This is a genomic window from Pseudomonas sp. AC211 (assembly GCF_979258055.1).
Genome location: NZ_OZ409830.1, coordinates 3545165 through 3775850 on the forward strand (window position 1 = coordinate 3545165; position 230686 = coordinate 3775850).

Consider the following 230686-nt stretch of genomic DNA (forward strand, 5'->3'; position numbering starts at 1 on the left):
GCAGGCGCACTTTACCGGTGATTTTCACCACGTACTCGCTGCGCACGCGGTCAGCCTTGGCGAAGGTATCGGCGCGGTCCGGGTCGAATACCACCTGGGCCAGACCTTCACGGTCGCGGATGTCTAGGAAGATCACCCCGCCGTGATCTCGGCGGCGATGAACCCAACCGCACAGGGTGACTTCCTGACCTTCCAGGCTCTCGTTCAATTGGCCGCAATAATGGCTGCGCATCATGATGGTGGTTTCGCTTCTCGTAATTCGACTAATCGGGGTGCTGCTTAATCGGCTTTGTCGCCGCCAGCGAGGTTCTTTTTAGCGCCGGTCTTGAAATCGGTTTCGTACCAGCCGTTGCCCTTCAAACGAAAGCCCGGCATGGACAGCAACTTCTTCAACTCGGGGGCCTTGCAGGTCGGGCAATCGACCAGAGGCGAATCGCTGAATTTCTGAATGGCTTCCATCTGATGGCCACAGGAAGCGCATTGGTAATCGTAAATTGGCATTTGGCTCATCTCAGCATGCGTGACTGCAAACTCGGCCCTGGGGCTGGCCCTGGGCGCTCCGCGATTGCGCAGGGGACGCCTGCTCGCGGCAAGGTGCGGGAGTATATGACGGATCGCGCCCGGCAATAAACCCAAAAACCGTGCACGCCAGCAGCCACTAACAGTCAATTAAGCGGAAAGTCGTGCGCGAACTGAACGCGATTAACAGCGCAGGCGTCCAAGCGTGCAATGCATTTGCTCCAATAGCATTTATTGACTCTCGCACCGCGACATCACCCCCAGGGCCCATGCTAGGCTCTCGCCATCGCGTCAGCCCGTCTTCATTAGCCTGAAAAAGGAGAAATGCCATGGAAATCAATATCGGAATTGCCGAACAGGACCGCGCCGCCATTGCTGAAGGCCTGTCTCGCTTGCTCGCCGACACCTACACCCTGTACCTGAAAACCCACAACTTTCATTGGAACGTCACCGGTCCAATGTTCAACACCCTGCACCTGATGTTTGAAGGCCAGTACACCGAGCTGGCATTGGCCGTCGACTCCATCGCCGAGCGCATCCGCGCCCTTGGCTTCAACGCGCCAGGCACTTACGCCGCTTACGCTCGCCTTTCCTCTATTAAAGAAGAGGAAGGCGTACCGAGCGCCGAAGACATGATCAAGCAACTGATTCAGGGCCAGGAAGCGGTCGTGCGCACCTCGCGTGGCATTTTCCCGCTATTGGACAAAGTCAGCGACGAGCCTACCGCCGACCTTCTGACCCAGCGCATGCAGATCCACGAAAAAACCGCATGGATGCTTCGCAGCCTCCTGGCAGCGTGATCCAATCCCGCAAAAACAGTAAAGGCCCGGCGCAAAACCGGGCCTTTTGCTAGGCGCAAGCTGTGTGGCTGCTCTATGCTCTGGCAATCAATAGTTTGAACTTGTACGACGCATGAGCCAGCCGCCGAAATCGCCCACCATTCTCAGTCTCTATCCGGAGGAGACCCGCGAGGCAGCTGATCTGTTAAAGCAGGCCGTGCCACTCATGGTGCGCCACGATATTCCGCCCAACCCCGTGCATTACGCGCTCTGGTACACTTACAGCAAAGGCAAGGAGCCGGAGCTCAATCGTCGGCTCGACAAAGCCGTTAAAGATTTCGATAGCTTTCCACCAGAAACCGCAGCGAAGCTCTTTCGCGACTTCATTATTCGCGGCGAACTTGAAGAAGCGCGCGCCGGGCAGCAGCAAGTCATTGAACTGGTCGACGACATCGAAGGCGGCGTCTCGCAAAGCGTCAGCACCAGCAAAGCCTATCAAGACAGCCTCAACCACGGCCTAAGCGCCTTGCAGGAACCGCTGATCGACGACCTGCCCAGCGTGCTCAACGACCTGCAACAAAGCACCCAGCTTATGCAGGACCAGCAAGAAAAATTCCTCTACCGCCTGCGCAGCGCCCAAGAAGAAATTTCGCACCTGCGCGGCCAGCTCGAACGTGCCCATATGGCCGCGACGCTCGACAGCCTGACCAACGTTTTCAACCGCCACGCTTTTACCCGCTTGCTCGAGCAGACACTAAGCAACGGCCATCAAGGCGTCGCGCTGGTCATGCTGGACATCGATCATTTCAAACACTTCAACGACCAGTACGGCCATCCACTCGGCGACCGCGTGCTTCAGCACGTCGGCCAGCTGCTGCGTGAGCTGTTGCCGCCGCGGGCGATGGCGGCGCGGTATGGCGGTGAAGAGTTCTGCGTGATCATGGGCGAATGCCCGGACCTGGAAACTGCCCACGCGTTTTCGGAACAATTACGCCTGAAAATTCAGGCGCTGCGAGTGAAAGTTCGCCGTACTGACGAGATCCTCGACACCATCACCGCCTCGTTCGGTTTCGCCCTGGCGGAAGCCGGCGACAACCTCGAAAGTTTGCTCACCCGAGCCGATGACGCCCTGTATCAAGCGAAACGCAGCGGCCGCAATCAAGTTCACCCCCACCTGCCCGAGCCAGCGCTAAGCGCGCTGATTTGAGTAGCCCTCCGCTTTGCTGTTAAATACTCCCCCGTGTTGCCGCTTGGCGCGGCGCATAGGCGGATGGAACGCGTGTCGAGAGCCGATTTTCAGTTACGGCAACCCGTGCCCCACCCCGCTCTTCTGCTGAATATCCTTATAAGTGAGCTCATTGCACATGCTGAAAATCGTCCACCTGCTTGTAGGAGTCGCCGCACTACTCCTGTCTTTCGCTCCTAGTCTCCATGCCGACAGCCTTCCTTACCTGCAACAGCCCGATGCCGTTTACCTCGCTCTGTTTGGTTTGATCAACCTGTTGCTGGCCCCTCTTTTCCCAATCTGGCACATGGGCGCACGCCAACAAGTTCAAGGCCTGGTCAGCGCATTGTTGGTGCTGGCCGTTGTGCTGCAAGTGCTGATTTTGCTGGCCCCGCTTCCGGTCATCGGCGGCCAACCAGCCGTATTGCTTAGCCTGCTCACCGTGCTGCTCGCTGTGGTCTTGCACTTGTGCGCAAACCTGCGCATGAAAGGTCGCAGCAAAAGCAGTACCGCAAGACCTGGGTGATCGCGAAACCGGCACCGTGAAGTGGTTCAACACCTCCAAGGGCTTCGGCTTTATCTCCCGCGACAGCGGCGACGATATCTTCGTGCACTTCCGCGCCATTCGTGGCGAAGGTCACCGCGTGCTGGTCGAAGGACAACGCGTTGAGTTCTCGGTAATGCAGCGCGACAAAGGCCTGCAAGCTGAGGATGTGATCGCAGCCCTTCCGCTACGTCGCTAAGCGCTGGCTACACCCACAAAAAAACCCGCCGCTGGCGGGTTTTTTTGTAACTGTCGAAAAGCCTTCTATTAATAGTGCGGCGGCGGTGCCTCGTGTTCGCTCATGCCAAAGCCACTCTGCATATCTTCCTGGCGCTTGGCCAGCGCGGCGATCTGCAAGCTAAGGCGCTCGATGATTCGCTGCTGACTGACCAGCTCGTCGTTCAGCGCCTGAATGGTGTCGTCCTGAAACGCCAGCCTGGTTTCCAGCTCCATCACTCGGTTTTCCAAGGTCATGGCTTACTCCTCAGCGAACGTGAAATCGCTGCCCAACACCGAACGCAACTTCGCGCGGATCGCGGCAACCTGTTCGGCGGCATAGGCTTGCGCTGGAAACTTGCCCCACACCGGCGCCGGCCACGCGGCATCGCTGCGCCGACGGACGATCACGTGCATGTGCAACTGACTCACCACATTGCCGAGCGTGGCGACGTTCATTTTGTCGGCGGCGAAGGTGTCCTTCAAAAGCTCCGTCAGCGTGACCGTTTCGTGCCACAGCTGCTGCTGTTCGTCACCACTGAGTTGGAACAACTCGCTCACTTCTTCGCGACGCGGAACCAGGATGAACCACGGATAATGGTCGTCATTCATTAACAATAAACGGCACAACGGAAAGTCGCCGATCAGCAGGGTGTCGTTCTGCAAACGTGAATCCAGGGCGAACATACACAGACTCCTACTTATATATAGGTACAACGATGCCAAGCGCTGCGACCAAGCCGACCGCGCGATGACGCAAGGATACCTGCTTAGCTGATCATTCGCCCCACTACCCCGGGGCAAGTTCACAACAGCGAACGTCCCTGCGACGCGTCTATCGCCCGCCAGTATGAGCCGCACCAAAACGGCGCCAGCTCCGAGCGCGAGCCGCTCGACCATGCACCGCCGCTGTGCACACTTTGTTACCCAAGCGCCGCAAGCCCCACTTTTGCAGCGTTACTGCCACCGCTAGTAACGGTTGGCCGCAGCCCGCCGCGCCACCCAAGCGCAGCGGCAAACCCCGCTTCTGTTGTGCTTTGCTCAACGCAACGCTCAGAAAATCACACATTACGAAATTTTCACGATCGTTTTGGCGTTTGTGCACGCTAATTGCTTTATCCCAAACCAAGATCAATGAGCACATACGCCCAACAGTGTTTGTGTACCTTGCTTGGAACAACAGTTAACCCTACGGACAGGAATTAACCGTTGGTCTTTAAAAGGGATTAATGAGAGCGGTTTTTATCGACTCGTTAATCATCAGAAGTCACGGAAAAAGTAATCGCTAGGATGCAAGCGTAAAACTACGAATTTGCGACATGCCACATAAGCTTTTGCGACATTGTCGTAAAGAATTTGTAGGGCTCTCTGCACTATCTGTCGCCAACAATGTCGCCGTGCTATAACTTAGCGCCGACACAAAAAGAAAGAGCTAGCCCATACAACAAATAAGATGGGCAGCGCAACTTCTAAACCAAAGGAGCAATCACGATGCAAGTGATGAAGTGGAGCTTAATCGCCCTCGCAGTAGCGGGCAGCACCCAACTGGCAGTAGCCAGCGAACAGTCCGACTCTAAGGGCTTCGTAGAAGACAGCAGCCTGAGTGTTCTGGCTCGCAACCTCTACTTCTCCCGTGATGTCCGCGCTAGCGGTCACGTTGGTCAGAACTACTCGAAAGAATGGGGCCAAGGCTTCATCGGTACTTTCGAATCAGGCTTCACTCAAGGCACCGTAGGTTTTGGCGTTGATGCTATCGGCCTGGCCGGCATCAAACTGGACGGCGGTCGTGGCCACAACAACACCGGCCTGTTCCCTACCGATGGTGATGGTCGCTCCGAAGACGCTTACGGCGAATCGGGCGGCGCTGTGAAAATGCGCGTATCCAGCACTGTTCTGAAATACGGCACCCAGTTCACCGCTATGCCAGTTCTGGCTACCGACGACAGCCGTCTGCTGCCAGAAACCGTTGAAGGCTTCTTGCTGACCAGCAAAGAAATTCAGGGCCTGGAACTGAACGCGGGTCACTTCACCTCGTTGAACGCTCAGTCTCAGACCTATCATGACAGCATCGGTTTCGACAACGACGCCCATGAAAAAGGCCCAGGTTTGACCGAGGCCAACGTACTCGGTGGCACCTACGCGATCTCCGACTCGCTGAGCACCACTCTGTACTATTCGAAAGTAGAAGATTACTTCCGTAAGTACTACGCCAACGTCAACTACGCGCTGCCGCTGGCCGAAGACCAATCTTTGGCTTTCGATTTCAACATTTACGACACCAAAGGCGATGGCCGTACTGGTAGCGACTACTCGGAAGATGCGCTCGACAACCGCGCATTCAGCCTGAGCGGCGCCTACACCATCGGTGCTCACACCTTCCAACTGCAATACCAGCAGATCGACGGCGACGGCGCTTACGCTTATGGCATCGACGGCGGCGGCACTATCTTCCTGGCCAACTCCATCGCACGTTCCGACTTCAACGCTGAAGACGAGCGCTCGTACGGTGCTATGTACAAACTGGACCTGACCACTTACGGCGTTCCAGGCCTGACCTTCATGACCCGTTATGTCAAAGGTGTTGACGCTAACACTGGCGCTACTAACGACGGCAAAGAGTGGGAACGTGACGTAGACGTTAAATACGTTCTGCAAGACGGCCCAGCTAAAGACCTGAGCCTGCGTGTACGTCAAGCGACCTACCGTTCGGCCGATGCCGTTTACTCGGAATCGTTGGACGAACTGCGCCTGATCGTCGAATACCCACTGAGCATTCTGTAATCCAGAAATCAGCAGGTAATTCGATATAAAGAAAAAAGCCCGGCATTAGCCGGGCTTTTTTTTGTCTGCAAGTTGGTACGGTTTAACTAACTTACAACGGAAGTGCATAGGTTCCCGTTACATGAGCCACTAGATTGTCATCATCGCCCGCCGAATATAAAGACACTTCACACACCGCTTGACGACGACTTAGTTTAAGTATTTGCGCATGGGCGATTAAGTCGACCGGCTTTGGTTTCGCCAGAAAGTTGATGTTCAAGTTCGCGGTCACTGCCATCTCGACCTTGCCGAGGCGCCCCAGCACCACGGCGTACATCGCGGCGTCGGCAAGCGCCATGATCGTCGGCCCCGAAACGGTGCCGCCCGGGCGCACCAATTTGGCCTGGAACGGCACGCGGGCGTAGGCGTTATTGGCGTCCAGTTGGTCGATGCACAGGTCAATATCCTCGGCCATCGGCACACCAAATCGGATCAAGGCTTGTACTTGTTCAGCAGTCAAAGCGGACACTGGAAACCCCTTACATTGCGGTGGCCTGAATCCTGTACGCGGCAGTACAGGCCCCGTACAATGCCGAGCACTTCCTTGCCTTCGCAACTGATATAACGGCCAAACATGCGTACCAGTCAGTATTTGCTCTCGACCCTCAAAGAAAACCCAACCGACGCCGTCGTGGTTAGCCACCAGCTGATGCTGCGTGCCGGCATGATCCGCAAACTGGCCTCTGGCCTGTACACCTGGCTGCCGATGGGCCTGCGTGTTTTGCGCAAAGTTGAAACTGTCGTTCGTGAAGAAATGAACGCGGCCGGTGCGCTCGAAGTTTTGATGCCCGCCATTCAACCGGCCGAGCTGTGGCAGGAATCCGGGCGCTGGGAACAATACGGTCCTGAGCTGCTGCGCTTGAAAGATCGCCACGCGCGTGATTTCTGCGTCGGCCCGACGCACGAAGAAGTCATCACCGATCTGATGCGCAACGAGCTGAGCAGCTATAAACAGTTGCCGATCAACCTGTATCAGATCCAGACCAAATTCCGCGATGAAATCCGCCCACGCTTCGGTTTGATGCGCGGCCGCGAATTCACCATGAAAGACGCCTACTCGTTCCATATCGACCAGGCCTCCCTGCAACAAACCTACGACCGCATGCACCAGGCGTACTGCAATGTGTTTAGCCGCCTGGGCCTGAACTTCCGCCCTGTGCAAGCCGACACCGGCTCCATCGGCGGCACCGGCTCGCACGAATTCCACGTGCTGGCCGAGTCGGGTGAAGACGATATCGCCTTCAGCAACGTGTCGGACTACGCCGCCAACATCGAGAAAGCGGAAGCCATTCCGCGCGAAACTTCTCGCGGCGCCGCGACCGAAGAAATGCGCCTGGTGGACACGCCAAACGCCAAAACCATCGCCGAGCTGGTAGAAGGCTTCAACCTGCCCATCGAGAAAACCATCAAGACCTTGGTCGTGCATGGTTCCGAAGAAGGCAAGTTGGTGGCGCTGATCGTTCGTGGCGACCACGAGTTGAACGAAATCAAGGCCGCCAATCTTGAGCAGGTTGCCAGCCCGCTGGAATTCGCCACCGAGGCAGAACTGCGCAACGCCATCGGCGCTGGCGCCGGTTCCCTCGGCCCGCTGAACTTGCCATTGCCTTGCGTCATCGACCGTTCGGTTGCCCTGATGAGCGACTTCGCCATCGGCGCCAACATCGACGACAAGCACTACTTCGGCGTGAACTGGGAGCGCGACTTGCCGCTGCCGGAAATCGCTGACCTGCGCAATGTGGTGGCCGGCGACCCAAGCCCGGACGGCCAAGGCACGCTGGAAATCAAACGCGGCATTGAAGTCGGGCATATCTTTCAGCTCGGCAGCAAATACAGCGAAGCCATGAACTGCACCGTGATGGGTGAGAACGGCAAACCCGCCATTCTGACCATGGGCTGCTATGGCATCGGCGTGTCGCGCGTGGTGGCAGCTGCCATCGAGCAGAATAATGACGAGCGCGGCATTCTGTGGAGCGACGCCCTGGCGCCCTTCCAGATCGCGCTGGTACCGCTGCGCTACGAAAACGAAGACGTGCGCGCGGCGACCGACAAGCTCTACGCCGACCTCACCGCTGCCGGCTTCGAAGTGCTGTTGGATGACCGTGACAAGAAAACCAGCCCCGGCATCAAGTTTGCCGACATGGAGTTGATCGGCATCCCGCACCGCATCGTGGTCAGTGACCGTGGTCTGGCCGAAGGCAATCTGGAATACAAAAACCGTCGGGAAACCGAGGCGCAAGCCATTCCGGTTGCCGAGGTGTTGTCTTTTATCCAGGCCCGTACCGGTCGTTGAGTGTTAGCCAGAGCTCCCATGTTCAAGCCACGTTCCATTAGCCTCATCGGCGCCGCCTTGTGCGGCGCCTTGCTGCTCAGCGGCTGCGCCAATCACATGTCGCAGCGGGCTGAGCGCGAGGACCGCGCTGAGCGCAAACTGCTCAACCACAGCCTGCAGATCGACGTGGGGCAACCCGACATACTCGAACTGCCGCAGCGGCGCGTGCGCATTCAGGACCAGAAAACCTTCGAGGTCACTGAATTCGAAGTCACCCGCATCTACGACCGCTACACCCCTTACCAGGCGTGGCGCGAGCTGTACGAAGTGCCGCTTGGCGTAGTGGCAGTGGTGGCCGGCGTGGGCGCCAACGTGGTGAATGTGGTGTTGCTCGGCAACGTCCCGGAAACAGCGACCAAAGGCTGGATCGACTACGGTTTTGCGGGCCTCAATCCTTTTATGAACGTGCAGTCCAACGGACGCTCCGAGCAAAACCTGGCGCGCATCAACGAACTGCAGAAAGACAAACTTACCGAGTATTCCAGCCTGCCCTGGGCTGAACGTCCGGTGATGATCAAAGCAGGCCCGCAAACCCACGAATTGAGCACAGACCGCAACGGCGTGCTGCGCCTTAATCTGCTCGACGGGCCGTTTGCCGAACAGGATGTCAGCCGCGTCGGCAAAATCGTGCTGAGCGTAGAAGACGATCAAGACCACACCCGCGCCGACGCCACTCTGCAAGTCAGCCGCACCCTGCGCGGCAAGTTGCTGGAAGCGCACGCGCTGATTTACGACGATCTGGAAGATGACGAAGTCGCGCAGTGGGTGCACCGGGTCAAGCGCCTGTCTGACCTGGGCTTGGAAGAAGAAGCCAACGAGTTGGAACAAAGCCTGGTTGAACTGACCCGCAACGACCCCGAGTTGCAGCAGGAATTTTCACCTCGCTGCGCAAGGATGCCGGCCGCCTCGTGGCCGATCCTGGCGCCAACAACTGAGCCTGGCATGACCGCGTGCCTGCGCCTGGCGCTGTGCTGCCTGTTACTACTCGCCCTGCCCCTGAGCGCAAATGTGCGCCAGGCGCCGGAACCGGAGTTGCGCGACCTGCTGCAACGCACAGTGTCCGAGGCGGACAGTTTTGTTGATCGCTACGACGCTGAAGTCTGGCTGCTCGACATGTCCACGCGGCTAAGCCGTTACATGCCCGACGCTGAAGAGCGTCTGACGCTGCTCAAACAGGTGCACCACGAAGCCAGCAAAGCCGGGCTGAAGCCAGAGTTGGTCATGGCGCTGATTCATGCCGAGAGCCGCTTCAATCGCTTCGCCATTTCCTCAGTCGGCGCCCAGGGCATGATGCAGGTGATGACCTTCTGGAAGGCCGAACTGGGCCGCGAGCAAGACAACCTCACCGACAACGCCACCAACCTGCGCTACGGCTGCACCATCCTCAGCTACTACCTGAAGAAAGAGAACGGCGACCTTAACCGCGCCCTGGCCCGCTACAACGGCAGCCTCGGCAAAACCACGTATTCAGGGAAGGTGGTCGGTTATTGGCAGGATTATTGGTATGTGAAACCCTGAGACGCATCGAGGCTAAAGCCTCTCCCACAGTTGAACGCGCTGCTGTGGGAGAGGCTTTAGCCTCGATGGGCTCTGCCAGGACATCGCGTTTTTCACCCACGAACCACAAACCCGGCAATCCCCTGCAGCGGATGTTCCTGCAACTCCACCGCTGTCACCTTGGCCTTTTTCGGCCCGGTTTCCAGCCAGGCAGCTAATTCCCGCACCGCCTCTTCTTCGCCTTCAACCAACACCTCAACCCGGCCATCAGCCAAATTGCGTACCCAACCATCAAGGTCTAATCGAGTGGCTTCAGTCTCGGTGCTTTGACGAAAGAACACGCCCTGCACCTTGCCACTGACATAGCCATGCAAACAGATTCGAGCCATTGCGCTACTCCTTCGCTTGCAGTTCAGCCAGGCGCTTGCTCAGGCCCGCTGCGGTTTGTTCGCCCATCAGGCGTTCGCGCACCTGGCCTTTCGGGTCGACCAGATACGTGACCGGCAACGCCTCGCTGCGCGGCAGTTTGAAGCGCTCGCCGGGATCGCTCGCCAGTACGGTAAAACGAATGCCCATGGTTTCGCTGGCCTTACTCAGCGCCTCGCTTTGCAGGGCGTCGAAGTTCACACCGAGCACTTGCGCGTGCTGACCTTTGAGTTGCTCGGACAGGCTATTCAGCTCTGGAATCTCCGTGCGGCAGGGTCCGCACCACTCAGCCCAGTAATTAATCACTAACCACTGGCCATCCAACTGCTCAGCCGTTACCTTTCGTCCATGCTGATCGACGCCGTAGTCATCAGCGCAGCCAGCCAGCAAAAGCCCCGCGCAGATACCTAACGCAATCTGCCCCATGAGCACTTTTTTAATGACCCTACGCGCAAGCGCAACCATGCATTCGATCCTCGTATCTGCAGGGTGGTATGACACTGGACGCCCTACGCCTAGAGGTGCCGGACATCCTCGACGAAACGGCCGCGCCGCTGGCCGATCTCAATGAGCGCTTGGCCGAAGCCCGCCTGCAATCCCATGAAGGCGCGCTGCACCTGGTGCTCGGTTTGCTGTTTCGCCTCAATCGCAGCGCCATGACCTTACTCGAAAGGCGCAACGCGCGCTGCAAAGTCTGAGCGATGAGTATCGTCACTACGCCGAGCACTACCGTCACGGCAACACGCCGCCGATGTTGTTTGTGCGTTTCTGTGGGGAAATGGCCATCTGGCTTCAAGCGCCTGCTGCTGCAGATTCTGCAAGGCCGGCAACCTTCGCGCCCGCACTTGGCCTGGTGCCTGTATATGGCCCAGCACTTCCTGGCGCAGAACCTGTTGCGCCATTACCAGCTGTACCAAGAGCCACCCGGCCAGCCTGTGGCGCGACAGCCATTTGCTGTACTGGATTGGCGAGCACCAGGAGTGTCTCGACGAGCCCGTGGCCGCCGCGTTTCATCCGCTGCCCGCGAACACCTTGCGTGGCCTGTACCAGCAAATGCTGCTGCTGTCCTTGAGCAATCCATTCCATTTGGCTGAAGGCGAAAGCCCGCAATTGTTCAGCGCATTGGCGCTGCTGGCGAGTCTGGCGCGCTTGCTGCCGTGGGATGACGAAGACGACACCGAAGGGCCAATCGTTGACCTGACCGAATCGCAACCCAGCCTGCCCTTGAGCAACACGCCGACAGCGATCCAGCGTATTTGCGCCGCTTCGAATTGGGCGCGTTGCTGGTCGCGCTGCACGAACCAGCACCGCTGCAAACCAAGGTGGAAGGCGAACTGCTGCAGCGGGTGCGACACCACTGGCTGGGTCGCCAACCGCGTCGCCATGAGCGCTCCGATCAGGTTGGCGATTGCAGTTTGGTGGTCGGCTTGCCAGCCATTCATGCGCAACTGCTTGAGCACCGACCGGGCCATTGCGCCGCGCAAATGCTCGACACCAGCTCCGGCGGCGCGCGCCTGTTGTGCAACGCCGACCAAGGCCGTTTGCTGCCCGTCGGCCAGTTGGTACTGCTGCTGACCAACAGCGGCACACCCACCCCTCGCCCTGTTGCGCTGGCGGCACCAGAACGCCGACGGCCTGTATTTGGGCCTGCGCTATTTAAAAGGCCTGCCGCGCCCGGTGTGGCTGCGACGCAGCCCCAGCACGCAGGGGACTCCCCCAGGCGTATTGCAAAGCACGCCGGTTGTCGGTGGCGGCTGGAACCACGGCCTGTGGCTGCCCAATGGCCAGTTCAGCGCTGGCGAAAATCTCTGGCTGCAATGGTCAGCGTGCACAACCAGGCCGCCCTGCCCTTGCCGCCGGCCAACCTGGAAACAGCCTCGGTCAGCCGTCACCCCGTGAAGCTGGCCTAATAGTCAAAACTGCGAGACCGATCACGCCGACCGGCGGCCAAGCGCTACAGTTTGCTTGTACCGCCGTGCCTATAATTTCGGCCGTCTGTCCCTACACCCCATTCTAAAATCAGCCCGGAAGCCTCCATGTCTCAAGCCCACGACAAGCTGATCGGCCCCGTGCCGTCGCGCATCACCGACGCCGCCCGCCTGCTCGTGACCGAATACGACGGTCGCGTAGCTGACTTCAACGTCGCCGCCTGGCTGCAACTGCCCGGCCTGGCCAATCTGCCGGTGTCGCTGGTCATCAGCTACCGCGACGCCGGTGCCCGCCGCGAAGTGCTGGTGGACCACAGCAAGGTCAACGGTCAGGGCAAAATCTTGCTGTCCGGCATCGGCCGCGTGCCGGTAAAGCAGAAGATTGAAGACATGCAGGTGTGCTTGCGCTCGGCCATGGCGCCTACCAGCCTGGTGGTCGAGGAATTGTTTGTTCAAGCCGTGGAACCCGCCGTCGCCCAGAGCCAACAAGCGCTGGCTTGAGCCGCGTCACCCAATCGGAAACACAAAAACCCCGCGCCTTGGCCGCGGGGTTTTTTATTGTTCGAGAGAATGCACAAACCGTAGGAGCGGCTTTAGCCGCGATGCACTTGACCTGGTTAACGAGGCGTACAGTTGCCAGTCGCGCTCGAGCCAGTAATCGACGTCAGCATCTTGCTCAACCGGCGCGCGTACTGCCGGCGACTCGAGCCAGCGCGCAAAGTTGAGGCCGGTGATGCGATTGAGCCCTTCCAGCGCGTGTTCGGGATGGCTGTGGTGCAGGCAATCACGGTGCCGTGCTTTTCGCGGTGTGGCTGTTGGGCTTACTCATAGCACCCGATTCCTTGGCTGGTCCGTGCCAGGCTGGCAGTTTGATAGCTATCTGCAGGTAAGAGAGCCAAAAGCGTGCCAACTGTAATCTCTGCTGTTTCGCCACGTCGACGGCCTGGCGCGCGCCGTGCAGCGCGGGCTACGCGCAAACTGACACTTTTTGTCAGTCCGCCCCGCCACACTTGCTCGTCCGCCGCTTGCAGCCACTGCAACAAGCTAGCGCCGAACAGTTCGGCCTGCTCGTCATGCAGGCCTTCAATCCAGCGCGCAAGCCGGGATACCACGCTTCATCCATTTGCGCCGGCAGTTGTTCCAAACGCGGCAGCGGCCAGGGGCAATGCAGCAACAGCTGATGCAACGTGTACTGGCCGAGGTCGCGGCACAGCACCCAGCCGCCACCACTGGCGCGACAGATCAGCAACTCGCCCTCAAAAAACTCGACGATCTCGTCCCACTCATCCTCAGGCAGCCGCCAGCCCTGACCGTGAACATCGTTAAGGCGCAGCACTTCGCCGCGTACCTGGGCATCGTGGAACATGCGCAGCAGCCCCAGCGTCACCAACAAACGCGGCAAGGCGCGACGGCGCCAGTGCCGGGACGAACCGAGGTTGCACGCCAGCTCTGCGCCAAACAGCACGATCAACCACGACAGATACAGCCACAGCAGAAACAGCGGCACGGTGGCGAACGCGCCGTAAATAAGCTGGAAACCGAGGAACAGGCGCACATACAACCCGAACAGGGCCTTGGCCACTTCAAACAACACCGCCGCAAACACTCCGCCGAGCAAGGCGTTTTTCAACGGCACACGGGTGTTGGGCACCGAGGCGTAAATCAGCGTGAAGGCCGCCATGCTCGACATCAGCGGGGTAAGACGCAGCAGCGCCTGCGCACCAATAGCGGCGTCCGGCCCGGAAATCAGCGACAGCGAGGTGATGTAGGTGCTCACTACAAACCCCACGCCGAGCAGCAGCGGGCCGAGGCTGAGAATCGCCCAATACAGCAGAAAGCTGGAAATGCCCCGACGCGGCTGACGCACACGCCAGATATTGTTCAGCGCCTTTTCCACCGTCACCAACATCGCGAACGCCGTGACCGCGAGAAACACCACGCCAATCCACGTGAGTTGCCGCGCCTGGGTGGTGAAGTTGTTCAGGTACTCCTGCACCATTTCGCCGGAGGCGGGCAGAAAGTTATGGAAGATGAAATGCTGAATCTGCTCGCCCACGCCGGAAAAAGCCGGCACAGCGGAGAGCATGGCGAAGGTCACGGTCATCATCGGCACCACGGCGAACAGCGTGGTGTACGTCAGAGCTGCCGCGCTGTTGGGGCCGTGATCGGCCAGAAAGCGATGCAGGAGAAATCGCCAGAATTCCACAAAATCATCGAAACCTTGGCGCATGCCCTCTCCCTTGTTCAGTAGTAAATCGCCCCGTGCGCGCAACGCCGTATTCAGGCCTGGCTGCCGACGCGGGTAGAATAGCCGCCACCCTAGGCAAGATGCGATACGCACATGACCGACCTGACGCTTTATCACAATCCGCGTTGCAGCAAATCTCGCGGCGCGCTGGAGCTTCTTGAAGCCCGTGGCCTGCAACCGACCGTGGTGCGCTACCTCGAAACTCCACCATCTGCGGCCGAGCTCACCGCGCTGCTGAACAAACTGCAACTCTCTGCCCGCGCGCTGCTGCGCGCCGGTGAGGACGAATACAAAACCCTCAATCTCGCCGACGCCAGCCTGAGCGATGCGCAACTTATCGCCGCCATGGCCGCACACCCGAAACTGATCGAACGACCGATTCTCGTCGCGGGCGACAAGGCCGTCATCGGCCGTCCACCGGAGCGCATTTTGGAGTTGCTGCCATGAGCCAGCCGTACATTCTGGTTCTCTATTACAGCCGTAACGGCGCGACCCTTGAAATGGCCAAGCAGATCGCGCGCGGCGTGGAACTGGCCGGCATCGATGCCCGCCTGCGCACCGTGCCGGCCATCTCCACCGAATGCGAAGCGGTGGCCCCGAGCATTCCGGCCGAGGGCGCGCTGTACGCCGCGCTGGATGACTTGAAGAACTGCGCCGGTTTGATCCTTGGCAGCCCGACCCGCTTCGGCAATATGGCCTCACCGCTGAAATACTTTCTGGACGGCACCAGCGGCCTGTGGCTGACCGGCGAACTGGTGGGTAAAGCCTGCCGGTGTGTTCACTTCCACCGCCAGCCTGCATGGCGGCCAGGAGAGCACGTTGCTTGTCGATGATGTTGCCGCTGCTGCACCGCGGCATGCTCGTCGCCGGGCTGCGCCTACAGCGAAGGCGCGTTGCTGGAAACCCGTGGCGGCGGCACGCCTACGGCGCCAGCCACCATGCGGGGCAGGATGGCAAACGCCCGCTCGACGAACACGAAATCAGCTTGTGCCGAGCCCTGGGCAAGCGCCTGGCCGAGACCGCCTTGCGCCTGCGCGCGCCGTTGGAGAACACCCGTGGCTTACACCCCGAAGCCATTGCCCGAGCTGTCCTGGCTGGCGCCGCGTTTGAAAGTCAGCCGCGTGCTCACGCTCATCGAGCCTTCTTCGCTCTGGCGGCGCTGCTGCTGACGTGGAATCTGGTTTACGCCGACCTGCATGGCGCCCGCACTTGGGTAATTCTGTGCATCGAGCTCGGCCCGCTGGCCCTGCTCGCCCCCGGCCTGCTGATGGGCAACGCGCGTGCCCATGCCTGGACCTGTTTCGTCGTTAACCTGTACTTCATCAAAGGCGTGCTCGCCGCCTTCGACCCGCACCGCAGTTGGCTGGGCTGGAGCGAAGCCGCTGCTAAGCCTGGCGCTTTTCACCAGCGCGCTGCTCTACACGCGCTGGCGTTTTTCAGCACGACCGGAAGTTGGCGGGCGAGTAATCTAAAAGCTTCGCGGTTAATCGGAATGCCGCCCAGCCGCTCGTACAGATCGCACATTTTGGTAGGAGCGGCTTCAGCCGCGATTCTTGGAAACGCTGAAACCGCGCCCGACGAAACATTCCGGAAGCCACCTGCGCGAAGACGACGAAAACGCCAGCCGAGCTTGCTGTTACCAGCCCAACGTCTCTTTCAGAAACGGAATCGTCAGCTTGCGCTGCGCCTGCAACGAGGCCTGGTCCAGTTGCTCCAGCAATTCAAACAGCGCGCTCATGCTGCGCGTACCGCGGGTGAGGATAAAGCGCCCGACTTCGTCGGTCAGGTGCAAGCCTCGGCGCGAGGCGCGCAATTGCAGGGCGCGCAGTTTGTCTTCGTCCGAAAGGGTTTGCAGTTGGAACACCAGCGCCAAGGTCAGGCGCGACTTGAGGTCTGGCAACTGCACCAGCAACTCGCGAGGCGCCGCCCCCGCTGCGAGCAATAGCCGCCGACCGCTGTCACGCAGCCGATTGAACAGGTGGAACAGCGCCTCTTCCCACACGGCATTGCCAGCGATGGCATCCAGATCGTCCAAGCAAACCAGCTCGCACTGCTCCAGGTTATCCAGCAGCTCCGGGCCCAGCTGCACCACGTCCGCCAACGGCAAATACACCGCCGACTCGCCGCGCTGTTCGAAACGCAAACACGCCGCTTGCAACAGGTGAGTTCGGCCTACGCCATCGCTGCCCCAGAGGTACATCAAGCTTTCCGTCCAACCCGCGTCGGCCTCGCACAAACGCTCCACATAGCCAAGCGCTGCGGCGTTGGCGCCGGGGTAGTAGTTCGCGAAGGTGGCGTCATCGCGCAAGCGCACGCCAAGGGGCAGCTGTATCGGTTTCATGCAGGATCGGGCGGTTCCGGGCGGCGCCAGGAAGGCGCGCGACAAAGGGGGCAGAAGTTTATCGGCTTCTGAGCGCTAAGTCATTGATGGCAAAAGCATCGACAGAAGAGGCAGCGGCGGCAGCGACAGCCGCGTGAACCTGGCTAAACATCCGTAGGCCCCTTTCTACTGAGCGCGAGGAGTTTCCCGATCTTCGCGAACCACTCGCGAGCCACATATCGGTATCGGTCGCATGTAAGAGCGGCCCCCTTCGTCTAGCGCTTCGCTCAAAGCCGCGCGCGGCCTCGCTTGAAGAGACAGTGCGGATGGCTGCCGCGCAATCGCTCCTGATGAACGTCCCCAGCTGTCAGCAGACGTTCCCTATCAATGCCTGTTGCTTGATAGCCGTCGCCAATTTAGGGCGTACCCACCGCCCAACAAGCCTGGTTTAGATTGCCGAGCGTCCTGGCCATCGCCGCCGAACAAAGCGGCGCTTGCGCCTCACATCCCTCAGCCCATCAGACCCTAATCATGACCACTCTGAAAAACGCACCCGCCCCGTCGTCTTACGCAACAGTGGCTATTTTTCTTTTGTGTTTACTGGCGCTGGCTGGCCATGCCCGCGCCGCCTATTCCGTCAGCGCGAGCGGTTCCGAAGTGCTTGTTTCGGAGCAGTCCACCAGCCGCGAGATTGATCGAATCCGCAAGCTCACACCGTCAAAAAGCGCGGCGTTAAATCAAGAAGCCCTCGCCGAGGCGCGGGAAGCAGCCGAACGCTATGCCCGCATTCCTGAAGAGCTGATGGCGCTCGAAAAAATATCCGTGGATAGCATCAGAAGCCGAACAGCGGAGGCGATGAACAAGCTCCCTGACGTGATTAAAGACTGCCGCGAAACGGATATTGCCGAGAACATTCTGATCATCCGGCGCCAACTGCTGCAGTTCGACAACACCATCGCCTTCGATATTTTTTCCGCGCCTCAGGAAGATCAATCACTCAACGAAAGCGAAGCGACGACCATTGCCGACGTCGTTCATTTCCTGGCGCTAAGCCCTGAAGTTATCTGCGAGAAATACAGCGATAAGAATGCATTTGAGACGATGCGCAACCAGTTGAAATCCACCATCAGCATCGCCAGCAAAAAACTGGCCGAAGAGATTTCCGCTATCAATGAACGAGCGCCGCGAGCCAAGGCGCTGAGCGAAGCGTGGTCACAGTATCGGGACCTGCTGATGAAATCGATCGAAGAGCAAAGTGCCCCCGCCACAAAAGTAGCGGACCAGCTCGGGTTCATCATCGGCGTGTTCTGCGCCTTTGGCATTTTGATGTTTCTGGCGGTGCGGATATTTCCGTCAGAAATACAAGTGGAGCTGATCGCCTCGGGCCAGGTCATTCAATTCGCCACCGTGATGGTGATATTGATCGTGATCTGCGTGCTCGGCATGTCGAAGCTGCTAACCGAAAACACCTTAGGCACCTTGCTGGGTGGGATAGGCGGGTATGTGTTGTCCCAAGGCGTGGGCCGAGCGGTCAGTAGAGCCGCGGTCCGCGACCATGCGGCGCATAACACCAAACCCTGAAACGCAAACAGGTGGTAGGCTCCTTCGCGAACCCAACCACCTGACGTTTTCGCTGAACACTGAGAAACCGCTACTCGGGCTGTACGGGCACTACCTCGACAACTTCAACCACTTCCACTGGCTGCCCGTCGTCATACATATCCGACTGTTTATAGAAGTCGTGGACATGACGCAGCAGCACCATGATTACCGCCGCCACCGGCAGCGCGAGAAGAATGCCGGTGAAGCCGAACAGCTGGCCGCCGGCGAGAATGGCAAAAATCACCGCCACCGGGTGCAAGCCAATGCGGTCGCCCACCAACAGCGGCGTGAGCAGCATGCCTTCGAGCAATTGGCCGACCGTGAACACGGCGGCAATACCCAGCAAGGGGTACAACTCCGGGCCAAATTGGAACAGGCCGGCCGTGATCGCTGCGCCAAAACCAATAACGAAGCCCATATACGGCACGATGCTGGCGAGCCCGGCAATTACGCCGATCAGCAGGCCCAGCTCCAGCCCGACCAGCATCAGGCCACTGGCGTAAATCACGCCGAGGCCGAGCATGACCAGCAGTTGCCCCCGTAGAAACGCGCCAAGCACTTCGTGGCATTCGCCCATCAACTGCACGATGAAGCCTTCGCGGCTGCGAGGGAGCAGGCCACGCAGCTTGGCGACCATGACGTCCCAGTCGCGCAGCAGATAAAAACTCACCACCGGAATCAGCACCACGTTGCCCAGCCAGCCGAGCAACGCCAGGCTTGAAGCCGTGGCCGAGGCCAGCACCGCGCCAACAATGTCGGTGGTTTTACCCAGGTGTTCGGTGACCGCCGTTTTAACCTGATCGAACTTCCAGAATCCGTCCGAGAGGCCAAGCTTGGCTTGTACCCACGGCAGCGCACTGTGCTGGGCCCAATCGATCATCTGCGGCGCCAGTTCGTACAGGCGCACCAGTTGTTTGCCAAGCATGGGCACCAGCACCAGCAGGGCGATCACAAGAATCAGGGTAAATACGCTGAACACCACAATCACGGCCCAGGTGCGCGACAGCTTCCAGCGCTCCAGGCGGTCGGCAAGCGGGTCGCCCATGTAGGCGAGCAAAATGCCGATCAGAAAGGGCGAAAGTATTGGGTGAATGGCGTACAGCAGAACACCGAGCACAACCAGCGCGGCAATCCATGGCCAATGACGTGAGTCAGTCATGCTCAACAACCTCAAGGGAGAAGGAATTCACCAGCCGTAATGCAGCACGTTGCTAGCCGGTGCAGGCGCCATTGGCGTAGGTGTTGGCGCTTGGCCGGCGGGCGCGGTGCTGGCGTCTACCGGCGCAGCGGCAACCGGTTCTGGCGGCAACTCGCGCAGGCGAGCCAAGGCCAGTTGCGCACGCAATTGTTCGGGGCTGGCTTTTACTTGGTAGGTCAGGCGATCGCCCACGGCGCTTTGCAGGCGGGCATCGAACGGTTCCAGCAGGCGTTGCAGTTCGGCGTAGCGGTTGAGGTCGGCGCCCTGGATATCCAAGGTCAACGCTTGGGCCGCGCCTTGCGCCGCGACGAAGTGGGTGGCCAGGCGTTGGCTAACGGCGAGCATTACTGCGTCGGCCAGCGCATCGGCGTCGGCACCTTCGGCTTTGCCCTGCTCGCGGCTCTCGCCCATCCACAACCGCCATTGCGCCTGCCATTTGCCTGCGTCTTCCTGAGCGTTTACGGCTAACAAGGCGTCGGCGCCATAGCGGGCAGACGGTTCTTTCAATGCATCGGCATTGGTCGCCGCCAGGTTTTCAGCGGTACCGGCCAGTTGTTCGTTGAGATCGGCAATTGGCAAACGCAGCGGCAAGCCACGGTTTTGCGCGGCACGTTGCAGCGCCGTGGCCGCTGGCTGGCTGTCGCCCACCAGGCTGGCGCCTTCGGCCGTGGTGTTCAGCCACCAAGCCAGCACCGCAGGGCGGTTGGCGGCTCCACAATGGAATGCCGGCCTGACGCAGGCTGCGGTCGGTGCTGATGGCGTCGAAGTCGACCACCAGCACTTCAGGAGGACCGTTCTCGTAAGCGTATTGGCTCACCAGTTGCTGCGGGTCTTTGCGCAGTTCGGCAATGGCCGGATTGCTCAGGGTCTTGTTGTCGCCGGTCAGGCGCAGCACCAGCGTATCGAGGGCGCTGCTGAGGGCGGCGGCGCGTTCCTGCGGTTGCTGGCTGGTCACCGGTTGGCGCACTTGATAGAGGTCTTCAACGCTCGCTGCCTGGGACGCGAGGCTGCACAACGACAAGCTCAGGGCGAGTAACGGGCTGAACAGTGAGGCGGACAAACGCATGATGGGCTCTCGGCTCGGAAAGGGGCGCCAGCGCTAGTGGCCAGTCGCATGACGGCGGTGCGGCGCTGCGAAAACGCGCCTTACCTTAATGCAAAGAGCCCTACCTTAAACAGGCGACTTGGGGGCTGTCGAGCGCATATAACCCGCACAACCGGCACGCCCTGACGTTTGCGGCTTAACTAGCTAATCAAACGCCCCGCTCAACAAGCGCAGCGGCCGGCCGATACGCAGCACATAAGCACACTAGGCGAGCAGCACGGGCGCCGTTTGGCCAACAAAGGAAGGGTACTTGCGGTGTCGATAAAATTACGTTTGCTGCTATTAACGGGTACCGGCCTGCTGGCTGCGCTGATTCTCAGCCTGGTTGGCTTCGTGGGTAACTACCACGTGGCCGATGCCGTACGAGCCAATCAGACCAGCCTCAATGCCCTGCGCAACCATATGGAAGCGGACATGATGCACGACGCCCTGCGCGCCGATGTGTTGGCGGCCATGTTGGTGGGGCTGGGCAAAAGCCCCACCACCGCTGCCGAAGCACGCAGTAGCCTGGAAGAACACGCCGGGCATTTTCGCGAGGTGCTGGCCGACAACCTGAAATTGCCGGTGAACGAGGCAATCAAGGCTGGACTGAACACGGTCAAACCCAGCCTTGATTCCTACATCGCTGCCGCCGAAGCCATCGTCGCCCAAGCGCTCACCAACCCCGACGCGGCACAAGGGCAGTTGCCCGCGTTCAACGCGGCGTTCAGCAAGTTGGAAGGCGAAATGGCCGCCCTCAGCGAGCTGATCGGAGAGCAACACCGGGCAAACCTCGAAAGACACCGAAAGCGCCATCAGCACCGCCAACCTCACGCTGACCGTTGTGTTAATAGCGAGCTTGGTGCTGTTGGTATTGCAAGGCGCATGGATCATTCGCGGCATCATGCGACCGCTGCTCGCTGCCAGTGAAATTGCCACCAGCATCGCCCAGGGCGACCTCAGCCGGCGCATCGAAGAGCCAGCTACCCAGGACGAAGCCAGCGCGCTGATCCGCAGCCTGGCCACCATGCAACGCGACCTGCGCGACATGATCGGCGTGGTGCGCAGCAACGCCAACAACGTCAACAGCCTCACCCAGCAACTCAGCGCCGGCTGCCACCAGGTGGCCAACAGCAGCACGCAACAAAGCGAGGCGTCCAACACCATGGCCGCTGCTGCCAGCGAAATGACCGCCAGCATCGAGGAAATTACCCGCCATGCCGGTCAGGCGCTGGACATGGCCAACCAGGCCGAGCGCCTGGCAAACGACGGCGGCAAAGTGATTCATCAAGTGGTGCAAGACATGGACGGCATCGCCCGCTCCGTGCAGCAATCAGCGCAGGTGATCCGCACGCTGGACCAAGAGTCCGAGCAGATTTTCAGCATCATTCAGGTGATCAAGGGCATCGCCGACCAAACCAACCTGCTCGCCCTTAACGCCGCCATTGAAGCGGCGCGGGCCGGCGAGCAGGGCCGGGGGTTTGCCGTGGTGGCAGATGAAGTGCGCAGCCTGGCGGGCCGCACCAGCGCTTCTACGCAGGAAATCGCCGCCATGGTGCAGCGCATCCAGACCAGCACCCGCGAGGCCGCCAACAGCATGGAAGCCGGCGTTGCCCAGGTGGATAAAGGCATGGCCGTGACCGCCGATGTGGAACGGGCGATTCGCGAAATCCTGGCCGCCACGTTGAGCACCACGCAACTGGTGAACGACATCAGCCGCACCATCGGCGAACAAAGCCTGGCCAGCAACGAAATTGCCCATCAGGTAGAAACCATCGCCAGCATGTCGGTCAGTAACAGCACGGTGATCGGCAAAACCGCGGACACCACCGATGAACTCTCGGGTCTGGCCGGGCAGCTGTCGTTATCGGTCGATCGCTTTCGTTTATAGGGCAGGCCGGGGCAACTTTATTAATTTTCTGGCCATCCGGCTGCGCGGATGGCCGCCTACGGGCAAGCCTGATAAAATCGCGCGCCTTCGCAGACCGTGCCTCTTCTGCGCGCTGGCCAAGTGCCTACGCCTGTCTCGGTCGCTCCCCGAACATCCCTTTCTAAAGGCCTGGATCTATGAGCAAGCAACCCTCCATTAGCTACAAGGACGCCGGCGTCGATATCGATGCAGGTGAAGCCCTGGTCGAGCGCATCAAAAGCGTGGCCAAGCGCACCGCGCGTCCGGAAGTGATGGGCGGCCTGGGTGGCTTCGGCGCCCTCTGCGAGATCCCCGCTGGCTACAAACAGCCGGTCCTGGTCAGCGGCACCGACGGCGTGGGCACCAAGCTGCGCCTGGCCTTGAACCTGAACAAACACGACAGCATCGGCCAGGACCTGGTCGCCATGTGCGTCAACGATTTGGTGGTGTGCGGGGCCGAGCCGCTGTTCTTCCTCGACTACTACGCCACCGGCAAGCTCAACGTGGATGTAGCTGCCACCGTGGTCACCGGCATTGGCGCCGGTTGCGAACTGGCCGGTTGCTCGCTGGTTGGCGGCGAAACTGCCGAAATGCCAGGCATGTACGAAGGCGAAGATTACGACCTGGCCGGTTTCTGCGTTGGCGTGGTGGAAAAGTCTGAAATCATCGACGGCTCCAAGGTGCAAACCGGCGACGCCCTGATCGCCCTGCCTTCATCCGGCCCACACTCCAACGGCTACTCGCTGATCCGCAAAATCATCGAAGTGTCGGGTGCCGACATCGAAACCGTTCAGCTCGAAGGCAAAGCCCTGACTGAACTGCTGATGGCACCGACGCGCATCTACGTCAAACCGCTGCTCAAGCTGATCAAAGACACCGGCGCGGTAAAAGCCATGGCGCACATCACCGGTGGCGGCCTGCTGGACAACATTCCGCGCGTACTGCCAGACGGCGCTCAAGCCGTGGTCGATGTGGCCAGCTGGAAACGCCCGGCCGTGTTCGACTGGCTGCAGCAGCAAGGCAACGTCAACGAAACCGAAATGCACCGCGTGCTGAACTGCGGCGTGGGCATGGTCATCTGCGTGGCTCAGGAACACGTGGAAGCGGCTCTGGCCAACCTGCGTGCCAGCGGCGAGCAGCCTTGGGTGATCGGCCAGATCAACGCCGGCGCAGCCGATGCCGAGCGCGTTATGCTGAACAACCTGAAAGCCCACTAATGCCAGACGCCTTGCCCTGCAACGTGGTGGTTCTGCTGTCCGGTTCGGGCAGCAATCTGCAGGCATTGATCGACGATCTCCACGGCGGTGCTGACGCGCAAGCGCACAGCCCCGCGCGGATTTGCGCCGTCATCTCCAACCGCAGCGACGCCTATGGCCTGGAACGGGCCAAGGCGGCCGGCATCGCCACCCATGTGCTCGACCACACCACGTTTACCGACCGCGAACAGTTCGACGCCGCGCTCATGGCGCTGATCGACAGCTGCCAACCGCAGCTCGTGTTGCTGGCGGGTTTCATGCGCATCCTCAGCGGCGCCTTTGTGCGGCACTACGAAGGGCGCTTGCTGAACATCCATCCTTCCCTGCTTCCGAAATACAAAGGCCTGCACACCCATCAGCGCGCGCTGGATGCTGGCGACCTCGAGCACGGCTGCACCGTGCACTTTGTAACGGAGGAACTCGACGGAGGGCCTCTGGTCGTACAAGCAGTTGTGCCGGTGCGCTCGGATGACACGGCGCAAACCCTGGCCAACCGCGTGCACGTCCAAGAACACCAGATTTACCCGCTCGCGGTTCGCTGGTTCGCCACCGGCGACTTGCAACTCACCCGCGAGGGGGCAATGCTCCACCAGCAGTTGTTACCGGCCACTGGCCATTTGATTCGAACCTAGGAGACTTTATGCGTCGCGCCTTGCTGTTCGTCCTCGCCGTGCTCACCCTGCCGGCGCAGGCCCTGGAGCTGAAACCCTTTTCGGCCAGCTACACCGCCGACTGGAAACAGCTTCCCGTTAGCGGCACTGCCGAGCGCAGTCTGCAAAAACAAGCAGACGGCCGCTGGTTGCTGAACTTCAAAGCCTCCATGTTGGTGGCCGGCCTTACCGAAGAAAGCGCCTTCCGCATCGACAACAACGCCTTCCTGCCACAAACCTACCGCTACGAACGCAGCGGCCTGGGCAAGGGCAAATCGGTTGAGTTGGACTTCGACTGGGAAGCCAAGAAAGTCATCGGCAGCGACCGTGGCGATCAGGTGTCCTTGCCACTCAACCGTGGCGTGCAAGACAAATCCACCTATCAAGTGGTGCTGCAAGCCGACGTCGCGGCCGGCAAAAAAACCATGAGCTACCAAGTGGTTGATGGCGGCGAAATCGAAACCTACGACTTCCGCGTGTTGGGCGAAGAGAAAGTCGAAACCATGGCCGGCAGCGTCGACGCCATCAAAGTCGAACGCGTGCGCGACCCGACCCAAAGCAGCCGCAAAACCGTGCTGTGGTTTGCCAAAGATTGGAATTACTTGTTGGTTCGCCTGTATCAGGTCGAGAAAGACGGCAAGGAATATCAAATCATGCTCAAAGACGGCAGCGTCGATGGCAAGGCAGTTAAGGGCAGTTAACGCCTGATCGATTGTGAAAAAAGCCCCGCCTTGTGCGGGGTTTTTTTGTGGGTTGTCCAAACACCCGCGTCTGCCGCAGCACTCTGGGTTCCAATCGTCAGACCGCCGCCTGCGCGCGAATGACGGAGGTCCATTTAATCTCCACCGTCATTCCCGCGAACGCGGCGGTCCGACGATTCGGAATCCAGAATCGTGAAGGTGCCGCCGTATCGCCCCCAAACCTCAATCCCCCCAACCACAAAACCCCGTCCTACACCTGTAGGAAAATATTCATTCCAAGACCCTTCCCACAAACAAACATCACCATCTGGCAGCAACCCTCAAACCCCTCTTAACTTCCCCGTGCGCCATCCAGCCCACGGAGTCACCGCCATGCCCGCACGCCTCGCCTCGCTGCTTTCCCTGTTCACCGCCCTGCCCGCCCTTGCCGACGGCGGCACGATCCGCTTCGAGGGCCAGATTATTGAAGCCGCCTGCACAGTCACCATCGAGCCCACTAAAACCGCAGCCAATATCCACGTAACAACCAGCGCCGCAAACGACGCCTGCTCGCGCGGCGCCCCGGCGTTTACAACCCAGGTCGGCTCGCTCGACGGCAGCCAAACCGATCTCGACAACCCAGTGATCACCATCACCTACAACTAACCGCCACCGCCACCGCCCTCGCCAAGCCACCGATCTATTTGTATTTGCCAGCGCGCCCGAGCGCTGGTATCTGTACATGCACACAGTGGTTTGGCGTACCGATGCATTCCCTCGACGATCCCCGTTTCTACTACCTGGCCAACTTTCACAAGGCGCTGGCCTGGCTTGCTGCGCGTTACAGCGACCTGCTGAGCGCCGACGAGGCGGCCTTCGTGCGCGTGTTTGTCGAGTTGCCGTTGCCTTCGCAAGCGCTGCTCACGCGGATGATCATGCGCAAAGGGCCGCACTTTCGCGCCAGCAAGCTCAGCTATGAAGAAATCGGCTGTCCGCGCCAGGCCGCCGAGCCGCTGCTGGCCTATGGCTGGGTTCATAACGAACACGCGCTGAGCCTCGCCGAGCTGTTTGCCTACCTGCGCAAAGACGAAGTGCTCAATCACTTCGGCGCCTTGCTGCTCACCCGCACGGCCAACAAGCCTCAATTGCTGGAACAGCTCGAAGAGCACTTGCCCGGCGAGCGCCCGTTCAGTCAGTGGTGCCCGGCGCTGGACGATCCCTTGTTAACCCTGGCCATTGGCGAACTGATCGACCGCCTGCGTCTGATGTTCTTCGGCAATCTGCATCAGGACTGGGTGGAATTCGTGCTCTCGGACCTGGGCATTTTCCGCTACGAACAGGTGGAGCTCAGCGCCGAGTCTCGCGGGTTTACCCGCCGTGAAGATGTCGACACCTATATCCACCTCTGGAATTGCCGCCAGCGCTTCGAGGCGGGCGAGCCTTTGGCCGAGGTGATTGAGCAGATCGCCGAGGTGCACACCGACAACCCGCTGCTTTTGGAGCGACGCGGCAAGCTGCTGTTCCGCATTGGCCAGCACTTGGAACGCCTCGGCGAGCTTGAACACGCCTTGGGGTTGTATGGCGTCAGCGGCTACCCGCAGGCGCGGCAGCGGCAAATTCGGGTGCTGGAACGCCTTAGTGATTTTGAACAGGCCCACGCCCTGGCGCAGCAAGCGGCCGCCGCGCCGGTCAATGATGCCGAGGCGCAACTGGTGGGCCGCGCGCTCACTCGGCTCAATCGGCAGTTGGGCCTGGCCAAAGCCAGCCGGCCGGCGAAGGTGGAAGCCGGGCTGATCGAACTGAGCTTGCCGTTCCATCCTGACTTCAGCGTGGAACAACGCGTGCAACTGCACCTGAGCGAAGACGGCGCGCCGGTGTATTACGTGGAAAACGCGCTGATTTGCAGCCTGTTCGGCTTGCTTTGCTGGCCGGCGATTTATGCGCCACTGCCGGGCGCGTTTTTCCACCCATTTCATGCCGGGCCCGTGGACTTGCTGCGCGCCGACTTCAGCCAACGCCGCGCCGCGCAGTTCGCCGACTGCCTCGACGCCTTGAATTCCGATACCTACCAGCAACGCATCCGCGCCACCTATACCGAGAAGTTCGGCATCCAGTCGCCCTTCGTTTACTGGGGCCTGCTCAGCGAAGAACTGCTGGACCACGCCCTGCTCTGCCTGCCCGCCGCGCACCTGCGCGCCTGGTTTCAGCGCTTGCTGGGCGACATCAAAGCCAACCGCGCCGGCATGCCCGACCTGATCCAGTTCTGGCCCGCTGAACAGCGCTACCGCATGATCGAAGTGAAAGGCCCCGGCGACCGCCTGCAAGACAATCAAAAGCGCTGGCTGGCGTTCTGCGCCGAACACGGTATGCCGGTGGACGTTTGCTACGTGCAATGGAGCGACGCGTGATCTATCAGGTGGCCGTGCGCGCCCTCTGCGAGTTCACCGCTAAACAGGGCGACCTCGACTTGCGCTTCACCCCCTCGCCCACGGCCCAGGAAGGCATCGCCGGGCACATGAGCGTGGTCGCCCGGCGCGGCTCGGGTTACATCGCCGAGCTGCCGCTGAGCGGCGAGTACGAAGGCCTGCTGGTACGTGGGCGCGCCGATGGCTACAACCCGGACGAGAACCTGCTGGAAGAAATCAAAACCCACCGCGGCGACATCTCGCGCATTCCGGAAAATCATCGGCTGCTGCATTGGGCGCAGGTAAAGGTGTACGGCGCCCTGCTGTGCCGCGAGTACGAGTTGGAAGAAGTCGACCTCGCCGTGGTTTATTTCAATGTGCTCACCCACAAGGAAACCAGCTTTCGCGAAACCTTCAGCGCCAGCGCCTTGCAGGCGTTTTTCGAGCTGCATTGTCAGCGCTTTATCACCTGGGCCAAGCAGGAACAGGCGCATCGTATCGAGCGCGACGACAGCCTCGGCGATCTGCGTTTTCCCCACGCCACGTTTCGCAGCGGCCAGCGCCAACTGGCGGAAGCGGTGTACCGCGCCGCCCGTGACGGCCACAGCCTGATGGCCCAGGCCACCACCGGCATTGGTAAAACCATCGGCACGCTGTTTCCCCAGCTCAAGGCATTTCCCGAGCAGAAACTCGACCGCCTGTTTTTCCTCACCGCGAAAACACCGGGCCGGCGATTGGCCCTCGATGCGCTCGAAACCCTGCGCGCCCAAGAACCGAAAATCGCCCTGCGCGTGCTCGAACACGTCGCCCGCGACAAAGCCTGCGAGCACCCCGACAAAGCCTGCCACGGCGACTCCTGTCCGCTGGCCAAAGGCTTCTACGACCGCCTGCCCGCGGCACGCAAGGCCGCCCTCGACAGCCAGTGGTTGAACCAGAACGCCGTTCGCCAGGTGGCCTTGGCGCACGGCATTTGCCCGTACTACCTGAGTCAGGAACTGTGTCGCTGGAGCGACGTGGTGGTCGGCGATTACAACTACTACTTCGACATGACCGCCCTGCTCTACGGCCTCACCCAGCTCAACGAATGGAAAGTGACGCTGCTGGTCGACGAAGCCCACAACCTGGTGGAGCGCGGACGCGGCATGTACAGCGCCGAACTGCAGCAAGCGCGTTTCAAGACCATGCGCGGCCTGGCGCCCAAAGCCCTGAAAAGCGTGCTGGATCGGGTGAACCGTCACTGGAACCAACTGCACAAAGATCAGGAAGCGCTGTATCAGGTGTACCCGGCCGCGCCGGACCTGTTCATCATGGCCCTGCAAAAAGCCGTGAGCGCGATCACCGACCACCTCACCGACCAGCCCACCGGCAACGAAGCCGAACTGCTGCACTTCTACCTCGACGCCATGCTGTTCTGCCGTCTGGCCGAAGTGTTCGGCCCGCACTCGTTGTTCGACATCAGCCGCCACCTCGGCCCCGGCGGTACCGCGCAATCGACCCTGTGCATTCGCAACGTGGTACCCGCGCCGTTTCTCGCCCCGCGACTGGCAGCGGCCCACAGCTGCACGCTGTTCTCCGCCACGTTGAGTCCCGCCAATTACTACGCCGACCTGCTCGGCCTACCGGAACACACGCCCTGGGTGGACGTGGAATCGCCGTTTTTGGCCGAGCAGTTGAACGTGCAGGCGGTGAGCAACCTGTCGACCCGTTATGTCGACCGCGAGCGTTCGCTGGCGCCGATCAGCGCGCTGATGGCCCGCCAGTTTGCCGAACGGCCGGGCAACTACCTGGCGTTTTTCAGCAGCTACGCCTACCTGGAACAAGTGCGCGATGAATTTATCGCCGCGCACCCGCTGGTGCCGATCTGGGTGCAATCGCGGCAAATGGACGAAGCCGAACGCCAGCATTTTCTCGACCGTTTCCACGCCGACGGTCAGGGCATCGGCTTTGCCGTGCTGGGCGGCGCGTTTGGCGAAGGCATCGACCTGCCAGGCAATCGCCTGATCGGCGCCTTTATCGCCACCCTCGGGCTGCCGCAAATCAACCCGATCAACGAGCAGATCAAGCAACGCATGCAAGCGATGTTCGGCAGCGGCTACGACTACACCTACCTGTATCCCGGTTTGCAAAAAGTGGTGCAGGCAGCGGGCCGCGTGATCCGCACCCAGCAAGACAGTGGCGTGGTGTATTTGATGGACGACCGCTTCAGCCAGGCGGCCGTGCGGCGGTTATTGCCGACGTGGTGGGAAGTGCAGCGGTGTCGGTTGCCGACGGTGGACGCGGTGGTTTGTAGGAGCGGCTTCAGCCGCGATGCGGTTGATCCTTACCCAACTGATGCATAACCGTTTCCAGGAATCGCGGCTAAAGCCGCTCCTACAGGGGCTGCGTAGTTTCCAGGAATCGCGGCTGAAGCCGCTCCTACAGGGGCTGCGTAGGAGCGGCTTTAGCCGCGATGCTGTTGATCGTTACCCAAGCAGCTCCGCAAACGCCTTGTCCGCTTCCAGCACGGCAGGCAATGCGGCAAACACGGCGTCCAGATCCAGCTCCTCCACCAATGGCCCGCTCAACGAGGCTTTGGCTTCTTCGGTGGCGCCGCCATGGGCTTTCATGGCTTCGGCAATCAGCACAGCTTGCGCCAGGGTTTTCGCCAGGGGCTGGTCGGCCGGCGCCTGTTGCGGATTGCCCTGCAGGGCAATGGCGGTCTGAATCAGTTTCGGCAGCTGCCAGCGACGCGCCAGTTCGGCGCCCACTTCCGGGTAGCCGAACCCTAACTGCAAGGTTTCATTGGCAGCGCGCCCAGCAGCGTTGGCGTGTTTGCTGTTGTTCAGTTGCGGGGCGTATTGCGGGGCGCCGGTTTGAATCAGCAGCTCGCCGATGTTGTGCATCATGCCGCAGGTGAAGGCGGTGTCGGCGTCCTGGCCGGCCTGCTTGGCCAGCAAGCGGCTGATACTGGCGACCTGAAAGCTGTGAATCCAGAAGCCTTTGAGATCAAACGTGGCGTCGGCTTTAAAGGCGCCCGTCACCGCCGAGGCCATCACCAGGGTACGCAAGGTGTTGAAACCCAGGCGCGAGGCGGCGTCTTCGATGCTGGTGGATTCACGTGCGCCGCGGTAGCGCGAGGAGTTCGCCAAACGCAGCACTTTGGCAGCGATCACCGGGTCCAGAGAGATATTGCGCGCCACGGCGTCCAGGCTGGACGAGGGGCTGTCAAATTGCTGAATCAGTTCCAAGGCCACCTTGGGAATGCTCGGCAGGGCGTGCAAGTCGGCAAACAGCGTTTCTATATCCATGAGCTCACTCTCAGTTAAACGGCGTGTAAGGACAGCATAGGCAAAGTTTTTCCGCGTACCGACACCGCGTATGGGCCACACCCTTGAAGCTAGCAAGGCGTCGCTGCCTGCGCTAGCGCTGAATCCGAAAGCCTTTGGGCGACAGCCCCGTGCCGCGCTTGAAGAAGCGCGAAAAAATAAGCAGGATCGGAAAACCCCAAACGGTCAGAGACCTGATTAACGGTCATGGCGCTGTAAACCAGGCAGCGTTTGGCTTCTAAAAGTAGCCGCTGATTGATCATCTGCAACGCCGATTGCCCGGCCAAACGTCGGCACAGCGCATTCAGGTGGGCGGTGCTGATGTTCAGGGCGCTGGCGTAATGCTCAATTGGCAGGTGTTCGCGGTAATGGGCTTCGAGCAAACGGGTGAACGCGTCGACATGCTCGCGCCCCCGGTCCGGCCCGTGCGCCAGCGATTGCGCCTGGGCGCGGCGACTCAGCGACACCAGCAACACGCTGATCAAAGACTGCAACATCACATCGCGGCCGCTTTGCTGCTGGTCGTACTCGGCGGCAATCGACTCGAACAGCGCGTCCAGATACCGCCCCTCGCTGCCGCCCTCGCGGTCGATGGCGAAACAGGCGGGCTGGCGCAGCACCTGGCTTTCCAGCGTGGCGGCGAGTTGCTCGGCCAAGGGTTGCGCCAGGCTGAGGATGTAGCCCTGCACATCGTCGGAAAAGCGAAAACCGTGCACACACAACGCCGGCACCACCTGCACCGAACTGCTGACCACGTCGACCAGCGAGCCCTCCACCTGCAACTGCGCCTGCCCCGATTGCACATACAGCAACTGCACCAGGTCGCCATGGCGGTGCGGTTTGATTTCCCAATGGTGCAACCGGCTGCGCGCCGGAATGGTTTCGCAATGAATCAGATCCGGCGTCGGCCAGGCCGCCGTTTCGCCATACAACTTGAACACCGGAACGGGGTTTTCAGGAGATTTCAGCACAACCATCACCCACGAAAAGTACAGAAAAGCGATTCGATATTGCCTTCCCCGCCACCCTTTAACCACAAAAAATACAGGAGTCATAAAAACAACTAAGTGCTCTCGCCCACCGCAGAGCTGCACAGGACAACGCCATGAAAACGCAGATCGCAATTATCGGTGCCGGCCCGTCCGGTTTGTTGCTCGGCCAGCTGCTGCACAAAGCCGGCATCGCCAACGTCATCATCGAACGCCAAACCCCTGACTACATCCTCGGCCGCATCCGCGCCGGCGTGCTCGAACAAGGCATGGTCGACCTGCTGCGCGAAGCCGGCGTCAACGAGCGCATGGACGCCGAAGGCCTGGTTCACGACGGTTTCGAACTGGCCTTCGACGGGCGCAGCGAACACATCGACCTCAAAGGCCTGACCGGCGGCAAAACCGTGATGGTTTACGGCCAGACCGAAGTGACCCGCGACCTAATGCAGGCCCGCCAGGCTGCCGGCGCGCAGACGTTCTACAGCGCCAGCAACGTGCAGCCGCACGACATGAAAAGCGCCCAGCCCCTACGTCACCTTTGAACACAACGGCGAAACCTTGCGCCTGGACTGCGACTACATCGCCGGTTGCGACGGTTTTCACGGCGTGTCGCGCCAGTCCATTCCAGCGGGCGTGCTCAAGGAGTTTGAGCGGGTTTACCCGTTCGGCTGGCTGGGCATCCTGGCCGATACCCCGCCGGTAAACGAAGAACTGATCTACGCCAACCACGAACGCGGCTTTGCCCTGTGCAGCATGCGCTCGCCCACGCGCACCCGTTATTACGTGCAAGTCGGTGCTGATGAGAAAGTGGAAGACTGGTCCGACGAGCGCTTCTGGGACGAACTCAAACAGCGCCTGCCCGCACCCGTAGCGGCGCGTCTGGTGACCGGCCCCTCGATTGAAAAAAGCATCGCGCCGCTGCGCAGCTTTGTCGTCGAGCCCATGCAGTACGGCCGCCTGTTCCTGCTCGGCGACGCCGCGCACATCGTGCCGCCGACCGGCGCCAAGGGCCTGAACCTGGCGGCCAGTGACGTCAGCACGCTGTACCGCATTCTGCTCAAAGTGTATGGCGAAGGCCGTACCGATTTGCTCGAGAAATACTCGGAGATTTGCCTGCGTCGCGTGTGGAAAGCCGAACGCTTTTCCTGGTGGATGACCTCGATGCTGCACCGCTTTCCCGACACCGATGCGTTCAGCCTGCGCATGCAGCAAACCGAGTTGGATTACTTCGTAAGCTCCGAGGCGGGACGCAAGACCATCGCCGAAAACTATGTGGGCTTGCCTTTACGAGGCGATTGAGTAATACCCGGTGCGAGGCTGCAACAGATGATTCAGCGTGCTGCGACAGGTGTGTCACTCCCGACGCGCCCTCTGCAAACGCCCCGCACGCCTTGCGCCGCGCTGGCTCGGGCCTCTTAGCCAGGCGCTGCGCTTTGGGCATGTCGCTTGCTGCTACCTTTGCATGCGACGGAAGGATGACTGCAAGCGACGACCCATCAGGCTATGGTTGTGTCACCTGCGCAGCGTCTGCCTTGCTCTTAAGCACGACATTCCGGCGCCGATTCATCACAAGAACAAGAGGCCGATTCGCCCCGCGACATCGGCCATCGGAAGTCCTGCTATGCCTTTGCATGCCGTGGAAACCAGCGCCAGTGAGCTGGCCGCTTTCGTCAGCGAAAACTTCCCCGAACGCGGTATTCGCCCCGACGGCGTTATCGCCCAATCCTGGTACCGCAGCGTTAACCAGCACCAGCTCAACCCGCGCGCGGTGAACGTCAAACACATTCTCACCGCCGAAGAAATTCGCCAGCATCAGCAGCAACATCAGGAGTATCTGGCTATCGCTAGCCAGGGCGTCAGCGGCTTGGCCAAGCGTGTGGTTCAAGCCGGTTTCGCCGTGCTGCTCAGCGATGAAAAAGGCATCACCCTCGACTCGCGCTTGCCCAATCAGCGCGATCTGTACACCCAGTCGGGGCTGATCGTTGGCGCACGCTGGGATGAGTCCGTGGCCGGCACCAATGGCATCGGCACCGCCTTGGCGGCCGAGCAGGCGATGACCATTCACCGCGAAGAACATTTCCTCACCTCCAACTTTCGCCTGGAGCTGCTCGGTGGCGCCGATATTCGATGCCCAAGGCCTGCTGCGTGGCTGCCTGAACGCCACCAGCCTGAACAGCGACGGCCCCAAAGAAGCGCAATACCTGACCCTGCAACTGGTGATCATGTATGCGCGGCTGATCGAGAACGCGCACTTCCGCCAGCGCTACCGCGACTGCCTGACCCTGGCGATCAAACCCCGCGACGACATCACCGACCTGGCCAACGAGCAGTTGCTGGCCATCGACGAAAGCGGCCGCATTATCGGCGCCAACCGTGCCGCCTTTGTGGCCTACGACCAGGCGCACAACCAGGCGCTGCTGGGCCGGCGTATCGACACGCTGCTGCCCGCCAGCGTGGATGAATTGCTGAGCATGACCAGCGGCGGCGCGCGCGGCGTGCAACTGCGGGCGTTGGTGGACGAAGCCTTGGTTGACGTGGGCCTGCGCATTCCCGTCGGCCGTGTTCGTCCGGCTCAGGCGAGCCCGGCAGCTGCCCGCCCGCTTGCCACGCGCAGCTCGGCTCAGCAGCATCCGCAACTCGACCAACTGGGCGGCAACGACCCGCAGTTGCAGCAAGGCGTGCGGCGTATTCGCAAGGTGCTCGACAAAGGCATCGCCGTGCTGATTACCGGCGAAACCGGCACCGGCAAAGAAGCCTTCGCCCGCGCCATTCACCAGGCCAGCGCGCGGCGCAGTGGACCGTTCGTGGCGCTTAACTGCGCAGCCATTCCAGAAACCCTGATCGAAAGCGAATTGTTCGGCTACCGCAGCGGCAGCTTCACCGGCGCCAACAAGAAAGGCATGAAGGGCAAGCTGGAACTGGCCAACGGCGGCACGCTGTTTCTCGATGAAATTGGCGACATGCCCGCGCACCTGCAAACCCGTTTGTTGCGCGTATTGGCCGAGCGGGAAATCACCCCACTGGGTGCCGAAACGCCGGTCGGCTTGGACGTGCAAGTGATGTCGGCCACTCACCAGCATCTGGCCGACATGATCAGCGCCAAGCAGTTTCGCGAAGACTTGTTCTACCGCCTCAGCGGCATGACGTTGCACCTGCCCGCCTTGCGCGAACGCAGCGACCGCGAGCAACTGATCGAGCACCTGTTGGCGGCGCAACCGGGCGCTCAAGGGCTGCGACTGGATGACCAGGCACGGGCGCGTTTACTCGGCTACGCCTGGCCGGGAAATATCCGCCAGTTGCTCAACTGCCTGCGTTACGCCGTGGCATTGGCCGAAGACGGCGTGATCGACAGCGACCGCCTGTCCGCCGAGCTACAAGGCGCGATCAGCCCAGCGCCCGTCTCCGTCGCCGCGCCGGCGAGTAACAACCTCGCGGAGCAATTGGACAGCGATGAAGTCCGCCACCTGTACGCCACGCTGCGTCAGCATCAATGGAACATCACCGCCGCCGCCGAGAGCTTTGGCATCTCGCGCTCCACGCTGTACCGCAAGATGAAAAAGCACGGCATCGTGCAGCCCAACGAGGTGTTTTAACAGGCGCCTCAGCCCAGCAGCGGCGCCAAGGTTTTGCGCGAGCGCGCCGGCACCGGGTGCCTGTCTTCACGCGGGCAACAGGCGAAGCGCGTGCGGTAGCAGCGGGAAAAATACGACTGCGATTCGAAGCCGCACGCCAGGCTGATTTCCAACACGCTCATGTCGGTTTGGCGCAGCAGCTGCCGGGCTTTTTCCAGGCGCAAGCGCAGGTAGAAATTCGACGGCGTGTCGTTGAGGTACAAGCGAAACAAGCGCTCCAATTGCCGCCGCGTCACCTGAATGCGCTCGGCCAATTCAAGGGTGTCGAGCGGCGGTTCGGTGTGGCGCTCCATATCGCCAATCACCTGCACCAATTTGCGGTTGCTGATGCCGTAGCGCGTGGCGATTTCCATGCGCTGGTGATCCTGACGCGGACGAATGCGGCTGAGCACAAACTGCTCCGACACCTGCACCGCCAGCTCGGCGCCGTGGGCCTGGGCGATCAGGTCGAGCATCAGATCAATCGAGGCCGTGCCGCCGGCGCAAGTGATGCGCGAGCGGTCCACTTCGAATAATTCCTGAGTCACATGCAAGCGCGGGTACGACTCTTTGAAGGCATCCAGCGCTTCCCAATGCAGCGTCACGGTGTGGCCGTCGAGCAGGCCGGCTTCGGCCAATACCACGGCGCCGGTGTCGATGCCGCCAAGCGTAACGCCCTCGCCATCCAGGCGTTTTAGCCACCGCGCCAGCGCCGGGCTGTAGGCCTGCAACGGCTCAAAACCGGCCACCAGCAGCAGCCGCGCCGTACGCGCGAGCGGCGCCAGGCCGCTGTCGGCATTGATCGACATGCCATTGCTGGCCAATACCGGCCCGCCGTCCAGACTCATCACCTGCCACCGGTACAAATCGGCCTGAAAACGGTTGGCCACGCGCAACGGCTCAACCGCCGACAGAAAGCCGAGCATGGAAAAGCCAGGCAGCAGCAGAAACCAGAAGTCTTCAGTAACTGGAGTCGAAGGCATGACGCGGCTCGGCAAGGGAATAGTCGTGGCTTACGCCGTTGCGGTGGCGTTGGCAATGCAGCAGGTCGCCTGAGTACAAATGCGGGTCGCTACCGTGTGATTTTGCCGCCTGCGCTGCCGGTAATTTGGCCCACAGCTGGCAAGGCATCGCTGGCTCCACTCGACAACAAGTATTCCCGTCAGCACCGCGCTGGCGAGGAATCAGCCACATGAGGAACACCGATGAAGACCGTACTCAGTTGCTGTTTGTTAGTGCTCGCCAGCCAGACCGCTTTCGCCGCCGACCCGGCCTCGTGCAAGAACGTGCGCCTGGGCGTGGTCAACTGGACCGACGTGATCGCCACCAGCGCCATGACCCAAGTGCTGCTCGACGGCCTGGGCTATGAAACCAAGCAAACCAGCGCCTCGCAGCAAATCATTTTCGCCGGCATCCGCGACAAACGCCTGGACCTGTTCCTCGGCTACTGGAACCCGATCATGACCCGCACCATCACGCCGTTTATCGAGGCCAAGCAGGTGCGTGTGCTCGACAAACCCAGCCTTGACGACGCCCGCGCCACCCTCGCCGTCCCCACCTACCTGGCCGACAAAGGCCTGAAAACCTTCGCCGACATCGCCAAGTTCGAAAAAGAGCTGGGCGGGAAAATCTACGGCATCGAACCGGGCTCAGGCGCTAACACGCAGATCAAGGAAATGATCGCCAAAGACCAGTTCGGCCTCGGCAAATTCCAGTTGGTGGAATCCAGCGAAGCCGGCATGTTGTCGGCGGTTAGCCGTGCGGTGAAACGCAAGGAAGCCGTGGTGTTTTTTGGCTGGGCGCCGCACCCCATGAACGTCAACCAGGACATGACCTACCTCTCCGGCAGCCAGGACGCCCTCGGCCCGGACGAAGGCCGCGCCACCGTATGGACCGTTACCGCGCCCGACTACGCCAGCCGCTGCCCGAACGTCGACAAACTACTCAGCAACCTGCATTTCACCGCCGCCGACGAGAGCCGCATGATGCAGCCGTTGCTCGACCACAAAGACCCGCTCGAATCGGCAAAACAATGGCTCAACGACCACCCGCAAGACCAGCAACGCTGGCTTGAAGGCGTGACCACGCTCGACGGCCGCCCGGCCAGCGAACACCTGAAACTCAGCACCAACCCCTGACCGCCCACCAACCGCTGCGCAGCCAACCGTGACTGCGCAGCGGCTTGCCCTGCCTGCTTGTTGAAGGACATGCCATGAACCACGACGTGATTATTACCTGCGCCCTGACCGGTGCCGGCGACACCACCGGCAAAAGCCATCTGGTGCCCATCACCCCCAAACAAATCGCCGCCGCTGCGGTGGAAGCGGCCAAAGCCGGCGCGACGGTGGTGCACTGCCACGTGCGCGACCCCGATACCGGCAAATTCAGCCGCGACGTGGCGCTGTACCGCGAAGTGATGGAACGCATCCGCGAAGCCGACGTAGACATCATCGTCAACCTCACCGCCGGCATGGGCGGCGACCTGGAAATCGGCGCGGGCGAAACGCCCATGGAATTCGGCCCCAATACCGACCTGGTCGGCCCCCTCACCCGCCTGGCCCACGTGGAAGAACTGCTGCCGGAAATCTGCACCCTGGACTGCGGCACGCTTAACTTCGGCGACGGCGACACCATCTACGTTTCCACGCCCGCCCAACTGCGCGCCGGGGCCAAACGCATCACCGAGCTAGGCGTGAAAGCCGAGCTGGAAATCTTCGACACCGGCCACCTGTGGTTCGCCAAACAGATGATCAAGGAAGGCCTGCTGCACGACCCGCTGTTCCAACTGTGCCTGGGCATTCCCTGGGGCGCGCCGGCCGACACCACCACCATGAAAGCCATGGTCGACAACCTGCCCGCCGACTGCATCTGGGCCGGCTTTGGCATCGGCCGCATGCAAATGCCCATGGCGGCACAAGCCGTGCTGCTGGGCGGCAACGTGCGGGTCGGGCTGGAAGACAACCTGTGGCTGGATAAAGGCGTGCTGGCCAGCAATGGCGCGCTGGTCGAACGGGTCAGCGAAATTCTCACCCGCCTTGGCGCACGCATTCTGACGCCGGCCGAGGGCCGGGCAAAAATGAACCTCAGCCGTCGCGGCTGACCTGCTTTTACTGCTGGAGTGGCTATGAGCTTTATCACCGACATCAAAGTTTTCGCAGCCCTGGGCAGCGGCGTAATCGGCAGCGGCTGGGTTGCGCGCGCCCTCGCTCACGGCCTCGACGTAATCGCCTGGGACCCCGCACCCGGCGCCGAAACCGCCCTGCGCCAGCGCGTCGCCAACGCCTGGCCGGCGCTGGTCAAACAAGGCGTGGCAGAAGGCGCGAGCCTGGAGCGATTGCGCGTTGTCGACAGCATTGAAGCCTGCGTACGCGACGCCGACTTCATCCAAGAAAGCGCCCCGGAACGCCTCGACCTGAAACTCGACCTGCACGCCAAAATCAGCGCGGCGGCCAAGCCCAATGCGTTGATCGCCTCGTCCACCTCGGGCCTGCTGCCCAGCGACTTCTACGCCGACGCCACGCACCCGGAACGCTGCGTAGTCGGCCACCCGTTCAACCCGGTTTACCTGCTGCCGCTGGTGGAAGTGGTCGGCGGCCAACACACCGCACCGGCAGCGGTTCAGGCCGCCATCGAGGTTTACCAGGCCCTTGGCATGCGGCCCCTGCACGTACGCAAAGAAGTGCCCGGCTTTATCGCCGACCGTCTGCTCGAAGCGCTGTGGCGAGAAGCCCTGCACCTGGTCAACGACGGCGTCGCCACTACCGGCGAAATCGACGACGCGATTCGGTTTGGCGCCGGTTTGCGCTGGTCGTTCATGGGCACCTTTCTGACCTACACCCTGGCAGGTGGCGACGCCGGCATGCGCCACTTCATGGCCCAATTCGGCCCCGCCCTGCAACTGCCCTGGACCTACCTGCCCGCCCCCGAGCTGACCGAAAAACTCATCGACGACGTAGTGGCCGGCACCACCGAACAGCAAGGCCAACGCAGCATCGCCGAACTGGAACGCTACCGCGACGACTGCCTGATGGCCGTGCTGGACGCCGTCAAAACCTGCAAAACCAAACACGGCTTCGCCTTCGCCGACTGAGGACCGCGCCCATGGAACACCGCCTTTACCGCACCCCCATCAGCGCCGACTGGGTCGACTACAACGGCCACCTGCGCGACGCCTACTACCTGCTGATCTTCAGCCAGGCCGTGGATGCGCTGATGGACACCCTCGGCCTCGACGCCAACGCCCGCGAAGCCACCGGCCACAGCCTGTTCACCCTGGAAGTGCACCTCAACTACCTGCACGAAGTGAAAGAAAACCAAACTGTAGAGGTGCGTTTGCAAGTGCTCGGGCACGACCAGAAACGGCTGCACCTGTACCTCAGCCTTTACCGCGACGGACAGCAAGATGCCGTGGCCGTGAGTGAACAGATGCTGCTGCACGTGGACATCAACGGGCCGAAGTCGGCGCCGTTTAGCGCCACGACGTTGGCCAGGATTGAAGGGCTGGTGATCGCGCAAGGCGAGATGGAAAAGCCCGAATATGCCGGCCGGATAATCAGCCTTCCGCCGCAAAAGCATCGCGGCTAAAGCCGCTCCCACAATAAGCAAAGCACCACCGCCCCCCTGTGGGAGCGGCTTCAGCCGCGAGATGTTGACCTACCGCTTTTGCTCCACGCTTTTGCTTCACCGCTGTTGCTTCACCGCTTTTGATCTTGCTTGTGATCCACCCCGCACCGTTCATCGCAGGCCGAGTGGAGTCGTTGCGCAGGGGGTTGAGCGGCCGGGAGCCGCGAGAGGCGTGTCGGGCCAAGGATGGCCCGTCTCGCCGTGCCCCGGAGTGGCGATGGAAGGAGGGAAGTCGGAGCGCAGCGCAGACCCAAGGTAGGGGCTAGACCTTTTGGTTACTTTTAGGGCAATGCTAAAAGTGACTCGCGCGTAAGGCGCGAAACAAAAACGTTCAGCACACGCGGTAATGAATACCTCCACAGCTGCGTCCGCCTGGAAATTCTGGATCCCCGCGTGCGCGAGGATGACGCGGGGTTTGGGCCGCCACCACGCTTGACTGGAGACTCTGGATTCCGAATCGTCGGACCGCCGCCTGCGCGGGAATGACGGAGGTTTGTACTGCTACCGCGTTCGACTGGAAATTCTGGATTCCCGCTTGCGCGGGAATGACGGGGGTTTGGGCCGCTAACGCGTTCGACTGGAGATTCTGGATTCCGAATCGTCGGACCGTGGCCTGCGCGAGGATGACGCGGGGTTTGGGCCGCCACCGCGTTCGACCGGAGATTCTGGATCCCCGCCTGCGCGGGAATGACGGAGGTTTGTGCCGGCTCCACGCTTGACTGGAGATTCTGGCTCCCCGCGTGCGCGAGGATGACGGGGGTTTGGGCCGCCACCGCGTTCGCCTGGAGATTCTGGATCCCCGCGTACGCGAGGATGACGAGGGTTTTGGGTCGCTACCGCGTCCGACTGAAAATTCTGGATCCCCGCGTGCGCGAGGATGACGGAGGTTTGGGCCGCCACCTGCGCCAAACGACGATCCAACACCCAAAAAAAGCCCCCCGAAAAGCCGACACAGCACGGGGGGCCAAAATGCTTCTAACAGGGAGCGCCAACGTCGAACCGGACAACCTCGATCAGGTGACCAAACCCAACCAAAACAGCCAACGCCCGCCAATCAAGGCTGACACTCTGGCCGCCATTGTGCCCATCACGAACGACCGGGAATTAGTTGAAAACGACCTCTTCATGCATATAACAGCCATCGCCCTTGAAGCCAGCCCAACCCCTCACCAGAATCGACCCCACCTCCCCCGCAACAAGGACCACGGCCATGATGCACGCTGACCTGATCGACCAGGACGACCTGCGCGACCGCCTGCAAACCCTGGGCTTCACCGTGCCGCCCGGCGCCTCGCCGGAACAGGCCTGCGAACACGCCGTGCTCGGCCTCGACGGCCCGCGTGCACTGGCCCTGCGCAAACTCGTCGAGCAAATGCTCGGCAGCGGCGCCGTCATGCTGCCGGCCGTGCGCGAAGCCATTTCCCGGCAATTGCTGCCCGCCCTCGCCCAGTACAAAGAAAACCACGGATAAAAAAATCCCCGGCATAACCGGGGATTTTCACGTCAACCGCTGGGCCATTACTGCCCCGGAATATCCTTGCGCAGCTTCACCGCTTCATTCTTTTTGCGATCACGCACGGTGCGCATTTTGATGTTCACCGCTTCCACCGCCAGCGAGAACGCCATGGCGAAGTACACGTAGCCTTTCGGCGCATGCACATCAAAGGCCTCGGCAATCAACACCGTGCCGACCATGATCAGGAACGACAAGGCGAGCATTTTCAGCGACGGGTGCTTGTCGATGAACGCGCTGATGGTGCCGGCGGCGAGCATCATCACCATCACGGCCACGACGATGGCGGCAATCATGACCGGTACATGGGACACCATGCCGACAGCGGTGATCACCGAGTCCAGCGAGAACACGATATCGATAATGGCGATCTGAATGATGGTGCCGATAAAGCCGCTGCCCATGCCTTTGGGCGCGTCGTTGGTTTCGTCTTCACCTTCCAGGCTCTGGTACATCTCGGTGCTGCTTTTCCACAGCAGAAACAGGCCACCGAAGAACAGAATCAAGTCACGCCCGGAGAAGCCGTGACCCATGATGCTGAACAGGTCGGCGGTCAGACGCATCACCCAGGTGATCGACAGCAGCAGCAGAATTCGCGTGACCATGGCCAGCGCCAAACCGAAGAAACGGGTCTTGGGCTGCATGTCTTTGGGCATACGGCTGACCAGGATCGAAATCATGATGATGTTGTCGATCCCGAGCACAATCTCCAGCGCCGTCAGGGTAAAAAATGCAATCCAGATTTCCGGGCTGGTCAGCCATTCCATGTACAGCGTCCTCGTCTTTCCAATACGTGAAGGTGAAAAAAATCGTTAGCCGCCAAACACGGGGAAAATTCCCATCAGCAGCGCGGCGACAAGGATACACAGGCAAACCAGAACTGCCCATTTCAGGGTAAAGCGCTGATGGTCACCAAACTCGATGCCGGCCAGGCCCACCAACAGATAGGTCGAAGGCACCAACGGGCTGAGCAAGTGCACCGGCTGGCCAACGATTGAAGCCCGGGCCATTTCCACGGCACTGATGCCGTAGTGGCTTGCGGCTTCGGCCAGCACCGGCAGAACGCCGTAGTAGAAGGCGTCGTTGGACATGAAAAACGTGAACGGCATGCTCACCACGGCCGTGATGACCGCCAGATACGGGCCCATGGCGGTGGGAATAACGGCCAGCAAACTTTTCGACATGGCGTCGACCATGCCGGTTCCAGAAAGAATGCCGGTGAAAATACCCGCCGCAAAAATCAACCCAACCACCGCCAGCACGTTGGCCGAGTGGGCCGCCACGCGCTCTTTTTGCTGCTGCAGGCAGGGGTAGTTGACGATCATGGCGATGCCGAACGCGAGCATAAACAGCACCGGCAGCGGCAGCAGGCCTTGAATCAGCGCGACCATCAAGGCCACGGTCAGCGCGCCGTTGAACCACAGCAGTTTCGGCCGGCGTGCGTCGGGAAATTGCGACACGCTGATCTCGGCGCCGCCCACGGCTTCGCCCGGCAAATGCAGTTCACCCAAGCGCGCACGCTCACGTTTGCCGTAGAAGTAGGCGATGGCCAGAATCGCCAGCACGCCAGCGGCCATGGCCGGAATCATCGGCACGAAAATATCCGAGGGGTCGACATGCAACGCACTGGCGGCGCGGGCGGTGGGTCCGCCCCAGGGGGTCATGTTCATCACGCCACCGGCCAGGATAATCAGCCCGGCCATGATCCGTGGACTCATGCCCAGGCGCTGGTAAAGCGGCAGCATGGCCGCCACGCAGATCATGTAGGTCGTGGCGCCGTCGCCATCCATCGACACCACCAGCGCCAGCACGGCGGTGCCCACCGACACTTTCAGCGGGTCGCCTTTGACCAGTTTGAGAATCTTGCGCACGGCGGGGTCGAACAGGCCGGAATCGATCATCAGGGCGAAGTAGAGAATGGCGAACATCAGCATCACGCCGGTGGGCGCGAGCTTGGTGATGCCTTCGAGCATCATCGGGCCGATCTGCCCGGCAAAGCCGCCAACCAGCGCGTAAACAATCGGGATGATGATGAGGGCGATCAGCGCCGACAGGCGTTTGCTCATGATCAGGTACATGAACGTGATGACCATGGCGAAGCCAAGGAGGGTCAACATAGGAATTCTCCGTGCATTAGCGGGCGTGGTGGCGGGCGGCCGTCAGGGTGACGGGCTCAGCGACAGGCTCGAGGGGGACGGAGAACAGGTGCAGCAACAGCGCAGCGGGGCATGGCAATCACCAATTTTTATTGTTGGAAGTCTCGCCAGCACGCACACAGCGGCCGGCGGCCGGTCGAGTGCCGGCGGTGGTGGGATGCTAAGCGGCGAAACTTTCAGCCAGCTTTCAATGCGCAGCGGGCTTAACCGAGCAGGCTCAGGACCAACAGCAGGCTGACGGCAGCGAACAAGGTTTGCAGGGTGATGATGCCGGCCATGAGCTGGCTGTCGCCGCCCAGCTGGCGGGTGAGCACATAGGAAGTCGGCGCGGTAGGCAGGGCGAAAAACAGGATCAGCACGCTGCTCGGCAACGGCGGCAGGCTCAACGCTCGAGCCACCGCAAAGGCCAGCAGCGGCATCAGCAGCAAGCGAGCCACACAGTTCCACGCCAACGCCGACGCCTCGCCGGCCAGCTCCTGCGGGCGCAGGGCCGCGCCGACGCAGAGCAAGCCAAGCGGCAAACTGGCGACGGCCAGCAGGTTGAGTAGGCGGTCGCTGCCACCGGGCAAGCCAATGCCCAACACGTTGACCAGCGCGCCAGCGGCGCAGGCGAGAATCAGCGGATTGCGCACAATCGGCAGCAGCAAGTTGCGCGCGCTAACGCCCCGCTCCGCCGTCAGCGCCCAAACCGACAATAGGTTCACGGCCGGCACCATCATTGCCAGCATCAAGGCGGCAAGCGTCAGCCCTTCCTTGCCATACAAGCTGCCCACGGCGGCGAGCCCCAGGTAGGTGTTGAACCGCAGCACGCCCTGGCTGATGGCGCCGAAACGCGCGGCCGTCCAGTGGCGCAGGCGCTTGCACAGCAGCAGCGCCACCCACGCCACGCCCAGACCCAGCAGCACGGCCAAGGCCAGGCGTGGTAACGCCGGATCGCCCAGGGGCGCGGTGGCTAAATTGCTGAACAACAACGCCGGAAAAAGAACGAAGTAATTGAGACGTTCCGCCGTCGGCCAGAACTCGTCACCGGCAAAGCGCAGGCGACGCAGGGCGAAACCGGCGATGATCAAGGCAAACAACGGCCACAAGGCCAACCACAACTGCAACACGACACGCTCCCCGCTTGGCTCAAGCCGGCATCTTGCGCAGGCAAGGCGCGAGGCGCAACACGAACCGGGCGGGTTGTCGGCAACTCGGGAGGCTTCACCATGACGGACATCCACACCGGCGGCTGCCAATGCGGCGCCCTGCGCTACCGCTTCAACGCGCCCTTCAATGACGTTGCCCACTGCCACTGCAGCATGTGCCGGCGCACCAGCGGCGCGGTGGTCACCACCTGGTTCACGGTGCCGCTGGAGCGTTTCCGAATGGACCCAGGGCACGCCCCAAGGCTTCGTTTCTTCACCCGGCTGCACCCGTTCGTTTTGTCCTACCTGCGGCGCGCACCTGACGTTCCATACCGAGCACAGCCCGCAAACCATCGACATTACGGTCGGCACCCTCGACCATCCCGACCAGGCCAAACCTGATCGGCACATCTGGGTCACCACGCGTTTGCCGTGGCTGCATCTGGATGAACACTTGCCGTCGGAAGATGGCGAAAGCACCTGAGGCTTACGGCAGCACCAAACCGCCGGACGCTTTGTGCAGCGCGCGCAGGTGCTCGCTAAGCAGTTTCAGGTTGGCGTCTCCGGCATCCAGCGCGGCCAGGCGCTGGGGTTCGAGCAGGCTGCGCACTTGGCCGTCGAGGTCGTCGCTAAGCTGGCGAAGTTCTTTCTGGCGACTGTCGCTCTCGGCTTGCAGCGTCTGCCATTCGCTGGCCTGCGGCAGGCCGTAGCCACCGTCGAGCAGCTCCGCCGGGCGGCTTAGAAAGCCGCTATTGGCGAGGATTTTCTCCAGAGTTTTACCCGCTTCACCACTGCTGCCATCGGCCAGCGCCCGGCTGCTGAGGTAGCGGCGCTTGAGTTCGTCTTGCGCCAGCAAAAGTTGGCGGCGCTGCGCGGCCTGTTCGAGTAGCAGCATGGCGGCGCTGGCACGCAGGTCGGCTTTTTCAAACCAGCTGCGACGCTGCTCGGCGCTCAGGCTGATCCACTCATCCACGGCGTGCTGCGGGATGGGCAGGCGCTCTTTGAGCACCTCGAACATGGCCTGATAGCGGTCGCGAAACGAGTCGAATCGGTAGCCGCGGCGCAGCGCTTCGCGGCGATCATCGAGCACGCTGAGGTCCGCCAGATTCCGCCCCGCCAGTACTTCCAGCAGGCCGTTGGGCATGATGTTGTCGAGGGTTTGCAGCTGCGCCTGATCGGTGCCGCTGCGCAGCAGTTTCAGGGTTTCCACGGCGCAGTTGTTGGACAGGAAGTAGTAGTTGCCGTCGTAACTCCAATGCTGCTCGGCGGCGCGTTCGACGAGCGCTTCGAGCTGCGGGCGATCGAGTTTGAGCGGCACCGACACCAGCCCGCGCAGCTCCACCTTGGTGTATTCCTCGATCACCTGGCTAAGCGGCAGCACAAACAGGCGCGAGGGGTACACGCCGGTGAGGCCGTCCCAGCTCGACAGCTGCAAGTCGCCGACAAAGGCGCGGTAGGACAAGACCAGGTGCTGGTCCATGTCCAGCCGGCAATCGGGACCGCGCGGTCGGCCTGGGGCGCAAATCACCAGGCGCAACATGCTATGACCCCAGCGGCTGGCCCACTCGTCGTTGGCCTCGGCGAGCAAATAATCGACTTCGTACACGCGCTCGGGATCGAGCTTGCCCAAGGGCTGGCGGGCAAAATCACGACCGGCATTTAGGTAGGCGAAGGTGCTCGGGCAAGGCTGGGCAGTGGCCGGCGCCCAGCCGTCGAACTGCTCGCGGTAGTAGCGATTGAGCGCTGGGCGGCGGCAGCCGTAGGCGGGGTCGAGGAGGAAATACTCCATGTTCACGGCCACGAATTCGCGCGGGTTGCTCAGCTCGTAGATGTCGGGGCTGCGCGCGACCTGACCGTTGCGGGCTTCGCGCTCGCCACGTCGGCCGACGTATTGCGGCCAGCCGGCAAGATCGAGCAGGCGCGGATCGTCGCTGAGGGTAAAGCGCCGCTCGGTCTGGCCACGGCAGTCCGCCATCTGGCCAATCACGCCCTGGGTTTTGGCCTGACGCTGGCAACGCAGCAGCCGCGTTTTCTCCCCCGGTGACCACAGCCGCGCGCGGTCATAAATATGGGTGAGTTCATGCAGCACCGTAGCCAGCAATTCCCGGCGCACGGTGCCGTGGGGGCGTTGCGTGTGTTCGCGTGCGGCCGAGCCGTCAGTCAACCCAGGCAATAGCCGTTGGTTGAGCACTAACAACGATGCGTTGCGGGCTTGGCCGTAAGCGTTGGTTTCCAGTTCGTCGGTCCAACGCACCTGCACCGAACGGTCGAGGCGTTGAACGAAAGCCGGTGGTAGCGCGGCCATGGCCTCGTCGAGCAGCGTCTGACTGGCCTGTTGCTCGCTGGCACTCAACCCGTCACGTTGCAGCTCAAGGCGCAGTTGCGCCTGAGCCAGGCTCGCGCCGCACAGCAGCGCGGCGCCTAACAGCCAAGCGCCGCCGCGAACGAAAAGGTGCTTCACAGGGCGAGAATAGCCTCGGCCAGCGTCTGGTCGCTGGCATCGCGGGCTTCGGGAACGCGGTCGCGCAGGGTGGTGAACGCCGCTTCCAATTGGGCGCCACGAATGGAGCCTTCGCTGGCGACAAAGCTGGCAGCGTCATCACGAGCTTCGAGCACGACTTTGGAATCGCGCACGGAGGTGGTGGTGTCGGAGGTGAAATCGATAGTACGGCCGAAGGCGCGAACGATGATTTCGCTGGTTTCCACCAAGGTATGGGCCTGGGCGGCACCGGTGGCGAGCAGCAAAGCGAAAGCGGCGAGCGGAAGCGGACGGCGCATAGAGAAATCTCCGAAACAAATGCGGGAAAAATGACTTGATAGCGAGTGAAACACTTGGACGAATTTGGACAGAGCCAGTTCCAAGCCAATTGTGGCTATTTGATGGCGGTCGCAAAAACGCCCGCAACGGCGGGCGCCAAGGCTTAGCTGAAGGCGCGACGTGGGGCCAAGCGTCGCGCCGTGTCGGCAGGCTTACAAAACCAGGATGGACTGGGCCAGTTGCAAGTCGCTGCTGGCTTGCAATTGCGGCGCTTGCTGACGGATATGCGCCAGAGCAGCTTCCAGGCGCGCGCCACGGAGATCACCGGCGGTGGCGACAAAGCTGGCAGCGTCTTCGCGGGCGGCGAGCACGATTTTGTCGTCGCCAAAGGAGGAGGAAAGATCCGACGTGACATCGGACGTGCCTTTAACGGCGCCGACCACGGCATCGGTGGTGTAAACAAAACTGGTCGCCGAGGCGCTAGCGGCGACGGTTAGCAGTGCAGCAGCAGTTAGCAGGCGCAAGGTGGTCATGGCATTTCTCCAGATGAGACGAAGGGCGACATCGCTAGACAGACTAGCGCAGCGGCGGCGCTTGGGTCGCACTTGGAGGGGCATGAATAAGGAAGGTTCGCACGCGGAAAACAAAAGGTTCGCGACCGCAGGTTGGGTTGAGCCTCTGGCGAAGCCCAACAAAAGCCGAACCATGGCGCTCACTCGCGCCAGAACGGTTTGCTCAACTCCACTTCCCGATCACACAAGCTGATGCCCGCATCCGCCAACTGGCGTTCATCCAACCGCGCCAACTGCCGGCGGGTATGGCCGTTGCGCAGCCACAGCGCAACGGCGCCGGCAACGCGTTTAACAAAAGGACGCCGTTGGGCAAGGGTGGGCAGAAGAGCGGCGGTTTGGCCGAGTGCGCGTTCCATGGCACGTTCCTTCTCGCTGTATCGCGAGTGCTGGGTATGGGGAAACATCGTCCCCCAGCCACATGTAACGCGGCAGTGACAGCAGGCAGAAATTGTACGGCTTCAGTTTACGTATTTTTCAAACTGTACCGCACTTCCCACGCGCAGCTGTTTAAACGGCTTTTCTGGGCCAGAAACGACGAAGCCCGCCGGCAGTTTCCTGCGGCGGGCTTCGTTTATTCAATTCAGTGGCTGGTGCGAAAAAATGCCTCAGCCAGTTACAACACTTAACGCCAGAACGGCTTGCTCAGCTCGGCGAAGCGCTGGGCTTCACTGATACCGGCGTCTGCCAGCAGACGTGGATCCAAGCGGGCCAACTGGTGGCGGCTGGACATGCGGCGTTGCCAGAGCAGCAGATTGGAGACGATGCGCAGTGGCAGAGCAGCTTGGGCTTTCGAACTTTTTTCGCTTACGAACATGTCGGAACTGAGGGTACGTTCCATGGTTTGCTTCCTTCCGCTTATGGCGGGACTGGTTATTTAACTGAAGCGTATGTTGCGCCTCGCACAGCTGACCTTGTAGTCACAGTTCCCTCAAATTGTGCTGGTAGTGGGAAGTTTATACACAAACTGTTTTATCCATAACGGTGCAAACTGTATCGGTTCGCCCACTTTTGAGGCGTTTTTACTCAAAAAATCCTGTCGAGTTCGCCAGGTTCTGCGAAGACGGCGGCTGTCGACCAGTACAGTTTTCAATTTCCTACAGGTGTTTTCTCTGTTGATGCGCAGGGAAAACAGATTTTTTCCGGTTTCGCGGCAACTGTTCAGGTGAGCCCGGCTAGCCACTATCTAATGTCAATTGCGCGAAACCCTAGAATTGCGCAATGCAACCGGCGAGAGAGCAAAAAATGCAGATTCCCATTGCTCAGGACCGCCTGCTCGCGCTACTTGTCTCAACTGCACGCGCATCGCACCAGGCCTGCGCAGATGATCGTTTTCCCTCAAATTGACAGGTCTCTGCGGTGCTTCGCGTAACAGTTTTAACAGCGCCCGCTCCTTTCACAGGCGTGGCGAGATGGGAGTCAAAACCGCCTCCGGTACCGACTTGAACGCGGATCAGCAGGATCAGCACAAGCGCCCCTATATACATGCCACGCAGCCCATCCACATCCGGGTTATTCGGGCCATAAAAAAACCCGCGGGGAGCGGGTTAAAAAGTTCACGCAGGAAATCAGTCGAAGCGGTATCAGCTCGCCGCTTGCTCGAAAATCACATAGACCTTGCGGGTCGCTTCCAGCACTTCCCAGGTTCCGGAGAAGCCAGCCGGGATAACAAAGCGGTCGCCGGTGCGCAGGGTTTTGGCGTTGCCTTCGCCGTCGCGCAGCACCGACACGCCTTGCAGAATTTCGCAGTATTCATGTTCGCTGTAGTTCACCGTCCACTGCCCCACCGCGCCTTCCCAGATGCCGCTGGCAAACTGGCCGCACGGGCTGGCGTAGTGGTTGCGCACGCTTTGCTCGGGGTCGCCCTGGAGCACCTTTTCTGCGGCGGGGCGATAGTGCTCGGCGGCAGTGGTGGCAGTGGCGAAGTCGACGACGGCGGCAATATTCATGGTCTGGTCCCAGTCCAAGCGCGTAAGTAAGTGTGTGTTTTTCTGCGCAGCCTTCGTGGCCAGCACAGCCGCTCAATGCCTTGAACGTCGAGACGACGACCCATGCAGCGGAGCGTCGCAGTCTATGTTTAATAAAACGAACATGACAAGGGTGTTTACTGCCCTCGTGTAAAAAATATTGGAAAGGCGCTGTGCTCTGGTTTAGTGTGGCCGGCACCGGCGAGCCGAGTAGGCTTGCAGAATTTTTGACAGGCGCGCGTGCATGCAACGCCTGTTTCGTCTTGATAAAGCTCAACTAATAAGAGGACGCACACATGACTACCTTGAGCCGCGCCGATTGGGAAAAACGCGCCCAGGATCTGAAGATCGAAGGCCGCGCCTTTATCCACGGTGAATACACCGCAGCGGTATCGGGCGACACCTTCGACTGTGTCAGCCCGGTTGACGGCCGTGTGCTGGGCCAAGTCGCCAGCTGTGACCAGGCCGATGCCGACCTCGCTGTCAAAGACGCCCGCGCCACCTTCAATTCCGGCGTGTGGTCGCGCAAAGCGCCGGTTGAGCGCAAAGAAATCATGATCCGCTTTGCCGCCCTGCTCGATCAGAACGCCGAAGAGCTGGCCCTGCTCGAAACCCTGGACATGGGCAAACCCATTAGCGACTCGCTGAACATTGACGTACCGGGCGCCGCCCGCGCGCTGTCGTGGAGCGGTGAAGCCATCGACAAAATCTACGACGAAGTAGCCGCCACCGCGCACAACGAGCTGGGCCTAGTGACGCGCGAGCCAATCGGTGTAGTCGGCGCCATCGTGCCGTGGAACTTCCCGCTGATGATGGCCTGCTGGAAACTCGGCCCAGCGCTGTCCACCGGTAACTCGGTGGTACTCAAGCCTTCGGAAAAATCGCCGCTGACCGCCATCCGCATCGCCCAACTGGCCATCGAAGCCGGCATTCCAGCTGGCGTGCTGAACGTGCTGCCCGGCTACGGCCACACCGTTGGCAAGGCATTGGCGCTGCATATGGATGTCGACACCATCGTGTTCACCGGTTCGACCAAAATCGCCAAGCAACTGATGGTGTATGCGGGCGAATCCAACATGAAACGCGTTTGGCTGGAAGCCGGCGGCAAGAGCCCCAACATCGTTTTCGCCGACGCGCCAGACCTGCAAGCGGCGGCTGAATCCGCTGCCGGCGCCATCGCTTTCAACCAGGGCGAAGTGTGCACCGCTGGTTCGCGTCTGCTGGTCGAGCGTTCGATCAAAGACAAATTCGTGCCGATGGTGATCGACGCCCTCAAAGGCTGGAAAGCCGGCAACCCGCTGGACCCGGAAACCAACGTCGGTGCCCTGGTCGACACCCAGCAAATGAACAACGTGCTGAGCTACATCGAAGCCGGCCATGCCGATGGCGCCAAGCTGGTGGCTGGCGGCAAGCGCACGCTGGAATCCACTGGCGGCACTTACGTTGAGCCGACCATTTTCGACGGCGTGACCAACTCCATGCGTATCGCCCAGGAAGAAATCTTCGGCCCTGTGCTGTCGGTTATCGCCTTCGACACCGCCGAAGAAGCCGTGGAAATCGCCAACGACAGCATCTACGGCCTGGCCGCTGCGGTCTGGACCAGCAACATCTCCAAAGCCCACCTTACCGCCAAGGCCCTGCGCGCCGGCAGCGTGTGGGTGAACCAGTACGACGGCGGCGACATGACCGCACCGTTTGGCGGGTTCAAGCAGTCGGGTAACGGTCGGGACAAGTCGCTGCACGCCTTCGATAAGTACACCGAGCTGAAATCGACGTGGATTAAACTGTGATATCGGGGCGATCTTCGGGTCGTCCGTTTGAAGATGGTGTTGAGGTGAGTTCGGTTTTTACGACTGAACAGTAAGGTCCGCTCTTTAAGAGCCGGCTCTTGGAGCCATACCTGCGGCCGGGTTTCTGCGAAGAGACCCGGCCGTTTTATTTTGTGGCGCGACTGGAGGGAGAGAGTCCGTGGTGATGCGTTGGGGAACCTATTTCGCCGTGGTCGCGGCGGTGGTCAGCATCGGCTTGGCGCTGGGCGTGACCATGCCGTTGGTGTCGCTGCGTTTGGAGGGCTGGGGTTACGGCAACTTCGCCATTGGTGTGATGGCGGCGATGCCGGCGGTGGGCGTGCTGCTGGGTTCGGTATTGGCCGGCCGCTTGGCGGCGCGTTTTGGCACCACGGGCTTGATGCAAATCTGCTTTCTGATCAGCGCCCTGGGCATTTCCACCATGGCGCTGTTGCCCAGCTATCCGGTTTGGCTGGTGCTGCGCTTGCTCTTGGGCGTCGCGCTGACGGTGGTGTTTATCCTCGGCGAAAGCTGGATCAATCAACTGGCCGTCGACCGTTGGCGCGGGCGGCTGGTGGCGTTGTATGGCACGGGTTACGCGCTGAGCCAACTGTGCGGGCCGCTGGTGCTAAGCCTGCTGGGCACCGCCACTGATCTGGGTTTCTGGACCGGCACCGGCTTGCTAATTGGCGGTTCACTGATGCTGATGGGCCGCACCGGCGCGCCGAAAGTGGATGGCCATAGCGCCTCGGGTCGCGGCCTGTGGGCGTTTTGCGCGAGCATGCCGGCGATTGCCTGGGCGGTCAGTCTGTTTGCCGCCTTCGAGGCGATGATGCTGACCCTGCTGCCGGTCTACGGCCTGCGCCAGGGTTTCTCTCAGGAAACCGCGCTGCTGATGGCCAGCGTGGTGGTGGTGGGCGATGCGTTGTTGCAACTGCCCATCGGTTGGCTGGCCGATCGCATGTCGCGCGAGCGACTGTTTCTGGGGTGCGGCTTGGTGCTGTTGATCTCCAGCTTATGCGTGCCCGTGCTGCTGCATACGCCGCTGATCTGGCCGGTGTGGGTGCTATTCGGCGCCAGCGCGGGCGGGCTGTTTACCCTGTCGTTGATTCTGATCGGCGAGCGATTTCGCGATGACCAACTGGTGCGCGCCAATGCCCATATTTCCCAGCTCTGGGGCATTGGCTGCCTGATCGGGCCGCTGCTGACGGGTGCCGTGAGCCAGTGGATTAGCGGGCACGCGTTGCCGCTGCTGATGGCGGTGGGTGCTGCGGGGTTTGTGCTGTTGTTGTGGCGGGGGAATGGGTTGGGCGAGCACGCGCCCTCGAATGCGGTCGGGGGGAAATGATCGCGTCAGCCGCTTGCCCTCACCCCAACCCTCTCCCGTAAACGGGAGAGGGAGCTGACCGCGCTGTTCTGTCCCCCTCGCCCGCTTGCGAGAGAGGGGCTAGGGGTGAGGGGCTTTTAGCGGTTTAGGCGTGCTCCGCCAGCAACCGCGCCACCGTCTCCCCCACCACCTTCACTGCCGCTTCCGTTTTGGCGTCCGGCTTGCTGGCGTAGCTCATGCGCAAGCAGTTGCGGTATTTGCCCGCCGCCGAAAAAATGCTGCCTGGTGCGATCTGAATCTTGTGCGCTTTCAGTTCCCGGTTCAGGCGCAGGCTGTCGAAGCCTTCGGGCATTTCTACCCAAATCATAAAGCTACCTTGCGGCCGGCTCACTCGCGTACCTGCCGGGAAATAGCGGCGCACCCATTCGGTCATCTGGTCGCGACCACGGGCGTATTGCGCGCGCATACGGCGAATGTGCGGCTCGTAATGACCGCCTTCAATAAACTCGGTCAGAGCCAGTTGCGGCAGCTGCGCCGTGGTGCCGGTGCCCATGTATTTCATGTGCAGCACGCGCTCCAGATAGCGTCCCGGCGCGATCCAGCCGATGCGCAGCCCCGGCACCACGGTTTTGGAAAATGAGCTGCACAGCAGCACGCGACCGTCATCGTCGTAAGACTTGATCGTGCGTGGACGCGGGTAGTGGTAAGCCAGTTCGCCGTACACGTCGTCCTCGATAATCGCCACGTCATAGCGCTGGGCCAGGGCGATCAAAGCGCGCTTGTTGGCGTCCGGCATGATGTAGCCCATGGGGTTGTTGCACGTGGGGGTCAGTTGAATGGCTTTGATCGGCCACTGTTCCAATGCCAGTTCCAACGCCTCCAGGCTGATGCCGGTGAGCGGGTCGGTGGGCAGTTCCAGCGCTTTCATGCCGAAGCCTTTAAGCGCCTGCATCACGCCGTGAAAGCTGGGTGAATCCACCGCGACGATGTCGCCCGGCTCGCAAATGGCGCGAATGGCGGCCGACAGCGCCTCGTGACATCCGGTCGTTACCACCACGTCTTCGGCGGGAATCTGGCAGCCGGAGTCGAGCATGAGCCGGGAAATTTGCTGACGCAGCGGCAAGTGGCCGCGAATGCAGCCGTAGGTGAGGCCGTTGAGGTCTTGTCGGCGACTGAGGCGCGACAACGAACGCAGCAATGGTTTGAGCGTCGGGCTAGTGTGATCCGGCCGGCCGCGGCCCAGTTGAATCAGACCATCGCTGCCCGGCGCCACGCTGATCAGCTCCAGCACCTGGTCCCATTGCGAAACCTCCACCGGCCGCTGCGCGGTACGCGACACCATCGGCAGCGCCGGCTGTTGGCGCTCCTCCGGTACGTAATAGCCCGACTTCGGACGCGGCAGCGCCAAGCCCTGATCCTCAAGATGACGGTAAGCCTGTTGCACCGTGCTCAGGCTCACGCCGTGCTCGGCGCTCAGCGCACGCACCGACGGCAGCCGATCGCCCGGGCGATACAAGCCCTGTTCAATACGGGCACCGAGCAATTCGGCAAGGTTTACATAAAGGGTCATGGCGGAAAGCCTGCGCACGCGTGGAAAGCACAGATCGTGCGTTTTGTGCGGCGTTTTGGCAACACCCATACAGATGCCACACAAAAACGCCATTCAGCTCAGCGGGTGGTTTATCTGTATGGAGCAAATACCCATTTTTTGAATCTGTCGGGTTTCTGTTCGGCTCGGCATCATGCTTCCCACATACACACAGAAGCAGGTGAGGGAAATGAATGGGCTTAGCGATGTTCGGTTGACCTTGGGTCACGATCAGTTGGTGGGAAGAGTGGCGCACGCCAAGGCAGTGGCGCTCAACACCGTGGCAGCGCCGCACGGCTCGCGTTGGGGCGCCTTCTGGCGTCGACTGACGACCCGCCGCGCGCTGCTGAATTTGACCGACGCCCAACTCGCCGACATCGGCATTACCCGCGCTGAAGCCAACCATGAGGCGCTGCGTCCGTTCTGGACGCTCTGATCTGTATGGTTCACCGCCGCCGTTTTGTCTGCTCGCGGGCAAAACGGCGCTTCAATACCCCTGCATATCCTCGTCTTTAAACAAGCGCCGCACCTCGCTGCCCAGTACCGTTTGCAGCAATTTGTTCATGCTCGGCAAATCGTTATCGAACCCGCCATGGCTGCGGCTGCTGCTTTGCGCGCTGGCACTGCTGGCGATCACCAACGTGCTGTTTTTCGGCTGGCGCTCAGGCTGAAAAACTTCCATGCCCAGAATCGGGATACGAGCGGTTTTGTTGTCGTAGGCGTTGGAAACCAAATACAGCAGCGACTTGCGATACACCTGGCCCACGTTGTCGTCTTGCTCTGCCTGGTCCGAGAGGATCAGCAGCTTTTGCTGGGCAATGGTCGTGCCCAACGCCGGCAGAATGGTTTGCTCATACAGCGCCACGCTGCACGCCGGGGCGAACAACAGCAGGTTGGCAATTTTCGGCCCGCCCTGCGCCTGCCAGCGCTGCAATAGATGGGCGTGCCAGATTGAACCGGCGCTGTGCCCGGCCAAATGCACGTTTGGCGCCGCGCTGCCCTGCCCCGCTAACCATGCAATCAAGCGCTTTAGCACCTGGGTGCCGGCGCCCTGCGGCACGAACGCGCGCTGGGCATCGAGCTTCATTTCCTGCCACAGCGAAAAGCCCAACGGCTGCGTGAGTTTTTCCACTTGGTTGTCCCACCACGAACTCGCCGCGCCGACGCGCTCATCCACCGCCGGTTTCTTGATACGCAATAAATCGCCGAGTTCGCTCCACAAGCCGGTTTCCCAAATGAAGTGCAGCTCAAAGATGCCGTTGGCCTCGAACACCGGCCGCCATTTGAAGGCGCGCATGGCCGAGCCTTCCACCGCATTCAGGCCGCCGTGGGCGTACAGCACAATGTGCTTGGGCTGGGTGGTTTGCAGCGAGGCGATGATGGCGTCCAGCTGCGTGGCGTCGGAGGCGTATTGGCCCTGGTCGTCGAAGCGGCCGTTGTCGATGTGCAGGTAATGCAAGTAAATCGATTCCTGAGGCGGCGCCGGTTGCGCGGCTCGAGCGACGCCGCCATCGGCGGTGTAGCGGCTGGCGGTATCGGTGACCTGGAAATTGACCTTCACCCCGAGCTGCACCACCCACACGTCCCAGATGTTGGCTTCAAAGTCGGCATAGCTCCACAGCGCCACGCCGGGATAGGTGTGCTTGCCAACGGTGAAACCGCCCCAGTCACTCCAAGAGTTTTGCACCAGAAATCCGTCGCGGGTGTAGCCGACGATGGCGAAGGCGTGACCGCCGTCTTCTTCCCCCAGCTTGCGGGCGCCAGACAATCGCGCCATCGCGCGGCGCCTCCCAGCCGCCATGGGTTTGCGCCGAGGCAAACACCACGCCCACATCGCGCAACGCTGCTTGCACATCATTGATACGCGAGAACACCCGAAAGTAGGCACCGAGGGGAATGTCCAAGGCTTCCTGCTGAATCGCCGGGGTGATGCCGGCTTTGCGCGTCAACGGCCAGCTGGCCTCCAGACATACACCGTGTTTGTGCCAGCCTTTCATGGCCCCGCGAGCGCTGCTGTAGTCGTAGCGCTCGCCCGGCCATTGGTCGTAGCGGCGCGCCATGGCGAACAGCATGGCCGGGCTGACCAAGCCCTGCTGGCCTCGGCTGGCGCGCAAATAATTGACCGTGGCGGCCAGGCCAAAACCGGTGCAGGCGCCTTGCGTGCCCTGGTCGAGAATCGTCAGGTGCGGCCACACCGGGTACAACTCATCGGGTAGCGGCGTGAGCGAGGCGCTGTAGGTGAGGTCGCGAAAATCCATGGAGTCGCGGCGCACATCCAATGTTTGCGGGGCGCTTCTTTTCTTAGAGGGCTTGGCGGGCTTCTTGGCGGGGCTTTTCGTGGAGGCAGCTTTTTTGCCGGTGCTCGCTGCGGTTGCAGGCGCGCCGGAGGCAACAGGACGCTTGGCCATGACCGTTCCTTGTCGAGAGGTGGGAAACACTGCTGCTGCCAAGCATTGACCGCTTTTCCCCAGAGTCAAACCGCAGCAGCAGCACCCGACCAAAGGCCTGCGTTTCGCTTCAAAACAAACTCAACTGATCCTGCTCGCCTGCCGGTTTGCTCTCCGGGCTTTTCGGCGGTTCGGGCGGCGGTTCAGCGGCCGCGAGCGGCGCCACAAATCCGTCCACTCGCAAGCGCTCCGCCAACCCCGCCGCCCGTTCGGCGCGGGTGCTGACGGCTTCCATCAAGCGCGCCGGCAAGGCCCAGATTTCCACCTTGTGCTTGGCGCGAGTAATGCCGGTGTAGAACAGCGAGCGAGTAAGCAGCGGGCTGGCGGTGTCGGGCAGCGCCAGCAGCACTTCGCTGAATTCCGAGCCCTGGCTTTTGTGCACGGTCATGGCGAACGCGCTGTCGTGGCTGGGCAACCGCGCTGGGGAAAACGGGCGGAAGGTCGGTTCGGTTTCGCCGGCACTTTCAAAGAACACGCGCAGGCCGTTTTCACTGGCCAGGCAGATGCCGATGTCGCCGTTGAAAAGGCCGAGCGCATAGTCGTTCTGGCGCACCATCACCGCCCGACCGGGATACCAACGCTCGCGGCTTGGCAGGCTGAAGCGCCGTTTGAACCGCGCTTCCAGCGCCTCATTAATGCCCTCCACGCCCCATGCGCCCTGGCGTTGCGCCGTTAGGGCGCGGAAACGGTTGAAGGCCGCGAAGGTCGCCGCCACGTCGCCGCTGCGCGCTGCCGTCAGATAAGGCGCGTAGCCTTGGTCCAGACGATCGAGCAGCGCACTCGGCGTAGGCTCACGCTCCCAGGCCAGGTCTGCCCTGCCCTCTTTCAGCAGGTTGAGCGTGCCAGTGGCATCGCCGCTGTTGATGCGGCGCGCCAACTCACCGATGCCGCTGTCGCCAGCAAAACGGTGGCTGTGGGTGAGCAGCACCACCGCATCGCCAAGCCGCGAATTCGGCGTTTGTGCTTCCACCGGTTGGCCGGTGAGGCGTTGCAGATCGGCGGCGGTTTCGGCGGTAAAGCCTCGGCCCTCGCACAGCTCGGCAAACACTGCGCCGGCTTCCACGGCGGAGAGTTGGTCTTTGTCGCCGAGCAAAATCAGGCGCGCGTGAGTGGGCAGCGCGTCGAGCAGTTTGGCCATGAGCGCCAGGTCGACCATCGACGCTTCGTCCACCACCAGCACATCCAGCGGCAACGGACTGGCCGCCGTGTGGCGCACGCGCGGTGTGTCGCCCCGGCTGCCGAGCAGGCGGTGCAAGGTGCGCGCTTCTTCCGGCAAGGCCGCTTTGATCGCCTCGCTTACCGGCAACTCGGCCTTGGCATTACGAATGGCTTCGGCCATGCGCGCGGCGGCTTTGCCCGTCGGCGCTGCCAGGCCAATGGCCAAGCGTTCGCCGCCCGGTTGTTCAAGTAACGCGGCGAGCAGGCGCACCACCGTGGTGGTTTTGCCTGTACCCGGACCGCCGGAGATAACCGCAAGATTACGGCGCACTGCTTGCGCGGCGGCCAGACGCTGCCAGTCCGGCCCGGCCTGGTTGTTGTTGCGGGCAAAAAGACGCGCCAGGCCATCGGCCAGCACGCTTTCGTCCACCTCGGGGTTAGCGCTGCCTCGGGCCAGCAACTGCGCCGCCAATTGCGTTTCGTAGTGGTGATAACGCGCCAGATACAGGCGCTCGCCGTCGAGTATCAGCGGCGCGAACTCACCGGGCGCGCCCACCAAAGGCGAAGCCTGCAGTTGCTCGACCCAGGGCGCCAACGCCGGCACCAGTAAACCGCCGCCCACTTCCGGCCACGCCCGCTGCCCGGCCCAGCGCCGCAGTAGCAGGCACACATCGCCGTTGCCCAACGCCGCGCAGGTCAGCGCCGCGGCCAGGAGCACCGGCTCGCTGGCGTCTTCATCCAGGCGCTGCAAGCTGGCGACAAATGCGCGCTCCAATGGCCCAAGGGGCAGATCGGCAAGGCTCATGGCTGCTCCTCGTTGAACAACTGGTCGAGGGCATCGAGCAGGCTGTCGGCGGGCCGCGAAAAATACACGCCCGCCGTCGGCATGCCGCGCAAGAACAGGTAATAGGCGCCGCCCAGTTGCGCGTCGGTAAAGTCCGCCAGGCGCTGGCGCAAGAAGCGGCGCAGCGCTACCAAATAGATGAGGTATTGCAGGTAGTAATGCTCGCCCGCCAGCGCTTGCAATAGGCGCTCGCCGCTGTAGAAGCTGGCGTCCGGCCCCAGCCAGTTGGATTTGTAATCGGCGATATACCAGCGGCCTTCGTGCTCGAACGTAAGGTCGATAAAGCCTTTGAGAAAGCCTTTGAGGCTGTCGAATTCCAGCCGCTGCGCTGCTTCGCGCATGGGTGCCGCCAGGCCGTATTGCGGGTCGGCGAGAATGGCGCGCAGGCGATACACATCCAGATGCGCCACCGGAAAGGTAAAGCCCAGCTCAGGCAAACGCCGCGCCGATACCAGGCTGGCCAGCGTCAGGCCGTGGCCGTCGAGGTCGGTGTCGAGCACGCGTTGCAAATGGTCGGCGGCAAGCTCGGTCCAGTCGCGCGACAGGCCGTGGTCGGTCAGCGCGTGTTCCACCAACGCCGGCAGCTCGCCTTTACCCCGCGCCCAGTCTTCCAATACCGCGTGCAGGCAGGTACCGGCGCGAGCGCCACGGGGAAAGGCGAAAAAGCCCAGGCCCGGATCGCTGGCGTCAGGAATGCTCAGGTTGTCGCGGTCGGGCGCCTCCATGTGCATGCCCGCCGACAACCCGGAAAAGCTGCCGATACGCCAGGCGCTGTGCAGGCTGCGCTCAAATTGTCCGAGCTGCTGCGGCGCCGGTGCGCGCTGCTCGCCCGCTGCCGAAGCTTCGTTATTGAGCAGCGGCAAGCGCGCAAAGGTGCCGCCGCTTACGGCTACCAGTTCATCAATTTCGCTGGCCAGCGCTTCGCCGCTGCGCTCGTTCAGGTGCTGCGCCAACTCGCCCAGCGCGTCGGCGCCGGCCAGTTCGCGGCCGTGAAGCAACCACGCCAGGGCGCTGCTGTGCAGGCCTTCTTCGGGCAGCAAGCCGGTTTTCTTCACCGGTGCCGGCACCGCCACCGGGCCCCAATGCAACCACAGGCGATCGCGGGCGCGGGTAAGCGCGACATAGGCCAGACGCAGTTGCTCGGCGAACACTTCTTCGCGGGCGCGCTGCAGGTTGCTGTCGAGGTTTTCGCTGCCCATGTCGAGCATCGGCTGGCCGTGCTCGTCGTGGCAGGTGGCGCTGTCTTTGTGCTGCCCCAGCAGCCGGCCATTCCACAGATACGGGCAGAACACCAACGGGTATTCCAGGCCCTTACTGGTATGGATGGTGACGATCTGCACGCGCTCGGCATCGCTTTCCAAACGCAGCAAGGCATCTTCACCGGCGCCTTCGCTGCCGCGTTGCGCGTTGAGCCAGGCCAGCAACGGTTCAAAGCCTGGCCGCTGCTGGCTCTCGGCTTGCAGCAGTTCGGCCAGGTGCAGCACGTTGGTCAGGCGCCGCTCGCCATCAGGCGCTGCCAGCAGCCGTTCGGCCACTTGCTCTTGATCGAGCCAGGCGCGGAAGGCGCGCATAAATCCTTGTTGCTGCCAGAGCTGGTGATACAACTCGGCGTCTTCGCGCTCACGGTCCCAGGCGCGCTCGTCATCCTGACAGCGCGCCAGTTGCTGAGCGTCGCGGCCGAGCAAGCGCGTGGACAACGCATACCGCAGCACGCCCTCGCGGCCCGGTTCGGCATAGGCCGCCAGCACTGCCGCCAGCTCGGCTGCCTCCTCGCTGTGCCACACGCTTTGGTTGCCGCGCCGCACGCTGGGCACGCCGCGCGCCACCAATTGCTCGGCCACCTCCGAGGCTTGCCGATGGTTGGACACCAGCACGGCAATGTCGCCGCCTTTGAGCGGCGTGCGCGTGCCGTCTTTGTCGAAATACGCTTGCCCCTGTGCGCTGGCGGCCAGCAACGTGGCGATGCGCTGTGCGGTATCGACCGCCACCAGCGTATCGGCGCGGCCTTTGTTCAGCGGTTCATCACCGAGCCACACCAGCGACAACGGCGCTTCATTGCCGGGCGGCAGCACCAACCGCGAGCGCGCCTTGATGCCAGCCCGCACCTGCGGATAGTCCAAGCCATCCACGGCAAAGGGTTGCGGCCGCGCGAACAGCAGGTTCAATGCAGCGATCAGCTCGGCGGTGGAGCGGTAGTTAAACGGCAAGTCGTAGCGCCGCTCGGCGGCGGCGCGGGCGGTTAAGTAGGTGGCCAGGTCGGCGCCGCGAAACGCATAGATCGCCTGCTTGGGATCGCCGACAAAACACAGGTCGCCGCCGTCTCGGTAGATGCGGTCGAAAATCTGGTACTGCACCGGATCGGTGTCTTGGAATTCGTCGATCAAGGCCACCGGATAACGGGTGCGCAGCGTGTGCGCCAAGGTCTCGGCCACCGGGCCGTGCAGGGCTTCGTTCAGGCGATTGAGCAGATCATCAAACGCCAGAATGCGCTGGGCGGCTTTGCGTGCCGGCAGCTCGGCGTTCAGGCGGTCGAGCAGACGCACCTGCAAGGCAATCAAGCGTTGCTCGCCAGCCGGCAGCGCGTCGGCGATGGCCAGCAACAGCGCGTCGAACGCTTCGGCAACGGCGCTGACCGGCGGGTTATGGCCTTTCTTGGTGGCTTTGAACAACGCGCTGCCGGTGAGTTTGCCCAAGCCAATTGGCGCATCGAACAGCGCCGCCGGGTCGGCGAAATAGCTGTCCAGTTCGGCCGACCACAATGGCAGCTTCGCCACCTTGTGCGTGCTCTGGCTCAGGCCACCGTGTTCTTGCAGTTCCTCAATCCAGCCGTAGCCGCCACGGCGCCACAGCTCGGCGGCGGTACTCCAAGCCTGGCTGGCTGCGGCTAGCTCATCAGAAGCCGGCGCCGGTTCAGCCAGGCGCGGCTCGATACGCAAATAGGGTTTGCCCAAGTGCGGACGCAAGCGCTGGCGCAACAGCGCCGGGGTGATTTTTTTCTTCGCCAGAAAGCGCGCCCAGGCCGGGTCGGCCGATGCTAATTCGTGGCGCCAGGCGTCGGTGAGCAAGGCGTCGAGCACTTCGCGGTCGTCGCTGGCCAGTTCGCTGTCGAAATCGCCACCGGCTTCGAACGCGGCGTCTTGCAGGGCGCGCTGGCAGAAGCCGTGAATGGTGAAAATTGCCGCTTCATCGAAACCATGCACGGCCAGCAGCAATCGGCGCCGCGCCTCTTCGCCGGGGTATTGGGCGTGCAGGCGCGTGAGGAAGTCGTCGCCGCTGGGCGTGCCTTCGTACACCGCCAGCAACTCGGCCAAGCGCCCGCGAATACGTTCGCGCAATTCCGCCGTGGCCGCCGTGGTGTAGGTGACCACCAGAATCTGCCCGACGCCCAGTTGCCGCTCCAGCAGCAAGCGCGCGTACAGCGCGGTGAGCGTCCAGGTTTTGCCGGTGCCGGCACTGGCTTCAATCAGCGAACGGCCGGCGAATGACGAGGTGTGAAGGTCGAGGCTCATTCTTCGTCCTCCCCTTCCGGTGCCAAGGCTTGCAGCGCGGGCAGAATCAGCGCTTGGGCCAAGGCCTCAAAGCGCTCGCCGAGCACCTCGCGATCACGAAACGCCAGGGCGTACCACGGGTCTTGCGACTCGCCGGGCAGGGGGCTGAAGTCCGCACCTTCCCAGGCCACTTTGGCCTTAAAGCGCGCCGCCTCGATGGGCTCTTTGCGCCCTGGCTTGAGCAATCCCTCGGCAAAGCCATAGCTGCTTTTCAGCATCAGCGGCAGCGGTTCGCACAGCGCCTCGCGGTAGGCCAACAGCCAGGGTTCCAGCAGTTCGCGCGGGTTGGCCAGCGGGCCCAGTTGCCAATCGTGGACGGGGGAAATCAGCAGGCTTTCGCGGGCGATATCCGCCGTGGCGCTGAGGTTGAGCAGCACATGACGCAGCCAGAACGAGGGCAAATCCCAGGCGCTCGGGGCGTTGAGGCGCCATTCAAACAAGCCGCTGGAGGTCACGCCGTCGAGCCAACCGTGGATATGCACGCCGGCCAATTGCACGTCGACCAAAAGCGGCTGCGGCTGTTCTTCCGGGCGCGCTTCAAACAGCCGTGGCGCAAAGGCGCGCACCGGGCCGCGCAACTTGCCCCACAACGCCTGGCCCAACTCGCCGGTCGGCAACCAGCCGGCGGCGCGGGCGATGTCGCGTTCCTGCTCCAGCGTCCAGTCGCGCTCTACCGCTTCCAGCGCCAACTGGCGCAACCCGCGCCATGCCGGGCCTTCAAGAACGAAGGGTTCGTCGCTGGCCAAGGCTTCGTCGCTGTCGGCCAGGCGCAAGCCCAAGCGTTGTTCCAAGAGAAACCGCGCCGGGTGGCGGAAGCATTGCAGCAGCTGCGACGGCTCGATATGCAGCCAATCGGCGTCGGGTTCCGGCAGGCGCCCGGCAAACGCTGCCGGGCTGCTTTGCGGCGGCTCGGCCAGGCGCTGGGCGGCGCGGAACCACGACGCGGCGTAACTGCGCTGGGCGCCGCCGGCAAAGTTGCCAGGCGAGAAAGGTTGCAGCGGGTGGGCGATGGTCATGTGTTTGCTGGCGAGCTCCTGAGCCTGGGTGTCAGGTTCAAGGGCATCGCGGCTGAAGCCCTCCTACAGGTGCTCTGGGCGGTGAGGTCGACGGCTTCGAGCACTTCGCTGATCAGCACCGATGGCGGCAGTTCGGCGTTGTTGCGTGGGTCGCGGCCGACATAGCTGAGGTACAGGGCATCGCGCGCCGACAGCAGAATTTCCAGCAGCAGATAACGGTCATCCAGACGCCGCGCGCGGTCGCCGCGACGGGGGTGTTGGGTAATCAGGTCGAAGCCGGCAGCCGGCGTGCGCCGGGGCAGCGCGCCATCGTCCAGGCCCAGCAAACACACCAGACGGAACGGCAGGCTGCGCATCGGCACCATGGTGCAGAAGGTCACCGCGCCGGTGAGAAATCCGGACGCGCCGCTGCCCTGCTCCAGCGCCGTGCTCAGTTGCTGACGCACTAGCGCCAGCTCCAGCGGCCGCTCGATGCCGGCGGCTTGCGCCTGGTCACGCAAGGCGGCGCAGGCCTGGCTGAGCAGCAACAAGGTGTCGCCGGCTTCGCGCTCATCGAACAGTGCGTCGATCATCGCTTGCAGCGTGTCGGCCCAGGCGGCCAGCGAGCGTGGGCGTTGCAGGTCTTCGGCCAAGGACGCCAGGCGCTGAACGAAACCAGCCAGGCGCCCGAGCAATTGCGCGCGGGCGCCTTCAAGGGCATCCAGCGGCCAGGTGTCGCCCAGCAGTGGCGCGGCATCGCCAGCCAATTGTGGCGGCGCGGCAAACCCGAGCAGCAGACGGTCCAGGCCCTGGCGCCAGGTGAAGGCGGCATCGGCAGGCAAGCCGAGTTGCTCGCGGTGCTCGCTGTCGCGGCCCCAGCGCACGCCGGCTTCGCGCAGCCAATCGCGCAGCAGCGGCAGGTCTTCGTTTTCGATACCGGCACGGCGGGCAATCGACGGTTGTTCCAGCCAAGTCAGAATTTCTTCAGCGCCGAAGCGGCTTTGCTCCAGGGTCAGCAGCGCGAGGAAGGCTTCGATAATCGGCAGCTCGGCGCGCAAGCTGCGGTCGGCCAGGCTGAACGGAATACGCGGCGAACGGGGGCCGCGGCCGTGGCTGTCGCGGGTGGCAAACACGGCTTCGATAAAGGGCGCGTAGCGTTCGATATCGGGCGTCAGCACCACCACCTGGTCGGGCGTGAGCGTGGGGTCGGCGGCAAAGCGGGCGAGCAGTTGGTCGTGCAGAATTTCCACCTCGCGCAGCGGCGAATGGGCGATATGCACTTCCAGGGAGCGGTCGTCTTCACGCAGCACCAACCGCTCTTCGGGCTGGCGCGTGCGCAGGCGCAAAATATCGTTTTGCAGGGCGCGCAGCAGCGAGGTGTCGTGCAGGTCGGCGTCTTCGGAGTACAGCCCTATTTCCTGGCCGCCGAGGCCGAACAGCGCGTCGAAAAAGTCGCGCCCTTGTTTGCCGAGACTGGCGAGCAGCGGGTGGCCGACGTCCAGGTACCAATCGTCAGCCGCCGTGGCGATATTGAGCACCGGCTGGCGGGCCAGCTCGCGAACGTCACGAATATCGCCCCAGGCTTCGCGGCACGGGTTGAGGGCGCAGACCACCACTTCAACATGGCGAGCCAGGCCGTCGAGCACGCGCATATGGTGCGGCGGCAAACTGCTGATGCCGAACACCAAAAGGCGCTCGGGCAGGCCGGCGATGGGCGTGTCGTCGTGCAGGCGGCGCAGTAAATCGTCGAGCAAACGGGCGCGGTGCGGGTGGCCGTCGCGGGTCAGTTCGCGCCAGAGCAAGGCTTGCCAGCCTTCGTCGGCGCCAAGGTCGAGCAACTCGTTGCGCTCCCAGGCGGCGAGCCAGTCGTCGCGGTAGAGCAGGTATTGGTCGAAGACGTCGGCAATGCGAGCGCCGAGCGACAATCGCCGACGCTCATCGCCGCCTTCCAGGTACTGCGCCAGCCGCGGCGCTTGTTCCAGGTTGCTCGGTTCGCACAGCCAGTCGTACAGCCGCCACGTCAATGTGGTGGGCGAAAACGCCGATTGCTCCGGCAGCTTGTCGATCAGCTCGCCCAGCACCAGCCGCGAAATTTCCCAGACAAATTTGGCCGGCAGTTGCACCTCCAGCTGCATGGCGATGCCTTGTTTACGCGCCAGTTCCAGCGTCAGCCAACGGCCCATGCCCTGGCTCGGCACCACCACCAACGCCGGGGCAAACGGTTCGCGCTGCGGTTGGGCCAACAGGGTGGTGGCCAACGCGCCAAGGGTTTCCAGATCGGGGGCGTGGTAGAGCGTGAGCATGGGCGCCGTCGCTTGCAAAGATGGCACGTAGGTTAACAGCTCGGCAGGCCGTTCGGGACCGGCAAATCGCGCGTCGAAACTGGCGTGAAGCGCATTCGCCAACTACAGCTAACTGCATGGCGCACAAGAAAAAATCGAACGCGGGCCGTTTGCTTCCGGTCCACTGCCCATATTCGCCATGCTGCCAGGGAGGCCGCGCTTATGCTGACCCTGCTCAACCTGCTTTCTGCCGTCGCCCTGCTGATTTGGGGCACCCATATCGTGCGAACCGGCATCCTTCGGGTGTACGGCTCGCAACTGCGCAAAGTACTCAGCCACAACATGGATACGCGCCCGCTGGCCTTCGCGGCGGGCATCGGCGTGACCGCGCTGGTGCAAAGCAGCAACGCGACGGCGCTGTTGGTGACCTCATTCGTGGGCCAGGGCTTGATGGCACTCACGCCGGCGCTGACGATCATGCTCGGCGCCGACGTCGGCACCGCGTTGATGGCGCGGGTGCTGACCCTGGATTTGTCCTGGCTGTCGCCGCTGCTGATTTTCCTCGGCGTGATTTTTTTCCTTTCGCGCAAGCAGAGCCGTGCCGGCCAGCTAGGGCGCGTGGCGATTGGCTTGGGATTGATTGTGCTGGCGCTGCAATTAATCGTCAGCGCCGCCCTGCCAATCACCGAAGCCCACGGCATCAAAGTGCTGTTTTCCTCACTGACCGGCGACGTGCTGCTCGATGCGCTCGTAGGTGCGCTATTCGCGCTGATTTCCTACTCCAGCCTGGCCGCCGTGCTATTGACCGCGACCATGGCCAGCGCCGGTTTGATCAGCCTGCCGGTGGCGCTGGGCTTGGTGATTGGCGCCAATATCGGCAGCGGCATTCTGGCCCTCCTCACCAGCAGCATGCAGACCGAAGCAGGCCGTCGAGTGGCGTTGGGCAGCCTGCTGTACAAAGTCATCGGCCTGCTGCTGATCAGCCCGTTTATTCACCCGTTAGTGCACTGGCTGAGCACCTTGAAAATGAGCCCGCAAACCTTGGTGATCGGCTTTCACCTGGCCTACAACACCACGCGCTGCCTGCTGATGCTGCCGACGGTTCATGTGATGGCGCGCTTTTGCAATTGGCTGCTGCCTGACCGCCAACTCGACAACGGCGTCGCCAAACCCCGTCATCTCGACATGACCGCGCTGGACACTCCCAGCCTGGCGCTCAACAACGCGGTGCGCGAAACCCTGCGCATCGGCGATTTGATCGAAACCATGCTCGGCCATTTCCTCGCCGTTTTGCGCGGCCCACAGCCGCTGGCAGGCAAAGAATTGCGACGCCTGGGCGATGACGTGGATGCGCTCTATAACGCTGTGAAGCTGTACCTGGCGCAGGTGCCGGGCGAGGCGCTGGGCGAGCATGATCGCCGGCGCTGGGCGGAGATCATCGAGCTGACCGTGGACTTGCAACAGGCCGCTGACCTGCTCGAACGTATGCTCGGCAAAGTGCAAAACCAGAAGACCGCGCAGCAACATTCGTTTTCTGAAGCTGGCCTGCAAGAGCTGACCGAAATGCATCAGCAACTGGTGGCCAACCTGCGCTTGGGGCTGAGCGTGTTTTTGTCGGGCGACGCCCACAGTGCGCGCCAACTGCTGCGCGAGAAACGCCGGTTCCGCGCCCAGGAACGGCGCATGGCCCATGCCCACGTGTACCGGCTGCATCACCACATTGTGCAAAGCATCGAAACCAGCTCGCTGCACTTGGAGCTGATCGCCGATATGAAACGGCTTAACTCACTGTTCTGCAGCAGCGCCTATGCCGCGCTGGAAGCACACGAACACGGTGCGTTGGCCGATGGCGATGACGATCATGCTGAATCAGCCGCGCAGCAGGCCACCGATCTCGATTCCCCCGAGGCAAAACCGGCGGCACGTTGAGCGCTGTCTTTTAACCGACGGCTTGGGCAGAATCTGGCGCCATGCCCAACGCCATCGACCCCCGCCACGCCTCCGTCAGCGCCAGCCTCACCCAGTCGGTGTTGCACGCCGCTGTGCGGCTGGGTTTGGACCGCAACGACTTGCTAGCCCGCTGCGGCTTGAACGAGCAGCAGTTGACCGATCCCGACGGCCGCGTGGCTTTCAGCGCCCATGAGCAGCTTTGGCAGGAATTGGATAATCGTCTGGAAGCCAGCGAGCCCGGCCTATTGATCGGTGCCAATCTGGCGCCCGGCCCATTCAGTGTGCTGGGTTACTTGCTGCAAAGCAGCGCCACCTTGGGCGACGCGCTGGGGGCGGCGCTGCGTTATCAACGCCTGGTTGGCGAAGGCGGCGAGCTGCACCTGCACGCCGAGGGGGACGAACTGCGCGTGATTTATCGCCCCGTGCACCCCGAACTTCCCGCCACCCGCACACGCGTGCTGGCGCTGATGGTGTTCTGGGTGCACATGATGGCGCCGCTGCTGCATGCTTATCGCCTGCTTCGTGCCGAATTTACCCATCCGCAACCGCTTGAAACGCAGCCCTACCTCGCCGCCTTCAATGCCGAACTTCGCTTCGGCTGCGCCGACTACGTACTGGTATTGCCATTGGTGCTTCGCAGTGCGCCGTTGATTCAAGCCAACCCACCGTTGCAAATCCTGCTGCGCCAGCACGCCGAAGCGCTACTGGCGCGCCTGCCCAGCGAAGGTCTAATCGCCCGGGTGGTCGCTCTACTCGGCGCCCAACTCGCCCATGGCGAACCGGACCGTGCCGATCTGGCGCGCACCCTCAACCTAAGCGAACGAACCCTGCAACGCCGCCTCGCCGAAGAAGGCAGCAGCTACCAGCAATTGCTTACCGACACCCGCCAGCAATTGGCCGAACGCTACCTCGACGATGGTCAATTGCCAGCTGCGGAAATTGCGTTGTTGTTGGGGTATTCGGAGCCGAGCGTGTTCTTTCGGGCGTTCAGAAACTGGACAGGGTTGACGCCGGGCGAGTATCGGTCGCGCATACGTTCGGTCTAAGGCACTCAGCGAGGCGATACGTGCGAACGAAGGCAAAAAGGGCCTGGTAGTCGCCCCTGTCGGCGGCCCGCAGGGCCTCGATGTACTTTTTGCGCACTGCGCCAGCCACCGCAAGGCTAGCCGCGCTTCCCCATGAAAAGGCGCGACTGCCACATTGACGCAGTAGCAAGTCGGCCATCAGCCGAGCATGGCGACCGTTGCCGTTGGCAAACGGGTGGAGCCACACGAGCTTATGATGGAAGCGCGCGGCAGTCTCTTCGAGGGGGTAAACGTCGTTTTCGATCCAGTAGCTGACATTGCCAAGAAGTTGCCGGAGCTGCTCAGCAATCTGGCTCCAATCACAGCCGATATTCTTGCCAGTCTGGCGAAACCGCCCCGCCCATTCCCAGGTGTTGGAGAACATGCGTTTGTGCAGCTCGCGGCAAAACTGATCGGTGAGCACGTCGAGTTTTTTCTGTCGATCGAGCCAGCGGTGGGCGCTGTAGATATTCTCGGCCTCCCACTCATCCAGCTCGCTTTGAGTGCGGATATGAGTGGGCAACAGCCCCGCCGCCTCGTCGGGGTCAAGTGGAGTTTGACCTGGCTGCAACGCCACCGTCACCGCCACAAACGCGTCCATGAGCCGGACAACAGCTCCTGTCGCCGGTCCGCCACTTTGCGCTCGATGTAACTGTCCGAAGGCCGCTGATCTTCCAGCGCCATGGTGTGAGCGACGCCCATCACCTCTTGCCGTGCCAACGCGTCGGCCCGCGCTTCGATTATGTCGCCCAGCGGCTGGCGAGGGACCAGAGCGTACACAAGTTCGCAATCCAGCCCGGCCGCGAGTTTTCGGAGTTGACCGAGCGTGATGCGGTCGTTGGCCTCTGACACCTCGCATTTTTGCAGCGTGGAAGCCGACACCCCGACCAGTGCCGCCTGAACCCGAACCGAGCGACCAAGCGATTCGCGGATGGCTTTCAACCACCCCCCGCGCGGTTTAGTCGTGCCTTGCACCAGCATGAAAGGCTCAACGGCACGTTCAATTTGATGGAGACGAAGCTTGAAGAAAGAGAACGTCTGCATGGCGAGCCCCTGCGAACCAAAAAAGCGACCTGTATGTGTATAAGCACCCAACATACATCTTTATGTACGCCTATAGGCACTCATTTATCAATATAGTGTGCGCTTATAGGCGTACAGATTAGCGAAAAAGGCGCGTCTATGGCGCAACGTGGATTCATTAAGGGTTTGGGTTGTAGAAGGGAAACGCCGGGATTCACCGTGTGCAAACGTGCGTCACATCCTGGCGCCAAGCAGCTCACGCACGCTGAGCTGGCTCGCTCTCACTAACGCACTGGCCATTTGGCTCAGCTGTTGAATCACGCCAGATTCGTGGGCCTTGTTGATAAAAGCGTCAGCGGTGGCAAGCGTTTCGACGTAAAGCATCAAGTCGGCGGCGCGCTCCAGCGCAGCTTCGATGGGCACACCGGCATTGACCGAGAACAGCGCAACGCCGTCTACGGTGTCGAAGGGTTGGGAGGTGGTTAAGGCTTTTTTGATCGTCATCTTCCTTAGCTCCGTTAAGCGGCCAAGCGAGCTGCAATTCGAGCGACGGCGAACTCTATGTCGTGACGCGGCGCGAATATGTCGGCTGCGACGGAAAAAGTCGCAGGTTAACGGGAACAAAATTGCCGTTTTGTGGCTGGGACAGGCGAAAAAAAACGCCGTCACAAGACGGCGTTTCAGCGTGGTCGGAACTGCAACAGTGTTTAAAAATTCACACGCCATTCCGCTTGCAAACCATGGTTACGGGAGTTGCTGCCCACATCGCCGACATAACCCACGCCCAGGTTTTGCGCAGGACTGATGCCCAGGTCGACGCCAGCCTCCAGCGTAATGCTATTGCGGTCCAGCGTGCTGCCGTAAACGTCAAAGGTGCTGCCGCCGGAGCGGTAGGCCTGCTGAGTGACCACGTCAACATTGCCAAACAGGCGACGCCAGCCAGCGCTCGCATGGGGCGTGACGCTCATGCCGTTATCAAGCTGGCCGAGGTGCGCCAAACGCAGACCAAGCGTAGCGCTGACATTGCTTTGCTGTTGGTCGTCGACGTGCAGCGCCGCTGCGCCACCCTTTTCATCGTAGGCCTCGCGGGTGTAGCGCTCGGTAACCCAGGTTGAAAAACGGTTCTTTAAGCAACCGACCGCTGGCGGTCTGATAGGCGAACTCCACAAAGGCTTGCTGCCCGTTCGCCGAATATTCGCCACGTGGAGCATCGCTGAATTGGTTGAAGCTCAGCTCCCGTTTGCTGGTGCCACTGTGGCCGCTGTAGGCCATGCCCATCCGCGTGGCCAGCGCGCCGTTCTGATGCAGGGCATAGGCGCCGAGGTGGTAGGTGTTCACTGCGCCGGTGAGAAAGTTGCCGGCGTCCAGGTCGGTTTTCGAGTAACCGCTCACCACGCCCAAGCGCCAGTCGCTGGTAACCGACCAGTCGGCACCGACCAGCGCGCCGCTGGTGCGCTGTTGCAGTTCTGCGGGGTTGTCGTCCTGCTCGAATGTGCCTTGGCTGCCGAGTGCCTGCAGCCAGACGCGCCCCTGCGCCTGCGGATCTTGCAGGCCACGCGCGTCGTCGGGTGTGCCGGTAGCGACCAGCAGCGGACCGTCATCACGCAGCATCGCCGCTTGCAAACTGTTGCCGCGGCTTTCCAGTTGTTGCATCGCCTGCAACATGCCGCTGCTGACTTGCCCAGTGCTGGCAAGCATGGCCGAAACGCGGCTGGCATTGGCGGCGCCAGCCAGCTGCTCCAGGGCGACGCCGGCTGTATTCAGATCGCTCACCAACAGGTGATTAATCAGGCCTGGAGTTGCCACGCCCATACTGTTGGCCGCGTTGACCGCGCTAGGGCTGGTGGCTGCCGTAACAATCGAGTTGTCGTTACGGTGCAGCTCAAGCTCGACGGAGTGACTGTTATAAATAAGCTTCGGGTCGAGGAAATACAGATTGGTTTTTACCCCTTCGAACGTGCCGCTGACGCCCGCTCCGCCAGTGAGGATGGTGTATCGGGTATTTGGCTCATAGGCGCCCATCCCGGCCGCCACTTGCACGCTGGCGTTTTGAATCGAGACGTTGTCGCGCACGTCCACCAGCCCGGCTTTGCCGTCTGGACCGGCGCTGACATAGAACGTAGTGCCCAGCTCCATTTTCAAACTGCCGTTGATGGTCAGGGTGTCGCCGGCAAACTCCGCGCCCAGCGCACCGCCTTTCTTCACTTCCACGCTGCCGACCGTGCCTTTGCCGCTCAACACGCCGCCGCTGTTAACGGTAACGGCGGAATTGGCCAGCGTACCGTTAACGGTCAGTTGCCCGTCGTTCACGCTGGTGGTGCCAGTCATGGCGCTGCCATCGCCATTAAATGTCCATTCGTGCAGACCGTCTTTGATCAGGCTGAGCGTGCCGGTGCCGCCATCAGCCAGCACACCGTCGAACGCCGACGCTCCGAGCGCGCCGGTGTCGATGATCAAGGTGCTGTTGTCTTGCCCGCCATTGCGAACGGTGCCCTCGCCCACCAAACCACCCAACGTCATTCGCTGGCCGCCCAGTTGCACGCTGGTTGCCGTGCCCTTGAGTTTCACCGCGACAATCTTGCTGGTCAGGTCGACGCCTTCGAGTTTCAAATAACTGCTGTCGTTGAATGTAAGCAAACCACCTGCAATAGCGTCTGCGGCCGTCACGCGAATAAAACTTGCATCCGAAAATGTAACTTGCGCACCGTTCAACGAGCCTTTAGCAGAAGCCACAAGACTTGAATTATCTTTAAAGTATTGTTTGCCAGCATCCAGCGCGTTGGCGACTGTTGCTTGCAACTGACTATCCCCGGAAAACTCAGCCGAAGTTCCCGCATTGAATGTGTGTTCTATATTTGCTTGCACCACATCTTGCCCGGCAAAGCCCATATCTATGGCGATAGCACCGTCGCTGCTTGCATCGTAGTTCGCGGCCAATGCATGCCCCGCAATAATCTGAGCAACAACAGCGCAAATAACAGACAACTTAAATGTATTCATGATTATTCCTTGAGAAAGCAACTTCACCGCGACACTTAATAGGCGAAACAATAAATTCGCTGCTGCCATAACGGCCGAAGCACTAGAAGAAAATGGGGACTGACGGAAACAACAGGCACGGACGGTACCAAGTTGAAAACTTAGTTGTCCACGCCAAGGAACTTCCCTACAAAGCATTGGGATCGAAGAAAACTTAATCAGCCTGAAACGGAATTAAAACGCCCACTTTCACACGCAACTCAGCCATAAACCGCTACCTGCCTGACGCTGGCGCGCGCTGGCCGCCCCCGTCTATTTTCCGTACTATCCGCCCCCCTTTTTGCCGTACCGCAGCCGCTGCCATGAAACCCGCTCGCCTTCGCGCCGACCTCCTCGCCGGCCTTACTACCTCATTCGCGTTGGTGCCGGAGTGCATCGCCTTTGCCTTGGTGGCGCACCTCAATCCGCTGATGGGCCTGTATGGCGCCTTTATCATCTGCACGCTCACGGCCTTATTTGGCGGGCGGCCTGGCATGGTGTCGGGGGCGGCGGGGTCGATGGCGGTGGTGATCGTGGCGCTGGTGGTGCAGCACGGCGTTCAATACCTGCTCGCAACGGTGTTGCTCGGCGGGGCGATCATGGTGCTGTTCGGGCTGTTGCGCCTGGGCAAGCTGGTGCGCATGGTGCCGCACCCGGTGATGCTGGGATTTGTGAATGGCTTGGCGATCATCATTGCGCTGGCCCAGTTAGAGCACTTCAAAAGCGGCGAGCAGTGGCTGAACGGCTTGCCGTTGGCGCTGATGCTCGGCCTGGTGGCGCTAACCATGGCCATCGTCTATCTGCTGCCGCGCCTGACCCGTTCGGTGCCGCCGGCCTTGGTGGCGATTCTCAGCGTTGGCCTGGCCGTGTATCTGCTGAACCTGCCCACCCGCACCCTCGGTGACATGGCGCACATCGCCGGCGGCCTGCCGACGTTTGCCCTGCCCGCCCTGCCCTGGACCGTCGAGACGCTAAAAATCATCGCGCCCTATGCGCTGCTGATGGCCATGGTCGGCCTGCTGGAAACGCTGCTCACCCTTAACCTCACCGATGAAGTGACCGAAAGCCGTGGCTACCCCGACCGCGAGTGCGTGGCGTTGGGCGCGGCGAACATGGTGTCGGGCGCCTTTGGCGGCATGGGTGGCTGCGCGATGATCGGGCAAACCGTCATCAACCTCAGCTCCGGCGGCCGAGGGCGGCTGTCAGGCGTGGTCGCCGGGGTGATGATTCTGCTGTTCGTGCTGTTTCTGTCGCCGCTGATCGAGCGCATTCCGCTGGCCGCATTGGTGGGCGTGATGTTTGTGGTGTCGCAGCAAACCTTCGCCTGGGCCTCGCTGCGGGTGCTGCACAAAGTGCCGTTGAACGATGTGTTGGTGATCGTGGCGGTGACGGTAATCACCGTGTTCACCGACCTGGCCACCGCCGTGCTGCTGGGCATCATCATTGCCGCGCTCAACTTCGCCTGGCAGCACGCCCGTGAGCTGTACGCCGACATTCACCTGGAACCCGACGGCAGCAAGCTGTACCGCCTGCACGGCACCTTGTTCTTTGCCTCGACGACGCCGTTCCTCAATCAGTTCGACCCCGCTCAAGACCCGGCGCACGTCACGCTCGACTGCCAGCACTTGAGCTTTGTCGACTACTCGGCCATCGCCGCGCTAAAAACCCTGCGCGAGCGCTACAGCAAAGCCGGCAAACATCTGCGCGTGGTGCATTTATCCGAGCGCTGCAAAAAGCTGCTCAAGCGCGCCGGCGCCGAGCACGCTTAATCGCCGATCAGGCGTCGGCCACCACCACTTCAAGCCCGACGCGCCGATAGTCCTCGATGTCACCAGAAGGCACACGGGCTTCAGTGAACAGCGTGTGCACCCGCGTGCAGGGCGCAATCACAAAGGGCTCCACAGCGCCCAGTTTGTCGGCGGTGGTCACGGCGATCACCTGCGAGGCACTGTTCAGAAGCGCCTGTTTCAATTCCACTTCTTCGAAGCGAGGCGTGGTCAGGCCGATGTCCGGGTGCAACGCGCACACGCCGATAAACAGCAGGTCGGCCTTCACGCTGCGAATCAACTCCAGCGCCTCGCGGCCGTTGGTGGCCATGGTGGTGGGATTGAGCTGCCCGCCCGCCACAATCACGTTGATGCCGGGATACTCGGCCAACGCTACGGCGGTCATCGGCGAAGCGGTGATGGCGGTCAGGCGAATATCCAGCGGCAACGCGCGGGCGATATGCAGGGGCGTGGTGCCGGAATCGAAAATCACCACTTGGCCGTCTTGCACGCGCTCGGCGGCCAATTGCGCCAGTTGGCGTTTCATGTCGTCGCTATCGTTCAGCCGCGCGAAATAATCTTTCCCGGAATCCTTGGGCCGTGGCAGCGCGCCGCCATGTACGCGCTGCACCAGGCCGGCGCCGGCCAGCTCGGCCAGGTCGCGGCGAATGGTGTCTTCTGACACCTCGAAATGCGCGCTCAATTCACTCGCCAATACGCGCCCATCACGCTCCAACATCAGCAGAATCTTCTGGCGCCGAACTTGCGGTAAATCGGTAACGGTGTGTTGACTCTGCATGGTTATGCCTGCTTATGCGGGTTTGTGCGTTTTTCGCTGAATAAGCGCAAGCCTAGCGGGGCATTCAGGCAAATACAACGGCGACCTTTCCGGCGCTTTTGCGATCAGCGCCGCCGCTCTTGTAGACTCCCCGGCCTTACTGGCCTCTGGTTTAGTCCCATGCAAGGTTGTTGCTTGAGTTGGCGGTGGTTGGTCAACGGCGTGCTGCTGATGATTGCCCTGAGTTCGGCGCCGCTGCGGGCGGCTGAGCCGCTGGATGTCGTCGACGTGCGCGAGCAGCCGGCTTCGCTGACCGCCTTTATCGCCTTGCTCGAAGACCCCACCGGCACCCTCACCCTCGCCGATGTGCAACAGCCCGATTGGGCAAACCGCTTCCAAACCGACTTACCGGCCACCAGCGCCCTGGGCCTGGGTTTTACCCGTTCGGCGTACTGGTTGCGCGTGCCGCTGCGCAACACCAGCAGCACCACGCTGCACAGGATGCTGGCGGTGGAGAACCCGCGCATCTCCCATATTCAGGCGTACCTGCCCGACGGCCAGGGACAATACCGCGCCGTTATCACCGGCTCCGATGTACCTGCCGACACCAAGGTGTACGCCAACCGCAACTTCATCTTCCCGCTGACGGTTCCCGCCAACAGCGAGCAGGTTATTTACCTGCGCATGCAATCGGCCGTTGGCTTGCTGATTCCGCTGCAGCTATGGGCGCCCGAGGCCTTTCATGCCCACGAGCGTGACGACTACGCCGGCCAGGCGTGGTATTTCGGCATTGCCGTGGCGATGATCTTGTTCAACCTGATGCTGCTGGTGTCGCTGCGCGACCGCATCTATTTGCTCTATGTCACCTTTGCCACGCTGACCTTCGCCGCCCTGGCAATCAAGAATGGCCTGGCGCCGGACCTGCAACTGGCCGGCGTGCCGCTTAATGCCAACGTGGTCTATTACTCGGCCACTTCGCTGGCACTGGCCGCCATGCTGTTGTTTATGCGGCGCATGCTCGCCACCGCGCAGTTGCTGCCGCGCACCGACCGCGTGCTGGTCGGTTTTATCGCGCTGTACCTGCTTACGCCCATCGCCTATGCCGTAGCGTTGCCGCTGTTTTCCCGCGCCGGCATTGTGCTCAACCTCGTCACTGCGCTGGTGGTGGTAGGCGTGGGCATCGCGGCGGCGTTAAAACGCCAGCGCAGCGCTTATTTCTTTCTCGGTGCGTTTGCTTTGCTCATGCTCGGCGGGGCCATGACCTCACTGCGCGCCATGGGGATCATGCCCACCAACCTGTTTACCGTAGACGGTTTGCAACTGGGCTCAGCCCTGGAAATGCTGCTGTTGGCCTTCGCCCTCGCCGACCGTTACAACGTGCTGCGCCGGGAAAAAGCCCGCGTGCGCGAGCAACTGCTGCACACCCAGGAACAACTGGTGCACACCCTGCAGCACTCCGAACGCGAACTGGAACAGCGCGTGGCCGAGCGCACCGAGCAGTTGCAAGCACTCAACATCCAACTGGAAACCCTGAGTCTTACCGACGCCCTCACCGGCATCGCCAACCGTCGCCGCTTCGACGAGGTGCTGACCCAGGAATGGGCGCGTGCGCAGCGCATCGGCTCGCCGTTGGGCCTGGCGATTCTCGACGTCGACTGGTTCAAGCCCTACAACGACCACTACGGCCACCCCGCCGGCGACGCCTGCTTGCAGCAAATCGGCAAGGCGCTGGCCGCCACCGTGTGCCGCGCCAGTGATCTGGTCGCGCGCTACGGCGGCGAAGAGTTCGTGTTTCTTGCGCCCATGACCGACACGGCCGGCGCCCAGGCGATGGCGCGCAAAGTGGTGCAGGCCATCGCCGCCTTGCAGCTGCCCCATGCGGCCTCGCCGCTTGGCCATGTGACGGTAAGCGTTGGCGTGGTCAGCCTGGAACCGAGCGCCGACACGTCGCCGCAGTTGCTGGTGCAACAGGCCGACGCCGCCTTGTACGAAGCAAAAAAACAGGGCCGTAATCGCATCAGCGCGCCGTAGCCGGGCCTGTGTGGCTTTGCGGTCGATTTCAGCGAACGGCCGCCCGGCAACGCCCTTTTGATCCTACGCGGCGTTGATCGCCTTCCTCTTCCGAGCCTTGCGCCGTGCGCGCCACTCTGCGTACGCGCACTTCGCGCTACAACGGAAAGGACTCGCCGCATGACCAAGCACTGCATCACCACTGAACACGGCCACCGCTTCCATTCCACCGGCCAGGTCGAATACTCACGCGGGCTGTTTAGCGTAACGCCCGATGTGCCGCTGCTCGACGCCCTGCACAGCGTGTCGTGCCTGCTCACCAGCATGGAAGACGGCATTCTCGACGCCGCCGTCGGCAACCTGCCGCTGCAAGACAACGCCGCCTGGCTGACCCACCACACCTTGCAGTCCGCCAAAACGGTGGTCGACTCGCTGATTGGCAACATGACCTCACCGGCATCGGCGATGCTTGGCAGCCAATCGGCCTGGACGCGCGAAGCCGGTTACCTGTCGTATTTCATCCTTGATGACATGCATGTGCAGCGCGCGCCGTTCGGGCGCTTCGGGCCGTTCCCCAGCGCCAATGCCATGCGCGAGGCGCTGGACCGCATTGAACGCAAGGTGCCCGACATTATTCTGGTCAGCCGCAAAGCCCGCCTCGCAGCGGACCTGATTGGCGAGTCGGAGTTAAACGAAGAGCACGCCAAGACCTTAGCGAAGATCGACGCGCTGACGGCATAAGCGCGCGGGCAGCGGACGGGCGCACTCAATCCAGCTGGTTGCGCAGCGTCCGCTCCTTCAACCGATAGAACTGCGCCGAGCCACCATTGCCGGCGCTTTCGTAACGGGCGGCGACCGCCCCGGCGGCATCGGCAGCCACGTTGAACGCATCGATCAGCGTTTGCCGGTCATCACTGGCCACCACCTGGCCGTGATCGAAACGGCCCGCCATAAACCCGCCTTCGGGCAAATCGAGCACACCCTGTTGCAGCTCGCCATGGGCGGCGCGACCGAAGACCAATCGCATCACCTGCGCGCCCTGCACTTCCTTCAACACACCCAAGCCATCGGCTACGTTGCCGGCGCACTCACCGTCCCAGCGCGCCGACGCTGCGGGCCAGTCTTCCGGGCAAGGTAGTTACCGTGCAGGCAGCAACAGCCAACGGCGAAAGCAGGGAAACAATCGCCGCCAGGAACAGGCGGCTTGGCAAACGGCTAACGCTGAACACCATGGAAGAACTCGCGGCAGTTAAGGGCTTGGTGATTTAAGCAGACGCCCTGGCGGGGCAACAGAGCGCAGCGGACTGAAACGCCCGCCCAAGGTTTGGCAAAAATTCTTGAAACCTCTGCGCAAACTATCGAGTCAGAGCTATCAATAGGGAGTGCCATTTCCGAGGCGCTCTGGCACCACTGGAGCACGCTCATGTTGATACTCACCCGCCGCGTTGGCGAAACACTTCAGATTGGTACTGACATCTCGGTCACCGTGGTGGAGGTTAATGGCAACCAAGTGCGTATCGGCATTGCTGCGCCTAAAGAAGTGGCGATCATGCGGGACGACGCGAAAAAGCGACAACCCTCCACTGCCCCCGCCTGACTCAATGAGAGCCACCCATGTCGCGCCGCATTCTGCATGAGGGCCCCGCCGATATTATTTTCTGCTTCGCTCAAGGGTCCATCGAGCTGAGCAAACCCACCGTTATTCGCGAAGAGCGGTTAGGCGTTTACTCCGCCGCCGCCACCGACTGGGAATTACCCACCGGTGCCAGCTACGTGATTGTGCGCTTTGCCGGGGAAGAGCTCTCCGGCACAGTCACTCAGCAGGCCAAGACCACCCTGTATTTCTCCTGAGCAGTCCCCCATCCCTTATTCGAATTACGCGCCGATCACCCCGCCATCCAGCCGGGTGATCAGCAGCGTGGTCGAGCGTGGGCGGGTTTTGCCGTCGCTGGCCGGAAAGCTGATGCCGGGGTGCTGGATGTTCGCCCACATCGCCTTGCCATCCGGGCTCCAGGCCAACCCGGTGATCTCGCAGCCACGCGGCCCGACCAGAAAACGCCGCACCTCACGGCTCGACGGATCAGCACACAGCAACTGATTGCAGCCCATGTTCTGCATGGCCGGGTCGACGTCGTCGTAGTCGGTCTGAATCCACAACCGCCCCGCCGCATCGAATGCCAGGCCATCGGGCGAGGACAACACGTCGCCATTAATGGTGCCCGTCAGGTTGGCCGCCACCGGCTTGCCATCTTTGCCCTTGCTGCCCTGCGCTTCGCCGGCGAGCAAAAACAGCTCCCAAGTAAACGTGGCAGCCGTCGGATTGGCGTCTTTTTCGTTAAACCGCAGGATGTGCCCGTGCAGGTTTTGCGCCCGCGGGTTGGCTTTGTCCAACGGCTGTTTAGTGCCGCGTCCGTCGTTGTTGGTGAGGGTCACGTACACCTCGCGGGTACGCGGGTGCACGGCCGCCCATTCCGGGCGGTCCATGGGCGTGGCGCCGGCTTTGTCGGCCGCCGCACGCGCATTGACCAGCACCTCGGCCTGACTGGCAAAACCGTTCTCGGCGCTTAGCCCGTTCTGCCCGTGCACCAGCGCCAGCCACTCGCCGCTGCCGTCGGCATTGAGCTTGGCGGCATACAGCGTGCCGCTGTCGAGCAGGTCGCGGCTGGCTTTGGGGTTGCTGGCGTCGTGCTTACCCGTCGGCACGAATTTGTAGATGTACTCGCCCTTGGCGTCATCGCCTGAATAGAACGCCATCTTGCCGTCGTCGCCCAGGCTCAACGCGGCGCACTCACGGCTGAAGCGGCCGAAAGCGGTGCGTTTGATCGGCTGCGCTGCGGGGTCGAACGGATCGATTTCCACCACCCAGCCGAAACGGTTGGGCTCATTCACATGGCCGCCGTGGGGTTGGCTGGCGTCTGGCGTGGCGTCGAAGCGCGGGTCGGCGGTTTCCCAGGCGTAGTTTTTACTGGTGCCGCTGCTCGCCAGGCCATAGCGCTTATGGGCGACGCGCTGGGCGAAGTCAGCCTGGTCACGGTTGATAAAGTAATTCGGCCAGTTCTCTTCGCAGGTCAAAAACGTGCCCCACGGCGTGACCCCGGTGGCGCAGTTATTCAGAGTGCCGAGCACTTCCAAACCGCTCGGATCGCTGGCGGTTTGCATCAGCGCATGACCGGCCAACGGGCCGGCTAAGCGCATGGGGGTGAGCATGCTGATGCGCCGGTTGTAAGCCGAATCAAGCACGCGCTGCCATTGGCCATCGGCGCCCTTCTTCACCTCGATCACCGACACCCCGTGGGCCGCCTGTTCCTTGCGCACTTCGTTCAGCGCGCGCGGCTTGCTCTGGTCGATGGTGCTGGAAGGATGCAGGTGCGGGTTGATGTATTCGTGGTTCATCACCAGCAGGCCACGGTCGGTTTCGCCTGGGAAGGCGAAGAAATCCATGCCGTCGTGGTTGTCGCCGGCCTGTTTCAACTGCGCTTGCCAGTCGTCGCTGGCGTCGGGATTCCAAGCCGGCGCGCCAGCTTCCACCGGGTCGCCCCAAGAAAAAAACGGCACGGCGCGATACCCCTCGGCCACCAGCACGCGGTCGAAGTTCGGGTCGAGCTGCACGGGCACGCCTTTGAAGTTCAGCAACGGACTGGCGCCCGCTTTGCTGCACGCACCCAGGCCACCGAAGAAGCCCAGAATCGCCACGCTCAGCCCGCCCTTGAGCACATTGCGGCGGCTGGGATTCAACAGCTCGGCCAGGCTCGGGTTGCTGCTGGGGTTGATGGCGATGTCGTCGTGGCTTTCCAGTTGTTGATGAAACTGCTGGTGATCGTGGCGCATGGCAAGGCTCGCAAATAAAGAGAAAAACAGTCCGGCAAACGGACTACTCGATTCGGTAGTGAAAGGTGTTTTTCACGTTGGCCACGCTCACGGCCTGGCCGTCGACGATACGTGGCTGGTAACGAAAGGTGCGCGCGGCGGCAAGCGATGGCCGCACCAGCAGCGGGTGGCATTGCCCCAGCACTTGCGGGTTATCGACGCGGCCTTGGGGCGTGACGGTGTAGGTGACGGTGCAGTCGCCTTCGATGCCTTTTTCCAGCGCTTTGTCTGGGTACTCCGGGGCTTCCTTGCTTACAGGCAGATACGGGCGACTCTCGGCCGCCAGCTTGTCGGCGGCGGCGCGGGCGCTGGCTTCGCGGCGGCAGCGGCGGCTTGCTGTTGGCGTTGCTGTTCGGCCTGGCGTTGCTGCTCCATCTGGCGCGCTTGGGCCTGTTGCTCACGCTGCTGTTGCTGCGCTTTTTCCTGCTCCTGCACGCGCTTGCGCGCCAGGGCGGCGTGGTCAATAACCGGCGTGGGCTTGGCCGGCGTTTTAACCGGCTCAACGGATTTGGCGACTTCGACCGGCTGCGGCGGCGGGTTGATGACTTCGGGCGGCGCTGGCGCTTGAACTGGCTCGGGCAAAGGCGCAGGCGGTGCCAAGGTAATCAACTGCGTGGTCAGCGTTTGCACCTGCGGCTCAGGCGGCCGCGTGGGTTGCCAATGGCTGACCAACGCCATCACCGCCAAGCCATGCAGGCCAACGGCAACGCCCATCGCCAGCGCCTGACGCAGCCATTTGCGGTTGGGCAGTTGCAGGCTCGGCATCGGTTGCAGGCTTGGCATCAGCGCAGCACTCATTGCGGCGCCTCGGTGATCAGGCCGAGGTTGCGCACGCCGCCTTTTTGCAGCGCCGCCATGCCGGCCACCACCGTGGCGTAGTCGGTGTTGTGGTCCGCGCGGATGTACACCTGAGTGTCGCCGCGACTGGCAATGATGGCGCCGACCTTGGCGGTCATTTCCTCCAGGCCCACGGCACTGTCTTGCTGCTCGTGGCTGTCCAGCTCGGCGCCAACATTCCAGTAGTAGCCGCCGTCGGCTTTTACCGAGAGCGTGAGAATCTGCTGCTGGCTTGTCGTCGCCAAAGCCTGGGCGGCCACCTTGGGCAATTCGATTTTCACGCCCTGGGTGAGCATCGGCGCGGTGACCATAAAGATCACCAGCAGCACCAGCATCACGTCGATGTACGGCACCACGTTCATTTCCGCTTTCGGGCCGTGCTTGCGTTGAGGCTTGCGCATGGCGAACTCCTCAGGCCGCGTGCGCGAGGCGCGTGGAGGCTTGCAAGGCGCGGTGCAGGCGGCCTTGCAGCTCATTGCCAAAGCTGTAGAAACGCGTGCTCAGGGTTTCCACGCGAGCGGCAAAACGGTTGTAGGCGATCACCGCCGGAATGGCCGCGAACAGGCCGATGGCGGTGGCGATCAGCGCTTCGGCAATGCCCGGCGCCACAGTGCCTAGCGTGGCCTGCTGCACCTGCGACAAACCGATAAACGAATTCATGATCCCCCACACCGTACCGAACAGGCCGATGTACGGGCTCACCGAGCCGACGGTGGCGAGAAAGGCCAAGCCCTTCTCCAAGCGCTCCTGCTCCTCGCTGATGCTCACCAGCAAGCGACGCTCCACGCCATCGACCACCGCTTCAGGCGTAATGCCGGGCTCGCGGCGCAGGTGGCTGTATTCGCTAAAACCTTCGTGAAAAATGCGCTGTAGGCAGGCGTCGTCGTCGGCGTTTTCACCGCTGTCGCGGTGCAGTTGCGCCAGGTCGTTGCTGTTGCGAAAGCGCAGTTGAAACGCTTTAAGCAGGCGCTCGGTGCGACCCAGCAACAGGCTGCGTTGCACGATCAGGTACCAGCTGACCAACGAGGCCAGCAGCAGAATCAGCATCACGCCTTTAACCAGCAGCGAGGCATCGTTGATCAGGCTCCAGACGCTCATCTGTTCGAGGGTGCTGTGCATGGTGCGGCTCCTTCTTTTTCTAACCCCGCCGTGGCGGGGTTGTGATCGGCTATTCGATTACGTGGATGTTGCGAACTGATGACAGCGCCTACGGCAGGCGCAGCGCCTTGGCGACATCACTCCAGGGCACCAGCTTGAAATTCTGCGTGCTCTCGGGCATGCGCTTGCGGCCGTCTTGCACCACCAGCAAACCCTCGCTCCAGGCACCGCCGAGGTTGGCGCCGGTCACTTCCAGGCCGTCGGTTTCCGAGGCGCCGTCGATACCCAACGCGCCATTGAGGCCAACGCGAAACGCGCCGCGCACGGCAAACGGCGGCTGCGCATCAAGCAGTACGTAGCTGTCGTTGCCCTGGCTCGACACCACCAGGTAATTGCCGCGCGGCCCTTGGTACAGGCCCATGCCTTCAACGTCGGCCTTGAGCACATCGCCAACCCTGAGCACGCTGGTCAGCTCGCCCGAGGCGTCTGGGCGCGCATCCACCGTCCACACGCCGACATCTTCCTCGCCAATAAACAAACGCTGCTGACGGTCATCGGCGACGCAGCCTTCGGGCTGGCTGTCGACCTTGAAGCGGCGCACCTGCTGGCCCTGAATCTGGCCCTGCACGTCGCTCAGGCGGTATTGCAGAAAGGTGCCGTCCTTGCCGTTGGCAAACGCATACAGCTCGCCGGGCGCCGGCTGGAACAGACAGATGCCGTAGATTTCCGCCACCGGCGTGCGAACCTCGCCGGCCTCACGCAGCGCACCCGTGGCGCGGTCGATGGCGAACAGGCTGATGCTGTTGCGATCGCGGTTGCTGGCCACTGCCAGGTCAATCGGTTTGCCCGCGAGGGTGAAACCGGCGCGCACATCGACGTTGTTCAAGCGCCCCACGGGCAGTTCTTGCAGCAAGCGACCGTCGAGGTCGTAGGCCAACAGGCCCTGCTTTTTGTTGGTGCCGAGCACGCGGGACAGGTGCGGCTGCGTCGGGTGCAGCCACACGGCCGGATCATCCGCGGCATCACCCTGGCGCCCGACCGGTTCGGTCTGGCGCAGCGCCGAGACATTGGGCAAACGCGGCGGTAAGGGTTGCGGTGTCGGCTTCCAGTTGAGCTGGCCGTGATAGACGCGTTTTTGCTCGCCGTCTTCCACCAGCAATTCCAGGCCGTTGGCAGTCACGCGGGCGTCGAGGCGCTCGGGCTCCGTGAGGCCATCGAGATGCAGGCTGGCGACGCTTTTCCACTGCTCGGCGTCTTGCTGATACAGATTCAACGTGGCGCTTTCGGCGTCCAACGCCACCAAGCCGCCGGGCAGGCTGACCATCGCTTGCGGGCTGCCGGCCAGGCTGCCGAACGGCGCGCGCATATCCACCGGCACCCGTGCGGTATCGGCTTCCGGCGCCGCCGAGAACGCCCACAGGCCGACGTTTTCTTCGTTCACATACAGGCGATTGGCGGCGTCATCGGCATGGCAATACTCGGCGCCCGGTGGCGTTGGCAGGCCACGCAGGCGCAGCGGTTCCGTGTTCATGCGTGCGCCGCTGCCCACTAGCCATTGCTCGCCCTTACCGTCTTCGCCGAGCAGAAACAGATGCAGGTTGGCGGCTTCGTCGCGGTACAGGCACAGGCCCGACACCGCGTAATCGCGCGCCGGCAACAACAGCGGTTTGCCCCACTCACGCGTGCGCGGGTCGAGCACCACCAATGCCGCTTGTTGGGTGGCGCCGTCGACGCTGGCCACCAGCACGTCGTTGCCCAGAGAGCGGCTGTCGAGCCCGCTATAAGCGCCCGGCAAACGTGCCAGCTCGGCGCCGTCGCCGGTCAGCAACAGCAAACCATTGCGCTCGCTGGCGGCCAGGCGCAGGTCGCTGCCGTCGCGTACATCGGCCGGCAGAAAGCGCACGTCTTCGGCCTTCACTTTTGCCGACGCGCCCCAAGGCGACAGGTTGACGGTTGGCTTGGTTTCGGATGTTTTCGGCAGCCCATCGCAGCCGGCCAGCAGCAACGCGGCGGCCAGCAAGGTGGGAGCAAACCAGGGGGTGCTAAACAACGGTGTCATTCACGGTGTCCTTAAACAAAACGCACACGCCACAGCGCCCCGCACGGGGGCGCGCGGGCTGGATCAGAAGTGGGTGAAGGTCAGGCCCAGCTTGTAGGTCGGACCGTATTCCTCGTACTGCGCGTTGTAGGAACGGCTGCCGGTGTACACGTAGTACGACTCGTCGGTGAGGTTTTGCGCCTCGAACGACAATTGCAGGTTCTTGGTCAGGAAATAGCGCGCGGTGAAGTCGACAAAGGTCTGGTCGTCCACGTGCAGGTCGTGGGCTTTGTCGTCGACCGAGGCCACCTCGAACAGGTAATCGGATTTGTAGTTGGCCGACAGGCGCAGGCTGAGCGTGTCGTTTTCCCAACCGAGCATCAGGTTGCCAACGCTGTCGGACTGAAACGGCAAGTCGATATCGCGCTTTTGCCCCTGCCCTTCGATCTGCGCATCGGAGCGGCTGAAGGTGGCGTTGGCGCCCATCAGCAAGCCATTCCAGGGCGCCGGCAGGCTGCTGAACTTCTGCTGCCAGGCCAATTCCAGGCCGTACAGATCGGCGCTGTTGCCGTTGGCGAAGGTGTTGGCCTGATCGAACGCTGCCCAGCGGCCGGTGCCGGCCAGGTCGGTGTTGTAGACGAAGTTTTCGATGTCTTTGTAGAACACGAAGGCCGAGACCACGCCGTCGTCATTCAGGTAGTGCTCGATGCCCAAATCGAAGTTGCTCGACTCCAGCGCATCGAGATCCGGGTTGCCGAATTCGGCTTCGTCGCCATCAATCACAAACCCCGGCGCCAGTTGCTCGAAGGTCGGGCGCACGACGGTGTTGGTCCAGGCGAAACGCACCTGGGTTTGCTTGTCGATCTGGTAGCGCACGTGCAGGCCTGGCAGCCAGTGGTCGTACTTTCTGTCGGCTTCGCTGGAGACGAAATCGCCGTCTTCAATGCCGGTGCCTTTGGCTTTGAACTCGGTGCCCTCGTAGCGCAGGCCGGCGATGATGCGCCAGTCGTCGACGTCGACGGTGTGCATCAAGTACGCGGCGTTGATGTCTTCGCTCATGTCGAAGTCGTTTACGCGCGATTGTTCCTCGTCATAAAACTCGCTGCGGTCCAGCCGACCGAGCAGGTTTTTGATCGAGCCGGCGCTGATGCCGGGGCCGAAATTGTCCAGACCGTAGTGCACGGTGCCCTTGGTGAGTTGAGTCAGCGACAACTCGTCGTCAGTGATGCCGAAGTCGTCGAAGTCCTCATACGCCCAGCTGTCGGTGTCGTTGTCTTTGTCGCGGCGGCTGAGTTTGCCGCCGAACTTCACCTGCGCCGTGTTGCCGGCCAGCTCGTAGTCGCGGGCGAAATCGAGCTTGATGTTTTTCTCGGTGTCGGTGGTGTTCTGCTCTTCCCACTCGACGCTGTCGAGTTCGAAATTGGCCGGATTGTAGAAGTCGCTGCCAATGTTCAAACGCGGTTTGCGCGTGCTGCTAAAACCGCTGTCGGCGAAATCGTCGGTGCCCTCAAACGTGGCCGAGGCGATATGGCCGGGGCTGTCTTCGCTGGACTCGCTCCAGCCGGCCTGGGCGTTGATGGTCCAGTCGCCACGCAGATGCTCGCTGCCAAGCACGTAGCTCTGAATCTTTTGCGTTTCCTCACGGCTTTTCAGCTCGCGCCAGCCTTCGCTTTCGCCCAGCTCGCCAGCGGCTTGCGCGTCGGCAAATTCGACGCCGGCGGCGTTGCGGGTTTCGCTGTCTTTGTAGCGGCTGTAAAGGGTGCGCAGGTAATAGCTGTTGTAGTCGTCGGCCTGGTAGTCGAAGTTCAGGCCCAGGCCGGTGCGCTCGCGGGTGATGTCGTAGTCGCGCTGTTCGAATTCTTCCAGCTTGGCGCCGTCGCTGAAGTCCCAGGCGCCGCCGGTTTCGACGTTGTCAGAACCAAAATCACGCTTGCCCCAGCTCACCGCCGCCGCCACGCCGAAGTTGTTGGTGCCCTCGCCCAGGCTGAAACGGTCGCTTACTGCGCCGGACACTTTCGGGCTGTTCTGGCCGGTGTTGTCGTCGTGACTGCCCTCGACGCTGCCGGTGTAGAACAGGCCTTTATGGTCGAACGCGGAAAGACTTTGGACCTCGATGGTGCCGCCGAGGGAGTTGGCGTCCATGTCCGGGGTAAGGGTTTTGATCACGCTCAGCGACTGCACCAGCTCGGAAGGCAGCACGTCCAACGCCACCGCGCGGGTGCCGCTGTTGGGCGAGGGAATCAGCGTGCCGTTGATGCTCACGCTGTTCAGGTCTGGCCCCAGACCGCGCACGCTGACAAAACGTCCTTCGCCCTGGTCGCGCTCAACGCTCACGCCCGGCAACCGCTGCGCCGCTTCAGCGACGTTCTCATCGGGCAACTGGGCGACGCCGTCGGCACTGACCACGCTTTTCACGGCATCGGAGGTGCGCTGCTCTTTGATCGCTTTGTCCATGCTCACGGCCTGGCCGACCACGTTGACGTGCTCGGTCTCCGACGGCTCGACGGCGCACGCGGCGCTGGCGGCCATCGCCAGGGTTAGCGCACTAAGGGCATGCCCGGCGCGGCGGGCGTGGCGAAAACTTCTGGTCATCGGTAACTCCCCAAGAGGCCGGCAGGACCCGGCAAGTGGAGCGACACGCTAGGCAGCGGCCATGACGCTTCTGTGACAGCGCAGGCCGCCAACCCAGTAAAACCGGGGGTTTGGCGCAGTTAACGGGTGCAAATGGGCTGAAATGACCCGGCCTTTTACCGCCACGGGCCACGGCTTATGGCAGCGCGCCGTCGTGACGCGAAAAAACCGCACGAATGCCTGAGCCCAATTGACCTCCCCCGCTGCAACCTGAGCGTCATAAAGCGCTGGTTAGCTGAGCGGCATCAGTTCGGCGACCTGGCTTCTTGTAGGAGAGGCTTTAGCCTCGATGCGCTTGCGTTAAGAGCATCGAGGCTAAAGCCTCTCCTACAGGGACTCGGGTTCGCCGCCTTCCGGGAGCCCGTCGATGTCCAACCTTCTTCATCACCACCGCCTCAAACTTACGGCGCTGTTCCTGGCCGCCAACCTCGGTTTGCTGTTGCACCTGGCGGCGGGCGATTTAAAGGCGATGGCCGAATGGGTGTGGCTGGATGTGATCGGCGAAGGCGGTTCGGCGTTGTTGGCGCTGGTCTGGCTGGGGCTGATCCTGAAAAGCCGCCCGGCCGGACGGGTGACCAACCTGCTCGCCATCGGCCTGAGCTGCGTGTTCTTTTCCTGGTGGATCGACCTGCTCGACGAATTTATTCGCCTGCCCGACAGCGTGGTGTGGGATCACTGGCTGGAGTCAGGGCCGATGCCCGTCGGCTTGCTATTTCTGACCTACGGCATCTACCACTGGCACCACGAACAACTGGCCATTTCTCAGCAAATGGAAAAGCGTGAGCGCCTGTTCCGCGAACATCGGCTGTTCGACAAACTCACGCCGCTGGGCGGTGCCGACTACCTGCGTCGGCAACTGCAATTGAGCGTGCAACACAGCGCCCAGGCGCAACAGCCACTGTCGTTGGTGGTGGTGGATATCAACAATTTCGACGGCATCAACCAGCGCTACGGCCACGACGAAGGCGACCGCGTGCTGCAAGCCATGACCCAGCTGCTGTTGCTCAACGTGCGCCAACAAGACCTGCTTTGCCGCCTGGCTGGCGACCGCTTTGTGGTGCTGCTGCCGGCCACCGGCGAAACCCTGGCCACGCAGTTCGCCGGCGAGTTGGCCGAGGCCGTGCGGCACCTGGCGCATAAGTCGCGCCAGCACGGCGAACGCATTCAACTGAGCGCAACGGTCGCCACGGTCATGGCCCTGCAGGAAACCCCGGACAGCCTGCTGCAACGGCTCAACCTGGCGTTGGCCAAAGCCAAGCGGCCCTTGGCCCTGAGCGCGTGAGGCAGCCATGACCGTGCCTTGCCCCTGGTACGAATGCGACAGCCGCATCATCGCCGCGCATCAGCAGCCGGCAACGTTGATCGAGCTGTGCCTGTCGCGCGGCATCGACAGCCACCGACTGCTGCGCGGCACCGGCTTGTTCGTGGAAGACGTGCCCAACGCCGAGACGCTGATCAGCCCCACGCAATTTCTCACCCTGATCGACAACGCCCAGCGCTTGCTCGGCGCTGACGACTCCAGCTTTCTATTCGGCCAACGCCTGCTGCCCGGCCACCACGGCGCCGCCAGCCAGGCCTTGGCGCTGGCCAATAATCTGCAACAAGCCTTGGAACTGCTCGGCGAATTACGCGCCCTGCTCTCGCCCCTGCTGAGCCCGCGCTTATTGCTGGATGAACAGCACGCCTATGTGTACTGGCTCGACAGCTGCGGCGCCGGCAGCCAGGCGCGGTTTCTGCTCGAAGCCAACATGACCGCCGTGGTCGCCATGAGCCGGCGCCTGGGCGGTGAGCACCTGCCCTGGCAATGCCACTTCCGCCAGGCGCCGCCGCGCTATATCGAGCAGTACTGGGTCAACCTTGGCGAAGACCTGCACTTCAACCGACCCTACAACCTGCTGCGTCTGCCACGCGAATGCCTCACCCGCGCCTGGCCGCAAACCGTGCAAAGCACCGCGCAGGTCGCCTGCCAACAGGCCCGTCAGCAACTGCATGATTTGGGTGCCGAGGCGAGTTTGCTCGACACCTTGCAACGCTGGTTATTTCGCCACGTACGCGAAGCGCCCAACCTCGACCATGCGGCGGCAGCTTTTGCCATGAGCCCGGCCACGCTGAAACGCAAACTGCACAAACATGGCACCAGCTATCAGGAACAGCACGACCAGATTCGGATGTTGGTGGCGTTGTATCTGTATCAGCTCAAGGGCTACAGCAATGACGAAGTGGCCAGTCATTTGCGGTTTCACGACGCGACGAATTTTCGGCGCTCGTTTAAGCGCTGGACGGGGTTGGCGCCCAGTGCCCTGTTGGCGGTGTTGCGGGGGTGAAGGTCAAGGGCACCGCGGCTAAAGCCGCTCCTACAGTTGGAGGAGCGTTGCGTCGTGTGTTGTGGAGGTATTCATTACCGCGTGTGCTGAACGTTTTAGTTTCGCGCCTTACGCGCGAGTCACTTTTGTCATTGCGACAAAAGTAACCAAAAACGCTAGCCCCTACCTTGGGTCTACGCTGCGCTCCGACTTCCCTCGCTCCGTCGCCGCTCCAGGGGCACGTCACAACGGGCCATCCATGGCCCGATGTTCCTTTCGCAGCATCCATGCTGCTCAACCCCCTACACGGCGACTCCACTCGGCCCGCGATGAATGGGGCGGGCAGATCACAAGCCAGATCAAAAACAGATCCAAAGCCAGTCAAAAGCATCGCGGCTAAAGCCGCTCCCACAGAATCAGCGGCAGGGTCAGATTTGTTGTTGATCTGCTCTTGATCCGCTTTTGATCTGGCTTGTGACTTACCCCGCACCGTTTATCGCAGGCCGAGTGGAGTCGCCGTGGAGGGGGTTGAGCGGCCGGGAGCCGCGAGAGGCGTGTCGGGCCAAGGATGGCCCGTCTCGCCGCGCCCCCGGAGCGGCGACGGAAGGAGGGAACCCGCAGCGCAGCGGAGGGCCAAGGTAGGGGCTAGACCTTCTGGCTTCTTTTGGGGCAATGCCAAAAGAAGCTCGCGCGTAAGGCGCGAAACAAAAACGCTCAGCACACGCGGTAATGAATCCCGCTGCACATCCACCGTGCAAGGCTTAAGACTCTGGATCCCGAATCGTCGGACCGCCGCCTTCGCGAGGATGACGGAGGATCTGATAACGAGCGCGGTAGAGAAGCTCGCGCTTAAGGCTATCACCGCTCCCGCAACGCCTCAGCCTTGGCGCGCAAAATCGGTTTAAGCAAATAGCTCAAGATGCTCTTCTTGCCGGTGATGATGTCCACCGACGCCACCATGCCGGGAATGATCAGCAGGGGTTTTTCATCCGTGCCGAGGTGGCTTTTATCGGTGCGCAGTTTGATCAGGTAGTAGGTGGTTTTGCCGTCTTCGTCGGTCACCGTGTCGGCGCCGATCTGTTCGAGTTTGGCTTTCAGGCCGCCGTAAATCGTGTAGTCGTAGGCGGTGAATTTCACCACGGCTTCTTGCCCCGGATGCAGGAAGGCGATGTCTTGCGGGCGGATGCGCGCTTCTACCAATAGGGTGTCGTCCAGCGGCACCACTTCGGCCAGGTCGCTGCCCGGCTGGATCACGCCGCCGATGGTGTTGACCAGCAAACTCTTGACGATGCCGCGCACGGGCGAAGTGACCAAGGTGCGGTTTACGCGGTCTTCCAGGGCCCGGCCGGTGGCTTGGGATTTGGAGAGTTCGGTGCGTGCTTCGTTGAGTTGGGTAAGGGCGTCGCTGCGGAATTTGCCACGGGTTTCGTCGATTTTGCGCTCGGCTTCGGTGATGGCCGATTGCGCGCGGGGAATGGCCAGGCTGGTGGCATCCATCTGCCCACGGTTTTCCACTTCGGCGCGTTTGAGGCGCAGCACTTCCACTTGCGAAATCGCGCCCTGGGCCACCAGCGGCTCGCTCATGGCGATTTCCTGGCGCAGCAGGGTCAGGCTGTTGCGGTATTGCTCCTGCTTGGATTGAAACTCGCGCAGTTCCTGCTGCTTTTGCACAAGCTGCTGTTGCAGACCGGCCACTTCGTCGCTGAGTTGCTGCTGGCGGCTTTGGTACAGGGCCAGTTCGCTGGCGGCCTGGCTTGGCACTTTGCTGCTGATTTCCGGGTTGATGACCAAGGGCTTGCCTTCGGTTTCAGCCACCAGACGGTCGACGCGCAGTTGCCAGCCGAGGCGCTCGGCTTCGGTTTCGCCGACGTTGGAAACAAAGCGGGTGTCGTCGAGGCGTACCAGCGGGTCGCCGACTTTGACGATCTGCCCTTCGTGCACAAACAGCTCGGCAACGATGCCGCCTTCCAGGTTCTGGATCTTCTGAATTTTTGACGACGGAATGGCTTTGCCGTCGCCACGCGTCACTTCGTCGATCTGGGCGAAATGCGCCCAGCCGAACATAAATACGAAGAAGGCGATCAGGCCCCAAATGGTCAGCCGCACCACGCGCGGAGCATCTTCAACCAGGGCTTTGCTGAGTTCTGGCAGCGGCTCGCCTTCGAGCGAGTCACGGCCTTTGAAGTAACGGGCGAGGCTTTTAAGCGACACTGATTTGCCCCTTCTTCAGAGCGTCCATAACGGCACCTTTTGGCCCGTCAGCAATGATCTGGCCTTTGTCGATAATCAGCAGGCGATCCACCAAGTCGAGCATGGAAGAACGGTGGGTGATGAGCAGCACGGTTTTGTTGGCAATCATCGTTTGCAGGCGTTGTTTGAGGTGCACTTCGCCGGTGTTGTCCATGCCGCTGGTGGGTTCGTCGAGCAGCAAAATTGGCGGATCTAGCAGCAGTGCGCGGGCCAGGGCGACGTTCTGGCGCTGGCCGCCGGACAGCTGATGGCCGCGCTCGCCTACTTGCAGTTCGTAACCTTGCGGGTGCAGGCGGGCAAATTCATGCACGCCGGCCAGTTCGGCCGCTTGCAGCACCAGTTCGTCTTCCACGTAGCGGGCGCCGCTGACCAGGTTGTCGCGCAAGGTGCCGCTGAACAGGTGGATGTCTTGCGGCACGTAGCCGATGTTGTGCCGCAGTTCGCTGATGTCGAGTTGGCGCATATCCACGCCGTCGATCAGCAGGCTGCCGGAGTCGGCTTGATGCAGGCCGACGATCAACTTGGCCAGCGAGCTTTTGCCCGAGCCGCTGCGGCCGATGATGCCGACCTTCTCGCCCGGACGAATCACCAGGTTCATGTTGATCAGCGCGGTGTTCTGCTGCTGCGGGTAGTTGAAGTTGAGCTGGCGCAGTTCGATGGCGCCCTGCACGCGCTGACGGGTCAGCGGGCGATCGTCGGATTGACGCTCTTGCGGCAGGTCCATCATCTGGTCGACCGAGGCCATGGTGACCTTGGCTTGCTGATAACGGCTAAGCAGACCGGAGAGTTGCGACAGCGGGCCCAGCGCGCGGCCGCTGAGCATGTAGCAGGCGATCAGGCCGCCCATGCTGAGGTTGCCGTCGATGATTTGGTACACGCCGAAAATAATCATGATCACCCCGGCCAACTGCTGAATCAGCATGGTCGAGTTCATCGCCAGGTTCGACAGCATGCGCGCCTTCAGTTCCAGGCGGCTGAGGGTGCCGATGGTTTGCTCCCACTGGTATTGGCGTTCGCTTTCGGCGTTGTTGACCTTCACCGCATCGAGACCGGCGAGGGTTTCGATCAGGCTGGATTGACGCTCAGCGGCCAGCGCCATGCTGCGCTCGATGGTTTCGGTCAGCGGCTTTTGCAGCGCCCAGCTGATCAGTAAGGCCAGCGGGAAGGCCATCACCGGAATCCACACCAAGTGGCCGCCCAGCAGCGCAATCACCAGCAGCACCAGCAAGGTAAAAGGCAGGTCGATCAGGCTGGTGAGGGTCAGCGAGGCGAGGAAATCGCGCAGGGTCTGAAATTCATGAATGTTCTGGGCAAAGCTGCCGACGCGCTTGGGGCGATATTTCATCGACATGCCGACGATGCGTTCGAACAGCGTGGCGGAAATGATCAGGTCGGTTTTCTTGCCGGCCAGGTCCAGGCAAAGCCCGCGCAGGCTTTTCAGCAGGATGTCAAACAGGTACGCGCCACTGATGCCGATGGCCAGCACCCACAAGGTCGCGGCGGCCTGGTTGGGCACTACGCGGTCGTACACGTTCATCACGAACAGCGGCGCGCCGAGCGAGATGACGTTGATCAGCAGGCTGGCGGCGATGGCGTCGGCGTACAACCAGCGCGAGCGTTTGAGCGTGTCGCGAAACCACGACGAGGTGCGCGGAATAAGCGAGCCGTTGTCGGCGTCGAATTTGTGTTGCGGCTGGGCGAAGAACACTTGGCCGCTGTAGTCGGCCTGCAGTTTTTCTACGGCCACTTGCACTTCGCCGCCGTCGCTTTCGCTCAGCAGCAGGCGTGCGTACGTGGCGTCGATGGCCACCAGAATGGCGCTGCGGCCGTCTTTAAGCAGCAGCATGGCGGGCAATGCCATGGCGGGAATTTGCGCGAGTTTGCGTTGCAGCAAACGGCCTTGCAGCCCGGCGCGGGCAGCGGCGCGTGGCAGTAAATCGGCGCTCAGGCGCTGGGCCGGCAGCGGCAGACCGGTGGTAAGCATGGCGCGGCTGACAGGTTTCTGATGCAGCGCGCACAGCGACATGAGGCTGTCGAGCAAAGGGTCGTCATGCTGAGCACGGGGATCATGGTGAGGCTGGGGGGGCGAACGTCTGATTCCACGCTAAACACTCTTGACGCTGGAGGTGGGGTGTACTTGAGCCAGTTGTATCGGCAACGTCTGATGACGATGTAGGGCAATGCAACAAGGGTGCCTGGACTTTAGCTGGTTGTCGGCGAGGGGGCGAGTTGAGGTTTCCTGCATAAACCACTCGCGGCTGAAGCCGCTCCCACAGAGGCACATCGCACCCTGTGGGAGCGGCTTTAGCCGCGATAAATTTCCCGCTAGGGCGAGTTGAGGTTTCCTGCATCAACCCATCGCGGCTAAAGCCGCTCCCACAAAGACACATCGCACCCTGTGGGAGCGGCTTTAGCCGCGATAAATTTTCCCGCTGGGGCGAGGTTGAGGTCTCCTGCATCACCAATCGCGGCTAAAGCCGCTCCCACAGAGGCACATCGCACCCTGTGGGAGCGGCTTTAGCCGCGATAAATGTTCCCGCTAACGAGGGGTGTCAGTTCAACCCCGGCAACGCAATCTTCGGCTTCACGTCGTTCTGCACCACCGTCTCCATCGGCGCCACAACGCCTTGGCTTTTCAGCAAAGTGCCGAGGGTGGCTTGCAGGCGGTACTGGGTGTACTGCTCGGCCAGTTTGATTTCGGCCAGACGGCGCTGGGCGCTGAACAGCTCGTTTTCGCTGTCGAGCAGGTCCAGCAGGGTGCGTTCGCCCAGACCAAATTGTTTCTGGTAGGCGTTGCGCACTTCGCTGGTTTCGTCGACGTATTTCTGTGCGATCGGCAGCTGGGCGCGGGCGTTGCTCAGGGCGTTCCAGGCCAGGCCCAGTTCTTCGTTGAGCTGACGCAGGGCGTTGTTGCGGATGTCCAGCGCCTCACCGGCCTGGTAGGAACGCGCTTCCAGAGTGGCCTTGTCGCTGCCGCCGCTGTAGAGGTTGTAGCGCATGCGCACCATGGCTTCCCATTCGTTGTAGTGACCGTCCTGGCCGTCGATGTCGTTGTTGGCGGAGCGGCCCAACTCGGCGTCGAAACGTGGGTAGTAGGTGGATTTGGCGGCGTTGTATTGCTCTTCGGCAGCGGCGATATCCGCTTCAGCCGAGCGCAGCACGGGGCTGTTTTCGATCAACTGCTGACGCGCCTGAGCCAGGGTTTCCGGCAGTTGCACGCCGGTGGCGGGCTGTTGCAGGTCAACCGGGTCGGCGCCCACGGCGCTGTAGAAGTTGGTTTGCGCATCGACCAGGTTGGTCTGCTCGGTGATCAGATTGTTGCGAGCCTGGGCCAGGCGCGCTTCGGCCTGGTTGAGGTCGGCCAGCCGCCCTACCCCGCGGTCGGTGCGCAGGCGAATCTGGTCGTGAATGCGTTCGTGGCTGGTGAGGTTGTCTTGGGCCAAGCGCACCAGTTCCTGACGGGTGAGCATTTCCAGGTACACCTGGGCGACGGTCAAGGCGGTGCGCTCGGAGGTGTTGAGCAAGGCGTAAGCGCGGGAGTTGACGGTGGCTTTGTTGCGGCCGATTTCGCTGGAGGTGGCGAAACCGTCGAACAGCATTTGGCTCAAGCGCACGGTCGATTCACCGCGGTTCAGGGTATTCCAATCGTTGCTGCCAGCCTCGGCGCGGCTGGATGGGTTGTCGGTGCCTTCGCGGCCATAACCGGCCAACACATCCACTTTTGGCAGGTAGCCGCCTTGGGCAGCACGCAGGCCGGAGTCAGCAGCCAGGCGCCGGTTAACTGCCGCGTGAACCTCAGGGTGGTCGGTGACCGCTTGCTGCATAGCCTCCTGAAGCGACTGAGCGGACACAGAAAAGCTGGCACTTACCGCAAGCGGCAGCAACGCAAAAAGACCAAAACGCATGGTGAGTATTTCCCCTGAAACCTACTACGGACGCCAACTACAGGCTTGTGATGGGCACGACAGCGGCAGATGTTTTATTGGTTTTGATGCCAAAAAAATAAGTGAGACCGGCTTCTCAATTCCAACCGTCCGATTTCACATTACTATCAAAGTGACATTACGGAATGGATTGTTTAGGATGTCGCAAAATTGGTCAATAGTTTGGCAAAAAGATGACCAAATCGACATATACGCCAAACAAATGACGCCAACTTTCAGACTATTTGTACTGGCAAGATCCTTGCCTGATCTGCTGCTACCCGTTCGGCCGCTTGACCCAAACCACCCTTTTGCACTGCCGTTTACCTGAAGTTTCCAGGGAGAGTCTTCACATGAGCACCGTCGTCGCCATCGTTAAAAGCATTGTTGGCCAAGTTATCGCGACATCCGCCGAGGGCGCTCATCGCGTGCTGGTCGAAGGCGACCGCTTGTATGTAGGCGACACCTTGGATACCGGTGCCGGCGGCATGGTCCACACTGGCGTTGGCCGACGGCCGCACGCTCGATCTGGGTCGCGACACGCAGTGGAGCAGCGCCGATTCGGCAAGCCCCATCACCGAAGCGACGGCCCAAAGCGCCGCCGAGGCCCGTGCTGAAGTGGTAGACGTGCAGCGCGCCATCGTCGCCGGCGCCGACCCGACTCAAGACCTCCTGCTACTGCTGCTGGCCCTGGCGCGGGTGGCGCGGCCGGTGGTGCAGCGGGTGGTGGCCGCAGTTTTGTATTGCTGAGCGAAACCGCAGGCGAAGTGCAGCCCGAGATCGGCATCAACTTCAGCAACACGACGGACGGTGATGGGGTTGTTCAGCAGCAAGCGTTCGGCGCCGAGCAAAACGTGGCGCCGCGTTTCGTCACTGCCGACGGAAATGATGCAAGTCCGACAATTAATGTCACTACCGACGAAGACGTGGCCTTTAACGGCGCCTTCACCGCTGTTGATAACAACGGCGACGCATTGACGTACACCCTGGTGGGCACCGGCCCGGCGAACGGTTCCTTGACGCTGAGCCCGCAAGGCGTGTGGGTGTACACCCCGGTGGCCAACTACAATGGCCCCGACAGTTTCCAGGTGGTGGTGACCGATGGCCGTGGCGCCAGCGACACCCTGACCGTGAACATCGGCGTGACGCCGGTTAACGATGCACCGGTGGCCGATGCCGCCAACGGCAGCGCCACTGAAGACGGCGCCATCATCTCTGGCCAATTGACCGCCAGCGATGTCGATACCGGCGACACCCAAACCTTCACCCTGCAAGCCGGCGCCACCGCGCCAGCCGGTTTCACCCTGAACGGCAATGGCACCTGGTCCATCGACCCGAGCAACGCGGCGTACCAGAACCTGGCGGCCGGCGAACAGCTGACCCTTAACGTGCCGTTCACCGTCACCGACAGCGGCGGCCTGACCAGCAACAACGTGCTGACCCTGACCATCACCGGCGTAAACGATGCCCCGGTGGTGAGCGGCGATGTCACCGTTACCACCAACGAAGACGCCGGCGGCCTGACGGTTGACCTGCTGGCCAGCGCCAGCGATGTCGACAAGGGCGATGTGGTCACCGTGACCAATGTTGCCCAGTCCGGCGCAGGCGATGCTTCAGGCGTCACCATCAATGCCAACGGCACCCTGAGCGTGACCCCCGGCGCCTACAACTACCTGGCCGCCGGCGAGAGCGTCACCCTCACCTACACCTATAACGTGGTCGACCAGAACGGCGGCGTTACCCCGGCCAGCGCCACTATCACCATCGACGGCGTTAACGACGCCCCAGTGGTCAGTGCTGCTGTGAGTGCCGCGACCAACGAAGACGCTGCCCCGCTCACCGTTAACCTGCTGCAAAACGCCAGCGACGTAGACCTGAGCGACAGCCTCAGCGTGGCCAATCTGCAGGAAACCAGCGGCGGCAACACTGCCGGCGTATCGCTGAACGCAGACGGCACCCTGAGCGTCAACCCGAACGCCTACACCTACCTGGCTGCCGGCCAGCAGGTGGTGCTCAATTACACCTACGACGTTATCGACAGCAACGGCGGCGTTACGCCAACCACGGCCACCATCACCATCGACGGCCGCAACGATGCACCGGTAGCCGTGGCCGACGTGAAGTCGGGCAGCGAAGACACGGTGATCACCGGCAACGTCATCACCAACGACAGCGATGTGGATGCGGGCGCGGTGTTGTCCGTGACCAAGTTCAGCTACTCGGTCGGACCGCTGACCTTCAGTGCCAACGCCGGCGAAACCCTGAACACGATCGTCGGCAAGCTGACCATCAGCGCCAACGGTGATTTCACCTTTACCCCGGTTGCCAACTACAACGGCCCGGTGCCGACTGTGACTTACACCTTGAGCGATGGCACCGCCACCAGCACCGCCACCCTGAACATCACCGTCACGCCGGTTAACGACGCACCGTTCATTACCGCGCCGAGCAGCGTGCAAGTGACCAGCGAAGACACCAGCAAAGTGTTCTCAGTGCTGCGCGGCAACAGCATCGCCACCGGCGACATCGACAGCGCCAACCTGACCACCACCTTGAATGTCGACCACGGCACCCTGACCCTCGGCCCATTGGCCGGCGGCGTAACCGTGACCGGCAATGGCACCGGCAGCCTGGTGCTCAGCGGCAGCTCGGCGGCCATCAACGCCGCCTTGCAAGGCCTGAACTACAAGCCGACCGCCGACTACAACGGCGTCGACAACCTGAAAATCAGCAGCACCGACGGCAGCCTGACCACCAACAGCAACGTCGCCATTCGCGTTGATGCCGTGGCCGACATCCGCCCGGATACCGTCAGCGTCAACGAAGACAACGTGCTCACCTTCAACGCCATCACCGGCGTGGGCGGCGGCACTGCCGACAACTTCGAAAACGCCGGCCGTGCTGTGACCTCGGTAACCCAAGGCGCCCATGGCAGCGTGACCTTCAACGCCGACGGCACGCTGGTGTACACACCAGCCGCCAACTACAACGGCACCGATACCTTCACCTACACCGTGACCTCGGGCGGCGTGACTGAAACCGCGACCGTGACCGTGAACGTCAACCCGGTTAACGATGCTGCCGTGCTCACCCCGGCGAACGTGGCCGTGGCCGAAACCGATGCCGCCATCACCACCGGCGGCACGCTGAGCATTAGCGACATCGACAGCCCGGCCACCTTCGCCGCGCAAACCAACACCGCCGGCACCTACGGCACCTTTAGCGTCAACGCCAACGGCGCGTGGACCTACCAGGCCAACTCGGCCTACAACAACCTGAACGTCGGCCAGAGCGTCAGCGACACCTTCACCGTAGTCAGTGCCGATGGCACGCCGACCACCGTGACCGTGACCATCAACGGCACCAACGACGCACCGGTTGCCAGCAGCACCGTGGTCGCCAGCGGCAATGAAGATTCGGCGGCGCCGATTGCCGTCACCCTGGCCGGCAGCGACGTCGACGGCACCGTCACCAGCTACTCGATTGAATCGCTCCCGGACCACGGCACCCTCTATTCCGATGCAGCCGGCACGCAAGCCATCAACGTTGGCCAAGTGGTCAGCGGCCCGGTGTATTTCGTGCCCACCGCCAACTGGGGCGGCAGCACCACGTTCGACTTCAAAGCCATCGACAACAATGGCGCCAGCTCCACCACTGGCAGCGCCGCCATCAACGTCACGCCAGTGGCCGATGCGCCTACCCTGACCTTCGGTGCCGGCAGCCAACTGGCGTCCACCGACTTCCAGGAAATCAACCTGAGCGGCGGTTTCAGCAACAGCATTTCCGAGGGCTCGCTGGGCGGCGGCCAATGGCACACCGGTAACGGCGGCAACGCGGTGGAAGTGGGTAGCGAAGGCACCTACATCAACGGCGGCAGCAGCAGCAACCAAGTCATCGAACTGGAACGCAACCCAGGCGATGCCAGCAACCTGTACACCACCGTTACCGCGCAAGCCGGCGACACCTTCGTGGTGCAACTGCAGTACTCGCCACGCAGCGGTTCGGAAGCAAGCTCGGCCATCGACGTGTTCTGGGGCGGCGTAAAAGTCGGCACCTTGAGCGGCACCACCGCCGGGCTGACCAATTACAGCTTCACCCTGCCGGCCGACACCGCTGGCAACTACACCCTGGAATTCCGTGCCACCGACAGCAACTCCGTTGGCGGCCTGCTCGACAACATCAGCCTGGGCCAGCAAGTCAACGTTGGCCTGGAAGATCACGCCATTCGCTTGTCGAGCATCACCGCTGCGGTGACCGACACCGACGGTTCGGAAAGCATCAGCAAAATCACCATCGACGACGCCCCGGCCGGCTCGGTACTGAGCGACGGCAACGGCAACAGCGTGACCAGCACCGGCAGCCCCGTGGACATCACCGGCTGGGCCAAAGGCAGCCTGACGCTCACGCCGCCGGCGAACTTCAACGGCACCATCGTGCTGCACGTTAGCGCCACATCCACCGAAGCGACTGGCGGCAGCGCCACCACTACCCTGCCGCTGACCGTCACCGTGCGCCCGGAGAACGATGCACCGACCGCCACCAACCAAAGCTTGACCACCGAAGAAGACACCCCGCTGACCGGCACCGTAACCGGCAGCGATGTTGACGGCGACACGCTGACCTACAGCTTGGTCAGCGGCCCGGCCCACGGCACTCTGACGCTCGATGCCAACGGCAGCTTCACCTACACACCCGTGAAGGACTACACCGGCCCGGACAGCTTCCAGGCCCTGATCAGCGACGGCAAAGGCGGCACCACCACCAGCACCATCAGCATTGGTGTAACGCCCGATAACGACGCGCCGATTGTGGGCAACCAAACACTGACCACCGCCGAAGACACCCCGTTGACCGGCGCCGTAACCGGCAGCGATGCCGATGGCGACAGCCTCAGCTACACCGTGAAAACTCCGGCTGCTAATGGCAACGTCGCGCTGAATGCCGACGGCACGTTCACCTATACGCCGAATAGCAACTACAACGGCTCCGACACCTTCACCGTCACCGTTGCCGACGGCAAAGGCGGCACGGTTGATAGCGTGATCAGCATCGGCGTTACGCCGGTAAACGACGCACCGACCAGCGCCAACCAATCGCTGACCACTGCTGAAGACACACCGCTGACCGGCGCTGTGACCGGCACTGATGTCGACGGCGACAGCCTCAGCTACACCGTGAAAACTCCGGCCGCCAACGGCAACGTCGCGCTGAATGCCGACGGCACGTTCACCTACACGCCGAACAGCAACTACAACGGCTCCGACAGCTTCACCGTCACTGTTTCCGACGGCAAAGGCGGCACTGTTGATAGCGTGATCACCGTCGGCGTAACGCCGGTTAACGACGCACCGACTACCGCCAACCAATCGCTGACCACTGCCGAAGACACCCCGCTGAACGGCACCGTCACCGGCACTGATGTCGACGGCGACAGCCTCAGCTACACCGTGAAAACTCCAGCCGCTAACGGCAACGTCGCGCTGAACGCCGACGGCACGTTTACCTATACGCCGAACAGCAACTACAACGGTTCCGACACCTTCACCGTGACCGTTGCCGACGGCAAAGGCGGCACGGTTGATAGCGTGATCAGCATCGGCGTCACGCCGGTTAACGACGCACCGACTACCGCCAACCAATCGCTGACCACTGCCGAAGACACCCCGCTGAACGGCGCCGTGACTGGCACCGATGTGGATGGCGACAGCCTCAGCTACACCGTGAAAACCCCGGCCGCTAACGGCAACGTCGCGCTGAATGCCGACGGCACGTTCACCTATACGCCGAACAGCAACTACAACGGCGGCGACAGCTTTACCGTCACCGTTTCGGACGGCAAAGGCGGCACCGTTGATAGCGTGATCACCGTCGGCGTTACGCCGGTTAACGACAAGCCAATCACTGAAAACCAGGCGCTGACCACGGCCGAAGACACGCCGCTGTCCGGTGCCGTGATGGGCAGCGATGCCGATGGCGACACCCTGACTTACGCCCTGAAAACAGGTCCGGCCAACGGCACGGTGCTGGTGGGTACGGACGGTAAGTTCACCTATTCGCCAGCCAGCAATTACAACGGCTCCGACACCTTCACCGTGACCATTTCCGACGGTAAAGGCGGCACCGTTGATAGCGTGATCAACATCGGCGTTACGCCGGTTAACGACGCGCCAGTGGTCACCTCCTCCCCGGCCGCTGCGACCGGCACTGCGGTGGAAGCCGGCAATACCGATGCAGGCGCCACCGTCGCCGGTACGCCGACCGTTTCCGGCACGCTGACGGCCAGCGATGTTGATCAGGGTTCGGTTACTACCTGGACGGTCGCTAACGGCACCGGCAACTACGGCACCCTGGCCATCACCGCTGCTGGCGTATGGACCTACACGCTGGATAACGCCAACGCCGCGACTCAGGCATTGGCCGAAGGCCAGACTGGCAAAGAAACCTTCACCGCGACCGTGTCCGATGGCCAGGGCGGCACCGCTACCCAAGTCATTACGGTCGATGTCACCGGCACCAACGATTCGCCAGTCGTGGCTGCTGCACTGTCGGCGGCGGGCGCCGAGGATGGCGCCGCTATCGTGGTTAACCTGCTCAGCGGTGCCAGCGATGTGGATGCCGGCGCCCTGCTGAAAGTCAGCGGCGTCAGCGCCTTGCCGGCCGGGGTGAGCCTGTCGGGCAGCACCTTGACCGTGAACCCGAGCAACGCCAGCTTCCAGTCGTTGGCGCAGGGCGAAACCAAGGTCATCACCGTGACCTACAACGTGGAAGACGACAAAGGCGCCGTCACCCCACAAACCGCGACCATCACCGTGACCGGCACCAACGACGCGCCAACCGTTAGCGGCGCTGTGACCGCGACGGGCGCTGAAGACAGTGCCAGCTTCAACGTCAACCTGCTGACCAATGCCAGCGATGGTGATAACGGTGCTGCGCTGAGCGTGACCGATGTCGGCACCTTGCCGGCGGGCGTCACCCGTTCGGGCTCGACCCTTACCGTTAACCCATCCGACAGCAGCTTCCAGTCGTTGGCGGTGGGCGAGTCGAAAGTGCTGACGATCAATTACAGCGTGACCGATCAGTTCGGCGCCAAGACTGCACAAACCGCCGTGATCACCATCACCGGCACTAACGATGCGCCCGTGGTGACCTCTTCCGCCGCTGCCGCCACCGGCACCGTGGTAGAAGCCGGCAATACCGATCCGGGCGCTGTGGTCGCGGGCACGCCGTCGGCCATTGGCACGCTGACCGCAAGCGATGTCGACCACAATTCCAGCACCACCTGGAGCCTGCCAAACGGTGGCGCCGGCAGCTTCGGTACGCTGGCACTCACCGCGGCCGGCGTTTGGACGTACACGCTGGACAATGCCAAGGCTGCGACCCAAGCGCTGGCAGAAGGTCAGGTTGGCAAAGAAACCTTTACGGCCCTCGTCTCCGACGGCCAGGGCGGCACGGCGACTCAGGTAATCACCGTTAACGTCACCGGCACCAACGATTCGCCTGTAGTCAGCGGCGCAGTCACCGCCTCGGGCGTGGAAGACGGTGCCAGCTTCACCGTCAACCTGCTGGCCGGCGCCAGCGATGTGGACAGCGGTTCCAGCCTCAGCGTGGCCAACGTCGGCACCTTGCCGGCAGGCGTTTCCCGCGTGGGCAGCGTGCTGACCGTGGACCCAAGCAATGCCGCGTTCCAGGCCTTGAAAGCCGGCGAGCAGCAGACGCTGACCGTCACTTACAACGTGGTCGATGACAAAGGCGCGGTGGTGGCGCAAACCGCCGTAATCACCGTCACCGGCACTAATGACGCACCGGTTATCACCTCGAACGCTGCCGCCGCAGCCGGCACCGTCACCGAAGCTGGTCTGACCCCGGCCGGTGCTGCCACTGCTGGCACCGCCACGGCCAGCGGCACCCTGACGGCCACCGACGTGGACCACGATTCCAGCACCAGCTGGAGCCTGGCCAGCGGCACCGGCACTGGCACCTACGGTTCGCTGACCCTGAGCGCCGCTGGCGCCTGGACGTACACCCTGGATAACAGCAAGCCGGCCACCCAAGCGTTGGCGGTGGGCGAGAGCCGTACCGAAACCTTCAACGCCACCGTGTCCGACGGCCAGGGCGGCAGCAAGGTGCAGGTCATCACCGTCACTGTTAACGGCACCAACGATGCAACCGGTGGTTACTTCCGCCGCCAGCGCCGCGACCGGCACTGTGGTCGAGGCCGGCCTGACGCCTGCGGGCGCTGCCACGGCGGGCACCCCGTCGGCCACCGGCACCCTCACGGCCAGCGATGCGGACCACGGTTCAAGCACCACCTGGAGCGTGGCCAACGGCACCGGCACTTACGGTTCGCTGACCATGAGCAGCGCCGGCGTGTGGACCTACACCCTGGACAACAGCAAGCCAGCCACCCAAGCCTTGGGCGCGGGCAGCACCGGCACGGAAACCTTTACGGCGACCGTGTCCGACGGCTTGGGCGGCACCACCACGCAGGTCATCAACGTCAATGTCACCGGCACCAACGATGCGCCAGTGGCCGTGGCTGACACCTATGTGCTGGGCCTGACGGGTCAGTACTACGGTTATGCACAGGGCAACGGCGCCAACCTGGCGACCATTTCCCAGGTCGAGTCGCTGATCGCCGGCAAAACCCCGGATGCCACCTTTGTTTCCACCAACCTGAACTACGGTGGCGTCAGCACCAACCTGGGTGAAGGCACCAACCTGCAAACGTTCCTGGGCACTGACAAGGCCAGCCTGTCGACCGACCCGGGTAACACCAGCGACGCGATCATCAAGCTCAGCGGCCAGATCAGCCTGGCGGCCGGCAACTACACCTTCAAAGTGACCTCGGACGACGGGTTTATCCTGCGTATCGATGGTCAGGACGTGGTCAAGTTCGACGGGCAACCGCAGCGCAGCATCGACCACCGCCAACTTCACGATTCCCACCGGCGGCGCGCACCAGATCGAGATCGTTTATTGGGACCAAGGCGGCAACGCCGCGCTGAAAGTGGAAGTGAAAGCAGCCGGCGCTGCCGACTCCGCTTACACCGTGCTCGGCGCCAGCGGCAACACCGGCTCCTTGGTGACAGCCGAAGACACCGCATTGACCATCAACGCCAGCACCTTGCTAAAGAACGATTCCGACGTGGACGGCAACGCCCTCACGCTGACCAGCGTGCAGAACGCCACCCACGGCACCGTTGCGTTGAACAACGGCGTGATCACCTTCACGCCAGAGGCCAACTACAACGGCGAAGCGACCTTCCAGTACAGCGTTAGCGACGGCAAAGGCGGCACCGCCAGCGCCACCGTCACGATGTACGTGACGCCGGTGAACGATGCGCCAGTGGTGGCAGTAACGCCGGTCGCCCTGAGTGGCGACGAAGACACTTCCATCACCATTACCTCGGCGCAACTGCTGGGCAATGCCACCGACCCGGACGGCAACGCGCTAACCGTGGTGGGCCTGAGCAAAACATCCGGCGAAGGCACGCTGGTTGCCAATGCCGATGGCACCTGGACGTTCACGCCGACCAAAGACTGGAACGGCGAGGTCAAGTTCAGCTACACGGTCAGCGATGGCACCGTGGCCACTGCCGACAGCGCTGTGCTCACCGTTAAACCGGTGGCCGATATCAAGGCCGACACGGGTGTGACAGACGAAGACACCGCCATCACCCTCAACGTGCTGGGCAACGATGGCTTCAGCAACACCGCCACCATTAGCGCCATCAACGGCACCAGCATTGCCAGCAATGGCTCGGTAGCGGTGGACCACGGTTCGGTGAAGCTGGTCAACGGCAAGCTGGAGTTCACCCCGACTGCCGATTACCACGGCCAGTCGAACTTCACCTACACCGTGACGTCCGGCGGCGTGACCGAAACCCTCGACCGTCAGCCTGATGGTCAACTCGGTCAGCGATGCGGCTATTCCAACAGTCAGCGTGACGCCGAAGGGTTACTGGACTTTCGACTCCACCACCAGCAACGGCTCGGTCGTCACCAACGAGATCACCAAACAGACCGGCACGCTGGCCGATGCCGACAGCAATAAAACCGGCGATCTGCCGCAGCTGAGTTCCACCAGCCGCGCCGAGGGCGCCGGCAAGAATCTGGTGTTCAACTCCGGCAGCGACACCGGTGACCACATCGATGTCAGCACCTCGGTAACGGCAGCGCTGATGGGCACCGCCACGCTGACGTTCTGGATCAATACCGCCCAGGCAGGCAACGCCAACGGCGCCGGCAGCGCGTGGAGCAACCCGAGCATTATCGGCAGCGAACAAGTGAGTGGCGGCAACGACATTCAGTGGGGCGCCATCAACGCCGCCGGCAAAATCGGTTTCGGTCTGGGCAACGTCGACGGCGTGTACAGCACCACCTCGGTTAACGACAGCCAGTGGCACAACGTGGCCATCTCTCGCGATTCCTCCACGGGCCTGGTGAACGTGTATGTGGACGGCAAACTGGAAGCCACCGGCAGCCCGGTCGACGCCGCCTTCACCGGCGCGCTGAATCAGTTGCTGGAAATTGGCGCGACCAATGCTTTCACCGGCAACGGTAAAGATGCCAACGACACGAGCTACTTCAAGGGCGCGTTGGATGACCTGCGCATTTACAGCGGCGTGTTGAGCGCTGACCAAGTGGCCGCCATCCACCACGTGGAAAACGGCTACCAGGGCACCGCGATTGCCAACGCCACCACCACTAACGAAAGCACCCTGAGCCTGAGCGTGACCGACAACGCCAGCGTGCTGAAAGTGAGCGGCCTGGAAGCCGGCATGATCATCAGCGACGGTAACGGCCACACCGCGACCTCGACCGGCGTCTGACTCGCTGATCGACCTGAGCAACTGGACCACCAGCAACCTGACCCTCAGCCACACCGGCACCGACTCGGGCACGCTGATCTTCACCGGCACCAACACCGCCGCCAATGGCGATGTGAGCACCACCTACCAGGCGCTGACACTGGCCAACGGCACGTCGGTGCTGGCCACCGGCACGGCGGGCGCCGACACCCTCACCGGCTCGACAGCGGCTGATCTGCTGCGTGGCGGTGACGGCAACGACACCTTGCACGGCCTGGCCGGCAACGATCGTCTGGAAGGCGGCAACGGCAACGACTCGCTGTTTGGCGGCGCCGGTAATGACTTGCTTATCGGCGGTGCCGGCGACGACATCCTGTACGGCGGCAGCGGCAACAACATTCTCACTGGCGGTAGCGGTGCAGATCACCTTCACCTGGCAGGCCGGCGATGTCGGTAAATCAACCATCACCGACTTCAACGCCAGCGAAGGCGACCGCATCAACCTCAGCGATTTGCTGCCGGATATCACCGACACCAACGTGCTGAGCTACCTGAAAGTGGACACCGCGACGTCGACCATTCAGGTCAGCACCAGCGGCCATATCGACCAGGGTTCGGATGTGAGCATTACCCTGCAAGGCGTGGACTTGAACAACTACGGTTCAAGCTCGGCCGACATCATCAAGTCGTTGGTGGCAGGTACCGATCCGGTGGTGAAAACCGACCACCATTAATTAGGGCGGGACTAAACGGCGCGTTCTCTAGCAGTGTGGAGTTCGCGCCGTTTTTTTGCCTGGCAAGAAAGCGTTGCAGGCGCTACACACTACTGGCAGGGTCTGCGGCTCTGTCTTCCAACCCAACGTGTTGCACGAAACCAAGAGGGATTTGCGGATGCTGTATATCCAGCGCAATGAGCAGGGCCAGCTGGACGCGCGTCGAAGCCGCCGAGTTCGAGGGAATGAACGGCACCTTGCCGGCAGACGATCAAGAGGCATTGGCCTGGTATTCGAACCAGACCGTCGAAAGCAACCTGATGCAACTCAAGCAGAGCGATCTGGAGATGATCCGGGTAATCGACGACTTGATTTCAGTGCTGATGAATAAAGGCGTGCTGCGCATTACCGACTTGCCGCCGGCAGCGCAGAGCAAACTGCTCAGCCGTACCCAATCGCGTGAGGCGTTGGGCGGGCTGCATAAGCTGATTAATGATGACGATACCGGGGTGATCTAGCCCCGCTTATTGGCTGCCAAACATAGCGGTCCAATAAATGCCGGCGTCGCTGCGTGGGTCCAGCGCGTAGGCGGCGCCCAGCTCGCGGTATTGCGGGTTCATCAGGTTGGCGCAGTGGCCGGGGCTGGCCAGCCAGCCGTCGAGCACTTTGCGCGGGCTGTCGTTACCGGCGGCGATGTTTTCGCCAATGGCTTGACCGGCATAGCCAGCCAGCTCGGCGCGGTCGCCTGGGGTGCGGCCGTCGCGGTCTTTGTGGTCGAAGAAATTGCCGTTGGCCATGGCCCGGCTATGGGCTTCGGCGGCGCCGGCCAGGGTGTTGTTCCAACTCAAAGGCGCGGCTGCCGCGTAGGCCTGGGTGCCGCACTGGCGGGCCTGGTTACGCGCGGTGTTGATCATTTGCAGCAACTGTTGGCCTTGGCTTTGCCAGTCGCCCATGCGCGCCGTGAGCATCGGGCGGGCCAGGGTGATGCGCCACAAATCGCCTTCGCGGCGTACGCCGATATCCACGAATTGTGGGTCGAGAATCACGCGGCAGAAGCTTTCCTGAACCGCCTTCATCGCCGCATCGCTGTCACGCGCGCCCGCTAGGCTGATGGCTTGCACATTGACCATGGGGTAGCCGTTCTTGGCCAGTGCCGTCTGCAAACCGCCGAAGCTGTCCGAGCGCAGGCGCAGGCGCGGGTCGTCGGCCAGCGGCGGCAGCTCTGGCGAGGCCTGGCCTTCGCAGCGCTGAACCTGGCCGCGGTAGGCGTTGATGGCCTGCACCAGTTGCGTTTCATCATCAGCCCACACCGGCGTGGTAGTGAGTACGGACAACGACAACAACACGACTGGCACAACGGTTGAACGGACGCGCATGTAACTCTCCCTTTGAGCGGACTGCCCCCATGATCAGCGATTTCGCCTGGCTCTGCCCCGGTCAATCCGCCGGAACTTCAGCGGCCAGCTTATTAGCAGAGCGTATAACGGCATGCAGGTTTATATGCCTAATCAGAGCGCAGCGGGGCGGGTAAGGTTCACCCATGCCACTGTGCCATGAGTGTCGGCGAACACGGCGCCACACGCTATAGCCCGATAGACAACGGAGCGTTTCACCCCGGCAAGTGTCTAGCATAGGACTTGGCCGCCCGCCGCACCCCTTGGGCATTGGCCCGACTGCAACAGATCGATCGCTACACGCCGAATTTTCTTCGCCCACGTTTTGCGTATTTGGAGGTTTTCATGCTCACCATTGGTTATGCCGCCCAAACGGCCAAATCGCCCCTGGCACCATTCAAATTCGAGCGCCGCGCCCTGCGCCCGAACGATGTCGCGATGGAAATTCTCTACTGCGGCGTGTGCCATTCCGACCTCCACCAGGCACGGGATGATTAGGGCTTCAGCACCTTCCCAATCGTGCCTGGCCACGAAATTGTCGGCCGCGTCACCGAGGTGGGCAGCGCGGTGAAACGCTACAAGGTCGGCGATGCCGTGGCCGTGGGCTGCATGGTCGATTCCTGCCAGGAGTGCGACCAGTGCCGCAAAGGCGAAGAGCAGTTGTGTCGCCAGGCCAACACCCAGACCTACAACAGCCGCGACCGCATTACCAAAGAACCCACCTACGGCGGTTACTCCAAACATTTGGTGGTGCGTGAAGAGTTCGTGCTGCGCGTGCCCGACGCGTTGGACCTGGCCAAAGCCGCGCCGCTGTTGTGCGCAGGCATCACCACCTATTCGCCGCTGCGCACCTGGAATGTCGGGCCCGGCAGTCGCGTTGGGGTCATCGGCCTCGGCGGCCTGGGCCACATGGCGGTGAAACTGGCGGCCGGCATGGGCGCGCAAGTGACCGTGCTCAGCCGCAGCAGTGACAAACAAGCCGACGCTCTGGAGCTGGGTGCCGACGCGCTGCTGGTGTCCTCCGACAAAGACGCCATGAAAAAAGCCGCGTCCAGCTTTGACCTGATCATCGACACGGTGCCGGTGCGCCACGACGTGTCGCCATACATGTCGCTGCTGGATGTCGACGGCACGCTGGTGATCGTCGGCCAGATCGGCCCCATCGACCAACAGATGACCCTGCCCTTCGTCCTTGGTCGCCGCCGCTTGGCCGGTTCGCCCATTGGCGGCATTGCTGAAACCCAGGAAATGCTGGATTTCTGCGCGCGGAAAAACATCCTTCCGGACTGCGAAATGATCCGCATGGATGAGATCAACGAGGCGTTCGAACGCATGGAGCGCTCGGACGTGCGCTATCGCTTCGTCATCGACATGGCCTCGCTGGCCTGAGCCACCCTGGCGCTGCGCCCGCGCAGCGCCAGATAAAAAGCCATGGGCAAGAGCCCGGGCGGGCTGGCTATGATCGGAGCCCATGAATAGCGCCACGCCGATCCGCCAACCCTGCCCGCCTGGTGTCTGCATTTGCCGACTGGAAGAACTGCGCACGGCCGCTGACGCCGACCTGCGTATTGTGCGACTCACCCGCCTGGAAGAGAAAAAGCTGCTCGAACGCCTAGAGCGCATCGACAGCCTGGCCGACCTGGAACACATGTGCCGGCGCATGCACGAGCAATTGGGCATTCGCCTGGACATCGGCCCCGGGCACACCGAAGTGCGCACCATGCGCGGCATTGCCATCTATGTGCACGACCTGCCAGGCCTGTGCCGCAAAACCCGCCAAGCCATTCCAGCCGCCATTCGCCGTGGCCTGGAACACACTCCGCAAATTGCCTTCGACCTGCTTAACGCCAACGACCTGCTGCGCGACGCTTAACGCCGCCGCCCGGAAGGTGTCAAACGCAGCCGCCAGCGCCTCCAGCAGCGCGCTGACCTTCGGTAGGTTTTGCCGGGTTTTGAGCCACACCAGGTTGATCGGCGAGCCCTCCAGCGCCAAGTCCGGCAGCACTTGCACCAGGCTGCCGCTGTGCAGGTGGTCTTGCACCAGCCACAGCGGCAACTGCGCGATGCCCTGCCCGGCCAGCACCGCCACCACCTGCGCTTCGCCGTCGCCCACGGCAATACGCCCCGGCATTACCCGCCGCTCGCGGTCGCCGGCGTGCTCGCCGGAAAACAGCCACGGGTTCACGCCGCCATCGCTGCGCCCATACACCACGCAGCTGTGCTGCTCGAGGTCGGGCACGGTGCGCGGCTCGCCGTGCTCGGCCAGATAGCGCGGCGCCGCGCAGAAAATCAGGCGCTCTGCGCCCAGGTAACGGTGGCCAAGGGCGATGGGCCATTCATCGGGGCCACCGATGCGCACGAGGATGTCGATGCCCTCTTCCACCGGATCGACGAAGCGGTCGGAGAACGACACATGGGGGTGCAACAGCCCGTGCTCGGCGACGAAGTCGAGAATCACGGGCAGCACATGCAGACGGCCGAACGAGGCGGGCAAATCGACCCGCACCTTGCCGCACGGTTCGCCATGTTCGGTGTGCAGCGCCAGCTCGGCTTCTTCCAGTTCGGCTAACACACCCGTGCAGGTTCGGTAGAAATCCACCCCCGCTTCGGTGAGTGCCAGGCGCCGGGTGGTGCGTTGGAACAGCCGCGTGTTGAGGCGCGATTCGAGCCGCGCAATGCCTTTGCTCACCGCCGAACTGGTGAGGTTCATGCGCTCGGCCGCGGCGGTAAAGCTGCCGGCATCGGCTACGCAGACGAACAGATCAATACCTTTCAAGCGTTCAGAGGAAAACATGGCGCGCCTTCATTAAGGAATTCTGGTCACAGCAGTCGGGATAAACCAGCGCAAATCGGAATCCTGCATTCGCTAATAAGCTTGCCGCCTGGTTTTCTCAAGAGCAACTGACGATGCAATCTTCCACTTCAACGGCTTCTACCGCCGCCGCCGCGTCCAAGGCGGCACCTCGCGCCGGTTTGTCCATTCTGATTCTGGCGATCGCCGGCTTCATTATTCTCACCACCGAGTTCCTGATTCTGGGTCTGCTGCCAGCCTTGGCGCGGACCTGAATATCTCCATTCCTCTGGCCGGCCAGCTGGTCACGCTGTTTGCCTTTACCGTGATGCTGTTCGGCCCGCTGCTCACGGCCAAACTGGCGCACCTGCCGCGCAAAAAACTCTTTGTGTTCGTGCTGCTGGTGTTTGTGGCGTCCAACGCGCTGGCCGCCGCGTCGTCGTCCATTTGGGTGCTGGCGGTGGCGCGCTTTATGGCGGCGCTGTTCTTGCCGGTGTTCTGGAGCACGGCCAGCGAAACCGCAGGCCAACTGGCCGGACCGGGCAACAGTGGCAAAGCGGTTGCCCAGGTGTACATGGGCATTTCTGCCGCCTTTGTGTTTGGCATTCCGCTGGGCACGTTGGCCGCCGACGCGCTGGGCTGGCGCGGCAGTTTCTGGCTGTTGGCCGGCGCCGCATTGTTAATCGCCCTGCTCATTCAATTGGTAATGCCCGCCATGCCTGCCGCGCCTGTGCAAGCCAGCGGCAAACGCCAGACCGACATCCTTAAACAACCGCGCTTCCTGGCCCACGTGTTGCTCTCAACGCTGGCCTTCACCGCCATGTTCACCGCGTACACCTACCTGGCCGATACCCTTGAACGCCTAGCGGCGATTCCGTCGGCGCAGGTGGGCTGGTGGCTGATGGGCTTCGGCGCCGTCGGCATGCTCGGCAATCACCTGGGCGGGAAAATGGTTGATCGCAACCCACTCGCCGCCATGGTGCTGTTTCTGCTGATGCTGGCTGCCGGCATGCTCGCCGCCGTGCCCGCTGCCGGACACACGTTCTGGCTGGTGGTGGCGCTCACCGCGTGGGGTGTTGCGCATACCGCGCTGTTCCCGATTTGCCAGGTACGCGTCATGCAGGCTGGCGCCAGTGCGCAGGCCTTGGCGGCGAGCATGAACATTTCCGCCGCCAACGCTGGCATTGGCCTTGGCGCTATTTTCGGTGGTCTGGGTATTCGCCACTTCGGCCTGGAAAGCCTCGGCGTACTGGCGACGGTGGGCGCAGCGGCAGCCGTAGTGGTGGCATTGCTGATGATGCGCCGTCCAGCGTAAGCGCTTCATGCGATTTGCATGGCGGCCGTAGGGCAATCGTGCAAATTGCTAATGGCAGGCTGATTGCAAAACTGGCGCAGCCCCGAATTTACTGGGCTGCAAGCGGTTTCAAAAGTTGGCACGTCTGCTGCTCTATGTTCTACAACGACTTAAAACCCCCATGGAGCGGTGAAAAATGAAATATCCCGTTAAGCACCTGTTCAACGCCTTCCCGACTTACGAAATCACGTTCAGCCCACGTCCAGACACTTCGGTGCTGTTGACCCTGAAAAAACGCCCGCGAAACCTTCACCAAGGTGATCGAGCCGGCGATGATTTTTAACGAGAAGATGGTCGGCCGCCTGATTCGCGAACTGCGCCGTGACATGCGCATCGCCAGCGGCGCCCTAACCTTGAATGTTGAACAAGGTGCTTTCCTGGCGAACCGTGCCAACGAAGCCGCCCGCGCTCAACGCCAAGACTACGCACCCCGCGAGTGGCTGCGCGCTCAGGCCTAACTGTTTATAAGCAGGCTGCGGCGCACCGCGCCGCCCTGTTGATGTGTTTTGGATGCACTGCTTAACGGATGGCTTGACGGACAAAGCCTTGCTCACGGATGAGCCCGATGCAGCTTTCTACTCCTCTCCTAGTGCCTTCAGCGCCCGCTCGCCATTCTTCGGTGATGCGCCGGTGCATCGTTCATATTTCCTGAACTAAAGTCAGCCCTCGTGGCCTACGCGTTAGCGAGGCAACAGGCGGTGTTCGTGTGTGTGTTGGATACACTTTCCTGCACAAGATGCGAACACTTCTTTACCGGAAGCCCGCCTTGCTGTATTTCGTCAAAACCTTCTTTAAGGGTGAAGGCCGTGTGCCATCAATGACACCGTCTGCGCCCGCCACTGCACCTATTAAAAGAACAGCCAACACAGGAGTTTCAGCATGGCCGCACTGGGTCAAGATGCCGTTCAGAAAATCAAAGCCGCCGAGTCGCAGCTGTCCCAAGAGTGGATCGCCTCGCTGCAAGCCACAGGCGGCACCCGCAATCTGAAAGAAGACGAACTCAAAGCCGACACCCGCGAATTCCTCAAGCTGATCAGCACCGCACTGGAAAACGGTGCCAGCGCCGCCATCGGCACTGCGCAGTGGGAAGACACCCGTCAGTTCCTCGAACGCCTGTCGCGCAGCCGCGCTCAGTTGGGGCAGGACTCCAGCCAGACCGCCAATTTTATTTTCGCCCTTAAAGGTCCATTTTTTAGCCTGCTGCAAAAGAGTTTGGTGACCAACCCGCCGTGTTGGCAGCGCAACTGTTGCAAGCCTCCGAGCTGTTCGACTCCCTCGGCCTGCACACCATCCGCACCTACCAGGCTTCGCGCGAAGCAGTAATCCGTCGCCAGCAAGAAGAGCTGCTGGAACTGTCGACCCCAGTGGTGAAACTGTGGGACGGCGTGCTGGCGCTGCCGATGATCGGCACCCTGGATTCGCAACGCACCCAGGTGGTGATGGAGTCGCTGCTGCAACGCATCGTCGACACAGGTTCGGAAATCGCCATCATCGACATCACCGGCGTGCCGACCGTTGACACCCTGGTGGCCCAACACCTGCTGAAAACCGTGACGGCCATTCGCCTGATGGGCGCGGATTGCATCATCAGCGGCGTGCGCCCACAAATTGCGCAAACCATCGTGCACCTGGGTCTGGATCTGCAAGGCGTCGTCACCAAGGCTAACCTGGCCGACGCCCTGGCACTGGCGCTACGCCGTCTGGGCGTCACCGTGACCAAGGCGCAGTAATCATGGAGCGCATTCCCATTCTGCAGATGGGTCAGTTCCTGCTGGTCACCATTCAGGTGGACATGGCATGACCAACTGGCCATGACCCTGCAAGACGATTTGTCCGAACGCATCAGCGCCACGTCGGCGCGTGGTGTTCTTATCGATATCTCCGCGCTGGACATGGTCGACTCGTTTATCGGCCGCATGATCGGCACCATCTCCGGGCTGTCGCGCATCATGGACGCCGAAACCGTGGTGGTCGGTTTGCAGCCGGCCGTGGCCATCACCCTCGTGGAACTGGGCCTGACCCTGCCGGGCGTGAGCACCGCGCTGAACGTTGAGCGCGGCGTCGAAGCTCTTGCGCGAGCGGGTTGGCGCGCAATGAACGTGCGCAACAGCGGCACGCAACCGGTACGCATTGAGCAAGACGTGGTAATGGCCCGGCAAACGTCGCGCAAGCTGGCCCAGGAATGCGGCATGCGCTTGATCGACCTGACCAAGCTGGTGACCGCCGTCAGCGAGCTGGCCCGCAACACCGTGGTGTATGGCGGTGGCGGCGACATGGACTGGCAAGTGCTCGACGACGGCGGCCGCACCGGCCTGCGCCTGACGTTTCGTGACGAAGGCCCCGGCATTCCCGACCTCAAACTAGCAATGACCGATGGCTGGACCTCCGGCAGCGGCATGGGCCTGGGGCTGACCGGCGCCAAGCGTCTGGTCGACGAGTTCGAGCTGGACACGGCGCCCGGCAAAGGCACCCGCGTGACGATCACCCCGATGGACGTGAACCTAGGCAGCTCCCTCACCGTGGTGCTGCATGTGGATGACGAAAGCCAGGTCGGGCACGCCCGCCGCGTGGTGCAGAAGCTGGCTGAAGACAGCGGCTTCAACGCCAACGATGCGGGTCGCGCGGCCCTGGTGGCCACCGAACTCACCAGCAACCTGCTCAAGCACGCCGGCCGTGGTGAGCTGCATGTGCGCACGCTGCCTTTTCCGAGGCCACTGGCATTGAGCTGGTGGCGGTGGATCGCGGCCCAGGCTTCGAGCTGAACGACTGCCTGGCGGACGGTTTTTCCACCGGCGGCACGCAAGGCATTGGCATGGGCGCGGTGGATCGGCAGTCGGATGTCTTCGATGTGTTTGCCGACGCCCGTGGTGCGGTGCTGATGGCGCGGTTGTACCCGCGCGGCAAACACAGCGCCGACCTGCGCTTTGGCGTCACCCAGCATTCGCTGCACAACGTACCGGCGTGCGGCGATACCTGGCATCTGGTGGTCAAGGACAACCATGTCAGCGCAATGATCATCGACGGTCTCGGCCATGGGGAAGAAGCCGAAGAAGCCTCGCGTGCTGGCGAAGTCGCCTTCGCCGCCTCGCCATTTTCAGTGCCGGTGGTACTGATTGACGATATGCACCGGGCCATGTGCGGAACCCGAGGTGGCGCGGGCGCCGTGGCGCAATACAACGCCAACACGGGCAGCCTGCATTTCGCCGGCATCGGCAATATCGGCGCTACGCTTATAACTGCCGACAAGAGCCGTGGCCTGGCTTCGCACCCCGGCATTCTTGGCGCCCAGTTTCGCAAGGCACAGGGCTTCGACTTCGCCGACTGCGGCGGCCAACTGCTGGTGATGTTCAGTGACGGCTTGCAGTCGCGCTGGAACCTGCGCGACTACCCCGGCCTGGTGCACCGCCACCCCGCCGTGATCGCCGCCGTGCTGCACCGTGATTTTTGCCGGGGCCGTGATGATGTAACCGTATTGGTCGTTCCACTGGAGGCAGCCAATGGCTGACAGCGATATTCAGGCGCGCCTGCAGGCCGTGCTGGCTGAAAACGAAGCGCTGCGCGCCGAGCTCGAAGAAACCAATCAGGGCGTGCTGGCCTTGTATGCCGAACTGGATACGCAGGCCGATGAATTGCGCCAGGCGTCGGATTTGAAAAGCCGCTTTCTCGTACATGAGCCACGAATTCCGCACGCCGCTGGGCTCGATTCTGAGCATCACCAGCCTGCTGGATGACGAACTGGACGGGCCATTGAGCCCCGAGCAGCACAAGCAGGTGGGCTTTGTGCGCACCGCCGCCAGCGAGCTCAGCGACATGGTTGACGACCTGCTCGACCTGGCGAAAATCGAGGCCGGGCGTATCAGCATTTCGCCGGACTGGTTCGATATGTTCGATCTGTTCTCGGCGCTGCGCGGCATGTTCCGCCCCATCGTCGATGGCAGGTCCGTGGATCTGGTGTTTGCCGAGCCGGTGAACATGCCCAGGCTCTACACCGACGATAAAAAGCTGGCGCAGATTCTGCGCAATTTCATTTCCAACTCGTTGAAGTTCACCCAGCGCGGCGAAGTGCGCGTGTCCGCGCGTCTGGAAAGCGACACCGAAGTGCGCTTTGCCGTGTCGGATACCGGGATTGGCATTCCAGCGGAAATGCACGGCACGCTGTTTGAAGATTTCTCGCAAGTGGACTCACCGCTGCAGAAACGCTTCCGTGGCACCGGCCTGGGTCTGTCATTGTGCAAACGCTTCGCCGCGTTGCTGGGCGGGCGCGTTGGCGTGGAGAGCGAACCCGGCGTCGGCTCGACCTTCTACGTGATTATTCCTTTTGCAATTGGTCAGGAAAAACCCGATGAAGACTGACGTTCATTTGCTGATCGTCGACGACAACGTAGCCACGCGGTATGCCTTGCGGCGCCGCCTTGAGCAGCAAGGCTATGTCATCGACGAAGCCGGCACAGGTGCTGAAGGCCTGGCGCTGATTGCAGCAAATGAGTACGACGGGTTGATTCTCGACGTGAACCTGCCGGACATGACCGGCTTCGATATCGTGCGCGAGATCCGCCAGCACGCGCGAACCGAACTGGTGCCGGTCATTCACGTATCGGCTGCCTCGATTCAGACCCACGACATTGTCACCGGCCTTGAAACCGGCGCCGACGCCTACCTGACGCACCCCATCGACCCCGAAGTGTTGATGGCGACGCTGCGCACCTTGTTGCGCGTGCGTGACAGCGAAAACGCGCTGCGTGAAAGCGAAGCGCGCTTCCGCGAGATTTTCCGCAACGTGTCGGCGCCCATTGCCGTGATCGACGAACAACTCAACGTCATCGAGAGCAATCAGGCGTTTGCCCAGTTGCTTCACGGCGACGAACGCCTGCTCGAACACATCGGCGCAGGCCAGGACGAGCCGTTGATCGAACTGCGCAAACAGGTGCTGGCCGGCGAACGCTGGAAAGGCACCCTAACGCTGCAACTCAACGGCGAAAACCGTGAGACAGAGTGGCAGGTTTCGCCCTATCGCCTGCCCGGCCACAGCCTGGTGTTTGTTGAAGACGTGACCGAACACCGCGAACGTGATCGCGTCCAGCGCCAGCAGTTGGACAAAGCCCACAGTCGCATCGCCCAGGAAGTCGCCGAGCGTGCGCGTACCGAAGAACAACTGCTGCAAGCGCAAAAAATGGATGCCCTCGGCAAGCTCACCGGCGGCATCGCCCATGACTTCAACAACATGCTCACCGGCATTATTGCCGCCGTGGAATTGATGAAGCGTCGCGTTGAAGACCAGCGCTACGACACCCTGATGCGCTACGCCGACGCCGCGCTGAGTTCGGCCAACAGTGCCGCCGCGCTCACCCATCGCCTGCTTGCCTTTGCCCGCCAGCAGCCGCTGGACACACGCCCCATCGATATCAACGAACACGTGCTGTCGCTGGAAGAAATGCTGCGACGCACCATTGGCGAACGCATTTCCCTGACGCTGGAACTCACCGCCGGCACCTCGATTGCGATGGTCGACCCATTCCAGTTCGAGAGTTCGGTACTCAACCTGATCATCAACGCGCGCGATGCGCTGCCCAAAGGCGGCAGCATTCGCATCGCCACCTACGCGACGGTGGTTTCAGGGAACGCCAAGTTGGAAGACGGCACCTATATCGCCCTGTCGGTTCGTGACGATGGCGTTGGTATCGATGAGTCAGTGATCGGCAAAGTCTTCGACCCGTTCTTCAGCACCAAGCCGGTGGGCCAAGGCACCGGCCTGGGCCTGTCGAGTATTTATGGTTTTGCCCGCCAGTCGGGCGGCGATGTAAGCATTCGCAGCCGCATCAACAAAGGCACCGAAGTGGTGTTGCTGTTGCCGGCCGGCGATGCCTTGCCCGCCACTGAAGCCGCGCCAGCGTCCAAGCCGCAACAAGGCAGCGGTGAGCATGTGCTAATCGTTGAAGACCTGGCCTCGGTGAGCGCGCTGATGTCGGAAATTCTCAGCGATGCCGGCTACAGGTTCACCCAGGTGTACGACGCCGAGGGTGCGGTGCAAGCGTTGAAGAACGACCCCTCCATCGACTTGCTGCTGACCGACATCGGCCTGCCGCGCATGGACGGCCGCGACCTGGCCGCCCTTGCCCGCACCATGCGCGCTGGCTTGCCGGTGCTGTATGTGTCGGGCTACGCCGAAAACGCCTTGGACCGCCAGGATCTGGCCGGCACCGGCATGGACATGCTCAGCAAGCCGTTCAACAGCAACGACCTGCTCGAACGCATCCGCGCACTCCTCGACCGCTAACGGGCGCCATTAATCGACTTGCTCGATAAATCTGCGCCCATAAAAAAAGCCGCCCTCGGGGGGGCGGCAAATAAAACCAAAGGTGATGAAGGGAGCAAGGCACCGAATTAGTGTCTGAATTCAGTGCGTTGGGGATTCATCGCGGCCAAGAGTAAGCCCCAGCCCGCCAAACGCACCATTAATAGCGTCGATAGTAAAAATTGAAATAAGCAGTTTTACCGATGATTTCAAACCGCGTATTTATCCCATCCGCTGCATAGGCTGGGACTTCCTATAGCTCAATAACGTCCCGCCCGTGGTTCGCCTGCCCGCCAGGCCGACCCGATGCGCCGTGCAGCGCCTGCCGCCTTTAGCAACAACAACACATGCCAAGAACCGTTATTGGGAGCACCTATGTTCAATCGCACACGCATCGCGCTGGCCTGCGCGCTGGCCTCGCTGAGTCTTTCCCCGGCGTTTGCCAGTGAGCAATCCGAGTCCAAGGGCTTCGTTGAAGACAGCAGCCTCAACCTGCTGCTGCGCAACGCCTACTTCAACCGTGACTACAAAAACGGCGCCGCCGACCGCAAGGTCTGGGGCCAGGGCTTTATCGGCACGTTCGAGTCCGGTTTCACCCAGGGCACGGTCGGCTTTGGCGTTGACGCCTATGGCCTGCTGGGCATCAAGCTCGACAGCGGCCGTGGTCGCAATTATGGCGCCTTCTTCGACACCGATAGCGACGGCCACCCGGTAGACGACCTGTCTGAAGCGGGCGGCGTGGTGAAGCTGCGTATCTCCAACACCGTGCTGCGTTACGGCAACCAGTTCCCATCGTTGCCGGTATTGGCGTACGACGATTCGCGCCTGCTGCCGCAAGCGTTCACCGGCACCCTGGTGACCAGCAAAGAAATCGAAGGTCTGGAACTCAACGCCGGCCGCTTCACCGCTGACAGCCCAATGGGCGACGCCGCACGCGACCCGAACCGTCTGAAAAGCATCGACGTGATCGGCGGCAGCTATGTGGTCAACGACGCCCTGAGCGTGGCCGCTTACCACTCCGACGTGGAAGACACCTTCAAGAAGTACTACGGCAACGTGAACTTCACCCAGGTGCTGAGCGAAGACCAGGCGCTGAACTTCGACTTCAACATCTACCGCACCGACTACGACGACAACGCCCAAGCGGCGCTGGATTTCGGCGGCGACGGCAACAACGACAGCAACACCCTGTGGAGCCTGGCGGCCAAGTACAGCGTCGGCGCTCACGCCTTTATCGTGGCGCACCAGCGCAGCAGCGGCGACGCGGGCTACGCCTACGACTACGGCGACGGCGGCAGCACCATTTACGTGGCCAACTCCTACTACTCCGACTTCAACCTGAAAGATGAAGAGTCGTGGCAGGTCAGCTACGAGCTGGACTTCACCGAGTACGGCGTCGCCGGCCTGAGCTACAAAACCGCCTACGTGCGCGGCAGCAACATTGATGCTGGCGGCGAGCAGGACGGCACCGAGCGCGAATTCTTCAACCAGGTGAAATACGTGGTGCAGGACGGCTCGTTGAAAAACCTGTCGCTGAAACTGCGTAACTCGATCTACCGTGCCGACCGCGACGTGGGCCCGAACCTGAACGAAGTTCGCGCGTTTGTGGAATACCCGCTGGAAATCTTCTGACAACCGCGCCGGCATCGCTCGGCGCCACGTTGACAGCGTACGGGGTGAGCAGTGGGAAACCGCTGTTCACCCCGTTTTCGTTTCAGCACATCGGTGCAAGCAGCGGGCGCCTTCACCCGCCACTATCGAGCCTCCCCAAAATGGGCCTGCGTGCCCACCTGACAGAGGCTCGCCATGCGCACCACTCGCTCGAACGCCGCGTTGTTGCTCACTCCAGTTCTACTGCTGGGCGCAGCCCTGGCACCGTTTGCCGCACAGGCAACACCGCCTGCACAGATAAAAACCCAAGCGCCCGGTTTCCAGCGCGTGGCGGTGGGCGACTATGAAGTAACGGCGTTGTTCGACGGTTACAACGACCTTGGGCCGTCGTTGCTCAAAGGCTTGTCGCAGAAAGAAATCCGCGCGCTGCTGGCACGCAAAAACATCACGTCGGTCGGCGTACAAACGGCGTTCAACGCCTTTCTGATCAACACCGGCAAGAATCTGGTGCTGGTTGATACCGGCGCCGGCAAATGCATCGGCCCGACTGCTGGCGGCTTGCCGGACGTTATCCGCGCGGCGGGCTACAGCCCCGATCAAGTCGACACCGTACTGCTCACCCACATGCACCTGGACCACGTGTGCGGGCTGGTCGACGACAAGGGCGCAGCGGTATTTGCCAACGCCGACGTGTACGCGGCAAAAGCCGAAGCCGACTTCTGGCTGAGCAAGGAAAACCTCAACAAGGCACCGAAAGAGGCGCAGGGCTTCTTCCAGATCGCGCAGAACTCCACCGCGCCGTATGTGGCAGCCGGCCGCCTGAAAACCTTCACGCCGGGCCAAGCACCAATTCCTGGCGTAAGCACCCTGAACCTGGCCGGCCACACGCCGGGCAGCACCGGCTATGCCTTCGAGTCCAACGGGCAACGCATCATTTTTACGGGCGACATCATTCACAGCTTCGCCGTGCAGTTTGCCCATCCGGAAGTGAGCATCGGCTTTGATAACAACGGCACCGAAGCCATCGCCGCGCGCAAGAAGTTGTTCACCCAAGTGGCGCGTGACAACACCTGGGTGGCCGCCGCCCACCTGCCCTTCCCGGCCATCGGCCATATCCGCGTAGAGGGCAAAGGCTTCGCCTGGGTGCCGGTGGAATTCGGGCCTTATCAGCGCGCCGCAAAAGTACCGTTGGTGGAATAACGCCTGGGCTCAGGCATTGCGCCCGCTGGTGAATTCGGTGAAGGCCACCAGCGGCAGCGGTTTGCTGAACAGGTAGCCCTGGAATTGCTGGCAACCGTTGTCGAGTAGAAATTGATGCTGGGCAGCGGTTTCCACACCTTCGGCAATCACCGTCAGACCCATGTTGCTGCCCAGGCCGATGACGGTGCGCACAATGGCTTCGCTGTTGTGGTCGGTGAGCACGTCGCAGACGAAGGATTGGTCGATCTTCAGCTTGGTCAACGGCAGCTGCTTGAGATGGCTGAGGGATGAGTAGCCGGTACCAAAGTCGTCCAGCGCGAAGGTGATGCCATGGCTGACCAGGTTCGCCATCTTGCGCGACAGCTCTTCCATGTCTTTGACCACCATGGTTTCGGTGACCTCCAGTTCCAGGCGACTGGGGTCGATGCCGGAGCGCTTGATCAGCGCCAGCATGTCGGACTCGAAACTGGCCTGATTGAACTGCTTCTGGCTGATGTTCACCGCCAGACACAGGTGCTGCATGGCCGGTTCGTCCATCCAGATGCGCAACTGCGCGCACGCCGTTTCCAGCACCCACTTGCCAATTGGAATGATCAGACCGGTTTCTTCAGCATGGGGAATGAATTTGCCCGGCGCGATCATGCCGCGCTTGGGATGAAACCAGCGCAGCAAACCTTCGGCGCCGATCACACGGCCGTGCACGTCCAGCTGCGGCTGGTAGTGCAATTGAAACTGGCCGCTGGATAGCGCCTCAAGCAACTCGCTTTCCCAGGCCGAACGCTGCACCGCATCGGTTTGCAACACATGCAGCATGGCGAACAGCGACAGGATGGCCGCCCAGGTGTTGACCCATGTGCCGGGGCCGCGCGTTGCATCCGGCAGGCTGTGGCCGGGCACCGGCGTCCAGTAGCTGCCGGCCAGCCCGATAAAGGCCAGCAAACACAGGGCTATAACGCTGTAGCGCAGCCAGCGCGGTTCGTCGCGAAACGCCATCATCGCGGCCACGCCGAGCGGCAGCAGATACAAATGGGTGGAACGTGGAATGGTGGCGTTCGGCACGTCCAGCACCAGGGAAATGCCAATGATCACCAGCAACAAAACGGCGAACAGCAGCAACCGCGCGGTGCGGTCGTAGTGCACCCAGCTCAAGACAAAAACGGCCACGCCCGTGCCCATCAGCACCAGGTCGATGCCGACAATCAACCAATGGCCGTGCAGGGAAAAATAGACCGCCCAAATGCCGCCCAGCACCCACATCACGAAGCTGGCCAGCACGCGCACACGTCTTTCGCGCCGGTGATGGATAAGCGACAGGTCGGAGGAATTCCAGAATTGCTGTAAGCGTTTGCCAGCCATCAGCGGCGACCCATCTCAAGGAAAACCATGGTGGCAACACTCCAGAAACGCCGCTCGCGGACACGGCGAAAACAACGGAATAGGCGGTTGGAAGGGACTGAAGAGCACGCGCTTTCACACGCGTGTTCAGTTAAGGAATATAGCCAGCCCCTCCCATTGCGCAATACACCCGTGGCGGCTCAGGGCGCCAATTGCTCGTAAGCCTCCAGCGCTTTGAGCGAGTACACGTAGGCGGCGCCGGCATTTAGGGAAATGGCCGTGGCCAGGGTTTGCGCCAGCTCTGCCTCGGTTGCTCCGGCCTTGCGCGCCGCTTGCACGTGCACACCGATACAGCCGTCGCAGCGGGTGGTGATGGCCACGGCGATGGCGATCAGCTCGCGGGTTTTTGCATCCAGCGCATCGCCTTCGGCCGCGGCGTCGCTCAAAGCGCCATAAGCCTGCAGCATTTTCGGGTGGGTTTTGCCGAGTTTGCCAAAGGCTTTTTTCACGGCGGGAACATATTCAGACCAGTTGAAGAGCATGGTGGATTCTCCTATGTTTGCGGCGGGCTGCCGGTGGCCTCAAGGCCGACGAACACAGTGTCGGCCGTTCGCTTGGTGCGGGGTTTTCCGCAACGCCCATCCATTTGCCGAATCGTCCCAAATGCATGCTTTCGACCATCTGATTGCCCTGGCCAACCTGCGCGGCGTGCTCGACTTGCACTGCCAATTGCAAGGCGATTGGGCCTTGAACCACCCGCCGTTGCCCGCTGGGCAAGCCAGTTATCACGTGATTCTTGAAGGCCAATGCCGCCTGGAATTGCCCGGTCAGGCGCCCGTGCCACTGCGTGCCGGTGATGTGGTGTTGCTGCCGCGAAGCGCCGTCCATGTAATGGCAGCGGGAGATGCCGGACGAAGCAGCACGTCCGCGTTGCGCAAACTCGCCGAACCAGGGCGCATTACCCAATTGCGCAACGGCGCCGGCAGCGGCGAATTGAACATGCTGTGTGGGCGTATCGATTACTTGCCTAACGCCACCCTGCTGGCGGCACTGCCCGAGGTGCTGGTCATTAACGCCAGCGCGCCGCCCCAACACGAGCGGCTCAACGCCCTTATCACCCTCATGCGCCTTGAGGCCGAGGGGCAGCAAGTGGCCAATCAGTCGGTGGTCGATGGGCTTTCGGTGATTCTGTTTACCCTGGTGTTGCGCCATGTCTGTGAGCACCAGCACGAACTGTCAGGCGTATTTGCGCTGCTGCGCGACAAGCGCCTGGCCAAGGCGGCGCAGGCATTACTGGCCGACTTGAGTCAGGCCTGGTCGGTGGAAAGTTTGGCGGAGTGCGCGAGCATGTCGCGCTCCAATTTCGTCCGTGCGTTCGTCGCCGCCACCGACATTGCGCCGGCCACTTGGCTGATGCAACTACGCATCGAGCGCGCTCAGCTATTGTTAAAGCGAAGCGCTGCGCCGGTGAGTGACATCGCGCTGGCGGTGGGCTATCCCACCCTCAGCTCGTTCAGCCGAATGTTCAAACAGCAAACCGGCGAAACGCCCGCACAGCACCGGCTACGGGTGACGACTGCCTCACAGCAACAATGAGCAGCCTGTCACATTCCGCGCCGTTGAATTATCCTTGGCTTCGTCGGACTTTTCCCAGAGGGTCATTAATGGCCAGAATGATCTTCCCTGCCGCTTGCGCCAGGTTACAAAACCACTTCGCGCCGCTTGGCTTCGAAGGCGTATTAAGCTCGCCGACCTCTATGACCGCCCGGGTTTACGACCCGCAAACAGGCGAAAATCTGGTGGTGATCACTTGCATTCCATGCGGCACCACGCTGTCGGAAGAAGACGTGGAAATCATCGCCCAGGCCATCGAAATCGAGATTGAAGTGCTGCAATTCCGCGCCCAGCGGGCCAGCGACAGCCGATCCGGTTAAGCCTCGCCTTCGGGCACAAAGCGAATTTCTACCCGCTGTCCTAACGCCCGAGCGGCATTGGCCAACGTGGCCAGGGTAAGGCCGGCGTCATCACCATCCAACACGCGAGCGACCACCGTCCTGCTGGTTTGCATGCGTTGCGCCAAGGCCGACTTGCTCACGCCCTGAGCCTTCATCAGCTCCACAATTTGCCACGCCACCACGCGCTTGAGCGCCGCCGCTGTCACCTCTTCCAGAATCTGCTGCTGCTCCAGAAACTCATCGAAGTCGCTGCCCACATGCTTGTTCATCAGGAATCTCCTCGAAGAATGGAATGGCGTTTATTGGCTAATGCCAGATCGGCTAGCGGTGTGGTTTCGGTTTTCTTTGATAAAGCCATGGAGCAGGATGATGTCGGTGCGTACCACGGTGAACAGCACCCGTGCGATGCCGGCAGAAAATCGGCTGCGGATTTCCCAGAGGTTGGCGGCCATTTTGCGAACCAGCGGCATGCCTAACGGCCAGCCCATTTGTATGGTTTTAAGATCGGTTCCCACGGCAATGCGTATGTCCTGAGACTCGCCGAGCAGCCAGTCGCGAACCGGTTCTTTGCCCGAGGCCGAGCGGTAAAACCGCACGGTTAATTTCACTCCATCGATGCCCACTGCCGCACTCCCCTGTGCTTTGCTTGATGGGCGCAAGTGTACCTATTTAAGTTCATCCTAGCGATGCGCGTTGGACGAACGCGCCTTTTCGGCGCTCTAAAGGTACGCAGCAATCGCTGCCATCGCCCGCTCCACGTACCCCCCTTTCTCTCCCACAGGCGCCACGTAATGGATGGCCGCTTCTGCTGCGTCGAGCCCTTCAAGGCGGGCGATGGTCCAGGCCGCCAAGTATTGCGAAGCCAGGCAGCCTCCAGCCGTGGCGACGTTGCCGTTGGCGAAGAACGGCTGGTTCAACACATCAACACCCGCTTCCATCACCCACGGTTTGGTGGTCAGGTCGGTGCAGGCGACGCCGCCCTGCAACAAACCGAGTTTGGCCAGAATCAACGTGCCCGAGCACTGAGCGCCGATCAGTTGCCGCGCGGGGTCCAGCTTCAGTTGCGCCATCAGCTCGGCAGACTGCACCACCTCGCGGGTGGCGATGCCGCTACCCACAAGCACCGCATCCGCTTCGCACGCCTGCTCCAGGGAAATATGTGCATCCATCCACACGCCATTCATTGACCGCACCCGCGCCGACGGGCTGGCGATGGACTACCGTCCAGCCAGGCGTTTTCACGCGCTGCAAAATGCCGAAAGGAATCAGGGAGTCGAGTTCGTTGAAACCGTCAAAGGTCAGAATGGCGATGTGCATGGAGGCGTCCGTTGGAGAGTGACTCGCCGGCATCTTATTCAGCCTTGCTCAACACAATCAACGAATGGTTGCATCAGCCCCGCTGCTATCATCCAGCCAGCAACTTCCTCGCAACGGCACAGGCGATTCCCATGCAACGCGCAGACAAAACCCGCCTCAGACCCTGGCTTATTTTCTGGCTGTACGCGGTGGCGGTCGGCCATCTGGTGGGCGGCTTGTTGATGACATACCTGGGCGATGCCGCCGCGTTGGCCGATTACCACCGCAACATCGAACTTGCGTTTCAGAGCAGCGGCACAGCGGCCAACCTGCACGGCCTGCAAGTGTGGTGGTTCGCCTTGTTCGGCGCCACGGTGCAAAGCTACGCGCTGTTTATGGGCGCATTGGTGTACATGGGCAATCGCTACCGCAGCCGCGTGGCCTGGGGAGCGATGATCGCGGGCGTGGTGTTGTGGGGGCCACAAGACATCTGGATGTCCATGCAGGCGGGCGTGTGGTCACACGTCTGGGTCGACTGCTTCGCCATGGTTAGCTTGCTCGTGCCGCTGGTATGGCTGCTGCGCCAAGACAGTGCCCCGGCGGCGCTCAGCCAAGGCCTCAGCGCCCCAGCGTACAACCCTTTCACCGAACTTGCTCATCAGCGCGTATTGATCACCGGAGGCACCGGATTTATCGGTGAAACGCTGGTCAAGCAACTCTTGGACGGCGGGCACGAGGTCACCGTGTTCGCCCGTAACCCGCGGCGCGCCGCCTTCCAGTTTAACGGTCGCGCACGGTGCGTTAGCAGCCTTGCCGCGCTGACCGAATGGGACGCTTTCGACGCCGTCATCAACCTGGCGGGTGCGCCGGTGGCGGGGCCACGTTGGTCGGCCAAGCGTCAGGCGCAACTGCTCGCCAGCCGTGTGGGTGTCACCGACGCCCTGGTCGCCTGGCTGGAAAAAGCCCGGCACAAACCCACTGTGTGGCTGCAAGCCTCGGCCATCGGCTACTACGGCGTGCGCAGCCCGGACGAAGTGCTGACTGAAGACAGCGCAAAAGGCGGCGGATTTATGGCTGAACTCTGCGCCCGCTGGGAAGCCTCCGCCGCCGCTGTGCAAGCAGCTGGCGTGCGCCAAGTGGTGATGCGTTTGGGCGTGGTGTTTGGCCCCGGCGGCGCGCTGCAACCGCTGCTGTTGCCCCACCGTTTCGGCCTCGGCGGACGCCTGGGCAGCGGTAAACAAATGATGAGTTGGATTCACCGCGAAGACCTGCTGCGCCTATTCGCCCGTGCGCTCGCCGACTCCAACATGCACGGCACCTACAACGCCGTCGCCCCCGAAGCCGTAAGCCAGGCGCAGTTTGCTGCCACCGCAGGCCGCGTGCTTAATCGGCCCGTGTGGCTGCACCTGCCGGCTGCCCCGGTTCGTTTACTGGCAGGTGAAATGGCGCAACTGTTTGTCGACGGCCAGAACGTAACGCCGGCTCGGCTGCTGAGCGAAGGCTTCAGCTTCCGCTATCCGGACCTTGAAGGTGCGCTGCGGGATCTGGCTTAGTCACTATTGGTTTAGTCACTACTGGCTTGTTACCGAATAAGGAGGAAACGATGGGCACCCGAGGCAACGATAAGCAGATCGATAACATCGAGTTCAACGTCGCTGATATCGAACGCAGCAAAGTGTTTTACGGCAGCGTATTTGGCTGGACCTTCACCGACTACGGTCCAACCTATTGTGAATTCAGCGACGGTCGGCTCACCGGAGGCTTCACCACAGGCGAGCCCGTGCGCCCCGGTGGGCCGTTGGTGATCGTGTATGGCGATGACCTTGCGGCCATCCAGGCCCGTGTCGAAGCAGCGGGCGGCACCATCAGCAAAGCAGTATTTAGCTTTCCAGGCGGGCGCCGCTTTCAGTTTCTGGATTTGGATGGGTATGAGTTGGCGGTGTGGTCGGTTTCGATCTAGGAGATCCGCGCCAGATGCTTGGCCGTTTCGGGATAAGCATTTAGCAATCGAATCAGCACGGTCGCTTGCGGGTTAGGTTTGGCACGGTTCTGCTCCCAATTTTTTACCGTGCCGGGCGTTGCGTGCAGGTGCTGGGCGAATACCGGCTGCGACATGTTCAGCTTGTTGCGCACAGCAATAATTTCTTCGGCCGTAGCGGGCGCCAACGGCTTAATGATCACGTCATGCGTGCGCAGGGTAACCTTCCCTTGGCGTTGTTCAGCCAAGGCATCAAAGCCTTCCATCAAGTCTGCAAAAATATCGCGCTTTTTGGTCATGGCATTTTTTCTCTCTGTTATCTCGGCTTCTAGTCGTTGCTTCAACAGTTTGCGTTGGTCATAGCTGAGATCATCGAAATCATCCTTGTCGTAAAGCGTGAACAGCCAGAATTGCGCTCCACACTGCCACCAGTAGTAAATTACCCGCAGCCCTCCCCGCTTCCCTTTCCCTCTCGCCGCATCGCCGAAGCGAACCTTTCGCAAGCCACCCGTGTTCTGGATGACGTCACCTACGTCGGGTTGCTGCAGCAACGCTTGCTGAAAATCTGCAAACGCAACGTCGTCGAAGTGTTCGAGCCGTTGACGCGCGAAGGCGGGCATTTCGATAAACGTAGCTCTCATAAGTATGCGCAACTTGCGTACATTTTTAGAGTTCGCATGCTGCCTGTCAAGCGCCGCGTTTGACTACCCCAAAAACGGTGCGTGCGAATGCGGCTACGTCTAACGCGGCATGTTCCTTTAATCCGCCGCCATCCACCGCTTGTACTGACGGGTGCGGCGCAGGGTTTTCAGCTGTTCCATCACCAGTGCCTTGAGCGGCGATACATCCGGCTTGGGCTGTTTCCCACGGCTGAGTTGGTTGAGCTGAAATTTCACCACTGCCATGTAGGCCAGCGAGGCGAACACTTTGTTTTTCCAGTTGATTGGCGCCAGTTCAGGGCTGCTGGCCTCGCCGGCCTGCCAGCGTTTGGGCAATGCCGGATCAATGGACAACGCCGTGGCAACGCCGGCCATGGCGACGCCACTTGCCAGCACCTGTTCGACAACGGGCAAGCGGCGAATGCCGCCGGTGACCATCAGCGGCATGCGTGCGGTTTTGGCGATGTCGCTGGCGAACTCGAGGAAATACGCCTCACGCGCCAGCGTACGACCGTCGCGCGCCTGGCCTTGCATCGCGGGCGCTTCGTAACTGCCGCCGGATAGCTCGACCAAGTCCACGGGCAACTCGTTGAGCAGTTCCACCACCTTCAACGCATCGGCGCCGTCGAAGCCGCCGCGTTGGAAATCGGCCGAGTTGAGTTTGACCGATACGCCGAACGCCGGGGCGACGACGGCACGCACTGCCTTCACCACTTCCACTAACACGCGCGCGCGATTTTCCAGGCTGCCGCCCCAGCGGTCGGTGCGTTGGTTGCTCAGTGGCGACAGGAATTGGCTGAGCAGGTAGCCGTGCGCGGCGTGGATTTGCACGCCGTTGAAGCCGGCTTGTTCGGCTAGCTGCGCACTGGTGGCGAAGCGTTGAATCAGCTCGGCGATGGCCGCCTCGCTCATCGGCTTGGGCTCGGCGAACATTTTCGACATGCCGCCCAGTTGCAGCGAGACAGCCGACGGCGCGACGGTTTGCTGACCCAGGCTGGCTTGCATTTGACGGCCGGGGTGGTTGAGCTGCATCCACACCTGAGCGCCGTGGCTGCGGCTGATGCGCGCCCACTGGCGGAATTTATCCAACTGCCGCGCATCTTCCAGCACTACGCCGCCCGGGCCGGTCATGGCGCGGCGGTCGACCATCACGTTGCCGGTCAGAATCATCCCGGCGCCGCCTTCGGCCCAAGCCTGGTACAGGCGAAACAGTTCGGACGATGGTCCTTGGTCCGCATCGGCCAGGTTTTCCTCCATCGCCGCTTTGCAAATGCGGTTGGGAACGCTAGTGCCGTTGGGCAATTGCAGCGGCGAAAAACACAGGCATCTCGAACTCCAGAAAAAAATGCAGTTGGCAGTAGACGCGAGCCTAAGGTTAAAGTCAGCTTTAAGGTCAACCCCTCTTTTTTCTGGCGAAGCATCGCCGTGGAGTACTGATGAAAATCGGCGAACTGGCACAACGCACCCAACTGGCGCCGTCCCGCATCCGTTACTACGAGGCCAGCGGCCTGATCGCCGCCCAGCGCCACGCCAATGGCTACCGGCACTACCCGGCCCATACCGTGAGCACGCTGGAAATCATCCTCAACGCCCAACGTGCCGGTTTCAGCCTGGAAGAAATCCGCCGCTTCCTGCCGGACAACAATCCGCAGGGGCTCGACCACGGCGAAATTCTTGTCAGCCTGCGCCGCAAAGTCGTCGAAATCGAAGCGATGCAGCAGCGTCTGGCGCAGAACAAAGCGCGACTACTGGCGATCATTGGCGATATCGAAAATCGACCCGAAGGCATGGGCTGCGGCGATAACGCTGAGCGGGTGCTGGAGAATATGCGGGTGGGGAAATGTCCGGGAAACGACGCGTTTGTTCCGTGACGGCAGTTTCCGGGTTGTTATTCGAGGCGGAAGGGGTTAGATTCTCATTTTGACGACTTATGTCATCAACTTTGATGCGCGAGAGACCAATCATGCGAACCACAGTTACGCTTGAAGATGCGCTCTACGAACGAGCTTTGCAGATGGCGGATCCCGGTATGGATAAAGCAGACATTTTCAGGGAAGCGATCAAAACCTTTGTGCGTGTTCAAGCAGCTAAACGGCTGGCCGCCCTGGGTGGCGCTGCCCCCAATATGCAGAACCCTCTGCGTAACCGCGAAGAGTCGCAATAATGGGCGTGCTTATTGATACATCGGTGTGGGTTGATCACTTTCGAAACGGCAATCAGGCATTGGTCCAGCTGCTGGGCCAGGACCTCGCCATCACTCATCCCATGGTCGTTGGAGAAATCGCGTGCGGCACGCCACCTGCCCCGCGCGTCGCTACGTTGCAGTACCTAGAGCTTCTACAAGCCTGCACTCAAGCCACCATCGACGAAGTAATGGAATTCATCGAAAGCGAACAGTTGTACGGGCTTGGGTGCGGCCTCGTAGACCTCACTCTGCTGGCTTCAACCCTTATCACGCCAGGCGCAAGGCTCTGGACGCTGGATAAACGCTTGGCAGAGCTGGCAAAAAAATACGGCGTTTCGCACCTTCCTGTCGTGCACTGAACGCTCAACTACCCCACCCGCGCCAACGTCAACGGATCCGCATGCCCGGCGAAAAAATGCTCAAGCACCTGCGAGAAAATATTGGGCTCGTGGGTCAGCGTGGCGAACAGGGTCATGCAGGAGCACAACTTGGTGTCATCAGGGCTGCCGAGAATGTCGCGGGCGCTGCGGTCGGGCCAGGCCAGCAATGCGTTGGTGCAAGCGTGCAGGCGGGGGCCGAGGATGGGATGGGTGATGTAGGCGTTGGCCTCATCGAGGCCAGAGATTCCGTAGAACTCGGAATTGGCGCTGTGCCCCAGGCCTTTGAGCTGCGGGAAAATAAACCACATCCAATGACTTCGTTTCTGTCCGGCCTGGATTTCGGCGAGGGCCTGATCGTAGGTGGAAGCTTGGGCGTCGACAAAGCGTTGCAGGTTGTGGATATCGGCCATTGGCTGGGCTCCGGAAGTGACGGTCTAGGGGGTTGACTCGGGCACCTTCCAGAGTGTGCGAACTTTAATTGATGGCCAAACGGCATCACCGGATGTGCGGTACGCCCCACCCGGTGAATCAGGTCACCACATCAAATCGTCGGGAATCTTGTACGCCGCGTACGGATCGTTGGCGTCGTCTTCCTCGGTTTGCACGTTCAGTTGCACGATGCGGCGCGGGTCGCGTTCCTGAATTTTCAGGGCGGCTTCGCGGGGAATCACTTCGTAACCGCCGCCATGTTGAACAATGGCCAGCGAGCCGCTGCTGAGCTTGTTGCGCATCAGGGCGTTGACGGAGATGCGCTTGACCTTCTTGTCGTCAACGAAGTTGTAGTAGTCCTCGGTGGTCAGCTTGGGCAGGCGGCTCGATTCGATCAATTGCTTGATCTGCGCGGCTTCGGCTTTCTTCTGCGCCTTTTCCTGCTGCTGACGATTGAGTTCCTGGTCGCGGGCAATCTTCTCGGCCTTGGCTTCGAGTGCAACGCGCTGCTGCGAGTCGTCGACCTCAACCTGGCCTTTGTGCTCAAGGCGCTTTTGCTTTTGCTTTTCCTTGCTGACCTGTTTGGCCTGCTTCTCGTTGACCAGTCCGGCTTTCAGCAACTGGTCACGCAATGACATGCTCATGCTTGATGACTCTCTCAAGGGCAACCGGTAAAAAAACGCCGCTATTCTTCCACAAGCCAGGGCGAACACCTACCCGGCTGACTCTTCTATCTGACTATCCGCAACTAGCTATGCCTGCCTGCCGCTCTTCGCGTTTGGCTTGGCCCCAGATGGCGTCCAGCTCGTCCAGGCTACACGCCTGAATATCGCGGCCCTGCTCGCGCAGCACCTGCTCGATAAAGCGGAAACGCCGCTCAAACTTGGCATTGGCGGCGCGCAGTGCGGTTTCCGGGTCGGCCTTCAAGTGCCGCGCCAGGTTGACGACCACGAACAGCAAATCGCCGATTTCCTCGGCCATCGCCTCGCTGTCGTTGGCGCTCATGGCTTGCAAGACTTCGTCGAGTTCTTCACGCACTTTATCGACGACGGGCAACGCTTCAGGCCAATCCGAAGCCGACCTGCGCCGCGCGCTTTTGCAGCTTGGCGGCGCGCGACAGCGAGGGCAGCGTGTTCGGCACATCGTCGAGCAACGACAACTGTTCCGGCGCTGCGGCTTTTTTCGGCGCGTTCTTCGGCTTTGATTTCTTCCCAACGTTGCTTAACGGCGGCTTCGCTCAGCCGTGCCATGTCGGGGGCGCCATACAAATCGCCGTCAGGGAATACATGGGGATGGCGACGCACCAGCTTGCGGGTGATGGCATCGACCACCGAAGCAAACTCGAAGCGCCCTTCTTCTTTCGCCAGTTGGCTGTAATACACCACCTGAAAAAGCAGATCGCCCAACTCCCCCGGCAAATGCTCGAAGTCGGCGCGCTCAATGGCGTCGGCCACTTCGTAAGCTTCTTCTATGGTGTGCGGCACGATGCTGGCGTAGTTCTGTTGCAAGTCCCACGGGCAGCCGTACTGCGGGTCGCGCAGGCGGGCCATGAGGTGCAGGAGGTCAGGAAGTTGGTACATAGAAAAAAGTCCCGGGTAGCTGAGCGTATCGAGTGCAATAGGTCAGGAGGTTCGGTGGCGGCGCACTTCGATAATGTTCGGCAACTGCGAGATGCGACCGAGCAACCGGCCCAACGCATCCAACCCCGGAATCTCGATGGTCAGCGACATCGCCGCCGTGTTGTCTTCTTTGTTGGACCGGGTGTTAACCGCCAGCACGTTGATCTTCTCGTTGAGCAACACCTGCGACACGTCACGCAGCAGACCCGAGCGGTCGTAGGCGCGAATGATGATGTCCACCGGGTAGGTTTGTACCGGCACCGGGCCCCAGCTCACTTGAATGATGCGCTCGGGCTCGCGGCCGCCCAGTTGCAGCACCGAGGCGCAGTCTTGGCGGTGAATGCTGACGCCACGGCCCAGCGTGATGTAGCCAACGATGGCATCGCCGGGCAATGGCTGGCAGCAGCCGGCCATTTGCGTGAGCAGGTTGCCGACGCCCTGAATCTGGATGTCGCCGCGCTTGCCCGGTTTGAAGGCGGTGTGACGGCGCGGAATCAGCTCAAGCTGTTCGTTGCCACGTTCCGGCTCGACCAATTGCTGCGCCGCATTAACCACCTGAGCCAGGCGCAAGTCGCCAGCGCCCAGCGCAGCGAACAGGTCGTCGGCGGTGCGCATGTTGGCCTTGTCTGCGACTTTGTCAAAGTCGACGCTGGGCAGCGCCAGACGCGCCAATTCACGCTCCAGCATCGAGCGACCAGCGGCCACGTTCTGGTCGCGGTCTTGCAGCTTGAACCAGTGAACAATTTTGGCCCGCGCCCGCGAGGTGGTGACGTAACCGAGGTTGCTGTTCAGCCAGTCGCGGCTCGGCACGCCGTGCTTGCTGGTGATGATTTCCACCTGCTCGCCGGTTTGCAGGCTGTAGTTGAGCGGCACGATGCGCCCGTTGATTTTCGCGCCCCGACAGTTGTGGCCAATCTCGGTGTGCACGCGGTAGGCGAAGTCCAGCGGCGTAGCGCCTTTGGGCAGGTCGATGGCATGACCGTCGGGGGTAAACACGTACACGCGGTCGGGCTCGATATCCACCCGCAGCTGTTCGGCCAGGCCACCGATATCGCCCAACTCCTCATGCCATTCCAGCACTTGGCGCAGCCAGGAAATTTTCTCTTCGTAGTGATTGGAGCCGGATTTGACGTCGGTGCCCTTGTAGCGCCAGTGCGCGCACACACCGAGTTCCGCTTCTTCGTGCATGGCGTGGGTGCGAATTTGCACTTCCAGCACCTTGCCCTCCGGACCGATTACCGCAGTGTGCAAGGAGCGGTAGCCGTTTTCCTTAGGATTGGCGATGTAATCGTCGAACTCCTTCGGAATATGCCGCCACAGGGTATGGACGATGCCGAGCGCGGTGTAGCAATCGCGCATTTCCGGCACCAGCACACGCAGCGCCCGCACGTCGTAAATCTGGCTGAAGGCCAGCCCTTTGCGCTGCATTTTGCGCCAGATGGAATAGATGTGTTTGGCCCGGCCGCTGATGTCGGCCTGCACGCCAGTGGCCGCCAGCTCGTCTTTGAGCTGGGCCATTACGTCTGTGATGAAGCGCTCGCGGTCCAGGCGCCGCTCATGCAGCAAGGTGGCGATCTGTTTGTACTGTTCGGGCTCGAGGTAGCGGAAAGACAGGTCTTCCAGCTCCCATTTGATATGACCGATACCCAGCCGGTGGGCTAGCGGCGCGTAGATATCGAACACCTCGCGAGCCACGCGCTGGCGCTTTTCGTCGTCGCCGTTCTTGATCGCACGAATGGCGCAGGTCCGTTCGGCCAGCTTGATCAGCGGCACGCGCACGTCATCGACCATGGCCACGAGCATTTTGCGCAGGTTGTCGACTTGCACCTGAGTGCCCAGCACCAGCGATTCACGCGGGTTGAGGCTGGCACTGATGGCGGCCATGCGCAGCACGCCTTCGATCAGCTTGGCGACCACCGCGCCGCAGCGCTGCTGCACGTTGGCCAGGGGAATTGGCCCTCTCGCACGCCGCGGTACACAACGGCGGCCACCAGGGAGTCTTGGTCGAGTTTGAGGTCGGCGAGAATTTCGGCAATTTCCAGGCCCGTGCGAAAGCTGGAAGTGCCTTCGGTCCACAGGTTCTGGGCCGCGTTGGCTTGCTGCTCGGCTTCGCGAGCGAACTCGCACGCGGCTCGCAGGGCCTCTCGGTCCAGCGCCGGGTCGACGCTCAGCACGTAATCGAGCCAGGCCTCTAGGTTGATGCTGCCATCCGTGTTGATCGGTTGCTGCGCTCTAACCTGTACCATCGTTTACCTTCCCTACGACGCGCAGTAAACGCGCCGAATACGCCGACCTCTGCGGGCCAGTCGGTTACGCGAACATCCTAGTCCGCCACAAATAACGCCATCGCCTCGACATGCGCCGTCTGCGGAAACATATCGAGGATTGCGGCACGTTTTAGCCGGTAACCCTGTTGCACCAAAACCGCCGCGTCACGGGCCAGCGTGGCGGGGTTGCAAGACACATACAGCACGCGCTTGGCACCCAGTTTCGCCATGCCCTCAACGGCCTGCAATGCGCCGTCTCGCGGGGGGTCCAGCAGTACTGCAGAAAAACCTTGAGCGGCCCAGGGGGCGCCGGCAAGCGAGTTCGACAAGTCGGCCTGATAAAAGTGCGCGTTGCTCAGACCATTGGCCAAGGCATTGCCCGCCGCCCTCTCCACCATCACTTGCACGCCTTCCACCGCGACCACTTCCTGCGCCTGACGAGCCAGCGGCAAGCTGAAATTACCTAGGCCGCAAAACAAATCCAGCACCCGTTCGTGGGCTTGCGGTGCTAACCAGTCTAGCGCCTGGGCAATCATTGCCTCGTTAACCGGCGCGTTCACCTGCACAAAATCACCGGGGCGATAGGCTAGCTGCAAATCCCACTGCGCTAACCGGTACCCCAGTGCCAACGTGGTATCCAAAGGTTGCGGGTCGCCGGCGCCGTGTAGCCAAAGCTGCGCGTCATGCTCGGCGCAGAACGCCTGCAGCGCGGCCACATCGGCCTCTGGCAACGGCGCGGTATGACGCACCAAAACGGCGCTGGCCGTGCCGCTGAACAATTCGACGTGGCCCAGCGCCTGCGGCTTGGACAACCCGCGCAACACCTGCGGTAACACCTGCACGATGGTCTGCAAGGGCTGTACCAGCACCAGGCATTCGCTGATGGCGATGATGTCTTGGCTGGCGGCGGCGCGAAAACCTACGTCCAGGCGCTTGGCTTTGGCGTCCCAACGCACGGCGATACGCGCACGGCGGCGGTAGCCGAACTCCGGGCCAACCAGCGGCGGCGCCCACTCTTCGGGCTGCACACCGGCGATACGGCTGAATTGCTCGGTCAACTGTTGTTGCTTCAGCAGCAACTGTTGCTCGTGGGGCATGTGTTGCAGGCTGCAGCCGCCACATACCCTGGCATGCCGGCACGGCTCCGGGCGGCGTGACGGAGCAGCCACCAAAATACGTTCGGCGCGGGCATCAACGATTTGGCTGCGGGCGGCCAGCACCCGCGCTTCCACCTGCTCACCCGGTAAGGCGCCCGCGACGAACCATGTGCGGTTCTCGAAAAAGCTGATGCCTCGGCCGTCATTGGCCAGGCGCTCAATCTCCAGGCGCTGCTTTTTGCCGACCGGAATTTGCACGGCGCGCGTGCCGCCGCTGGGTTGAAAGCGCAGCCCCGTCGGTTTCTTAGCCATTAGCGCGGGTCATCGTAGACGCCAGTAGACAGGTAACGGTCGCCGCGGTCGCAGATGATCGCGACGATGGTGGCGTTCTCCACTTCTTGCGACAAACGCAACGCCGCCGCCACCGAACCGCCCGACGACACGCCGCAGAAAATGCCTTCTTCACGCGCCAGGCGGCGCATGGTGTCTTCGGCTTCGCGCTGGAGCATGTCGATGATGCGGTCAACGCGTTCGGCTTGGTAAATCTTCGGCAAATACTCTTGCGGCCAACGGCGAATGCCCGGAATGGCGGAGCCTTCCATGGGTTGCAGTCCGACAATCTGAATGGCCGGGTTTTGTTCTTTCAGATAGCGCGAGGTGCCCATGATGGTGCCGGTGGTGCCCATGGAGCTGACGAAATGGGTAATGGTGCCCTGGGTCTGCTGCCAAATTTCCGGGCCGGTACCTGTGTAGTGCGCAATGGGGTTGTCGCCGTTGGCGAACTGATCCAGCACGATGCCTTTGCCTTCGGCTTGCATACGCTCGGCCAGGTCTCGGGCGCCTTCCATGCCGTCTTCCTTGCTGACAATGATCAGCTCGGCGCCGTAAGCGGTCATGGCCGCTTTGCGCTCGGCGCTCATGTTGTCCGGCATGATCAGAATCATGCGGTAGCCCTTGATCGCCGCGACCATGGCCAGGGCGATGCCGGTGTTGCCGGAGGTCGCTTCGATCAGCGTATCGCCAGGCTTCACCGCACCACTGAGCTCGGCGCGGGTAATCATCGACAAGGCCGGACGGTCTTTTACCGAACCGGCGGGGTTATTGCCTTCCAACTTCACCAATAACGTATTGCTGGTGTTGCCCGGCAGGCGCTGCAAGCGCACCAGTGGGGTGTTGCCGACGGTGTCGGCGATCGTTGGGTAGGTAACAGGGGTAGTCATGAAAGCGGTCCGATCCGTTCCAGCGGGGGCGACATGATAGCGAGAAATTGCCTGCGCAACCTCCTGATCGTCCGCGAAAGGTCGCTTGGGCGTGTGCGCCGTTCGGTAGGCAAACACCCCGTGCATCCGCGCAGGCGCCGCCGCAAGCGACGGGAGTTTGAGTAAAATTCAAACGTTACGAACAAAGCCCAGACGCTACACTGCGGGACGGGGCTTGGAGCCAGTATTTTCAGCGAGGGCGGTGTGTTCAAGGATCTCAGTATCAAGGGCCGCGTGCTGCTGCTCACTCTACTTCCCACCAGTTTATTGGCATTGGTGTTGGGCGGCTATTTCACCTGGATGCAATTGTCTGACCTACAGACGCAGTTGCTCCAACGTGGACAAATGACCATCGAGCAGTTGGCGCCGATTGCCGCGCCGGCCTTGGCGCGCAGCGATGCGGCCCTGCTGGAGCGCATCGCTAACGAGGTGCTTGAGCAACCTGACGTGCGCTCGGTGCACTTCCTCGGCGAAGACCATTCGCGCCTGGCCAACGCCGGCCCAAGCATGCTCAACCCGATGCCCGACGGCGATAACCGCGTGCTGCAGCTGCGCAGCGGCAATGACGCCACGCGCTTGCTGCCGGTATTCGGCCGCCATCGCAGCTTGTCGGGCGACCCGGTGGCTGACGATCCGGACCGTTTGCTCGGCTGGGTCGAGCTGGAGCTTTCCCACCACGGCACCTTGCTGCGCGGCTACCGCAGCTTGTTCGCCAGCCTGCTGTTAATCATCACCGGCCTGGGCGTCACGGCGTTGCTGGCGGTGCAGATGAGCCGCTCGATCAACGACCCGCTTCGACGCATCAAACAAGGCGTTGCGCTATTAAAAGAAGGCCGCCTGGAAACGCGCCTGCCGCCGCTGGGCAGTCACGAGATGGACGAGCTGGCCTCGGGCATCAATCGCATGGCCGAAACCCTGCAGAACGCCCAGGAAGAACTGCAACACAGCATCGACCAGGCCACCGAAGACGTGCGCCAGAACCTGGAAACCATCGAAATCCAGAACATCGAACTCGACTTCGCGCGCAAAGAGGCGCTGGAAGCCAGCCGCATCAAATCCGAGTTTTTGGCCAACATGAGCCACGAAATTCGCACCCCGCTCAACGGCATTCTCGGCTTCACCAACCTGCTGCAAAAAAGCGAGCTAACGCCGCGCCAGCAAGACTATCTGGGCACCATCGAGAAGTCCGCCGACAGCCTGTTAGGCATCATCAACGAAATTCTCGACTTCTCGAAAATCGAGGCCGGCAAGCTGGTACTGGAGAACATCCCCTTTAACCTGCGCGACGTCCTGCAAGACGCCCTCACCATTCTGGCCCCGACCGCCCATGCCAAGGGACTGGAGCTGGTGAGCCTGGTCTATCGCGACACGCCAATCGCTTTGATCGGCGACCCGCAGCGACTCAAGCAGGTGCTCACCAACCTGGTGAGCAACGCCATCAAGTTCACCCGCGACGGCACCATCGCCATCCGCGCCATGGTTGAGGAAGACAGCGGCGAGCGGGCGCAGCTGCGCATCAGCGTGCAGGACACCGGCATCGGTTTATCGGATGAAGATCTGCGTGCGCTGTTCCAGGCATTCAGTCAGGCCGACAACTCGCTGTCACGCCAAGCCGGCGGTACGGGTTTGGGCCTGGTGATTTCCAAACGACTGATCGAACAGATGGGCGGCGAGATTGGCGTGGCCAGCACACCAGGGGAAGGTTCGGAATTTTGGGTCAGCCTGACCTTACCCAAGGCGCGGGAAGATGCCGAAGATCAACCGCAAGCGCCGCTGCTGGGTCGCACCGTGGCCGTGGTTGAACAGCACTCGCTGGCGCGCCAAGCGCTGCAGCATCAACTGGAAGATTGCGGCCTGGTGGTGGTTCACCATCAACACCTGGACAGTCTGCTCAGCGCAGTGAGCACGCAGCAGTACACCGAAAGCGCCATCACCCTGGCGGTACTGGGCGTGACCACCCAAGACTTGCCGCCAGAGCAGTTGAGCCAAAGGGTATGGGATCTGGAGCGCATCGGTTGCAAGAGCCTGGTGCTCTGCCCCACCACCGAACAGGCGCTGTATCACGAGTCGCTGCCCGACGCGCACAGCCAGCTGCAGGCCAAGCCCGCCTGCACGCGCAAAATGCAGCGCGCGCTGATTGAGCTGCTCGGCCCGCGCCATCAACCCAGCGAGCCACCCGCGCCGGCCGCCACCAGCCGGCCGCCGAAGCTGCTGTGCGTGGACGACAACCCGGCCAACCTCAAGCTGGTGTACACCTTGCTCAGCGACATGGGCGCCGACGTCACCGCAGTGGACAGCGGTTACGCGGCGGTTGAGGTGGTCAAACACAAGACCTTCGACCTGATCTTCATGGACGTGCAAATGCCGGGCATGGACGGGCGCCAGGCCACCGAAGAAATCCGCCATTGGGAAGCCGAGCAGGAAGCCGTGCCCACGCCCATCATCGCCCTCACCGCTCACGCCCTGGCCAATGAAAAACGTGCGCTGCTGCAGGGCGGCATGGACGACTACCTGACCAAACCCATCAGCGAGCGGCAATTGGCGCAGGTGGTGCTGAAGTGGACGGGCTTGGGGTTGCGCAACCAGGGCAGCGAGCGTCCAACGGAAACGACGCCTCCCCACGCCGCGCCCCAGCAAAAGGTGCTCGATGAAGAGGAAGGCTTGCGCCTGGCCGCTGGCAAAGCTGACTTGGCGGCGGACATGCTGGCGATGCTGCTGGCCTCGCTGGAGGGCGACCGGGAAACCATTCGCCAGGCCCGTGACAGTGACGATCGCGGCGCGCTGATCGAACGTGTGCATCGCCTGCATGGCGCCACGCGTTACTGCGGCGTGCCGCAACTACGCGCCGTCTGCCAACGCACCGAAACGCTGCTCAAACAAGCTGACCCGGCGTACCGCGAGGCACTCGATGAACTGGACGCGGCAATGCTCCGCCTGGCGGAAACTGCACATGCCGTCCAACTCCCCTGCCCGCCGCAACCCGGCGGCCGGCAAGGCCCGTGCTACCATGCCGCCCTTGTTTTTCTGACCGAACTGAACCTGCGCCATGGCCGAACACGACTTTCGCTACAACCTGCTCAACCCTGAACACACCCTGATCGAATGCCGTGCCCTGGTGCCCGGCCGCTACCAGGTCACCGGCAATGGCGGCTCGGTAAAAAGCGGCGACGTGCTGCTGGTAACCCTCAAGGGCAGCCGCGACTTGAGCATGCGCCTGAACGTCGACAAGGTTCGCCACCTGATCAACCCGACCGGCCAGTGGGTCGCCGTTGCGCAGGGTCCGGTGTTCACCGAATTGTCTATCCTCAACTGGCACGTGAAATGCGACAGCTGCGACAAACAGCTGGACTTTGAATTTGCCGTGGATGCGGCGCTTGGCAAGAAGGCCCATGCGCCGGCTGCCGAAGCCCGAATCGCCGAACTGCACTGGCAAAACCGCGACGGACGCCACCTGTGCCCGGCGTGCCAAACCAAGGACCAGCCGCAATAAGGACCCGTCATGAAAGCACCCCTCGCCCTCGGCGCGCTCGCCCTCAGCCTGCTCGGCTGCGCCAGTAGCACCCCGCAACTGCAACAGGACAGCGCCTACCAAGTGGAATGGATCGGTGAGCGTCCGCTGGTCGACAACAGCCACCTGACCCTCACTCTGGGCGCCGACGGCCGCGCTTACGGCAGCGCCGGCTGCAACCATTGGTTCGCGGCATACAGCCTCAAGGGTCAGCAAATCAGCTTCAGCCAGGCCGGCAGCACCCGAAAAATGTGCGCCCCGGCCTTGATGGAGCAGGAACAACGCTTCCTGGATGCATTGAGTGCCGTAGAGCGTTGGGATATTTCGGCGATTGACCAGCTGCAGCTGTGGCCAGCGCAGGGGAAACCGATTCGGTTGTGGGCGGCGGAGTATTGAGGGTTGGGACGAGGATGGGTTTAAGGTTTTACCGTCATCCTCGCGAAGGCGGCGGTGGGACGATTCGGGATTCAGTATATTTTAGGTAACGGTGCTCGACGGATGACTTGGATCCCCGCGTTCGCGAGGATGACGGTGCGGGTTGTAAATGACGGTGGGTTTTGTAAGTGCGCCGTAGCGCCTGAACGTTACAAACCACCTCTTTACCCACACCGTCATCCCCGCGAAGGCGGGGATCCAGTATGTTTCAGGTAACGCTGCTCCTCGGGCGACTCTAGATCTCGAATCCTTCAAGCAACGAGCAAACCAGCAGCCCCCCACTCACCGCTCAAACAACTCCAACTGCTCACTCACCCGCCGCAAATCAATCAACCGCACCCCCCACCCCTATCAACCGCACCGGCTTCCCCCCGCGTTCAAACGCACTGCTAAGCAACTTCCGGTAACTGTCCAAATCCCGCCCGGCACCGGCCTGTTCCAACGTCGTCTGGGTAAAGTCGTGGAATTTCAATTTCACCAGCGGTTTGTCCGGCCGGTAGCTGTCGTCGAGGCGCTGCATGCGGCGGTCGAGCTCGTCCAGCAGCCCCGGCAAGCGCTCAAGGCAGGCTTCGAGATCGGGCAGATCCTTGTCGTAGGTGGTCTCGACACTCATGGTCTGGCGGCGGTGGTCTACCTGCACCTGACGCTCATCGATGCCGCGCGCAAGGTTCCACAGGCGCTCGCCGAAGCTGCCGAATTCGCGCGCCAGCTCCACCTTGCTCCACTCGCGTAGCTGCGCGCAGGTTTCAATGCCAAGGCGCAGCATTTTGTCGGCAGTCACCTTGCCCACGCCGTGCAGTTTGCTCACCGGCAGCACCGCGACAAACCCTTCCACCTCGTCGGGGGTAATCACAAAAAGGCCGTTAGGTTTGCGCCAATCGCTGGCGATTTTGGCCAGGAACTTGTTTGGCGCGACGCCGGCCGACACGGTGATGTGCACCTGCATGGAAACACGGCGGCGAATGTCTTGTGCGATACGCGTGGCACTGCCGGCGAAGTGCGGACAATCGGAGACGTCCAGGTAGGCCTCATCCAGCGACAGCGGTTCGATGATGTCGGTGTACTCGCGGAAGATCCCCTGAATCTCGCGGGACGCTTCCTTATAAACGTCCATACGCGGCCGCACGATCAGCAGGTCGGGGCACAGCTTGAGCGCATGGCGCGACGACATCGCCGAGCGAACGCCGTATGCGCGGGCTTCGTAGTTGCAGGTGGCGATCACCCCACGACGATCCGCCGAACCGCCCACGGCGATGGGCCTGTTGGCCAGACGCGGGTCGTCGCGCATCTCGATGGCTGCGTAAAAACAGTCACAATCCACGTGGATAATCTTGCGCACGAAAAGTCCGGTAAGCCCCGCCTGGCATGGGCTGGGAAGGCGCAGTGTAGCATCGCGGCTGCGCTAAGCATCTGAACAAACAACAGTTTTTCAAGATTAAAGGTTGACAGAGAAGACTTCGACTGTAGAATGTGCGGCGCGGGATGGAGCAGTCTGGTAGCTCGTCGGGCTCATAACCCGAAGGTCGTCGGTTCAAATCCGGCTCCCGCAACCAGACAAACAAAGGGCCACTTATCACTAAGTGGCCCTTTTTTGTTGCCTGGCGTTTTTGTTGGCGCATAACTCTTTGATAAAAAAAGAAATTAACGGTTGACACAAACGCCTCGAACTGTAGAATTGCCGGCGCGGGATGGAGCAGTCTGGTAGCTCGTCGGGCTCATAACCCGAAGGTCGTCGGTTCAAATCCGGCTCCCGCAACCAAACATTTAAAGGCCACTTGGAAACAAGTGGCCTTTTGTGTTTCTGGCGTTTGGAAAACCCTGCCTTGCCCGCCCCGCCGTCATCAGGCGCCGGTTTCTTCTATATAGAAAGAAGGGTTGCCGTGGGCCGTGAACCTCGCCCGCCTGCTCCCCTTCGAAACAAGCGCCGATGGAAGTGCAAACCGGTTGCTCCGCGCCGCCACGCAGCTGATCATTGCCGGGCTCGTTCGCCATAGGGAGTCATGCATGCTTTATCCAGGACCGCACTGCGCTTCGCGACACACCTGCGCCGCCCCATTCTGTCTCGCTCGCCTATCGGCCACCCATTGCACTGTTGAGGTGCCGCATGCGCGCTAACCCTCCTGACGCGCAACACCCGCCAGCGTCCGACGTTCACCCCTCGCGCTTGCAGTGGATGGAGCGCCTGAGCACGTACCGCCAGCCCATCGGCCTGGCCGTCACGCTGCTGCTGTTCACCATTGCGCTGATCGCCTGCCGCCATTTGGTCAACGACCTGGATCCCGATTCCCTGCGCGAGTCGGTGCTGCATGTCTCCCACCAGCGCCTTGCTCGGCGCGCTGGCGGCCACCGCCGTGGGTTTTGTCATTCTGCTCGGCTACGAATGGTCCGCCAGCCGCTTCGCCAATGTGAACCTGCCGCTGCCGGCGCTGGCGTTTGGCGGCTTCAATGCATTTGCTATCGGTAACGCGGTGGGCCTGTCGATGTTGTCCGGCGGCTCGGTGCGCTACCGCCTGTACGCGCGTCATGGCCTTGGCCCTGGTGAAGTGGCACGCATGACGCTGTTCGCCAGCTTGTCGCTGGGTTGCGCCCTGCCCGTACTCGCCGCGCTTGCCACCCTCAGCGACCTGCCCGCCGCCGCCAGCGCCCTGCGCCTTCCCGCTAGCGTATTGGCTGCGATTGCCGTGGCCATTCTGCTGGGCTGTGGCGCACTGCTAATGGCGACTCGAGCGCCGTCGCCTGCCTGAACAACCCTTCCCCCATAACGTGCTGATTCAGCTGGGCCGCCGCACCCTGCGCTTGCCGGGCTGGCGATTGGCGGCGTTGCAGTTGGTCATCACCGCACTGGACGTGGCCGCAGCCGCCACCGTGTTGTATCTGCTGCTGCCCGAGGCGCCGCCCTTCGGCGCGTTCTTGCTTATTTACTTGTTGGCCCTGGCCGCTGGCGTACTCAGCCACGTTCCAGGCGGCGTCGGCGTGTTCGAGGCGGTGTTGCTGGCCGCGTTTGCCGACCAACTTGGCAGCGCGCCGCTGGCCGCCGCATTGCTGCTGTACCGCTTGATTTACGTGGTACTGCCGCTGCTGGTGGCGTGTCTGCTGCTGCTGTTCAACGAAGCCTACCGACTGATCGTCAAGCACCAGGCGGTACGCGTCGCCTCAGGCCTGGCCGCGCCGGTGCTGGCGCTGCTGGTGTTTATCTCCGGCATGGTGCTGCTGTTTTCCGGCGCCACCCCGGCCATTGATTCGCGCATCGAAGACCTCGGCTTTCTGATTCCCCACCGCCTGATTGACGCCTCGCACCTGGGCGCCAGCCTGATCGGCGTGCTCTGCCTGTTACTCGCTCAAGGCTTGCGTCGACGCTTGTCGGCAGCCTGGGTGCTGACCATGGTGTTGTTGCTGGTGGGTGCCTTGCTGTCGCTGATGAAGGGCTTCGATTGGGAAGAGGCCAGCCTGCTGATTCTCACCGCCAGCCTGCTCGCCGTGTTCCGCCGCTCGTTCTATCGCCCTAGCCGCTTGCTGGAACTGCCGTTTTCCTCGGTGTACCTGGTGGCCGCTCTGTGTGTGCTCGGCGCCTCGATCTGGCTGATGTTCTTCGCCTACCAGGACGTGCCGTACAACCACGAGTTGTGGTGGCAGTTCGCGCTCGACGCCGGCGCTCCGCGTGCACTGCGCTCGGCATTGGGCAGCGCCTTGCTGTTGGTGATCGTGGTGCTGACCTGGCTGCTGCGTACCGAGCCACCGGAAATTCGCCTGCCTGACGAAGCCGAACTGGATAACGCGGCCCGCATATTGCGCGCCTCCGACCAACCCGATGGCGGCCTGGCCCTGACCGGCGATAAAGCGCTGCTGTTCCACAAAGACAACGACGCGTTCCTGATGTACGCCCGCCGTGGCCGCAGCATGATCGCGCTGTACGACCCCATCGGCCCGGCGCAACAGCGCGCTGAGTTGATCTGGCAATTCCGCGACCTGTGCGACCTGCACCACGCGCGCCCCGTGTTCTACCAAGTGCGTGCCGAGAACCTGCCGTTCTACATGGACATCGGCCTGACCGCCCTGAAGCTCGGCGAAGAAGCGCGCGTCGATCTGCCAGCCTTTGATCTCGAAGCCAAAGGCAAAGAGATGAAAGACCTGCGCTACACCTGGAACCGTGGCGGGCGCGACGGTCTGTCTCTGGAAATCTTCGAAGCCGGTGCCGCGCCGATGGACGAACTTCAAGCCATTTCGGCGGCTTGGGTCGAAGGCAAAAATGTGCGTGAGAAAGGCTTCTCCCTCGGCCGCTTTACCGAGTCGTACCTCAAGCATTTCCGCATTGCAGTGATTCGCTTCGAAGGCCGCGCGGTGGCATTCGCCAACTTGCTGGAAACCCACAGCACGGAACTCGCCAGCCTGGACCTGATGCGCGCGCACCCCGAGGCGCCGAAGCTGACCATGGAGTTTCTGATGCTCGGCCTGATCCTGCATTACAAGCAGGCCGGTTACAGCCGCTTCAGTCTGGGCATGGTGCCGTTGTCGGGCCTGCAACCACGACGCGGCGCGCCGCTGACGCAACGCCTGGGCGCCATGGTGTTTCGCCGTGGCGAGCAGTTGTATAACTTCCAGGGCCTGCGCCGCTTCAAAGATAAATTCCAGCCCGACTGGGAGCCGCGCTACATGGCCGTACCGGCCGGCCTCGACCCGCTGGTGGCCTTGGCCGACACCGCTGCGCTGATTGCCGGCGGACTGACAGGGATTGGTGAAACGCTGATGACTCGACGCTACTGGCGACCGCTGTTGGTCGCACTGCTGATAACCGCGGTGGCCGTCGCCGCGCTGTTGTACAAAAGTCGCGGCGGCGCGCCGACGGTGGAGCATCTGCAATTGAGCGACGGCAGCGCATTGTCGAAGGCAGTGCCAGCCACGGCAGCCAAGGCCCAGGTGGCAATCGGCGTGCCGCCCGACATGCAGTTGACCGACGCACAACTGCTGGCCCTGAGCCGCGACAGCCAGGCGCAAGTGGTGCAGTTCACCCTTGAGGGTAGCGACTGCGCGGTGCAACAAAAACGCCTGGAAGAAAGCCTGGCCCAGCTCAAAGGTCCCGCGACGCTGGTGGCCGGCATCGGCCCGGGCGCCACCCTGGCGTGGAACTGGCTGGCCGGGCAGACCAGCGATCAGGCCAAAGCCTTGTCGGTGGATTTCTCCATCGAAAAACCCGCCTGTCCGCAACCGCCAAAAGCGCCCCACGGCCGCTGGGTGGCTGCCTGGAACGACAATCCGGACGACCCGAGCGCCGCCTTCGCCCGCGAGCAAAGCAACGGCGTCACCAGCATCAGCGACTACGACACCACGCTGCCGCAAGTGCTCGACAAAGAGCTGCGCAACCTGCTGCAAGGCGAGAGCGATGCCATGCCGGTGGTAGAAGTGCCGGCCGTGGATAGCGACGAAGCCTCCGACACCGTCAGCCTGTTCTACTCGGGCGATGGCGGCTGGCGCGACCTGGACCGCGACGTGGCCGAAGAAATGGCCAAGCGCAATTACCCGGTCGTGGGCGTTGATGCCCTGCGCTACTACTGGCAGCACAAAAGCCCGGAACAAAGCGCCGCCGACCTGGCCAAGCTGATGAAGCTGTACCGGGATAAATGGGGTGCGAAGAACTTCGTGCTGATCGGCTATTCGTTCGGCGCCGACGTGCTGCCCGCCATCTACAACCGCCTGCCAGCCGCGCAGCAGCAACAAGTGCGGGCCATTCACCTGATCGCCCTAGCGCGCAGCGGCAGCTTCGAAATTGAAGTGCAAGGCTGGCTCGGAACAGCGGGCAAAGAAGCCGCCACCGGCCCGGAAGTGGCTAAGCTGCCGGCCGCGAAAGTGCTGTGCGTGTACGGCAAAGACGAAGCGAATGAAAGTGGCTGCACCGAAAGCACCACCGTCGGTGAGCGACTGGAATTGCCCGGCGGCCACCATTTCGACGAGGACTACCCGGCCCTCGCCGCACGCCTGATCAAAGACATCGAAAAGCGCCCCGCGCCGTAATCTTCGGTTTTTTCGTTTTGCCGGCTTCACAGACAGACGCCGGCAAAATGCTAAGGTCTCCTTTCAGCCCGCCGCAGAGCGGGCTTTTTGTCGAAAAGGAAAACCTGATGAGCTGGAAAAACACCGAAGCGCGCTACGGCACTGCGAATATCACGCTGCACTGGCTGATGGTCATTCTGTTGGCGGCGGTCTACGCCTGCATCGAACTGCGCGGGATCTTTCCCAAAGACAGCGTCGAACGCGACCTGATGAAGCAGTTTCACTTCATGCTCGGCCTGAGCGTGTTCCTGCTGGTGTGGCTGCGCTTGCTGCTGCGCCTAATCAGCCCTACCCCACTGATCGCGCCGGCGCCGCCGACCTGGCAAATGCTCGCCGCCAAGCTCGTGCACGCGGCACTTTATCTGTTGATGATCGGGCTGCCCTTCGCGGGCTGGCTGATTCTCAGCGCGGCCGGCAAGCCGGTGCCGTTCTTCGGGCTTGAGCTGCCGCCGCTGGTGGACAAGAACCCGGACCTGGCCAAGCAGATCAAGGAATGGCACGAGTTAGGCGGTTCGGTGGGGTACTGGCTGATCGGCCTGCACGCCGTGGCTGGCCTGGCGCATCACTACGTGATTCGCGATAACACGCTGCGGCGCATGTTGCCGAGCCGGCGCTAAAACGACTTGGGCTTCCCTTATCAGCCCAACCTACAAAACCGTAGGTTGGGCTGACAAAGGAAGCCCAACGTCTTTTACACGAGGTTAAATCTCGACCTGCGTTCCCAGCTCGATCACTCGATTAAGCGGCAGGTTGAAGAAGCGCAAGTTGCCGTTGGCGTTTTTCAGCAAGAAGGCAAACAGCATTTCCCGCCACCGCGCCATGCCCACCAGCTTGGTGGAAATAATGGTTTCGCGGCTGAGGAAGTACGTGGTGCGCATCGGGCTGAAGTCCAGCCCTTCGAGGTGACACAGGCCGAGCGCGCCAGGCACGTCGGTTTCGTCCATGAACCCGAAGTGCAGCACCACGCGGTAGAAGCCTTCGCCGAAGGCATCCACTTCAAAACGTCGCTCGTTAGCGACTCGCGGCTCGTCTTCGTTCATCACCGTCAGCAGCACCACCGTTTCGTGCAGCACTTGGTTGTGCAGCAGGTTATGCAGCAGCGCGTGCGGCACCGCGTCGGCGCGGGCGGTGAGGAATACGGCGGTGCCTTGCACGCGATGCGGCGGTTGCACGCGAATACTGCTGATAAACAGCGGCAGCGGAATGGCACTCTCGTCGAGGCGATCCACCAGCAGTTGGCGGCCACGCTTCCAGGTGGTCATCAGAATGAACAGCGCGCTGCCGGCAACCACCGGAAAGGCCCCGCCCTGCAACACCTTGGGCAGGTTGGCGGCGAAAAACAGGCTGTCGACCAGGAAGAACGCCAACAGCATCGGCACCGACACCCACGGCGACCAACGCCACAGCAACAGCACCACCGCCGACACCAGCAGCGTGTCGATCAACATGGTGCCCGTCACCGCCACGCCATACGCAGCGGCGAGAGCGCTGGACGATTCGAAGCCCAGCACCAGCAACACCACGCCCACCATCAGCGTCCAGTTCACCGCGCCAATGTAAATCTGGCCCTGCTCGTGGCTAGAGGTGTGCTGAATAAACATGCGCGGCACGTAGCCCAGTTGAATGGCTTGACGCGTCAGGGAGAAGGCCCCGGAAATCACCGCCTGCGAGGCAATGATGGTGGCGAAGGTCGACAGCAGAATCATCGGCAACAGCGCCCAGCTCGGCGCTAGCAAATAGAACGGGTTGCGCGCCGCTTCCGGGTTTTGCAACAGCAAGGCGCCCTGACCGAAGTAGTTCAGCGCCAAGCCCGGCAGCACCAGCACAAACCAGGCGCGGGCAATCGGCTTGCGGCCGAAGTGGCCCATGTCGGCATACAGCGCCTCGGCGCCGGTCAGCGATAGCACCACCGCACCGAGAATGGTGATGCCGATGCCGGGGTGGGAAATAAAGAAGTTAACCGCCCAATACGGGTTCAGTGCATGCAGCACTTCGGGGCTCTGCATGATGCCGTAGATGCCCAGCACGCTGAGCGCACTGAACCAGGTGAGCATCACCGGGCCGAACAGAACGCCGATGCGCGCGGTGCCGTGCTTTTGAATCAGAAACAACGCCACCAGCACCACCAGCGACAACGGCACGACCCAATGGTCGATGCCGTCGAACGCCAGTTCCAAGCCTTCTACCGCCGAGAGCACCGAGATGGCCGGCGTGATCATGCTGTCGCCGTAGAACAGCGCTGCGCCAAACAGGCCGAGCAGCACCAGCACGTTGCGCAGTTTGGGGTAGTCGTTGGCCGCGCGACGGGCCAATGCGGTCAGGGCCATGACCCCGCCCTCGCCCTGGTTGTCGGCGCGCAACATAAACAGCACGTACTTGAGCGACACCACCCAGAACAGCGACCAGAAGATCAGCGACAAAATGCCGAGCACGCCGTCATGGTTGGCCTGCACGCCGTAGTGCGGGCTGAACACTTCTTTAAGGGTGTACAGCGGGCTGGTACCGATATCGCCAAACACTACACCGACGGCGGCGACCATCAGGCTGACGGTCGAAGACTTACCGGGCGCGGACTGCGCTTTGGACATGCACTAAGCTCCTGAGTGAATCGTGTGCACCTGAAACTGGGCGGCTTTATACCTGAAACTCCGCGTCCAGAGCACCTGTTTACGCTGGCTGAGCCGGCAAACCCGAACAAACAAACGCAGCTTTTCTATAAATGAACGACCGTTGCCCCAAGCAATTCAAGCGCGTCTGCCCGCGCAGCGCCCGCCCAGAGCATAGCTGAGGCCTCACCTGCCGGATGGAGGCTGGTCAAGCGGGTGGCCTGCCGCTAGAATTGCGCACTTTTTGACCAGAGGCGCCCAAAGCGCCCGTCCAAACGCCTGAGGTTAGTCATGTCCACCGTCGCCACGCCGAAAGTCGGCTTCGTATCCCTGGGTTGCCCCAAGGCACTCGTCGATTCCGAACGCATCCTCACCCAGTTGCGCATGGAAGGCTACGAAGTCGTGGCGACCTATCAGGACGCCGACGTGGTGGTGGTCAACACCTGCGGTTTCATCGACACCGCGAAAGCTGAATCGTTGGAAGTGATCGGCGAAGCCATCGCCGAAAACGGCAAAGTGATCGTCACCGGCTGCATGGGCGTGGAAGAAAGCGCCATCCGCAACGTGCACCCCAGCGTATTGGCCGTTACCGGTCCGCAGCAGTACGAACAAGTGGTCAACGCCGTGCACGACGCGGTGCCGCCCCGTAAAGACCACAACCCGCTTATCGACCTGGTGCCGCCGCAAGGCATCAAGCTCACCCCGCGCCACTATGCCTACCTGAAGATTTCCGAAGGCTGTAACCACAGCTGCAGCTTCTGCATCATTCCGTCGATGCGCGGCAAGCTGGTCAGCCGTCCGGTGGGCGAGGTGCTGAGCGAGGCTGAGCGTCTGGTTAAAGCGGGGGTCAAAGAGCTGCTGGTGATTTCGCAAGACACCAGCGCCTACGGCGTTGACGTGAAATACAAAACCGATTTCTGGAACGGCCAGCCGGTGAAAACCCGCATGCTCGAGCTGTGCCAGGCACTCAGCACCCTCGGCGTGTGGGTGCGTTTGCACTACGTGTACCCGTACCCGAACGTCGACGACGTTATTCCGCTGATGGCGGCGGGCAAAATTCTGCCGTACCTGGACATCCCCTTCCAGCACGCCAGCCCGAAAATTCTCAAAGCCATGAAGCGTCCGGCCTTTGAAGACCGCACCCTGGCCCGCATCAAAAGCTGGCGCGAGCAGTGCCCGGAGCTGATCATTCGCTCGACCTTTATCGTCGGCTTCCCCGGCGAAACCGAAGAAGACTTCCAGTACCTGCTCAACTGGCTGACCGAAGCCCAGCTCGACCGCGTCGGCTGCTTCCAGTACTCGCCCGTTGAAGGCGCTCCGGCAAACCTGCTGGACGCTGAGGTAGTACCGGATGACGTCAAGCAATCGCGCTGGGACCGCTTCATGGAACACCAGCAAGCCATCAGCGCCGCCCGCCTGCAGCTGAAAATCGGCAAAGAGATCGAAGTGCTGATTGACGAAGTGGACGAGCAAGGCGCCATCGGCCGCAGCTTCTTCGACGCCCCGGAAATCGACGGCCGCGTGTATGTCGACAGCGACCAGGACCTCAAGCCCGGCGACAAAGTGATGTGCCGCGTCACCGACGCCGACGAGTACGACCTCTGGGCCGAAACCCTGTAAACAAAAAGCCCCGCCGATGCGGGGCTTTTTCTTGGCCGCTCGCCACCTCGTTCCCGTAGGAGCGAGCGTGCTTGCGAAGCGGTCGCGCGGGCGAACATCGTTTACAGGGTTCGCCAGCAAGCTGGCTCCTACCACGCAAGCCCATGCTTCCCACCGTTGCCATGGCGTAGAGCAAGGCAGCGCATTGCAGGCCAGCGACTAAACTCGGTAACTCCACGTTCCGAAGAACAGGAGGCCCTGTCATGCAGAAAATCGGTCCTTGCCTGTGGTTCGACACCCAGGCCGAAGAAGCGGCGAACTTCTATGTGTCGGTGTTTCGCAATTCGCGAATCATCGAAACCAACTACTTTCTCGAAGGCGCGCCCAAGCCGGCAGGTTCGGTAATGACCGTGCGTTTCAGCCTCGACGGGGAAGAATTCATTGCCTTGAACGGCGGCCCGGAGTTTCAGTTTTCACCCGCGGTATCGTTTGTTGCCAATTGCGCTGACCAGTTCGAAGTCGACCGCCTGTGGGCCGCGCTGCTCGACGGCGGTCAGGAAGTGCAGTGCGGCTGGCTCACGGACAAATACGGAGTTTCCTGGCAAGTGGTGCCCACGGCGATTTACGACATGCTCAACAGCCCCGACAAGGCGGCCGCGCAGCGAGCCTTCAGCGCCATGCTAGGCATGATCAAACTGGACGTCGCCACGCTGCGCAAAGCCTACGCCGGCAGCTAAGGTTAAGCAGGCCGCCCGAGCCAATCAGGCGGGCCTTACTCAGCCCAGGCGGGTACAATGCCCGCCCACTTCTTTACGGCCCTCGTCATGACAGACCCCATTCGCCTTTCCAAACGCCTGATCGAAGTGATCGGCTGCTGCGCCGCGAGGCCGAACTGTATATCGAGGGCGGCTGGGTGACGGTGGATGGCGAAGTCGTCGACGAGCCGCAATTCAAGGTCGGCGAGCAAGCCGTCGCCCTGCTGCCGGACGCCGTGCTGACGGCGCCGGAGCCGGTCACCATTCTGTTCAACCAACTGCCGGACCTGGACATCGACGCCGCCCACGCGCTGATAAGCCCCGGCACCCTGTCGGCCGAACACCGCTTCGGCACCCGCCCGCTCAAGGGCCACTTCCTGCGCCTGAACAGCAGCGCACCGTTGCAGAAAAACGCGTCGGGCCTGTTGGTGTTTACCCAGGACTGGAAGATTTTGCGCAAGCTCACCGACGACCTGGCCAAGATCGAGCAGGAGTACGTGGTGGAAGTCAGCGGCGAAATGATCGAGCACGGCTTGAGCCGCCTCAACCAGGGCCGCACCCACAAAGGCCAGGTGCTGCCACCGGTTAAAGCCAGCTGGCAGAGCGAAACGCGCCTGCGCTTTGCGTTGAAGAATCCGGCGCCGGGCCTGGTTGCCGCACTTTGCGCCAGCGTTGGCCTGACGCCGACCAGTATCAAGCGCATCCGCATCGGCGGCGTGTCGATGGGCAAGCTGCCTGCCGGGCAGTGGCGCTACTTGGCCAAAACCGAAAAATTCTAAGGCCGCCGCGCCGCCCTTCCCTTTTCAGGACCGCTCTCATGATCAACAACGACGTACTGCGCAGCGTGCGCTACATGCTCGACCTCAGCGACGCGAAGGTGGTGCAGGTCATCAAACTGTCCGGCCTGGACGTGGACCTCGATACCCTTCGCGCCTACCTGAAAAAGGATGAAGAAGAGGGCTACCTGGAGTGTGACGACGACGTGCTCGCGCATTTCCTCGACGGCCTGATCGTGCACCTGCGCGGCAAAGATGACAGCCGCCCGGCGCAGCCCATCGAACTGCCGGTCACCAATAACATGGTGCTGAAGAAACTGCGTGTCGCCTTCGAGCTTAAAGAAGAAGACCTGCACGAGATTTTGCAGAGCGTGGATTTCCCCGTGAGCAAGCCGGAACTCAGCGCCTTGTTCCGCAAGTTCGGTCATAGCAACTACCGCACCTGTGGCGACCAGTTGCTGCGCAATTTCCTCAAAGGCTTGACCCAGCGCGTGCGCGACAAATAACCAACTGTGGGAGCGGCTTCAGCCGCGATGCGTTAGCCATGAAACGCATCGCGACTGAAGCCGCTCCCACACGAACAGCGTTCTGCATAACCTCGCATTCTCAGCGGCAATAGTTCCTGCGCAATCGCGCCCCGCGCATTAGGGTAGTTGCACAACAACCCTAAAAGAGCGCTCCCCATGCATTCCTACTTTTCCCTGCAAGGCCGCACCGCGTTGGTGACCGGCGGCACTCGCGGTATTGGCAAGATGATCGCCAAGGCATTTGTTGAAGCCGGCGCCCGCGTGTATGTGTGCGCCCGCGATGGCGAAGCGTGCGCCGCCACGGCCGCCGAATTGTCGGCCTTCGGTGAATGCCATGGCATCGCCGCCAACCTCGCCCATGAGGAAGGTGTGATTGCCTTGGCCGAGCAGCTGAGCGGGCAAATCGACAAGCTCGACATTCTGGTCAACAACGCCGGCACCACCTGGGGCGCGCCGCTGGAAACCTATCCGGTGAAGGGTTTTGAAAAGGTCATGCAGTTGAACGTGACCTCAGTGTTCCTGTGCATCCAGAAGCTCCTGCCTCTGCTGCGCAAAGCCGGCAACAGCGAGAGCCCGGCGCGCGTGATCAACATCGGCTCGGTGGCGGGCATCACCTCCTATGGCGAAGAGGCTTATGCCTATGGCCCGAGCAAGGCGGCGCTGCATCATTTGTCGCGCTCCCTGGCGCGGGACTTGGTGAGCCAGCACATCAACGTCAACGTCATCGCCCCCGGCCGTTTCCCGAGCAAGATGACCAGCCATATCGCCAACGATGAAGAAGCGCTGGCTGAAGACACCGCGATCATTCCGATGAAGCGTTGGGGACGTGAAGAGGAAATGGGCGCGTTGGCGATTGCGTTGGCGAGCAAGGCTGGCGCGTATATGACCGGCGCAGTAGTTCCCATCGACGGCGGTTTTGCAATGTAACTGCAAGATCAAGAGCATCGAGGCTAAAGCCTCTCCTACAGAAAACGGTGTCTGTAGGAGAGGCTTCAGCCTCGATGCGGTTAAGCGGTGACAGGTATGATTGGCCCGGTTTTTCAACCGGGCTTTTTTTATGTCTTATTCGGTCTCCCCCATCGGCGTGGTGCGCTCCTGCTTCAAGGAGAAGTTCGCCATTCCCCGCCAACCGCAACTGGCCCCCGCCGCGCGCGGGGTGTTGGAATTGCTTCCGCCGTTCGACAGCGGCGAGGCCGTGGCGGGCTTGGAGCAAGTCAGTCATGTGTGGCTGCTCTTTCTGTTTCATCAGGCGCTGGAAGACAAACCGCGCCTGAAAGTGCGCCCGCCGCGCCTGGGGGGAATCAATCGATGGGCGTATTCGCCACGCGCGCCACGCACCGGCCCAACGGCATCGGTCAGTCGGTGGTCAAGCTTGAACGCGTGGAGGCCGGCAAGCTCTGGCTATCCGGCATCGACCTGCTCGACGGCACGCCGGTGCTGGATATCAAACCCTACGTGCCTTACGCCGACGCGGTGACCGGCGCGTTCAACCACATGGCCGCTGGCGCGCCGACGCTGATAGATGTGGTTTGGAGCGATGCAGCGCTGGCTCAGGCGCTGGAGCACGGCCAGCGGTTACAGCAGCCGGTGCGCGAGCTGATTGAACAATGCCTGGCGCAAGACCCGAGGCCTGCGTATCAGCAGCCCGAGCCCAGCCGTATTTACGGCACGCAATTGTGGGATGTGCAGGTGCGCTGGCATTACCCGACGCCGGAGCAGATTTGTGTGGTTGAGGTGGTTGCAGCGTAACCGCCGTATCGCTCTTTTGCGATCTCAGCATCACGTCTATCGAGATCGAGCGAGCTAGAGCAGTGCAAGGCAAAAATGTTTTTTAAAGCGCAGTTGGCTGTAGCCAATGAGCATTTAAAAAAACATTTTTAACGCCGCAATGCCAACGCGCAGCCGATCGGTCAGTGATGAAAAACCCGTTTTTCCAAGCCATAAAAAAACCCGCCATATAGGCGGGCTTTTTATTCTTCGCGATTACTTCTCCACGAATGCACGCTCGATCAGATAATCACCCGGCTCGCCCATGCGAGCCGAAATCTTCAGACCAAAGCCATCCAGCACTTCGCTGGTCTCGTCCAACATGCTTGGGCTACCGCAGATCATCGCGCGGTCGTCCTGCGGGTTGATCGGTGGCAGGCCGATGTCGGTGAACAGCTTACCGCTGCGCATCAGGTCGGTGAGGCGGCCCATGTTCTCGAACGGCTCGCGAGTCACGGTGGGGTAGTAAATCAGCTTTTCTTTCAGCGCTTCACCGAAGAATTCGTTCTTCGGCAGGTGCTCGGTGATGAACTCGCGGTAGGCGACTTCGTTCACGTAGCGCACGCCGTGAATCAGGATGACCTTCTCGAAACGCTCGTAGGTTTCGGGGTCTTGAATCACGCTCATGAATGGCGCCAGACCGGTGCCGGTGCTGAGCAGGTAAAGGTGTTTGCCCGGCAGCAAATCGTCCAGCACCAGGGTGCCGGTGGGTTTGCGGCTGACCATCAGCTCGTCGCCGACTTTCAGGTGTTGCAGTTGGGAAGTCAGCGGACCATCCGGAACCTTGATGCTGAAGAACTCCAGGTGCTCTTCATAGTTCGGGCTGGCAATTGAGTAAGCTCGCATCAGCGGGCGACCGTTTTCCTGTTGCAGGCCGATCATTACGAACTGGCCGTTTTCAAAACGCAGGCCCGGGTTACGGGTGGTTTTGAAGCTGAACAGGGTGTCGTTCCAGTGGTGGACGCTGAGCACACGCTCGACGTTCAAGTTGCTCATGCTTGCTTCCTCGATGAATCGCGCTCACCCGACCGACGGGTGCCAATGCGCGGCATTTTAAGGGCGACAACCATATCTGTTAAGTGGATTATTAAGATATAGGTTATCGGTTATATAGATATGCGATTCACACTCCGCCAACTTCAGGTTTTCGTCGCCGTCGCCCAACAGGAAAGCGTCTCGCGGGCGGCTGAGTCACTGGCGCTGTCGCAGTCTGCGGCAAGCACTGCGGTCACCGAACTGGAGCGCCAGTCGGCCTGCCAATTGTTCGACCGCGCGGGCAAACGCCTGTCGCTCAACGCCTTGGGTCATCAGCTATTGCCGCAGGCGGTTGCGCTGCTCGATCAAGCCAAAGAGATCGAGCGCATGCTCAACGGTCAGGGCGGTTTCAGCTCGTTATCCGTCGGCGCCACGCTGACGGTCGGTAATTACCTCGCCACCTTGCTGATCGGCAGTTTCATGCAGCAGCACCCCGAATGCCGCGTGAAGTTGCATGTGCAAAATACGGCGCACGTTGTACAGCAGGTGGCGCATTACGAAATTGATTTGGGCTTGATTGAAGGCGACTGCCAGCACCCGGACATCGAAGTGCAGCCCTGGGTAGAAGACGAGTTGGTGGTGTTTTGCGCGCCGCAGCATCCGTTGGCCGCCAACGGCCGCGCTTCGCTATTGGAGCTTACGCAGGAGGCCTGGATTCTTCGCGAACAAGGCTCCGGCACACGCCTGACCTTCGACCAAGCCATGCGCCACCACCCCACGGCGCTGAATATTCGTTTGGAGTTGGAACACACCGAAGCGATCAAACGAGCCGTCGAGTCGGGCCTGGGCATCGGCTGTATTTCCCGCCTGGCCCTGCGCGATGCGTTTCGCCGGGGAAGTCTGGTGCCAGTGGAAACTCCCGAGCTGGACCTAACGCGGCAGTTCTATTTCATCTGGCACAAGCAGAAGTACCAGACCAGCGCCATGCGTGAGTTTCTCGAACAGTGCCGCAAGCTGACCGCCGGGGTGCGGCGCAGTGATGAGATTGTGTTGCCCTCGATTGCTTGAAAAGCATCGCGGCTGAAGCCACTCCTACGAATCGCACAATCTGTGGGAGCGGCTTAAGCCGCGATGCTTTTTGCTTTCAACCCAGAAGAATTACCAACCAGACACTACCAATCAGGCTCAGCGCCACAAACTGCGCGGCGCTGCCCATATCTTTGGCATTTTTCGACAACGGATGCAGCTCCAGCGAAATACGGTCAATCGCCGCCTCCACTGCCGAGTTGAGCAATTCCACGATCAGCGCCACCAGGCACACGCCGATCATTAGGGCGCGCTCACCACGGCTGACGTCGAACCAGAACGCCAGCGGAATCAACACCGCATTGAGCAGTACCAACTGGCGAAACGCTGCTTCACCGGTGAAGGCGGCGCGCAGGCCGTCGAAGGAATAGCCGGTGGCGTTAAGAACACGTTTAAAGCCGGTCTGGCCTTTGAATGGCGACATGGGAAATACAACCAAAATTTGTGAGGCCGCAGGCTACGTCAAACGCGGTCAAAAATGCGTGAAAAACCAATGACCTGCTGACGCTTAGCTGGCGGGAATGGATTCCAGATGTTGCAACAGCAGCGCGGCTTGCGTGCGGGTGCGCACACCCAGCTTGCGGAAAATAGCGGTGACGTGGGCCTTGATGGTGGCCTCGGACACGTTCAGTTCATAGGCGATCTGCTTATTCAGCAAGCCATCGCACACCATGGTCAATACGCGAAACTGCTGCGGCGTGAGACTGGCCAAACCGGCGCTTACCGCTTTCGCCTCGGCAGACAGACCCGCGCTTTCTTCCGATTGCGGCGGCCACCAGACGTCGCCGTCGAGCACTTCGCGCACCGCTTGCTGAATGGTTTCCAACGGGCTGGATTTGGGAATAAACCCGCTGGCGCCGAATTCACGGGCGCGGGCTACCACCGCAGCTTCTTCCTGTGCAGAGACCATCACCACCGGCACCTGCGGATATTGCCCCCGCACCATCACCAAACCGGAAAACCCGTAGGCGCCGGGCATGTTGAGGTCGAGCAAGACCAGATCCCAATCCGACTTTTCCCCGAGTCGCGCTTCAAGCTCGGCGATGCTCGCCGCTTCGACCAGACGCACCTGCGGGCCGAGGCCCAACGTCAGGGCTTGGTGAAGCGCACTGCGAAACAGCGGGTGATCATCGGCAATCAGGATTTCGTAGTCGGCCATGGGCTGCTCTTGTTTTAAGGGGCGCTTCTCGGTGTACGAAAGTACCGCCGCGCGGGGTGTGCAGCGCAGCGGCGGCGCCCAGCATGCCGAGCCAGAATGGGGTGGTCAAGCCTTTAGGTTTGCGGCACAGTTCGAGGCTTTTCCTGCCGAGACCGACCATGCGAAACCAAGCCCTGCGCGCCGACCTGTTAATGCTGACCACCGCGCTGATCTGGGGCAGCGCCTTCGTGGCGCAGCGCATGGGCATGGATTCCATCGGCCCATATTTATACTCCGGCCTGCGCTTCGCCTTGGGCACGCTGGTGTTGTTGCCAGTGGTGTACGTACTCAGCCGTGGCAACAAACAACCGTTCAATCGCGGCTTATTCATAGGCGGCGGATTGATGGGCCTGGTGCTGGCCTTGGGCATTAACCTGCAGCAGGTTGGCCTGCTGTTCACCAGCGTAACCAACGCCGGCTTTATTACCGGCTTGTACGTCATCATCGTGCCGCTGGTGGGCCTTTTTCTCGGCCATAAAACCGGCATCGGCACGTGGCTCGGTTGCATCCTGGCGGTGGTCGGCATGTTTCTGCTCAGCGTCGGCGACGGTTTCCACGTGGCCTCCGGCGATTGGCTGCAACTGGCGGGTGCGTTTGTGTGGGGCACGCACGTTTTGCTGGTGGGCTATTTTGCTGGCCGCTTCGACCCGATCCGCTTGGCGGCAATTCAGTTCGCCGTCTGCGCCGTCATCAGCCTGGCCCTCGCCGTCACGCTGGAAGATATTCAAATGACCGGCATCGTCGCTGCCGGCCCGTCGATTGTGTATGGCGGCCTGATTTCCGTCGGCATCGCTTACACCTTGCAGGTGATTGCGCAGAAGCACGCCATCGCGTCGCACGCGGCGATCATCTTTTCGCTAGAGGCGGTATTTGCCGCTGTGGCCGGGGCGGTGTTTCTCGATGAGTCGCTGCACCTGCGGGGGGTATATCGGTTGCGCGCTGATGTTTGCCGGCATGCTGGTGGCGCAGTTGTGGCCGCGCAAGGTGGCTGAGGAAGTGGTTGAGGGGAAGGTGGTTTAGGGCCTCGAATTTCGAGACTGCCGCCCCTCACCCCAGCCCTCTCCCCGGAGGGGCGAGGGGGTCGAACGCTGATGCCTGCACTTCCGCTATCGGTCCTCTCTCCTTGGGGAGAGGGCTAGGGTGAGGGGAAATCTCGGCACCCACGCGGTGGCACGGTGCTTACAAATACTCCCCCATCCGCCGATGCACCTCATCCTCCAAATCCACCGGCCGCTGAAACTTGGCCCCCAAATAATGGGCCGTAAACACATCCAGATAAGCATCCAACGCCGCCCCAGCACGCGGTTCGCCCGCTAGCTCCAGGCACAGCGCCGCCACTTCCGACGTACACAAATGGTCGTCACGCTTGGACCGACGCAGGCGATAACGCGACAGCTGTTCGGGCTGCAAACTGAGCACCGGAAATTTGTCCAGATATGGGCTCTTGCGAAACATCTTGCGGGCCTCGGTCCAGGTCGCGTCGAGCAAGATAAACAGAGGCCGCTTGCCCTCCTCCACCTTCACTTCAGTGACCACCCGCTCCGGCGCAACAAACTCACCGGGAAAGACCACGTACGGTTGCCATTGCGGGTCATTGAGCAGCCCCGGAATTTCCGGTTCCACCGAAGTGCGAAACCAGCGGTAGGCGAACGTGTCGGTAACCAGGTCGGCAATCAGCCAGCCGGTGTTGGTCGGCTTCAACGGCTCGACGTCGTGCATCAGCAGAAACATACCGGCGTTGGTTGGCACCTTCGGCCGCAGCGCGCACAGGCAGTATTCCGGAATTACACGACAGCCCTCGCAACGCGGCGCTCGGGAACCACGCGCCGTAAACGGCTTGGTGCTGAGCTGCAGCCGCTCCAGGCGCAAACGCGAGACGGCGTGGCTCATTGCACGCGGTCCGCGCGGGAAGAAAAAGGAGATCATCGACTGCATCCGACCAGCAAAAAAGAAGCCGGCGAGTCTAGCAGAGGCGCTGGGCAAAACCGCAGCGGGCCCGAGGCGGGTCGACAGGCGACCCGCCGGGTGCAAGGGGTTAGAACGACTGGTTGAAGGCCAAACCTACAAAGTGAATACGGGTTTCATACTCACCCTTGAAGTTGCCGCCGTTGCCGGTGCAGCGCACGCCACTGTCGACGTAAAGACTGCCTCCGCCTGGCGCCCAACCCGCTGGCGAGCAGCCATCTTTGTAATCCATCTTGCCGCTGGCGAATTGCACGTAGCTGTAGGCGAGATCGACCGATGTGTCCTCGTCGAACTTGTAGTTGGTACCGAAGGACAGCCAATAGCGGTCGGCATCCGGGAATGCCGGGTGACGTTTATCGCTGCCGCTTACAGGCGATTTGTCGTAGGCGACACCGGTACGCAGCATCAGGTCTTTGTCCCATTGGTAGTTCATGCCGAGGGAGATTTTGTAGGTATCGTTCCAGTCTTGGTCGACCGTGGCGTCGCCTTCATTCACGCCGTTGAAGTAGGGGTAGCCGTTAACTTCTTTGAGCTGAATGCCGATCTGGTCCAGGCGCGAGTGGCGTGTCCAGGTCACGTCGCCCATCAGTGCCACTTTGTCGTTCAACTGGTGGAAGGCGTTGATCGAGAACGACTCGGGCGTATCGATGCTGGTTTTTGCGTCCGAGTTCGGGTGCAGGTTGCTGGCAGCGAAATTGCCTGGGTTGATCCAATTGCTCGGGTCGAGCACTTGGCTCAGTTCGTCGCGAGGCGGTAGTCCGACCAGGCCGAGAAACGTACCGCCATCAGGCGTCAGATCGGTAGATGGATTCGGTACCGCGCCTTCGACGTCAGCGAAGCTCCATTTCGATTTACCTTCCAGGGTGTGGCTGATTTTCGAACGGTACGACACGCCGAAACGCGTCGAGTCGGTAGGTTCCCACATGTAACCGATGTTCCAACCGAAGCCCCAATCGTCTCCCTTGACGCGGAAATACCCATCGCCGCTCACGTTGTCGGCGAAGTTCTGCGCTACGCAATCGACAAAAGCATCGTTCTGCTGGCCGTTACAGCTGGTGATTTCGTCCGGTACCGTGAGCCCGGGGTACAGCAAGGGAATACCAATCTGCCCAATCGGGTTGGCGGCCAACTCTGTCAGCTCCTGGTTGGCTTTCACGAACTGCCCGGCCAACTGCCGCGACGCGCCCTGAACATCCGCCGCCCCACGCTGAATCGACTTGATGTACTGCGCCGACAACCCGAAACCAATGCTGTGGTGCTCATTGAAGCGGTAGGCAATGCTTGGGTTGATGTTCACCGTTTCCAGGTTCGCCGACTGAATGCCGTAGCGGCCGCTCCAGTTCTCCTTGTAATCAAGCTTGGCGCCGTAGGGCACGAAGATGCCGAGGCCGACGGTGACGTTGTCGTTTATCTGGCTGGAAAAGTAGAAATCCGGTGCGGCAGCGGCGTCTGGCAGGTAGGAGCCGGCGCCCGTGCCGCCGGTGGAGTTACCGAAAACGTCGGTGCTGCCGTTGTCTTTAAAGCTGCCCTTGGGAATGACGATGGTGATGCCATTGGTGACCTGGGTGCCGGGTAAGCGCGCAAGGCCTGCGGGGTTGTAGAAGATGGTCGAAGGGTCGACCGCTTCCGCGCCGTTGGCGTGGGCTGTGCCCTGGGCTGCCACCGACTGCGAACCAAAGTGGTAACCGGACGCCATAGCTCCGGAGGTCCAAACCAACATCAAGCTCCCGCTGTAAAGCGCGGTCTGCCAGCAAGATGGGCGAGTTCTTATCATTATTCTCGACTCCTACACGCACGATATAAGCCGCGATACGTCTCCGGTAAGGCCAACCGAAACTTCTGTAGCGCAGCGATAAAACCGACTTTCAAATGAAGCGGTATGCGACCTGTGACCGGCCTCCTTTGCTGACGATCCCCAATCCTTCGTACTGCCTACGGTCCAATCCGGCCTGGGCCGAGGTAACACCCGAGCCGCTGTGAACGTGGCCGGATTGCACCTGGCAAAATGTCGGCTTCGCTCGAAGCCCGCCGTTAGCGGGCTCAGGCCCGGTCGGCCGGTGTAATAAAACCGTTACCGTTTCACACCAAGCCGTACAAATTTGTATGACCAAATAATTCACAAAGATTCGAAGATTTTTGCGGGGCGATGGAACCGGCGTTTTTGGCGACGATATCGGCGGGCTGAAGGGCGTTAGTCGCAAATCAAAGAAGAATGCTCTTGGGAAACGAGCGATGGGCGTGCGCACGCTTGATCTGCCGCAGGCGCTTGGTCAGGATGCAACCCGGGCTGAGCGCTGGCCCAAGTAATAGTTGCGGGCTTACGAACCTAGCCTTGAGGCCAGGGTCCAACCCGCTTTATAGATATGGAGACTTACATGCTGCGCTTCACGGCCCTGGCCCTTTGCTTCGCCCTCCCCGCTGCGCACGCGGCCTCGCTTCAGGATTTCGAGCTGAACAAGTTGCTCAATCAGGTGGCCACCCAAAGCAGCGAAGGCACGCCGCGGGCCATCAACGAAGACATTCTCGATCAGGGCTACACCGTCGACGGCAACGTGCTGATCAACCACCTGAGCGTTCAGCCGGCCCACGCCGCACAAATGCGCGGCAACCCCGACGCCGTGCGCAAACAACTGGGCGCCAGCGTCTGCCAGAACAACGGCTTCCGCCAACTGCTGGCCCGTGGCGCCGTGCTGCGTTACCAGTTCAGCGAATACAAAACCAACAACTACATCGCTGCCGAAAACTTCAGCAAAGCTGACTGCTCGATCAAATAAGCTTTACTTCAGGTTGGGTCGAGCCGGCACCTGTTAAACCCAACCTGTAGCGCTTGCCGATCCAAGGTTCACCCTCAAGGAGCTGTTCCATGCCTTACGAACCGGACGATTATCTGAACCGTCACGTGCAAACCCCGAGTGTTGATCTGGCCGCCAAAGTGGACGAATTGCTCGCCCTAGCCACGCCTGATTCCAGTCTCAACCTGTCGCTGTACCGCGACATGCTCTCCACCGTCATTCGCATGGCCCAGGCCGACCGCAACCGCTGGGACGCCAAGATCATGCTGCAAACCCTGCGCGAGATGGAGCATGCCTTCAGCGTGCTGGAGCAGTTCAAACGTCGTCGCAAGGTCACCGTATTCGGCTCGGCCCGCACGCCAGCCAACCACCCTGTTTACCAATTGGCCAAAGATCTCGGCGCGGCCTTGGCTCGTCACGAATTAATGGCAATCACCGGTGCAGGTGGCGGCATCATGGCCGCAGCCCATGAAGGCGCAGGGCTGGAGCACAGTCTGGGTCTGAACATCAGCTTGCCGTTCGAGCAAAGCGCCAACGCCACCATGCAAGGCAGCAGCAACCTGCTGTCGTTCAAGTTCTTCTTTCTGCGCAAACTGTTCTTCGTTAAAGAAGCCGACGCGCTGGTGCTCTGCCCCGGCGGCTTCGGCACCTTGGACGAAGCGCTGGAAGTGCTGACGCTCATCCAAACCGGCAAAAGCCCCTTGGTTCCGGTGGTACTGCTGGACGAGCCCGACGGCAGCTTCTGGAAAGACGCCTTGGCGTTTATCCAACGGCAACTCGAAGGCAACGGCTACATTCTGCCCAGCGACCTGAAACTGCTGACCATGGCCAACAATGCCGACGAGGCGGTCGAGCAGATCACTCGGTTCTACAGCAACTTTCATTCGAGCCGCTGGCTGAAGGATCGCTTTGTGGTTCGCCTGCATCACGGGCTGTCGGCTGAAGCGGTGAGTCAGTTGCCGGAACTGTTCGCCGACCTCTGCAAAAGCGGCGGCTTTGTGCAGCAGCAAGGGGCGTTTGAAAACGAAGGGGATGAGCCGGAGTTGGCTCCATTACATCGCCTGGCGTTTGCCTTCCGTGGTCGGGAATACGGTCGGTTGCGTGAGCTGTATGACTTTGTGAATACGCCGGAGAATTGGGCCTAGACCCTAGTTGGCTGGCAGAAGCGCGAGGCGCAAATCGAAAGCATCGCGGCTGAAGCCGCTCCTACAGGGCCGCGCTGCTTGTCAGGTTTCTGGATAAGCAGAAAAGCAGAAAAGCAGAAAAGCAGCTTCAATCGTAAAGCTCGCCGCGCAGCAGGCGGCTGATCATGTCCATCGAATAACCACGATACGCAAGAAACCGCCCTTGCTTGGCGCGTTCCTTGGCGTCGTTCGGTTGCTCGCCGAATTTGCGCTGCCAGACTTCGTTCATCTGTTCACGCCAATCGATACCACATTCACGCAACGCCTGTTCGATATCGGCGCGCGCCAGTCCACGCTGCCCCAGTTCCTCACGGATGCGCATAGGCCCATACCCGGAGCGGGCACGGTAGGAAACGAAGCTTTCGAGGTAGCGGGTTTCGGACAGCAGGCCCTCTTCCGTCAAGCGGTCGAGTTCCGGTTCGATGAGTTCAGGCGGGGCGCCGCGTTGGCGCAACTTGCGGGTTAACTCGACACGGCCATGCTCGCGACGTGCGAGCAAGTCCATGGCTGTCCGTCGTACTGCGGCAGGGCTGTCGAGTACGACGGACATAACAGACTCAGGCGTCTGCCAGATCGTCTTCGGTGTTGTTTACAGCGGCAGCGGCGGCCGCTGCGGCTGCATCTTTACCGGCCATGAGCAGCTGATCGCGGATCTGCTTCTCGATGGTTTTAGCGATTTCCGGGTTGTCTTCCAGGTACTTGGCCGAGTTGGCTTTACCCTGACCAATCTTGCTACCCAGGTAGCTGTACCAGGCGCCGGATTTTTCCAGCAGACCGAGCTGCACGCCCAAGTCGATGATCTCGCCGTTACGGTAGATGCCCTTGCCGTACAGAATCTGGAACTCAGCCTGACGGAATGGCGGGGCTACCTTGTTTTTCACCACTTTGACGCGGGTTTCGCTGCCGACTACTTCGTCGCCTTCTTTCACGGCGCCGGTACGACGGATGTCCAGACGCACCGAGGCGTAGAACTTCAACGCGTTACCACCGGTGGTGGTTTCCGGGCTGCCGAACATCACACCGATTTTCATACGGATCTGGTTGATGAAGATAACCAGGCAGTTGGCGTTTTTGATGTTGCCGGTGATTTTACGCAGCGCTTGCGACATCAGACGGGCTTGCAGGCCGACGTGCATGTCGCCCATTTCGCCTTCGATTTCCGCTTTCGGCACCAGGGCGGCAACGGAGTCGACGATGATTACGTCGATGGCATTGGAGCGCACCAGCATGTCGGTGATTTCCAGCGCTTGTTCGCCGGTATCAGGCTGGGAAACCAGCAGGTCGTCGACGTTGACGCCGAGCTTGCCGGCGTAGTCCGGGTCGAGTGCGTGTTCAGCATCGACGAAGGCGCAGGTGGCGCCCATGCGCTGTGCTTCAGCGATGACGGACAAGGTGAGTGTGGTTTTACCCGACGATTCCGGACCGTAGATTTCTACGATACGACCGCGTGGCAAGCCGCCAATACCCAGGGCGATGTCCAGGCCCAGGGAGCCGGTGGAAATCGACGGAATGGCCTGACGTTCATGGTCGCCCATGCGCATGACTGCGCCTTTACCGAATTGTTTTTCGATTTGACCCAGGGCTGCAGCCAAGGCGCGCTTCTTATTCTCGTCCATTGAATCCTCACGTGATCAAGAGGGCCTAGCGGCCGCTAACAACTGTATAAGTAGCCAGTATTATTCCACAGCGCAAGTCGAGCGCCTACCCCTGATCCGGAATTTCTCCTGCAGCTAGTCGGATCAGCCCGGCCAGTGCGGCTTCCACCGTTTGTCGTCTCACCGCGTCACGGTCGCCAGCAAAAAGACGCTTGCGGGTAAACACCTGGTCGCCATTCGCCCAAGCCAGCCAGACGGTGCCTACAGGTTTGTCGACTGAACCGCCGTCCGGGCCGGCAACACCGCTGACGGCTACGGAAAATTGTGCAGCGCTTTTGTCTTGCGCCCCGCGTGCCATGGCTTCGACGACCTCACGGCTGACCGCCCCTACGGAGGCAAATAAAGTGACGGGCACATCAAGCTGACGGGTCTTCTGGGCGTTGGAATAAGTGACGTAACCGGCTTCAAACCAAGCGGAGCTTCCAGGAATTCGGGTGATGGCTTCGGCGATACCGCCGCCGGTACACGACTCGGCTGTGGTGACGCGCGCGTCCAGCGCACGCAGACGCTGGCCCAGTTGCGCGGCCAGTTGAGTAATCGCGTCCAAGGCAATCTCCGGGCTTAAAGAGGATGAGGGGGATACCGTACACTAGCGGCTTTTGCGCGCAAGGCCTGGTAATGAGCGATCTCTCCGCACACACCCCGATGATGCAGCAGTACTGGCGGCTGAAGAATCAGCACCCCGACCAGTTGATGTTTTACCGCATGGGCGACTTCTACGAGATTTTCTACGAAGACGCGAAAAAAGCCGCGAAGTTGCTCGACATTACCCTGACCGCGCGCGGCCAATCGGCGGGCATGGCCATTCCCATGTGCGGCATTCCTTACCACGCCGCCGAAGGTTATCTGGCCAAGTTGGTGAAGCTGGGCGAGTCGGTTGTGATTTGCGAGCAGATCGGCGATCCGGCCACCAGCAAGGGGCCGGTGGAACGTCAGGTGGTGCGCATCATCACGCCCGGCACGGTTAGCGACGAAGCCTTGCTTGATGAGCGCCGGGACAATTTACTCGCCGCCGTGCTCGGCGACGAACGCCTGTTTGGCCTGGCGGTGCTGGATATCACCAGCGGCCGTTTCAGCGTGCTGGAAATACCGGGCTGGGAAAACCTGCTGGCCGAGCTGGAGCGCCTGAACCCGGTTGAGTTGTTGATTCCCGATGATTGGCCGCAAGGTCTGCCAGCCGAGAAACGCCGTGGTTCTCGTCGCCGCGCGCCGTGGGATTTCGAGCGCGACTCGGCGCAAAAGAGCCTGTGCCAACAGTTCGCCACGCAAGACCTCAAGGGTTTCGGGTGCGAAACCCTGACCCTGGCCATCGGCGCCGCCGGTTGCCTGCTGGCCTACGCCAAGGAAACCCAGCGCACCGCCCTGCCCCACCTGCGCAGCCTGCGACATGAGCGCCTCGACGACACGGTGATTCTCGACGGCGCCAGCCGGCGCAATCTGGAGTTGGACACCAACCTCGCCGGTGGTCGCGACAACACGCTGCAATCGGTGGTCGACCGCTGCCAAACCGCCATGGGCAGCCGCCTGCTGACCCGCTGGCTGAACCGCCCACTGCGCCAGCGCGCGGTACTGGACGCGCGCCAGGAATCGATTGCCTGCCTGCTCGAACGCTATCGTTTCGAGAACTTGCAGCCGCAGTTAAAAGAGATCGGCGACGTGGAGCGCATTCTCGCGCGCATCGGCTTGCGCAATGCGCGCCCCCGCGATTTGGCGCGTCTGCGCGATGCCCTGGCAGCGCTGCCGGAGCTGCAAATGGCCATGGCCAATTTGGAAAGCCCGCACCTGCAAACGCTGGCCGGCACCGTGAGTACTTACCCCCGAATTGGCCGAGCTGTTGGCCCGCGCGATTATCGACAATCCACCGGCGGTAATCCGCGATGGCGGCGTGTTGAAGACCGGGTACGACCCTGAACTCGATGAACTCCAGTCACTCAGCGAAAACGCTGGCCAGTTCCTGATGGACTTGGAAGCGCGGGAAAAAGCCCGCACCGGTCTGGCCAATTTGAAGGTCGGCTACAACCGCATTCACGGCTACTTTATTGAGCTGCCGAGCAAGCAGGCCGAATCAGCGCCGGCCGACTACATCCGCCGCCAGACGCTCAAAGGCGCCGAGCGCTTTATTACGCCCGAGCTCAAAGAGTTCGAAGACAAGGCGCTGTCGGCGAAAAGCCGGGCGCTTGCGCGGGAAAAGATGCTTTACGACGAGCTGTTGGAGCGTTTGATCGGCCACCTCGGCCCGCTGCAGGATTCGGCCGGCGCGCTGGCCGAGTTGGACGTACTGAGCAACCTGGCAGAACGCGCCCTGACGCTCGACCTCAACCGCCCGCGCTTTGTCGACGAGCCGTGCATGCGCATCAACCAGGGCCGCCACCCGGTGGTGGAACAGGTGCTGACAACGCCGTTTGTGGCAAACGACCTGAGCCTGGATGACAACACCCGGATGCTGATCATCACCGGCCCGAACATGGGCGGTAAGTCCACGTACATGCGCCAGACCGCACTCATTGTGCTGCTCGCCCATATCGGCAGTTTCGTGCCGGCGGCCAGCTGCGAGCTGTCGCTGGTGGACCGCATCTTTACCCGCATCGGCTCGAGCGACGACCTGGCCGGTGGTCGCTCCACCTTTATGGTGGAGATGAGCGAGACGGCCAACATTCTGCACAACGCTACCGAACGCAGCCTGGTGCTCATGGATGAAGTCGGTCGCGGCACCAGCACTTTTGACGGCCTGTCGCTGGCCTGGGCAGCGGCCGAACATTTGGCGCGCTTGCGTGCCTACACCTTGTTCGCCACGCATTATTTCGAGCTGACGGTGTTGCCGGAAAGCGAGCCGATTGTCGCCAACGTGCATTTGAACGCCACCGAGCACAACGAGCGCATCGTGTTTCTGCACCACGTGCTGCCAGGACCGGCGAGCCAGAGTTATGGCTTGGCAGTTGCGCAGTTGGCCGGGGTTCCGGGCGATGTGATCGTGCGCGCCAAGGAGCACTTGGCACGCCTGGAAACTACCGCGCTGCCCCACGAGCAGCCGCGTAGCGAGCCAGGTAAACCGGCAGTGCCGGTGCAAAGCGACTTGTTCGCCAGCGCGCCGCATCCGGTGATTGAAGAATTGGGCCGCATCAATCCCGATGATTTAACCCCGCGCCGCGCACTCGAACTGTTATATACATTGAAGGCACGCATCTAACGCCTGCGCGCGCAAGCTGTTAGAATCCCGCGCGCTTTGGGAAAGCGGTGGTCTATTAGCCTGGACCGCCGCTCTCGTTTCCCGAGCCGAGGAGCTCAATTACTGAACCGGGCTCCCCAGCCGCCTGAGGAGAGAATTAGAAATGACCTTCGTCGTCACCGACAACTGCATCAAGTGCAAGTACACCGACTGCGTAGAAGTGTGTCCGGTGGACTGCTTTTACGAAGGCCCGAACTTTTTGGTGATCCACCCGGACGAGTGCATTGACTGCGCCCTGTGCGAGCCAGAATGCCCGGCCCAAGCGATCTTCTCGGAAGATGAAGTGCCTGAAGATATGCAAGAGTTCATTCAGTTGAACACTGATCTTGCCGAAATCTGGCCGAACATCACCGAGCGCAAAGAAGCGCTGCCAGACGCTGAAGAGTGGGATGGCAAGAAAAACAAACTGGAACTCCTGGAGCGCTAAGCGCCAGGCTTCCAGAGCGGAGAGAACGCACCGACGAGTGCTTCCCGCTGCAGGACAAACACCGTGAAAGACAAAAGGCCCGCAATGCGGGCCTTTTTGTTGTGCCCACCTTTCGGCAGGCAAAAAAAAGGGGCGGTTTGACCCGCCCACTCTTTCGTCCCTAATCCCTCTATTTCCTGCTCATCGTCCTGATGAATCGTGTCCTTCGATGGTTCCTAGCCGATATCCATTTCAGCCCGTGCTAGTCCGTAAGCACAGGGGTGATATTAGCGATATCCAGATGCCGTTCAAGTCGCGAAATCGCCTAACGGACAGTCGCGCGCACTCTCATAAATTAACTTATTCCTTATAATTCAATGGCTTGCGATTCCCGCTCAGTGTAACGCAGGCGATACGCCGGCTAATCATTCCTCGAATCACTTACACACTCTGTAAGCAATGTCTTACAAAGCTGGAGCTTGCAGGAAGACACCGACAAAAAACCCGGCCTGAGCCGGGTGTTTTTTGCGCGGTGTTAACGGGGGTTATTGGAACAGCGCGTCACTGGAGAGACCGTTCTTTTCCAGGATTTCCCGCAGTCGTTTAAGCGCTTCGACCTGAATCTGCCGCACCCGCTCGCGGGTTAAGCCGATTTCTTGACCCACTTCTTCCAACGTACAGCTTTCGTGACCGCGCAGACCAAAACGTCTGACGACCACTTCACGCTGCTTGTCGGTCAGTTCCGAGAGCCACTGATCGATGCTTTGCGAGAGATCGTCATCCTGCAGCAATTCGCAGGGATCGGTCGGGCGGTCGTCGGTCAGGGTATCGAGCAGGGTTTTGTCGGAGTCCGGGCCAAGCGAAACGTCGACCGAGGACACCCGTTCGTTGAGGCCAAGCATGCGCTTGACCTCGCCGACCGGTTTTTCCAGCAGGTTGGCGATTTCCTCGGCGGAGGGCTCGTGGTCAAGTTTCTGCGTCAGTTCGCGCGCGGCGCGCAGGTAGACGTTTAGCTCCTTGACCACATGAATAGGTAAACGAATGGTGCGCGTCTGGTTCATGATCGCGCGTTCGATGGTCTGCCGAATCCACCAGGTGGCGTAAGTGGAGAAGCGGAAGCCACGCTCAGGGTCGAATTTCTCAACCGCCCGAATCAGCCCGAGATTGCCTTCTTCGATAAGGTCCAACAGGGACAAACCCCGATTGACGTACCGACGGGCAATCTTCACCACCAGGCGCAAGTTACTTTCGATCATGCGCTTACGGCCCGCAGGGTCGCCCTTCTGCGCCAGCCGCGCAAAATGGACTTCTTCTTCGGGAGTCAGGAGGGGGGAGAAACCGATTTCGTTGAGGTAAAGCTGAGTGGCGTCTAGCGCCCGGGTGTAGTCGATGTATTTATGTTGCTTGACCGCAGTGGACTGCTTGGCCTTCGTGCGTTTAGCCGGAGCTTCCGGCTCATCGTTATGCACGTCGTCCAAGACGATGCCGGGCTCCATGAGCAGCACGTCATCATCCAAGTCAAACTCCGGCGCTTCTTTGTTGAGTGCCATTGTTCTTATCCCTTGCTGAGTTCGACATAAGCCCCGGCATCACCTTAATCCATGGCAATCCCTGAGCCCGTCCGGCCTACGCGGCTGGAGCGGGCTGACAACCTTTCAACGCGCAGGCAAAAATTGCAGCGGATCCACAGGTTTACCCTGTCGGCGAATCTCAAAATGGAGCTTCACCCGATCGGTGCCGGTGGAACCCATTTCGGCAATCGTCTGCCCGACCTTGACTTGCTGTCCCTCCCTTACCAGCAACTTGCGGTTGTGACCGTAAGCGCTTACGTAGGTATCGCTGTGTTTGATGATCACTAATTCGCCGTAGCCCCGTAATCCACTTCCGGCGTACACAACAGAACCATCCGACGCGGCAAGAACAGGCTGGCCCAATTCCCCGGCTATATCAATTCCTTTATTCAAACTACCGTTTGAGGAAAATTTACCGATCAAAACACCACCTGTAGGCCACGCCCAGCCTGTAGCGGAACGACTCACAGCCTGCACCGGCGTGGTCGCTGGCGTGGTAACAACCGGGGGTTGGGCGGGCCTGGCGATGACCGGAACGGTGTTGGTCGGCACCACCACCAAGGGCGGCTTATTGCCACTATTGGCTGTTGCAATCGGACCTTTGACCACCGTTGGCGAACGCCCGCCGTCGAAGCGGATCACCTGACCGACCTTGATGGTGTAAGGCGCCGGAATGTTGTTTCGAGCCGCTAACGCGCGCCAATCCCAGCCGAAACGAAAGGCGATGGAATAAAGGGTATCGCTGCGTTGAACGCGGTATTGGCCGGTTGTGGTAGCTGGACGTTGCGGTGTGGATACACCGCTGCTGCCACTGGTTACGCTGCCATTGGTTCGGTCCACCACACGGACACCACCAGGTGGAGTGCTGCTGCAACCGACCAGTAACACTCCAAGGACCCAGCCACTCACCAGACGTCTGGCGCCTGCGATGCAAATCCACTGCTGAATGGCTGTGAGACTCACCCGCCTCTCCCTTTCCGGTGACTGTTGAAAAATGTAAAACGACAAAACCCATACTTAAGTAGTGCCACCCTCACCCAACTCAAGCGGTAGGGCCGTTCAGAAGAGGTACGAAACGCACCGCATCCAGCACATGACGGGAGAAGCCGTGCTCTTCACGGATGATCAACATCAGTTGCTGAACATCGCCCGCGCCGACCGGAATCACCAGACGCCCGCCTGGAGCAAGCTGGTCCAACAGCGCCTGCGGCACTTCAGCCGCAGCGGCGGTCACGATGATGCCGTTGTAACTGGCCAGTGCCGGCCAGCCTTCCCAGCCATCACCCCAACGAAAGACCACGTTGCGCAGGTTGAGTGCCAGCAATCGCTCTTTCGCGCGTTCTTGCAGAGCCTGAATACGCTCCACGGAGAACACTCGCTCAACCAATTGGGCCAACACCGCCGTCTGGTAGCCGGAGCCGGTGCCGATTTCCAGCACTTTGTCCAAGGGCCCAGCCGCCAGCAGCAGCTCGGTCATGCGCCCGACCATATAAGGTTGCGAGATGGTCTGGTTGTGGCCGATGGGCAGCGCGGTGTCTTCGTAGGCACGGTGCGCGAACGCTTCATCGACAAACAGATGACGCGGCGTACGGCGAATAACTTCAAGCACCCGAGCGTTGGAAAGGCCTTCGTCGTACAAGCGTTGGATCAGGCGCTCGCGGGTGCGCTGCGACGTCATGCCGATACCACGGTGTTGCAGATCGTCTTGCCCGCGCGACATCAGAGCAACCCCTCCAACCAAGGCGTGATCGTTGCAAACGCCTCGTTAAAGGTGCGGTCCAGTTGCAGCGGCGTGATCGACACGTAGCCTTGCACCACCGCATGGAAGTCGGTGCCGGGGCCGCCGTCTTCGGCATCGCCCGACACGGAAATCCAATAGCCTTCCTTGCCGCGCGGATTAACCACTTTTACCGGCGCTGCGGCACGGGCGCGGTGGCCCAGGCGGGTCAGCTGAATGCCGCGAATATGCTCGAGCGGCAAATTAGGGATATTTACGTTGAGCACGGTACGCGGCGGCAGGTCGAGTTTGTCTCGCGCTTCAACCAGACGCCGGGCGATGTACGCAGCGGCGGGCAGGTTTTCGGTTTGCCGCGAAACCAGGGAAAAGGCAAAGGCCGGGCAACCGATGAAACGCCCTTCGAGCGCCGCCGCCACGGTGCCGGAATACAGCACGTCATCGCCCAGGTTGGCGCCCAGGTTAATGCCGGAAACCACCATGTCTGGCAGCTCGGGCAACAAGCCGTTGAGGCCCAGGTGCACGCAGTCGGTTGGCGTTCCGTTGATGCTGATAAAACCGTTGGGCAACACCATCGGGTGCAGCGGACGATCGAGTGTCAACGAGCTGCTGGCGCCGCTCTTGTCCGTGTCGGGGGCAATTACCACGCACTCGGCGTAATCCGCCAGCGCGCCATGCAGCGCGGCGAGGCCGGGAGCCATCACCCCATCGTCGTTTGAAATCAGAATACGCATGAGTTGTCCGTCTGCCCTGCCGGCAACAACTCGACGATTTCACGCACCACAGCGGTGGCGAAGCATCCAGCCGGCAAGACGAATTCCAGTTGCAGAATGTCAGGCTCGGGATAATGCCACGTCAAACCGCCGATGGGGAGGCGCAGGATACGCCGTTCGTGAGCCATGCCCGCAGAGATTAACCAGTCGCACAACGCCGCCTCTTTTGCCGCGACCGCTTGCTCGATTTCATGGGTCGCACCGGCGGCCGGCGACACCCCTTCGCCCCACAACGGGCCGGTGGGATGCAGATCGAGAATGGCCAGACGCGGGTCGCTGCACTCGGCCTCACCGGCCGGGAAAAAACTGCGGCTGTCAGTAAAGGCCAGCAAGTCGCCGACCTGCGCGCGCTGCCAACTGCCGTCGGCGACTCGTGCGGCCACCACCTGATTGAACACATAACTGCGCGCCGCCGAGAGCAGACGCGAACGCACGTTACGCGCGTCCGGCAGCTCGCCACGACTGGCGAAATCACGCGCCTGCACCACGTTGCCACCTTGATAGGCGAAGCGTTGTTCACCGAAATAATTCGGCACGCCATGGGCCTTGATCTGTTCCAGGCGCGCGTCGAGTGCAGCGCTATCGCCTTGCAGTTGCGTGAGGCGCAAGGTGAAACCGTTGGCCGAGTGGGCGCCGCGTTGCAGCTTGCGTTTGTGCCGTGCAGTTTTGACGATAATCAGGCTGTCGCTTTGCGCGGCGGAAAAATCCGGGTCTGCCTTGCCTGGCAGGTGCAGGCTGAACCATTGACGGGTCAGGGCCTGCCGGTCTTTGAGCCCGGCGTAGCTGATCATGCGCAACGGCACGCCAGCAGCTTTAGCCAGGCGGCGCGCGGCGTCTTCAGTGTTCAGACCGCGCTTTTCCACCCACAGCCACAAGTGTTCGCCTTCGCCGGCCAGGGGAATGTCGAGCACTTCATCGACCTGGAAATCTTCGGCAGTGGCCTTGAGCACCGCGCGCCCGGCAGCTTCACCATAGGCACGAGGGCCGAGCAATTCGAGTTCGTTCATTGCGCTACCAACAGGGCGACCGCGTGTACGGCGATGCCTTCTTCACGGCCGGTAAACCCGAGTTTTTCTTCGGTGGTGGCTTTGACGTTGACTTGATCCAGCGCGACCTCAAGGTCGGCGGCGATGGCGGCGCGCATGGTTTCGATATGCGGTGCCATTTTTGGCGCCTGGGCAACGATGGTGGCGTCGACGTTGCCGACTTTCCAACCCTTGGCCTTAATCAGCCCGACCACATGACGCAGCAACACTCGGCTGTCGGCACCTTTGAAGTTCGGGTCGGTATCGGGGAAATGTTTGCCGATATCGCCAAGCGCCGCAGCGCCCAGCAAGGCATCGCTCAACGCATGCAGTAGCACGTCGCCGTCGGAATGGGCGAGCAGGCCGAATTTATGTGGAATCTGCACGCCACCCAAGGTAATAAAGGTGCCGTCGCAAAAGCGGTGAACATCGTAGCCGTGGCCGATACGCATGAGCCGAGGGGTCCTGGGAAAAGTCGCGAGTTTACCCGAAGGTCCCGGTGAGCGCCGCTGGCACTTGAAACCGCTAGAGCAAAAGCATCGAGGCCGAAGCCTCTCCCACAAGAACCGCGGTTCTCATGTAGGAGAGGCTTCAGCCTCGATCGGGCAATCGGCGTCTCAGCCCTTGTGCTACTTCAATGCCGCCGCATGGTGGCGCAAGTGGTCATCAATAAAGCTGGCGATGAAGTAATAGCTGTGGTCATACCCCGGTTGCATGCGCAGGGTCAGCGGATGGCCCGCCGCCTTCGCCGCCGCTTCCAGCGCCTGAGGTTTGAGTTGCCCTTCGAGAAAATCGTCGCGGTCGCCTTGGTCAACCAGAATCGGCAGCTTTTCGCTGGCATCAGCGATCAACACGCTGGCGTCCCATTCACGCCAACGCGAACGGTCGGCGCCCAGGTAGTTACCCAATGCTTTTTCGCCCCACGGGCAATTCAGCGGATTGGCAATCGGCGCGAACGCCGACACCGACTGATAACGCCCCGGATTTTTCAGCGCACAGATCAACGCGCCGTGGCCGCCCATGGAGTGGCCGCTGATGCCGCGTTTGTCAGAAACCGGGAAGTTGGCTTCGATCAGCTCGGGCAACTCCTGCACCACGTAGTCGTACATCCGATAGTGGCGTGCCCACGGTTCCTGCGTGGCGTTGACGTAAAAACCCGCACCCAGACCGAAGTCATAAGCGCCGGCTGCGTCGTCTGGCACACCTTCACCGCGCGGGCTGGTATCCGGCGCGACGATGATCAAGCCCAACTCCGCCGCCAGGCGCTGGGCACCGGCTTTGTGCATAAAGTTTTCATCGGTGCAGGTCAGGCCGCTGAGCCAGTACAACACCGGCAGCTTGGCGCCCTGCTCGGCTTGCGGCGGCAGGTAGACAGCAAACACCATGTCGCAGTTGAGCGAGCTGGAGCGGTGGCGATAACGCTTTGTCCAGCCACCGAACGCTTTGTTGCTGGAAACGATTTCAAGGGTCATGGGAAAGCCCGCCCTGGGATCAATAGTGGATAACGGTGCGAATGCTTTTGCCTTCGTGCATCAGGTCGAAGGCTTCGTTGATTTTGTCCAGGCCCATGGTGTGGGTGATGAACGTGTCCAACGGAATCTCGCCCTTCTGCGCTTTCTCCACGTAGCTCGGCAACTCGGTGCGGCCTTTGACGCCGCCGAACGCTGAACCGCGCCATACGCGACCGGTCACCAGTTGGAACGGACGGGTGCTGATTTCCTGACCGGCACCGGCTACGCCGATGATCACCGACTCGCCCCAACCTTTGTGCGCGCACTCCAGCGCGGCGCGCATCAGTTGCACGTTGCCGACGCATTCAAAGCTGTAATCCACGCCGCCGTCGGTGAGTTCGACGATGACGTCCTGAATCGGCTTGTCGTAATCCTTTGGATTGACGAAGTCGGTGGCGCCCAGTTCACGGGCCACATCGAACTTGGCCGGGTTAATGTCGATGGCGATGATGCGCGAGGCCTTCGCCATTTTCGCGCCGATGATCGCCGCCAAGCCGATGCCGCCCAAACCGAAGATGGCGACGGTGGCGCCCTCTTCAACCTTCGCGGTGTTCAACACGGCGCCAATGCCGGTGGTGACGCCACAGCCCAGCAGGCAGACCTTTTCCAGAGGCGCTTCTTTAGGGATAACCGCCAGCGACACTTCCGGCAGCACGGTGTATTCGGAAAAGGTCGAGCAGCCCATGTAGTGATAAATCGGCTGGCCTTGGTAAGAGAAGCGGCTGGTGCCATCGGGCATCAGGCCTTTGCCTTGAGTAGCGCGCACCGAGCTGCACAGGTTGGTTTTGCCGGATTTGCAGAATTTGCACTCGCGGCATTCGGCGGTGTACAGCGGAATCACGTGGTCGCCGACTTTTACCGAGGTCACGCCCTCGCCCACCGCTTCAACGATGCCGCCGCCTTCGTGGCCGAGAATGGCTGGGAACACGCCCTCGGAGTCCGCGCCCGACAGCGTGTAGGCGTCGGTATGGCACACGCCGGTGGCGACAATGCGCACCAGCACTTCGCCGGCTTTCGGCGCTTCCACATCCACTTCGACAATTTTCAGCGGCTCGTTCGGGGCAAAGGCTACGGCAGCACGGGACTTGATCATGGTCGCTCTCCAGCGGGTTTAAACAGTGGCGCAAAGTGTAGTCCACAGTGCTTTCTGTAAATAATCGCGAAGTTAGCAAAACATTATTGCCAGTGAGGGATAATCTCGGCATTAGAGGGCACTGGACGGAGCGCGGAATGAACAGTTGGGATGGGCTGGATGAGTTTGTCGCGGTGGCCGAGTGCGGACAGTTCACCGCAGCGGCGCAGCGCTTGGGGCTGTCGTCCTCACAAGTTAGCCGGCAAATCGCCCGCCTCGAAGAAAGCCTACAGACGCGCCTTTTCTACCGCAGCACCCGGCGCGTCGCACTCACCGAAGCAGGGCAAACGTTTTTACAGCATTGCCAGCGCCTGCAAGACGGCCGCGAAGAAGCGCTGCGCGCGGTCGGCGATTTAGGCAGCGAGCCGAAAGGGTTGCTGCGAATGACTTGCGCGGTGGCCTACGGCGAACGTTTTATCGTGCCGCTGGTGACGCAATTTATGAGCCGCCATCCGCAGCTGAAAGTGGATATAGAGCTGAGCAACCGCACCCTCGATATGGTTCAGGACGGCCTCGACCTGGCGATTCGCCTGGGCCGTTTGCAAGACTCGCGGCTGGTGGCCACGCGCCTGGCGCCGCGCCGCATGTACCTGTGCGCCGCGCCCAGCTATGTGCAGCGTTATGGGCGGCCGCACAGTTTGTCGGAGCTCAACCAGCACAACCGCCTGATCGGCAGCAGCGACAGTTGGAGCTTTCAACAGGAAGGCCGCGAGGTGTCGCAACGGGTGCACGGCAACTGGCGCTGCAACAGCGGGCAGGCGGTGCTGGACGCGGCGCTACAAGGGTTGGGGTTGTGCCAGTTGCCGGACTATTACGTGCAGGAGCACTTGAGCAGTGGCGCGCTGGTGTCGCTGCTGGAAAAGCATCAGGCGCCGAATACGGCGGTGTGGGCGTTGTATCCGCAGCAGCGGCATTTGTCGCCGAAGGTGAGGCAGTTGGTGGATCACTTGAAGGCGGGGTTGGGGCATCTGGGGTGAGCGTTCGAAGAGCCCCTCACCCCAACCCTCTCCCGTAAACGGGAGAGGGGGCCGACCGCGTTTTAACCCAAAATTGCGAGTTGGCTCCCCTCTCCCGCTTGCGGGAGAGGGGTTGGGGGTGAGGGGCCGTTACCGCTTATGCGCCCATCGCTGACGCAGCCACTCCAAATCTTCCGGCCGGGTGACTTTGAGGTTATCCGCCCGCCCTTCAATCAAGCGCGGCGATTGCCCGGCCCATTCGATGGCCGAGGCTTCGTCGGTGACCTGCACGCCGGACACCAACGCATCCGCCAGCACGCGGTGCAATGTGCCGAGGCGAAACATTTGCGGCGTGAAGGCCTGCCAGATCACCGAGCGGTCGACCGTCTCGGCCACGCGACCATCGGCGCCGGCACGTTTCAAGGTGTCGCGCGCTGGCACGGCCAGCAGGCCGCCGACTGCGTCGTCCGCCAATTCGGCGAGCAACAAGTCCAGGTCGTAGCGCGACAGGTTCGGCCGGGCCGCGTCGTGCACCAGCACCCAGTCGTTTTCACCGGCGCCCAGTTCGGCCAATCGGATAAGGCCGTTGAGCACCGAGTCGGCACGCTCGGCGCCGCCATCGGCACGTTGGATGCGTTCGTTGCTGGCGTAGGGCAGTGTCGGCCAATAAGCATCGTCCACCGACACACTCACCACTAAGCCGCGCAATTGCGGGTGGTCGAGGAAGCAGTCGAGGGTATGTTCGAGAATGGTTTTACCGGCCAGTTGCAGGTACTGCTTGGGCCGGTCGGCGAGCATTCGAGCGCCGACGCCTGCGGCTGGGATCAAGGCCCAGAAGGCAGGCAAAACAGGAGAGGTCATTCGGTTAGCTGATAGAGGGTTTCGCCCTCTTTGACCATGCCCAGTTCGTGACGGGCACGTTCTTCCACGGTTTCCATGCCCTTCTTCAACTCCATGACTTCAGCTTCGAGGATACGGTTACGTTCCAGCAGGTTTTCGTTTTCGCCCTTTTGCTCGGCGATTTGTCGCTGCAAGTCGGTGACCTGCGCAAAGCTGCCCTCGCCCACCCACAGGCGGTACTGCAGGCCTGCCAGCACAAGGATCAGAACGACGAATAACCAGTAGGGGCTACGCATGAATCGGGCTTTTTCTCATATGAAAAGGGCAGCTTTCGCTGCCCCTTTTACCACCGTCAGCTTAGCCGCGGAATTCGGAGCGACCACGGTACGGTGCTTTTGCACCCAACTGCTCTTCGATGCGCAGCAGTTGGTTGTACTTGGACACGCGGTCCGAGCGACACAGCGAGCCGGTTTTGATCTGACCGGCAGCAGTGCCCACGGCCAGGTCGGCGATGGTGCTGTCTTCGGTTTCGCCCGAACGGTGCGAGATCACGGCGGTGTAACCGGCAGCCTTGGCCATTTGAATGGCTTCCAGGGTTTCGGTCAGGGTGCCGATCTGGTTGAACTTGATCAGGATCGAGTTGGCGATCGACTTGTCGATGCCTTCTTTGAGGATCTTGGTGTTGGTGACGAACAGATCGTCGCCGACCAGTTGGACTTTGTCGCCGATCTTATCGGTCAGCACTTTCCAACCGTCCCAGTCCGATTCGTCCATGCCGTCTTCGATGGAGATGATCGGGTAACGCTGGGTCAGGCCAGCCAGGTAGTCAGCGAAACCGGCGGCGTCGAACACTTTGCCTTCGCCGGCCAGGTCGTATTTGCCGCCTTCGAAGAACTCGCTCGAAGCGCAGTCCAGCGCCAGGGTCACGTCGGTGCCCAGCTTGTAACCGGCATTGGCAACGGCTTCGGCGATGGCAGCCAGAGCGTCTTCGTTGGAAGCCAGGTTCGGTGCGAAACCGCCTTCATCACCCACCGAAGTGCTCAGGCCGCGCGCTTTCAGTACGGCTTTGAGGTGGTGGAAAATTTCGGTGCCCATGCGCAGGCCATCGGCGAAGGTTTTCGCGCCAACGGGCTGAACCATGAATTCCTGGATGTCGACGTTGTTATCCGCGTGCTCGCCGCCGTTAATGATGTTCATCATCGGCACCGGCATGGAGTAAACGCCAGGGGTGCCGTTGAGGTTGGCGATGTGGGCGTACAGCGGCAGATCTTGATCTTGCGCAGCAGCTTTGGCAGCGGCCAGCGACACAGCGAGGATGGCGTTGGCGCCCAGGCTGGCTTTGTTTTCAGTGGCGTCGAGGGCGATCATCGCGTGGTCGAGGGCCTTCTGATCAACCGGGTCTTTGCCCAGCAGCAACGAGCGGATCGGGCCATTGATATTGGCCACAGCTTTCAACACGCCTTTGCCCATGTAACGGCTCTTGTCGCCATCACGCAGTTCCAGCGCTTCGCGCGAACCGGTGGAAGCGCCCGACGGTGCGCACGCGCTGCCGACGATGCCGTTGTCGAGAATGACGTCCGCTTCGACGGTCGGGTTGCCACGGGAGTCGAGAACTTCACGACCTTTGATGTCGACGATCTTTGCCATTGTTGTTAACACTCCAAAATTTGACGAAAACGGCGCTGCAGAGAGGTTGATGCAGGCTGCCTGGAACAAAACCAGCCCGCTCGACGACTCTCTGACTCACGGGTCAGAGCTCGCCCGAGCGGCACTTTACCGAAGATTCCTGCGCTTAGGCAGTCTCAATCGGCGGGAAGCTCTTGACCAGATCATCCAGCGCTTTGAGCTGGGTAAGGAACGGCTCCAGCTTGTCCAGACGCAAGGCGCATGGACCGTCGCACTTGGCGTTGTCCGGGTCCGGGTGGGCTTCGAGGAACAAGCCTGCCAGGCCCTGACTCATGCCCGCTTTGGCGAGGTCGGTTACTTGCGCACGACGACCGCCTGCCGAATCGGAGCGCCCGCCCGGCATTTGCAGAGCGTGGGTCACGTCAAAGAACACCGGGTATTCGAACGACTTCATGATGCCGAAGCCGAGCATGTCTACCACGAGGTTGTTGTAGCCAAAACTGGAACCGCGTTCGCACAGGATCAACTGGTCATTCCCGGCTTCGACGCATTTGGCCAGGATATGTTTCATTTCTTGCGGAGCGAGGAACTGGGCTTTCTTGATGTTGATGATCGCGCCGGTCTTGGCCATGGCCACGACGAGGTCAGTTTGGCGCGACAGGAAAGCGGGCAATTGGATGATGTCGCACACGGCAGCGACAGGCGCCGCTTGCTCGGGCTCGTGCACGTCGGTGATGACCGGCACGCCGAAGGTCTTCTTCACTTCCTCGAAAATCTTCATGCCCTCTTCCAGGCCTGGGCCACGGAAGGAGCTGACGGAGGAGCGGTTGGCTTTGTCGAAGCTGGCTTTGAATACATAAGGGATGCCGAGCTTTTCGGTAACCCGTACGTACTCTTCACAGGCCTTCATGGCCAGGTCGCGCGACTCTAGAACGTTGATACCGCCGAACAGCACGAAGGGTTTGTCGTTGGCGATTTCGATGGCGCCAACTTTGACGACTTTCTGGGTCATGCCTTTCTCGCTTTCTGCGCCAGTGCGGCGTTAACGAAACCACTGAACAATGGGTGCCCATCGCGCGGTGTGGAGGTGAACTCGGGGTGGAATTGGCAGGCCACGAACCACGGGTGATCCGGCGCTTCAACCACTTCCACCAGCGCGCCGTCAGCGGAGCGACCTGTGATTTTCAGGCCGGCGTCCTGCAGTTGCGGCAGCAGGTTGTTGTTCACTTCGTAGCGGTGACGGTGACGCTCGACGATGGTTTCTTTGGCGTAGCAGTCGAATACTTTCGAGCCCGCTTCCAGATGGCAGTCTTGCGCGCCGAGGCGCATGGTGCCGCCCAGGTCGGAGGCTTCGGTGCGAATTTCCACACCGCCGCCGGCGTCTTCCCACTCGGTGATCAAACCCACGACCGGATGGCCGCTGACCTTGTCGAATTCGGTGGAGTTGGCGTCGGTCCAGCCCAGCACGTTACGGGCGAACTCGATAACCGCGACTTGCATGCCGAGGCAGATACCAAGGTACGGAATCTTGTTTTCACGGGCGTATTGCACCGTTGTGATCTTGCCTTCCACGCCGCGCAGACCGAAGCCGCCGGGCACCAGAATGGCGTCCACGCCTTCCAGCAGGCCGGTGCCTTTTTGCTCGATGTCTTCAGAGTCGATGTAGCGCAGATTGACCTTGGTGCGGTTCTGGATGCCGGCATGGCTCATCGCTTCAATCAGCGATTTGTAAGCGTCCAGCAGCTCCATGTACTTACCGACCATGGCGATGTTGACTTCTTTTTCCGGGTTGAGCTTGGCGTCGACTACGCGCTCCCACTCGGACAAATCGGCACCGCCGCATTCCAGGCCAAAACGCTCGACGACGAAATCGTCCAGGCCCTGGGCGTGCAACACGGAAGGAATTTTGTAGATGGTGTCGACGTCTTCCAGACCGATTACCGCGCGCTCTTCAACGTTGGTGAACAACGCGATTTTGCGGCGCGAGGACACGTCAATCGGGTGGTCGGAACGGCAGATCAGCACGTCAGGTTGCAGGCCGATGGAGCGCAGCTCTTTCACCGAATGCTGGGTCGGCTTGGTTTTGGTTTCGCCAGCCGTGGCGATGTACGGCACCAGCGTCAGGTGCATCAGCATGGCGCGCTTGGCGCCCACTTCCACGCGCAGTTGGCGAATGGCTTCGAGGAACGGTTGGGACTCGATGTCGCCAACGGTACCGCCGATTTCCACCATGGCCACGTCGGCATCGCCAGCACCCTTGATGATGCGGCGTTTGATTTCGTCGGTGATGTGCGGAATGACCTGGATGGTCGCACCCAGGTAATCACCACGGCGCTCTTTGCGCAGCACGTCTTCGTAGACGCGGCCGGTGGTGAAGTTGTTGCCCTTGGTCATCGTGGTGCGGATGAACCGCTCGTAGTGGCCAAGGTCGAGGTCGGTTTCGGCACCGTCGTGAGTGACGAACACTTCACCGTGCTGGAACGGGCTCATCGTGCCCGGATCGACGTTGATATAAGGGTCCAGTTTGAGCATCGTGACCTTCAGGCCCCGCGCCTCCAGGATAGCCGCCAATGAAGCCGAGGCGATGCCTTTCCCCAATGAAGAAACAACACCGCCCGTGACGAATATGTAGCGCGTCATGAAAAACCCTAGAAGTCTGCGTTTAGGCGGTTTGCGCCGCCGGGGAAAGCTGAATGAGGGCTGCTGCCCACCATTACCAGCAAAGCCTGTTGGCCGTGCCTTGAAAATTGATAGCCGTGCAGAGAACCGGAAGGCCTGCGCATTAGCTGTATGAGACGGGAGCGTAGTCTACCGGAACTACCCTTTCAGCTCAAACGTTGGTCATTCGTCGGTGGCTGCCAGTGCAATCGCAAGCCAGCGTCAGCAGGGCCGCGGATTGCAGACAGGTTTGCCACCGCCAGAAGCTCGTCGCCGCGATACAACAAGGGCAATCGCTTGCGCACAAATGTCGGCATGGCGTGTTCGTTGAGCAGCCGTTTGAGGTCGCGATGCCCCCGGCCCGCCACCTCCATCACCTCGCCGCCCTGGCGATAACAGACGTGTAATGAGCCTGGCGGCGCCTCGCCTTCAAGGTGCAGCTGGCCATTGCCGGGCAAGGCTAACGGCTTATCGAGATGAGTCCACACGGGCGCAGGCTCTGGCGCCGCGAGCCAGCTACCCGCGAGCCACCACAGGCGCCCGCCGCTGCGATGCAGCTCGCCATCGGCTAACCGCCAAATAGGTTTCGCATCGCCCGCCGCGTCACGCAGATCATTCCAGCCCGCCCAGTGTTCGCTGTCTGGCAGCAGCGTGAGCGGCGCCAGCCAATGACGCAGCGCGTTGCGTTGGCGCTCGAAGGAAAGGCTCAGCAGCGGCTGCAATTCCAGCGACGGCACGTTCAGCCACGGCAGCGGATTGGCGCTTTGCGCCGGCGCGAGATCGAGCGCTGCCAGGTCATCCAGCAGCCCCTGCGCCTCGCGCAAATGCGCAGCCGTGCGCGCCATGGTGTGCGCTGCTTGCGGCCAGTGAATAGCGAACTGAGGGAGCACCTGGTGGCGCAGATGGTTGCGGGCAAAACCGGTATCGCTATTGCTGGGGTCTTCGACCCAGCTCAAGCCATGCTCGAGCGCGTACGCCAACAGGTCCGCGCGCGAGCAATCCAGCAATGGCCGCACGACAACACCTGCCGCCAGCGCCCGGCTCGGCGGAATGCCCGCCAGCCCGCGCACCCCGGCGCCACGCAACAAGCGGAACAGCAGCGTTTCTGCCTGATCATCGCGATGCTGCGCCGTCAGCAGTACCTCGCCCTGCCCCAGCACCTGGGCGAACGCTTGGTACCGCGCTCTCCGCGCTGCGCGCTCGACACTCGCGCCAGCAGCAACCTGCACACTCACCACGCGTAACGGCACGCCAAGCCCGTCGCACAGCTGTTGGCAATGCGCCGGCCACGCGTCGGCCGCAGCCTGAAGGCCGTGGTGAATATGCAGGGCGGAGAGAGGCGGCAGGCGCTCGGTTTTGCCGAGCGAAGCCAGAAGATGGAGTAACACGGTGGAATCAAGCCCACCGGAAAAGGCCACATGCCAGGCCGGTGCGCTGCGCCAGGGTGCCAGACCCGCTAGCAACCTGGCGTGCAGGTTCACCTTAGACGCCGTAGCTCATCAGGCGCTCGTAACGACGGCTCAGCAAGCCGTCGATGTCGAACTTCTGCAGCGCTTGCAGCTGTTCGCTCAAGGCGGCGCGAATCGATTCAGCGGCAACGGCCGGCGCCGAATGCGCGCCGCCCAATGGCTCGTCGATGACTTGATCGACAATGCCCAGGCCTCGCAGGCGCTCAGCCGTAATGCCCATGGCCTCGGCAGCGTCCGGCGCCTTCTCGGCGGTTTTCCACAGAATGGAGGCGCAGCCCTCCGGCGAGATCACCGCGTAGGTGGAGTACTGCAGCATGTTCAGCTGGTCGCACACGCCGATGGCCAATGCACCACCGGAACCGCCTTCGCCAATAACAGTGGCGATGATTGGGGTTTTCAGCCGCGCCATTACGCGCAGGTTCCAGGCAATCGCCTCACTCTGGCCGCGCTCTTCGGCGTCGATGCCTGGGTAGGCGCCGGGCGTGTCGATGAAGGTCAGGATCGGCATTTTGAAACGCTCAGCCATCTCCATCAGACGGCAAGCTTTGCGGTAGCCCTCAGGACGCGGCATACCGAAGTTACGGCGAACCTTCTCACGCACTTCGCGGCCTTTCTGGTGACCGATGACCATCACCGGCTGGTCATTCAAACGCGCTACGCCGCCAACGATGGCAGGGTCGTCGGAGAAGTGACGGTCGCCGTGCAGTTCGTCGAACTCGGTGAAGATATGTTCGATGTAGTCGAGCGTATAAGGCCGACGGGGATGGCGGGCCAGCTTGGCGATTTGCCAGCTGGTGAGGCTGCCGAAAATGCTGGCGGTCAGCGTGTTGCTCTTGTCTTGCAGACGGGCAATTTCATCGCTGATGTTCAGCGAGTTGTCGTTACCGACCAGGCGCAGCTCTTCGATCTTGGCTTGGAGATCGGCAATCGGCTGTTCGAAATCGAGAAAATTCGGGTTCATAGTCATCCGTCTTGCGCCTGGCCAGGGGCCGGCGGCTGAGTCCGTTGAGCGCCTTACCTTACGGGAACAGGCGCATTCAGGTCGAGGGTAAAAATGGCGCTCGGCGCCGCTCGCCTTCTAGCGATAGTGCAAAAAGACGTTGTCGCGCCCGAACTGGTCACGCAATGTTTGAATCAATCCATCGGCCGGGTCGATCCGCCAGCCTTCACCGAACTGCAACAGCGCCTTGGCTTCGCTGCCGGTGTAGTCGAGCGTGATCGGGCAACCGCCACGGTGACGCTTACACAGCTCCGCCAACCAGCGTAGGCGATCACCTTTCAAGGCATCGCTTTTCACCCGTACGCGCAGGCTTTCGGCCAGGCCCGTACGCGCATCTTCCAGGCTCATCACGCGCTTGGCCCGCAGGCGCAAGCCGCCGGAAAAGTCGTCGTTGCTCACCTCGCCTTCCACCACCACCAACGCATCGGTTTGCAGCAAGGCCTGCGCCGAGTTGAAGGCCTCGGCAAACAGCGAGGCCTCGATGCGCCCGGAGCGGTCGTCGAGGGTGATAAAGCCCATCTTGTCGCCCTTCTTGTTCTTCATCACCCGCAGGTTAACGATCAAGCCAGCAATGGTCTGACTGTCGCGAGCGGGTTTCAGATCAATAATTCGTTGGCGGGCGAAGCGGCGGATTTCACCTTCGTATTCGTCAATCGGGTGACCAGTCAGGTACAGGCCGAGGGTTTCTTTCTCACCGCGCAGGCGCTCTTTGAGCGACAGTTCTTTGGCCTTCTTGTGCTTGGCATACACGTCGGCATCGGTGTCGGCGAACACGCCGCCAAACAGGTCGGCGTGGCCGCTGTCATGGCTGCGGGCAGTCTGCTCGGCGGCTTGAATCGCTTCTTCCATCGACGCCAGCAGCACCGCGCGATTGCGGTCGATGTTGGCTTGGTAGGCTTTGATTTCGTCGTGGAAATACGGACCCAGACGATCCAGCGCGCCGCTGCGAATCAGCGCGTCGGTGGTACGTTTGTTAATGCGCTTGAGGTCGACACGGGCGCAGAAGTCGAACAGGTCTTTGAACGGACCGGCCTGACGCGATTCAACAATCGCCTCCACCGGCCCCTCGCCCACGCCTTTAATGGCGCCCAGACCGTAGACGATGCGGCCGTCGTCGTTCACGGTGAATTTGAATTCCGAGGTGTTCACATCCGGCGCATCGAGGCGCAGCTTCATGCTGCGGCATTCCTCGATCAACGTAACCACCTTGTCGGTGTTGTGCATATCCGCCGACAACACCGCCGCCATGAACGGCGACGGGTAATGCGCTTTCAGCCACGCGGTCTGGTACGAAACCAGACCGTAGGCCGCAGAGTGGGATTTGTTGAAGCCGTAACCGGCGAACTTTTCCACCAGGTCGAAAATATTACCGGCGAGGTCGGCGTCGATATTGTTGTTCGCGCAACCCTCAATAAAACCGCCGCGCTGCTTGGCCATTTCCTCGGGTTTTTTCTTACCCATGGCGCGGCGCAGCATGTCTGCCTCGCCGAGGGTATAACCGGCCATGACCTGGGCGATCTGCATCACCTGTTCCTGGTACAGGATGATGCCGTAGGTCGGCGCCAGCACCGGGCGCAAGCCGTCGTATTGATAGTCCGGATGCGGATACGCCAATTCGGCGCGGCCGTGCTTACGGTTGATAAAGTCGTCCACCATGCCGGACTGCAGCGGGCCCGGACGGAACAGGGCCACCAGTGCGATCAGGTCTTCGAGGCAGTCGGGCTTGAGCTTTTTGATCAGCTCTTTCATGCCACGCGATTCAAGCTGGAACACGGCCGTGGTTTCGGCCTTTTGCAGCAAGGCGTAGGTCGGCTTGTCGTCCAGCGGAATGAAGTCGATGTTCAGCGGTTCCAGGCCAGCTTTGGCCTGTTCGCGGTTAATGGTTTTCAGCGCCCAGTCGATGATGGTCAGGGTGCGCAGGCCGAGGAAGTCGAACTTCACCAGGCCGGCAGCCTCCACGTCGTCTTTGTCGAACTGGGTAACCAGACCACCGCCTTCGTCATCGCAATATATAGCGGCGAAGTCGGTGAGCTTGGTCGGCGCAATTACCACACCACCGGCGTGTTTACCGACGTTACGGGTGACGCCTTCGAGCTTTTTGGCCATCTCCCAGATTTCTGCCGCTTCCTCATCAATCTTGAGGAAATCGCGCAGTGCTTCTTCTTGCTCGTAGGCTTTTTCCAAGGTCATGCCGACCTCGAACGGAATCATCTTCGACAGACGATCAGCCAAGCCATACGACTTGCCCTGCACCCGCGCCACGTCGCGCACCACCGCCTTGGCGGCCATGGTACCGAAGGTGATGATCTGGCTAACCGCGTTGCGCCCATAAGCCTGGGCCACGTATTCGATAACGCGGTCGCGGCCGTCCATGCAGAAGTCGATGTCGAAGTCGGGCATCGATACCCGTTCCGGATTCAGGAAGCGTTCGAACAGCAGGTCGTACTGGAGCGGGTCCAGGTCGGTGATCTTTTGCACATAGGCCACCAGCGAACCAGCACCTGACCCCCGGCCCGGGCCGACCGGGATGCCGTTGCGTTTGGCCCACTGGATAAAGTCCATCACGATCAGGAAGTAACCGGGGAAGCCCATCTGGATGATGATATCCAGCTCGAAATTCAGCCGATCGATGTAAACCTGACGCTTCTCTTCGTAGTTGGGCGTGGTCTCTTTGGGCCACAACACCGCCAGGCGTTCTTCCAGGCCCTCGAACGAGATCTTGCGAAAGAACTCGTCCATGGTCATGCCATCGGGCACGGGGAAGTTCGGCAAGAAGCTCTTGCCCAGCAGAATTTCGATGTTGCAGCGCTTGGCGATTTCGACGGTGTTTTCCAGCGCCTCGGGAATGTCGCTAAACAGCTCCCACATTTCTTCCGGCGACTTCAGGTACTGCTGATCGCTGTAGGTGCGGGCGCGACGCGGGTCGTCGAGGGCGCGGCCTTCACCGATGCAGACGCGGGTTTCGTGGGCTTCGAAGTCGCCCTGCTTGATGAAGCGCACGTCGTTGGTGGCCACCAGCATCGCGTCGCAGCGACCGGCCAGGTCGACGGCCAGGTGCAAATATTCTTCGTCGTTAGTACGGCTGGTGCGTTGCAGCTCGAGGTAGAAGCGATCCGGGAACACCTCCTGCCATTCGCGCAGGCTGGCTTCGGCTTCCTGGGTGTTGCCGGCGAGCAAACTGAGGCCGATCTCGCCCTCTTTCGCACCGGACAAGGCGATCAGTCCTTCCGAGGCTTCTTTCACCCACTCGCGCTCGATGATCACTTCGCCATTGCGCTGGCCTTCGGTGAAACCGCGCGAGATCAATTCGGTGAGGTTGCGGTAACCCTTGGCGTTCATCACCAGCAGGGTCATGCGGCTCAGCGGGCCGTCTTCGTCTTTGCTGGCGAGCATCAGGTCGGCGCCGCAAATCGGCTTGATGCCGGCGCCCATGGCGGCTTTGTAGAACTTCACCAGCGAGCACAGGTTGCGCTGGTCGGTCACCGCTACGGCCGGCATACCGGCGCTGGCGGCCGCCTTGACCAAGGGCTTGACCCGTACCAGACCATCGACCAGGGAGAACTCGGTATGCAAACGCAGGTGAACAAAAGTGGCCGGCATGCTGATCCTATAAAGCGCAAAAACGACAAGGCCCGGATTGTACCGGGCCTTGGCGCAAACATCAGCTTGCGGTTGTTAAAGCTTGATTAGCGCTGCCGCTTCAACCAGCACGCGCACCGGCGCGAACGAGCGCCGATGAATCGGCGTCGGGCCCAGGCGCTGCAAGGCTTCCAGATGCGCCGGCGTGGGATAGCCCTTGTGCGTGGCCATGCCATAGCCGGGGTAGATCAGGTCGAGCGCCTGCATCTCCCGGTCGCGACTGACCTTGGCCAGAATGGACGCGGCAGCAATGGCCGGCACCTGAGCGTCGCCCTGAATCACCGGAGCGCTAGGCACCTTCAGTTTCGGGCAACGATTGCCATCGATCAGCGCCAGGCGCGGCGTCACGCTCAGGCCTTCAACGGCACGCTGCATCGCCAGCATGGTGGCGTGCAAAATATTCAGTTCGTCGATTTCTTCCACTTCAGCGCGGGCGATGCACCAGGCCAAGGCTTTTTCCTTGATCTCATCGAAGAGCAGTTCGCGCTTGGCTTCGGTGAGCTTCTTTGAATCGTTGAGCCCGAGAATCGGCCGCGTCGGGTCGAGGATCACCGCCGCCGTCACCACCGCGCCGCACAGCGGCCCGCGACCGACTTCATCGACGCCGGCAACCAACTCTTCAACCAAGGTGAAATCCAGGCCCATTTGCATCAGCGTGCTCCCGCCAATTCCAGCACCGCTTTGGCAGCCTCGGTGGAGGCGTCGCGGCGCAAGGTGCGGTGAATCTGGTCGAACAATTCGGTTTGCGCTTCGCCGCCGCTCAACAGCGGGGCCAGGGTGTTTGCCAGGGCATCCGGCGTCGCGTCGTCTTGCAGCAACTCGGGCACGAGCAGGCGCCCGGCCAGCAGATTGGGCAGCGACACGTACGGGCTTTTCAGCATGCGTTTGAGAATGCGGTAGGTCATCGGGGCTACGCGGTACGCCACCACCATCGGCCGTTTATAGAGCAGCGCCTCAAGGGTCGCGGTGCCCGAGGCAATCAGCACCGCATCGCAGGCGGCCAAGGCGGTATGCGACTGGCCGTCGAGCAGGGTCACAGGAATATCGTGGCCTGCCAGTTGCGCTTCAATTTGCGTGCGTCGTTCGGGGCTGGCGCACGGCAACACGAAACGCACGCCAGGGCGCAGCGCGCGCAATCGCACCGCTGCATCGAGGAACAGGCCGCCGAGACGCGACACTTCCCCACCGCGACTGCCTGGCATCAGCGCCACGACCGCCGCGTCATCTGGAATATTCAATTCAGCGCGCGCAGCGGCTCGATCGGCTTCCAGTGGAATGGCATCGGCCAAGGTGTGGCCGACGAAGCGGACCGGCACTTGATGCTCGTCGTAGAACTTCGCTTCGAACGGAAACAGGGTCAGCATCAGGTCGCAGGCTTCGCGAATTTTCAGCACGCGCTTTTGCCGCCAGGCCCACACAGACGGGCTGACGTAATGCACGGTCTTGATGCCGGCGCGGCGCAGTTTGAGCTCGAGATCGAGGTTGAAATCCGGTGCGTCGATGCCGATGAACACGTCGGGTTTGGCGGCAATAAAGGTTTGCACCAGACGTTTACGCCGCGACAGCAATTCCGGCAGGCGACCTAGCACTTCCACCAGGCCCATGACCGACAAACGTTCCATCAGGAAATACGAGCTCAGACCCTGGGCCTGCATGCGCGGGCCGCCAACGCCAATGAACTCGACTTGAGGATGTTGCGCCTTGAGTGCCTGCATCAGGCCGGCGCCGAGAATATCGCCAGAAGCCTCACCGGCAACGATGGCGATGCGCACTGGACCCGCCATGATCAGCGAGTGATGCCGCGAGAGGAGGCTTTGATGGAGTCGATAAACACGGCGACTTCCGGGTATTGAGCAGCCGAATCGGCGAGATCAGCGAGCGCCTTGTCGACCGTCAGCCCCTGGCGATACACCACTTTATAAGCGCGGCGCAGCGCCTGGATTGCCTCTTCGCTGAAACCGCGACGGCGCATGCCTTCAAAGTTCATGCTGCGCGCTTCGGCCGGGTTACCGAATACGGTGACGTAGGCCGGCACGTCTTTGCCAATCGCGGTGCCCATGCCGGAAAAGCTGTGGGCGCCGATGTGGCAGAACTGATGTACCAGGGTGAAACCGGACAGAATCGCCCAGTCGTCCACATGCACGTGACCGGCCAGGGCGGTGTTGTTGACCAGAATGCAGTGGTTGCCGATGACGCTGTCGTGACCGATATGGGCATACGCCATGATCAGGTTGTGATCGCCGATGGTGGTTTCGGCGCGGTCTTGAATGGTGCCACGGTGAATGGTCACGCCTTCGCGGATCACGTTGTGGTCACCGATGACCAGGCGAGTGTCTTCGCCTTTGTACTTCAGGTCCGGCGTGTCTTCGCCCACGGACGAAAACTGGTAAATGCGGTTGTGCTTACCAATGCGCGTCGGCCCTTTGAGAATCACGTGGGGCCCGATTACCGTGCCCGCACCGATTTCTACACCTGGCCCAACAATCGACCAAGGACCGACTTCGACGTCGTCGGCCAGTTTGGCAGTCGAATCGATGATCGCTCGAGGGTCAATCAAACTCATAGTTTGCGTTCCGCACAGATGATTTCTGCCGAGCAGACTTCCTTGCCATCAACGCTCGCGCGGCATTCGAATTTCCAGATGCTGCGCTTGCTGCTGATGAAACGGGCTTCGAGAATCAGCTGGTCACCCGGGGTCACGGGCTGACGAAAACGCAGCTTATCGGAGCCTACGAAGTAGTAAAGCGTGCCATCGGCAGGTTTCACGTCGAGCATCTTGAAACCAAGGATGCCGGCGGCTTGTGCCATGGCTTCAATGATCAGCACGCCCGGCATGATCGGATGTTCAGGGAAGTGGCCGTTGAAGAAAGGCTCGTTGATGCTGACATTCTTGTAGGCGCGAATGGTCTTGGTGTCTGCCACATCCAAGTCGACCACACGGTCTACCAGCAAGAACGGGTAGCGGTGCGGCAAGTATTCGCGGATCTGGTTAATGTCCATCATGTTCGGAAAAGCCTGTAAGAGAGGAAGGGGACTGACGAATGCTGTCAGTCACGCATCAGATGAAGCATCGTCGGCCGGGGTCACGGCGGCCAGACGCTTTTCTAGCTGCTGCAGGCGACGGGCCATGTCATCCAGGTTGCGGAAACGGGCAGCGCTTTTGCGCCAGTCCGCAGCCGTTTGCATGGCGGTGCCGGAAGAATACGAACCGGGTTCGGTAATGGAACGGGTGACCATGGTCATACCGGTGACGAACACGCCATCACAAATTTCGATATGCCCGACCAACCCAACGCCGCCGGCAAGCATACAGTGCTTACCGATTTTGGTGCTGCCGGAAATGCCCACGCAGGCCGCCATGGCGGTGTGGTCACCGACCTGGACGTTGTGGGCGATCATGATCTGGTTATCCAGCTTCACGCCGTTACCAATAATGGTGTCGGCCAGCGCGCCGCGGTCGATGGTGGTGTTGGAGCCAACTTCCACATCGTCGCCCAGCGTGACGCCGCCAATTTGCGCGATTTTCTGCCACACGCCTTTTTCGTTAGCAAAGCCAAAGCCTTCGCCGCCGATAATAGCGCCCGACTGAATGACCACGCGCTTACCAATGTGCACGTCGTGATACAGCGTCACTCGGGGAGCAAGCCAACCGCCCTCGCCGATCACCGTGCGCGCGCCAACAAAGCATTGAGCGCCAACGGTAACGCCGGCCCCAATCTGCGCGCCGCTCTCGATCACCGCGTAGGCACCCACGCTGGCGCTCGGGTCGATTACCGCATCGTCAGCCACTACCGCTGTGGCATGCACACCGGCAGCCGCGCGCGGCTTGCGATCAAACAGATGGGAGAGTTCGGCATACGCCAGGTACGGGTTGGCTACGATCAGCGCCGCGCCAGCAAACCCTTCGGCATCGGCAGCCGTCAGCAGCACCGCGCCGGCTTTGGTGTCGGCGAGGTATTTGCGGTATTGGGGGTTGGCGAGAAAACTCAGCTGGTCCGGGCCTGCCTCATGCAAGGTGGCCAGGCCGGTGATGCGAGTGTCCTCGGCGCCACGCAACGTAGCGCCGAGGCGCTCGGCCAGATGGCCGAGGGAGAAAACCAAAGCTGTCATGATTAACGCGACTGGTTCATGCGCTCGATGACTTGGCGGGTGATGTCGTACTGAGGTTTGACATCGATCACCGCACCGCGCTCCAGCACCAGATCGAAGGCGCCATTTTTGATGACGTCCTCAACGGCCTTATCCAGAGTTGGCTTCAGCTTTTTCAGCATTTCACGGTCAGCAGCGGCTTTGGCTTCGTTCAGTTCTTTGGACTGGAACTGGAAGTCGCGGGCCTTTTGCTTGAACTCAAGCTCCAGACGCTCACGCTCGCCTTGCTGCATTTTCTCGCCTTCTTTAACCAGACGATCCTGGATGCTTTTGGCACTGGTTTCCAAGGACTTGAGCTTGGTCAGCTGAGGGCCGAACTTCTTCTCGGCATCAACGGCGTACTTCTTCGCCGCGTCCGATTCGAGCAGCGCCTGCTGATAGTTCAGCACGGCAATTTTCATGTCGGCGAAAGCCGGACCTGCCAGAACGGCAGCACTTAACAACACCAACTGAATCAACTTGCGCACGATGTACTCCTGCAAAACTGTTGTGTGATCAGGTAATTAGAAAGTCTGACCGAGAGAGAACTGGAACACTTGTGTATCTGCATCGTCCGGCTTCTTGATTGGCATGGCCAAGCTGAAGCTGAGCGGACCCAGCGCAGTAATCCAGGTCACGCCAACACCCACGGAGCTGGCCAGACTGCTCAGGTCGAGATCGCAACCGCTGTCCCCACGATTTTTCTGCGTGGAACTGCAGTTGGTGTCGAACACATTACCCACATCCCAGAACAACGAGGTACGCAGGGAACGCTGGTCTTTCACGAAAGGCAGCGGGAACAGGTATTCCGCACCACCTTGGATCAACACGTTACCGCCGAACGGCAGCGGATCTTGGTCCGGGTCGGTGTAGCGACCGTATTTGTCGCGACCGCCGCCAGGCACGAAGCTCGGCGTACTGCGCGGGCCGAGACTGCTGTCTTCGAAACCGCGAACCGAGTTGAAACCACCGGCGTAGTAGTTCTCGTAGAACGGCAGGCCGGAGGTGGAACCGTAGCCGTCGCCATAACCGAGTTCGGTATGGAAACGCATGGTGGTGTTGGTGGTCAGCGGCGCGAAGATCTGCGCGCGGTAGTCCAACTTGAAGAAGGACAAGTCGCTGCCTGGGATGGTGCTTTCCAGCACCAGACTTTGCGAGTGACCACGGTTGGCCAACACGCCACGGTTCAGGGTGGATTCGGACCAGCCGACGGAGCCTTTGAAGTTGAGGAAGTTGTCCCCTTCCTGATCGAGGAAGTTGATGATTTCGTCAACGGTGTAGTCACCGGTTTTGATCTCATCTTCCTGCACGGTCAAACCAAAGGTCAGGCGCGCGGTTTCGCTGATCGGGTAGCCAATGCTCACGCCACCACCAAAGCTGTCCACGGCGTAGCTGGATACGTCGGTATCGAGCTCATCGTAGTCAGTGGTGCGGTAGAAGGCGTTGTAGCCCAGGCTCACACCGTCGACGGTCCAGTAGGGGTCAACGAAGCCGAAGTTATAACGGGTTTGGTATTCGCTGCGGGTCAAACCAATGCTGACCTTATTACCGGTACCCAGGAAGTTGTTCTGGCTGATCGAACCACCGAGGATCAGACCGGCGTTCTGGGCGAAACCGACGCTGGCGGTGATCGAGCCGGAGGCTTGTTCTTCCACGCTGTAGTTCACGTCAACCTGGTCGTCGGTGCCCGGCACCTGCGGCGTTTCGACGTTCACTTCTTTAAAGAAACCCAGACGTTCAAGACGGGTTTTCGATTGGTCGATCAGATAAGTAGAAGCCCAACCACCTTCCATCTGACGCATTTCACGACGCAGCACTTCGTCTTCGGACTTGGTGTTGCCGCGGAAGTTGATGCGGTTTACGTAAGCGCGCTTGCCAGGGTTAACGGCAAAGGTGATCGATACGGTGTGGTCATCATCGTGAGCTTCGGGTACGCCGTTGACGTTGGCGAAGGTGTAACCCTCGTTACCCAGGCGGCGGGTGATCAGCTCGGAGGTGGTGGTCATCAGCTTGCGCGAGAACACCTGACCTTTCTTCACCAGCAACAGCGCTTTGACTTCGTCCTCAGGCACTTTGAGGTCACCGCTGAGCTTCACTTCACGAACGCTGTACTTCTGGCCTTCATCAACGTTGACGGTGATGTAGACGTGCTTCTTGTCCGGGGTGATGGATACCTGCGTGGAGGAGATATCCATATTGATGTAGCCGCGGTCCAGGTAGTAGGAGCGCAGACGCTCCAAGTCACCGGAAAGCTTTTCGCGGGCGTACTTGTCGTCGTTCTTGAAGAACGACAGCCAGTTGGTGGTTTTCAGTTCGAACAGATCAACCAGGTCTTCATCCGGGAACACGGTATTACCCACCACGTTGATGTGCTGGATGGCCGCCACGGTACCTTCGTTGATGTTGATCTTCAGCGCGACGCGGTTGCGCGGCTGGGGAATAACTTCTGCTTCAATCTCGGCCGAGTAGCGGCCCTGAGCCACGTACTGACGCTGCAGTTCGTTACGCACGCCTTCGAGGGTGGCGCGCTGGAAGATTTCGCCTTCGGACAGACCGGACTGGTTCAGGCCTTTAAGCAGGTCTTCACTGGTGATGGCCTTATTACCTTCGATTTCGATGCTGGAAATCGACGGGCGCTCAACCACGGTGATGACCAGCACGTTGCCGTCACGACCCAACTGAATGTCTTGGAAAAAACCGGTTTTGAACAGCGAGCGGGTGGCTTCGACCAGTTGGCGGTCGTCAGCGGTTTCACCTACGTTCAGGGGCAAGGCGCCGAACACGCTGCCGGCGGAAACCCGCTGCAGGCCGTTGACGCGGATATCGGAGATGGTGAAGGACTCGGCGTGAACTTCGGCGATCATCAGTGCGAAGAGCACCACAGGTAGCAGCAGCAGACGTTTCATGAAGTCCTTTCTTATTCCAACTGACGATAAAAAATCTGCCGCAATTGCGGCACTTTTTGTAATTCGGTGAACGGTGTTTCGCTGAAACTTAGAACCGGCTCAAGTCATTAACGAGCGCCAGCAGCATCACGCCAACCACCAGACTGATGCCGATCTGCATCCCCCACCCCTGCACTCGCTCTGACACTGGACGACCACGCACCCATTCAATCAGATAGAAAAGCAGGTGCCCCCCATCAAGCACGGGAATCGGCAACAGATTGAGAACCCCCAGACTAATGCTCAGGTAAGCCAGGAAATTCAGAAAATCCCCTAGGCCGGACTGGGCCGAAGCGCCCGCCACTTTAGCAATGGTTATCGGCCCGCTCAAGTTTTTTACCGAGAGCTGACCAAAGAGCATTTTCTTCAGGGAATCAAGGGTCAAGAGGCTCATCGTCCAGGTGCGATTCAGCGCCTGAGACACGGATTCCAGTGGACCAAAACTGACTTCGCGCAGCATATCGGCCGGCCATTCACCGCCCTGCACACCTGCGCCGAGATAGCCCGACTGGGCCTTGTCGTTGCCTTTGGAGGCGAGCGTGACGGGCACTTCAAGCGATTGGCCGTCGCGCTGAACAGCCAGCACCACGCGCTGACCGGCACGCGGTCGCACGCCGTCCACCAGTTGCTGCCAGTCGCTCAACGCCGCGCCATCAAGGCTCAGCAGCCGATCACCAACCTTCAGGCCGGCAGCTAGCGCCGGGCCATCAGGATCAAGGGTGGCCAATACCGGCTCAAGCACCGGGCGCCATGGGCGAATGCCCAAAGACGAAATGGGATCGGGCTCATCGGCGCCTTTCAGCCAGTCCTGCAACTGAACCTGATAAGCCGTCTCGGTGGTCGAACCCGGCTCGCGCACCTGAACGGAAATCTGCCCGGTCTCGCCCAGTCGACGCACCAATTGCAGACCAATCGCACTCCAACCGCTCGTACGTTCGCCATCAACCGCGAGAATTTCCTGACCGCTTTTCAGACCCGCCTGAGCCGCCAGGCTCTGCGGCTCGACGGCACCGATCACCGGACGAACCTGCTGGCTGCCCATCATGGCCAGAATCCAGAAGAAGAAGATGGCCAGCAGGAAGTTAGCGATCGGACCGGCAGACACAATGGCGATGCGCTGCAGTACCGGCTTGCGGTTGAACGTATAGGGAAGATCTTCAGGAGCAATGACGGCGTCGGTTTCGCGCTCATCAAGCATTTTCACGTAGCCGCCCAGCGGGATGGCAGCCACTACAAATTCGGTGCCGTGACGGTCATGCCAGCGAACCAGGGGCGTGCCGAAGCCCACGGAGAAGCGCAGCACTTTCACACCACAGCGGCGAGCGACCCAAAAATGGCCGAACTCGTGGAAGGTGACCAGCACGCCCAGGGCGACCAAAAGGCCGCAAACCATATACAGCATGTTCATTTACATCCTCCGGGCTTAGCGCCCGTGGTGACTCAACCAATGCTCAGCCTGAACGCGTGCACCGGCGTCAGCCGCCAGCACGGCGTCGAGACTGTCGACCGGCACCGCCGGCTGAGCATTCAAGACCGCGTCAATCATACTCGCGATCTCTGGGAAACAAATGCGCCGCTCAAGGAACGCCGCCACCGCCACTTCGTTTGCCGCATTCAATACAGCGGGTGCCGTTCCGCCGGCTTCGGCAGCCTGCCGCGCCAGGCGCAAACAAGGGAAGCGCTGCTCGTCGGGCGGCAAAAAATCCAGACGGGCGATGGCAAAGAGGTCTAAGGGCAGCACGCCGGAGTCAATGCGCTCAGGCCAGGCCAAGGCGTGACTGATGGGTGTGCGCATATCAGGGTTGCCCAACTGCGCCAACACCGAGCCGTCGACATAATCGACCAGCGAGTGGATAACGCTTTGCGGGTGGATCACCACCTCGACCTTCGAGGGCGGTGCGTCGAACAGCCAGCACGCTTCAATCAGCTCGAGGCCTTTGTTCATCATGCTGGCGGAGTCGACTGAAATTTTGCGGCCCATGGACCAGTTCGGGTGAGCGCAGGCTTGCTCAGGGGTCACGTGCTGAAGATCGCCGAGCGGCGTCTGACGGAACGGACCACCCGAAGCGGTCAATAGAATTCGGCGCACGCCTACGTTATTGAGACCGCGCGCGTAATCAGTGGGCAGGCATTGGAAGATCGCGTTGTGCTCGCTGTCGATCGGCAGCAACACGGCGCCGCTTTTGCGCACCGCTTGCATAAACAGCGCACCGGACATGACCAGCGCTTCTTTATTGGCGAGCAATACTTTCTTGCCCGCTTCGACTGCCGCCAGCGTCGGCTTCAAACCCGCCGCGCCGACGATAGCCGCCATGACTGCGTCAACCTCGGGGTGCGCCGCCACTTCACAAAGGCCGCCCTCCCCTTCCAGCACCTGAGTGGCCAGACCTGCAGCCTGCAGCGCTGAGCGCAGGCCGTTGGCGGCAACTGCATCGGCGACCACGGCGTAGCGCGGGCGATGGAGCAGGCACAACGCTTCAAGCTCAGCCAGACGGGAAAAACCGCTCAGGGCAAACACTTGATAACGCTGCGGGTGACGCGCGATGACGTCGAGCGTGCTCAGGCCGATGGAGCCGGTGGCTCCCAGCACGGTGATCTGTTGCGGTTGAGTCACAGCGAACCCCAGCCAGCGCCCCAGAGCAATACGGCAAACATCGGGATGGCGGCGGTCAGGCTGTCGATACGGTCAAGCACACCGCCATGACCGGGCAGCAAATTGCTGCTGTCTTTCAGGCCGGCTTGGCGCTTGAACATGCTTTCGGTGAGATCGCCCACTACGGAAACCATCACCACCAGCGCCACGCCCGCCAATCCCAGAGCGAACTCACCAGCGCTCCAACCGCGGTAAACGCCCACGCCGATAGCGATCAGCAGACAGGTCAGCAAGCCGCCGAATACGCCTTCCCAGCTTTTGCCGGGACTGACTTTGGGCGCTAGCTTGCGTTTGCCAAAGGCGCGACCGGAAAAGTAAGCGCCAATGTCAGCGCCCCACACCAGCACCATCACCGCAAAGATCAACCAGTTGGCCAGCGGCCATTGCTTGATCAGCACCAGGCCTTGCCAGGCCGGCAGCAGAATCAACAAGCCAATCACCAGCTTGATGGGCGTAGAGGTCCAGTAGCGGCTGCTTTCCGGGAAGTTGATAACCAGAAACGTCGCAGCCACCCACCAGACAACGCCCAGCAACAGCAACAGCGGCGCCAGAGCAGGAACGTGATAAAGCCCGAGCAGCAACACCGCCACAACGGCCGCATAACCCACACGGGCGGCCTGCGCATTGAAGCCAGCCAGACGCGCCCATTCCCAGGCACCGAGCGTTACCACCGCACCGATGAACAACGCGAACGCCGCGCCACTCAGCAGGAAAAACCCACCCAGGGCGATGGGCGCCAAAATCAGGGCGGTGATGATGCGTTGCTTCAACATTGTGCGCGAGCCTCAGCTGCCACCTGCTCGCTGGTCTTACCAAAGCGACGCTGGCGGGTAGCGTAATCGGCCAGCGCTTTGCGCATGGCGTCGTGTTTGAAGTCCGGCCAGAACAGGTCGGAGAAGTACAACTCGGAGTAGGCAAGTTGCCAGAGCAAGAAGTTGCTGATGCGGTGCTCGCCCCCGGTGCGAATGCAAAGGTCGGGCAGCGGCTGGTCACCGGTTGCCAACAGACCCTGGAGCAAACGCGGGGTGATGTCTTCGGGACGAAGATGGCCAGCCTGTACCTGATGCGCCAATTGCTGAGCGGCCTGAGCGATGTCCCACTGGCCGCCATAGTTGGCCGCCACTTGCAAAACAAATCGATCATTACCGGCAGTCAACGCCTCTGCTTCGCGCATCGCGCTTTGCAGTTCAGGATGGAAGCGCGAGCGGTCGCCGATGATGCGCAAGCTGATGCCGTTGGCATTCAGCCGTCTGGCCTCGCGGCGCAAGGCCGATAGAAACAACTCCATCAAAGCGCCCACTTCATCTGCCGGCCGATCCCAGTTCTCACTGGAAAAGGCAAACAGGGTGAGCACTTCAACGCCTTCCTCGGCGCACACTTCAATGACTGCACGCACCGCATCAACGCCGGCCTTGTGCCCGGCAACACCAGGCAGCAGGCGCTTCTTGGCCCAGCGGTTATTGCCATCCATGATGATTGCCACATGTCGTGGCACGCCCGGCGAGCCGGCCTTTACGGTCTTTTCCATGACGAAACCGGCCGTCAAACGGCCATCAAATCCGCTTCTTTCTGCTTAACGGCTACTTCGATCTCGGCGACGAACTTGTCCGTCAGCTTTTGAATGTCGTCAGCCGCGCGGCGCTCTTCGTCTTCGCTGATTTCTTTCTCTTTCACCAAATCTTTCAGTTGGCTCAGCGCATCACGACGGATGTTACGCACGGCTACGCGGCCATCTTCAGCGGCGTCACGGGCTTGCTTGGTGAAACCGCGACGGGTTTCTTCGGTCAGCGCCGGCATGGTTACCAGCAACAGCTCGCCCAAGTTGGTTGGATTCAAGCCCAGGCCCGAGCTCTGGATGGCCTTGTCGACAGCCGAGAGCATGTTGCGCTCGAAGGCGACGATTTGCAGGGTACGGGAGTCTTTAACGGTCACGTTGGCGACCTGGTTCAGCGGAGTGTCGGCGCCGTAATAAGGCACCATCACGCCGCCGAGCACGCTTGGGTGCGCCTGGCCGGTGCGGATGCGACTGAAAGCGTGGACAAGCGATTCCAGGCTTTTCTGCATGCGTTCTTGGGCATCTTTCTTGATTTCGTTGATCATTGCTCGCCTTCCTCGATCAGGGTTCCTTCCGCGCCACCCACTACCACGTTAAGCAGTGCGCCGGGCTTGTTCATATTGAAGACCCGAAGCGGCATCTTGTGATCGCGGCACAGACAGATGGCCGTCAGGTCCATCACGCCGAGCTTGCGATCAAGCACTTCGTCGTAGGTCAACTTGTCGAACTTTTCTGCGTTCGGGTCTTTGAATGGATCGGCCGTATAAACGCCGTCCACCTTGGTCGCTTTCAACACCACGTCGGCATCGATTTCGATGGCGCGCAGGCACGCTGCGGAGTCGGTGGTGAAGAACGGGTTACCGGTGCCCGCAGCGAAAATCACTACGTCGCCGGAATTCAAATGACGGATGCCTTTGCGGCGGTCGTAATGGTCGGTCACGCCAACCATGGAAATCGCCGACATCACGATAGCGGGGATATTCGAGCGTTCCAGCGCATCGCGCATCGCCAGGGCGTTCATCACCGTGGCCAGCATACCCATGTGGTCGCCGGTGACGCGGTCCATGCCGGCAGCGCTCAATGCCGCGCCGCGGAACAGGTTACCGCCACCAATCACCAGGCCTACCTGAACACCGATACCGACCAGTTGGCCGATTTCAAGGGCCATACGGTCGAGCACCTTGGGGTCGATACCGAAATCTTCGGATCCCATCAAGGCTTCGCCGCTAAGTTTGAGCAGAATGCGTTTGTAGCGAGGTTGGCGACCACTCACCTGCTGAGCCATGCGTGTCTCTCCTGCGGCGTTTGAATTCTGAACAGGCTATATGCCCGCATTGATCGAGCGCTTGGACAGCGCCCATGGCAATTGGTGCAGCACAGTGCACCAATACCGCTTACACATGCAATTGTCGGCCCCACTTCGACAAAGAGGCTGCGCGCGTGAGCGGGCAGCCTCTTCGGGGCGACAGGTTGAAACCCGTCTTACTGCTTGCTGGCAGCCAGTTGAGCCGCTACTTCGTCAGCGAAGTTCGATTCAACTTTCTCGATGCCTTCGCCTACGCCGTAACGTACGAAGGAAACGATTTCAGCGCCGGCTTTCTTGGCCAGAGCACCAACGGTGACTTCTGGATCCTTAACGAAAGCCTGTTCTACCAAGCTGGCTTCAGCCAGGAACTTGGAGATACGGCCGGCAACCATCTTCTCAACGATCTCGGCTGGCTTGCCTTTGATCTTGTCTTCGTTGAGGGACATGAAAACGCCCTTCTCACGCTCGATGGCTTCAGCGGAAACTTCCGATGGCAGCAGGAACTCAGGGTTGCTGGCAGCAACGTGCATAGCGATGTCGCGAGCCAGTTCAGGAGTACCGCCTTTCAGCGAAACGATCACGCCGATTTTGTTGCCGTGAACGTAAGCACCCAGCACGTCGCCTTCAACAGCGGTGAGACGGCGAATGTTGACGTTCTCACCAACCTTGGCCACCAGCTCAACGCGGGCAGTTTCGCGAGCAGCGATCAGCGGCTCAACGGTGGTCAGGTTTTCGGCCAGGGCCTGGTCGATGCTGTCAGCAACGAATTTTTTGAAGTCGTCTTGCAGAGCCAGGAAGTCGGTCTGCGAGTTCACTTCCATGATCACGGCGCGCTTGTTGTCAGCCGCAACTTTAACCGCGATGGCGCCTTCGGCGGCCACGTTACCGGCTTTCTTGGCAGCCTTAATGGCGCCCGAAGCACGCATATCGTCGATGGCTTTCTCGATGTCGCCGCCAGCCTTGGTCAAGGCCTTTTTGCAATCCATCATGCCTTCGCCAGTACGCTCACGCAGTTCTTTAACCAGCGCTGCAGTAATCTCTGCCATTTCGAAATCCTCTTGGATAAGTCCCACCCGGCGAGCCGGATGATGATCAATTCTAAGGTGGCAAAAAGGGGCCTAGCCCCCCTTTTTGCTAACCGAGAGACGCTAGACGCGGTCTACTCAGCCTTCAGCTTGTTCAGCAGCGGCCGGGGCTTCGACGAATTCGTCGGTGCCGCCGTTGGCGTTGCTGCGGCCACGTACTACTGCGTCGGCCATTGCACCCATGTACAGCTGGATGGCGCGGATGGCGTCATCGTTACCTGGGATGATGAAATCAACACCTTCCGGGCTGCTGTTGGTATCGACTACGCCGATAACCGGGATACCGAGCTTGTTAGCTTCGGTGATAGCGATGCGCTCGTGATCAACGTCGATTACGAACAGGGCATCAGGCAGGCCGCCCATGTCCTTGATACCACCCAGGCTGCGGTCCAGTTTTTCCAGATCGCGAGTGCGCATCAGCGCTTCTTTCTTGGTCAGCTTGGTGAAAGTGCCGTCTTGCGACTGAACTTCCAGATCACGCAGACGCTTGATCGACTGACGGATGGTTTTGTAGTTGGTCAGCATGCCGCCCAACCAGCGGTGATCGACGTACGGCGAACCGCAACGTGCTGCTTCTTCAGCAACGATCTTGCCAGCGGAACGCTTGGTGCCGACGAACAGAATTTTGTTTTTGCCCGAAGCCAGTTTCTCAACGAACGACAGCGCGTCGTTGAACATTGGCAGGGTTTTTTCGAGGTTGATGATGTGGATCTTGTTGCGCGCGCCGAAAATGTACTTGCCCATTTTCGGGTTCCAGTAACGGGTCTGGTGGCCGAAGTGCACACCGGCCTTCAGCATATCGCGCATATTGACTTGGGACATGATAGTTCCTTGATAAGTCGGGTTAGGCCTCCACGTATCCCAATGACCAACCTTCAGCAATTAACTGCGAGCAATTAACTGAAAGGCACCCAGGCCATCGTGTCGATACGTGTGTGGGGTTTAGGCTTTCGGACTGCTGCCCTGAAAGCGGCGCACTTTATAGCACAGGAGGCGCTGGAACGGAACCCGAAAAGTTGCTCGAAACGCCGCAACCGCTTCAGCCCCAGCGCCCTATTACTATAAGGAAAGCCGGCAATGCCCGTAGGGCTCACCCCTAAAGTGGCTAGATCGCCCTTTCCCAATGCTAGAATCGCGGTTTCCGTATTTTTGCCAGGCGCCAACGGGCGCTGAGAGAGTGTGTATGACCGTCACTATCAAGACGCCCGAAGAAATTGAAAAAATGCGCATCGCCGGCCGTCTGGCCAGTGAAGTGCTGGAAATGATCGGCGAATACGTCAAGCCCGGTGTCACCACCGACGAGCTCGACCGCATCTGCCACGACTACATTGTCAACGTTCAACAGGCCATTCCCGCCCCGCTGAACTACAAGGGCTACCCGAAATCCATCTGCACCTCGATCAACCACGTGGTCTGCCACGGCATCCCGAACGAGAAGCCGCTCAAAGATGGCGACGTACTGAACATCGACATCACCGTGATCAAAGATGGCTACCACGGTGACACCAGCAAAATGTTCCACGTGGGCAATGTCCCAGAATGGGCGGTGCGCCTGTCCAAGATCACCCAGGAATGCATGTACAAAGGCATCGAGTTGGTTAAGCCCGGCGCGCGCCTGGGCGATATCGGCGAGGTCATTCAGAAGCACGCCGAGAAAAACGGTTTCTCCGTGGTGCGCGAATACTGCGGTCACGGCATCGGCAAGGTGTTCCACGAAGAGCCGCAAGTGCTGCACTACGGCCGCGCGGGCACTGGCATGGAATTGAAAGAAGGCATGACCTTCACCATCGAACCGATGATCAACCAGGGCCGTGCCGAAACCCGCCTGCTGGGCGACGGCTGGACCGCGATCACCAAAGACCGCAAGCTCTCGGCGCAGTGGGAACACACCATTTTGGTGACGCCCACCGGCTACGAAATCTTCACCCTGCGCTCGGACGACACCATTGCCCGCACGTCGGCCTGAAGTCTCGCTGCTCTGACGCCCGCACCCTATAGATAGAAAGGAAAGCTGCTGAATGCCGCAGGTGGATCCCGAGTTGTTCGACCGCGGCCAGTTCCAGGCGGAACTGGCGCTGAAAGCCAGCCCCATCGCGGCATTCAAAAAAGCCATCCGCCGCGCCCATGAGGTGCTGGACGCGCGCTTTAAAGAAGGCCGTGACGTCCGCCGCCTGGTTGAAGACCGCGCGTGGTGCATCGACCAGATCTTGCGCGAGGCCTGGGCGCAGTTCGATTGGAGCGAAGACGCCGATATCGCGCTGCTGGCCGTTGGCGGCTACGGCCGTGGCGAGCTGCACCCGTATTCCGACATCGACCTGCTGCTGTTGCTCGACAGCGCGGACCACGAAATTTTCCGCGACTCCATTGAGCGCTTTCTCACGCTGCTCTGGGACATCGGCCTGGAAGTAGGCCAAAGCGTGCGTTCGGTAGACGAATGCGCCTCCGAAGCGCAGGCAGACCTCACGGTCGTCACCAACCTGATGGAAAGCCGCACCATTGCCGGGCCGGAGCGCTTGCGTCAGCGCATGATCGAGGTCACCAGCACCAGCAAAATGTGGCCCAGCAAAGATTTCTTCCTGGCCAAGCGCGCCGAGCAAACCGCCCGGCACGCCAAGTACAACGACACCGAGTACAACCTGGAGCCAAACGTCAAAGGCTCGCCCGGTGGCCTTCGCGATATTCAGACCATTCTGTGGGTAGCCCGTCGCCACTTCGGCACGCTCAACCTGCACGCCATGGTCGGCCAGGGCTTTTTGCTGGAAAGCGAATATTCCCTGCTCGCTTCGTCCCAGGAGTTTCTCTGGAAGGTGCGCTACGCCTTGCACATGCTCGCCGGCCGCGCCGAAGACCGCCTGCTGTTCGACCACCAGCGTTCAATTGCCACGCTGCTGGGCTTTGAAGACAGCAACGGCAAACTGGCTATCGAACACTTTATGCAGAACTACTACCGAGTGGTGATGAGCATCTCCGAGCTCAGCGAGTTGGTGGTGCAGCATTTCGAAGAGGTAATTCTGCGCAGCGAAGAGGGTCGCCAGGTACTGCCGATCAACAGCCGCTTCCAGCTGCGCGACGGCTACATCGAAGTCACGTCGTCCAACGTCTTCAAGCGCACCCCGTTCGCAATTCTCGAAGTGTTTGTGCTGATGGCGCAGAACCCGGAAATCAAAGGCGTGCGTGCCGACACGGTGCGTCTGCTGCGTGAACACCGGCACCTGATTGACGACGAGTTCCGCAAAGACATCCGCAACACCAGCCTGTTTATCGAACTGTTCAAGTGCGAGATCGGCATTCATCGCAACCTGCGACGGATGAACCGCTACGGCATTCTCGGCCGTTACTTGCCGGAGTTCGGCGACATCGTTGGGCAAATGCAGCACGACCTGTTCCACATCTACACCGTCGATGCGCACACGCTGAATTTGATCAAGCACCTGCGCAAGCTGCAGTACACGCCCATTTCCGAGAAATTTCCGCTCGCCAGTAAGCTTATGGGCACGCTGCCTAAGCCCGAGCTTATTTACCTGGCCGGCTTGTACCACGACATCGGCAAAGGTCGCGGCGGCGACCATTCGGAGCTTGGCGCGGTAGACGCGCAGGCCTTCTGCGAACGGCATCAGTTGCCCGCCTGGGACAGCCGCCTGATCGTCTGGCTGGTACAAAACCATCTGGTGATGTCGACCACGGCCCAGCGCAAAGACTTGTCCGACCCGCAGGTGATCCACGACTTCGCCCAACTGGTGGGTGATCAGGTGCACCTCGACTACCTGTACGTGCTGACTGTCGCTGACATCAACGCCACCAACCCGACGCTATGGAATTCGTGGCGCGCCAGTCTGCTGCGCCAGCTCTTCAGCGAAACCAAGCGCGCCTTGCGCCGGGGCCTGGAGCATCCGGTCGACCGCGAAGAACAGATTCGCCAGACCCAGAACGCCGCGCTCGACATTCTGGTGCGCAGCGGCACCGACCCCGACGACGCCGAACAGCTGTGGTCGCAATTGGGCGATGACTATTTCCTGCGCCACACCGCAGGCGACGTGGCCTGGCACACCGACGCCATCCTGCAACACAGCTCCGCGCACGACCCGTTGGTGCTGATCAAGGAAACGACCCAGCGAGAATTCGAAGGCGGCACGCAAATCTTCATTTATGCGCCTGATCAGCACGACTTTTTCGCCGTAACCGTGGCGGCCATGGATCAGCTGAACCTGAATATCCATGACGCCCGCGTGATTACTTCGACCAGCCAGTTCACCCTCGACACCTACGTGGTGCTAGATGCCGATGGCGGCTCGATTGGCGACAACCCGGTGCGCATCAAGGAAATTCGCGAAGGGCTGGTCAGCGCCCTGAGCCATCCGGATGACTACCCGACCATCATCCAGCGTCGCGTGCCGCGTCAGCTCAAGCACTTCGCCTTCGCGCCGCAGGTGATCATTTCCAACGACGCCGGCCGCCCGGTCACCGTGTTGGAGCTGACGTCACCGGACCGCCCTGGCTTGCTGGCCCGCATTGGCAAGATATTCCTCGACTTCGACCTGTCGTTGCAGAACGCCAAGATCGCCACCCTGGGCGAGCGCGTGGAAGACGTGTTTTTTGTCACCGATGCGCGCAACCAGCCGCTTTCCGATCCCGACCTGTGTGCCCGTTTGCAGGACGCGATCATCGAACAGCTCTCCGATGCCGACGGCAATCGGGTCGAGCTTTCCCGAATCAGTATTTGAATAGAACGACACGCCGCACATGAATGACGCCCTGAACAACCTGCAGCCCTACCCGTTTGAAAAGCTCCGCGCCCTGCTGGCCAGTGCTCAGCCGCTGGCCAATAAACGCGCGATTGCCTTGTCGATTGGCGAGCCCAAACACCGCTCGCCTGATTTCGTCGCCAAGGCGTTGAGCGACAACCTCGACCAGTTGGCGGTGTACCCAACGACGCTGGGCATCCCCGCGCTGCGCGAAGCGATTGCGCAATGGTGCGAGCGGCGTTTCAACGTACCGGCCGGCTGGCTCGACGCGGCCCGCCACGTGCTGCCGGTCAACGGCACGCGCGAAGCGTTGTTTGCCTTCACGCAAACCGTGGTGCAGCGCAGCGACGACGGCCTAGTAGTCAGCCCCAACCCGTTCTACCAAATCTACGAAGGCGCGGCCCTGCTGGCCGGTGCGAAGCCGCACTACCTGCCGTGCCTGGAAGAGAACGGCTTCAACCCGGACTTCGACGCGGTATCGGCCGACGTCTGGCAGCGCTGCCAGATTCTGTTCCTGTGCTCGCCCGGCAACCCGACCGGCGCGCTGATTCCACAGGAAACGCTGCAAAAGCTGATCAACCTGGCCGACCAGTACGATTTCGTGATCGCCGCCGACGAGTGCTACAGCGAGTTGTACTTCGACGAAGCCAATCCGCCCGCCGGGTTGCTCAGCGCCTGCGCCGCCATGGGCCGTAGCGATTTCGCCCGCTGCGTGGTGTTCCACAGTTTGTCCAAGCGCTCGAACCTGCCGGGCTTGCGCTCCGGGTTCGTCGCCGGCGATGCCGCAATCCTGAAATCATTCCTGCTGTACCGTACCTACCACGGCTGCGCCATGCCGGTACAAACCCAGCTGGCCAGCGTCGCCGCCTGGAACGACGAAGCCCATGTGCGCGCCAACCGCGACCTGTACCGGGAAAAATACGACGCCGTGCTGGACATACTGCAGCCGGTGATGGATGTGCAGCGCCCAGACGGCGGCTTTTATCTGTGGGCGAAAACGCCGATGGACGACGCCGACTTCACCCGTGAATTGTTCGCTCAGGAACACGTGACGGTGGTACCTGGCTCGTATCTTTCTCGCGAGGTCGACGGCTTCAACCCCGGCGCCGGCCGCGTGCGCATGGCCTTGGTTGCCCCGCTGGCCGAATGCGTGGAAGCCGCCACGCGGATTCGCGCCTTCCTTCAGAACAAGGCAAACGCATGAGCATCACCCTCTACGGCATCAAAGCTTGTGACACGATGAAAAAAGCCCGCACCTGGCTGGACGAGCACAAGGTCGAGTACGCCTTTCACGACTACAAAGCCGTGGGCATCGACCGTGAGCATTTGCAGCAATGGTGCAGCGAACATGGTTGGGAAAAGGTGCTTAACCGCGCCGGCACCACATTTCGCAAATTGAGCGACGCTGACAAAAGCGACCTCGACCAAACCAAGGCGATTGAACTGATGGTGGCGCAGCCTTCCATGATCAAACGTCCGGTGCTCGACCTGGGCAGCAAAACCCTGCTCGGTTTCCAGCCCGATAGCTATTCGGCCGCTTTCAAGTAGGGCACTTGCACCGCGAATAACCCGTGGCCTGGCCATGACCAGGCACGCGCAATAACACCGTGACAGCCGCCGCCAACCGGCGCGTCGACCTAATTCAGCAAGAGGAAACACCATGTCCAATTCCCTGTTCAGCCTGGCCTTCGGCGTCGGCACTCAAAACCGCGAAGGCAACTGGTTGGAAGTGTTCTACGCCCTGCCGCTGCTCAGCCCGTCCGAAGAACTGGTCGCCAAAGTCAGCGCCAAGCTCGGCTACAGCGGCGGCAACCAAGCTGTCGCGTTCACCAGTAATCAGGCTGGTGAACTGGCCGACCTGTTGAAAAATGTCGATGCCGCGCAAGCCGCCCTGCTCACCCGCCTGGCCGAAAGCCAGCGGCCGCTGGTGGCCACCCTGCTGGCCGAAGACGCTGCGTTGACGTCCACGCCCGAGGCCTACCTGAAGCTGCACCTGCTCTCCCACCGTTTGGTCAAGCCGCATGGCCTGAGCCTGGCGGGCATTTTCCCGCTGCTGCCGAACGTGGCGTGGACCAGCCAAGGTGCGGTCGATCTGGAGTGAACTGGCCGAGCGCCAACTGGAAGCGCGCCTCAAAGGCGAACTGCTGGAAGTGTTCTCGGTGGATAAATTCCCGAAAATGACCGACTACGTCGTGCCTGCTGGCGTGCGTCTGGCGGACAGCTCGCGTATCCGCCTCGGCGCGTATGTGGGCGAAGGCACCACGGTAATGCACGAAGGCTTTATCAACTTCAACGCCGGCACCGCAGGCCCAGGCATGATCGAAGGCCGCGTGTCGGCTGGCGTGTTCGTGGGCAAAGGGTCGGACCTTGGCGGCGGCTGCTCGACCATGGGCACGCTGTCTGGCGGCGGCAACATCGTGATCAGCGTGGGCGAAGGCTGCCTGATCGGCGCGAACGCCGGCATCGGCATTCCGTTGGGCGATCGCAACACCGTGGAGTCGGGCCTGTACATCACGGCCGGCACCAAAGTCGCGCTGCTCGACGATCAGAACCAACTGGTAAAAGTGCTCAAGGCTCGCGATCTGGCTGGCCAGCCAGACTTGCTGTTCCGTCGCAACTCGCAGACCGGCGCCGTCGAAGCCAAATCGCACAAAACCGCGATCGAACTCAACGAAGCCCTGCACGCGCACAACTGATAGGTTCACCCCAACCTACAATCTGAACACCGTCGTCCTCGCGCACGCGGGGACCCAGGGTCGCGGAACAACGCGCGATGCTGGATTTACGAATCGTCGGGCCGGTGCCTACGCGTGAATGACGGTGTCCATATCCCGGCGCAGCGATAACACCATGCCGAACTCATCCCCCTGGCGCTCTGACTTCCCCGCCCTCGCTGCCCTCGCAGCCGAAGGCCAGACCTACCTCGACAGCGCCGCCACTTCACAAAAACCGCAAGCCGTGATCGATGCGCTGCTCGGCTACTACAGCGCGGGCGCGGCCAACGTGCACCGTGCCCAGCATTTGCCGGGCGAACGAGCCACGCGCGCGTTTGAAGCAACCCGGGGCACAGCGGCGCGTTGGTTGAATGCCGCCAGCAGTGAGGAAATCGTGTTTACCCGCGGCGCCACCGAAGCGCTGAACCTGCTGGCTTATGGGCTCGAAGAGCACTTCCACTCTGGCGATGAAATAGTCATCAGCGCCCTGGAGCACCACGCCAACTTGCTGCCTTGGCAACAACTGGCGCAGCGTCGCGACCTGGCGTTGATTGTGTTGCCGATCACCGCTGAAGGGCGCATTGATCTGGGGGCTGCCCAGCAATTGATCGGCCCGCGTACGCGCTTGTTGGCGGTGAGCCAACTGTCCAACGTACTCGGCACCTGGCAACCGGTGAATGAGTTGCTGGCGCTGGCAAAAGCCCATGGCGCCATCACCGTGATTGATGGCGCCCAAGGCGTGGTTCACGGTCGCCACGACGTGCAGCAACTGGACTGCGACTTCTACGTGTGCTCAAGCCACAAGCTCTACGGCCCGGACGGCGTGGGCGTGCTCTATGGCCGCGCCGCCGCCTTGGAACGCGTGCTGCCGTGGCAGTTCGGCGGCGAAATGCTGCTGCAAACCGACTACTACACCGCCAAGTTCCGCCCGGCCCCGCTCGGGTTCGAAGCCGGCACGCCAGCGGTGTCCTCTGTGATTGCCCTGGGCGCGACGCTGGACTACCTCGCCAGCCTCGACGCGCATGCGGTGCTCGCCCACGAAACGGCCCTGCATCAAGAGTTGGTGGCCGGCCTCAAAGCTCGCGCTGGCGTACGCCTGTTAGGCGAGCCGGACATCGCACTGGCCAGCTTTGTGGTGGAAGACGTGCACAGCGCCGACCTGGCACATTTGCTCACCGAACAAGGCATCGCCGTGCGCGCCGGGCACCATTGTGCGATGCCGTTGCTGCGCGGCCTGGGGTTGCCGGGCGCGATTCGCGCATCGTTAGCCCTGTACAACGACAGCAGCGATTTGCAGCGCTTTTTCGCCGCGCTGGACCAGGCCCTGGAGATTTTGCAATGAACCTGCCGAGCGCTGCCCACGCCGCCCTGGCGGCGTTCAGCCAACCCATGAGCTGGGAACAACGGGCGCGCCTTCTTATGAGCTGGGGCGAACAGCTGGCGCCATTGACTGACGAGGAGCGCACCGAGGGCACTCGGGTCAGCGGCTGCGAGAGTCAGGTGTGGTTGGTGGGCGCGCAGCAGGGCGAGGGTTGGCAATTTCGCGCGAGCAGCGATGCCCGCCTGATTCGTGGGCTGCTGGCGTTGTTACTGGTGCGGGTTAACGGCTTGCCAGCGGAGCACTTGAAACAGCTCGACCTGGCCGACTGGTTTACCCAGCTCGGCCTGGCCCGCCACCTCTCGCCCTCGCGTAGCAACGGCTTGCAGGCCGTGCTCACGCGCATGGCAGAACTGACCGCTAACGCGCCTCGATAGACGCGGCCGGGCCGATGGCCTTGGCCGCCTCTGTACCCAGCCACGTTTTGGCTTCGGCCGAATGACGCAGCGTGGCGTCGAGAAATGCCGTACTCACCGCCTGTACGTTGGCGACTTGATGGGCATCAAACCAGTTCTGACTGTCTTGCCCGTGGCCCATGGTGTCGGGTCGCGGACGACGCTTCGGCGTTTCGCCACCGTCGGCACCGGGCGGACCGCTGGTACCATCGCGACCACCGGCGCCGGCGCCCAGGTCAGGGTCACGGGGTGGGCGTTTTTGCTCGGCATCGTCTGGCCCGGGCAACTCGTCCAACGAACCGCTGAACAAGGGATGCTGGGCATTTTTCGCGATCAACTGATAGCTGCCAGGATTGGGATTGCCTCGCCAAATGGCCTGGCGCCGCTCTGGAGATTCCACCCAACTGAACGGGTCCTCATCGTGGGGGCCGGTCACGCTCAGCAGCGGTACATCGACGCGCGCGGCGGCAACGCCGGGGCCGACGTAGGGGCTTAGCAGCAGCACCGCTTTGGGCTGCCAATCGGGGAGCATGCTGTCGCCTGCCAATGCCGCAGCGCTTTGCGCGCCCAGGTCGTAGCCGGCGACGGCCAGCGTGTTCCAGTCGACACCCGCCACCTGCGCGTCACCACCCTGGCCGCGTATGCGTAATTGATTGAGTACCTGCGCAACAGCGTTGAGGCGGGCTTTCAAGGCGGCATCGGCATAGGCGCGCTGAGCGATACCGCGAAACGTGCCGGCCTGCGCCTCACTGCTGGAATAAATGCCGCGACCGACCTGCGGCGCCTGAATCGACACCACGGCATAACCCGCCTCCGCCCACGCCTTACGCCATTGCAGCCCCGCGCCCGCGCCTTCACCGAGGCCGGGCAAGAACACCACTAACGGCGCTGGCGCAGCGCCCTGCGCCGGCGCTAGCCAGGTGACATCAACGGCCTGCTCGGCCACGGTGAACTGCGCCTCCCAGCCCTGGACCGGGCCGTGAATTGGCGCCTGATAAGACTTGTCCGCAAAGGCGGCAATCGCTTCGTGAGGGTTACGCAAATCGTTGGGCTTACTGGCGCAGGCGCCCAGCAGCACAGTGGACAACAGCAATGCGACAGGCAGGCGACGCGCCTTGAACGAGCGATAGGACATGAAGAAATCCGCAAGAAAACCGGCGAACCGGAGGCGCTTGCAGTGTGCCTGATGCGCTGTGAAAAGCACGTCACAACTCGGTAAGTTTCTGGGTACACAAGCACGAACAACCTGTGGGAGCGGCTTCAGCCGCGATTGGCCCCCACAGGAAACGCGCCAAACCGCCAGCAACACCTCAACTCAAAGCATCGCCGTCACCCGGCATCCGCTCCGAAGGCCGACGGACCCCGGCCACCAACTTATCCACCGCCTTGGCCGCCGCCACCATGCCAAAGGTGGCGGTCACCATCATCACCGCGCCAAAACCGCCGGCGCAGTCGAGCTTCACGCCGTCGCCGACAAACTTTTTCTCCAGGCAAATGCTGCCGTCGGGTTTCGGGTAGCGCAGCTGCTCGCGCGAATACACGCAAGGCACGCTGTAATGACGGCCCTGCGTGCGGGAAAAACCATAATCGCGACGCAGCGCCGAACGCACGCTGGAGGCCAGCGGGTCGTTGACGGTTTTGTTCAGATCGCCAACCTGAATCAACAACGGGTCAATCTGCCCGCCCGCGCCTCCGGTGGTGATGATTTGAATCTTGCGGCGCTTGCACCAGGCAATGAGCGCGGCCTTGGCGTTGACGCTGTCGATGCAGTCGATCACGCAGTCCAGTTGCACGGTGATGTATTGGGCCATGGTCTCGCGCGTGACGAAGTCGCTGACTGCGTGCACCACGCAAGCGGGGTTGATGGCGCGAATGCGCTCAGCCATAACCTCGACCTTGGACTGGCCAATCGCGCCCTGAAGCGCATGGATTTGCCGGTTGGTGTTGCTGACGCAGACGTCGTCCAGGTCGAACAGCGAAATTTCGCCAACGCCACTGCGCGCTAGCGCTTCGGCCGTCCATGAGCCAACGCCACCGATGCCGACCACGGCCACATGAGCGGCGGCCAGGCGTGCCAAACCGTCGCGACCATATAAGCGGGCGATGCCGCCAAAGCGTTGTTCATCTGTACTCATCACAGCACCTCTATAACGGCATGCGCTCAGCGCGAGCAGCCGGCAAATCGGCGCGCATTATAGGGAGCGCGCTCGCCAGGCCCAAGTACCGACGGTGAAACGCCTGCTTCAGCACGTGCCCTCGCGCACGTTTGAGTATGGCCTGGCGCGTGCGCAGCGATGCCTGCTTATGCTTAACTGCCACCGGTACTGCACACCGATGGATCCCGCGCGGTCTGGCTGATGGCGAACTAATGCCAGACGGCGCTGACCAAGGTTTGCGGGCGATAAAACCGGGTAAATGAGCTGAGCTATACAGCCATTTATCGCCGGAGTAGGATGCGCGCCGACCGGCGCTCGCCGGCACCTCTCCGTTCCACCCTTTGGAACCTGAAACGTCTATGTCATCGCGTAAATTTGGACTCAACCTGGTGGTATTCGTGGCAATCGCCGCGCTCTTCACCGGTATCTGGGCACTGTATAACCGTCCGGTCAGTGCGCCGGATTGGCCTGAACAAATCTCCGGTTTTTCCTTCTCGCCGTTCCGGCTCGACCAGAACCCGCAGAAAGATCAATACCCCACCGACGAGCAAATGCGTGAAGACCTCAGTCTTCTCAGCAAGCACACCGACAACGTGCGCACCTATTCGGTGGACGGCACCTTGGGCGACATTCCCAAGCTCGCCGAAGAGTTCGGTTTGCGCGTCACCTTGGGCATCTGGATCAGCCCGGACGAGGAGCGCAACGAGCGCGAAATCGCCCGTGGTATTGAAATCGCCAACTCCTCACGCAGCGTCGTTCGCGTGGTGGTGGGTAACGAGGCGCTGTTCCGCCGCGAAGTAACGCCCAAGCAATTGATGAGCTTCATCGACCGCGTTCGCGCGCAGGTGAAAGTGCCCGTGACGACCTCGGAGCAGTGGCACATCTGGGAAAAATATCCCCAGTTGGCAAACCACACCGACCTGGTAGCTGCGCACATCCTGCCGTACTGGGAATTCATTCCCATGGAAGACTCCACGCAGTTCGTGCTCGACCGCGCGCGCGACTTGAAACGTATCTTCCCGAAAAAACCACTGCTGCTTTCGGAAGTCGGCTGGCCGAGCAACGGCCGTATGCGCGGCGGTGCCGACGCCACCCAGGCGGACCAGGCCATTTACCTGCGCACCTTGGTCAACACGCTGAACGCCAAGGGCTACAACTACTTCGTGATCGAAGCCTTCGACCAACCGTGGAAGGCCAGCGACGAGGGTTCCGTAGGCGCGTACTGGGGCGTGTTCAACGCCGCGCGCCAACAGAAGTTCGCCTTCGAAGGCCCGGTTGTCGCCATTCCGCAGTGGCGCGTATTGGCCATCGGCTCGGTGGTCCTGGCGATGCTGGCCCTGGCCTTGCTGCTGATTGACGGCAGCGCCCTGCGCCAACGCGGTCGCACCTTCCTAACCTTCGTGGCATTCGCCGGCGGTTCGGTATTGGTGTGGATCGGCTACGACTACAGCCAGCAATACAGCACCTGGTTCAGCCTCACGGTCGGCCTGTTGCTGGGCGTCGGTGCCATCGGCGTGTTTATCGTGCTGCTTACCGAAGCGCACGAACTGGCCGAGGCGGTGTGGGTGCACAAGCGCCGCCGTCCGTTTATTCCCGTGAGCGGCGACAGCACCTACCGGCCGAAAGTGTCGATTCACGTGCCGTGCTACAACGAGCCGCCGGAGATGGTGAAACAAACCCTCGACGCCCTCGCTGCCCTGGATTACCCCGACTTTGAAGTGTTGATCATCGACAACAACACCAAAGATCCGGCCGTATGGGAACCAGTGCAGGCCTACTGCGAAGAGCTCGGCCCGCGCTTCCGTTTCTTCCACGTGGCGCCGCTGCATGGCTTCAAAGGTGGCGCGCTGAACTACATCCTGCCGCACACCGCGCCGGATGCAGAAGTGGTGGCGGTAATCGACTCGGACTACTGCGTCGACCCGAACTGGCTCAAGCACATGGTGCCGCACTTCGCCGATCCGAAAATCGCCGTGGTGCAATCGCCGCAGGACTACCGCGACCAGGACGGCAGCGCCTTCAAAAAGCTCTGCTACGCCGAGTACAAAGGCTTCTTCCACATCGGCATGGTGACCCGCAACGACCGCGACGCGATCATTCAGCACGGCACCATGACCATGATTCGTCGCACCGTAATGGACGAACTGAAGTGGGCCGACTGGACCATTTGCGAAGACGCCGAGCTGGGCCTGCGCGTATTCGAAAAAGGTTATTCCGCTGCGTATGCGTACGACAGCTTCGGCAAGGGCCTGATGCCCGATACCTTTATCGACTACAAAAAGCAGCGCTTCCGTTGGGCCTATGGCGCCATTCAGATTATGAAAGGCCACGCTCGCCAGCTGTTCCGCGGTAAAGAAACCGAGCTCAAACGCGGTCAGCGTTACCACTTCGTAGCCGGCTGGCTGCCTTGGGTTGCCGACGGTTTGAACATCTTCTTCACCGCAGGCGCCCTGTTGTGGTCGGCGGCGATGATCATCGTGCCGCAGCGGGTCGACCCGCCGTTGCTGATTTTCGCTATTCCGCCACTGGCGCTGTTCTTCTTCAAATTCGGCAAGATCGTGTTCCTCTATCAGCGCGCGGTTGGCGTTAACTTGAAGGATGCGTTCTGGCGCGGCGCTGGCTGGCTTGGCGTTGTCGCACACCATCGCCAAGGCGGTGCTGTACGGCTTCTTCACCACCAGCATCCCGTTCTTCCGCACGCCGAAAATGCGCTCCAGCCACGGCTTTATGGTGGCCATGGCCGAAGCGCGTGAGGAAGTCTTCATCATGCTGCTGCTGTGGGGCGCTGCGGTGGGCATCGGCATCGTTCAGGGCTTCCCAAGCAACGACGTGAAGTTCTGGGTAGCGATGTTGCTGGTGCAGTCCTTGCCGTACCTCGCGGCGCTGATCATGGCGTTGCTGTCGTCACTGCCCAAGCCACCGGAAACACCGGAAGTGGCATTGGCAGAATGATGAAGGTGTTGAGAAAAGGGCAGCCCATGGGCTGCCCTTTTTCTTGGTGGTGAAGATCCAAGTACAGTTTTCTTACACCAAAACCTGGCGCAAGAAAGAGACTACCTACGGCTCGCAGCGAGCCGTGCTGCATTAGCAAAATCCAGGGGGGCTAGCCTGTGTCTCTATTAATCAAATAGGGAACAGCGTTTTGAAATCCTCACTCAACGAAAAGCACCACTCATCATCGCGGTTACTTCCACGCCGCGCCCTTCCGCTTTATTCGGTACTCGCACTAGCAGCCTGTTTTTCAAGCCTGGCCCCGGCCGAAATCGTGATTACCAGCCGCGCAGCTCTCCCTGTCTCCACGCCAGGAGTGCCAGTCATAAACATTGTCGCGCCGAACAGCCACGGCATTTCCCACAATCGATTCGAGCATTTTGACGTTAAGAAACCCGGCGTCGTTTTCAACAACAGCACGGAGCAAGGGCAAAGTCAGCTGGCCGGAACACTGCCCGCCAACCCAAACCTGAGCACGAACGCCACCTTGATTCTCGGCGAAGTAACGGGCCTGCTGCCCAGCAACATGGAAGGCATTCTTGAAGTATTCGGCCCTCGCGCCGACCTCATTATTGCCAACCCCAATGGCCTTACGCTCAACGGCGTAACGACCCTGAACGTCAGAGGCTTCGTGGCCACTACGGCAGTCCCGAACGGCGCCGATGGACTTAAGCTGAGCGTCGCCGCCAATGGCAACAGGGTGGTGATAAACGCGGGCGGCGTCGATACGAGCGGCCTCAGCTATTTCGACGTGATCGCCCGCGCCATTGTTTTGAGTGGAAGCATCGGCGCACCGAACGCCACTGCAGACGTTCAGCTCATCGCCGGCTCCAACCAATACAATGTGCTCAACCGCAGCATCAGCAAAGGTGCGAAAGCGGACCAAGGCCGGCCAGAGATCGCGATTGATGGCTCCGCCGCCGGCGCCATGTACGGTGGTCACATCTCACTGATCAGCACCGAAGAAGGCCCTGGCGTGCGCCACGCCGGACCGATCCATGCGAACGGCGACATCGTCATACGATCCAGTGGCGACATCGAGATCGTAAAGGCAACCGGCAACGTCCAGCCGCCTCAATCCTTCGCCGAACGGCCTGGCCTGTTTGCCGGCGGCAACATTCAACTTGCATCAGAAGAAAGCATTTACCTGCACAACCCCGTATCGGCCGCCGGTGACGTGTCGATGAACGCCGATCTTTATCTCGTCAATGCGACCCACATAACTGCCGCAGGACAAATAGGCGCAACCGCCTACACATTCCAGCTCGACAGCGGCGCGCGCCTCGCCTCGCTCGGTGATATTCGTATCGACGCCAAGAGCAGCCTGCGCAGCGAAGCCGATTCGACCCTCGCCTCGTCAGGCAATATCGAGTTAAACGCTGGAACGAGCGTGACAACTGCGGCGCAGATCGTCTCTGGCGGAACGACATCAGTCACTGCCAAGGGCAATTTGACCAACACCGGCATGATTTTCAGCACAGGTGCCCTGACCATGAGCAGTGGTCAGTCGTTTATAAACGAGCACGTGGCAATCCTGACGACGTGGGAAGACCTTACGCTCACCTCCGCCGGCGACTTTTACAACCGCACTGAATCGATGATCAGCAGCGGCGGCAAGCTTGTTATCGATGCCGGCAACGGGGCGACGAACGACCAGGACTCAACTATCGATGGCCTACAAGTCAGCATCACCGCCGACATCGTTCACAACCGCCGTGACTCAATCATCCATGGGCTTGAGTCACTGAACATCAAAGGTCGGCTTTCAGAGTTGAACACTGAAGGCGGGATGCTGATGGAGAACAATGAAATCCTGCCCCAGGCCGGCCTGCTTCGCTTCTAACGCCGCTGCTAGTCGACGGGTTAAAGCGTGAAGGCGTCAGCATCCAGATGCGCCGGGAAGCGCGTGCGATAAGCGGCCAGGTCAGCCGCTTTGAGCACAACACTGAACACGCCGTCGCCGGCGTTCGCCTCCAGCAGTGGCTCGCCCTGAAAGTCGAGCACTTGGCTGTCGCCGCTGTAGGGATGGCCTTTACCGTCGTTGCCGATACGGTTCACGGCGGCGACGAAGCAAAGGTTTTCAATCGCACGCGCCGGTAGCAGCCGATTCCAATGGAGACGGCGCGCAGCCGGCCAGTTCGCGGTGTAGAGCAGCAGGTCGGTGTTATGGGGGTCGCGACTCCACACGGGAAAACGCAAGTCGTAGCAAATCAGCGGTCGAATCCGCCAGCCGTGCAGCTCCATCTGCACCTGGCGCTCGCCCGGGCTGTAGTGCTTGTGCTCGCCGGCCATACGGAACAGATGGCGCTTGTCGTAATGCAAAATCTCGCCATCCGGGCGCGCCCATAACAGGCGATTGCGGTGGCTGCCGTCGGCGGCCTGAATGATCACGCTGCCGGTGATCACCGCATCCAGGCGTTTGGCCTGCTGGCGAAGCCAGGCGTACGTGGTGCCCTCCTCCGGCTCGGCCAAGGTAGCGGAGTCCATGGAAAAACCGGTGGTGAACATTTCCGGTAACACCACCAAATGCGCGCCGCGGGCTTGCTCAAGCAACGCCTCGAAATGGGCAAAGTTAGCCGCTGGGTCGTGCCAGGCCAGCGTGGTTTGCACCAGGGCCAGCTTGAGGTCAGGGAGACTGGTGATGTCGCGTCCGCTGGTTAAATCCGACATAGCTGCTCCGCGGCTTGAATAAGGGTTTCTTCACGTTTGGCAAAGCAGAACCGCACTAACCGTAAGCCCTGCGGCGGTTCTTGGTAGAACACTGAAATTGGAATGACCGCAACGCGGTGCTCGCGGGTGAGCCATTCAGCCATGGCGACGTCATCCAGGTCGTCGCGAATGGCCGAGTAGTCAGCCAGTTGGAAGAAGGTTCCGGCCGTGCGGGTGAAACGAAATTTAGAGGATTGCAGGCGATCGCAGAATAAATCGCGCTTGGCTTGGTAGAACGCCGGCAGCTCGTTCACGTGCTGCGGGTTGGCCGCCATAAAATCGGCCAACCCCCACTGCAACGGGGTGACGCCACAGAAGCTGACGTACTGATGCACTTTGCGCAGCTCAGCGCTTAATGCTGGCGGGGCCACCACATAGCCGGTTTTCCAGCCGGTGACGTGGTAGCTCTTGCCGAAGGAGCTGACCACAAACGCGCGCTCGTACAACTCGTCATGGGCGAGCACGCTGTCATGAGTGCGGCCATCGAACACCAGGTGTTCGTACACCTCGTCACTGATCAGGTAGATGTCGCGGTTGCGAATCAGCTCAGCCAGTTGATCCAGATCGGCCCGAGTAAGCAGCGCGCCGCTCGGGTTGTGCGGGCTGTTGAGGATGATCAAACGGGTGCGCAGCGTTATGGCGTCAGCCAGACGCTGCCAGTCAATGCCGAAGTCAGGTTGGCTGAGCGGGATATGGACGCAGCGCCCACCGGCCAGATCAACCGACGGCTCATAGCTGTCGTAGCTCGGGTCAAAAACAATCACCTCATCGCCCGGGCGAATCAGCGTCTGAATCGCACAAAAAATCGCCTGGGTCGCGCCAGGAGTAATCGTGATTTCGCTGTCGGCACTGACGTTACGGCTGTAGCAAGCGGCGATCTTTGCCGCCACCTGCTCACGCAAAGCGGGCAGGCCCGTCATCGGCGCGTACTGGTTATGCCCACTGTGAACATGGCGGGCAACTGCATCCAGAAGTGCCTGCGGACCATCAAAGTCCGGGAAGCCCTGGGACAGATTCAGCGCACCGACCTCGTTAGCCAACTGAGACATGCGAGTAAAAATGGTGGTGCCGATGTTGGGCAACTTGCTGGTGATCATCACGTCTTCCTGGTGTGAGCATTGATGGCTCTGTTGCGGCCATGACGGGCGAGGATAACGGATCGGTCGGACACGAAAAAAGGGCACCCGAGGGTGCCCTTTCGTCTATCGCTATAACCGTTTTTGCGGCCACTGCTTGAGCTCGCCGTTTGCAGGGATCGCGGCGGAAGCCGCTCCTATAGAAACCTCAACGGCGGGCCTTTTGTAGGAGCGGCTTCAGCCGCGATGCTTTTGATCTACCGACTTGCGCAGCGCCACAAGTCCAGCGCTAGCAATGCCGACGCGCAGCCGATCGAAGCCGAACCCATCACTTCTTGTCGCGGCGCTTTTTATCGGCCTTCTTGTGGTGCGACATAAGGCGGCGTTTCTTGTTTACCTGGCGATCCGTCAGGGTGTTTTTCTTACCCTCGTACGGGTTCTCGCCGCCTTTGAATTCGATGCGAATCGGCGTGCCGACCAGCTTCAAAACGCGGCGGTAGGTATTTTCCAGGTACCGAACGTATGACTTCGGCACCGCTTCCACTTGGTTACCGTGAATCACGATCAGCGGCGGGTTGGCGCCGCCCAAGTGGGCGTAGCGCAATTTAATTCGACGGCTGCCAACCATGGGTGGAGCGTGCTCGCTTACGGCATCTTCGAGAATCTGCGTCAGACGGCTGGTGGGCCAGCGCGTAACAGCGGATTTGAAGGCGTTCTGCACCGACTGGTAGAGGTTGCCCACGCCCGTGCCGTGCAGCGCGGAAATGAAGTGGATGTCGGCGAAGTCGACGAAGAACAGACGACGCTGCAACTCGGTTTTAACGTAGTCGCGCTCGCTCGGCTCCATGCCGTCCCACTTGTTCAGTGCGATCACCAGAGCACGGCCCGATTCCAAGGCGAAACCCAGCAAGTTCAGGTCGTGATCGACCACGCCTTCGCGGGCATCCATTACAAAGATCACGACGTTGGCGTCTTTGATCGCTTGCAGGGTTTTAACGACGGAGAACTTCTCCACCTCTTCGTGGATCTTGCCGCGTTTGCGCACACCGGCCGTGTCGATCAGGGTGTACTTCTCTTCGTTACGCTCGAAGGGAATGTAGATGCTGTCGCGGGTGGTGCCGGGCTGGTCGTAGACGATGACCCGGTCTTCGCCGAGCATGCGGTTCACCAGCGTCGACTTGCCGACGTTAGGTCGGCCGATGATGGCGATCTTGATGCCGTCTTTTTCGCTCGGGCCCGGAATGCGCTTGGCTTCCTGACCTTCGGCAACCACTTCCTCTTCGCCTTCTTCCGGCTCTTCGGCGTCATCTTTTGGAAAGCTGCCCAAGGCAATTTCCATCATCTGCGCAATACCGCGGCCATGGGCGCCGGCGATTGGAATCGCATCGCCCATGCCCAGCGGGGCGAACTCGGCGCGCGCCAGGTCGGGGTCGATGTTGTCGACTTTGTTGGCGACCACGTAGGAGGTCTTGTTGCGCTTGCGCAGGTGCTCGCCAATCATCTGGTCGGCGGCGGTGAAGCCTGCGCGCGAGTCCACGAGGAACAGCACCACGTCAGCTTCTTCAATGGCCAGCAGCGACTGCTCGGCCATTTTTTCGTCCATGCCGTGCTCGTCACCGGAGATACCGCCGGTGTCGATCAGGATGTAGGTTCGCCCTTGCCATTTGGCTTCACCGTACTGGCGATCACGGGTCAGACCAGCCAGGTCGCCGACGATGGCGTCGCGACTTCTGGTCAGGCGGTTAAATAAGGTGGACTTGCCGACGTTAGGACGGCCCACCAGGGCGATTACGGGAACCATGCGGCCCCTCCACTCAATTGCAGAAAACACAAAGGCCGCTACCGTCGAACGGCAGCGGCCGGACTCATGAAGCGTAGGTTAGCCAACGGGTTGCTCCATAGTGGGAGCCGCCCGCTGAGCCCCACCTACTTGATGGTCAGCGCAACCAACTCACCGCTGTTACCGAAGGCGTACAGCCAGTCGGCGACCACCAATGGTCGAGCACGCAGACCGTCGCTGTCGATGCGCGTACGCCCGACAAAACGACCGTCTACTTGGCTGACCAAGTGCAAATAGCCTTCGAAGTCGCCAAAGGCAATGTAGCTGGAGAACACTTCCGGCGCCGACAACTCACGGCGCGCCAAGGATTCATTGCTCCACAGCGCCGAAGCGGAACGCTCATCGACGCTTTCCACGGTGCCATTGGCCAGGCAGAGGTAAACGCTGCCGATGCTCTCGGCCAGGCCGACGTTACTCGACGCTTCGCGCTGCCAGATGATGCGGCCATTGCTCGCATCCAGACCGGCGACGCGACCGTTGTAGGTCACTGCGTACAGGGTGTTGCCCGAGAGCAGCAAGCCGCCGTCGATATCGACCACGCGGTCCAGCTCGGAGCGACCTTGTGGCACGGCAACGCGCTGTTCCCATGCAGGCAAGCCGCGCTGGGTGTCGAGAGCAATCACCTTGCCGGTCGACAGGCCGGCGAAGGCCAAACGGTCGTTGACGACAGGGGCGCCGGTGCCACGCAGGGTCAGCACCGCTGGGGTGCTTTCGTAGATCCAGCGCTGAGCGCCGCTGCTGGCTTCCAGGCCAATGATGCGGTCGTCCTGGGTTTGCACCACGACCACATCACCGTTGGTGGCCGGCGGTGCCAGCACTTCGCTGGTGACCTTGGCGCGCCATTTTTCTTCGCCGGTCGCACCGTCCAGGGCAACCACTTCGCCTTTCAGGGTGCCGACCAATACCAGACCGCTACCGGCGCCAACGGCACCCGATACCGGCAGGTCGAGGTCGGTTTCCCACAGCTTGTCGCCGGAGAAACGATTAATGGCCATGACTTCGCCGTTTACGTCAGCGGCGAAGATGGTGTCGCCATCAATGGCGGGAACCAGCATGTTGAAGGTGTCGCCCTGGCCATCGCCAATCGAGCGGCTCCATTCTTTTTTCAGCTCAACTTCTTCGGTGAAGTCAGGCAGCTCGGCTGGTGGCAGTTCTTTCTTGCTAGTGCTGCTGCAACCCGTGGCAAGAACGGCCAGGGCCAGCAGTGCGGCATATTTCCAGCGCATCACTTCACGCATCCCCTTTGGCCAGATCGTCGAGCTTCATTTGCAAGCCACCCACTGCCGCTTCATCGGACAGGGCTGCCTTGGCCTTTTCATAAGCGCCACGGGCATCGTCGGCACGGCCGACTTTGACCAGCAGGTCGCCTTTAAGCTCTTCGCGGCTGGCGACGAACGCTTTTTCCGCATCGCCATCAAGCAGCTTGAGACCCTCTTCAGCTTTGTTCTGAGCAGCCAGAACACGGGCCAGACGCTGACGTGCGAGTTCCTGAATAGTGGCATCAACAGGCTTGTCGACCACGGTTTTCAGCTCTGCTGCAGCATCGTCTAGCTTGCCGGCATCCACCGCGATTTTTGCGGCGAACAGACTGGCGTACTGGGCGTAATAGGTGCCTGCGTAATCGTTTTTGAGCTTGTTGGACAGCTCGGCCACTTTGGCGACATCGGGCTTACCGGCTGGATCAAAGGTCGTTTCCAGCAGCTGCTGATAAAGCATCGAGGCGTTTTGCGCCTGGCTGGTCTGGTACTTGTGCCAGTAATTCCAGCCCGCCACGACTGCCAGGGCGAGCACGCCGCCGGTCAGCAGGGGTTTGCCGTTGCGGTTCCACCAGTCCTTGATGTCCGCCAGTTGTTCGTCTTCGGTACTCGACACGCCAATGCTCCTTAAACCTGCTGAATGCTCAAACCTGGTGTTCACACCGGTTGTGTTTTGAACCCGCTGTCACGCCTGTTGCAAGCGGGTTACCAGGTGCTCGGCCAGAGCATCCCAGGCAATATTTTCTTGTTCGCCCTGACCACGGAGCGGTTTGAAACCTACCACTTGCTGAGCCAGTTCATCTTCGCCCAGCACCACGGCGAACAACGCGCCGCTCTTGTCTGCTTTCTTGAGCTGGCTTTTGAAACTACCAGCGCCGGCGTTAACAACCAGGCGCAGGCCCGGAATCTGATCACGCAGACGCTCGGCCAGTTGCAGCCCGGCCAGTTCGGCCGTGTCGCCAAATGCACAGAAGTACACGTCCACTTGGCGCGCAATTTCTTCTGGTACTTTTTCCAGGGTTTCGAGCAGCAGAATCAGACGCTCAATGCCCATGGCGAAACCCACGCCGGCGGTAGGCTTGCCGCCCATTTGCTCGACCAGACCATCGTAGCGGCCACCGGCACACACGGTGCCCTGCGCGCCGAGTTTGTCGGTAACCCATTCGAATACGGTTTTGCTGTAGTAGTCGAGGCCGCGTACCAGTTTGCTATTGAGCACGTACGGAATGCCGGCGGCGTCCAAACGCGACTTCAAGCCTTCGAAGTGCAGGCGCGAGGCCTCGTCGAGGTAATCGGCTAGTTTCGGCGCATCGACCAGCAGCGCCTGGGTTTCCGGCACTTTGCTGTCGAGCACGCGCAGCGGGTTGCTGTGCAGCCGACGCTTGCTGTCTTCATCGAGCTGCTCGACACGCGCCGACAGGTAGTTCACCAGCGCATCACGGTAAGTGGCACGTGCTTCGCTGGTGCCCAGGCTGTTGAGCTCAAGTTTGACTGCATCGCGAATGCCGAGAAGGCCCCACAGACGCCACGTCAGGATGATCAATTCGGCGTCGATGTCCGGACCGTCGAGATTGAATACTTCCACGCCGATTTGGTGAAACTGGCGATAGCGCCCTTTTTGCGGACGCTCATGGCGAAACATCGGACCGATGTACCAGAGTTTCTGCACCTGGCCACCGCCGGAAATACCGTGTTCAAGCACGGCACGAACGCAGCTGGCGGTGCCTTCCGGGCGTAGGGTCAGGGAATCGCCGTTGCGGTCGTCGAAGGTGTACATCTCTTTTTCGACGATGTCGGTTACTTCGCCGATGGAGCGTTTGAACAGCTCGGTCGCTTCGACGATGGGCATGCGGATTTGGCGATAGCCATAGCCGTCGAGCAAACCAGCGACGCTGTTTTCGAAGTAGCGCCAGAGCGGGGTTTGCTCCGGAAGGATGTCGTTCATGCCACGAATGGCTTGCAGGGACTTACTCACACAGAATCCTTAGAGTTCTTCTTATTAGCCGCGGGCGATGAGCGCCGCGTCGGCTTCGACCTTTTCGGCCGCTTTCTGGCGAATCATCTGTTCAAGCTGATCCACCAGATTTTCGTTAGTCAGCTTTGAAGCGGGCTTGCCGTCGATGTACACCAGGTTATTCGGCGTACCGCCAGTGAGGCCGATATGGGCTTCCTTGGCCTCGCCAGGACCGTTGACGATACAGCCGATTACGGCCACGTCCAGCGGAACCAGCAAGTCTTCCAACCGCCCTTCCAGCTCGTTCATGGTTTTCACCACGTCGAAGTTCTGGCGAGAGCAGCTTGGACACGCAATAAAGTTGATGCCACGCGAGCGCAAGCGCAGGGATTTGAGGATGTCGTACCCGACTTTCACCTCTTCCACCGGGTCTGCCGCCAGCGAGATGCGGATGGTATCGCCAATTCCATCGGCAAGCAGCATGCCCAGGCCCACAGCCGACTTCACCGTGCCCGAACGCAAGCCGCCAGCCTCGGTGATGCCCAGGTGCAGCGGTTGCTCGATTTGCTTGGCCAGCAGGCGATACGCCGCCACGGCCATGAATACGTCGGACGCTTTGACGCTGACTTTGAAGTCGGGGAAATTCAGGCGGTCGAGGTGCTCGACGTGGCGCAGGGCCGACTCCACCAGCGCTTCAGGGGTCGGTTCGCCGTATTTCTTTTGCAGGTCTTTTTCCAGCGAGCCGGCGTTCACGCCGATGCGGATTGGAATGCCACGGTCGCGTGCGGCTTCGACCACGGCTTTAACGCGGTCTTCGCGACCGATATTGCCTGGGTTGATACGCAGGCAATCGACGCCAAGCTCAGCCACGCGCAGGGCGATTTTGTAGTCGAAGTGGATGTCGGCCACCAGCGGCACATTGCTCTGCAATTTGATTTTGCCGAAGGCTTCGGCAGCGTCCATGTCCGGTACGGAGACGCGCACGATGTCGGCGCCGGCTTCTTCCAAACGACGGATTTGATCGACCGTGGCGGCAACGTCGCAGGTATCGGTGTTGGTCATGCTCTGTACGGCAATCGGCGCGTCGCCGCCGACCGGTACGGAACCGACCCAGATCTTGCGCGAGACGCGACGGATGATTGGCGATTCGGCGTGCATGGTTATTGTCCCAACTTGATACGGGCGGTTTCGCCACTGGTGAACGGCGCTACGTCAACGGCCTGACCGTTGAAGCGCACTTGCGCGCCGCGGGCATAACCCAGGCGCAGTTCAAGCGGCGCTTTGCCGGAGACTTCGAGCTTTTCACCGGCGCGTTTCAAACCGCTGACCACAACTTTGCCGTTGCCATCGGTGAGCTGGATCCAGCAGTTGGCGCTGAAGTCCAACGCCACAACGCCTTCGCCAGCAGCGGCCACTACCGGCGCGGCGGGTGCGGCCTGAGGTGTCTGGCCAGCAGGCGCAGTCGGTGCGGCGGGCGCTTGTGTAAGTGACGGCGCGGAAGCGGGAGCGGCCGGTGCAGGGCTCGCTACGGACGGAGCCGTTGCGCCTGGCGCGGTTGTGGCTGGGGGCGTTGTAACCGGGGCTTGAGCGACAGGTGCTTCCGGCTGCATCGCCACTTCAGGCGACACTTCGGCCGGCACGGCTTCTTCAGCGCCTTCGGCGTCGACCACCGCCTGATCTTCCGGCTCGTCCAATGGATGAATTTCGGTTTTACCATCGGCGCCATCGACTTCAACATGGCCCAGGCTGATACCGCCTGTTTCAGTGGTGCGCCCAGCGGATTGGTCCTGCCACCAGAAGAAACCACCCGCCACCATGGCCAGCAACAGCAGCAGGCACACGATACGAAGCAAGTTTTGCGAAAGGCGCATGGGCTCTTCGATACGGCCGAGGCCATGCACGCTGCTGCCGGTGGCATCGGTGCCGGTGTATTGGTCGAACTCCTGAACGATC

179 protein-coding genes, 2 tRNA genes and 36 pseudogenes (2 of these 217 cut by a window edge) are annotated in these 230686 nt (G+C 61.2%); 103 read left to right on the forward strand and 114 right to left on the reverse strand.

Annotation, left to right across the window (positions count from 1 at the left end; genetic code table 11):
* Positions 1 to 235, reverse strand: the beginning of a protein-coding gene (aspS, locus tag ACZZZP_RS16785) for an aspartate--tRNA ligase (RefSeq protein ID WP_463383513.1). 1541 nt of this gene lie to the left of the window's left edge; only the first 235 of its 1776 coding nucleotides appear in the window; the start codon lies at positions 233 to 235; the stop codon falls past the left edge of the window.
* Positions 236 to 279: 44 nt separating this feature from the next.
* The gene (locus ACZZZP_RS16790) at positions 280 to 501 is read right to left on the reverse strand and encodes an FmdB family zinc ribbon protein (RefSeq protein WP_110616213.1); all 222 of its coding nucleotides are present in this window, start codon (positions 499 to 501) and stop codon (positions 280 to 282) included.
* 347 nt (positions 502 to 848) lie between these two features.
* Between ACZZZP_RS16790 and ACZZZP_RS16795 the strand changes: the two genes are divergently transcribed.
* The 4 genes from ACZZZP_RS16795 to ACZZZP_RS16810 all read left to right on the forward strand — a co-directional run bounded on the left by ACZZZP_RS16795 (position 849) and on the right by ACZZZP_RS16810 (position 3266).
* Positions 849 to 1319, forward strand: coding sequence for a Dps family protein (locus ACZZZP_RS16795; RefSeq protein ID WP_122493924.1), 471 nt, complete (start codon positions 849 to 851; stop codon positions 1317 to 1319).
* Between the two features lie 112 nt (positions 1320 to 1431).
* Positions 1432 to 2505, forward strand: coding sequence for a GGDEF domain-containing protein (locus ACZZZP_RS16800; RefSeq protein WP_463536718.1), 1074 nt, complete (start codon positions 1432 to 1434; stop codon positions 2503 to 2505).
* Between the two features lie 157 nt (positions 2506 to 2662).
* Positions 2663 to 3049, forward strand: coding sequence for a cold shock domain-containing protein membrane protein (locus ACZZZP_RS16805; RefSeq protein WP_463536719.1), 387 nt, complete (start codon positions 2663 to 2665; stop codon positions 3047 to 3049).
* On the forward strand, positions 3042 to 3266 hold the full coding sequence (locus ACZZZP_RS16810) for a cold-shock protein (protein WP_163016622.1): 225 nt from the start codon (positions 3042 to 3044) through the stop codon (positions 3264 to 3266). The genes ACZZZP_RS16805 and ACZZZP_RS16810 overlap by 8 nt, the downstream gene beginning before the upstream one ends.
* Positions 3267 to 3334: 68 nt before the next feature.
* On the opposite strand, the gene ACZZZP_RS16815 is transcribed toward ACZZZP_RS16810, so the two are convergent.
* On the reverse strand, positions 3335 to 3541 hold the full coding sequence (locus ACZZZP_RS16815; protein WP_122493927.1) for a SlyX family protein: 207 nt from the start codon (positions 3539 to 3541) through the stop codon (positions 3335 to 3337).
* A 3-nt stretch (positions 3542 to 3544) separates the two neighbouring features.
* On the reverse strand, positions 3545 to 3970 hold the full coding sequence (locus ACZZZP_RS16820; RefSeq protein WP_122493928.1) for an HIT family protein: 426 nt from the start codon (positions 3968 to 3970) through the stop codon (positions 3545 to 3547).
* A gap of 804 nt (positions 3971 to 4774) precedes the next feature.
* Here ACZZZP_RS16820 and ACZZZP_RS16825 point away from each other — a divergent pair.
* Entirely contained in the window at positions 4775 to 6064 is a 1290-nt protein-coding gene (locus ACZZZP_RS16825) for an OprD family porin (protein ID WP_463383515.1), read from the forward strand.
* A 91-nt stretch (positions 6065 to 6155) separates the two neighbouring features.
* Here ACZZZP_RS16825 and ACZZZP_RS16830 read toward each other — a convergent pair whose 3' ends face one another.
* Positions 6156 to 6563 carry a PaaI family thioesterase gene (locus tag ACZZZP_RS16830; protein ID WP_463384737.1) on the reverse strand — a complete coding sequence of 136 codons (408 nt, stop codon included), beginning with the start codon at positions 6561 to 6563 and terminating at the stop codon, positions 6156 to 6158.
* A gap of 114 nt (positions 6564 to 6677) precedes the next feature.
* Here ACZZZP_RS16830 and ACZZZP_RS16835 point away from each other — a divergent pair, with 114 nt between their 5' ends.
* From ACZZZP_RS16835 to ACZZZP_RS16845, 3 genes and pseudogenes are all read left to right on the forward strand, one after another.
* On the forward strand, positions 6678 to 8393 hold the full coding sequence (locus ACZZZP_RS16835; RefSeq protein ID WP_463383516.1) for a proline--tRNA ligase: 1716 nt from the start codon (positions 6678 to 6680) through the stop codon (positions 8391 to 8393).
* Between the two features lie 18 nt (positions 8394 to 8411).
* Positions 8412 to 9367 (forward strand): annotated as a pseudogene (locus tag ACZZZP_RS16840) (hypothetical protein).
* Positions 9368 to 9569: 202 nt separating this feature from the next.
* On the forward strand, positions 9570 to 9950 hold the full coding sequence (locus ACZZZP_RS16845; protein ID WP_463536959.1) for a lytic transglycosylase domain-containing protein: 381 nt from the start codon (positions 9570 to 9572) through the stop codon (positions 9948 to 9950).
* A 92-nt stretch (positions 9951 to 10042) separates the two neighbouring features.
* Here ACZZZP_RS16845 and ACZZZP_RS16850 read toward each other — a convergent pair whose 3' ends face one another.
* Complete coding sequence (locus ACZZZP_RS16850; protein ID WP_122493933.1) at positions 10043 to 10318, reverse strand: acylphosphatase; 276 nt, start codon at positions 10316 to 10318, stop codon at positions 10043 to 10045.
* Between the two features lie 4 nt (positions 10319 to 10322).
* Positions 10323 to 10820, reverse strand: coding sequence for a TlpA disulfide reductase family protein (locus ACZZZP_RS16855; RefSeq protein WP_463536720.1), 498 nt, complete (start codon positions 10818 to 10820; stop codon positions 10323 to 10325).
* Positions 10821 to 10849: 29 nt separating this feature from the next.
* Here ACZZZP_RS16855 and ACZZZP_RS16860 point away from each other — a divergent pair.
* Positions 10850 to 12265: pseudogene (locus tag ACZZZP_RS16860) on the forward strand (PilZ domain-containing protein).
* Between the two features lie 126 nt (positions 12266 to 12391).
* Entirely contained in the window at positions 12392 to 12784 is a 393-nt protein-coding gene (locus ACZZZP_RS16865) for a hypothetical protein (RefSeq protein ID WP_463536721.1), read from the forward strand.
* 527 nt (positions 12785 to 13311) lie between these two features.
* Here ACZZZP_RS16865 and ACZZZP_RS16870 read toward each other — a convergent pair.
* Positions 13312 to 14513: pseudogene (locus ACZZZP_RS16870) on the reverse strand (YihY family inner membrane protein); the annotation flags it as partial.
* A 111-nt stretch (positions 14514 to 14624) separates the two neighbouring features.
* On the opposite strand from ACZZZP_RS16870, the gene arsC reads away from it, so the two are divergent.
* The 3 genes and pseudogenes from arsC (at position 14625) to ACZZZP_RS16885 (ending at position 15998) form a co-directional block, all read left to right on the forward strand.
* Positions 14625 to 14978 carry an arsenate reductase (glutaredoxin) gene (gene arsC / locus ACZZZP_RS16875; RefSeq protein WP_463383520.1) on the forward strand — a complete coding sequence of 118 codons (354 nt, stop codon included), beginning with the start codon at positions 14625 to 14627 and terminating at the stop codon, positions 14976 to 14978.
* Positions 14975 to 15564, forward strand: a pseudogene (gene wrbA, locus ACZZZP_RS16880) (NAD(P)H:quinone oxidoreductase); the annotation flags it as partial. The gene arsC and the pseudogene wrbA, both read left to right, overlap by 4 nt.
* A 22-nt stretch (positions 15565 to 15586) precedes the next feature.
* Positions 15587 to 15998 (forward strand): annotated as a pseudogene (locus ACZZZP_RS16885) (DUF2069 domain-containing protein).
* 169 nt (positions 15999 to 16167) lie between these two features.
* On the opposite strand, the gene hda reads toward ACZZZP_RS16885, so the two are convergent.
* Positions 16168 to 16872: a DnaA regulatory inactivator Hda gene (gene hda, locus ACZZZP_RS16890; RefSeq protein ID WP_122493941.1), complete on the reverse strand. Its 705-nt coding sequence runs from the start codon at positions 16870 to 16872 to the stop codon at positions 16168 to 16170.
* Positions 16873 to 17382: 510 nt separating this feature from the next.
* On the opposite strand from hda, the gene ACZZZP_RS16895 reads away from it, so the two are divergent.
* The gene (locus tag ACZZZP_RS16895) at positions 17383 to 18432 is read left to right on the forward strand and encodes a hypothetical protein (protein WP_463383522.1); all 1050 of its coding nucleotides are present in this window, start codon (positions 17383 to 17385) and stop codon (positions 18430 to 18432) included.
* A gap of 70 nt (positions 18433 to 18502) precedes the next feature.
* Here the strand turns inward: ACZZZP_RS16895 and ACZZZP_RS16900 are convergent, their stop codons facing one another.
* Together ACZZZP_RS16900 and ACZZZP_RS16905 are read right to left on the reverse strand one after the other, a co-directional pair.
* Positions 18503 to 19612, reverse strand: a complete 1110-nt coding sequence (locus ACZZZP_RS16900) for an AI-2E family transporter (RefSeq protein WP_463383523.1) — start codon at positions 19610 to 19612, stop codon at positions 18503 to 18505.
* Between the two features lie 27 nt (positions 19613 to 19639).
* A pseudogene (locus tag ACZZZP_RS16905) lies at positions 19640 to 20717 on the reverse strand (DUF2066 domain-containing protein).
* Positions 20718 to 21011: 294 nt separating this feature from the next.
* Between ACZZZP_RS16905 and ACZZZP_RS16910 the strand changes: the two are divergent.
* The 8 genes from ACZZZP_RS16910 to ACZZZP_RS16945 all read left to right on the forward strand — a co-directional run bounded on the left by ACZZZP_RS16910 (position 21012) and on the right by ACZZZP_RS16945 (position 29974).
* Entirely contained in the window at positions 21012 to 21665 is a 654-nt protein-coding gene (locus tag ACZZZP_RS16910) for a hypothetical protein (RefSeq protein ID WP_463536722.1), read from the forward strand.
* Positions 21640 to 22626, forward strand: coding sequence for a methyl-accepting chemotaxis protein (locus tag ACZZZP_RS16915; protein ID WP_463536960.1), 987 nt, complete (start codon positions 21640 to 21642; stop codon positions 22624 to 22626). Before ACZZZP_RS16910 ends, ACZZZP_RS16915 begins: the two co-directional genes overlap by 26 nt.
* A gap of 176 nt (positions 22627 to 22802) precedes the next feature.
* Positions 22803 to 23861, forward strand: coding sequence for a phosphoribosylformylglycinamidine cyclo-ligase (gene purM / locus ACZZZP_RS16920; protein ID WP_463383526.1), 1059 nt, complete (start codon positions 22803 to 22805; stop codon positions 23859 to 23861).
* On the forward strand, positions 23861 to 24532 hold the full coding sequence (gene purN, locus ACZZZP_RS16925; RefSeq protein WP_463383527.1) for a phosphoribosylglycinamide formyltransferase: 672 nt from the start codon (positions 23861 to 23863) through the stop codon (positions 24530 to 24532). The genes purM and purN overlap by 1 nt, the downstream gene beginning before the upstream one ends.
* 8 nt (positions 24533 to 24540) lie before the next feature.
* Positions 24541 to 25251 carry a DUF3108 domain-containing protein gene (locus tag ACZZZP_RS16930; RefSeq protein WP_463383528.1) on the forward strand — a complete coding sequence of 237 codons (711 nt, stop codon included), beginning with the start codon at positions 24541 to 24543 and terminating at the stop codon, positions 25249 to 25251.
* Positions 25252 to 25623: 372 nt separating this feature from the next.
* The gene (locus tag ACZZZP_RS16935; protein ID WP_463383529.1) at positions 25624 to 25896 is read left to right on the forward strand and encodes a hypothetical protein; all 273 of its coding nucleotides are present in this window, start codon (positions 25624 to 25626) and stop codon (positions 25894 to 25896) included.
* A 101-nt stretch (positions 25897 to 25997) separates the two neighbouring features.
* Positions 25998 to 27638, forward strand: a complete 1641-nt coding sequence (locus tag ACZZZP_RS16940) for a VRR-NUC domain-containing protein (protein WP_463383530.1) — start codon at positions 25998 to 26000, stop codon at positions 27636 to 27638.
* Positions 27623 to 29974 (forward strand): ATP-dependent DNA helicase, encoded by a 2352-nt coding sequence (locus ACZZZP_RS16945; protein ID WP_463383531.1) that lies wholly within the window; start codon positions 27623 to 27625, stop codon positions 29972 to 29974. Before ACZZZP_RS16940 ends, ACZZZP_RS16945 begins: the two co-directional genes overlap by 16 nt.
* Positions 29975 to 30097: 123 nt before the next feature.
* Here the strand turns inward: ACZZZP_RS16945 and ACZZZP_RS16950 are convergent, their stop codons facing one another.
* A complete protein-coding gene (locus ACZZZP_RS16950) occupies positions 30098 to 30922 on the reverse strand; it encodes an HDOD domain-containing protein (RefSeq protein ID WP_122493952.1) in 825 nt (274 codons plus the stop codon).
* Positions 30923 to 31034: 112 nt separating this feature from the next.
* Positions 31035 to 31917, reverse strand: a pseudogene (locus tag ACZZZP_RS16955) (helix-turn-helix domain-containing protein).
* 128 nt (positions 31918 to 32045) lie between these two features.
* On the opposite strand from ACZZZP_RS16955, the pseudogene pobA reads away from it, so the two are divergent.
* Positions 32046 to 33232 (forward strand): annotated as a pseudogene (gene pobA / locus ACZZZP_RS16960) (4-hydroxybenzoate 3-monooxygenase).
* 318 nt (positions 33233 to 33550) lie between these two features.
* Positions 33551 to 35522: pseudogene (locus ACZZZP_RS16965) on the forward strand (sigma-54-dependent Fis family transcriptional regulator).
* A gap of 8 nt (positions 35523 to 35530) precedes the next feature.
* Here the strand turns inward: ACZZZP_RS16965 and ACZZZP_RS16970 are convergent.
* Complete coding sequence (locus ACZZZP_RS16970; RefSeq protein ID WP_463383535.1) at positions 35531 to 36523, reverse strand: GlxA family transcriptional regulator; 993 nt, start codon at positions 36521 to 36523, stop codon at positions 35531 to 35533.
* Positions 36501 to 36671 (reverse strand): hypothetical protein, encoded by a 171-nt coding sequence (locus ACZZZP_RS16975; protein ID WP_463383536.1) that lies wholly within the window; start codon positions 36669 to 36671, stop codon positions 36501 to 36503. Before ACZZZP_RS16975 ends, ACZZZP_RS16970 begins: the two co-directional genes overlap by 23 nt.
* Positions 36672 to 36745: 74 nt before the next feature.
* Here ACZZZP_RS16975 and choX point away from each other — a divergent pair, with 74 nt between their 5' ends.
* From choX to ACZZZP_RS17005, 6 genes are all read left to right on the forward strand, one after another.
* Positions 36746 to 37678 carry a choline ABC transporter substrate-binding protein gene (gene choX, locus ACZZZP_RS16980; RefSeq protein WP_463383537.1) on the forward strand — a complete coding sequence of 311 codons (933 nt, stop codon included), beginning with the start codon at positions 36746 to 36748 and terminating at the stop codon, positions 37676 to 37678.
* Between the two features lie 74 nt (positions 37679 to 37752).
* On the forward strand, positions 37753 to 38640 hold the full coding sequence (cdhC, locus tag ACZZZP_RS16985; protein ID WP_463383538.1) for a 3-dehydrocarnitine:acetyl-CoA trimethylamine transferase CdhC: 888 nt from the start codon (positions 37753 to 37755) through the stop codon (positions 38638 to 38640).
* A gap of 24 nt (positions 38641 to 38664) precedes the next feature.
* A complete protein-coding gene (locus ACZZZP_RS16990) occupies positions 38665 to 39630 on the forward strand; it encodes an L-carnitine dehydrogenase (protein ID WP_463383539.1) in 966 nt (321 codons plus the stop codon).
* 11 nt (positions 39631 to 39641) lie between these two features.
* The gene (locus ACZZZP_RS16995) at positions 39642 to 40124 is read left to right on the forward strand and encodes a thioesterase family protein (protein ID WP_463383540.1); all 483 of its coding nucleotides are present in this window, start codon (positions 39642 to 39644) and stop codon (positions 40122 to 40124) included.
* 906 nt (positions 40125 to 41030) lie between these two features.
* Positions 41031 to 41387 (forward strand): hypothetical protein, encoded by a 357-nt coding sequence (locus tag ACZZZP_RS17000; RefSeq protein ID WP_463536723.1) that lies wholly within the window; start codon positions 41031 to 41033, stop codon positions 41385 to 41387.
* Positions 41374 to 41634 (forward strand): hypothetical protein, encoded by a 261-nt coding sequence (locus ACZZZP_RS17005; RefSeq protein ID WP_122452728.1) that lies wholly within the window; start codon positions 41374 to 41376, stop codon positions 41632 to 41634. The genes ACZZZP_RS17000 and ACZZZP_RS17005 overlap by 14 nt, the downstream gene beginning before the upstream one ends.
* Before the next feature lie 47 nt (positions 41635 to 41681).
* On the opposite strand, the gene ACZZZP_RS17010 is transcribed toward ACZZZP_RS17005, so the two are convergent.
* The 3 genes from ACZZZP_RS17010 to ACZZZP_RS17020 all read right to left on the reverse strand — a co-directional run bounded on the left by ACZZZP_RS17010 (position 41682) and on the right by ACZZZP_RS17020 (position 44941).
* Complete coding sequence (locus ACZZZP_RS17010) at positions 41682 to 42443, reverse strand: TerC family protein (RefSeq protein WP_463383541.1); 762 nt, start codon at positions 42441 to 42443, stop codon at positions 41682 to 41684.
* Between the two features lie 45 nt (positions 42444 to 42488).
* Complete coding sequence (locus tag ACZZZP_RS17015) at positions 42489 to 43793, reverse strand: CitMHS family transporter (RefSeq protein WP_463383542.1); 1305 nt, start codon at positions 43791 to 43793, stop codon at positions 42489 to 42491.
* Between the two features lie 242 nt (positions 43794 to 44035).
* Positions 44036 to 44941 carry an AEC family transporter gene (locus ACZZZP_RS17020; protein WP_463383543.1) on the reverse strand — a complete coding sequence of 302 codons (906 nt, stop codon included), beginning with the start codon at positions 44939 to 44941 and terminating at the stop codon, positions 44036 to 44038.
* A 99-nt stretch (positions 44942 to 45040) separates the two neighbouring features.
* Here ACZZZP_RS17020 and ACZZZP_RS17025 point away from each other — a divergent pair.
* A pseudogene (locus ACZZZP_RS17025) lies at positions 45041 to 45443 on the forward strand (GFA family protein).
* Positions 45444 to 45446: 3 nt separating this feature from the next.
* Here ACZZZP_RS17025 and ACZZZP_RS17030 read toward each other — a convergent pair.
* The 6 genes from ACZZZP_RS17030 to ACZZZP_RS17055 all read right to left on the reverse strand — a co-directional run bounded on the left by ACZZZP_RS17030 (position 45447) and on the right by ACZZZP_RS17055 (position 50235).
* Positions 45447 to 47420: a DUF7844 domain-containing protein gene (locus tag ACZZZP_RS17030; RefSeq protein WP_463536724.1), complete on the reverse strand. Its 1974-nt coding sequence runs from the start codon at positions 47418 to 47420 to the stop codon at positions 45447 to 45449.
* Positions 47417 to 47737, reverse strand: coding sequence for a DUF2388 domain-containing protein (locus tag ACZZZP_RS17035; RefSeq protein ID WP_463383544.1), 321 nt, complete (start codon positions 47735 to 47737; stop codon positions 47417 to 47419). The genes ACZZZP_RS17030 and ACZZZP_RS17035 overlap by 4 nt, the downstream gene beginning before the upstream one ends.
* A 192-nt stretch (positions 47738 to 47929) precedes the next feature.
* The gene (locus tag ACZZZP_RS17040; protein ID WP_463383545.1) at positions 47930 to 48250 is read right to left on the reverse strand and encodes a DUF2388 domain-containing protein; all 321 of its coding nucleotides are present in this window, start codon (positions 48248 to 48250) and stop codon (positions 47930 to 47932) included.
* Between the two features lie 179 nt (positions 48251 to 48429).
* The gene (locus ACZZZP_RS17045; RefSeq protein ID WP_122493970.1) at positions 48430 to 48645 is read right to left on the reverse strand and encodes a YjiS-like domain-containing protein; all 216 of its coding nucleotides are present in this window, start codon (positions 48643 to 48645) and stop codon (positions 48430 to 48432) included.
* Positions 48646 to 48911: 266 nt separating this feature from the next.
* On the reverse strand, positions 48912 to 49127 hold the full coding sequence (locus tag ACZZZP_RS17050; RefSeq protein ID WP_122452719.1) for a YjiS-like domain-containing protein: 216 nt from the start codon (positions 49125 to 49127) through the stop codon (positions 48912 to 48914).
* A gap of 742 nt (positions 49128 to 49869) precedes the next feature.
* Positions 49870 to 50235, reverse strand: coding sequence for a cupin domain-containing protein (locus ACZZZP_RS17055; RefSeq protein ID WP_463383546.1), 366 nt, complete (start codon positions 50233 to 50235; stop codon positions 49870 to 49872).
* Positions 50236 to 50549: 314 nt separating this feature from the next.
* Between ACZZZP_RS17055 and ACZZZP_RS17060 the strand changes: the two genes are divergently transcribed.
* Positions 50550 to 52043 (forward strand): aldehyde dehydrogenase, encoded by a 1494-nt coding sequence (locus ACZZZP_RS17060; protein ID WP_122493971.1) that lies wholly within the window; start codon positions 50550 to 50552, stop codon positions 52041 to 52043.
* 184 nt (positions 52044 to 52227) lie between these two features.
* Positions 52228 to 53388, forward strand: coding sequence for an MFS transporter (locus ACZZZP_RS17065; RefSeq protein WP_463536961.1), 1161 nt, complete (start codon positions 52228 to 52230; stop codon positions 53386 to 53388).
* Positions 53389 to 53512: 124 nt separating this feature from the next.
* Here ACZZZP_RS17065 and ACZZZP_RS17070 read toward each other — a convergent pair whose 3' ends face one another.
* Complete coding sequence (locus ACZZZP_RS17070) at positions 53513 to 54937, reverse strand: aminotransferase-like domain-containing protein (protein WP_463383547.1); 1425 nt, start codon at positions 54935 to 54937, stop codon at positions 53513 to 53515.
* 208 nt (positions 54938 to 55145) lie between these two features.
* On the opposite strand from ACZZZP_RS17070, the gene ACZZZP_RS17075 reads away from it, so the two are divergent.
* Positions 55146 to 55391: a DUF1127 domain-containing protein gene (locus ACZZZP_RS17075; RefSeq protein WP_463383548.1), complete on the forward strand. Its 246-nt coding sequence runs from the start codon at positions 55146 to 55148 to the stop codon at positions 55389 to 55391.
* A gap of 51 nt (positions 55392 to 55442) precedes the next feature.
* Here ACZZZP_RS17075 and ACZZZP_RS17080 read toward each other — a convergent pair whose 3' ends face one another.
* The 5 genes and pseudogenes from ACZZZP_RS17080 to recC all read right to left on the reverse strand — a co-directional run bounded on the left by ACZZZP_RS17080 (position 55443) and on the right by recC (position 66250).
* The gene (locus ACZZZP_RS17080) at positions 55443 to 56732 is read right to left on the reverse strand and encodes a hypothetical protein (RefSeq protein WP_463536725.1); all 1290 of its coding nucleotides are present in this window, start codon (positions 56730 to 56732) and stop codon (positions 55443 to 55445) included.
* The gene (locus ACZZZP_RS17085; RefSeq protein ID WP_463536726.1) at positions 56623 to 57363 is read right to left on the reverse strand and encodes a hypothetical protein; all 741 of its coding nucleotides are present in this window, start codon (positions 57361 to 57363) and stop codon (positions 56623 to 56625) included. Before ACZZZP_RS17085 ends, ACZZZP_RS17080 begins: the two co-directional genes overlap by 110 nt.
* A gap of 109 nt (positions 57364 to 57472) precedes the next feature.
* Positions 57473 to 59365, reverse strand: coding sequence for an exodeoxyribonuclease V subunit alpha (recD, locus tag ACZZZP_RS17090; RefSeq protein WP_463383550.1), 1893 nt, complete (start codon positions 59363 to 59365; stop codon positions 57473 to 57475).
* On the reverse strand, positions 59362 to 62913 hold the full coding sequence (gene recB / locus ACZZZP_RS17095; RefSeq protein ID WP_463536727.1) for an exodeoxyribonuclease V subunit beta: 3552 nt from the start codon (positions 62911 to 62913) through the stop codon (positions 59362 to 59364). Before recB ends, recD begins: the two co-directional genes overlap by 4 nt.
* Positions 62910 to 66250 (reverse strand): annotated as a pseudogene (gene recC / locus ACZZZP_RS17100) (exodeoxyribonuclease V subunit gamma). Before recC ends, recB begins: the two are co-directional and overlap by 4 nt.
* A gap of 201 nt (positions 66251 to 66451) precedes the next feature.
* Here recC and ACZZZP_RS17105 point away from each other — a divergent pair.
* Both ACZZZP_RS17105 and ACZZZP_RS17110 read left to right on the forward strand, forming a co-directional pair.
* Positions 66452 to 68158 (forward strand): Na/Pi cotransporter family protein, encoded by a 1707-nt coding sequence (locus ACZZZP_RS17105; protein WP_463536728.1) that lies wholly within the window; start codon positions 66452 to 66454, stop codon positions 68156 to 68158.
* Between the two features lie 41 nt (positions 68159 to 68199).
* Positions 68200 to 69225, forward strand: a complete 1026-nt coding sequence (locus tag ACZZZP_RS17110; RefSeq protein WP_463383551.1) for an AraC family transcriptional regulator — start codon at positions 68200 to 68202, stop codon at positions 69223 to 69225.
* Here ACZZZP_RS17110 and ACZZZP_RS17115 read toward each other — a convergent pair.
* From ACZZZP_RS17115 to ACZZZP_RS17135, 5 genes are all read right to left on the reverse strand, one after another.
* Entirely contained in the window at positions 69167 to 69832 is a 666-nt protein-coding gene (locus tag ACZZZP_RS17115) for a mobile mystery protein B (RefSeq protein WP_463536729.1), read from the reverse strand. The genes ACZZZP_RS17110 and ACZZZP_RS17115 overlap by 59 nt on opposite strands.
* Complete coding sequence (locus ACZZZP_RS17120; RefSeq protein ID WP_463536730.1) at positions 69823 to 70287, reverse strand: helix-turn-helix domain-containing protein; 465 nt, start codon at positions 70285 to 70287, stop codon at positions 69823 to 69825. The genes ACZZZP_RS17115 and ACZZZP_RS17120 overlap by 10 nt, the downstream gene beginning before the upstream one ends.
* Positions 70288 to 70500: 213 nt before the next feature.
* Positions 70501 to 70770, reverse strand: a complete 270-nt coding sequence (locus tag ACZZZP_RS17125; RefSeq protein ID WP_463383554.1) for a DUF3077 domain-containing protein — start codon at positions 70768 to 70770, stop codon at positions 70501 to 70503.
* Positions 70771 to 70973: 203 nt separating this feature from the next.
* A complete protein-coding gene (locus ACZZZP_RS17130; RefSeq protein ID WP_463536731.1) occupies positions 70974 to 71435 on the reverse strand; it encodes an autotransporter outer membrane beta-barrel domain-containing protein in 462 nt (153 codons plus the stop codon).
* The gene (locus tag ACZZZP_RS17135) at positions 71338 to 72903 is read right to left on the reverse strand and encodes an autotransporter family protein (protein ID WP_463536732.1); all 1566 of its coding nucleotides are present in this window, start codon (positions 72901 to 72903) and stop codon (positions 71338 to 71340) included. The genes ACZZZP_RS17130 and ACZZZP_RS17135 overlap by 98 nt, the downstream gene beginning before the upstream one ends.
* 704 nt (positions 72904 to 73607) lie before the next feature.
* On the opposite strand from ACZZZP_RS17135, the gene ACZZZP_RS17140 reads away from it, so the two are divergent.
* Positions 73608 to 75053: a SulP family inorganic anion transporter gene (locus ACZZZP_RS17140; RefSeq protein ID WP_122493985.1), complete on the forward strand. Its 1446-nt coding sequence runs from the start codon at positions 73608 to 73610 to the stop codon at positions 75051 to 75053.
* Positions 75054 to 75060: 7 nt separating this feature from the next.
* Here the strand turns inward: ACZZZP_RS17140 and ACZZZP_RS17145 are convergent, their stop codons facing one another.
* Entirely contained in the window at positions 75061 to 75849 is a 789-nt protein-coding gene (locus ACZZZP_RS17145) for a DeoR/GlpR family DNA-binding transcription regulator (RefSeq protein WP_463383556.1), read from the reverse strand.
* Positions 75850 to 76023: 174 nt separating this feature from the next.
* On the opposite strand from ACZZZP_RS17145, the gene ACZZZP_RS17150 reads away from it, so the two are divergent.
* Together ACZZZP_RS17150 and ACZZZP_RS17155 are read left to right on the forward strand one after the other, a co-directional pair.
* The gene (locus ACZZZP_RS17150) at positions 76024 to 77859 is read left to right on the forward strand and encodes a diguanylate cyclase (RefSeq protein WP_463383557.1); all 1836 of its coding nucleotides are present in this window, start codon (positions 76024 to 76026) and stop codon (positions 77857 to 77859) included.
* Positions 77860 to 78018: 159 nt separating this feature from the next.
* The gene (locus ACZZZP_RS17155) at positions 78019 to 78579 is read left to right on the forward strand and encodes a DUF3077 domain-containing protein (protein WP_122493988.1); all 561 of its coding nucleotides are present in this window, start codon (positions 78019 to 78021) and stop codon (positions 78577 to 78579) included.
* A 25-nt stretch (positions 78580 to 78604) separates the two neighbouring features.
* Here the strand turns inward: ACZZZP_RS17155 and ACZZZP_RS17160 are convergent, their stop codons facing one another.
* On the reverse strand, positions 78605 to 78901 hold the full coding sequence (locus tag ACZZZP_RS17160; protein WP_463536733.1) for a hypothetical protein: 297 nt from the start codon (positions 78899 to 78901) through the stop codon (positions 78605 to 78607).
* 25 nt (positions 78902 to 78926) lie between these two features.
* Positions 78927 to 79070: a hypothetical protein gene (locus ACZZZP_RS17165; RefSeq protein WP_463536734.1), complete on the reverse strand. Its 144-nt coding sequence runs from the start codon at positions 79068 to 79070 to the stop codon at positions 78927 to 78929.
* A 191-nt stretch (positions 79071 to 79261) separates the two neighbouring features.
* Here ACZZZP_RS17165 and csrA point away from each other — a divergent pair, with 191 nt between their 5' ends.
* On the forward strand, positions 79262 to 79435 hold the full coding sequence (gene csrA / locus ACZZZP_RS17170; protein ID WP_463383559.1) for a carbon storage regulator CsrA: 174 nt from the start codon (positions 79262 to 79264) through the stop codon (positions 79433 to 79435).
* Positions 79436 to 79452: 17 nt separating this feature from the next.
* Positions 79453 to 79689 carry a hypothetical protein gene (locus ACZZZP_RS17175; protein ID WP_122493991.1) on the forward strand — a complete coding sequence of 79 codons (237 nt, stop codon included), beginning with the start codon at positions 79453 to 79455 and terminating at the stop codon, positions 79687 to 79689.
* 24 nt (positions 79690 to 79713) lie between these two features.
* Here ACZZZP_RS17175 and ACZZZP_RS17180 read toward each other — a convergent pair whose 3' ends face one another.
* The 6 genes and pseudogenes from ACZZZP_RS17180 to ACZZZP_RS17205 all read right to left on the reverse strand — a co-directional run bounded on the left by ACZZZP_RS17180 (position 79714) and on the right by ACZZZP_RS17205 (position 88270).
* A complete protein-coding gene (locus ACZZZP_RS17180) occupies positions 79714 to 81666 on the reverse strand; it encodes a PhoX family protein (protein ID WP_463536735.1) in 1953 nt (650 codons plus the stop codon).
* 43 nt (positions 81667 to 81709) lie between these two features.
* A pseudogene (locus ACZZZP_RS17185) lies at positions 81710 to 82503 on the reverse strand (energy transducer TonB).
* Positions 82500 to 82943 carry a protein TolR gene (tolR, locus tag ACZZZP_RS17190; protein ID WP_122452696.1) on the reverse strand — a complete coding sequence of 148 codons (444 nt, stop codon included), beginning with the start codon at positions 82941 to 82943 and terminating at the stop codon, positions 82500 to 82502. Before tolR ends, ACZZZP_RS17185 begins: the two are co-directional and overlap by 4 nt.
* 10 nt (positions 82944 to 82953) lie before the next feature.
* Positions 82954 to 83661 (reverse strand): protein TolQ, encoded by a 708-nt coding sequence (gene tolQ / locus ACZZZP_RS17195; protein WP_122493993.1) that lies wholly within the window; start codon positions 83659 to 83661, stop codon positions 82954 to 82956.
* A gap of 88 nt (positions 83662 to 83749) precedes the next feature.
* Positions 83750 to 85699: a phytase gene (locus ACZZZP_RS17200; RefSeq protein ID WP_463383561.1), complete on the reverse strand. Its 1950-nt coding sequence runs from the start codon at positions 85697 to 85699 to the stop codon at positions 83750 to 83752.
* Between the two features lie 63 nt (positions 85700 to 85762).
* On the reverse strand, positions 85763 to 88270 hold the full coding sequence (locus ACZZZP_RS17205) for a TonB-dependent receptor (protein ID WP_463383562.1): 2508 nt from the start codon (positions 88268 to 88270) through the stop codon (positions 85763 to 85765).
* Between the two features lie 406 nt (positions 88271 to 88676).
* On the opposite strand from ACZZZP_RS17205, the gene ACZZZP_RS17210 reads away from it, so the two are divergent.
* Positions 88677 to 89591, forward strand: coding sequence for a GGDEF domain-containing protein (locus tag ACZZZP_RS17210; protein ID WP_463383563.1), 915 nt, complete (start codon positions 88677 to 88679; stop codon positions 89589 to 89591).
* Positions 89592 to 89598: 7 nt separating this feature from the next.
* Positions 89599 to 90633: an AraC family transcriptional regulator gene (locus ACZZZP_RS17215; protein ID WP_463383564.1), complete on the forward strand. Its 1035-nt coding sequence runs from the start codon at positions 89599 to 89601 to the stop codon at positions 90631 to 90633.
* Positions 90634 to 91470: 837 nt separating this feature from the next.
* Here the strand turns inward: ACZZZP_RS17215 and ACZZZP_RS17220 are convergent.
* The 3 genes from ACZZZP_RS17220 to ACZZZP_RS17230 all read right to left on the reverse strand — a co-directional run bounded on the left by ACZZZP_RS17220 (position 91471) and on the right by ACZZZP_RS17230 (position 96767).
* Positions 91471 to 92823: an HlyD family type I secretion periplasmic adaptor subunit gene (locus ACZZZP_RS17220; RefSeq protein WP_463383565.1), complete on the reverse strand. Its 1353-nt coding sequence runs from the start codon at positions 92821 to 92823 to the stop codon at positions 91471 to 91473.
* Complete coding sequence (locus ACZZZP_RS17225; protein ID WP_463384739.1) at positions 92813 to 94960, reverse strand: type I secretion system permease/ATPase; 2148 nt, start codon at positions 94958 to 94960, stop codon at positions 92813 to 92815. Before ACZZZP_RS17225 ends, ACZZZP_RS17220 begins: the two co-directional genes overlap by 11 nt.
* A gap of 454 nt (positions 94961 to 95414) precedes the next feature.
* Positions 95415 to 96767, reverse strand: a complete 1353-nt coding sequence (locus tag ACZZZP_RS17230) for a TolC family outer membrane protein (RefSeq protein WP_463383566.1) — start codon at positions 96765 to 96767, stop codon at positions 95415 to 95417.
* On the opposite strand from ACZZZP_RS17230, the gene ACZZZP_RS17235 reads away from it, so the two are divergent.
* The 9 genes and pseudogenes from ACZZZP_RS17235 to ACZZZP_RS17275 all read left to right on the forward strand — a co-directional run bounded on the left by ACZZZP_RS17235 (position 96766) and on the right by ACZZZP_RS17275 (position 108827).
* Positions 96766 to 97116 carry a hypothetical protein gene (locus ACZZZP_RS17235; protein WP_463536736.1) on the forward strand — a complete coding sequence of 117 codons (351 nt, stop codon included), beginning with the start codon at positions 96766 to 96768 and terminating at the stop codon, positions 97114 to 97116. The two genes, ACZZZP_RS17230 and ACZZZP_RS17235, sit on opposite strands and share 2 nt — an antisense overlap.
* Before the next feature lie 146 nt (positions 97117 to 97262).
* A complete protein-coding gene (locus tag ACZZZP_RS17240; protein ID WP_463536737.1) occupies positions 97263 to 97535 on the forward strand; it encodes a hypothetical protein in 273 nt (90 codons plus the stop codon).
* A gap of 104 nt (positions 97536 to 97639) precedes the next feature.
* A pseudogene (locus tag ACZZZP_RS17245) lies at positions 97640 to 104941 on the forward strand (Ig-like domain-containing protein); the annotation flags it as partial.
* 4 nt (positions 104942 to 104945) lie between these two features.
* Positions 104946 to 105683, forward strand: a pseudogene (locus tag ACZZZP_RS17250) (VCBS domain-containing protein); the annotation flags it as partial.
* Between the two features lie 205 nt (positions 105684 to 105888).
* A complete protein-coding gene (locus tag ACZZZP_RS17255; RefSeq protein WP_463536962.1) occupies positions 105889 to 106839 on the forward strand; it encodes a cadherin-like domain-containing protein in 951 nt (316 codons plus the stop codon).
* Positions 106730 to 107617, forward strand: a complete 888-nt coding sequence (locus ACZZZP_RS17260; protein ID WP_463536738.1) for a LamG domain-containing protein — start codon at positions 106730 to 106732, stop codon at positions 107615 to 107617. Before ACZZZP_RS17255 ends, ACZZZP_RS17260 begins: the two co-directional genes overlap by 110 nt.
* A gap of 112 nt (positions 107618 to 107729) precedes the next feature.
* Positions 107730 to 108053: a calcium-binding protein gene (locus ACZZZP_RS17265; RefSeq protein WP_463536739.1), complete on the forward strand. Its 324-nt coding sequence runs from the start codon at positions 107730 to 107732 to the stop codon at positions 108051 to 108053.
* Entirely contained in the window at positions 108013 to 108330 is a 318-nt protein-coding gene (locus tag ACZZZP_RS17270) for a type I secretion C-terminal target domain-containing protein (RefSeq protein WP_463536740.1), read from the forward strand. Before ACZZZP_RS17265 ends, ACZZZP_RS17270 begins: the two co-directional genes overlap by 41 nt.
* Positions 108331 to 108487: 157 nt before the next feature.
* Positions 108488 to 108827, forward strand: a pseudogene (locus ACZZZP_RS17275) (tryptophan synthase subunit beta).
* A gap of 6 nt (positions 108828 to 108833) precedes the next feature.
* Here the strand turns inward: ACZZZP_RS17275 and ACZZZP_RS17280 are convergent.
* Positions 108834 to 109685 (reverse strand): CAP domain-containing protein, encoded by an 852-nt coding sequence (locus tag ACZZZP_RS17280; RefSeq protein ID WP_463383568.1) that lies wholly within the window; start codon positions 109683 to 109685, stop codon positions 108834 to 108836.
* A gap of 363 nt (positions 109686 to 110048) precedes the next feature.
* Here ACZZZP_RS17280 and ACZZZP_RS17285 point away from each other — a divergent pair.
* Both ACZZZP_RS17285 and ACZZZP_RS17290 read left to right on the forward strand, forming a co-directional pair.
* Positions 110049 to 111092, forward strand: a pseudogene (locus ACZZZP_RS17285) (NAD(P)-dependent alcohol dehydrogenase).
* An 82-nt stretch (positions 111093 to 111174) separates the two neighbouring features.
* Positions 111175 to 111576: a hypothetical protein gene (locus ACZZZP_RS17290; protein ID WP_463383569.1), complete on the forward strand. Its 402-nt coding sequence runs from the start codon at positions 111175 to 111177 to the stop codon at positions 111574 to 111576.
* On the opposite strand, the pseudogene ACZZZP_RS17295 reads toward ACZZZP_RS17290, so the two are convergent.
* A pseudogene (locus ACZZZP_RS17295) lies at positions 111573 to 112497 on the reverse strand (LysR family transcriptional regulator). The gene ACZZZP_RS17290 and the pseudogene ACZZZP_RS17295 overlap by 4 nt on opposite strands.
* Positions 112498 to 112610: 113 nt before the next feature.
* Here ACZZZP_RS17295 and ACZZZP_RS17300 point away from each other — a divergent pair.
* From ACZZZP_RS17300 to ACZZZP_RS17350, 11 genes and pseudogenes are all read left to right on the forward strand, one after another.
* Positions 112611 to 113809: pseudogene (locus tag ACZZZP_RS17300) on the forward strand (MFS transporter).
* Between the two features lie 175 nt (positions 113810 to 113984).
* Positions 113985 to 114131, forward strand: coding sequence for a hypothetical protein (locus ACZZZP_RS17305; protein ID WP_463536741.1), 147 nt, complete (start codon positions 113985 to 113987; stop codon positions 114129 to 114131).
* Positions 114121 to 114306 carry a hypothetical protein gene (locus ACZZZP_RS17310; protein ID WP_463536742.1) on the forward strand — a complete coding sequence of 62 codons (186 nt, stop codon included), beginning with the start codon at positions 114121 to 114123 and terminating at the stop codon, positions 114304 to 114306. Before ACZZZP_RS17305 ends, ACZZZP_RS17310 begins: the two co-directional genes overlap by 11 nt.
* Before the next feature lie 421 nt (positions 114307 to 114727).
* Positions 114728 to 115578, forward strand: a pseudogene (locus ACZZZP_RS17315) (STAS domain-containing protein).
* Between the two features lie 2 nt (positions 115579 to 115580).
* A pseudogene (locus ACZZZP_RS17320) lies at positions 115581 to 115945 on the forward strand (STAS domain-containing protein).
* Positions 115942 to 116347: pseudogene (locus ACZZZP_RS17325) on the forward strand (anti-sigma regulatory factor). The pseudogenes ACZZZP_RS17320 and ACZZZP_RS17325 overlap by 4 nt, the downstream one beginning before the upstream one ends.
* Positions 116338 to 117353 (forward strand): annotated as a pseudogene (locus tag ACZZZP_RS17330) (ATP-binding protein). The pseudogenes ACZZZP_RS17325 and ACZZZP_RS17330 overlap by 10 nt, the downstream one beginning before the upstream one ends.
* Positions 117346 to 118201: pseudogene (locus ACZZZP_RS17335) on the forward strand (sensor histidine kinase). The pseudogenes ACZZZP_RS17330 and ACZZZP_RS17335 overlap by 8 nt, the downstream one beginning before the upstream one ends.
* The gene (locus tag ACZZZP_RS17340) at positions 118191 to 120122 is read left to right on the forward strand and encodes a response regulator (RefSeq protein ID WP_463383575.1); all 1932 of its coding nucleotides are present in this window, start codon (positions 118191 to 118193) and stop codon (positions 120120 to 120122) included. Before ACZZZP_RS17335 ends, ACZZZP_RS17340 begins: the two are co-directional and overlap by 11 nt.
* Positions 120123 to 120515: 393 nt before the next feature.
* Positions 120516 to 121772: an OprD family porin gene (locus tag ACZZZP_RS17345; protein WP_463383576.1), complete on the forward strand. Its 1257-nt coding sequence runs from the start codon at positions 120516 to 120518 to the stop codon at positions 121770 to 121772.
* Between the two features lie 174 nt (positions 121773 to 121946).
* Positions 121947 to 122951: an MBL fold metallo-hydrolase gene (locus ACZZZP_RS17350; protein WP_463383577.1), complete on the forward strand. Its 1005-nt coding sequence runs from the start codon at positions 121947 to 121949 to the stop codon at positions 122949 to 122951.
* A 9-nt stretch (positions 122952 to 122960) separates the two neighbouring features.
* Here the strand turns inward: ACZZZP_RS17350 and ACZZZP_RS17355 are convergent, their stop codons facing one another.
* Together ACZZZP_RS17355 and ACZZZP_RS17360 are read right to left on the reverse strand one after the other, a co-directional pair.
* Positions 122961 to 124307, reverse strand: a complete 1347-nt coding sequence (locus ACZZZP_RS17355; RefSeq protein WP_463383578.1) for a putative bifunctional diguanylate cyclase/phosphodiesterase — start codon at positions 124305 to 124307, stop codon at positions 122961 to 122963.
* A 179-nt stretch (positions 124308 to 124486) separates the two neighbouring features.
* Positions 124487 to 124828, reverse strand: a complete 342-nt coding sequence (locus ACZZZP_RS17360; RefSeq protein WP_122494014.1) for a carboxymuconolactone decarboxylase family protein — start codon at positions 124826 to 124828, stop codon at positions 124487 to 124489.
* 121 nt (positions 124829 to 124949) lie between these two features.
* On the opposite strand from ACZZZP_RS17360, the gene ACZZZP_RS17365 reads away from it, so the two are divergent.
* Together ACZZZP_RS17365 and ACZZZP_RS17370 are read left to right on the forward strand one after the other, a co-directional pair.
* Complete coding sequence (locus tag ACZZZP_RS17365) at positions 124950 to 125882, forward strand: AraC family transcriptional regulator (RefSeq protein WP_463383579.1); 933 nt, start codon at positions 124950 to 124952, stop codon at positions 125880 to 125882.
* 77 nt (positions 125883 to 125959) lie between these two features.
* Positions 125960 to 126220: a DUF1652 domain-containing protein gene (locus ACZZZP_RS17370; protein WP_463384740.1), complete on the forward strand. Its 261-nt coding sequence runs from the start codon at positions 125960 to 125962 to the stop codon at positions 126218 to 126220.
* On the opposite strand, the gene ACZZZP_RS17375 is transcribed toward ACZZZP_RS17370, so the two are convergent.
* The 3 genes and pseudogenes from ACZZZP_RS17375 to ACZZZP_RS17385 all read right to left on the reverse strand — a co-directional run bounded on the left by ACZZZP_RS17375 (position 126217) and on the right by ACZZZP_RS17385 (position 127558).
* A complete protein-coding gene (locus tag ACZZZP_RS17375; protein ID WP_463383580.1) occupies positions 126217 to 126510 on the reverse strand; it encodes a Fis family transcriptional regulator in 294 nt (97 codons plus the stop codon). The genes ACZZZP_RS17370 and ACZZZP_RS17375 overlap by 4 nt on opposite strands.
* Positions 126511 to 126540: 30 nt before the next feature.
* On the reverse strand, positions 126541 to 126864 hold the full coding sequence (locus ACZZZP_RS17380) for a type II toxin-antitoxin system RelE/ParE family toxin (RefSeq protein WP_463536743.1): 324 nt from the start codon (positions 126862 to 126864) through the stop codon (positions 126541 to 126543).
* A gap of 96 nt (positions 126865 to 126960) precedes the next feature.
* Positions 126961 to 127558 (reverse strand): annotated as a pseudogene (locus ACZZZP_RS17385) (DJ-1/PfpI family protein).
* Between the two features lie 131 nt (positions 127559 to 127689).
* Between ACZZZP_RS17385 and ACZZZP_RS17390 the strand changes: the two are divergent.
* Positions 127690 to 129090 (forward strand): TIGR01777 family oxidoreductase, encoded by a 1401-nt coding sequence (locus tag ACZZZP_RS17390; RefSeq protein WP_463383582.1) that lies wholly within the window; start codon positions 127690 to 127692, stop codon positions 129088 to 129090.
* A 50-nt stretch (positions 129091 to 129140) separates the two neighbouring features.
* A complete protein-coding gene (locus ACZZZP_RS17395; protein WP_463383583.1) occupies positions 129141 to 129497 on the forward strand; it encodes a VOC family protein in 357 nt (118 codons plus the stop codon).
* Here the strand turns inward: ACZZZP_RS17395 and ACZZZP_RS17400 are convergent.
* From ACZZZP_RS17400 to ACZZZP_RS17410, 3 genes and pseudogenes are all read right to left on the reverse strand, one after another.
* A complete protein-coding gene (locus ACZZZP_RS17400) occupies positions 129494 to 129814 on the reverse strand; it encodes a helix-turn-helix domain-containing protein (protein WP_122494020.1) in 321 nt (106 codons plus the stop codon). The genes ACZZZP_RS17395 and ACZZZP_RS17400 overlap by 4 nt on opposite strands.
* A pseudogene (locus ACZZZP_RS17405) lies at positions 129809 to 130156 on the reverse strand (toxin); the annotation flags it as partial. The gene ACZZZP_RS17400 and the pseudogene ACZZZP_RS17405, both read right to left, overlap by 6 nt.
* A gap of 117 nt (positions 130157 to 130273) precedes the next feature.
* Positions 130274 to 131497 (reverse strand): NADH:flavin oxidoreductase/NADH oxidase family protein, encoded by a 1224-nt coding sequence (locus tag ACZZZP_RS17410; protein ID WP_463536963.1) that lies wholly within the window; start codon positions 131495 to 131497, stop codon positions 130274 to 130276.
* A gap of 113 nt (positions 131498 to 131610) precedes the next feature.
* Between ACZZZP_RS17410 and ACZZZP_RS17415 the strand changes: the two genes are divergently transcribed.
* The 3 genes from ACZZZP_RS17415 (at position 131611) to ACZZZP_RS17425 (ending at position 132718) form a co-directional block, all read left to right on the forward strand.
* On the forward strand, positions 131611 to 132045 hold the full coding sequence (locus ACZZZP_RS17415) for a MerR family transcriptional regulator (RefSeq protein ID WP_463383585.1): 435 nt from the start codon (positions 131611 to 131613) through the stop codon (positions 132043 to 132045).
* A gap of 92 nt (positions 132046 to 132137) precedes the next feature.
* The gene (locus ACZZZP_RS17420) at positions 132138 to 132338 is read left to right on the forward strand and encodes a type II toxin-antitoxin system VapB family antitoxin (protein WP_122494024.1); all 201 of its coding nucleotides are present in this window, start codon (positions 132138 to 132140) and stop codon (positions 132336 to 132338) included.
* Positions 132338 to 132718: a PIN domain-containing protein gene (locus ACZZZP_RS17425; RefSeq protein ID WP_122494025.1), complete on the forward strand. Its 381-nt coding sequence runs from the start codon at positions 132338 to 132340 to the stop codon at positions 132716 to 132718. Before ACZZZP_RS17420 ends, ACZZZP_RS17425 begins: the two co-directional genes overlap by 1 nt.
* Before the next feature lie 8 nt (positions 132719 to 132726).
* Here ACZZZP_RS17425 and ACZZZP_RS17430 read toward each other — a convergent pair whose 3' ends face one another.
* From ACZZZP_RS17430 to cysM, 6 genes and pseudogenes are all read right to left on the reverse strand, one after another.
* Positions 132727 to 133149, reverse strand: a complete 423-nt coding sequence (locus ACZZZP_RS17430) for a DUF1810 domain-containing protein (protein ID WP_122494026.1) — start codon at positions 133147 to 133149, stop codon at positions 132727 to 132729.
* 123 nt (positions 133150 to 133272) lie between these two features.
* Positions 133273 to 133812, reverse strand: a complete 540-nt coding sequence (locus ACZZZP_RS17435) for a DUF2058 domain-containing protein (RefSeq protein WP_122494027.1) — start codon at positions 133810 to 133812, stop codon at positions 133273 to 133275.
* A 94-nt stretch (positions 133813 to 133906) separates the two neighbouring features.
* A pseudogene (gene mazG, locus ACZZZP_RS17440) lies at positions 133907 to 134748 on the reverse strand (nucleoside triphosphate pyrophosphohydrolase).
* A gap of 42 nt (positions 134749 to 134790) precedes the next feature.
* Positions 134791 to 137033: pseudogene (relA, locus tag ACZZZP_RS17445) on the reverse strand (GTP diphosphokinase).
* 77 nt (positions 137034 to 137110) lie between these two features.
* Positions 137111 to 138463 (reverse strand): 23S rRNA (uracil(1939)-C(5))-methyltransferase RlmD, encoded by a 1353-nt coding sequence (gene rlmD, locus ACZZZP_RS17450; protein WP_463383587.1) that lies wholly within the window; start codon positions 138461 to 138463, stop codon positions 137111 to 137113.
* Positions 138463 to 139371 (reverse strand): cysteine synthase CysM, encoded by a 909-nt coding sequence (cysM, locus tag ACZZZP_RS17455; protein WP_463383588.1) that lies wholly within the window; start codon positions 139369 to 139371, stop codon positions 138463 to 138465. Before cysM ends, rlmD begins: the two co-directional genes overlap by 1 nt.
* Positions 139372 to 139614: 243 nt before the next feature.
* On the opposite strand from cysM, the pseudogene ACZZZP_RS17460 reads away from it, so the two are divergent.
* The 3 genes and pseudogenes from ACZZZP_RS17460 to ACZZZP_RS17470 form a co-directional block, all read left to right on the forward strand.
* A pseudogene (locus tag ACZZZP_RS17460) lies at positions 139615 to 142365 on the forward strand (response regulator); the annotation flags it as partial.
* Between the two features lie 91 nt (positions 142366 to 142456).
* Positions 142457 to 142900, forward strand: coding sequence for a hypothetical protein (locus ACZZZP_RS17465; protein ID WP_122494033.1), 444 nt, complete (start codon positions 142457 to 142459; stop codon positions 142898 to 142900).
* A gap of 9 nt (positions 142901 to 142909) precedes the next feature.
* Positions 142910 to 143314 carry an META domain-containing protein gene (locus tag ACZZZP_RS17470; RefSeq protein WP_463383590.1) on the forward strand — a complete coding sequence of 135 codons (405 nt, stop codon included), beginning with the start codon at positions 142910 to 142912 and terminating at the stop codon, positions 143312 to 143314.
* Between the two features lie 321 nt (positions 143315 to 143635).
* On the opposite strand, the pseudogene dinB reads toward ACZZZP_RS17470, so the two are convergent.
* Positions 143636 to 144692, reverse strand: a pseudogene (gene dinB / locus ACZZZP_RS17475) (DNA polymerase IV).
* A gap of 137 nt (positions 144693 to 144829) precedes the next feature.
* Here dinB and ACZZZP_RS17480 point away from each other — a divergent pair.
* From ACZZZP_RS17480 to ACZZZP_RS17500, 5 genes and pseudogenes are all read left to right on the forward strand, one after another.
* Positions 144830 to 144906 (forward strand) — tRNA-Met (locus tag ACZZZP_RS17480).
* Between the two features lie 129 nt (positions 144907 to 145035).
* Positions 145036 to 145112: transfer RNA gene (locus ACZZZP_RS17485), tRNA-Met, on the forward strand.
* A 345-nt stretch (positions 145113 to 145457) separates the two neighbouring features.
* A pseudogene (mprF, locus tag ACZZZP_RS17490) lies at positions 145458 to 148084 on the forward strand (bifunctional lysylphosphatidylglycerol flippase/synthetase MprF); the annotation flags it as partial.
* A gap of 12 nt (positions 148085 to 148096) precedes the next feature.
* Positions 148097 to 149359, forward strand: coding sequence for a virulence factor family protein (locus ACZZZP_RS17495; protein ID WP_463383592.1), 1263 nt, complete (start codon positions 148097 to 148099; stop codon positions 149357 to 149359).
* 107 nt (positions 149360 to 149466) lie between these two features.
* Entirely contained in the window at positions 149467 to 150015 is a 549-nt protein-coding gene (locus tag ACZZZP_RS17500; RefSeq protein WP_463383593.1) for a cytochrome b, read from the forward strand.
* 84 nt (positions 150016 to 150099) lie between these two features.
* Here ACZZZP_RS17500 and ACZZZP_RS17505 read toward each other — a convergent pair whose 3' ends face one another.
* Complete coding sequence (locus tag ACZZZP_RS17505; protein ID WP_463383594.1) at positions 150100 to 151986, reverse strand: potassium transporter Kup; 1887 nt, start codon at positions 151984 to 151986, stop codon at positions 150100 to 150102.
* Between the two features lie 309 nt (positions 151987 to 152295).
* Between ACZZZP_RS17505 and rimO the strand changes: the two genes are divergently transcribed.
* The 7 genes and pseudogenes from rimO (at position 152296) to ACZZZP_RS17540 (ending at position 157410) form a co-directional block, all read left to right on the forward strand.
* Positions 152296 to 153624, forward strand: a complete 1329-nt coding sequence (rimO, locus tag ACZZZP_RS17510; protein WP_463383595.1) for a 30S ribosomal protein S12 methylthiotransferase RimO — start codon at positions 152296 to 152298, stop codon at positions 153622 to 153624.
* 242 nt (positions 153625 to 153866) lie between these two features.
* On the forward strand, positions 153867 to 154340 hold the full coding sequence (locus ACZZZP_RS17515; protein ID WP_122494041.1) for a VOC family protein: 474 nt from the start codon (positions 153867 to 153869) through the stop codon (positions 154338 to 154340).
* An 87-nt stretch (positions 154341 to 154427) separates the two neighbouring features.
* Positions 154428 to 155137: pseudogene (locus ACZZZP_RS17520) on the forward strand (rRNA pseudouridine synthase).
* Positions 155138 to 155175: 38 nt separating this feature from the next.
* Positions 155176 to 155640, forward strand: a complete 465-nt coding sequence (locus ACZZZP_RS17525) for a DUF1456 family protein (protein ID WP_122494042.1) — start codon at positions 155176 to 155178, stop codon at positions 155638 to 155640.
* A 177-nt stretch (positions 155641 to 155817) separates the two neighbouring features.
* Complete coding sequence (locus ACZZZP_RS17530; protein WP_463383597.1) at positions 155818 to 156588, forward strand: SDR family oxidoreductase; 771 nt, start codon at positions 155818 to 155820, stop codon at positions 156586 to 156588.
* A 130-nt stretch (positions 156589 to 156718) separates the two neighbouring features.
* A pseudogene (locus ACZZZP_RS17535) lies at positions 156719 to 157071 on the forward strand (TrmO family methyltransferase domain-containing protein); the annotation flags it as partial.
* An 84-nt stretch (positions 157072 to 157155) separates the two neighbouring features.
* Positions 157156 to 157410 (forward strand): hypothetical protein, encoded by a 255-nt coding sequence (locus ACZZZP_RS17540; protein WP_463384741.1) that lies wholly within the window; start codon positions 157156 to 157158, stop codon positions 157408 to 157410.
* A 234-nt stretch (positions 157411 to 157644) separates the two neighbouring features.
* On the opposite strand, the gene fpr is transcribed toward ACZZZP_RS17540, so the two are convergent.
* The gene (gene fpr / locus ACZZZP_RS17545; protein ID WP_122494044.1) at positions 157645 to 158424 is read right to left on the reverse strand and encodes a ferredoxin-NADP reductase; all 780 of its coding nucleotides are present in this window, start codon (positions 158422 to 158424) and stop codon (positions 157645 to 157647) included.
* Positions 158425 to 158544: 120 nt separating this feature from the next.
* Between fpr and ACZZZP_RS17550 the strand changes: the two genes are divergently transcribed.
* Positions 158545 to 159471, forward strand: a complete 927-nt coding sequence (locus tag ACZZZP_RS17550) for a LysR family transcriptional regulator (RefSeq protein ID WP_122494045.1) — start codon at positions 158545 to 158547, stop codon at positions 159469 to 159471.
* A gap of 76 nt (positions 159472 to 159547) precedes the next feature.
* On the opposite strand, the gene ACZZZP_RS17555 is transcribed toward ACZZZP_RS17550, so the two are convergent.
* Positions 159548 to 159913: a diacylglycerol kinase gene (locus tag ACZZZP_RS17555; protein ID WP_463383598.1), complete on the reverse strand. Its 366-nt coding sequence runs from the start codon at positions 159911 to 159913 to the stop codon at positions 159548 to 159550.
* 84 nt (positions 159914 to 159997) lie between these two features.
* Complete coding sequence (gene erdR / locus ACZZZP_RS17560) at positions 159998 to 160648, reverse strand: response regulator transcription factor ErdR (protein ID WP_122494047.1); 651 nt, start codon at positions 160646 to 160648, stop codon at positions 159998 to 160000.
* Positions 160649 to 160806: 158 nt separating this feature from the next.
* On the opposite strand from erdR, the pseudogene ACZZZP_RS17565 reads away from it, so the two are divergent.
* A pseudogene (locus tag ACZZZP_RS17565) lies at positions 160807 to 161707 on the forward strand (DMT family transporter).
* A 159-nt stretch (positions 161708 to 161866) separates the two neighbouring features.
* Here the strand turns inward: ACZZZP_RS17565 and ACZZZP_RS17570 are convergent.
* Complete coding sequence (locus tag ACZZZP_RS17570) at positions 161867 to 162577, reverse strand: tRNA-uridine aminocarboxypropyltransferase (protein ID WP_463383600.1); 711 nt, start codon at positions 162575 to 162577, stop codon at positions 161867 to 161869.
* Between the two features lie 145 nt (positions 162578 to 162722).
* Positions 162723 to 164426, reverse strand: a complete 1704-nt coding sequence (locus tag ACZZZP_RS17575) for an OmpP1/FadL family transporter (RefSeq protein WP_463536744.1) — start codon at positions 164424 to 164426, stop codon at positions 162723 to 162725.
* Positions 164427 to 165027: 601 nt separating this feature from the next.
* Between ACZZZP_RS17575 and ACZZZP_RS17580 the strand changes: the two genes are divergently transcribed.
* Together ACZZZP_RS17580 and ACZZZP_RS17585 are read left to right on the forward strand one after the other, a co-directional pair.
* The gene (locus ACZZZP_RS17580) at positions 165028 to 165426 is read left to right on the forward strand and encodes a quorum-sensing-regulated virulence factor family protein (RefSeq protein ID WP_122494051.1); all 399 of its coding nucleotides are present in this window, start codon (positions 165028 to 165030) and stop codon (positions 165424 to 165426) included.
* Positions 165427 to 165515: 89 nt separating this feature from the next.
* Positions 165516 to 166589 carry an LOG family protein gene (locus ACZZZP_RS17585; RefSeq protein WP_463383602.1) on the forward strand — a complete coding sequence of 358 codons (1074 nt, stop codon included), beginning with the start codon at positions 165516 to 165518 and terminating at the stop codon, positions 166587 to 166589.
* 127 nt (positions 166590 to 166716) lie between these two features.
* On the opposite strand, the gene recX is transcribed toward ACZZZP_RS17585, so the two are convergent.
* From recX to ACZZZP_RS17600, 3 genes are all read right to left on the reverse strand, one after another.
* Entirely contained in the window at positions 166717 to 167178 is a 462-nt protein-coding gene (gene recX, locus ACZZZP_RS17590; protein WP_463383603.1) for a recombination regulator RecX, read from the reverse strand.
* 7 nt (positions 167179 to 167185) lie between these two features.
* On the reverse strand, positions 167186 to 168244 hold the full coding sequence (gene recA / locus ACZZZP_RS17595) for a recombinase RecA (RefSeq protein ID WP_122452630.1): 1059 nt from the start codon (positions 168242 to 168244) through the stop codon (positions 167186 to 167188).
* An 85-nt stretch (positions 168245 to 168329) separates the two neighbouring features.
* The gene (locus tag ACZZZP_RS17600) at positions 168330 to 168830 is read right to left on the reverse strand and encodes a CinA family protein (RefSeq protein WP_122494054.1); all 501 of its coding nucleotides are present in this window, start codon (positions 168828 to 168830) and stop codon (positions 168330 to 168332) included.
* 71 nt (positions 168831 to 168901) lie between these two features.
* On the opposite strand from ACZZZP_RS17600, the pseudogene mutS reads away from it, so the two are divergent.
* Both mutS and fdxA read left to right on the forward strand, forming a co-directional pair.
* A pseudogene (mutS, locus tag ACZZZP_RS17605) lies at positions 168902 to 171470 on the forward strand (DNA mismatch repair protein MutS).
* 142 nt (positions 171471 to 171612) lie between these two features.
* Complete coding sequence (gene fdxA / locus ACZZZP_RS17610; protein WP_122494056.1) at positions 171613 to 171936, forward strand: ferredoxin FdxA; 324 nt, start codon at positions 171613 to 171615, stop codon at positions 171934 to 171936.
* Positions 171937 to 172460: 524 nt separating this feature from the next.
* On the opposite strand, the gene rpoS is transcribed toward fdxA, so the two are convergent.
* The 8 genes from rpoS to ACZZZP_RS17650 all read right to left on the reverse strand — a co-directional run bounded on the left by rpoS (position 172461) and on the right by ACZZZP_RS17650 (position 179623).
* On the reverse strand, positions 172461 to 173465 hold the full coding sequence (gene rpoS / locus ACZZZP_RS17615) for an RNA polymerase sigma factor RpoS (RefSeq protein ID WP_122494057.1): 1005 nt from the start codon (positions 173463 to 173465) through the stop codon (positions 172461 to 172463).
* A 105-nt stretch (positions 173466 to 173570) separates the two neighbouring features.
* Positions 173571 to 174449, reverse strand: coding sequence for a peptidoglycan DD-metalloendopeptidase family protein (locus ACZZZP_RS17620; protein ID WP_463383605.1), 879 nt, complete (start codon positions 174447 to 174449; stop codon positions 173571 to 173573).
* 79 nt (positions 174450 to 174528) lie between these two features.
* A complete protein-coding gene (locus ACZZZP_RS17625) occupies positions 174529 to 175164 on the reverse strand; it encodes a protein-L-isoaspartate(D-aspartate) O-methyltransferase (RefSeq protein WP_463384742.1) in 636 nt (211 codons plus the stop codon).
* 41 nt (positions 175165 to 175205) lie between these two features.
* Positions 175206 to 175955: a 5'/3'-nucleotidase SurE gene (gene surE / locus ACZZZP_RS17630; protein ID WP_463383606.1), complete on the reverse strand. Its 750-nt coding sequence runs from the start codon at positions 175953 to 175955 to the stop codon at positions 175206 to 175208.
* On the reverse strand, positions 175943 to 177001 hold the full coding sequence (gene truD, locus ACZZZP_RS17635) for a tRNA pseudouridine(13) synthase TruD (RefSeq protein ID WP_463383607.1): 1059 nt from the start codon (positions 176999 to 177001) through the stop codon (positions 175943 to 175945). The genes surE and truD overlap by 13 nt, the downstream gene beginning before the upstream one ends.
* The gene (ispF, locus tag ACZZZP_RS17640; protein ID WP_122452621.1) at positions 176998 to 177471 is read right to left on the reverse strand and encodes a 2-C-methyl-D-erythritol 2,4-cyclodiphosphate synthase; all 474 of its coding nucleotides are present in this window, start codon (positions 177469 to 177471) and stop codon (positions 176998 to 177000) included. The genes truD and ispF overlap by 4 nt, the downstream gene beginning before the upstream one ends.
* A gap of 177 nt (positions 177472 to 177648) precedes the next feature.
* Entirely contained in the window at positions 177649 to 178491 is an 843-nt protein-coding gene (gene fghA, locus ACZZZP_RS17645) for an S-formylglutathione hydrolase (protein ID WP_463383608.1), read from the reverse strand.
* A 19-nt stretch (positions 178492 to 178510) separates the two neighbouring features.
* The gene (locus tag ACZZZP_RS17650; protein WP_122494063.1) at positions 178511 to 179623 is read right to left on the reverse strand and encodes an S-(hydroxymethyl)glutathione dehydrogenase/class III alcohol dehydrogenase; all 1113 of its coding nucleotides are present in this window, start codon (positions 179621 to 179623) and stop codon (positions 178511 to 178513) included.
* 137 nt (positions 179624 to 179760) lie between these two features.
* Between ACZZZP_RS17650 and ACZZZP_RS17655 the strand changes: the two genes are divergently transcribed.
* On the forward strand, positions 179761 to 180639 hold the full coding sequence (locus tag ACZZZP_RS17655) for a LysR family transcriptional regulator (RefSeq protein ID WP_463536745.1): 879 nt from the start codon (positions 179761 to 179763) through the stop codon (positions 180637 to 180639).
* A 129-nt stretch (positions 180640 to 180768) separates the two neighbouring features.
* On the opposite strand, the gene ispD is transcribed toward ACZZZP_RS17655, so the two are convergent.
* The 23 genes from ispD to rpsB form a co-directional block, all read right to left on the reverse strand.
* A complete protein-coding gene (ispD, locus tag ACZZZP_RS17660; protein WP_463383610.1) occupies positions 180769 to 181479 on the reverse strand; it encodes a 2-C-methyl-D-erythritol 4-phosphate cytidylyltransferase in 711 nt (236 codons plus the stop codon).
* Positions 181476 to 181754, reverse strand: coding sequence for a cell division protein FtsB (gene ftsB, locus ACZZZP_RS17665; RefSeq protein ID WP_122452616.1), 279 nt, complete (start codon positions 181752 to 181754; stop codon positions 181476 to 181478). The genes ispD and ftsB overlap by 4 nt, the downstream gene beginning before the upstream one ends.
* Before the next feature lie 61 nt (positions 181755 to 181815).
* Positions 181816 to 183105: a phosphopyruvate hydratase gene (gene eno / locus ACZZZP_RS17670; RefSeq protein WP_122494066.1), complete on the reverse strand. Its 1290-nt coding sequence runs from the start codon at positions 183103 to 183105 to the stop codon at positions 181816 to 181818.
* A 145-nt stretch (positions 183106 to 183250) separates the two neighbouring features.
* Positions 183251 to 184096, reverse strand: coding sequence for a 3-deoxy-8-phosphooctulonate synthase (kdsA, locus tag ACZZZP_RS17675; protein ID WP_122452614.1), 846 nt, complete (start codon positions 184094 to 184096; stop codon positions 183251 to 183253).
* On the reverse strand, positions 184093 to 185724 hold the full coding sequence (locus tag ACZZZP_RS17680; RefSeq protein WP_122494068.1) for a CTP synthase: 1632 nt from the start codon (positions 185722 to 185724) through the stop codon (positions 184093 to 184095). The genes kdsA and ACZZZP_RS17680 overlap by 4 nt, the downstream gene beginning before the upstream one ends.
* 185 nt (positions 185725 to 185909) lie before the next feature.
* Complete coding sequence (tilS, locus tag ACZZZP_RS17685; protein WP_463383611.1) at positions 185910 to 187223, reverse strand: tRNA lysidine(34) synthetase TilS; 1314 nt, start codon at positions 187221 to 187223, stop codon at positions 185910 to 185912.
* 1 nt (position 187224) lies between these two features.
* Positions 187225 to 188172 (reverse strand): acetyl-CoA carboxylase carboxyltransferase subunit alpha, encoded by a 948-nt coding sequence (locus ACZZZP_RS17690; protein WP_463384743.1) that lies wholly within the window; start codon positions 188170 to 188172, stop codon positions 187225 to 187227.
* A gap of 117 nt (positions 188173 to 188289) precedes the next feature.
* Positions 188290 to 191811 (reverse strand): DNA polymerase III subunit alpha, encoded by a 3522-nt coding sequence (dnaE, locus tag ACZZZP_RS17695; RefSeq protein WP_463536746.1) that lies wholly within the window; start codon positions 191809 to 191811, stop codon positions 188290 to 188292.
* Positions 191812 to 191886: 75 nt separating this feature from the next.
* The gene (rnhB, locus tag ACZZZP_RS17700; protein ID WP_463383612.1) at positions 191887 to 192501 is read right to left on the reverse strand and encodes a ribonuclease HII; all 615 of its coding nucleotides are present in this window, start codon (positions 192499 to 192501) and stop codon (positions 191887 to 191889) included.
* Positions 192501 to 193634 carry a lipid-A-disaccharide synthase gene (gene lpxB / locus ACZZZP_RS17705; RefSeq protein WP_463383613.1) on the reverse strand — a complete coding sequence of 378 codons (1134 nt, stop codon included), beginning with the start codon at positions 193632 to 193634 and terminating at the stop codon, positions 192501 to 192503. The genes rnhB and lpxB overlap by 1 nt, the downstream gene beginning before the upstream one ends.
* A 2-nt stretch (positions 193635 to 193636) precedes the next feature.
* Positions 193637 to 194413 (reverse strand): acyl-ACP--UDP-N-acetylglucosamine O-acyltransferase, encoded by a 777-nt coding sequence (lpxA, locus tag ACZZZP_RS17710; RefSeq protein ID WP_122494073.1) that lies wholly within the window; start codon positions 194411 to 194413, stop codon positions 193637 to 193639.
* Positions 194410 to 194853, reverse strand: coding sequence for a 3-hydroxyacyl-ACP dehydratase FabZ (gene fabZ / locus ACZZZP_RS17715; protein ID WP_122452607.1), 444 nt, complete (start codon positions 194851 to 194853; stop codon positions 194410 to 194412). The genes lpxA and fabZ overlap by 4 nt, the downstream gene beginning before the upstream one ends.
* 48 nt (positions 194854 to 194901) lie before the next feature.
* Entirely contained in the window at positions 194902 to 195960 is a 1059-nt protein-coding gene (gene lpxD, locus ACZZZP_RS17720; protein WP_463383614.1) for a UDP-3-O-(3-hydroxymyristoyl)glucosamine N-acyltransferase, read from the reverse strand.
* Between the two features lie 2 nt (positions 195961 to 195962).
* A complete protein-coding gene (locus ACZZZP_RS17725) occupies positions 195963 to 196466 on the reverse strand; it encodes an OmpH/Skp family outer membrane protein (RefSeq protein ID WP_122494075.1) in 504 nt (167 codons plus the stop codon).
* A 36-nt stretch (positions 196467 to 196502) separates the two neighbouring features.
* A complete protein-coding gene (gene bamA / locus ACZZZP_RS17730; protein ID WP_463383615.1) occupies positions 196503 to 198884 on the reverse strand; it encodes an outer membrane protein assembly factor BamA in 2382 nt (793 codons plus the stop codon).
* Between the two features lie 88 nt (positions 198885 to 198972).
* Positions 198973 to 200331, reverse strand: a complete 1359-nt coding sequence (rseP, locus tag ACZZZP_RS17735) for a sigma E protease regulator RseP (RefSeq protein WP_463383616.1) — start codon at positions 200329 to 200331, stop codon at positions 198973 to 198975.
* 15 nt (positions 200332 to 200346) lie between these two features.
* Complete coding sequence (ispC, locus tag ACZZZP_RS17740; RefSeq protein ID WP_463383617.1) at positions 200347 to 201537, reverse strand: 1-deoxy-D-xylulose-5-phosphate reductoisomerase; 1191 nt, start codon at positions 201535 to 201537, stop codon at positions 200347 to 200349.
* Positions 201534 to 202349 (reverse strand): phosphatidate cytidylyltransferase, encoded by an 816-nt coding sequence (locus ACZZZP_RS17745; RefSeq protein ID WP_463383618.1) that lies wholly within the window; start codon positions 202347 to 202349, stop codon positions 201534 to 201536. Before ACZZZP_RS17745 ends, ispC begins: the two co-directional genes overlap by 4 nt.
* Positions 202343 to 203104: a polyprenyl diphosphate synthase gene (gene uppS / locus ACZZZP_RS17750; protein WP_122494751.1), complete on the reverse strand. Its 762-nt coding sequence runs from the start codon at positions 203102 to 203104 to the stop codon at positions 202343 to 202345. Before uppS ends, ACZZZP_RS17745 begins: the two co-directional genes overlap by 7 nt.
* A gap of 14 nt (positions 203105 to 203118) precedes the next feature.
* Positions 203119 to 203676 (reverse strand): ribosome recycling factor, encoded by a 558-nt coding sequence (gene frr / locus ACZZZP_RS17755; protein WP_122494080.1) that lies wholly within the window; start codon positions 203674 to 203676, stop codon positions 203119 to 203121.
* On the reverse strand, positions 203673 to 204416 hold the full coding sequence (gene pyrH / locus ACZZZP_RS17760; protein WP_122452598.1) for a UMP kinase: 744 nt from the start codon (positions 204414 to 204416) through the stop codon (positions 203673 to 203675). The genes frr and pyrH overlap by 4 nt, the downstream gene beginning before the upstream one ends.
* Positions 204417 to 204613: 197 nt before the next feature.
* Positions 204614 to 205483 carry a translation elongation factor Ts gene (gene tsf / locus ACZZZP_RS17765; protein WP_122452597.1) on the reverse strand — a complete coding sequence of 290 codons (870 nt, stop codon included), beginning with the start codon at positions 205481 to 205483 and terminating at the stop codon, positions 204614 to 204616.
* A 117-nt stretch (positions 205484 to 205600) separates the two neighbouring features.
* Entirely contained in the window at positions 205601 to 206344 is a 744-nt protein-coding gene (gene rpsB, locus ACZZZP_RS17770) for a 30S ribosomal protein S2 (protein ID WP_122494081.1), read from the reverse strand.
* A gap of 361 nt (positions 206345 to 206705) precedes the next feature.
* On the opposite strand from rpsB, the gene map reads away from it, so the two are divergent.
* The 7 genes and pseudogenes from map to ACZZZP_RS17805 all read left to right on the forward strand — a co-directional run bounded on the left by map (position 206706) and on the right by ACZZZP_RS17805 (position 214733).
* Positions 206706 to 207488, forward strand: a complete 783-nt coding sequence (map, locus tag ACZZZP_RS17775; protein ID WP_122494082.1) for a type I methionyl aminopeptidase — start codon at positions 206706 to 206708, stop codon at positions 207486 to 207488.
* Between the two features lie 52 nt (positions 207489 to 207540).
* A complete protein-coding gene (locus ACZZZP_RS17780) occupies positions 207541 to 210243 on the forward strand; it encodes a [protein-PII] uridylyltransferase (RefSeq protein ID WP_122494083.1) in 2703 nt (900 codons plus the stop codon).
* Between the two features lie 19 nt (positions 210244 to 210262).
* Positions 210263 to 211468, forward strand: coding sequence for a succinyldiaminopimelate transaminase (gene dapC / locus ACZZZP_RS17785; protein ID WP_463383619.1), 1206 nt, complete (start codon positions 210263 to 210265; stop codon positions 211466 to 211468).
* A complete protein-coding gene (locus ACZZZP_RS17790) occupies positions 211465 to 211812 on the forward strand; it encodes an ArsC family reductase (protein WP_122494085.1) in 348 nt (115 codons plus the stop codon). Before dapC ends, ACZZZP_RS17790 begins: the two co-directional genes overlap by 4 nt.
* Positions 211813 to 211924: 112 nt before the next feature.
* A pseudogene (gene dapD / locus ACZZZP_RS17795) lies at positions 211925 to 212960 on the forward strand (2,3,4,5-tetrahydropyridine-2,6-dicarboxylate N-succinyltransferase).
* Positions 212961 to 213114: 154 nt separating this feature from the next.
* Positions 213115 to 214320 (forward strand): aminotransferase class V-fold PLP-dependent enzyme, encoded by a 1206-nt coding sequence (locus ACZZZP_RS17800; protein WP_463383621.1) that lies wholly within the window; start codon positions 213115 to 213117, stop codon positions 214318 to 214320.
* On the forward strand, positions 214317 to 214733 hold the full coding sequence (locus tag ACZZZP_RS17805) for a SufE family protein (protein ID WP_463383622.1): 417 nt from the start codon (positions 214317 to 214319) through the stop codon (positions 214731 to 214733). Before ACZZZP_RS17800 ends, ACZZZP_RS17805 begins: the two co-directional genes overlap by 4 nt.
* On the opposite strand, the gene ACZZZP_RS17810 is transcribed toward ACZZZP_RS17805, so the two are convergent.
* Together ACZZZP_RS17810 and tcdA are read right to left on the reverse strand one after the other, a co-directional pair.
* On the reverse strand, positions 214717 to 215886 hold the full coding sequence (locus ACZZZP_RS17810; RefSeq protein WP_463383623.1) for an alpha/beta hydrolase: 1170 nt from the start codon (positions 215884 to 215886) through the stop codon (positions 214717 to 214719). The two genes, ACZZZP_RS17805 and ACZZZP_RS17810, sit on opposite strands and share 17 nt — an antisense overlap.
* 175 nt (positions 215887 to 216061) lie before the next feature.
* Positions 216062 to 216886 (reverse strand): tRNA cyclic N6-threonylcarbamoyladenosine(37) synthase TcdA, encoded by an 825-nt coding sequence (gene tcdA / locus ACZZZP_RS17815; protein WP_463383624.1) that lies wholly within the window; start codon positions 216884 to 216886, stop codon positions 216062 to 216064.
* Positions 216887 to 217266: 380 nt separating this feature from the next.
* On the opposite strand from tcdA, the pseudogene ACZZZP_RS17820 reads away from it, so the two are divergent.
* A pseudogene (locus ACZZZP_RS17820) lies at positions 217267 to 219859 on the forward strand (glycosyltransferase).
* A gap of 190 nt (positions 219860 to 220049) precedes the next feature.
* The gene (locus ACZZZP_RS17825) at positions 220050 to 221741 is read left to right on the forward strand and encodes a filamentous hemagglutinin N-terminal domain-containing protein (protein WP_463383625.1); all 1692 of its coding nucleotides are present in this window, start codon (positions 220050 to 220052) and stop codon (positions 221739 to 221741) included.
* 20 nt (positions 221742 to 221761) lie between these two features.
* Here ACZZZP_RS17825 and ACZZZP_RS17830 read toward each other — a convergent pair whose 3' ends face one another.
* From ACZZZP_RS17830 to ACZZZP_RS17865, 8 genes are all read right to left on the reverse strand, one after another.
* Positions 221762 to 222568: an amidohydrolase gene (locus tag ACZZZP_RS17830; protein ID WP_122494093.1), complete on the reverse strand. Its 807-nt coding sequence runs from the start codon at positions 222566 to 222568 to the stop codon at positions 221762 to 221764.
* Entirely contained in the window at positions 222556 to 223704 is a 1149-nt protein-coding gene (locus ACZZZP_RS17835; RefSeq protein WP_463383626.1) for a pyridoxal phosphate-dependent aminotransferase, read from the reverse strand. Before ACZZZP_RS17835 ends, ACZZZP_RS17830 begins: the two co-directional genes overlap by 13 nt.
* A gap of 307 nt (positions 223705 to 224011) precedes the next feature.
* Entirely contained in the window at positions 224012 to 225484 is a 1473-nt protein-coding gene (gene der, locus ACZZZP_RS17840) for a ribosome biogenesis GTPase Der (RefSeq protein WP_122494095.1), read from the reverse strand.
* A gap of 125 nt (positions 225485 to 225609) precedes the next feature.
* Positions 225610 to 226761: an outer membrane protein assembly factor BamB gene (gene bamB / locus ACZZZP_RS17845; protein ID WP_122494096.1), complete on the reverse strand. Its 1152-nt coding sequence runs from the start codon at positions 226759 to 226761 to the stop codon at positions 225610 to 225612.
* Positions 226754 to 227395, reverse strand: coding sequence for a YfgM family protein (locus ACZZZP_RS17850; protein ID WP_463383627.1), 642 nt, complete (start codon positions 227393 to 227395; stop codon positions 226754 to 226756). Before ACZZZP_RS17850 ends, bamB begins: the two co-directional genes overlap by 8 nt.
* Before the next feature lie 69 nt (positions 227396 to 227464).
* Positions 227465 to 228754: a histidine--tRNA ligase gene (gene hisS, locus ACZZZP_RS17855; protein WP_463383628.1), complete on the reverse strand. Its 1290-nt coding sequence runs from the start codon at positions 228752 to 228754 to the stop codon at positions 227465 to 227467.
* 24 nt (positions 228755 to 228778) lie between these two features.
* Positions 228779 to 229891 carry a flavodoxin-dependent (E)-4-hydroxy-3-methylbut-2-enyl-diphosphate synthase gene (gene ispG, locus ACZZZP_RS17860; protein ID WP_463383629.1) on the reverse strand — a complete coding sequence of 371 codons (1113 nt, stop codon included), beginning with the start codon at positions 229889 to 229891 and terminating at the stop codon, positions 228779 to 228781.
* 2 nt (positions 229892 to 229893) lie between these two features.
* Positions 229894 to 230686, reverse strand: partial view of a helix-turn-helix domain-containing protein gene (locus ACZZZP_RS17865; RefSeq protein WP_463383630.1) — the 3' portion only. 236 nt of this gene lie beyond the right edge of the window; only the last 793 of its 1029 coding nucleotides appear in the window; its start codon lies beyond the right edge, outside the window; it ends in the stop codon at positions 229894 to 229896.

Coding starts and splice junctions, on each gene's coding strand:
- ACZZZP_RS16790 (WP_110616213.1), bottom strand. CDS start 501: ATGCCAATTTACGATTACCAATGCGCTTCCTGTGGCCATCAGATGGAA.
- ACZZZP_RS16795 (WP_122493924.1), top strand. CDS start 849: ATGGAAATCAATATCGGAATTGCCGAACAGGACCGCGCCGCCATTGCT.
- ACZZZP_RS16800 (WP_463536718.1), top strand. CDS start 1,432: ATGAGCCAGCCGCCGAAATCGCCCACCATTCTCAGTCTCTATCCGGAG.
- ACZZZP_RS16805 (WP_463536719.1), top strand. CDS start 2,663: ATGCTGAAAATCGTCCACCTGCTTGTAGGAGTCGCCGCACTACTCCTG.
- ACZZZP_RS16815 (WP_122493927.1), bottom strand. CDS start 3,541: ATGACCTTGGAAAACCGAGTGATGGAGCTGGAAACCAGGCTGGCGTTT.
- ACZZZP_RS16820 (WP_122493928.1), bottom strand. CDS start 3,970: ATGTTCGCCCTGGATTCACGTTTGCAGAACGACACCCTGCTGATCGGC.
- ACZZZP_RS16825 (WP_463383515.1), top strand. CDS start 4,775: ATGCAAGTGATGAAGTGGAGCTTAATCGCCCTCGCAGTAGCGGGCAGC.
- ACZZZP_RS16835 (WP_463383516.1), top strand. CDS start 6,678: ATGCGTACCAGTCAGTATTTGCTCTCGACCCTCAAAGAAAACCCAACC.
- ACZZZP_RS16845 (WP_463536959.1), top strand. CDS start 9,570: ATGCCCGACGCTGAAGAGCGTCTGACGCTGCTCAAACAGGTGCACCAC.
- ACZZZP_RS16850 (WP_122493933.1), bottom strand. CDS start 10,318: ATGGCTCGAATCTGTTTGCATGGCTATGTCAGTGGCAAGGTGCAGGGC.
- ACZZZP_RS16855 (WP_463536720.1), bottom strand. CDS start 10,820: ATGGTTGCGCTTGCGCGTAGGGTCATTAAAAAAGTGCTCATGGGGCAG.
- ACZZZP_RS16865 (WP_463536721.1), top strand. CDS start 12,392: ATGTCTCAAGCCCACGACAAGCTGATCGGCCCCGTGCCGTCGCGCATC.
- arsC (WP_463383520.1), top strand. CDS start 14,625: ATGACCGACCTGACGCTTTATCACAATCCGCGTTGCAGCAAATCTCGC.
- hda (WP_122493941.1), bottom strand. CDS start 16,872: ATGAAACCGATACAGCTGCCCCTTGGCGTGCGCTTGCGCGATGACGCC.
- ACZZZP_RS16895 (WP_463383522.1), top strand. CDS start 17,383: ATGACCACTCTGAAAAACGCACCCGCCCCGTCGTCTTACGCAACAGTG.
- ACZZZP_RS16900 (WP_463383523.1), bottom strand. CDS start 19,612: ATGACTGACTCACGTCATTGGCCATGGATTGCCGCGCTGGTTGTGCTC.
- ACZZZP_RS16915 (WP_463536960.1), top strand. CDS start 21,640: ATGCGACCGCTGCTCGCTGCCAGTGAAATTGCCACCAGCATCGCCCAG.
- purM (WP_463383526.1), top strand. CDS start 22,803: ATGAGCAAGCAACCCTCCATTAGCTACAAGGACGCCGGCGTCGATATC.
- purN (WP_463383527.1), top strand. CDS start 23,861: ATGCCAGACGCCTTGCCCTGCAACGTGGTGGTTCTGCTGTCCGGTTCG.
- ACZZZP_RS16930 (WP_463383528.1), top strand. CDS start 24,541: ATGCGTCGCGCCTTGCTGTTCGTCCTCGCCGTGCTCACCCTGCCGGCG.
- ACZZZP_RS16935 (WP_463383529.1), top strand. CDS start 25,624: ATGCCCGCACGCCTCGCCTCGCTGCTTTCCCTGTTCACCGCCCTGCCC.
- ACZZZP_RS16940 (WP_463383530.1), top strand. CDS start 25,998: ATGCATTCCCTCGACGATCCCCGTTTCTACTACCTGGCCAACTTTCAC.
- ACZZZP_RS16945 (WP_463383531.1), top strand. CDS start 27,623: ATGGAGCGACGCGTGATCTATCAGGTGGCCGTGCGCGCCCTCTGCGAG.
- ACZZZP_RS16950 (WP_122493952.1), bottom strand. CDS start 30,922: ATGGATATAGAAACGCTGTTTGCCGACTTGCACGCCCTGCCGAGCATT.
- ACZZZP_RS16970 (WP_463383535.1), bottom strand. CDS start 36,523: ATGCCTTCGACTCCAGTTACTGAAGACTTCTGGTTTCTGCTGCTGCCT.
- ACZZZP_RS16975 (WP_463383536.1), bottom strand. CDS start 36,671: ATGCCTTGCCAGCTGTGGGCCAAATTACCGGCAGCGCAGGCGGCAAAA.
- choX (WP_463383537.1), top strand. CDS start 36,746: ATGAAGACCGTACTCAGTTGCTGTTTGTTAGTGCTCGCCAGCCAGACC.
- cdhC (WP_463383538.1), top strand. CDS start 37,753: ATGAACCACGACGTGATTATTACCTGCGCCCTGACCGGTGCCGGCGAC.
- ACZZZP_RS16990 (WP_463383539.1), top strand. CDS start 38,665: ATGAGCTTTATCACCGACATCAAAGTTTTCGCAGCCCTGGGCAGCGGC.
- ACZZZP_RS16995 (WP_463383540.1), top strand. CDS start 39,642: ATGGAACACCGCCTTTACCGCACCCCCATCAGCGCCGACTGGGTCGAC.
- ACZZZP_RS17005 (WP_122452728.1), top strand. CDS start 41,374: ATGATGCACGCTGACCTGATCGACCAGGACGACCTGCGCGACCGCCTG.
- ACZZZP_RS17010 (WP_463383541.1), bottom strand. CDS start 42,443: ATGGAATGGCTGACCAGCCCGGAAATCTGGATTGCATTTTTTACCCTG.
- ACZZZP_RS17015 (WP_463383542.1), bottom strand. CDS start 43,793: ATGTTGACCCTCCTTGGCTTCGCCATGGTCATCACGTTCATGTACCTG.
- ACZZZP_RS17035 (WP_463383544.1), bottom strand. CDS start 47,737: ATGCGCCGTCCGCTTCCGCTCGCCGCTTTCGCTTTGCTGCTCGCCACC.
- ACZZZP_RS17040 (WP_463383545.1), bottom strand. CDS start 48,250: ATGACCACCTTGCGCCTGCTAACTGCTGCTGCACTGCTAACCGTCGCC.
- ACZZZP_RS17045 (WP_122493970.1), bottom strand. CDS start 48,645: ATGGAACGCGCACTCGGCCAAACCGCCGCTCTTCTGCCCACCCTTGCC.
- ACZZZP_RS17050 (WP_122452719.1), bottom strand. CDS start 49,127: ATGGAACGTACCCTCAGTTCCGACATGTTCGTAAGCGAAAAAAGTTCG.
- ACZZZP_RS17055 (WP_463383546.1), bottom strand. CDS start 50,235: ATGAATATTGCCGCCGTCGTCGACTTCGCCACTGCCACCACTGCCGCC.
- ACZZZP_RS17060 (WP_122493971.1), top strand. CDS start 50,550: ATGACTACCTTGAGCCGCGCCGATTGGGAAAAACGCGCCCAGGATCTG.
- ACZZZP_RS17065 (WP_463536961.1), top strand. CDS start 52,228: ATGCGTTGGGGAACCTATTTCGCCGTGGTCGCGGCGGTGGTCAGCATC.
- ACZZZP_RS17070 (WP_463383547.1), bottom strand. CDS start 54,937: ATGACCCTTTATGTAAACCTTGCCGAATTGCTCGGTGCCCGTATTGAA.
- ACZZZP_RS17075 (WP_463383548.1), top strand. CDS start 55,146: ATGAATGGGCTTAGCGATGTTCGGTTGACCTTGGGTCACGATCAGTTG.
- ACZZZP_RS17080 (WP_463536725.1), bottom strand. CDS start 56,732: ATGGCGCGATTGTCTGGCGCCCGCAAGCTGGGGGAAGAAGACGGCGGT.
- ACZZZP_RS17085 (WP_463536726.1), bottom strand. CDS start 57,363: ATGGCCAAGCGTCCTGTTGCCTCCGGCGCGCCTGCAACCGCAGCGAGC.
- recD (WP_463383550.1), bottom strand. CDS start 59,365: ATGAGCCTTGCCGATCTGCCCCTTGGGCCATTGGAGCGCGCATTTGTC.
- recB (WP_463536727.1), bottom strand. CDS start 62,913: ATGAGCCTCGACCTTCACACCTCGTCATTCGCCGGCCGTTCGCTGATT.
- ACZZZP_RS17105 (WP_463536728.1), top strand. CDS start 66,452: ATGCTGACCCTGCTCAACCTGCTTTCTGCCGTCGCCCTGCTGATTTGG.
- ACZZZP_RS17110 (WP_463383551.1), top strand. CDS start 68,200: ATGCCCAACGCCATCGACCCCCGCCACGCCTCCGTCAGCGCCAGCCTC.
- ACZZZP_RS17120 (WP_463536730.1), bottom strand. CDS start 70,287: ATGCAGACGTTCTCTTTCTTCAAGCTTCGTCTCCATCAAATTGAACGT.
- ACZZZP_RS17125 (WP_463383554.1), bottom strand. CDS start 70,770: ATGACGATCAAAAAAGCCTTAACCACCTCCCAACCCTTCGACACCGTA.
- ACZZZP_RS17140 (WP_122493985.1), top strand. CDS start 73,608: ATGAAACCCGCTCGCCTTCGCGCCGACCTCCTCGCCGGCCTTACTACC.
- ACZZZP_RS17145 (WP_463383556.1), bottom strand. CDS start 75,849: ATGCAGAGTCAACACACCGTTACCGATTTACCGCAAGTTCGGCGCCAG.
- ACZZZP_RS17155 (WP_122493988.1), top strand. CDS start 78,019: ATGACCAAGCACTGCATCACCACTGAACACGGCCACCGCTTCCATTCC.
- ACZZZP_RS17165 (WP_463536734.1), bottom strand. CDS start 79,070: ATGGTGTTCAGCGTTAGCCGTTTGCCAAGCCGCCTGTTCCTGGCGGCG.
- csrA (WP_463383559.1), top strand. CDS start 79,262: ATGTTGATACTCACCCGCCGCGTTGGCGAAACACTTCAGATTGGTACT.
- ACZZZP_RS17175 (WP_122493991.1), top strand. CDS start 79,453: ATGTCGCGCCGCATTCTGCATGAGGGCCCCGCCGATATTATTTTCTGC.
- ACZZZP_RS17180 (WP_463536735.1), bottom strand. CDS start 81,666: ATGCGCCACGATCACCAGCAGTTTCATCAACAACTGGAAAGCCACGAC.
- tolR (WP_122452696.1), bottom strand. CDS start 82,943: ATGCGCAAGCCTCAACGCAAGCACGGCCCGAAAGCGGAAATGAACGTG.
- tolQ (WP_122493993.1), bottom strand. CDS start 83,661: ATGCACAGCACCCTCGAACAGATGAGCGTCTGGAGCCTGATCAACGAT.
- ACZZZP_RS17200 (WP_463383561.1), bottom strand. CDS start 85,699: ATGACACCGTTGTTTAGCACCCCCTGGTTTGCTCCCACCTTGCTGGCC.
- ACZZZP_RS17205 (WP_463383562.1), bottom strand. CDS start 88,270: ATGACCAGAAGTTTTCGCCACGCCCGCCGCGCCGGGCATGCCCTTAGT.
- ACZZZP_RS17210 (WP_463383563.1), top strand. CDS start 88,677: ATGTCCAACCTTCTTCATCACCACCGCCTCAAACTTACGGCGCTGTTC.
- ACZZZP_RS17215 (WP_463383564.1), top strand. CDS start 89,599: ATGACCGTGCCTTGCCCCTGGTACGAATGCGACAGCCGCATCATCGCC.
- ACZZZP_RS17235 (WP_463536736.1), top strand. CDS start 96,766: ATGGTGAGTATTTCCCCTGAAACCTACTACGGACGCCAACTACAGGCT.
- ACZZZP_RS17230 (WP_463383566.1), bottom strand. CDS start 96,767: ATGCGTTTTGGTCTTTTTGCGTTGCTGCCGCTTGCGGTAAGTGCCAGC.
- ACZZZP_RS17280 (WP_463383568.1), bottom strand. CDS start 109,685: ATGCGCGTCCGTTCAACCGTTGTGCCAGTCGTGTTGTTGTCGTTGTCC.
- ACZZZP_RS17290 (WP_463383569.1), top strand. CDS start 111,175: ATGAATAGCGCCACGCCGATCCGCCAACCCTGCCCGCCTGGTGTCTGC.
- ACZZZP_RS17305 (WP_463536741.1), top strand. CDS start 113,985: ATGAAATATCCCGTTAAGCACCTGTTCAACGCCTTCCCGACTTACGAA.
- ACZZZP_RS17310 (WP_463536742.1), top strand. CDS start 114,121: ATGATTTTTAACGAGAAGATGGTCGGCCGCCTGATTCGCGAACTGCGC.
- ACZZZP_RS17340 (WP_463383575.1), top strand. CDS start 118,191: ATGAAGACTGACGTTCATTTGCTGATCGTCGACGACAACGTAGCCACG.
- ACZZZP_RS17345 (WP_463383576.1), top strand. CDS start 120,516: ATGTTCAATCGCACACGCATCGCGCTGGCCTGCGCGCTGGCCTCGCTG.
- ACZZZP_RS17350 (WP_463383577.1), top strand. CDS start 121,947: ATGCGCACCACTCGCTCGAACGCCGCGTTGTTGCTCACTCCAGTTCTA.
- ACZZZP_RS17355 (WP_463383578.1), bottom strand. CDS start 124,307: ATGGCTGGCAAACGCTTACAGCAATTCTGGAATTCCTCCGACCTGTCG.
- ACZZZP_RS17360 (WP_122494014.1), bottom strand. CDS start 124,828: ATGCTCTTCAACTGGTCTGAATATGTTCCCGCCGTGAAAAAAGCCTTT.
- ACZZZP_RS17365 (WP_463383579.1), top strand. CDS start 124,950: ATGCATGCTTTCGACCATCTGATTGCCCTGGCCAACCTGCGCGGCGTG.
- ACZZZP_RS17370 (WP_463384740.1), top strand. CDS start 125,960: ATGATCTTCCCTGCCGCTTGCGCCAGGTTACAAAACCACTTCGCGCCG.
- ACZZZP_RS17375 (WP_463383580.1), bottom strand. CDS start 126,510: ATGAACAAGCATGTGGGCAGCGACTTCGATGAGTTTCTGGAGCAGCAG.
- ACZZZP_RS17390 (WP_463383582.1), top strand. CDS start 127,690: ATGCAACGCGCAGACAAAACCCGCCTCAGACCCTGGCTTATTTTCTGG.
- ACZZZP_RS17395 (WP_463383583.1), top strand. CDS start 129,141: ATGGGCACCCGAGGCAACGATAAGCAGATCGATAACATCGAGTTCAAC.
- ACZZZP_RS17400 (WP_122494020.1), bottom strand. CDS start 129,814: ATGACCAAAAAGCGCGATATTTTTGCAGACTTGATGGAAGGCTTTGAT.
- ACZZZP_RS17415 (WP_463383585.1), top strand. CDS start 131,611: ATGAAAATCGGCGAACTGGCACAACGCACCCAACTGGCGCCGTCCCGC.
- ACZZZP_RS17420 (WP_122494024.1), top strand. CDS start 132,138: ATGCGAACCACAGTTACGCTTGAAGATGCGCTCTACGAACGAGCTTTG.
- ACZZZP_RS17425 (WP_122494025.1), top strand. CDS start 132,338: ATGGGCGTGCTTATTGATACATCGGTGTGGGTTGATCACTTTCGAAAC.
- ACZZZP_RS17430 (WP_122494026.1), bottom strand. CDS start 133,149: ATGGCCGATATCCACAACCTGCAACGCTTTGTCGACGCCCAAGCTTCC.
- ACZZZP_RS17435 (WP_122494027.1), bottom strand. CDS start 133,812: ATGAGCATGTCATTGCGTGACCAGTTGCTGAAAGCCGGACTGGTCAAC.
- rlmD (WP_463383587.1), bottom strand. CDS start 138,463: ATGGCTAAGAAACCGACGGGGCTGCGCTTTCAACCCAGCGGCGGCACG.
- cysM (WP_463383588.1), bottom strand. CDS start 139,371: ATGACTACCCCTGTTACCTACCCAACGATCGCCGACACCGTCGGCAAC.
- ACZZZP_RS17465 (WP_122494033.1), top strand. CDS start 142,457: ATGGCCGAACACGACTTTCGCTACAACCTGCTCAACCCTGAACACACC.
- ACZZZP_RS17470 (WP_463383590.1), top strand. CDS start 142,910: ATGAAAGCACCCCTCGCCCTCGGCGCGCTCGCCCTCAGCCTGCTCGGC.
- ACZZZP_RS17495 (WP_463383592.1), top strand. CDS start 148,097: ATGACTCGACGCTACTGGCGACCGCTGTTGGTCGCACTGCTGATAACC.
- ACZZZP_RS17500 (WP_463383593.1), top strand. CDS start 149,467: ATGAGCTGGAAAAACACCGAAGCGCGCTACGGCACTGCGAATATCACG.
- ACZZZP_RS17505 (WP_463383594.1), bottom strand. CDS start 151,986: ATGTCCAAAGCGCAGTCCGCGCCCGGTAAGTCTTCGACCGTCAGCCTG.
- rimO (WP_463383595.1), top strand. CDS start 152,296: ATGTCCACCGTCGCCACGCCGAAAGTCGGCTTCGTATCCCTGGGTTGC.
- ACZZZP_RS17515 (WP_122494041.1), top strand. CDS start 153,867: ATGCAGAAAATCGGTCCTTGCCTGTGGTTCGACACCCAGGCCGAAGAA.
- ACZZZP_RS17525 (WP_122494042.1), top strand. CDS start 155,176: ATGATCAACAACGACGTACTGCGCAGCGTGCGCTACATGCTCGACCTC.
- ACZZZP_RS17530 (WP_463383597.1), top strand. CDS start 155,818: ATGCATTCCTACTTTTCCCTGCAAGGCCGCACCGCGTTGGTGACCGGC.
- ACZZZP_RS17540 (WP_463384741.1), top strand. CDS start 157,156: ATGGCCGCTGGCGCGCCGACGCTGATAGATGTGGTTTGGAGCGATGCA.
- fpr (WP_122494044.1), bottom strand. CDS start 158,424: ATGAGCAACTTGAACGTCGAGCGTGTGCTCAGCGTCCACCACTGGAAC.
- ACZZZP_RS17550 (WP_122494045.1), top strand. CDS start 158,545: ATGCGATTCACACTCCGCCAACTTCAGGTTTTCGTCGCCGTCGCCCAA.
- ACZZZP_RS17555 (WP_463383598.1), bottom strand. CDS start 159,913: ATGTCGCCATTCAAAGGCCAGACCGGCTTTAAACGTGTTCTTAACGCC.
- erdR (WP_122494047.1), bottom strand. CDS start 160,648: ATGGCCGACTACGAAATCCTGATTGCCGATGATCACCCGCTGTTTCGC.
- ACZZZP_RS17570 (WP_463383600.1), bottom strand. CDS start 162,577: ATGAGCCACGCCGTCTCGCGTTTGCGCCTGGAGCGGCTGCAGCTCAGC.
- ACZZZP_RS17575 (WP_463536744.1), bottom strand. CDS start 164,426: ATGATAAGAACTCGCCCATCTTGCTGGCAGACCGCGCTTTACAGCGGG.
- ACZZZP_RS17580 (WP_122494051.1), top strand. CDS start 165,028: ATGCTGCGCTTCACGGCCCTGGCCCTTTGCTTCGCCCTCCCCGCTGCG.
- ACZZZP_RS17585 (WP_463383602.1), top strand. CDS start 165,516: ATGCCTTACGAACCGGACGATTATCTGAACCGTCACGTGCAAACCCCG.
- recX (WP_463383603.1), bottom strand. CDS start 167,178: ATGTCCGTCGTACTCGACAGCCCTGCCGCAGTACGACGGACAGCCATG.
- recA (WP_122452630.1), bottom strand. CDS start 168,244: ATGGACGAGAATAAGAAGCGCGCCTTGGCTGCAGCCCTGGGTCAAATC.
- fdxA (WP_122494056.1), top strand. CDS start 171,613: ATGACCTTCGTCGTCACCGACAACTGCATCAAGTGCAAGTACACCGAC.
- rpoS (WP_122494057.1), bottom strand. CDS start 173,465: ATGGCACTCAACAAAGAAGCGCCGGAGTTTGACTTGGATGATGACGTG.
- ACZZZP_RS17625 (WP_463384742.1), bottom strand. CDS start 175,164: ATGACGTCGCAGCGCACCCGCGAGCGCCTGATCCAACGCTTGTACGAC.
- surE (WP_463383606.1), bottom strand. CDS start 175,955: ATGCGTATTCTGATTTCAAACGACGATGGGGTGATGGCTCCCGGCCTC.
- truD (WP_463383607.1), bottom strand. CDS start 177,001: ATGAACGAACTCGAATTGCTCGGCCCTCGTGCCTATGGTGAAGCTGCC.
- ispF (WP_122452621.1), bottom strand. CDS start 177,471: ATGCGTATCGGCCACGGCTACGATGTTCACCGCTTTTGCGACGGCACC.
- fghA (WP_463383608.1), bottom strand. CDS start 178,491: ATGACCCTTGAAATCGTTTCCAGCAACAAAGCGTTCGGTGGCTGGACA.
- ACZZZP_RS17650 (WP_122494063.1), bottom strand. CDS start 179,623: ATGATCAAGTCCCGTGCTGCCGTAGCCTTTGCCCCGAACGAGCCGCTG.
- ACZZZP_RS17655 (WP_463536745.1), top strand. CDS start 179,761: ATGAACAGTTGGGATGGGCTGGATGAGTTTGTCGCGGTGGCCGAGTGC.
- ispD (WP_463383610.1), bottom strand. CDS start 181,479: ATGACCTCTCCTGTTTTGCCTGCCTTCTGGGCCTTGATCCCAGCCGCA.
- ftsB (WP_122452616.1), bottom strand. CDS start 181,754: ATGCGTAGCCCCTACTGGTTATTCGTCGTTCTGATCCTTGTGCTGGCA.
- eno (WP_122494066.1), bottom strand. CDS start 183,105: ATGGCAAAGATCGTCGACATCAAAGGTCGTGAAGTTCTCGACTCCCGT.
- kdsA (WP_122452614.1), bottom strand. CDS start 184,096: ATGACCCAGAAAGTCGTCAAAGTTGGCGCCATCGAAATCGCCAACGAC.
- ACZZZP_RS17680 (WP_122494068.1), bottom strand. CDS start 185,724: ATGACGCGCTACATATTCGTCACGGGCGGTGTTGTTTCTTCATTGGGG.
- ACZZZP_RS17690 (WP_463384743.1), bottom strand. CDS start 188,172: ATGAACCCGAATTTTCTCGATTTCGAACAGCCGATTGCCGATCTCCAA.
- dnaE (WP_463536746.1), bottom strand. CDS start 191,811: ATGCCGGCCACTTTTGTTCACCTGCGTTTGCATACCGAGTTCTCCCTG.
- rnhB (WP_463383612.1), bottom strand. CDS start 192,501: ATGCAAATGGGCCTGGATTTCACCTTGGTTGAAGAGTTGGTTGCCGGC.
- lpxB (WP_463383613.1), bottom strand. CDS start 193,634: ATGGCGGGTCCAGTGCGCATCGCCATCGTTGCCGGTGAGGCTTCTGGC.
- lpxA (WP_122494073.1), bottom strand. CDS start 194,413: ATGAGTTTGATTGACCCTCGAGCGATCATCGATTCGACTGCCAAACTG.
- fabZ (WP_122452607.1), bottom strand. CDS start 194,853: ATGATGGACATTAACCAGATCCGCGAATACTTGCCGCACCGCTACCCG.
- lpxD (WP_463383614.1), bottom strand. CDS start 195,960: ATGACAGCTTTGGTTTTCTCCCTCGGCCATCTGGCCGAGCGCCTCGGC.
- bamA (WP_463383615.1), bottom strand. CDS start 198,884: ATGAAACGTCTGCTGCTGCTACCTGTGGTGCTCTTCGCACTGATGATC.
- rseP (WP_463383616.1), bottom strand. CDS start 200,331: ATGAACATGCTGTATATGGTTTGCGGCCTTTTGGTCGCCCTGGGCGTG.
- ACZZZP_RS17745 (WP_463383618.1), bottom strand. CDS start 202,349: ATGTTGAAGCAACGCATCATCACCGCCCTGATTTTGGCGCCCATCGCC.
- uppS (WP_122494751.1), bottom strand. CDS start 203,104: ATGGAAAAGACCGTAAAGGCCGGCTCGCCGGGCGTGCCACGACATGTG.
- frr (WP_122494080.1), bottom strand. CDS start 203,676: ATGATCAACGAAATCAAGAAAGATGCCCAAGAACGCATGCAGAAAAGC.
- pyrH (WP_122452598.1), bottom strand. CDS start 204,416: ATGGCTCAGCAGGTGAGTGGTCGCCAACCTCGCTACAAACGCATTCTG.
- tsf (WP_122452597.1), bottom strand. CDS start 205,483: ATGGCAGAGATTACTGCAGCGCTGGTTAAAGAACTGCGTGAGCGTACT.
- rpsB (WP_122494081.1), bottom strand. CDS start 206,344: ATGTCCCAAGTCAATATGCGCGATATGCTGAAGGCCGGTGTGCACTTC.
- map (WP_122494082.1), top strand. CDS start 206,706: ATGACCGTCACTATCAAGACGCCCGAAGAAATTGAAAAAATGCGCATC.
- ACZZZP_RS17780 (WP_122494083.1), top strand. CDS start 207,541: ATGCCGCAGGTGGATCCCGAGTTGTTCGACCGCGGCCAGTTCCAGGCG.
- dapC (WP_463383619.1), top strand. CDS start 210,263: ATGAATGACGCCCTGAACAACCTGCAGCCCTACCCGTTTGAAAAGCTC.
- ACZZZP_RS17790 (WP_122494085.1), top strand. CDS start 211,465: ATGAGCATCACCCTCTACGGCATCAAAGCTTGTGACACGATGAAAAAA.
- ACZZZP_RS17800 (WP_463383621.1), top strand. CDS start 213,115: ATGCCGAACTCATCCCCCTGGCGCTCTGACTTCCCCGCCCTCGCTGCC.
- ACZZZP_RS17805 (WP_463383622.1), top strand. CDS start 214,317: ATGAACCTGCCGAGCGCTGCCCACGCCGCCCTGGCGGCGTTCAGCCAA.
- ACZZZP_RS17810 (WP_463383623.1), bottom strand. CDS start 215,886: ATGTCCTATCGCTCGTTCAAGGCGCGTCGCCTGCCTGTCGCATTGCTG.
- tcdA (WP_463383624.1), bottom strand. CDS start 216,886: ATGAGTACAGATGAACAACGCTTTGGCGGCATCGCCCGCTTATATGGT.
- ACZZZP_RS17830 (WP_122494093.1), bottom strand. CDS start 222,568: ATGTCGGATTTAACCAGCGGACGCGACATCACCAGTCTCCCTGACCTC.
- ACZZZP_RS17835 (WP_463383626.1), bottom strand. CDS start 223,704: ATGATCACCAGCAAGTTGCCCAACATCGGCACCACCATTTTTACTCGC.
- der (WP_122494095.1), bottom strand. CDS start 225,484: ATGGTTCCCGTAATCGCCCTGGTGGGCCGTCCTAACGTCGGCAAGTCC.
- bamB (WP_122494096.1), bottom strand. CDS start 226,761: ATGCGTGAAGTGATGCGCTGGAAATATGCCGCACTGCTGGCCCTGGCC.
- ispG (WP_463383629.1), bottom strand. CDS start 229,891: ATGCACGCCGAATCGCCAATCATCCGTCGCGTCTCGCGCAAGATCTGG.